Annotated in this window: 216 protein-coding genes, 5 tRNA genes, 1 other RNA gene and 1 pseudogene (2 of these 223 only partly in view); 102 read left to right on the top strand and 121 right to left on the bottom strand. The window is 60.2% G+C overall.

The window, feature by feature from the left end:
- A protein-coding gene (gene cobT / locus TRL7639_RS07305; protein WP_085795072.1) for a cobaltochelatase subunit CobT crosses the window boundary here: on the top strand, positions 1-1143 show its 3' portion. Its footprint begins 735 nt before the window's first position; only the last 1143 of its 1878 coding nucleotides appear in the window; the start codon falls outside the window, past its left edge; the stop codon is at positions 1141-1143.
- A 97-nt stretch (positions 1144-1240) separates the two neighbouring features.
- On the opposite strand, the gene TRL7639_RS07300 is transcribed toward cobT, so the two are convergent.
- Entirely contained in the window at positions 1241-1597 is a 357-nt protein-coding gene (locus TRL7639_RS07300) for a hypothetical protein (protein ID WP_085795071.1), read from the bottom strand.
- 114 nt (positions 1598-1711) lie between these two features.
- Here TRL7639_RS07300 and TRL7639_RS07295 point away from each other — a divergent pair, with 114 nt between their 5' ends.
- On the top strand, positions 1712-3502 hold the full coding sequence (locus TRL7639_RS07295; RefSeq protein WP_085795070.1) for an aminopeptidase P family protein: 1791 nt from the start codon (positions 1712-1714) through the stop codon (positions 3500-3502).
- Between the two features lie 80 nt (positions 3503-3582).
- Positions 3583-3927 carry a DUF427 domain-containing protein gene (locus TRL7639_RS07290; protein ID WP_085795069.1) on the top strand — a complete coding sequence of 115 codons (345 nt, stop codon included), beginning with the start codon at positions 3583-3585 and terminating at the stop codon, positions 3925-3927.
- Between the two features lie 506 nt (positions 3928-4433).
- Here TRL7639_RS07290 and TRL7639_RS07285 read toward each other — a convergent pair.
- The 16 genes from TRL7639_RS07285 to TRL7639_RS22895 form a co-directional block, all read right to left on the bottom strand.
- Positions 4434-6119, bottom strand: coding sequence for a chloride channel protein (locus TRL7639_RS07285; RefSeq protein WP_085795068.1), 1686 nt, complete (start codon positions 6117-6119; stop codon positions 4434-4436).
- Between the two features lie 371 nt (positions 6120-6490).
- A complete protein-coding gene (gene recN / locus TRL7639_RS07280; RefSeq protein WP_085795067.1) occupies positions 6491-8140 on the bottom strand; it encodes a DNA repair protein RecN in 1650 nt (549 codons plus the stop codon).
- A gap of 24 nt (positions 8141-8164) precedes the next feature.
- On the bottom strand, positions 8165-9016 hold the full coding sequence (locus tag TRL7639_RS07275) for an outer membrane protein assembly factor BamD (RefSeq protein ID WP_085795066.1): 852 nt from the start codon (positions 9014-9016) through the stop codon (positions 8165-8167).
- Between the two features lie 140 nt (positions 9017-9156).
- On the bottom strand, positions 9157-10089 hold the full coding sequence (lpxC, locus tag TRL7639_RS07270) for a UDP-3-O-acyl-N-acetylglucosamine deacetylase (protein ID WP_085795065.1): 933 nt from the start codon (positions 10087-10089) through the stop codon (positions 9157-9159).
- 202 nt (positions 10090-10291) lie between these two features.
- Positions 10292-11926 carry a cell division protein FtsZ gene (gene ftsZ, locus TRL7639_RS07265; RefSeq protein ID WP_235820279.1) on the bottom strand — a complete coding sequence of 545 codons (1635 nt, stop codon included), beginning with the start codon at positions 11924-11926 and terminating at the stop codon, positions 10292-10294.
- A 344-nt stretch (positions 11927-12270) separates the two neighbouring features.
- Positions 12271-12675 (bottom strand): hypothetical protein, encoded by a 405-nt coding sequence (locus TRL7639_RS07260; RefSeq protein ID WP_165759771.1) that lies wholly within the window; start codon positions 12673-12675, stop codon positions 12271-12273.
- 6 nt (positions 12676-12681) lie between these two features.
- A complete protein-coding gene (ftsA, locus tag TRL7639_RS07255) occupies positions 12682-14016 on the bottom strand; it encodes a cell division protein FtsA (protein ID WP_085796300.1) in 1335 nt (444 codons plus the stop codon).
- Positions 14017-14022: 6 nt separating this feature from the next.
- A complete protein-coding gene (locus TRL7639_RS07250; RefSeq protein ID WP_235820348.1) occupies positions 14023-14910 on the bottom strand; it encodes a cell division protein FtsQ/DivIB in 888 nt (295 codons plus the stop codon).
- A 104-nt stretch (positions 14911-15014) separates the two neighbouring features.
- Positions 15015-15893: a D-alanine--D-alanine ligase gene (locus TRL7639_RS07245; protein ID WP_235820278.1), complete on the bottom strand. Its 879-nt coding sequence runs from the start codon at positions 15891-15893 to the stop codon at positions 15015-15017.
- 146 nt (positions 15894-16039) lie between these two features.
- The gene (murB, locus tag TRL7639_RS07240; RefSeq protein ID WP_085795062.1) at positions 16040-16966 is read right to left on the bottom strand and encodes a UDP-N-acetylmuramate dehydrogenase; all 927 of its coding nucleotides are present in this window, start codon (positions 16964-16966) and stop codon (positions 16040-16042) included.
- Positions 16967-17325: 359 nt separating this feature from the next.
- Entirely contained in the window at positions 17326-17565 is a 240-nt protein-coding gene (locus tag TRL7639_RS07230; protein WP_085795060.1) for a DUF2484 family protein, read from the bottom strand.
- Positions 17565-17831 (bottom strand): DUF2484 family protein, encoded by a 267-nt coding sequence (locus TRL7639_RS07225; RefSeq protein WP_085795059.1) that lies wholly within the window; start codon positions 17829-17831, stop codon positions 17565-17567. The genes TRL7639_RS07230 and TRL7639_RS07225 overlap by 1 nt, the downstream gene beginning before the upstream one ends.
- A 24-nt stretch (positions 17832-17855) precedes the next feature.
- A complete protein-coding gene (gene murC / locus TRL7639_RS07220; protein ID WP_085795058.1) occupies positions 17856-19250 on the bottom strand; it encodes a UDP-N-acetylmuramate--L-alanine ligase in 1395 nt (464 codons plus the stop codon).
- Positions 19247-20356, bottom strand: coding sequence for a UDP-N-acetylglucosamine--N-acetylmuramyl-(pentapeptide) pyrophosphoryl-undecaprenol N-acetylglucosamine transferase (locus TRL7639_RS07215; RefSeq protein ID WP_085796298.1), 1110 nt, complete (start codon positions 20354-20356; stop codon positions 19247-19249). Before TRL7639_RS07215 ends, murC begins: the two co-directional genes overlap by 4 nt.
- Positions 20356-21519 (bottom strand): putative lipid II flippase FtsW, encoded by a 1164-nt coding sequence (gene ftsW, locus TRL7639_RS07210; protein WP_085795057.1) that lies wholly within the window; start codon positions 21517-21519, stop codon positions 20356-20358. Before ftsW ends, TRL7639_RS07215 begins: the two co-directional genes overlap by 1 nt.
- A 419-nt stretch (positions 21520-21938) precedes the next feature.
- Positions 21939-22430: a hypothetical protein gene (locus tag TRL7639_RS22895; RefSeq protein ID WP_133057626.1), complete on the bottom strand. Its 492-nt coding sequence runs from the start codon at positions 22428-22430 to the stop codon at positions 21939-21941.
- 963 nt (positions 22431-23393) lie between these two features.
- Between TRL7639_RS22895 and TRL7639_RS07205 the strand changes: the two genes are divergently transcribed.
- Positions 23394-24581 (top strand): BaiN/RdsA family NAD(P)/FAD-dependent oxidoreductase, encoded by a 1188-nt coding sequence (locus TRL7639_RS07205; RefSeq protein ID WP_085795056.1) that lies wholly within the window; start codon positions 23394-23396, stop codon positions 24579-24581.
- A 91-nt stretch (positions 24582-24672) separates the two neighbouring features.
- Here TRL7639_RS07205 and murD read toward each other — a convergent pair whose 3' ends face one another.
- The 8 genes from murD to mraZ all read right to left on the bottom strand — a co-directional run bounded on the left by murD (position 24673) and on the right by mraZ (position 33850).
- Complete coding sequence (gene murD, locus TRL7639_RS07200; RefSeq protein WP_085795055.1) at positions 24673-26067, bottom strand: UDP-N-acetylmuramoyl-L-alanine--D-glutamate ligase; 1395 nt, start codon at positions 26065-26067, stop codon at positions 24673-24675.
- A gap of 156 nt (positions 26068-26223) precedes the next feature.
- Positions 26224-27306, bottom strand: a complete 1083-nt coding sequence (gene mraY, locus TRL7639_RS07195; RefSeq protein ID WP_085795054.1) for a phospho-N-acetylmuramoyl-pentapeptide-transferase — start codon at positions 27304-27306, stop codon at positions 26224-26226.
- Between the two features lie 12 nt (positions 27307-27318).
- Positions 27319-28722, bottom strand: coding sequence for a UDP-N-acetylmuramoyl-tripeptide--D-alanyl-D-alanine ligase (locus TRL7639_RS07190; protein WP_085795053.1), 1404 nt, complete (start codon positions 28720-28722; stop codon positions 27319-27321).
- Positions 28719-30200, bottom strand: a complete 1482-nt coding sequence (locus tag TRL7639_RS07185) for a UDP-N-acetylmuramoyl-L-alanyl-D-glutamate--2,6-diaminopimelate ligase (protein WP_085795052.1) — start codon at positions 30198-30200, stop codon at positions 28719-28721. Before TRL7639_RS07185 ends, TRL7639_RS07190 begins: the two co-directional genes overlap by 4 nt.
- 18 nt (positions 30201-30218) lie before the next feature.
- Positions 30219-32006 carry a peptidoglycan D,D-transpeptidase FtsI family protein gene (locus TRL7639_RS07180; RefSeq protein WP_085795051.1) on the bottom strand — a complete coding sequence of 596 codons (1788 nt, stop codon included), beginning with the start codon at positions 32004-32006 and terminating at the stop codon, positions 30219-30221.
- Entirely contained in the window at positions 32003-32353 is a 351-nt protein-coding gene (gene ftsL, locus TRL7639_RS07175; RefSeq protein WP_085795050.1) for a cell division protein FtsL, read from the bottom strand. The genes TRL7639_RS07180 and ftsL overlap by 4 nt, the downstream gene beginning before the upstream one ends.
- The gene (gene rsmH, locus TRL7639_RS07170; RefSeq protein WP_085796297.1) at positions 32350-33342 is read right to left on the bottom strand and encodes a 16S rRNA (cytosine(1402)-N(4))-methyltransferase RsmH; all 993 of its coding nucleotides are present in this window, start codon (positions 33340-33342) and stop codon (positions 32350-32352) included. The genes ftsL and rsmH overlap by 4 nt, the downstream gene beginning before the upstream one ends.
- A gap of 4 nt (positions 33343-33346) precedes the next feature.
- The gene (mraZ, locus tag TRL7639_RS07165; protein ID WP_085795049.1) at positions 33347-33850 is read right to left on the bottom strand and encodes a division/cell wall cluster transcriptional repressor MraZ; all 504 of its coding nucleotides are present in this window, start codon (positions 33848-33850) and stop codon (positions 33347-33349) included.
- A 956-nt stretch (positions 33851-34806) separates the two neighbouring features.
- On the opposite strand from mraZ, the gene TRL7639_RS07155 reads away from it, so the two are divergent.
- Together TRL7639_RS07155 and TRL7639_RS07150 are read left to right on the top strand one after the other, a co-directional pair.
- A complete protein-coding gene (locus tag TRL7639_RS07155; RefSeq protein WP_085795047.1) occupies positions 34807-35031 on the top strand; it encodes a DUF1127 domain-containing protein in 225 nt (74 codons plus the stop codon).
- Positions 35032-35514: 483 nt separating this feature from the next.
- A complete protein-coding gene (locus TRL7639_RS07150) occupies positions 35515-35805 on the top strand; it encodes a DUF1330 domain-containing protein (protein ID WP_085795046.1) in 291 nt (96 codons plus the stop codon).
- Here TRL7639_RS07150 and TRL7639_RS07145 read toward each other — a convergent pair.
- Positions 35802-38222: an ATP-dependent helicase gene (locus TRL7639_RS07145; RefSeq protein ID WP_085795045.1), complete on the bottom strand. Its 2421-nt coding sequence runs from the start codon at positions 38220-38222 to the stop codon at positions 35802-35804. The two genes, TRL7639_RS07150 and TRL7639_RS07145, sit on opposite strands and share 4 nt — an antisense overlap.
- 189 nt (positions 38223-38411) lie before the next feature.
- Between TRL7639_RS07145 and TRL7639_RS07140 the strand changes: the two genes are divergently transcribed.
- The 3 genes from TRL7639_RS07140 (at position 38412) to TRL7639_RS07130 (ending at position 44959) form a co-directional block, all read left to right on the top strand.
- On the top strand, positions 38412-40181 hold the full coding sequence (locus TRL7639_RS07140; protein WP_085795044.1) for a sensor domain-containing diguanylate cyclase: 1770 nt from the start codon (positions 38412-38414) through the stop codon (positions 40179-40181).
- Between the two features lie 44 nt (positions 40182-40225).
- Positions 40226-41383: an alpha-hydroxy acid oxidase gene (locus TRL7639_RS07135; protein WP_085795043.1), complete on the top strand. Its 1158-nt coding sequence runs from the start codon at positions 40226-40228 to the stop codon at positions 41381-41383.
- Positions 41384-41521: 138 nt separating this feature from the next.
- Positions 41522-44959, top strand: a complete 3438-nt coding sequence (locus tag TRL7639_RS07130) for a pyruvate carboxylase (RefSeq protein ID WP_085795042.1) — start codon at positions 41522-41524, stop codon at positions 44957-44959.
- Positions 44960-45031: 72 nt separating this feature from the next.
- On the opposite strand, the gene TRL7639_RS23050 is transcribed toward TRL7639_RS07130, so the two are convergent.
- A complete protein-coding gene (locus tag TRL7639_RS23050; RefSeq protein ID WP_165759770.1) occupies positions 45032-45181 on the bottom strand; it encodes a hypothetical protein in 150 nt (49 codons plus the stop codon).
- 166 nt (positions 45182-45347) lie between these two features.
- Here TRL7639_RS23050 and TRL7639_RS07125 point away from each other — a divergent pair.
- From TRL7639_RS07125 to TRL7639_RS07110, 4 genes are all read left to right on the top strand, one after another.
- Positions 45348-45422 (top strand) — tRNA-Gly (locus TRL7639_RS07125).
- Positions 45423-45463: 41 nt separating this feature from the next.
- A tRNA-Gly gene (locus tag TRL7639_RS07120) sits at positions 45464-45538 on the top strand.
- A 42-nt stretch (positions 45539-45580) separates the two neighbouring features.
- A tRNA-Gly gene (locus TRL7639_RS07115) sits at positions 45581-45655 on the top strand.
- A gap of 91 nt (positions 45656-45746) precedes the next feature.
- Positions 45747-46610 (top strand): GNAT family N-acetyltransferase, encoded by an 864-nt coding sequence (locus TRL7639_RS07110; protein ID WP_085795041.1) that lies wholly within the window; start codon positions 45747-45749, stop codon positions 46608-46610.
- 3 nt (positions 46611-46613) lie between these two features.
- Here TRL7639_RS07110 and TRL7639_RS07105 read toward each other — a convergent pair whose 3' ends face one another.
- Positions 46614-46853 (bottom strand): Lrp/AsnC ligand binding domain-containing protein, encoded by a 240-nt coding sequence (locus TRL7639_RS07105; protein ID WP_085795040.1) that lies wholly within the window; start codon positions 46851-46853, stop codon positions 46614-46616.
- 182 nt (positions 46854-47035) lie between these two features.
- On the opposite strand from TRL7639_RS07105, the gene hisB reads away from it, so the two are divergent.
- The 3 genes from hisB (at position 47036) to TRL7639_RS07090 (ending at position 49140) form a co-directional block, all read left to right on the top strand.
- Positions 47036-47623, top strand: coding sequence for an imidazoleglycerol-phosphate dehydratase HisB (gene hisB, locus TRL7639_RS07100; RefSeq protein ID WP_085795039.1), 588 nt, complete (start codon positions 47036-47038; stop codon positions 47621-47623).
- Positions 47624-47711: 88 nt separating this feature from the next.
- Entirely contained in the window at positions 47712-48350 is a 639-nt protein-coding gene (gene hisH / locus TRL7639_RS07095) for an imidazole glycerol phosphate synthase subunit HisH (protein ID WP_085796296.1), read from the top strand.
- Positions 48351-48435: 85 nt separating this feature from the next.
- Complete coding sequence (locus TRL7639_RS07090; protein WP_085795038.1) at positions 48436-49140, top strand: hypothetical protein; 705 nt, start codon at positions 48436-48438, stop codon at positions 49138-49140.
- 4 nt (positions 49141-49144) lie between these two features.
- On the opposite strand, the gene TRL7639_RS07085 is transcribed toward TRL7639_RS07090, so the two are convergent.
- Complete coding sequence (locus tag TRL7639_RS07085; protein WP_085795037.1) at positions 49145-49543, bottom strand: DUF2147 domain-containing protein; 399 nt, start codon at positions 49541-49543, stop codon at positions 49145-49147.
- A gap of 136 nt (positions 49544-49679) precedes the next feature.
- On the opposite strand from TRL7639_RS07085, the gene hisA reads away from it, so the two are divergent.
- Positions 49680-50402 carry a 1-(5-phosphoribosyl)-5-[(5-phosphoribosylamino)methylideneamino]imidazole-4-carboxamide isomerase gene (hisA, locus tag TRL7639_RS07080; RefSeq protein ID WP_085795036.1) on the top strand — a complete coding sequence of 241 codons (723 nt, stop codon included), beginning with the start codon at positions 49680-49682 and terminating at the stop codon, positions 50400-50402.
- On the opposite strand, the gene TRL7639_RS07075 is transcribed toward hisA, so the two are convergent.
- Together TRL7639_RS07075 and TRL7639_RS07070 are read right to left on the bottom strand one after the other, a co-directional pair.
- On the bottom strand, positions 50399-50770 hold the full coding sequence (locus TRL7639_RS07075) for a hypothetical protein (RefSeq protein ID WP_085795035.1): 372 nt from the start codon (positions 50768-50770) through the stop codon (positions 50399-50401). The two genes, hisA and TRL7639_RS07075, sit on opposite strands and share 4 nt — an antisense overlap.
- Before the next feature lie 65 nt (positions 50771-50835).
- Positions 50836-51279: a DUF302 domain-containing protein gene (locus TRL7639_RS07070; RefSeq protein WP_085795034.1), complete on the bottom strand. Its 444-nt coding sequence runs from the start codon at positions 51277-51279 to the stop codon at positions 50836-50838.
- Between the two features lie 122 nt (positions 51280-51401).
- On the opposite strand from TRL7639_RS07070, the gene hisF reads away from it, so the two are divergent.
- From hisF to TRL7639_RS07055, 3 genes are all read left to right on the top strand, one after another.
- On the top strand, positions 51402-52163 hold the full coding sequence (gene hisF, locus TRL7639_RS07065; RefSeq protein WP_085796295.1) for an imidazole glycerol phosphate synthase subunit HisF: 762 nt from the start codon (positions 51402-51404) through the stop codon (positions 52161-52163).
- Positions 52160-52477, top strand: coding sequence for a phosphoribosyl-ATP diphosphatase (locus TRL7639_RS07060; RefSeq protein ID WP_085795033.1), 318 nt, complete (start codon positions 52160-52162; stop codon positions 52475-52477). Before hisF ends, TRL7639_RS07060 begins: the two co-directional genes overlap by 4 nt.
- Positions 52478-52551: 74 nt before the next feature.
- Positions 52552-53136 carry a hypothetical protein gene (locus tag TRL7639_RS07055; protein WP_085795032.1) on the top strand — a complete coding sequence of 195 codons (585 nt, stop codon included), beginning with the start codon at positions 52552-52554 and terminating at the stop codon, positions 53134-53136.
- Here TRL7639_RS07055 and TRL7639_RS07050 read toward each other — a convergent pair.
- From TRL7639_RS07050 to rlmB, 4 genes are all read right to left on the bottom strand, one after another.
- A complete protein-coding gene (locus TRL7639_RS07050) occupies positions 53122-53595 on the bottom strand; it encodes a CoA-binding protein (protein ID WP_085795031.1) in 474 nt (157 codons plus the stop codon). The genes TRL7639_RS07055 and TRL7639_RS07050 overlap by 15 nt on opposite strands.
- Positions 53596-53901: 306 nt before the next feature.
- Complete coding sequence (locus TRL7639_RS07045; RefSeq protein ID WP_235820277.1) at positions 53902-54375, bottom strand: YHS domain-containing (seleno)protein; 474 nt, start codon at positions 54373-54375, stop codon at positions 53902-53904.
- A gap of 105 nt (positions 54376-54480) precedes the next feature.
- Entirely contained in the window at positions 54481-54804 is a 324-nt protein-coding gene (locus TRL7639_RS07040) for a hypothetical protein (protein WP_085795030.1), read from the bottom strand.
- Between the two features lie 39 nt (positions 54805-54843).
- Positions 54844-55617 (bottom strand): 23S rRNA (guanosine(2251)-2'-O)-methyltransferase RlmB, encoded by a 774-nt coding sequence (gene rlmB / locus TRL7639_RS07035; protein ID WP_085795029.1) that lies wholly within the window; start codon positions 55615-55617, stop codon positions 54844-54846.
- 115 nt (positions 55618-55732) lie between these two features.
- Between rlmB and TRL7639_RS23045 the strand changes: the two genes are divergently transcribed.
- Positions 55733-55816: transfer RNA gene (locus TRL7639_RS23045), tRNA-Tyr, on the top strand.
- A gap of 312 nt (positions 55817-56128) precedes the next feature.
- Here TRL7639_RS23045 and TRL7639_RS07030 read toward each other — a convergent pair.
- From TRL7639_RS07030 to TRL7639_RS07020, 3 genes are read right to left on the bottom strand one after another with little or no spacing between them, the layout of a single operon-like run.
- Entirely contained in the window at positions 56129-57745 is a 1617-nt protein-coding gene (locus TRL7639_RS07030) for an AMP-binding protein (RefSeq protein ID WP_085795028.1), read from the bottom strand.
- A 16-nt stretch (positions 57746-57761) separates the two neighbouring features.
- A complete protein-coding gene (gene dmdD, locus TRL7639_RS07025; protein ID WP_085795027.1) occupies positions 57762-58571 on the bottom strand; it encodes a methylthioacryloyl-CoA hydratase in 810 nt (269 codons plus the stop codon).
- Positions 58572-58591: 20 nt separating this feature from the next.
- Positions 58592-60325, bottom strand: coding sequence for an acyl-CoA dehydrogenase family protein (locus TRL7639_RS07020; RefSeq protein WP_306456277.1), 1734 nt, complete (start codon positions 60323-60325; stop codon positions 58592-58594).
- Positions 60326-60467: 142 nt separating this feature from the next.
- Here TRL7639_RS07020 and TRL7639_RS07015 point away from each other — a divergent pair, with 142 nt between their 5' ends.
- Both TRL7639_RS07015 and TRL7639_RS07010 read left to right on the top strand, forming a co-directional pair.
- On the top strand, positions 60468-61493 hold the full coding sequence (locus tag TRL7639_RS07015) for an AraC family transcriptional regulator (RefSeq protein ID WP_085795025.1): 1026 nt from the start codon (positions 60468-60470) through the stop codon (positions 61491-61493).
- A gap of 142 nt (positions 61494-61635) precedes the next feature.
- Complete coding sequence (locus tag TRL7639_RS07010) at positions 61636-62388, top strand: helix-turn-helix domain-containing protein (RefSeq protein WP_085795024.1); 753 nt, start codon at positions 61636-61638, stop codon at positions 62386-62388.
- Here the strand turns inward: TRL7639_RS07010 and TRL7639_RS07005 are convergent.
- The 7 genes from TRL7639_RS07005 to TRL7639_RS06975 form a co-directional block, all read right to left on the bottom strand.
- Positions 62334-63065 carry a hypothetical protein gene (locus tag TRL7639_RS07005; RefSeq protein ID WP_085795023.1) on the bottom strand — a complete coding sequence of 244 codons (732 nt, stop codon included), beginning with the start codon at positions 63063-63065 and terminating at the stop codon, positions 62334-62336. The genes TRL7639_RS07010 and TRL7639_RS07005 overlap by 55 nt on opposite strands.
- 239 nt (positions 63066-63304) lie before the next feature.
- A complete protein-coding gene (locus TRL7639_RS07000; RefSeq protein ID WP_085796293.1) occupies positions 63305-63829 on the bottom strand; it encodes a DUF2478 domain-containing protein in 525 nt (174 codons plus the stop codon).
- A gap of 83 nt (positions 63830-63912) precedes the next feature.
- Entirely contained in the window at positions 63913-64578 is a 666-nt protein-coding gene (locus tag TRL7639_RS06995; RefSeq protein WP_085795022.1) for an NnrU family protein, read from the bottom strand.
- Between the two features lie 38 nt (positions 64579-64616).
- Complete coding sequence (locus tag TRL7639_RS06990; RefSeq protein WP_085795021.1) at positions 64617-65510, bottom strand: DMT family transporter; 894 nt, start codon at positions 65508-65510, stop codon at positions 64617-64619.
- Positions 65511-65513: 3 nt separating this feature from the next.
- Entirely contained in the window at positions 65514-67577 is a 2064-nt protein-coding gene (locus tag TRL7639_RS06985) for an ABC transporter permease (RefSeq protein WP_085795020.1), read from the bottom strand.
- Positions 67574-68626, bottom strand: coding sequence for a quaternary amine ABC transporter ATP-binding protein (locus tag TRL7639_RS06980; RefSeq protein WP_085795019.1), 1053 nt, complete (start codon positions 68624-68626; stop codon positions 67574-67576). The genes TRL7639_RS06985 and TRL7639_RS06980 overlap by 4 nt, the downstream gene beginning before the upstream one ends.
- 10 nt (positions 68627-68636) lie before the next feature.
- A complete protein-coding gene (locus TRL7639_RS06975; RefSeq protein WP_085795018.1) occupies positions 68637-69587 on the bottom strand; it encodes an ABC transporter substrate-binding protein in 951 nt (316 codons plus the stop codon).
- Positions 69588-69826: 239 nt separating this feature from the next.
- Here TRL7639_RS06975 and TRL7639_RS06970 point away from each other — a divergent pair, with 239 nt between their 5' ends.
- The 4 genes from TRL7639_RS06970 to TRL7639_RS06955 all read left to right on the top strand — a co-directional run bounded on the left by TRL7639_RS06970 (position 69827) and on the right by TRL7639_RS06955 (position 72335).
- Positions 69827-70405, top strand: a complete 579-nt coding sequence (locus tag TRL7639_RS06970; protein ID WP_085795017.1) for a hypothetical protein — start codon at positions 69827-69829, stop codon at positions 70403-70405.
- Positions 70406-70433: 28 nt separating this feature from the next.
- Positions 70434-70838, top strand: coding sequence for a PaaI family thioesterase (locus TRL7639_RS06965; RefSeq protein WP_085795016.1), 405 nt, complete (start codon positions 70434-70436; stop codon positions 70836-70838).
- 68 nt (positions 70839-70906) lie between these two features.
- Positions 70907-71569 carry a DNA-3-methyladenine glycosylase I gene (locus TRL7639_RS06960; RefSeq protein WP_085795015.1) on the top strand — a complete coding sequence of 221 codons (663 nt, stop codon included), beginning with the start codon at positions 70907-70909 and terminating at the stop codon, positions 71567-71569.
- Positions 71570-71654: 85 nt separating this feature from the next.
- On the top strand, positions 71655-72335 hold the full coding sequence (locus tag TRL7639_RS06955) for a hypothetical protein (protein WP_085795014.1): 681 nt from the start codon (positions 71655-71657) through the stop codon (positions 72333-72335).
- Here TRL7639_RS06955 and TRL7639_RS06950 read toward each other — a convergent pair whose 3' ends face one another.
- Together TRL7639_RS06950 and TRL7639_RS06945 are read right to left on the bottom strand one after the other, a co-directional pair.
- Positions 72336-72746 (bottom strand): c-type cytochrome, encoded by a 411-nt coding sequence (locus TRL7639_RS06950; protein ID WP_306456276.1) that lies wholly within the window; start codon positions 72744-72746, stop codon positions 72336-72338.
- Positions 72747-72761: 15 nt separating this feature from the next.
- The gene (locus TRL7639_RS06945; protein WP_085795013.1) at positions 72762-73151 is read right to left on the bottom strand and encodes a c-type cytochrome; all 390 of its coding nucleotides are present in this window, start codon (positions 73149-73151) and stop codon (positions 72762-72764) included.
- 149 nt (positions 73152-73300) lie between these two features.
- On the opposite strand from TRL7639_RS06945, the gene TRL7639_RS06940 reads away from it, so the two are divergent.
- Positions 73301-73738, top strand: coding sequence for a DMT family transporter (locus TRL7639_RS06940; RefSeq protein ID WP_085795012.1), 438 nt, complete (start codon positions 73301-73303; stop codon positions 73736-73738).
- Positions 73739-73803: 65 nt separating this feature from the next.
- Here the strand turns inward: TRL7639_RS06940 and TRL7639_RS06935 are convergent, their stop codons facing one another.
- The 3 genes from TRL7639_RS06935 to TRL7639_RS06925 all read right to left on the bottom strand — a co-directional run bounded on the left by TRL7639_RS06935 (position 73804) and on the right by TRL7639_RS06925 (position 76495).
- Positions 73804-74424: a DUF6869 domain-containing protein gene (locus TRL7639_RS06935; protein ID WP_085795011.1), complete on the bottom strand. Its 621-nt coding sequence runs from the start codon at positions 74422-74424 to the stop codon at positions 73804-73806.
- A 108-nt stretch (positions 74425-74532) separates the two neighbouring features.
- Positions 74533-75216, bottom strand: a complete 684-nt coding sequence (locus tag TRL7639_RS06930) for an ABC transporter ATP-binding protein (RefSeq protein WP_085795010.1) — start codon at positions 75214-75216, stop codon at positions 74533-74535.
- On the bottom strand, positions 75209-76495 hold the full coding sequence (locus TRL7639_RS06925) for an ABC transporter permease (protein ID WP_085795009.1): 1287 nt from the start codon (positions 76493-76495) through the stop codon (positions 75209-75211). Before TRL7639_RS06925 ends, TRL7639_RS06930 begins: the two co-directional genes overlap by 8 nt.
- On the opposite strand from TRL7639_RS06925, the gene TRL7639_RS23040 reads away from it, so the two are divergent.
- Both TRL7639_RS23040 and TRL7639_RS06915 read left to right on the top strand, forming a co-directional pair.
- On the top strand, positions 76488-76760 hold the full coding sequence (locus TRL7639_RS23040; RefSeq protein WP_085795008.1) for a hypothetical protein: 273 nt from the start codon (positions 76488-76490) through the stop codon (positions 76758-76760). The genes TRL7639_RS06925 and TRL7639_RS23040 overlap by 8 nt on opposite strands.
- A gap of 26 nt (positions 76761-76786) precedes the next feature.
- A complete protein-coding gene (locus TRL7639_RS06915; protein WP_235820275.1) occupies positions 76787-77149 on the top strand; it encodes a hypothetical protein in 363 nt (120 codons plus the stop codon).
- A gap of 93 nt (positions 77150-77242) precedes the next feature.
- Here the strand turns inward: TRL7639_RS06915 and proS are convergent, their stop codons facing one another.
- The gene (proS, locus tag TRL7639_RS06910; RefSeq protein WP_085796290.1) at positions 77243-78598 is read right to left on the bottom strand and encodes a proline--tRNA ligase; all 1356 of its coding nucleotides are present in this window, start codon (positions 78596-78598) and stop codon (positions 77243-77245) included.
- A 161-nt stretch (positions 78599-78759) separates the two neighbouring features.
- Here proS and TRL7639_RS06905 point away from each other — a divergent pair, with 161 nt between their 5' ends.
- On the top strand, positions 78760-79734 hold the full coding sequence (locus tag TRL7639_RS06905) for an isopenicillin N synthase family dioxygenase (RefSeq protein WP_085796289.1): 975 nt from the start codon (positions 78760-78762) through the stop codon (positions 79732-79734).
- 2 nt (positions 79735-79736) lie between these two features.
- Here TRL7639_RS06905 and TRL7639_RS06900 read toward each other — a convergent pair whose 3' ends face one another.
- Positions 79737-80621, bottom strand: a complete 885-nt coding sequence (locus TRL7639_RS06900) for a hypothetical protein (RefSeq protein WP_085795007.1) — start codon at positions 80619-80621, stop codon at positions 79737-79739.
- Between the two features lie 390 nt (positions 80622-81011).
- On the opposite strand from TRL7639_RS06900, the gene TRL7639_RS06895 reads away from it, so the two are divergent.
- From TRL7639_RS06895 to TRL7639_RS06880, 4 genes are all read left to right on the top strand, one after another.
- A complete protein-coding gene (locus TRL7639_RS06895; protein ID WP_085795006.1) occupies positions 81012-82868 on the top strand; it encodes an SLC13 family permease in 1857 nt (618 codons plus the stop codon).
- A 69-nt stretch (positions 82869-82937) separates the two neighbouring features.
- The gene (locus TRL7639_RS06890) at positions 82938-84005 is read left to right on the top strand and encodes an AI-2E family transporter (protein WP_085795005.1); all 1068 of its coding nucleotides are present in this window, start codon (positions 82938-82940) and stop codon (positions 84003-84005) included.
- On the top strand, positions 84006-84677 hold the full coding sequence (locus TRL7639_RS06885) for an HdaA/DnaA family protein (protein WP_085795004.1): 672 nt from the start codon (positions 84006-84008) through the stop codon (positions 84675-84677). It begins immediately after the preceding gene.
- An 80-nt stretch (positions 84678-84757) separates the two neighbouring features.
- Positions 84758-86302, top strand: a complete 1545-nt coding sequence (locus tag TRL7639_RS06880) for a Ppx/GppA family phosphatase (RefSeq protein ID WP_085796288.1) — start codon at positions 84758-84760, stop codon at positions 86300-86302.
- A 238-nt stretch (positions 86303-86540) separates the two neighbouring features.
- On the opposite strand, the gene TRL7639_RS06875 is transcribed toward TRL7639_RS06880, so the two are convergent.
- From TRL7639_RS06875 to TRL7639_RS06845, 7 genes are all read right to left on the bottom strand, one after another.
- Positions 86541-86924: a hypothetical protein gene (locus TRL7639_RS06875; RefSeq protein ID WP_085796287.1), complete on the bottom strand. Its 384-nt coding sequence runs from the start codon at positions 86922-86924 to the stop codon at positions 86541-86543.
- 30 nt (positions 86925-86954) lie between these two features.
- Positions 86955-87959, bottom strand: coding sequence for an endonuclease/exonuclease/phosphatase family protein (locus TRL7639_RS06870; protein ID WP_085795003.1), 1005 nt, complete (start codon positions 87957-87959; stop codon positions 86955-86957).
- A 3-nt stretch (positions 87960-87962) separates the two neighbouring features.
- A complete protein-coding gene (locus TRL7639_RS06865) occupies positions 87963-88643 on the bottom strand; it encodes a TerB family tellurite resistance protein (RefSeq protein WP_085795002.1) in 681 nt (226 codons plus the stop codon).
- A gap of 65 nt (positions 88644-88708) precedes the next feature.
- Positions 88709-89191 carry a GNAT family N-acetyltransferase gene (locus tag TRL7639_RS06860; RefSeq protein WP_085795001.1) on the bottom strand — a complete coding sequence of 161 codons (483 nt, stop codon included), beginning with the start codon at positions 89189-89191 and terminating at the stop codon, positions 88709-88711.
- Positions 89188-89796, bottom strand: coding sequence for a VOC family protein (locus TRL7639_RS06855; RefSeq protein ID WP_085795000.1), 609 nt, complete (start codon positions 89794-89796; stop codon positions 89188-89190). The genes TRL7639_RS06860 and TRL7639_RS06855 overlap by 4 nt, the downstream gene beginning before the upstream one ends.
- Before the next feature lie 144 nt (positions 89797-89940).
- Positions 89941-92067 (bottom strand): methylmalonyl-CoA mutase, encoded by a 2127-nt coding sequence (scpA, locus tag TRL7639_RS06850; protein ID WP_085794999.1) that lies wholly within the window; start codon positions 92065-92067, stop codon positions 89941-89943.
- Entirely contained in the window at positions 92033-93028 is a 996-nt protein-coding gene (locus tag TRL7639_RS06845) for a hypothetical protein (RefSeq protein WP_110647110.1), read from the bottom strand. Before TRL7639_RS06845 ends, scpA begins: the two co-directional genes overlap by 35 nt.
- Positions 93029-93136: 108 nt before the next feature.
- On the opposite strand from TRL7639_RS06845, the gene TRL7639_RS06840 reads away from it, so the two are divergent.
- Complete coding sequence (locus TRL7639_RS06840; RefSeq protein WP_085794997.1) at positions 93137-93583, top strand: DUF4174 domain-containing protein; 447 nt, start codon at positions 93137-93139, stop codon at positions 93581-93583.
- A 103-nt stretch (positions 93584-93686) separates the two neighbouring features.
- Here TRL7639_RS06840 and TRL7639_RS06835 read toward each other — a convergent pair whose 3' ends face one another.
- Together TRL7639_RS06835 and TRL7639_RS06830 are read right to left on the bottom strand one after the other, a co-directional pair.
- Complete coding sequence (locus TRL7639_RS06835) at positions 93687-95732, bottom strand: acetyl-CoA carboxylase biotin carboxylase subunit (RefSeq protein WP_085794996.1); 2046 nt, start codon at positions 95730-95732, stop codon at positions 93687-93689.
- A gap of 126 nt (positions 95733-95858) precedes the next feature.
- Complete coding sequence (locus tag TRL7639_RS06830) at positions 95859-96041, bottom strand: hypothetical protein (protein WP_370808732.1); 183 nt, start codon at positions 96039-96041, stop codon at positions 95859-95861.
- 701 nt (positions 96042-96742) lie between these two features.
- On the opposite strand from TRL7639_RS06830, the gene TRL7639_RS06825 reads away from it, so the two are divergent.
- Complete coding sequence (locus TRL7639_RS06825) at positions 96743-97885, top strand: DcaP family trimeric outer membrane transporter (RefSeq protein ID WP_085794994.1); 1143 nt, start codon at positions 96743-96745, stop codon at positions 97883-97885.
- A 77-nt stretch (positions 97886-97962) separates the two neighbouring features.
- Here TRL7639_RS06825 and TRL7639_RS06820 read toward each other — a convergent pair whose 3' ends face one another.
- The 5 genes from TRL7639_RS06820 to TRL7639_RS06800 all read right to left on the bottom strand — a co-directional run bounded on the left by TRL7639_RS06820 (position 97963) and on the right by TRL7639_RS06800 (position 101489).
- Entirely contained in the window at positions 97963-98313 is a 351-nt protein-coding gene (locus TRL7639_RS06820) for a hypothetical protein (RefSeq protein ID WP_085794993.1), read from the bottom strand.
- A gap of 69 nt (positions 98314-98382) precedes the next feature.
- Positions 98383-98520 carry a hypothetical protein gene (locus tag TRL7639_RS23035; RefSeq protein ID WP_165759769.1) on the bottom strand — a complete coding sequence of 46 codons (138 nt, stop codon included), beginning with the start codon at positions 98518-98520 and terminating at the stop codon, positions 98383-98385.
- A gap of 214 nt (positions 98521-98734) precedes the next feature.
- On the bottom strand, positions 98735-99133 hold the full coding sequence (locus TRL7639_RS06815) for a DUF6497 family protein (protein ID WP_306456275.1): 399 nt from the start codon (positions 99131-99133) through the stop codon (positions 98735-98737).
- A 74-nt stretch (positions 99134-99207) separates the two neighbouring features.
- Positions 99208-99606 carry a cupin domain-containing protein gene (locus TRL7639_RS06810; protein ID WP_085794991.1) on the bottom strand — a complete coding sequence of 133 codons (399 nt, stop codon included), beginning with the start codon at positions 99604-99606 and terminating at the stop codon, positions 99208-99210.
- Between the two features lie 350 nt (positions 99607-99956).
- On the bottom strand, positions 99957-101489 hold the full coding sequence (locus TRL7639_RS06800) for an acyl-CoA carboxylase subunit beta (RefSeq protein WP_085794989.1): 1533 nt from the start codon (positions 101487-101489) through the stop codon (positions 99957-99959).
- 194 nt (positions 101490-101683) lie between these two features.
- Here TRL7639_RS06800 and TRL7639_RS06795 point away from each other — a divergent pair, with 194 nt between their 5' ends.
- Positions 101684-102904 (top strand): multidrug effflux MFS transporter, encoded by a 1221-nt coding sequence (locus TRL7639_RS06795; protein ID WP_110647109.1) that lies wholly within the window; start codon positions 101684-101686, stop codon positions 102902-102904.
- Here the strand turns inward: TRL7639_RS06795 and TRL7639_RS06790 are convergent.
- Positions 102899-103747, bottom strand: coding sequence for a LysR family transcriptional regulator (locus tag TRL7639_RS06790; protein ID WP_085794987.1), 849 nt, complete (start codon positions 103745-103747; stop codon positions 102899-102901). The two genes, TRL7639_RS06795 and TRL7639_RS06790, sit on opposite strands and share 6 nt — an antisense overlap.
- Positions 103748-103844: 97 nt before the next feature.
- Here TRL7639_RS06790 and TRL7639_RS06785 point away from each other — a divergent pair, with 97 nt between their 5' ends.
- The 3 genes from TRL7639_RS06785 (at position 103845) to TRL7639_RS06775 (ending at position 106767) form a co-directional block, all read left to right on the top strand.
- Positions 103845-104132 (top strand): YciI family protein, encoded by a 288-nt coding sequence (locus TRL7639_RS06785; RefSeq protein WP_085794986.1) that lies wholly within the window; start codon positions 103845-103847, stop codon positions 104130-104132.
- Positions 104133-104202: 70 nt separating this feature from the next.
- Entirely contained in the window at positions 104203-105603 is a 1401-nt protein-coding gene (locus TRL7639_RS06780) for a helix-turn-helix domain-containing protein (RefSeq protein WP_085794985.1), read from the top strand.
- A 132-nt stretch (positions 105604-105735) separates the two neighbouring features.
- Complete coding sequence (locus TRL7639_RS06775) at positions 105736-106767, top strand: fatty acid desaturase (RefSeq protein WP_085794984.1); 1032 nt, start codon at positions 105736-105738, stop codon at positions 106765-106767.
- A 50-nt stretch (positions 106768-106817) separates the two neighbouring features.
- On the opposite strand, the gene TRL7639_RS06770 is transcribed toward TRL7639_RS06775, so the two are convergent.
- The 8 genes from TRL7639_RS06770 to TRL7639_RS06735 form a co-directional block, all read right to left on the bottom strand.
- Positions 106818-107057: an HP1242/YdcH family protein gene (locus TRL7639_RS06770; RefSeq protein WP_085794983.1), complete on the bottom strand. Its 240-nt coding sequence runs from the start codon at positions 107055-107057 to the stop codon at positions 106818-106820.
- A gap of 102 nt (positions 107058-107159) precedes the next feature.
- Positions 107160-107807, bottom strand: coding sequence for a thermonuclease family protein (locus TRL7639_RS06765; RefSeq protein WP_085794982.1), 648 nt, complete (start codon positions 107805-107807; stop codon positions 107160-107162).
- Positions 107808-107861: 54 nt separating this feature from the next.
- Complete coding sequence (gene betA / locus TRL7639_RS06760) at positions 107862-109520, bottom strand: choline dehydrogenase (protein ID WP_085794981.1); 1659 nt, start codon at positions 109518-109520, stop codon at positions 107862-107864.
- A 96-nt stretch (positions 109521-109616) separates the two neighbouring features.
- Positions 109617-111125 carry a choline-sulfatase gene (betC, locus tag TRL7639_RS06755; protein WP_085794980.1) on the bottom strand — a complete coding sequence of 503 codons (1509 nt, stop codon included), beginning with the start codon at positions 111123-111125 and terminating at the stop codon, positions 109617-109619.
- A complete protein-coding gene (gene betI, locus TRL7639_RS06750; RefSeq protein WP_085794979.1) occupies positions 111122-111694 on the bottom strand; it encodes a choline-binding transcriptional repressor BetI in 573 nt (190 codons plus the stop codon). The genes betC and betI overlap by 4 nt, the downstream gene beginning before the upstream one ends.
- Positions 111695-111767: 73 nt before the next feature.
- On the bottom strand, positions 111768-112766 hold the full coding sequence (locus TRL7639_RS06745) for a DUF1036 domain-containing protein (RefSeq protein WP_085794978.1): 999 nt from the start codon (positions 112764-112766) through the stop codon (positions 111768-111770).
- 39 nt (positions 112767-112805) lie between these two features.
- Positions 112806-113720 carry a DMT family transporter gene (locus tag TRL7639_RS06740; RefSeq protein WP_235820273.1) on the bottom strand — a complete coding sequence of 305 codons (915 nt, stop codon included), beginning with the start codon at positions 113718-113720 and terminating at the stop codon, positions 112806-112808.
- A 39-nt stretch (positions 113721-113759) separates the two neighbouring features.
- The gene (locus TRL7639_RS06735) at positions 113760-114359 is read right to left on the bottom strand and encodes a LysE/ArgO family amino acid transporter (protein ID WP_085794977.1); all 600 of its coding nucleotides are present in this window, start codon (positions 114357-114359) and stop codon (positions 113760-113762) included.
- A gap of 90 nt (positions 114360-114449) precedes the next feature.
- Between TRL7639_RS06735 and TRL7639_RS06730 the strand changes: the two genes are divergently transcribed.
- The 3 genes from TRL7639_RS06730 to TRL7639_RS06720 are packed head-to-tail and all read left to right on the top strand — an operon-like array spanning position 114450 to position 116947.
- A complete protein-coding gene (locus tag TRL7639_RS06730; RefSeq protein ID WP_085794976.1) occupies positions 114450-115334 on the top strand; it encodes a LysR family transcriptional regulator ArgP in 885 nt (294 codons plus the stop codon).
- Positions 115335-115372: 38 nt separating this feature from the next.
- Positions 115373-116065: a nitroreductase family protein gene (locus TRL7639_RS06725; protein WP_085794975.1), complete on the top strand. Its 693-nt coding sequence runs from the start codon at positions 115373-115375 to the stop codon at positions 116063-116065.
- A gap of 15 nt (positions 116066-116080) precedes the next feature.
- The gene (locus tag TRL7639_RS06720) at positions 116081-116947 is read left to right on the top strand and encodes a COG3904 family protein (RefSeq protein ID WP_085794974.1); all 867 of its coding nucleotides are present in this window, start codon (positions 116081-116083) and stop codon (positions 116945-116947) included.
- Positions 116948-117064: 117 nt separating this feature from the next.
- Here the strand turns inward: TRL7639_RS06720 and TRL7639_RS06715 are convergent, their stop codons facing one another.
- Positions 117065-118066 carry an isopenicillin N synthase family dioxygenase gene (locus TRL7639_RS06715; RefSeq protein WP_085794973.1) on the bottom strand — a complete coding sequence of 334 codons (1002 nt, stop codon included), beginning with the start codon at positions 118064-118066 and terminating at the stop codon, positions 117065-117067.
- Between the two features lie 140 nt (positions 118067-118206).
- On the opposite strand from TRL7639_RS06715, the gene TRL7639_RS06710 reads away from it, so the two are divergent.
- Positions 118207-119094, top strand: a complete 888-nt coding sequence (locus tag TRL7639_RS06710; RefSeq protein WP_085794972.1) for a LysR substrate-binding domain-containing protein — start codon at positions 118207-118209, stop codon at positions 119092-119094.
- A gap of 89 nt (positions 119095-119183) precedes the next feature.
- On the opposite strand, the gene TRL7639_RS06705 is transcribed toward TRL7639_RS06710, so the two are convergent.
- The 3 genes from TRL7639_RS06705 to TRL7639_RS06695 all read right to left on the bottom strand — a co-directional run bounded on the left by TRL7639_RS06705 (position 119184) and on the right by TRL7639_RS06695 (position 121841).
- Positions 119184-119924: a YebC/PmpR family DNA-binding transcriptional regulator gene (locus TRL7639_RS06705; RefSeq protein WP_085794971.1), complete on the bottom strand. Its 741-nt coding sequence runs from the start codon at positions 119922-119924 to the stop codon at positions 119184-119186.
- Positions 119925-120016: 92 nt separating this feature from the next.
- Positions 120017-121237, bottom strand: a complete 1221-nt coding sequence (locus tag TRL7639_RS06700) for a serine hydrolase domain-containing protein (RefSeq protein WP_235820272.1) — start codon at positions 121235-121237, stop codon at positions 120017-120019.
- Positions 121238-121256: 19 nt separating this feature from the next.
- Positions 121257-121841, bottom strand: a complete 585-nt coding sequence (locus TRL7639_RS06695; protein ID WP_085794969.1) for a TetR/AcrR family transcriptional regulator — start codon at positions 121839-121841, stop codon at positions 121257-121259.
- 166 nt (positions 121842-122007) lie between these two features.
- Here TRL7639_RS06695 and TRL7639_RS06690 point away from each other — a divergent pair, with 166 nt between their 5' ends.
- The 5 genes from TRL7639_RS06690 (at position 122008) to TRL7639_RS06670 (ending at position 127672) form a co-directional block, all read left to right on the top strand.
- Complete coding sequence (locus TRL7639_RS06690; RefSeq protein WP_085794968.1) at positions 122008-123780, top strand: SLC13 family permease; 1773 nt, start codon at positions 122008-122010, stop codon at positions 123778-123780.
- 18 nt (positions 123781-123798) lie between these two features.
- Positions 123799-124269 carry a cupin domain-containing protein gene (locus TRL7639_RS06685; protein WP_085794967.1) on the top strand — a complete coding sequence of 157 codons (471 nt, stop codon included), beginning with the start codon at positions 123799-123801 and terminating at the stop codon, positions 124267-124269.
- Positions 124270-124321: 52 nt separating this feature from the next.
- Positions 124322-125056 carry a glutamine amidotransferase gene (locus tag TRL7639_RS06680; protein ID WP_085794966.1) on the top strand — a complete coding sequence of 245 codons (735 nt, stop codon included), beginning with the start codon at positions 124322-124324 and terminating at the stop codon, positions 125054-125056.
- An 83-nt stretch (positions 125057-125139) separates the two neighbouring features.
- Positions 125140-125997 carry a bile acid:sodium symporter family protein gene (locus tag TRL7639_RS06675; protein WP_085796285.1) on the top strand — a complete coding sequence of 286 codons (858 nt, stop codon included), beginning with the start codon at positions 125140-125142 and terminating at the stop codon, positions 125995-125997.
- A 13-nt stretch (positions 125998-126010) separates the two neighbouring features.
- Positions 126011-127672 carry an FAD-binding dehydrogenase gene (locus TRL7639_RS06670; protein WP_085794965.1) on the top strand — a complete coding sequence of 554 codons (1662 nt, stop codon included), beginning with the start codon at positions 126011-126013 and terminating at the stop codon, positions 127670-127672.
- A 2-nt stretch (positions 127673-127674) separates the two neighbouring features.
- On the opposite strand, the gene TRL7639_RS06665 is transcribed toward TRL7639_RS06670, so the two are convergent.
- From TRL7639_RS06665 to TRL7639_RS06645, 5 genes are all read right to left on the bottom strand, one after another.
- Positions 127675-128397: an META domain-containing protein gene (locus TRL7639_RS06665; RefSeq protein WP_165759768.1), complete on the bottom strand. Its 723-nt coding sequence runs from the start codon at positions 128395-128397 to the stop codon at positions 127675-127677.
- Between the two features lie 100 nt (positions 128398-128497).
- On the bottom strand, positions 128498-129682 hold the full coding sequence (locus tag TRL7639_RS06660) for a TPM domain-containing protein (protein WP_165759767.1): 1185 nt from the start codon (positions 129680-129682) through the stop codon (positions 128498-128500).
- A gap of 58 nt (positions 129683-129740) precedes the next feature.
- Positions 129741-130499 carry a YbaY family lipoprotein gene (locus TRL7639_RS06655; protein ID WP_085794962.1) on the bottom strand — a complete coding sequence of 253 codons (759 nt, stop codon included), beginning with the start codon at positions 130497-130499 and terminating at the stop codon, positions 129741-129743.
- Between the two features lie 78 nt (positions 130500-130577).
- Positions 130578-132356 (bottom strand): SLC13 family permease, encoded by a 1779-nt coding sequence (locus TRL7639_RS06650; protein ID WP_085794961.1) that lies wholly within the window; start codon positions 132354-132356, stop codon positions 130578-130580.
- 154 nt (positions 132357-132510) lie between these two features.
- A complete protein-coding gene (locus tag TRL7639_RS06645; RefSeq protein ID WP_085794960.1) occupies positions 132511-133329 on the bottom strand; it encodes a TIGR00282 family metallophosphoesterase in 819 nt (272 codons plus the stop codon).
- 151 nt (positions 133330-133480) lie between these two features.
- Between TRL7639_RS06645 and TRL7639_RS06640 the strand changes: the two genes are divergently transcribed.
- Positions 133481-133708 carry a putative hemolysin gene (locus TRL7639_RS06640; RefSeq protein WP_085796284.1) on the top strand — a complete coding sequence of 76 codons (228 nt, stop codon included), beginning with the start codon at positions 133481-133483 and terminating at the stop codon, positions 133706-133708.
- Between the two features lie 141 nt (positions 133709-133849).
- Here the strand turns inward: TRL7639_RS06640 and TRL7639_RS06635 are convergent, their stop codons facing one another.
- Both TRL7639_RS06635 and mgtE read right to left on the bottom strand, forming a co-directional pair.
- Complete coding sequence (locus TRL7639_RS06635) at positions 133850-134407, bottom strand: 5-formyltetrahydrofolate cyclo-ligase (protein ID WP_085794959.1); 558 nt, start codon at positions 134405-134407, stop codon at positions 133850-133852.
- The gene (mgtE, locus tag TRL7639_RS06630; protein WP_085794958.1) at positions 134404-135798 is read right to left on the bottom strand and encodes a magnesium transporter; all 1395 of its coding nucleotides are present in this window, start codon (positions 135796-135798) and stop codon (positions 134404-134406) included. Before mgtE ends, TRL7639_RS06635 begins: the two co-directional genes overlap by 4 nt.
- 147 nt (positions 135799-135945) lie before the next feature.
- Here mgtE and guaD point away from each other — a divergent pair, with 147 nt between their 5' ends.
- A complete protein-coding gene (guaD, locus tag TRL7639_RS06625; RefSeq protein WP_085794957.1) occupies positions 135946-137229 on the top strand; it encodes a guanine deaminase in 1284 nt (427 codons plus the stop codon).
- A 63-nt stretch (positions 137230-137292) separates the two neighbouring features.
- Here the strand turns inward: guaD and TRL7639_RS06620 are convergent, their stop codons facing one another.
- The 3 genes from TRL7639_RS06620 to TRL7639_RS06610 form a co-directional block, all read right to left on the bottom strand.
- Positions 137293-138627, bottom strand: a complete 1335-nt coding sequence (locus tag TRL7639_RS06620; RefSeq protein WP_085794956.1) for an 8-oxoguanine deaminase — start codon at positions 138625-138627, stop codon at positions 137293-137295.
- A gap of 122 nt (positions 138628-138749) precedes the next feature.
- Complete coding sequence (hisN, locus tag TRL7639_RS06615) at positions 138750-139541, bottom strand: histidinol-phosphatase (protein WP_085794955.1); 792 nt, start codon at positions 139539-139541, stop codon at positions 138750-138752.
- A gap of 65 nt (positions 139542-139606) precedes the next feature.
- On the bottom strand, positions 139607-139978 hold the full coding sequence (locus tag TRL7639_RS06610; protein WP_085794954.1) for a helix-turn-helix domain-containing protein: 372 nt from the start codon (positions 139976-139978) through the stop codon (positions 139607-139609).
- Positions 139979-140329: 351 nt separating this feature from the next.
- Here TRL7639_RS06610 and TRL7639_RS06605 point away from each other — a divergent pair, with 351 nt between their 5' ends.
- Positions 140330-141286 (top strand): NADPH:quinone oxidoreductase family protein, encoded by a 957-nt coding sequence (locus TRL7639_RS06605; RefSeq protein ID WP_085794953.1) that lies wholly within the window; start codon positions 140330-140332, stop codon positions 141284-141286.
- On the opposite strand, the gene TRL7639_RS06600 is transcribed toward TRL7639_RS06605, so the two are convergent.
- Both TRL7639_RS06600 and TRL7639_RS06595 read right to left on the bottom strand, forming a co-directional pair.
- Entirely contained in the window at positions 141283-142344 is a 1062-nt protein-coding gene (locus TRL7639_RS06600; RefSeq protein ID WP_085794952.1) for a helix-turn-helix domain-containing protein, read from the bottom strand. The two genes, TRL7639_RS06605 and TRL7639_RS06600, sit on opposite strands and share 4 nt — an antisense overlap.
- A 416-nt stretch (positions 142345-142760) precedes the next feature.
- Positions 142761-143639, bottom strand: coding sequence for a LysR family transcriptional regulator (locus TRL7639_RS06595; RefSeq protein WP_085794951.1), 879 nt, complete (start codon positions 143637-143639; stop codon positions 142761-142763).
- A 125-nt stretch (positions 143640-143764) separates the two neighbouring features.
- Here TRL7639_RS06595 and TRL7639_RS06590 point away from each other — a divergent pair, with 125 nt between their 5' ends.
- From TRL7639_RS06590 to TRL7639_RS06580, 3 genes are all read left to right on the top strand, one after another.
- The gene (locus tag TRL7639_RS06590) at positions 143765-143974 is read left to right on the top strand and encodes a DUF1127 domain-containing protein (protein WP_085796283.1); all 210 of its coding nucleotides are present in this window, start codon (positions 143765-143767) and stop codon (positions 143972-143974) included.
- A gap of 180 nt (positions 143975-144154) precedes the next feature.
- Entirely contained in the window at positions 144155-144931 is a 777-nt protein-coding gene (locus tag TRL7639_RS06585) for a Bax inhibitor-1/YccA family protein (protein ID WP_085794950.1), read from the top strand.
- 81 nt (positions 144932-145012) lie between these two features.
- The gene (locus TRL7639_RS06580) at positions 145013-145483 is read left to right on the top strand and encodes a GNAT family N-acetyltransferase (protein ID WP_085794949.1); all 471 of its coding nucleotides are present in this window, start codon (positions 145013-145015) and stop codon (positions 145481-145483) included.
- A 2-nt stretch (positions 145484-145485) separates the two neighbouring features.
- On the opposite strand, the gene TRL7639_RS06575 is transcribed toward TRL7639_RS06580, so the two are convergent.
- From TRL7639_RS06575 to rpmG, 4 genes and pseudogenes are all read right to left on the bottom strand, one after another.
- A complete protein-coding gene (locus TRL7639_RS06575; protein WP_085794948.1) occupies positions 145486-146001 on the bottom strand; it encodes a hypothetical protein in 516 nt (171 codons plus the stop codon).
- 64 nt (positions 146002-146065) lie between these two features.
- Positions 146066-146548: a GNAT family N-acetyltransferase gene (locus TRL7639_RS06570; protein WP_085794947.1), complete on the bottom strand. Its 483-nt coding sequence runs from the start codon at positions 146546-146548 to the stop codon at positions 146066-146068.
- 482 nt (positions 146549-147030) lie between these two features.
- Positions 147031-147186 (bottom strand): annotated as a pseudogene (locus TRL7639_RS23290) (IS1595 family transposase); the annotation flags it as partial.
- Between the two features lie 262 nt (positions 147187-147448).
- The gene (rpmG, locus tag TRL7639_RS06565; protein ID WP_039682682.1) at positions 147449-147616 is read right to left on the bottom strand and encodes a 50S ribosomal protein L33; all 168 of its coding nucleotides are present in this window, start codon (positions 147614-147616) and stop codon (positions 147449-147451) included.
- Positions 147617-148096: 480 nt separating this feature from the next.
- On the opposite strand from rpmG, the gene TRL7639_RS06560 reads away from it, so the two are divergent.
- On the top strand, positions 148097-148429 hold the full coding sequence (locus TRL7639_RS06560) for a GYD domain-containing protein (protein WP_085796282.1): 333 nt from the start codon (positions 148097-148099) through the stop codon (positions 148427-148429).
- 15 nt (positions 148430-148444) lie between these two features.
- Here TRL7639_RS06560 and rnpB read toward each other — a convergent pair.
- The 6 genes from rnpB to TRL7639_RS06530 form a co-directional block, all read right to left on the bottom strand.
- Positions 148445-148845, bottom strand: an RNA gene (rnpB, locus tag TRL7639_RS06555) — RNase P RNA component class A.
- Positions 148846-149154: 309 nt separating this feature from the next.
- Positions 149155-149886, bottom strand: a complete 732-nt coding sequence (locus TRL7639_RS06550; protein WP_085794946.1) for an N-acetylmuramoyl-L-alanine amidase — start codon at positions 149884-149886, stop codon at positions 149155-149157.
- Positions 149837-150676: a hypothetical protein gene (locus TRL7639_RS06545; RefSeq protein ID WP_085794945.1), complete on the bottom strand. Its 840-nt coding sequence runs from the start codon at positions 150674-150676 to the stop codon at positions 149837-149839. Before TRL7639_RS06545 ends, TRL7639_RS06550 begins: the two co-directional genes overlap by 50 nt.
- 43 nt (positions 150677-150719) lie before the next feature.
- Positions 150720-152207: an Asp-tRNA(Asn)/Glu-tRNA(Gln) amidotransferase subunit GatA gene (gatA, locus tag TRL7639_RS06540; protein WP_085794944.1), complete on the bottom strand. Its 1488-nt coding sequence runs from the start codon at positions 152205-152207 to the stop codon at positions 150720-150722.
- 3 nt (positions 152208-152210) lie between these two features.
- Positions 152211-152498: an Asp-tRNA(Asn)/Glu-tRNA(Gln) amidotransferase subunit GatC gene (gene gatC, locus TRL7639_RS06535; protein WP_085794943.1), complete on the bottom strand. Its 288-nt coding sequence runs from the start codon at positions 152496-152498 to the stop codon at positions 152211-152213.
- A 173-nt stretch (positions 152499-152671) separates the two neighbouring features.
- Entirely contained in the window at positions 152672-153538 is an 867-nt protein-coding gene (locus TRL7639_RS06530; protein WP_085794942.1) for a LysR family transcriptional regulator, read from the bottom strand.
- A 108-nt stretch (positions 153539-153646) separates the two neighbouring features.
- Between TRL7639_RS06530 and TRL7639_RS06525 the strand changes: the two genes are divergently transcribed.
- The 6 genes from TRL7639_RS06525 (at position 153647) to TRL7639_RS06495 (ending at position 164511) form a co-directional block, all read left to right on the top strand.
- The gene (locus TRL7639_RS06525) at positions 153647-155191 is read left to right on the top strand and encodes a trimethylamine methyltransferase family protein (protein ID WP_085794941.1); all 1545 of its coding nucleotides are present in this window, start codon (positions 153647-153649) and stop codon (positions 155189-155191) included.
- Complete coding sequence (locus tag TRL7639_RS06520) at positions 155188-156477, top strand: aspartate aminotransferase family protein (protein ID WP_085794940.1); 1290 nt, start codon at positions 155188-155190, stop codon at positions 156475-156477. Before TRL7639_RS06525 ends, TRL7639_RS06520 begins: the two co-directional genes overlap by 4 nt.
- A complete protein-coding gene (locus tag TRL7639_RS06515) occupies positions 156474-158873 on the top strand; it encodes a GcvT family protein (RefSeq protein WP_085794939.1) in 2400 nt (799 codons plus the stop codon). Before TRL7639_RS06520 ends, TRL7639_RS06515 begins: the two co-directional genes overlap by 4 nt.
- On the top strand, positions 158870-161287 hold the full coding sequence (locus tag TRL7639_RS06510; protein WP_085794938.1) for an FAD-dependent oxidoreductase: 2418 nt from the start codon (positions 158870-158872) through the stop codon (positions 161285-161287). Before TRL7639_RS06515 ends, TRL7639_RS06510 begins: the two co-directional genes overlap by 4 nt.
- Before the next feature lie 192 nt (positions 161288-161479).
- Positions 161480-162841, top strand: a complete 1362-nt coding sequence (locus TRL7639_RS06500; protein ID WP_085794936.1) for an amidase — start codon at positions 161480-161482, stop codon at positions 162839-162841.
- Positions 162838-164511, top strand: coding sequence for a thiamine pyrophosphate-binding protein (locus tag TRL7639_RS06495; RefSeq protein WP_085794935.1), 1674 nt, complete (start codon positions 162838-162840; stop codon positions 164509-164511). Before TRL7639_RS06500 ends, TRL7639_RS06495 begins: the two co-directional genes overlap by 4 nt.
- A 152-nt stretch (positions 164512-164663) precedes the next feature.
- On the opposite strand, the gene TRL7639_RS06490 is transcribed toward TRL7639_RS06495, so the two are convergent.
- Both TRL7639_RS06490 and TRL7639_RS06485 read right to left on the bottom strand, forming a co-directional pair.
- On the bottom strand, positions 164664-165188 hold the full coding sequence (locus TRL7639_RS06490) for a hypothetical protein (RefSeq protein ID WP_085794934.1): 525 nt from the start codon (positions 165186-165188) through the stop codon (positions 164664-164666).
- 105 nt (positions 165189-165293) lie between these two features.
- Positions 165294-166442, bottom strand: a complete 1149-nt coding sequence (locus tag TRL7639_RS06485; protein ID WP_085794933.1) for an aromatic ring-hydroxylating oxygenase subunit alpha — start codon at positions 166440-166442, stop codon at positions 165294-165296.
- Between the two features lie 107 nt (positions 166443-166549).
- Here TRL7639_RS06485 and TRL7639_RS06480 point away from each other — a divergent pair, with 107 nt between their 5' ends.
- Complete coding sequence (locus TRL7639_RS06480) at positions 166550-167134, top strand: TetR/AcrR family transcriptional regulator (protein WP_085794932.1); 585 nt, start codon at positions 166550-166552, stop codon at positions 167132-167134.
- Here TRL7639_RS06480 and TRL7639_RS06475 read toward each other — a convergent pair.
- Complete coding sequence (locus tag TRL7639_RS06475) at positions 167109-167774, bottom strand: ceramidase domain-containing protein (protein WP_085794931.1); 666 nt, start codon at positions 167772-167774, stop codon at positions 167109-167111. The two genes, TRL7639_RS06480 and TRL7639_RS06475, sit on opposite strands and share 26 nt — an antisense overlap.
- 102 nt (positions 167775-167876) lie before the next feature.
- Between TRL7639_RS06475 and TRL7639_RS06470 the strand changes: the two genes are divergently transcribed.
- From TRL7639_RS06470 to TRL7639_RS06430, 9 genes are all read left to right on the top strand, one after another.
- Entirely contained in the window at positions 167877-168581 is a 705-nt protein-coding gene (locus TRL7639_RS06470) for a DUF6998 domain-containing protein (protein ID WP_085794930.1), read from the top strand.
- Between the two features lie 95 nt (positions 168582-168676).
- Entirely contained in the window at positions 168677-169369 is a 693-nt protein-coding gene (locus TRL7639_RS06465; protein WP_085794929.1) for a metal-dependent hydrolase, read from the top strand.
- A 4-nt stretch (positions 169370-169373) separates the two neighbouring features.
- Positions 169374-170345: an adenylate/guanylate cyclase domain-containing protein gene (locus TRL7639_RS06460; RefSeq protein WP_085794928.1), complete on the top strand. Its 972-nt coding sequence runs from the start codon at positions 169374-169376 to the stop codon at positions 170343-170345.
- Positions 170342-171319, top strand: coding sequence for an adenylate/guanylate cyclase domain-containing protein (locus tag TRL7639_RS06455; RefSeq protein WP_085794927.1), 978 nt, complete (start codon positions 170342-170344; stop codon positions 171317-171319). Before TRL7639_RS06460 ends, TRL7639_RS06455 begins: the two co-directional genes overlap by 4 nt.
- Positions 171316-172290 carry an adenylate/guanylate cyclase domain-containing protein gene (locus TRL7639_RS06450; protein ID WP_085794926.1) on the top strand — a complete coding sequence of 325 codons (975 nt, stop codon included), beginning with the start codon at positions 171316-171318 and terminating at the stop codon, positions 172288-172290. The genes TRL7639_RS06455 and TRL7639_RS06450 overlap by 4 nt, the downstream gene beginning before the upstream one ends.
- Positions 172287-173261 (top strand): nuclear transport factor 2 family protein, encoded by a 975-nt coding sequence (locus TRL7639_RS06445; protein ID WP_085794925.1) that lies wholly within the window; start codon positions 172287-172289, stop codon positions 173259-173261. Before TRL7639_RS06450 ends, TRL7639_RS06445 begins: the two co-directional genes overlap by 4 nt.
- Positions 173258-174235, top strand: coding sequence for a nuclear transport factor 2 family protein (locus tag TRL7639_RS06440; RefSeq protein ID WP_085794924.1), 978 nt, complete (start codon positions 173258-173260; stop codon positions 174233-174235). Before TRL7639_RS06445 ends, TRL7639_RS06440 begins: the two co-directional genes overlap by 4 nt.
- 15 nt (positions 174236-174250) lie before the next feature.
- Complete coding sequence (locus TRL7639_RS06435) at positions 174251-175423, top strand: M24 family metallopeptidase (RefSeq protein ID WP_085794923.1); 1173 nt, start codon at positions 174251-174253, stop codon at positions 175421-175423.
- A gap of 571 nt (positions 175424-175994) precedes the next feature.
- Positions 175995-177167, top strand: coding sequence for an NAD-dependent epimerase/dehydratase family protein (locus TRL7639_RS06430; RefSeq protein WP_085794922.1), 1173 nt, complete (start codon positions 175995-175997; stop codon positions 177165-177167).
- A 24-nt stretch (positions 177168-177191) separates the two neighbouring features.
- Here the strand turns inward: TRL7639_RS06430 and TRL7639_RS06425 are convergent, their stop codons facing one another.
- From TRL7639_RS06425 to TRL7639_RS06410, 4 genes are all read right to left on the bottom strand, one after another.
- Positions 177192-179048 carry a glycosyltransferase family 2 protein gene (locus TRL7639_RS06425; RefSeq protein WP_085794921.1) on the bottom strand — a complete coding sequence of 619 codons (1857 nt, stop codon included), beginning with the start codon at positions 179046-179048 and terminating at the stop codon, positions 177192-177194.
- Between the two features lie 4 nt (positions 179049-179052).
- Positions 179053-180690, bottom strand: a complete 1638-nt coding sequence (locus TRL7639_RS06420) for a hypothetical protein (protein WP_133057622.1) — start codon at positions 180688-180690, stop codon at positions 179053-179055.
- Between the two features lie 66 nt (positions 180691-180756).
- Entirely contained in the window at positions 180757-181872 is a 1116-nt protein-coding gene (locus tag TRL7639_RS06415) for a porin family protein (protein WP_165759766.1), read from the bottom strand.
- Between the two features lie 510 nt (positions 181873-182382).
- Positions 182383-182856, bottom strand: coding sequence for a nucleoside deaminase (locus tag TRL7639_RS06410; protein ID WP_085794918.1), 474 nt, complete (start codon positions 182854-182856; stop codon positions 182383-182385).
- Positions 182857-182919: 63 nt separating this feature from the next.
- Here TRL7639_RS06410 and TRL7639_RS06405 point away from each other — a divergent pair, with 63 nt between their 5' ends.
- The 19 genes from TRL7639_RS06405 (at position 182920) to TRL7639_RS06315 (ending at position 204190) form a co-directional block, all read left to right on the top strand.
- Positions 182920-183873: a pseudouridine synthase gene (locus TRL7639_RS06405; protein WP_085794917.1), complete on the top strand. Its 954-nt coding sequence runs from the start codon at positions 182920-182922 to the stop codon at positions 183871-183873.
- A gap of 176 nt (positions 183874-184049) precedes the next feature.
- Positions 184050-184961 (top strand): 5-bromo-4-chloroindolyl phosphate hydrolysis family protein, encoded by a 912-nt coding sequence (locus TRL7639_RS06400; protein WP_085794916.1) that lies wholly within the window; start codon positions 184050-184052, stop codon positions 184959-184961.
- Between the two features lie 42 nt (positions 184962-185003).
- Positions 185004-186194, top strand: a complete 1191-nt coding sequence (locus TRL7639_RS06395) for a toxic anion resistance protein (protein WP_085794915.1) — start codon at positions 185004-185006, stop codon at positions 186192-186194.
- Positions 186195-186251: 57 nt separating this feature from the next.
- A complete protein-coding gene (locus TRL7639_RS06390; RefSeq protein ID WP_370808938.1) occupies positions 186252-187160 on the top strand; it encodes a DUF2927 domain-containing protein in 909 nt (302 codons plus the stop codon).
- A 254-nt stretch (positions 187161-187414) separates the two neighbouring features.
- Positions 187415-188575, top strand: a complete 1161-nt coding sequence (locus tag TRL7639_RS06385; RefSeq protein WP_085794913.1) for an SPFH domain-containing protein — start codon at positions 187415-187417, stop codon at positions 188573-188575.
- A gap of 3 nt (positions 188576-188578) precedes the next feature.
- Entirely contained in the window at positions 188579-189106 is a 528-nt protein-coding gene (locus tag TRL7639_RS06380; protein WP_085794912.1) for a cytochrome b, read from the top strand.
- A 12-nt stretch (positions 189107-189118) separates the two neighbouring features.
- Positions 189119-189508: a CPCC family cysteine-rich protein gene (locus TRL7639_RS06375; RefSeq protein WP_235820270.1), complete on the top strand. Its 390-nt coding sequence runs from the start codon at positions 189119-189121 to the stop codon at positions 189506-189508.
- Between the two features lie 7 nt (positions 189509-189515).
- Positions 189516-190646, top strand: coding sequence for a TFIIB-type zinc ribbon-containing protein (locus tag TRL7639_RS06370; RefSeq protein ID WP_085794911.1), 1131 nt, complete (start codon positions 189516-189518; stop codon positions 190644-190646).
- A 142-nt stretch (positions 190647-190788) separates the two neighbouring features.
- On the top strand, positions 190789-192816 hold the full coding sequence (locus tag TRL7639_RS06365; protein ID WP_085794910.1) for an oxidoreductase: 2028 nt from the start codon (positions 190789-190791) through the stop codon (positions 192814-192816).
- A gap of 80 nt (positions 192817-192896) precedes the next feature.
- Complete coding sequence (locus tag TRL7639_RS06360) at positions 192897-193565, top strand: nitroreductase (protein WP_085794909.1); 669 nt, start codon at positions 192897-192899, stop codon at positions 193563-193565.
- Positions 193553-194455, top strand: coding sequence for a carbohydrate kinase family protein (locus TRL7639_RS06355; protein WP_085794908.1), 903 nt, complete (start codon positions 193553-193555; stop codon positions 194453-194455). The genes TRL7639_RS06360 and TRL7639_RS06355 overlap by 13 nt, the downstream gene beginning before the upstream one ends.
- Entirely contained in the window at positions 194452-194892 is a 441-nt protein-coding gene (gene dtd, locus TRL7639_RS06350) for a D-aminoacyl-tRNA deacylase (protein WP_085794907.1), read from the top strand. The genes TRL7639_RS06355 and dtd overlap by 4 nt, the downstream gene beginning before the upstream one ends.
- Positions 194889-195998 (top strand): glycerate kinase type-2 family protein, encoded by a 1110-nt coding sequence (locus tag TRL7639_RS06345; protein WP_085794906.1) that lies wholly within the window; start codon positions 194889-194891, stop codon positions 195996-195998. The genes dtd and TRL7639_RS06345 overlap by 4 nt, the downstream gene beginning before the upstream one ends.
- An 82-nt stretch (positions 195999-196080) precedes the next feature.
- Entirely contained in the window at positions 196081-198075 is a 1995-nt protein-coding gene (locus TRL7639_RS06340) for a CocE/NonD family hydrolase (protein ID WP_085794905.1), read from the top strand.
- 118 nt (positions 198076-198193) lie between these two features.
- Positions 198194-199783 (top strand): ABC transporter substrate-binding protein, encoded by a 1590-nt coding sequence (locus TRL7639_RS06335; RefSeq protein WP_085794904.1) that lies wholly within the window; start codon positions 198194-198196, stop codon positions 199781-199783.
- A 12-nt stretch (positions 199784-199795) separates the two neighbouring features.
- Positions 199796-200752, top strand: a complete 957-nt coding sequence (locus TRL7639_RS06330; protein WP_085794903.1) for an ABC transporter permease — start codon at positions 199796-199798, stop codon at positions 200750-200752.
- On the top strand, positions 200752-201567 hold the full coding sequence (locus TRL7639_RS06325; protein WP_085794902.1) for an ABC transporter permease: 816 nt from the start codon (positions 200752-200754) through the stop codon (positions 201565-201567). Before TRL7639_RS06330 ends, TRL7639_RS06325 begins: the two co-directional genes overlap by 1 nt.
- Entirely contained in the window at positions 201564-203201 is a 1638-nt protein-coding gene (locus tag TRL7639_RS06320; RefSeq protein WP_085794901.1) for an ABC transporter ATP-binding protein, read from the top strand. Before TRL7639_RS06325 ends, TRL7639_RS06320 begins: the two co-directional genes overlap by 4 nt.
- A 152-nt stretch (positions 203202-203353) precedes the next feature.
- Positions 203354-204190, top strand: a complete 837-nt coding sequence (locus tag TRL7639_RS06315; RefSeq protein ID WP_085794900.1) for an alkaline phosphatase family protein — start codon at positions 203354-203356, stop codon at positions 204188-204190.
- A 36-nt stretch (positions 204191-204226) separates the two neighbouring features.
- Here the strand turns inward: TRL7639_RS06315 and TRL7639_RS06310 are convergent, their stop codons facing one another.
- Positions 204227-205219: a helix-turn-helix domain-containing protein gene (locus TRL7639_RS06310; RefSeq protein ID WP_085794899.1), complete on the bottom strand. Its 993-nt coding sequence runs from the start codon at positions 205217-205219 to the stop codon at positions 204227-204229.
- Between the two features lie 134 nt (positions 205220-205353).
- Between TRL7639_RS06310 and TRL7639_RS06305 the strand changes: the two genes are divergently transcribed.
- Positions 205354-206208: an alpha/beta fold hydrolase gene (locus tag TRL7639_RS06305; RefSeq protein WP_085794898.1), complete on the top strand. Its 855-nt coding sequence runs from the start codon at positions 205354-205356 to the stop codon at positions 206206-206208.
- 42 nt (positions 206209-206250) lie between these two features.
- On the opposite strand, the gene TRL7639_RS06300 is transcribed toward TRL7639_RS06305, so the two are convergent.
- The 3 genes from TRL7639_RS06300 to TRL7639_RS06290 form a co-directional block, all read right to left on the bottom strand.
- Positions 206251-208134, bottom strand: coding sequence for an amidohydrolase (locus TRL7639_RS06300; protein ID WP_085794897.1), 1884 nt, complete (start codon positions 208132-208134; stop codon positions 206251-206253).
- 148 nt (positions 208135-208282) lie between these two features.
- Positions 208283-209206, bottom strand: coding sequence for an alpha/beta hydrolase (locus TRL7639_RS06295; RefSeq protein ID WP_085794896.1), 924 nt, complete (start codon positions 209204-209206; stop codon positions 208283-208285).
- Between the two features lie 11 nt (positions 209207-209217).
- Positions 209218-211107, bottom strand: a complete 1890-nt coding sequence (locus TRL7639_RS06290; protein ID WP_085794895.1) for an acyl-CoA synthetase — start codon at positions 211105-211107, stop codon at positions 209218-209220.
- 241 nt (positions 211108-211348) lie between these two features.
- Here TRL7639_RS06290 and TRL7639_RS06285 point away from each other — a divergent pair, with 241 nt between their 5' ends.
- Entirely contained in the window at positions 211349-211792 is a 444-nt protein-coding gene (locus TRL7639_RS06285; RefSeq protein WP_133057620.1) for a contact-dependent growth inhibition system immunity protein, read from the top strand.
- 74 nt (positions 211793-211866) lie between these two features.
- Here TRL7639_RS06285 and lysM read toward each other — a convergent pair whose 3' ends face one another.
- The 7 genes from lysM to TRL7639_RS06250 all read right to left on the bottom strand — a co-directional run bounded on the left by lysM (position 211867) and on the right by TRL7639_RS06250 (position 218364).
- A complete protein-coding gene (gene lysM / locus TRL7639_RS06280) occupies positions 211867-212295 on the bottom strand; it encodes a peptidoglycan-binding protein LysM (RefSeq protein ID WP_085794893.1) in 429 nt (142 codons plus the stop codon).
- Between the two features lie 71 nt (positions 212296-212366).
- Positions 212367-214184 (bottom strand): ABC transporter transmembrane domain-containing protein, encoded by a 1818-nt coding sequence (locus tag TRL7639_RS06275; protein ID WP_085794892.1) that lies wholly within the window; start codon positions 214182-214184, stop codon positions 212367-212369.
- A gap of 214 nt (positions 214185-214398) precedes the next feature.
- Positions 214399-214472: transfer RNA gene (locus tag TRL7639_RS06270), tRNA-Gly, on the bottom strand.
- Positions 214473-214604: 132 nt separating this feature from the next.
- Complete coding sequence (locus TRL7639_RS06265) at positions 214605-215453, bottom strand: fumarylacetoacetate hydrolase family protein (RefSeq protein ID WP_085794891.1); 849 nt, start codon at positions 215451-215453, stop codon at positions 214605-214607.
- 144 nt (positions 215454-215597) lie between these two features.
- Positions 215598-216446, bottom strand: coding sequence for an MBL fold metallo-hydrolase (locus tag TRL7639_RS06260; protein ID WP_085794890.1), 849 nt, complete (start codon positions 216444-216446; stop codon positions 215598-215600).
- On the bottom strand, positions 216443-217885 hold the full coding sequence (locus tag TRL7639_RS06255; protein ID WP_085794889.1) for a sulfatase-like hydrolase/transferase: 1443 nt from the start codon (positions 217883-217885) through the stop codon (positions 216443-216445). Before TRL7639_RS06255 ends, TRL7639_RS06260 begins: the two co-directional genes overlap by 4 nt.
- Positions 217882-218364: a MarR family winged helix-turn-helix transcriptional regulator gene (locus tag TRL7639_RS06250; protein ID WP_165759765.1), complete on the bottom strand. Its 483-nt coding sequence runs from the start codon at positions 218362-218364 to the stop codon at positions 217882-217884. Before TRL7639_RS06250 ends, TRL7639_RS06255 begins: the two co-directional genes overlap by 4 nt.
- Before the next feature lie 122 nt (positions 218365-218486).
- On the opposite strand from TRL7639_RS06250, the gene TRL7639_RS06245 reads away from it, so the two are divergent.
- The 8 genes from TRL7639_RS06245 to TRL7639_RS06210 all read left to right on the top strand — a co-directional run bounded on the left by TRL7639_RS06245 (position 218487) and on the right by TRL7639_RS06210 (position 226976).
- On the top strand, positions 218487-219437 hold the full coding sequence (locus tag TRL7639_RS06245) for a Bug family tripartite tricarboxylate transporter substrate binding protein (protein WP_085794887.1): 951 nt from the start codon (positions 218487-218489) through the stop codon (positions 219435-219437).
- A gap of 68 nt (positions 219438-219505) precedes the next feature.
- Entirely contained in the window at positions 219506-220069 is a 564-nt protein-coding gene (locus tag TRL7639_RS06240; RefSeq protein WP_085794886.1) for a hypothetical protein, read from the top strand.
- Positions 220070-221659 carry a tripartite tricarboxylate transporter permease gene (locus TRL7639_RS06235; RefSeq protein WP_085794885.1) on the top strand — a complete coding sequence of 530 codons (1590 nt, stop codon included), beginning with the start codon at positions 220070-220072 and terminating at the stop codon, positions 221657-221659.
- Complete coding sequence (locus TRL7639_RS06230) at positions 221656-222468, top strand: phosphosulfolactate synthase (RefSeq protein ID WP_085794884.1); 813 nt, start codon at positions 221656-221658, stop codon at positions 222466-222468. The genes TRL7639_RS06235 and TRL7639_RS06230 overlap by 4 nt, the downstream gene beginning before the upstream one ends.
- Before the next feature lie 263 nt (positions 222469-222731).
- Positions 222732-223388, top strand: a complete 657-nt coding sequence (locus tag TRL7639_RS06225; protein ID WP_085794883.1) for a paraquat-inducible protein A — start codon at positions 222732-222734, stop codon at positions 223386-223388.
- Entirely contained in the window at positions 223385-223996 is a 612-nt protein-coding gene (locus TRL7639_RS06220; protein ID WP_085794882.1) for a paraquat-inducible protein A, read from the top strand. The genes TRL7639_RS06225 and TRL7639_RS06220 overlap by 4 nt, the downstream gene beginning before the upstream one ends.
- Entirely contained in the window at positions 223993-226404 is a 2412-nt protein-coding gene (locus TRL7639_RS06215) for an MlaD family protein (protein ID WP_085794881.1), read from the top strand. The genes TRL7639_RS06220 and TRL7639_RS06215 overlap by 4 nt, the downstream gene beginning before the upstream one ends.
- Positions 226405-226406: 2 nt before the next feature.
- The gene (locus TRL7639_RS06210; protein WP_085794880.1) at positions 226407-226976 is read left to right on the top strand and encodes a PqiC family protein; all 570 of its coding nucleotides are present in this window, start codon (positions 226407-226409) and stop codon (positions 226974-226976) included.
- Positions 226977-227208: 232 nt separating this feature from the next.
- Here TRL7639_RS06210 and pssA read toward each other — a convergent pair whose 3' ends face one another.
- Positions 227209-227940, bottom strand: coding sequence for a CDP-diacylglycerol--serine O-phosphatidyltransferase (gene pssA / locus TRL7639_RS06205; protein ID WP_085794879.1), 732 nt, complete (start codon positions 227938-227940; stop codon positions 227209-227211).
- On the bottom strand, positions 227937-228065 hold the 3' end of the coding sequence (locus TRL7639_RS06200) for a phosphatidylserine decarboxylase (RefSeq protein ID WP_085794878.1). The gene runs 564 nt beyond the window's last position; the window shows 129 of its 693 coding nt (coding positions 565-693); its start codon lies off the right edge, out of view — the gene reads right to left on this strand; its stop codon occupies positions 227937-227939. The genes pssA and TRL7639_RS06200 overlap by 4 nt, the downstream gene beginning before the upstream one ends.

Raw genomic sequence — 228065 nt, 5'->3', positions numbered from 1 at the left:
GATCAGGAAGACGCTGACGCCAACCCCGAGCAATCGCAGGAAGAGCAGCAGGACCAATCCCAGGCCCAGGTCTCGATGGACGAAATGGCCGATGAGGAGCTTGGCGAAGAGGCCGAGATGCCCGAAGGCGAGGCCCCGCTGGAGCCACCTGCACCGCAGCCCGTCTCGGATGCCGACCCCGACTATCTGGTCTATCTCTCTGAACATGATGAGGAAATCGCCGCCGAAGATCTGGCCGAGCCTGCCGAGCTGGAACGTCTGCGCGCCTATCTTGATCAGCAGCTGGAGCCGCTCAAGGGCGCAGTGAGCCGATTGGCCAACAAGCTGCAACGCCGCCTGCAGGCGCAGCAAAACCGCAGCTGGGAGTTCGACCGCGAAGAGGGCATCCTGGATGCGGGCCGTCTGGCGCGTGTTGTGGCCAACCCCACCACGCCACTGTCGTTCAAGGTGGAAAAAGACACCGAATTCCGCGACACCGTGGTGACGCTTCTGCTGGACAACTCCGGCTCGATGCGCGGCCGCCCGATCTCGATCGCAGCGATCTGTGCCGATGTTCTGGCGCGCACGCTGGAACGCTGCAACGTCAAGGTCGAGATCCTGGGCTTCACCACCCGCGCCTGGAAAGGTGGCCAAGCGCGCGAGGCGTGGTTGAACGACGGTCGCCCACAACAACCAGGCCGCCTCAATGACCTGCGTCACATCATCTACAAGGGGGCCGACTCGCCCTGGCGCCGTGCCCGTCCCAACCTGGGTCTGATGATGAAAGAGGGGCTCTTGAAGGAAAACATCGACGGCGAGGCGCTGGAATGGGCGCACCGCCGGATGATGGCGCGGCGTGAGCAGCGCAAGATCCTGATGGTGATCTCGGACGGCGCACCGGTGGATGACAGCACCCTGTCGGTCAACCCCGCCAACTATCTGGAAAAACACCTGCGCGACGTGATCGCCATGGTGGAAAAACGCAAGATGGTGGAACTGCTGGCGATCGGCATCGGCCATGACGTCACCCGCTACTACGACCGCGCGGTGACCATCACCGACGTCGAGCAATTGGCAGGCGCAATGACCGAACAACTGGCCGCCCTCTTCGACAGCGACCCCCGCGCCCGCGCCCGGGTGATGGGTATGAAACGCGCAAGCTGATCCAGAACGGTGCGGCCTTCCACTGCCGCCCCTTCTTCACCTTTTCAGAAATACCCCGGGGGAGGAGCGCAGCGACGGGGGCAGCGCCCCCTTCCCGCTATTCCAATATCTCACGAAACGCCTGATAGTCCTCGCCGTAACAGTCCGAGATCAGACCAGTCACATTTCGCGTGCTCACAACCTCTGTCCCGTCCTGGTTCAGCGTGACCTCCCAATAGGTCCGCCCGATGTAGGTGCCCCCGGGCGTGTGCGCATCCGTCACCGAACACAGGGCCGGAAGCCCGTTTTTCGCAAACACCCGCGACACGCCTGCCTGTCCCGGATTGGACGGATCACTCATGTTCTTGGCTATGGCCTCGGCCGCGGTTTGGCGGGCCCGCTCCACAAATTCCGACTGCTCCTGTGCGACGGCAGGACAGGCAAGACATAGGATCGCGGCAAGATATCGTATCATGCCACCACCTTAGCCACGTCCCAGCGATTGCCAAGACCACGCTTTCCCGTCTGGACATTTCCGCGCTGGCCCCTCACCTTTCGCCCAACCCAAGACACCACAGATGAGGCCCCCATGTTCCAGAGCTTTGAGGTCACCGCCCGTCCCGAGCAAGGCCCTCCGCGCCTTAGCGCCCTGCGCGCCGAGATCGCCAAACAGGGTCTTGATGGCTTCCTGGTGCCCCGCGCCGATGCGCATCAGGGTGAATATGTCGCGGCCCGTGATGAGCGGCTGGCCTGGCTGACCGGCTTTACCGGCTCGGCCGGGTTCTGCGTGGTGCTGGAGCAGATCGCAGGCGTTTTCATCGACGGGCGCTATCGCACCCAGGTCAAGGCGCAGGTCGCTGCGGAATACACGCCCGTCCCCTGGCCCGACATCACCCTGTCGGTCTGGCTGAAAGAACAGCTGCCAAACGGCGGCAAGGTTGGGTACGACGCCTGGCTGCATTCCGCAGGCCAGATCACGCAGGCCGAAAAAGAACTCAAGGGCTCGGGCATCGAGTTGATCCGCACCGAAAACCTGGTCGATGCAATCTGGGAGGATCAGCCTGAACCGCCGATGAACCCGGTCAAGGCCCATCCGCTTGAGTTTGCAGGGGAAAGCGCGGCTGAGAAGACGACGCGACTGGCCGCAGATCTGGCAAAAGCAGGGCATGGTTCCGCCGTGATCACCTTGCCGGATTCGATCATGTGGCTGTTAAACATTCGCGGCGCCGACATTCCGCGCAACCCGGTGGCCCATGGCTTTGCCATCCTGCACGACACCGGCGCAGTGGATCTGTTCATGGCCGCCGAAAAGCTCAAGGAACTGGGTGATCATTTCCCCGACACGGTGGCCATCCACGATCCTGCGGACTTCCTGACCGCCGTCGATACGCTTGCTGGCCAAGTCCAGGTCGACGCAGGCACCGTGCCGCAGAAGGTGGCCGACATCCTGGGTGATCGGATGGTGGATGCGGGCGATCCCTGCGCCCTGCCCAAGGCGCGCAAGAACGCCGCCGAAATCGAGGGCTCGGCCGAGGCGCATCTGCGCGACGGGGCGGCCATTGTGGAATTGCTGGCCTGGCTCGACGCGCAAGAACCCGGCTCCCTGACCGAAACGCAGGTGGTCACCGAGCTTGAAGCCCGTCGTCGCACCGACAACGCCCTGCAGGACATCAGCTTCGAGACGATCTCGGGCACCGGTCCCAATGGCGCGATCATGCACTACCGCGTGACCGAAGAAACCGACAGCACGATCCAGGACGGCCACCTGCTGGTTCTGGACAGCGGCGGGCAATATCTGGACGGCACCACCGACATCACCCGCACCATTGCAATTGGCGAGGTCGGCGACGAGGAGAAAGCCTGTTTCACCCGTGTCCTCAAAGGCATGATCGCCATGTCGATGCTGCGTTGGCCTGCTGGACTTGCGGGTCGTGACATCGAATGCGTCGCGCGCATGCCACTGTGGCTGGCCGGGCAGGATTTCAACCACGGGGTCGGGCACGGCGTTGGGGCCTACCTGAGCGTTCACGAAGGCCCGCAGCGTCTTGCGCGCACCAGCCACGTGCCGTTTGAGCCGGGCATGATCCTGTCAAACGAGCCGGGGTATTACCGCGAAGGCGCCTTTGGCATCCGCATCGAAAACCTGGTGGTGGTGCAAGAGGCGCCGGACCTGGCGACCTCGGACCGGGAACGGGCGATGCTGTCGTGGCGGACTTTGACCTTTGCCCCCATTGACCGCCGCCTGATCGTCGTGGATATGTTGTCCGCCGAAGAACGGGATTGGCTGAACGCCTATCACCGCGATGTGGCCGAAAAGATCGGCCCACGTGTGGGACCGCAGGCGCGCCAGTGGCTGGACGCCGCAACCGCGCCAGTTTGACACAAGAGGTCTGACACAAGGCTGTTACACGGGCGGGCGACAAGACCGCCCACCACTAAGACGATGGGGAAGGAGACAACATGACAGATCACATCAAGATCCGAAAACCGGGCGGCAAATGGAGCGTACGTTCCGGCGGGGCCATCCTTGGCGAAAGCAGCGAGGTGCTGGAGTTGAGCGAAGGCGACATGGATCCGGTGATCTACTTCCCCCGCAAGGACATCGCGATGGCGTTCCTGGATGTGTCCGACAAGACCACCCATTGCCCGCACAAGGGCGATGCAACCTATTTCTCGATCGTCAACCGCTCGTCCGTCACCAAGGATGCAGCCTGGTCGTACGAGGCGCCCATTGAAGCCGTGGCCCAGATCAAAGATTATCTTGCCTTCCACCTGCGCGACGGCGTGACTGTCGAACAACTATGAGGGGTATCACCCTCACTGGCCCAGCCGAGTTCAACTGAACACAAATTAAACGGGCGCATCACTTTGCTGATGCGCCCGTTTGGGTTGCACCTCAAAAATCCGGCCTGCGTTTTTCGACAATGCAAGCAGGATACAGTCGCTGGCGAGACAAATTAAATTTCAACGCAAAAGCGGCTTTCGACGCCACCCTCATGCGCATCGGAAAAGGGAAAGGAACCAGCGGTCAACCTTTCTGCGTCAGAGACCGCTCGCTGAATGCTGCCATTGAACCCGTTTCAATCTGTTCCCCTTAAGGTCTCTCCCATAAACGCCCGACCGGTTGCGTGACCCATGGTCGCGTTTGATAAAGGTGAGCCTGTTTTACCTCTTCTGGCTTAAGACGCCCCAATGGCGGGCCTAAGGCCCGCCACTCTCAATACCCAAGGCAAGCCTAAGTTCGGTCAAAGTGGACATCTGCCTAAAGCCGCTCATAGGCCAAGTCCCAATTGCCAGTGCTCGGTGTCTTCTTACGAGTGCTCTTCAGCCGCCGTGGCCGCCAACGCCCGGTTGTACGCCTTTAGCGCGTCGATGTGGAACAATGCGCCCACCAGCTTGGGCGGCAGCCCCTCCTTGTGCACGACGACCGGAACAAAGGGCACATCAGCCCGGTCAAAGTAGGGCATCGCAGCCTCGAGCGTGGCGTTGGCCTCGACACACAGCCCCTCGCCGATCATCTGCTCGCAGGCGTCAATATCGGCGCAGCGCGGGTCATCCAGCGCGCGCATCACGGTTGAACAGCGCATCATCGCCAGCAGATAGGCCTGCGGGCCTGCCGCCAGGTGGATGTTGCGGCGCTCCAGCTGCGTCAGAAAGAACGAACGGTCCACGAGGCGCGAAGCCAAGGCAGTGGACATCGATACCGACACCATCACCGCGATCCCGATCTGCCAGTCTCCGGTCAGTTCGAACACGATCAGCGTGGTGGAAATCGGTGCACCCAAAACAGCGGCTGCAACAGCCCCCATCCCGGCAAAAGCATAGAGCGTGTGGGTCCCCGACACGTCCGGCAGCAGGCCGGTGGCGATCAGGCCAAAGGCCAGCCCCGACAGCGCCCCGATCATCAGCGACGGCGAAAACACCCCGCCCCCCATGCGCCCGCCAAAGGTGATGGCCACGGCCACTGTTTTCAACACCGCAAAGATGATCGCGTTGTGCAGCAGCAGATCGCCACTCAGAGCCAGGGTCGTCGTCTCATACCCAACGCCGATGATATGTGGGAACCAGATCGCCAGCCCCCCCAGCATCGCGCCCGAAATTGCCGGACGTATCCAACGGGGAATAGTGAACTTGTCCTGAAGGTGATTGGCCAAGTCTTCGGCGAGAAAGATCGACCGCATCAGGACAACCGCGATAACACCGCACAACAGCCCCAATAGCAGGAAGGCCGGCAGCTCGACATAAAACTTGAGCGATCCGGGTGTGTTGAGCACAAACTCGGTGACGTCGCCGAACTCTAGACGGTTGATCACCGTTCCCGCCACAGCCGCAATCACGATGGGTGCAAAGGCGTGAACTGCAAAGTGGCGCAGGACAACTTCAAGCGCAAAGAGCGCCCCGGCAATTGGGGCGTTGAAGCTGGCTGAAACGGCGGCGGCCACCGCGCAACCCAATAGATCGCGCCCGGTGATCCCGTCTGCGTGGATCCTGTCGCTGACCCAGGTCGACACCACGCCCGCCATATGCACCACTGGCCCCTCGCGTCCCGTTGAGCCGCCTGAGCTGAGCGTGATGAGCGAGGCGAACATCGAGGCGATCCCGGCCTTCTTTTCAACCCGCCCGTCGGTGATGGCAGCCCCTTCGATCACATCTGCAACCGAGCGAACCCGGCCGTCCTCGGTAAAATTATGCAGGATGATGCCAACGATCAGACCGCCAGCGATAGGAATCAACAGTACCCAGTACCACGGCAGTTGCTCGGCAAAGCTGTGCAGGAACTGCACATCTTCGGTCCCATAAAGCGCGGCTTGGAGCGCGTTGATCCCCTTGCGAAAGAAAAGCGCTGCAAAACCGGCGACAATGCCGATTGCAAGCGCGATGAACCAGAACTGGATCTGGCTCGGGCCACGATGGCGCATCACACGCCAGCCGTCCTTGATGGCAGCTGTGGCCTGTCGCAACTGCTGCTGCAGAAGTGTTCGGGTAGATGGGGTCATGCGTGACCTCAGGTCGTCATTTAACCCTGTGTAGGACACTCAAGGTTAACAGAAAAGCCGAATTCCCGCAGGAAGTCGCCGGAAAGGCGTCATAGTTTTCGATATACTACCCAAGAGCCAATTTTGTCTGGTGACATCGTTACGCTTGGAAACGGGGGCACTCCCGCCCGTCGTCAACGCCCCTGCCGGGGCATCTCCTCCCGTTGGGCCGGGCCTCGCTACGCTCGGCGGTTGGCGCTTTTAAAGAAACAAGCGCGCTGAACGCAACCGCGCCGACCCGGTAGGCGAGGCGCCCGGCCCAAGGCCGCTCGCTGAGCTGACGCAGTCAGGTTGGCGCGGGCGCGGGAGTGCCTCCCCCTCACCTTGCGCAATCAAGATGTCAGCAGCGCCTTGGCCGCGGCGCGTGCTTCTTGAGTGATTGTGTCCCCCGCAACCATGCGCGCAATCTCGTCCACGCGCTCGTCCCGAGACAAGGGCACCACGGTCGACAAGGTGACGTCGTTCTGCACCTGCTTCTGCACACGCCAATGGTGTTGCCCTTGCGCCGCTACCTGCGGTGAATGGGTCACGACCAGCACCTGGCCACCATCAGCAAGTGAGGCCAGGCGTCGCCCAACGGCATCTGCCGTAGCCCCCCCAACCCCGCGGTCGATCTCATCAAAGATCATCGTCCGGGCGCTGTCATCGCCGGTCAGGCAGACCTTGAGCGCCAGCAGAAAGCGACTGAGTTCCCCGCCCGAAGCAATCTTGTTGAGCGGCCCCGCAGGCGCACCGGGGTTCGTGGCGACTGTAAAGGCCACCGCATCACGACCCTCGGGCCCTGCCTCACCTTCAGTGATCTTGGTCTCGAAAACTGCGCGTTCCATCTTGAGCGGCGCCAACTCGCCCATCACTGCCGCATCCAAACGCCCGGCGGCCTCTGTCCGCGCCTCTGTCAACGCTGCCGCCGCAACGTCAAAAGCTGCTTCTGCCGCCGCCAAATCTGCCTTCTGCTGTTCCAGGTCCGCATCCCCGGCCTCGAGCGCGTTCAGCTTGCCGCGCAGGGTGTCCGCGTAATCGCCCAGTTCATCCGGCAAGACATCGTGTTTGCGGGCCAAAGCCCGGATCGCAAACAGGCGCTCCTCGGCAGCCTCCAACTCTGACGGATTGAACTCCAACGCGTTCAGACAGGTTTCGACGCCGTTTTGCGCCTCACCCAGCTCGATCATCGCGCGACCAAGCGCTGCAATCGGCTCTTCAAGCTGCCCACCGGCCTCGGCTGTGACGCCTTCCAGCCACCTCAGCGCATCACCCATGGCACCCTCGGCCCCTTCACCGCTCAGCAGAGCAAAGGCCCGCGCCACGTCATCCCTGATCTTCTCTGCACCCTGCATCAGCCGACGGCGCGCATCCAGATCGGCATCCTCACCTGGCATGGGATCCAATTGATCCAGTTCAGCCACAGCGTGGCGCAGGAATTCTTCTTCGGCGCGCACCGCGTCCAGCGCGGCCTGGGTGGCCTCAACCGTCTTGCGCGCCTTGGCCGCCTGTGTCCAAGCCGCCCGCACCTCTGCCAACCGGCCATCAAGGCGAGCAAAAGCGTCCAACATGGCCCTGTGTCCGCGAGGGTTCAGCAAACCTCGGTCGTCATGCTGTCCGTGCAGCTCAATCAGCGTTTCAGATAGTGCACGCAGCACTTCGCCTGAACAACGCCTGTCATTGACCCAAGCCGTCTTTCGACCATCCGCCAGGTTCACGCGACGCAGGATCAGCTCTTGGCCACCCGGCAAACCGGCCTCTGCCAGAATGTCATGCGCGGGATGCCCATCGGGCAAGTCGAATTCGGCAACCACTTCGCCCTGCTCGGCGCCTTGACGCACCAATTCGGCCCGTCCCCGCCACCCCAGAACAAACCCCAACGAATCCAGCAGGATAGACTTGCCGGCACCAGTTTCGCCGGTCAGCACGTTGAGCCCCGGTTGGAACGCAAGCTCCAGCCGGTCAATGATCAACATGTCACGGATATCAAGTGCGCGCAGCATGGTTCGGTCCCGTCACAGCGGGCTTTACAGCCATTCGCCCTTGATCGATTGACGATAGATCTGGCTCAGCCAGTTGTTGCCACGATCTTTGAGCTTCAGCCCGGCAGCCGTCAACAGCGTGTAGCTGCTCTCGTACCATTCGGACGAGCGATAGTTGTAGCCCAGAATAGCGCCTGCGGTCTGCGCTTCGTTTATCAGACCCAGCGAAAGATATGCCTCGACCAGACGATGCAGCGCCTCTGCGGTGTGGGTGGTCGTCTGGAAATCCTCGACCACAACGCGGAACCGGTTGATGGCCGCAGTGTAGTGATCGCGACGCAGGTAGTAGCGCCCGATTTCCATCTCCTTGGCAGCGAGATGATCAAAGGCCAGGTCAAACTTCAGAATCGCCGAGGTGGCATATTCGCTGTCGGGGTAGACCTCGATCACGGTGCGCAGTGCCTGCAGCGCCTGGAACGTCAGGCCCTGGTCGCGTCCAACCTCGTCGATCTGGTCATAGTAGCTCAGCGCCAAAAGATACTGCGCATAGGCCGCGTCTTCGTCTGCTGGATAAAAGTCGATGTAGCGCTGCGCGGCAGCCCGGCTTTCGGGATAGTCTTTGCCTGAATGATAGGCAAAGGCCTGCATGATCAAGGCGCGCTTGGCCCAGTTGGAATAGGGATAAAGACGTTCGATTTCCGAGAAATACCAGGCCGCATCTTCGGTACGTGACTGCGCCAGTTCAAACTCGCCGCGCTCAAAGATCTGCTCGGGCCCGAACCCGTCCAAATCTTGACTGCGATCTGCTGCCCCTCGCCCGCCGATCCCACAAGAGGCCAGAAAAGCCGTAAGAAGAAGTGCACCAACAACCCTGGCCCCCACCTTGCCGCCGATCATACTCGCTCATCCTTGTCGTCTTGCCGTGTCGGTTCCCCCGACTGAGCTTCGGTCTAGCACATTAATTTCCGCTGCAAAACGCCTTAACGACTTGTTGAGAAAAAGAGCCGTGATCAGAGGGCGGAACCGGAAGGGGTCTTTCAGGCGACCTGGGGAATTTCAGCCCAGATCAGGCCTTGACCGGGCAAACGCTCGGCAGTTTCGGCGTCGCACAGAACCGGGCGCACAGCACCGGGTGTCGCAAAAAGCTTGCGCAGCAGAGTGTTGGTCAAAGAGTGACCAGCGCGTTCACCGACATAGTGACCCAGCAGAGGGCCACCGGCCAGATAGAGATCGCCAAGCGCGTCCAGCATCTTGTGGCGCACGGCCTCGTCTGCGTGACGGAAGCCACCGGGGCTCAGGACGTCGTCGCCGTCCACGACCACCGCATTTTCCAGTGTACCACCCAGGGCCAGACCGTTTTCATGCATCGCATCGACATCTGCCTGACGGCAGAAGGTGCGACTGTCGCTCAACTCGCGGGCAAAAGTGCCGTTGCGCATGTCCAGCGTCTTGCTCTGACGGCCGATTGCGGGGTCGGCAAAGTCGATGTGAAATTCGATTTCCAAACGGTTCGACGGCAGCAGTGTCGCCTTTGCGCCGTCCTTTTCTACGGTGACGGGCTTGAGAACCTCATAGGCCAGAACCGGAGCGGCCTGCTGACGCACGCCCTTGGCCATGATGCCGCGTACAAACTCGACCGACGAGCCGTCCATGATCGGCACTTCGGGTCCGTCAATTTCAATCAGCGCGTTGTGGATGCCACAACCGGCCAGGGCTGCCATGATGTGTTCGATCGTTGAAAGCGTCACGCCTGCACCATTCACCAGCTTGGTGCACAGCGGCGTGCGCTCGACCAGATCGTAGATTGCCGGGATCATTGCATCGCCCACCTCGATATCGGTCCGCTTGAACCAGATACCGTGCCCTGCTGCCGCGGGCTTGAGAACCATTTTGACAGGGGCGCCGCCGTGCAGGCCAACACCCTTGAAGGTTACCGAGGTTTTGAGCGTATTTTGCAAACCGTGCCTCATCGAGCAGCTTCCAGCGTCCCCATGCGCTGTGTTGATCCTGAGGTAAGGGAGGCACGGCTCAGGCTCAACTCAATCTTTGTAACCGAATGAAACATCATTGTAACAGATAGGCGAAACCCTGCCTATTAACCATTATCCGTCTGTAAAACAAAAGAAAAAGGCCACCCCAAGGTGGCCCTTTTTACCAATTTTGTGACCGCTATCAGTTTGCTTGACGACGCAGGAACGCGGGAATTTCGATGCGGTCCTGTTCGGGGTCACTCTCAACCGGAGCAGGTGCCGTTGCGTCAGCTTGGCGCATCATAGGTTGTTGACGAACCTGCGCGGTCGGAGTGTCTGCGGCGTGTCCGGTCATCCGATCAATCAGGCGATTAAAGCCGAAACGACCCTTTTCCGGCGCTGCGGCAGCTGCGGGCGCCATGCCCTGCTGCGGAGCAGACGGTGCCTTTTGCGCGGCGGCCTGCAAGCGCTGCATCGCTTCGGGCGACGGGGTGCCGGGTGCTGGTGCACGCGGAGCGACAAAGGCTTCGGCCTCGTTCTCCACCTCTTCGTGGCGCGGTTCAAAAGCTGCAACCTGCGGCTGGTAAGCCGGGGGCGGCAGGCCATCGTCGTTCAGCAGCTCGGGCTCTTCTGGCTCAAAGATGTCTTCGCCCAGATCCTGCGCTGCAACTTCCTCGACGCCCATGCCGGAGAACAGGCTGGGTTCTTCAGCCACTTCAGCAACCGGAGCAGCTGCAGGCGTTTCCAGCGTCAGCGGTGCTTCAGCGACCGGAGCAGGTGCCGGAGCGGGTGCAGGTTCTTCTGCCGAAACCTTTTGCTTCAACGGCGCGGCCATCGGGCGGCGTGGAACCGGCATATCTGCCTGAACCTCGGTGGCGTCGATACCGGTTGCAACAACCGAAACGCGCATGCCGCCTTCCATGTTGGTGTCCAGGGTCGAACCCACGATGATGTTCGCTTCCGGGTCCACCTCTTCGCGGATGCGGTTGGCGGCTTCGTCCAGTTCGAACAGGGTCAGGTCGTGCGCGCCAGTGATGTTGATCAGAACGCCCTTTGCGCCACGCAGGCTGATTTCGTCCAGCAGCGGGTTTGCAATCGCCTTTTCGGCGGCCTGGATGGCGCGGTCTTCGCCCTCGGCCTCGCCCGTACCCATCATCGCCTTGCCCATCTCGTCCATCACGGCACGAACGTCGGCAAAGTCGAGGTTGATCAGGCCCGGACGCACCATCAGGTCCGTCACGCCTTTGACGCCCTGATACAAAACGTCATCCGCCATCGAAAACGCCTCGGTAAAGGTGGTCTTTTCGTTGGCCAGACGGAACAGGTTCTGGTTCGGAATGATGATCAGCGTATCGACAACCTTTTGCAGCGCCTCAACACCGTCTTCGGCCTGACGCATGCGCTTGGCGCCTTCGAACTGGAACGGCTTGGTTACAACGCCAACGGTCAGCACACCCAGCTCACGCGCGGCTTGCGCGATGATCGGAGCCGCGCCGGTACCGGTGCCGCCACCCATACCTGCTGTGATGAAGCACATATGCGCGCCTGCCAGGTGATCGACAATCTGTTCGATGCTCTCTTCGGCTGCTGCTGCACCAACGCTGGCTCGGGCGCCTGCGCCCAGACCTTCGGTCACTTTCACGCCCAGTTGGACGCGGCTTGTCGCCTGGTTCTGCTGCAACGCCTGTGCGTCGGTGTTGGCCACCACGAACTCGACCCCGTCGAGTTCTTTTTCGATCATGTTGTTGACCGCGTTGCCGCCCGCGCCACCAACGCCAAAGACCGTGATCCGTGGTTTCAAATCGTCCTGACCGGGCATCGAAAGGTTCAATGTCATGCTCTGTCCGCCTGTTTTATGCCCGCTTGCGCGCGCTTTTTTCTTACCTATCCACGGACAACTCTACCGTGATCCGCAAGGGGCGTCATCAAAAAAACGCAGAAAAACCCCAAAATATCGAGGGTATAGGCGCGATATCAGCAGCATTTCGCCGGCTACCGCTAGATATTGCGGAAGACACAGAGCGCAGCACAAATCAGCCCAATGGACAGTTCCGAATGGCTCCGGACGCATTGGACGTTTCAAAAATTTCTCTCATTGGCGACTGCTCATCCTGCCGCCGGGTTTCTGATGAACCTTGTGGACAGTTTGGGGGATAACTCTCCGGGCTGCAAGCCGTTTCTTCAGCTCATCGGAAGGGTTTCGCAGGTCAAAGGGGCTTCTGAAACACCGCCTATCCTTTGCATGCCGCGCGTGAATTCGCCAACCGGGCGTACGATGATCTCGCCATTGTAGTCATACGGCCACCAACACACGGGCAGCCCGTCTTCACTGTTTTCGTACAGAAAGCAAACTCGCCCGCGATCAACATATAACTGACCGAACACACAACCCTTTTCGGGCGTTTTCCAAATGGTCTGCGTTCGGCTGATGAACTGCTCATCTCCGACCAGACGGCCCGAGTTGAAATGCTCGAACCTGATTGTTTTTCCAAGAACAAGATCAATGAAAGCCTCGGCGGGCATAAGCGTTTGCGCCGACGCCGGTGACGCCAGCACCCACGCGGCCGCTGCTGCAACCCGCCACATCATGGCTCACCAATTGTCGCGGAACCATTTCACCGCACGCTTGAGGGACCGGCCCGCGTAGCGGTCGATAGGGATTTCGAAGTCCCACCATTCGTCCTGCGGGTGCGCCGCGAAGAGGCTAAGGCCTACCGCGCTCGAAAACCCTGGGCCCGTCGCGGATTGCGGCAGGCCATGCACGCGCAAAGGCCGCCCCAGACGCACGCGCTGCCCCAGAATGCGGCTGGCCAAACCGTCGAGCCCCATGATCTGACTGCCCCCACCCGTCAGCACGATCTGCTGGCTGGGCAAGTGGTCGAACCCGGCCGCATCCAGCCGCGCGCGGACCTCTTCCAGGATCTCTTCGACCCGTGGCCGCATGATGCCGATCAGTTCCGCCCGACTGACGGTCCGGCGGTCATGCTCCCAATCGCCGGTGTCGCCGCCAATGTCGATCATGTCGCGGTCATCAGCGCCGGTGGCATGCACCCCGCCGCAGAACGTCTTGATCCGCTCGGCATTGGCCATCGGCACGCCCAGACCCATCGAAATATCGCTGGTGACGTGATCGCCCCCCATCCGAACGCTGTCAGCATAGATCATGTGCTTTTTCAGAAAGATCGAAATGCTGGTCGACCCGCCGCCCATGTCGATACAGGCCGCGCCAAGCTCTTGCTCATCCTCGACCAGCGAGGAAATACCAGACACGTATGCCGATGATGCAATCCCCGCCAGTTCCAGATCGCAGCGCTTGATGCAGTGGATCAGGTTTTGGATCGAAGCACTGTCGACTGTCAGCATATGCATATCAACGGCCAACGACTGCCCCAATTGCCCCCGCGGATCGCTCAGCCCCGAACGGTGATCCAGGGCGAAGTTCACCGGCTGGGCATGCAGTACCTCGCGGCCCTCACCGTACTCCGGCACTTCACAGGCGCTCAGCACGCGGGCCACCTCGGCCTCGTTCACCATTTGGCTTTCCAGCTCGATCTGTGCGTCCAGACCGTAAGAGCGCGGATTGGCCCCCGAGAAACAAGCGATTACGTGATCGACACGGATTTCGGCCATCTTTTGTGCGGCTTGCAGCGCGGTGCGGATCGCGCGCTCGGTCTCCTGCATCGCGGTGATTTCGCCGAATTGAACCCCGCGCGAGCGCGTGGTGGCCGCCCCGACCACGCGGAACCCGGTCTGCCCTGCCATGGATCCAATAGAGTTGTCATCGCTTAGTCGGCTGGTGCCATCAAAGCGCAGCACAAGGCACGAAATTTTGGAACTGCCAACGTCCAGAATAGCAACAACACCGCGCTGCATCGCCTGACGTCGCATCTGCCGCATCGCGCGTTGAGACTGATAGAGATCCGTCATCATGATTTACTGCCCGTTCCCGCTTGTTTTTCTTATCCGCCACCATTCTTCGACAGCGTTTTCCGTCATTCTGAGTGTCGGCCTGTTCCCCAGGCGCATGTCGACCACCGCCACATCACGCTCGAGCAGATCCTGCACCTCGTTCACAGCCAGCACACGCTCTAACGCGCGCACCGGTCGTTCGGTCGGAAGCAGAATTCGCTGACCGCGATCCAGCACCACGTCCCAACGCCGCTGACCCATGCGGGCCAACCCGCGCAAGCGCTTGCCCAAAGGTTGCGCCGCATGCAGCAATGCCATCGCCTCGCCGACGGCTTGGTCTGCGGCATCCCCAACGATCAAGGGTAAATCAGCCCGATCCGCGCGCGTCTTCAGATCATCCACATGCGCGCCGGTCTCATCGAGAATTTCCAACCCATCACGAGAGCGCCAGACCACCACCGGCACCCGCTCGACCACATCGACCTGCAGGATCCCGCCAGGCCGGATGCGCACCGTAGCCGATTTCACCGGGTCAAGGCCCACGACAATCTCGCGGATCTGCTCGACGTCCAAGTCAAAGGAGCTGGTGGGGAAATCAAACGGCACCACTTCGCGAATGTCCGCCGACAGACTGCCGCCCGCCCCGTCAATAGCCATCAGCTTGACCATAAACTCGGGCCGCTCCTGTATCGAGGCGCGGACGTCCGCGACAAACATATTCAACGCATCACGGCGCTTTTCGCTGGATAGAAACGCGCTGCCGATCGCAAAGGCCAGGCAGAACGGCACCCCGATCCGCAGGCCAAGGCGAATGCCCGGCGTCAACATCCAGCGTTGCAGCCGATAGCTCCACCGCGACGGCGCCGGATCGGCCCGCTTGCCCGACAGACGAATGCGCCCCGCCCCATCCAAAGGGATGCCGTGGCCCTGCGGGTCGTGATCGCCGCTGGCAAAGTCCGCATCCTGCGCGACAGGTACCTTGGACCGGAACAAAACCGGCAGCAGGCGATTGCGCTTTACCGATTGCACGAGGCGTCCTCCACCATCCAGGCGCAAAGCTGGCCAAAGGTCATGCCCAGCTCCCCCGCCTGTTCCGGAACCAGAGAAGTTGGCGTCATGCCGGGTTGTGTGTTGGTTTCCAGCAGGAACAGGCCATCGACCCCCTTGCTGTCATCCCAACGGAAATCCGTCCGGCTTGCACCACGACAGCCAAGCGCCTGATGCGCACGCAGGGCATAATCCAGGCACAGGTCAAAGATGTCTTGCGGGATGTTGGCGGGCACCTCGTGGCGCGAACCGCCGGGGGAATACTTGGCCTCGTAGTCGTACCACCCATCGGCAAAGATTTCGGTCACGGTCACCGGCTTGTCGCCCACTACCGTGGTCGTCAATTCGCGCCCCGGCACATATTGCTCGACCATCACCTGCTGCGGCATGGTGGATTCCAGTTGTGGCGGGCTGTTGGCGGCCTCGTGCACGATATAGATCCCGACCGAGGACCCTTCGTTGTTGGGTTTGACCACGTAAGGCGGCGCCAGCACATGGCGCTTCTTCACCTCATCGCGATCCGCAATCACGCTCTCGGCCACCGGCAGACCAGACGCGCGAAACATCTCTTTGGCACGGTCCTTGTCCATCGCCAAGGCCGACGACAGCACGCCCGAATGCGTATAGGGGATGCCCAGCCATTCCAGCAAACCCTGGACACAGCCATCTTCGCCCCAGCGGCCATGCAGGGCGTTGAAGACAACATCTGGTTTGATCTTTTGCAGACGTTCGGACAGGTCTGGACCGGCGTCCAGCTCAATCACGTTATATCCTTCGCCCTTCAGCGCGGCGGCGCATTCACGCCCACTGGACAGGGAAACCTCGCGTTCAGCCGAAGGTCCGCCCATCAATACCGCCACTGTCCGGGGTGCCCTGCTCGACTGACCCACAACACGTGCCTCGAATTTTCCGGACCTTATTTGGTGGTCCGTGTCTGCTATTTGCCACCGTTTCCGCCTGTTTTATTGGCCTGATCAGGTTCGGAAACGGGGTGTTATTTATCCAGCGGCTCACCGATCCGCATGATTTCCCATTCTAGCGTGATCCCGCTGGAATCGTAAACCTTTTTTCGCACCTCTTCGCCAAGGCCCTCGAGGTCTGCGGCAGTTGCGCCACCAGTGTTGATCATGAAATTCGAGTGTTTTTCGCTCATCTGAGCGCCGCCAACCCGTGCGCCACGCATGCCCGCGTTGTCGATCACCTTCCACGCTTTCAGGTCATGCACGTCATCTGCGCGCCCCGTGGATGAGAACCCGGCGGGGTTGCGAAAGGTCGATCCAGCGCTGCGGTCCTTGGTGGGCTGCGTCTCGTCACGCTTTTGCAGCTGCGCCGCCATGCGGGCGTGCAGCTCTTCAGCCTCGCCCGGCCCCCCCTTGAGCGTGGCCGTCACCAATACCGCGCCCTCGGGCATATCGGTTTGACGATAGCGAAAGTTCAGCTCGTCAGGCCCGATCTCGCTCAGCTCTCCCTGCCGCGTCACGATGAGACCGGATTGGAACGCATCCGCCGTATAGCTGCCATAGCAACCAGCGTTCATCCGCACCGCGCCGCCGATGGAGCCGGGGATGGTGCGCAAGAACGTCAGATCAACCCCCGCATCCGCTGCCTTGCGCGCCACATGCGCATCCAGCGCTGCGGCGCCTGCGGTGACAGTCAGCCCATCAACCTTGATCCCGTTGAACCCGCGCCCCAGCCGGATCACCACCGCGCGCAGACCACCGTCGCGCACGATCAGGTTCGAGCCGACGCCCATGGGGAAGACATCCACCTCTCTGGGCAACTGCCGCAGAAACTCTTGCAGGTCATCGACATCAGCAGGCTGAAACAAATAGTCCGCCGGACCACCCACGCGCAGCCACGTCAGATCGGAAAGCTCTCGCTGGGGGGTCAGTTTTCCGCGAAGTGCGTCAGGTGAAATCATGGGAACATCCGGTTTGCAAAGTTGCTTGTCGCATCTAGCCCAAGCCGCCCCGATTTCACAATGCCTTCAACGACGGCGCAGCAAGCCCCATAGAAACCCCAAAAGCGTCCCCGCACTTAGTCCAGCCATGGACGGAAAAAGAACAATATAGAACACTGCCGCCATTAGGTAATCTCGCCCCGTCGGCGCTCCATCGGAATTGAACGCAAAGATCAACGCAGAAGCTGCGCCCAAAAGGACCAAGGTCCAAAAGGAACGGCTGTAGAGGCCCAACCTTGCAAATCGAAATCCAACGAAGGCCGTCACCAATAGAACAAACGAGGGTATGAACAGGTAAATGGCCATGTAACGGTCAGGCGTCAGCTTTTTCCGCGCACCCAACGTCCCAAATAGATCACTGGCCAACGCAGCACGGACATGCCGCCCAGCAACGCGAACAACCCGACCCAAGGCCCGTTTTCATAAGTGACATAGCCCAAAAGCGGAATGCCGATGGCGATCAGAACATAGGCGTTGCGCCAGTGGTTGTCCTTGCTAGGCGTCATCGCCAGCACGTTGGCAACGATGGCCCAAATGCAAACAAGCGCAATCGACAGCATCAGTCCCGCCCCTTGATCAGTTCCTCGACGTCCCCACCCGTCCATTTGCGCCAAAAATAGCGCAGCGGGTTGCGGAACATCGAGATAAACGCCGCCGTTGCCGCCAGGCCTACGATCCAGCCGAACTCGCGCCCCAAAAGATAGATCAGCACCGGCGCCGCCAGCATCAGCGCAACGCCCGGTATGTACTGCCGCCGCAGAGGCAGCATCGCAACCGCCGTTGCGGCCAGAACCCAAAGGGCGGAAACTGCAATCAACAAGGTCACGGCGCGCCTCCTTCTGCCTTCGGATCAACCCAAGCGTGCGGGCAACCCATTGGCCCAGGCACTGATCGTACCTGCGCCAAGGCAAACCACCATGTCACCCGGTTTCGCCTGTTCCCGCACGAGACGTTCCAGATCATCCTCGTTCAGGATGGCGCGCGCGTGACGGTGACCATGACGAATCAGCCCCTCAACCAGAGCGTCGCGATCCGCGCCCTGGATCGGGTCTTCGCCCGCCGCAAAAACCTCGGCAATCGCCACAACGTCGGCCTCGTTGAAACAGGCGCAGAAATCATCGAACAGGCTGTGCAAACGCGAATAGCGGTGCGGTTGGTGGACCGCGATCACCCGCCCCTCGGTCGCCTGACGCGCGGCTTTCAGCACGGCTGCAATCTCGACCGGGTGGTGGCCGTAATCGTCGATGATGGTCACGCCGTCGCACTCGCCCACCTTGGTAAAGCGGCGGTTGACGCCTCCGAAATTCGCCAGCGCCTGGCGGATCTCTTCGGCCTTCATGCCCAGATGACGGGCCACGGCAATGGCGGACAAAGCGTTTGAGACGTTGTGATCGCCCGGCATCGGCAGGGTGCAGCCCTCGATCACCATATCCTCGTGCTGCAAATGCACGTCAAAATGCGCGACGCCGCCCTTGTAGGTCAGGTTCACGGCCCGCACATCGGCCTGCGCGTTGAAACCATAGGTGCGCACCCGGCGGTCGGTGATCCGCCCCACCAGGGCCTGCACCTCGGTGTGATCGGTACAGCAGACGGCCAGGCCATAGAATGGCAGGTTCGAGACAAATTCGTAAAACCCATCGCGCAGCGTGTCGAAATCGCCCCAATGCTCCATATGCTCGGGGTCGATGTTGGTGACGATGGCGATGGTTGCGGGCAGACGGTTGAACGAGCCGTCGCTCTCATCCGCCTCGACCACCATCCATTCGCCCTGCCCCATCCGCGCGTTCGAGCCATAGGCGTGGATGATGCCGCCGTTGATTACGGTCGGGTCAAAGTCCCCGGCCACCATCAGCTCGGCCATCATGGTGGTGGTGGTGGTCTTGCCGTGGGTACCCGCAATCGCGATGTTTGATTTCAGGCGCATGAGTTCGGCCAGCATATCCGCCCGGCGCACCACCGGCAGGCCCTGGGCCCGCGCGCCATCCAACTCGGGGTTGCCCGGCTTGATCGCGGTGGATACCACCACGACGGCCGCCCCCTCCAGGTTCTCGGCGCTTTGGCCCACAAAGATGCGCGCACCCAGTTCGGCCAGACGGTCTGTGATTTTCGACGCCTTCAGGTCGGACCCTTGCACGCTGTAACCCAGGTTCAACAGCACCTCGGCGATACCCGACATGCCAATCCCACCTATACCCACAAAGTGGATCGGTCCGACGTCAGTGGGGAGCTTGGTTGCAGGGGTCATCCGTTTTCCTTTCGGGCCGCGCCTTGGGCCAGATCTTCGACAAGGGTTACAAGACGCTCGGTCGCATCCGGCACACCGACACTCAGCGCGGCATTGGCCATCTGCTGAGCGGCGTTCGGGTTGGTGAGAACCGCCGCCATCTGCTCTGCCAGCACGGCAGAGTCAAGGCGGCTTTCGGGGATCATGATCGCGCCGCCCGCCTCAACCAGGCCACGCGCATTGGCGGTCTGATGATCGCCGGTTGCAGCTGCGTAGGGGATCAGGATCGACGGGCGCCCAATGACCGAGATATCGGCTACGCTGGACGCGCCTGCGCGACTGATCACCAGCTGCGCCTCGGACATGCGGCTGGGAACATCATGAAAAAACGGCTGCACATCGGCGCTGATGCCATGTTCGGCGTAGAACTGCGTGACCCGTTCGCCATCTTCATCGCGCGCCTGATGGGCCACGCGCACATATTGGCGCAGGCCCTCGGGCAGCATGGCGATGGCGGCAGGCACCACATCCGACAGGATGCGCGCGCCCTGGCTGCCGCCCATGACCAGCACGGACATGGGATAGTCACCAGGCGTGATGTATCCCGCCCCGGCCCGGTCCAACACAGCGGCGCGCACCGGGTTGCCCACATGACCAGCCTCGACCCCTTCGGGCACATCCGTGGGCCAGGTGCCACACGCGATGCCCGCAACGCGTTTGGCAAACAGCTGGTTTACGCGCCCCAGCACGCCGTTCTGCTCGTGGATCATCCGCGGCAGTTTGAGCAGCGTCGCCGCCCCTAGCGCCGGGATAGACGGGTAGCCGCCAAAACCCACAACGACATCCGGCGTGTCGCGCTTCATCTGCCAGGCCATGCTGGCGATACCTGCCGCGATCTTGGGCGCCACAAGCGCCTTGGCCAGCACACCGCCCCGTGCAAATGTCGCGCTCGAGGCTTCGACAATCTCGGTCGTGTGCGGAAAGCCACCCGTGTAGCGCGCACCGCGCGCATCCGTCGACAGGCGCACACGCCAGCCCTTTTTCAGCATCGCCTCGGCCAGCGCCTGTGCGGGGAACATGTGCCCCCCGGTGCCGCCCGCCGCAATCAGCAGATAGTTTTGCGTCATCATCCCCGTCCGCGCAAAATGTCCCCAAACTCACCCTGAGGCCGCGTTCGCGTGAACGCCAGCAGCATCCCCAGAGCAATTCCACCCGCAATCAGCGACGACCCACCGTAGCTGACAAAGGGCAACGTCATACCTTTGGCGGGCAGCAATCGCACCGCCACGCCCATGTTGATCATCGCCTGCACGCCGAACATGCAGGCCAGTCCCGTACCCGCCAGGCGAATGAACGGATCCCGTTCCCGCATCAGACGCAGCAGCGAGCGCACCACGATCGAGGCATAGAGCGCGATGATGATCATCACCAGGATCAGGCCATACTCCTCGGCCGCCACAGCAATGATGAAATCGGTATGCGCATCCGGCAGGGACCATTTCACCTGCCCCTCGCCCACGCCAACACCAAACAACCCCCCCTCGCGGATCGCGTTGGTGGCATAACCCAACTGAGTGGTCGGGTCGACATCGGGGTTCAGAAAGCCATCAATCCGGCGCGCGAAGTGCTCGGAACTGGAGTAGGCCACCATGCCCCCCAGCACTACAAAACCAGCCATCCCAACCAGCAGCAGGATCGGCGCACCGGCCACAAAATACATCACACCCCAGGCAAACAGCACCAGGCTCGCCTGCCCAAAATCAGGCTGCATCACCAGCATCGCCACAATCGCCATGCACAAGGCAAAGGACCACAGCCGCCCCGGAGGGCCGTTGATCTGCTGGCTGGCGGCAAAGAGCCAGGCCGCCACAACAACAAAGCCCGGCTTGAGGAATTCGGACGGCTGCAATGACGCAAAGCCCAACGAATACCAACGCACCGCGCCCTTGCCAAAATCGGTGCCAAACACCGGCAGCAAGGCCAGCGCCACAAAGGCACCGATAAACCCAAGCACCGCCAAGCGGCGCACCAGCGTGGGCGACATCATCGAGGTCAGCAACATGGCCACCAACGCCGCCCCACCAAAGATCCCCTGACGCTCGACATAATGAAACGGGTCAAACCCGTTGCGCGACGCCAAAGGCGGCGACGCGGCCAGCCCCAGCAGCAGGCCGATCCCAAACAGGATCAACACACAGGACATCGACCACTTGTCGAGAGTCCGCCACCATTTCGGAAGAATTGGCTCGCCACCCTGCGCGGGCACGGCCCCATACACCATCTCAGTCATGAGATTACCGCCACTGATCTGCCTCGTTGATGTCCCTTTTCGGGATCTGAGTGGCAGTCTACAGCGAGATTGGCCTTTGGGCTAGGGGATATGCAGAAGCCGGGCAAAAAACGGCCTGAACCGAAGCGTTCGCTTTCTTAGCTCACCATATCGAGCGAGAAGAACCCAGACGCCGACGACACGCAAACGACGAAACAGCTGAGAACCTTGAGCATCCGCTGCGCCAGCGGCAAACGCCGCGTTTTTCTACAGCATGTCTCAAACGGGACGATCACGCAGGGAACTTCCGTTCGAATGCCCACTTTGCCGGACAAAGCGGGCCTTAAATTGAGAGAATACAGCTTCACCCTTGTGTGCTTGGCGACAGAAGCACCCGAGAAGCAAACCTCTTAACTTTGCGACTAAGCTTTGGGGTGAGGCTATTTGCACCACAGATTAACTTTCCACCCCCCAATTACATACTCGGCCCTTGGGATTAATTCGCCACGCGCGCCCGAGGGAACCTTTGCATCCAATATATTGGTCCCGGATTGCGCTATTTTTGCAATGTCTTTGGGATCAGAATAACTACGACCGACTGAGTTACGAGTAATCTGTTGATTGAAGCAAACGGTCTGAGATGCAATCATCTTGCCCGCCTCAAAGGCAGTCTTCTCGGACAGTTGTGGGCCAAAATTGCCGACGACTTGATTTATCAATTCGATATCGCTTGGAGCCAGCAATACCGCAGAAGAGCTATCGGGGCGCTTCGGTTCTCGGAGTGCTACTTGTACCGGCGCGCCTCTGTGGGGACCATTATTTGGCCGCTTTGATACTCGTGCAGGCAAATAGGGAGCTTCAGGGTTCTGCGTTCGCACAAAAAAAGGTTTTTGTGCATCGCTCGCGCTGATCCGAGTTGGAAGCGTTTCCATCGCAACGGGTGCTGTCTCTGTACACGACGCGGTGAACAAGGTTAGCGCGGAAAGGACGAGAAAATACTTGTTTGTTCGCATAGATCATTTTGCCTTTGTTGCTCGATCAACTTTGTCAGTCGAACTGATTCTGCCGATGATTTCTCTGGGACTATTTCTGCCTGGACCGTGCCAATCCCCTAAGCAAGTAGAGACCGCAGCCAAAGCATTACAGGCTCTAACCCAAAGCTCTGTAAGAATAACTGTTGTTTTTGGGAGCGTCACAAAGGCGACTTCAGGAACATCGTAAGTTTAGGAAATCTAGCACCCCACCTGGGATCTGTCGAAAATGAACGCATTAGGTGCTACACATTTGCTCAGCCTGTACGGCACTTTTCCATGCGACAGGCCAAACGGGTCTCCCTTGAGCTCGGATACGGTCCTTTTTCTAAGGATTGAAGTCGCGGAGCATCGTTCAACACCCCCTGTTGTACGTGTCACCGGATTGAAACTGTTTGAGGGATAGCGCCAACACATCGCACCAATGCCGCCAACTGTTTTCTGCGCAAATCGGGCTGGAACAGCGGCATCATTACCAGGGTACCAAAGCCAAGAAACTCCATTTTCACCTAAATAGGTCACCTGAAACCCGTGTGCATGATCGAAAGAAAGGTAACTTCTACCCACTTGTGGGTAGTTTGGTATCGCAATTTCGCGTTGTTCAATCTCTTCCAACGCGCTGCTTACATCCTGTGTCGGCGTGCCACACGCCACGAGGCAACACGACGACACGCAGGATAGAATTCTCGCAATGCTCAACATTAAACACAATCTGCTGCAACAGAACCTTCTGAATTGCTTTCCAAACTCCGATAGAACGATAGTGGTTTCTTTGGCAATACTGTTGCCCCTTCATCCAGTTGATCTTTTTCGCTCGATGCATTCCCCTTGCCATCGCGCGCAAACCCGGCCATTGCCCGGCGCATGACTTATGACACGATCATCCTGGGTGCCGGAGCCGCCGGCATGATGTGCGCCGCCCACGCGGGCGGGCGCACTTTGGTCGTGGATCACGCCAAGAACCCCGGCGAAAAAATCCGCATCTCGGGCGGCGGGCGGTGCAATTTCACCAACATGCACGCCGAGCCTGGCAACTTCCTGTCGCAGAACCCGCATTTCTGCAAATCGGCTCTGGCGCGTTACACCCAATGGGATTTCATCGAAATGGTGGGCCAAAACGGCATCGCCTGGCACGAAAAGACCCTCGGCCAGCTGTTTTGCGATGGCTCGTCGAAACAGATCATCGCCATGCTGGTCTCCGAGATGGAGCGCGCAGGTGCCGAACTGTGGTTGCAAACCTCAGTGGTCGAGATTGCAAAAACCGAAAACGGGTATCACGTGACGCTAGAACGCGAAGGCAAACGCCAAGTCACAATCGCCCGCAACCTTGTCCTCGCCACCGGCGGCAAGTCGATCCCTAAGATGGGTGCCACTGGCCTCGCCTATGACATCGCGCGCCAGTTCGACATTCCCGTGACCGAGACCCGCCCCGCTTTGGTCCCCTTCACCTTTCCCGAAGGTCGTTTCAAACCGCTTGCTGGAATCGCCACGCCCGTGCGCCTTAGCAACGCGCGCACCAGCTTTGACGAGGCACTCCTGTTCACACACCGCGGCCTTAGCGGACCGGCGGTGCTGCAACTGTCGTCCTATTGGCGCGAAGGCGAAGAGATCCACGTCAACCTCGACCCCGAAGCCACCCTCTATGACGCGCTGCGGACCCAACGCCAGCAATCAGGCCGCAAGGCGCTGACGACCGAGCTGTCAAACCACCTGCCGGCCCGTCTGGTCGACGCGCTGAAAACAGACATCCCCTTGGACGGCAATCTGGCTGATCAGTCCGACGCCAAGTTGCAAACGCTCTGCGCCGCGCTCTCGGATTGGCGCTTGACCCCATCAGGCACCGAAGGCTACCGAACCGCCGAAGTCACGCTGGGTGGTATCGACACGAACGCACTGTCATCCCGCACGATGGAGGTCACCTCTGTCCCCGGCCTCTACGTGATCGGCGAAGCGGTCGACGTCACCGGCTGGCTCGGCGGGTTCAATTTCCAATGGGCCTGGTCCTCGGGTCACGCCGCAGGAACCGCCATTCACGCAAAGCTTGGACGCTGACACCGAACAGGTGAAACGCCGCCCCAGCTTCTTTTTGTCTCAAATACGGTGGGGGAGTCGCGCAGCCACGGGGGCAAAGCCCCCTCCTACCTCACAACCGCGCCTGAACCTCGCGCAGGAAATCATCACCGCGTTGTTCGAAATTGTCGTATTGATCAAAACTCGCCGCTGCCGGGGCCAGCAGCACGGTTTCTCCTTCCTGCATCTCGGCCATCGCTCGTTCAACCGCTTTGGCCATCGTGGTGCAAACCTCGGCCGCGACATCCAACTGCATGGCAAACCCGGCCGCCTCACGCCCGATGACATAGGCCTTGACCACGCCCCCTGCCGCATCGTTCAGCGCAGACAGGCCGCCATCTTTCTCTAACCCGCCACAGATCCAGCGGATCTTCTTGAAAGCACTGAGCGCCTTGACCGCTGCATCCACATTGGTGGCCTTGCTGTCGTTCACGAACGTCACACCGCCCGCCTCGGCCACGATCTGGCTGCGGTGGGGCAGGCCCGGGAAGGAGTGCATCGCATCCTCGATCACCCGCGGTGCCAAACCCAACGACCGACACGCCGCATAGGCCGAGCAGGCGTTCTGATGGTTGTGCGCCCCTGGCAACCCCTTGATCGGGCGCAGGTCGATCGACCCCGCCTGCCGTCCCTTGCGGTACTCGCTCAGGAACCCCTTACGGGCAAAGACCTGCCACCCCGGACCACTCAACTTCTGCGCCACGGACACCCGGATCACCCGGTCATCCGCCGCACCCTCAGAGAGTTGGCCTGCCAGAAACACCCCCTCGGGCTCATCAATACCGATCACCGCGCGATCCGGCCCGCCCTCGGAAAACAACCGCCGCTTGGCCGCGAAATAGCCACCCATGCCGCCGTGCCGGTCCAGGTGATCGGGTGAGAGGTTGGTGAACACCGCCACATCAGGGGTCAGCGAACGCGCCAGTTCGGTCTGATAGCTCGACAGTTCCAACACGACGACCGATCCATTTTCGGCCGGATCGATGTCCAGAACCCCGCGCCCGATATTGCCCGCCAATTGCGAGGGCCGCCCGGCTTCGGTCAAGATGTGATGAATGAGGGCCGCCGTGGTGGATTTACCGTTCGATCCGGTCACTGCCACGACCCGCGGCAAGGTTTCAAAATGGTGCCATGTGCTATCAGCAAAGGACCGAAAGAACAGCCCGATGTCATTGTCCACCGGCACGCCTGCCTCAAGTGCGGCGCGCACTACCGGGTTCGGCGCAGGATAGAGGTGCGGAATACCAGGGCTGACAATCAGCGAGGCGACACCTTCGAAATCCCCCGACCGACGCAGCTCGACGCAGTCGAACCCCTCGGCCTCTGCCGCCTCTCTCGCGGCCGGATTGTCGTCCCAACACAGAACATCCGCCCCGCCCGCCAGCAAACTGCGCGCCGCCGAAAGCCCCGAGCGCCCCAACCCCAGAACAGCCACCTTCTGGCCCTTGCACCCTTTGACCGGGATCATGCGCTATCCTCGTGAATTCTTGTCATTTGATCGACACCCTGCCCGCAATTCAAGACCCTGTGCAAGCCACCAAATAGGCTCGCGCGTCAGCGGGAGCCGGGCCCAACAGGGTGCAGGCGGGCCAAAGCCCCGCCGTGACCCTGGCGGGAGCGCTTGTTACCTGACTTTCAGGGTCGCCAATCCGATCATCGCCAGGATCAGCGAGATGATCCAGAACCGGATCACGATGGTGGGTTCGGCCCAGCCTTTTTTCTCATAGTGGTGGTGGATCGGGGCCATCAGGAACACGCGCTTTCCGGTGCGCTTGAAATAGAGCACCTGGATGATCACGCTCAACGCTTCGACCACAAACAAACCGCCGACAATGGCCAGCACCAGCTCGTGTTTGGTGGCCACAGCTATGGCCCCCAAGGCGCCGCCCAGGGCCAGCGAACCGGTGTCGCCCATGAAAACGGCCGCAGGCGGGGCGTTGTACCACAGGAAGCCCAGACCGCCGCCAAACAGCGCGGCGGTGAAGATCAGGATTTCACCGGTTCCGGGCACGTAATGCACGTCGAGGTATTCGGTGAAGTCGACCCGCCCCACCGCATAGGCGATCACGCCCAGGGTCGAAGCCGCGATCATGGCGGGCATGATGGCAAGCCCGTCGAGGCCATCTGTGAGGTTCACCGCGTTGGCTGATCCGACGATCACACAGATAGAGAAGGGTATATACAGCAGGCCCAGATTGATCAGCGTGTCTTTGAAAACCGGCAGCGCCAGTTGATATTGCAGCGCCTCGGGGTGGTTATACGCCGCCCAGACCGAAGCGATCACCGCAATCATTATCCCCAAGGCCAGACGCATCTTGCCGGACACGCCCTTGGTGTTTTGCTTGGACACTTTGGCATAGTCGTCGGCAAAGCCGATGGCAGCGTAGGACAGGGTCACGAAAAGAACCAACCAGACAAAGGGATTGTCCAGTCGCGCCCACATCAGCGTCGAGGTTACAAGCGCGCCGACGATCAGCAAGCCGCCCATGGTGGGTGTGCCCGCCTTCTGGAAATGCCCCTCGGGACCATCATCGCGGATCGGCTGGCCCTTGCCCTGCTTGCGGCGCAAGACGTTGATCAGGGGACGGCCAAACAGAAAGCCGAACAGCAGCGCCGTCAGAAACGCCCCGCCCGCGCGGAAGGTGATATAGCGAAAGAGGTTCCAGAAATCCCCTCCGTCCGACAGCGCGGTCAACCAATATAGCATCTGCTCTTGCCCCTACTCGTCCGTGTTCTTCTGCGATCCGGCCCCTTGGACCATTTCGCGCAGCCCGTCAACAACCCGCGCCAATCCCATGCTCAAAGAGCCCTTTGCCAGCACGATATCGCCGGCCCGGACCAGTTCGGGCAGCGTTTCAGCCATTTCAGCGCTGGTTTCCGTCCAAACGCCCCGTTTGTCATCAGGCAGCGCCGCGTGCAGCGCCTGCATCAGCGGGCCGATGCAATGAACCTGTTCTATCGCAACCATCCCATCGAGAGCCGCCAGTCCTGCGTGAAGCGCCTCGGCCTGCGGCCCCAGCTCCTTCATATCGCCAACAAAGGCGATCCGACGCGTGCCTTTTGCAGCGGCCAGCACGGCCAGGGCCGCAGCCATCGAAGTTGGATTGGCGTTGTAGCTGTCATCCAGCAATTCGATAGTGCCGCCGGGAAGGATCAAGGTTTCACGAACGCCGCGTCCCTTGAAGGGGCTCCAACCGGCCAGCCCCTTGATCGAGGCCTCCAGTTTGCCTCCCAGGGCCCCGGCAACGGCCAGCGCGCCTAATCCATTCATTGCAAAATGGGCACCAGCAGATTGGATCTCAAAGGCAATCTCATGTCCGCGGACCTGCGCTATTGAGCGTGTCACGTCTCCCTCAAGCGATACGTCCAGCAAGCGATAGTCCTGTGCCTTGGTCCCGAAGGCCACGATTTGCGCGCCCGCTGCATCAGCTGCGCTACGCAAAACCTGCGCGTCGTCAATGTCAGCGTTGACCACAGCCACGCCGCCCGGCTCTAGCCCTTCAAAGATCGAAGCCTTTTCGCGCGCAATCGCGGTGACGCTTTCGAACGCCTCTAGATGCGCCGCAGCAACGGTGGTCACCATCGCAACATGCGGGCGCGCCTGTTTGGCCAGGGGAGCGATTTCGCCAGGGTGGTTCATGCCGATCTCGATCACCGCAAATTCAGTGTCGCGTGGCATCCGCGCCAATGTCAGCGGCACACCCCAATGGTTGTTGTAACTGGCAACGCTGGCGTGAGTCTTGCCCTGTCTGCCCAGCATCGCGGCCAGCATTTCCTTGGTCGAAGTCTTTCCAACCGAGCCGGTCACGGCAACGACCCGCGCTCCAGTTCGGGCACGGGCAGCGCGGCCCAAATCCTCGAGCGCAGCTTGCACGTCATCGACCAAAAGCAGTGGAGCATTGCCCGGCAAGCCGCCAGGAATGTGAGAAACCAGAGCAGCACCTGCCCCTTTCTCCAATGCCTGCCCCACAAACTCATGCCCGTCGCGCGCAGCTTTCAGCGCCACGAACAAATCGCCGGGTTCAATTGTGCGAGTGTCAATGGACACGCCATTGACCGACCAATCACCAATCGCACGGCCATTTGCGGCTGCTGCGGCCTCGGTTGCAGTCCAGAGCGTCATGCCAGCCCCCCATCCAATGCGGCCACGGCGATGCTGGCCTGTTCCACGTCATCAAACGGCAGCACCTGATCGCCCACGATCTGCCCCGTCTCATGCCCCTTGCCGCAGATCAGCAAGGCGTCACCGGGTTGCAGGGCATCCACCCCGCGCAAAATCGCCTCGGCCCGGTCGCCCACTTCGGTCGCTTGCGGAGCGCCCCCCATGACGGCGGCGCGAATGGTGGCCGGGTCCTCGCTGCGGGGGTTGTCGTCGGTGACAAAGACGATGTCGGCGTTTTCCGCCGCCGCCTGCCCCATCAGCGGGCGTTTGCCCGCGTCCCGGTCCCCGCCTGCGCCAACAATGGCAATCAGACGGCCCATGACATGGGGACGCAAGGCCTGCAGTGCGGTCGAAACCGCGTCCGGCGTATGCGAGTAGTCGACAAAGACCGACGCGCCATTGCTGCGGGTCGCGGCCAACTGCATCCGGCCGCGTACGGTGGTTAGATGCTCCAGCGTGTCAAACACGCGCTCAGGCTCATCCCCGCTGGCGATCACCAGACCACAGGCGAGCAGGATGTTTTCGGCCTGAAACCCGCCAATCAGGTTAAGGCGCGCTTGAAACGACTTGCCACGCCACGAAAACAGCAGATCCTGCCCGGTTGCATCAAAGCGTTGGTTTGTCAGGCTCAGGTCGCAATTGCCGCGACCCACGGTCAGCACATCCTGGCCCCGCGCAGCAGCGATCGCGCGCATTTCAGCGCCCTTTGGATCGTCCATGTTGATCACTGCGGTACCGTCTTGCGGCAGCACCCGGCGAAACAGTCCCGCTTTGGCGGCAAAATAGGCCTCGAACGTGTCGTGGTAATCCAAGTGGTCCTGGGTGAAGTTCGAAAATCCGGCGGCAGTCAGATGCACCCCATCCAGGCGGCGCTGCTCCAGCCCGTGCGAGGACGCCTCCATCGCGGCATGTGTGATCCCGTTTTCCACCGCTTCGGCCAAAGTGCGATGCAGGGTGATCGGCTCGGGTGTGGTATGTGCGAGCGGCGCGGTCCAAGCCCCTTCGACGCCGGTGGTGCCCAAGTTGATGGCAGCATGATCCAGCTCGGTCCAGATCTGACGCACAAAGGTAGATACAGAGGTTTTGCCATTGGTCCCGGTGACCGCGATCATGGTTTTGGGCTGCGCCCCGAACCACAGCGCCGCAGCACCCGACAGGGCCTGTCGCGGGTCCTCGACCACCACCAAGGCGGCGCTTGATTCCGCCAGCTCTTCGGACGCAATCTCGGCCCCTTTGGCGTCTGTCAGGATGGCCGAGGCCCCCATGCGCAGCGCATAGGTGATGAATTCGCCCCCATGCACACGCGTACCAGGCATCGCACCAAACAGAAAGCCGGGTTTCACCTCGCGACTGTCAACGGCAATCCCGGTCACATCCGGATCCAGGCCACCGCGCGCGGTCAGGGCCAGCTGGCTGAGTTTCTTTGCCGGTGTGCCCATGACGCCCCGCCTAAATGGTTAATTCGAGGTCAGCGTTATACCAGCGGTTTCGCCGGGCTCAACCTGTGGCCTGAGCCCCAACAGCGGCGCGACGCGGCCAATCATCTCGGCTGCCACGGGAACAGCTGTCCAACCGGCGGTGCGGCGCTTTTCGCCATAGGCCAGGATTGACGGCTCATCGAGCGTCACCACCAGCACATATTTCGGGTCGTGTGCCGGGAAAAGCGTGGCAAAGGTGGCGATCACCTTGTCCTCATAATACCCGCCGCGCGGTTTGGGTTTGTCGGCAGTGCCGGTTTTGCCCGCCACCGCGTAGCCCGGGACCTCACCAAAGCTGGCAGTTCCGCTGGTCACAACTTTGCGCAACATCTTGCGCGCTTGGCGTGCCGCTGTAGGCGACATCACGCGCGGGCCGTATTGCGGGCCGTTCTGGCGCAGTACAGTTGGGCTGACATAATGGCCACCATTGGCAATCGCAGCATAGCTTGCCGCCAGATGCATCGGACTGGTCGACAGCCCGTGACCGTAGGAGATCGTGACCGAGCTCAACTCGCCCCATTTCTTTGGCAACAGCGGCTGGCCGCCCTTGGCCTCGACAATTTCGAACGGCGTCGGATCAAACAGCCCAAGCGCGTTCAGGAACTCTTGCTGTCGTTTCGGTCCGATCTGCATTGCCAGCCGACCGGTCCCCCGGTTCGAGCTTTTGACAATGATGTCGGCAACACTGATCTTGCCATAGTTCTTGTTGCGGAATTCCCCGATACGGAAGCCGCCCACTTTCATCGGGCCCGAGGTGTCGATGATGGTTTCCGAGTTCACCAGCCCCAGATCCACCGCCTGTGCTGCTGCAAAGATCTTGTAGACCGAGCCCAATTCATACACGCCCTGCACTGCTCGGTTGAACAGCGGGCTGTCCGAGGGGTCGAACCCGCTGGTGGGTGGGCGCGGGCGGTCGTTGGGGTCAAATGCAGGCAGCGAGGCAACCGAAATCACCTCGCCCGTGTGGACATCCATCAAGACAGATGACGCGCCTTTGGCATTCATGATCTTCATGCCGCCTAACAAAACACGTTCAGCTGCGGCCTGTACGGTCAGGTCCAGCGAGAGTTTCAGTGGTTTGGCACCATTGGCCGGATCGCGCAGATAGCCATCGAACTGCTTTTCGACACCTGCAACACCAATCACCTCGGCGGCGTTTACGCCTTCCTTGCCAAAACCCGCTCCGCCCAACACATGGGCGGCCAGCATGCCGTTTGGATAAAGCCGCATTTCCCGCGGGCCAAAGAGCAGACCGGGATCGCCGATGTCATGCACCGCCTGTTTTTGCTCCGGCGAGATGCGTTTCTTGATCCAGATGAACTTGCGCTTGCCGGTGAAGTCCCGGACCAGGCGCTCTTTGTCCAGATCCGGAAAAACCTGCGCCAACCCGTCTGCTGCGGCGATCGGATCCACCATCAAGGGCGGCTGTGCGTACAGCGAATGGGTTTCAAAGTTCGTCGCCAGAATGCGGCCTTCACGGTCGACGATGTCGGCACGTTGGGTGGCGATGTTGGCTCCTGTGGCACTGGCCAACGGTTCTTGCGCCTCGGAAGTCGCAAGCAACCCCATGCGCGCGCCGACAACCGAGAAAGCGCAGAAGAAAAAGACACCCAGGATCAGCAACCGCCCCTCGGCCCGAGCCCGGGCGCGGTCCTGCATCTCTTCGTGACGCTGGCGGATGTTTTCACGCTCGATAGCGTCTGGATTTTCACCCTTGCTGCGCGCATCCAGGATACGGGCCAGCGGACGCAGGGGGATACGGCTCATGGGAACTGCTCCCCGTTCAGGGTCGACACATCAACCGCGTTGGTGATCGGCGGCAGCGGTTTCGGGGGATAAGCCACTTCATCCACGCGGCCAAACTGATCAGGGCGCAGGGGCAACAAGCCCAGGCGATCAAAATTCAGGTCTGCCAGTTCGCGCAAGCGGTCCGGACGGTTGAGGTAGGCCCATTCGGCCCGCAGAACGCTCAGCCGGATCTGCGCGGCACCAATCTCGCGTTGCAAACGCTGGGTGTCTTTCAACACCTGCTGCGTCTTGTAGTTCTCCTGATAGGCCCAGAGGGCAAGGCCAAAGACAGCCAGGGCGGTCAGCACATAGATGACGCTTCTCATCGTTTCCCGCCTTTCAACATCGGCATCCCGATGCTCTTGCCATCGACTGCGCCCGCGGGCGCGTCCGTGCGAATGGCCACACGCAGCTTGGCAGAGCGTGACCTTGGATTTTCTTCCAGCTCTTGATCGTCTGGCCCAACGGCCTTGCGCGTCTTGATGGTGAACTGTGGCGCGTCCTGAGCGATCTCGGGCGCATAGCGGTTGGCACGCCCGGTCTTGCCTGCGCGCGCCTGTAAGAACCGTTTGACCATCCGGTCTTCGACGGAATGAAAGGTGACCACAGCCAATTGCCCGCCAGGCTTCAAGGCGCGCTCGGCTGCCATGAGACCGCGAAACAGCTCGCCATATTCGTCATTCACCGCGATCCGCAGCGCCTGAAAACTGCGCGTGGCGGGGTGCGATTGCCCCGGCTTGGGGCGCGGCAGGCAGGATTCGATGATCTTTGCCAGATGCAGGGTTGTTGTGATCGCCCCTACGGTCCGCTCTCGGACGATGGCCTTGGCGATCCGGCGGCTGGCGCGCTCTTCACCATAGTGAAACAGGATGTCGGCGATGTCTTCTTCGCTGGCTTCATTCACCAGATCAGCGGCCGATGGGCCATCCTGCGACATGCGCATGTCCAGCGGGCCATCCTTCATGAAGGAAAAGCCACGTTCGGCCAGATCAAGCTGCATAGACGACACGCCAAGATCCAGCACAACGCCGTCCAGATCGCTGGCATATTCATCCATGCGCGAGAACACACCGGCCTGCATCACCAGCCGGTCGCCATAGTCGCCTGCCCAATCGGCGGCCATCTCGAACGCCAGCGGGTCGCGATCAACGCCAATGACCGTGTCCGCGCCTGCGGCCAGCAAACCACGGGTATACCCCCCCGCCCCAAAGGTACCATCCAACCACCGCCCCGAAACAGGGGATATGGCCGCCAGCAAAGGACGCAACAATACAGGGATGTGAGGGTCTTGGTCGGGGTTGGCCGCAGCAGCCATGCCGTTACGCGCCCCCCGCGCCATCAAGGAAGGCCATCGGATCGAAATCGCCGGGCAATTCGTCGAGCCATTCTTCGGCCTTGGCCAGCTCTTCTGTCTCGTATGTCTCGGGCTTCCAGATCTGGAAGGTATCACCAGCAGCGATAAAGAACGCCTCTTTTTCAAGGTCGATCTTGTTGCGCAGCTTGGCGGGCAGCACCAGACGGCCGGTTTCATCCACGGCTGTGGGAAACGACTGACCGTGGAACATGCGTTGCAGCATCTTGCGCTCCATCGAACCACGCGGCAGCGCGTCAATCTTGGCGTCGACCTCGTCGATCGCCTGCATCGTGTAGCATTCCAGGAATTTGCGGCGGTGGTCACCATAGACAATTACAAGCTCGGGCTGATCGCCCGACTGCCAGTTCGGATCGCCAGCCTCTAGAACACGGCGAAACGAGGCAGGAATCGACACCCTGCCTTTCGTATCCACCTTATTCTGGCTCTCGCCTCTGAACCTGCGCGCCAAAACGACTGTCCCTTTCGCTATGCGCCAACTTGTTTTTCGCCCCCAGAAAGTAGAAACGGCGGGTTGATCTGCTGCCACTGATCAACCCGCCGCCTGATCCCGCTTTGCGGGGATGTCCGACTGCGCGCGCCACCTGGGGGGATGTCTGCTCGCTCGCGCGCCGGATCTCTTGGTTCTGATGAAAGCGAAGCGCCTGTATGAAACCTGCTTATTGTTGGTTCGGGGTCGTTTGGTGCCCCTTGCTGTCTCGTTCTCATCCGATGAACAAGGGATGCCATGGGAATTCATGGAAATCAATAGGAAATTTTGGAGAGATTCGCGAAACTGAGAAAAATCACGAACAGAGTCAATCCCCTGAACCGCTCCTTATCCACAGGATATGGGACTTTACCAACAGAAACCACTACATGTTGGGGAGAAAAAGCCCCCCAAAAAACTCCCATCTTTTCCCAATATTTTTTCAGAAATCCATTTTTCGAGCGCAAATTAACCACTTCCTGGGTCAACTCCTCCGGTAACGGTCCACGGTTTTCAGCTCTGGCGGCACCATCGCTCAGTGGATCCCATGGTTTCCCATACTTCCCATCCCGTCCCATTGCGCGCACGTGCTTGCATCTGCGCACGCGAAAGCAGCCCCGCTGCGGTCGACTCGGGGCGCCCAGACCCCCCGGTGCGTTTTTTCAAGGGCGCAACTTGCATCACGTGGCGTAAAAAAAGGGCGCTCGATCATAAGTGACAAATAAATACCGTTGAAAGAGAACGTATCAGGCACACTCAAAGCCCAATAAAATATGCGCTATTCGCAAACGCCGTGATTTCAGGGGATAATCTATGCAATTGCTGCATAGCAGCATTGATACTGCAAGCTATTGTGCAGGCGCAGCATTTGCCTATTTTCAGTCTCAAGCAAACGCCGCACCGACGCGGCAGAGACGATACGACGATAGGTAAAGATCATGGCTGTCACCAGCGACTACACCGCCGCAAAAGGCGCAACATTCTCCGGCTTCTCCTCGCTGATCGAGGCCGCAAAAACCCGCTACATCCGCAACCGGATGTATCGTCAGACCGTAAATGAGCTGAGCGCCCTGTCGGCGCGTGAGCTGGCCGATCTGGGCCTGCACCGTTCGATGATCAAGCGCGTGGCGCAGCAGGCTTCGGCCGAATACACCGCACGTTAAGCGGAACAAGATACTGAATTCAGGCTCCTCTCCTCCTCCCTGGGGTCTGAGTTAAGCGGCGGCCTCCTCCTCCTCCCTGATGTCGCCGCACCAAATACCGGCCTTGAACGCCGGAACGCAGATACATCCGGGTCTCTCCTCCTCCCTGACCTTGGATGTTGAAAGCGCGCGGTGGCTTCCTCCTCCTCCCTGAAGTCGCCGCGACCTCATACCGGCCTTGGACGCCGGAACGCGGATACATCCGGGTCTCTCCTCCTCCCTGACCCTGGATGTTGAAAGCGAGCGGCGGCTTCCTCCTCCTCCCTGAAGCCGCCGCGACCTCATACCGGGCTCAAACCCGGGTTCGAATACATCGGGGCTCTCCTCCTCCCTGTCTCGATGTTGTCATGAACGGCGGTTCCCCTCCTCCTCCCTGGGAACCGCCGTTTTTTGTTTTTGAGCAAGAGTGGTAGACTGGCGGCATCAATAGCCAGGGAGTTCAAGATGCCCGCCTATTTCTTCGCACAGCTGAACATCCACGACCCCGAAGGGTACCAGGAGTACTTAAAGGGGTTCATGCCGATCTTTGAGCGACACCAGGGGCGCCTGCTCACGGTCTCATCCAAAACCGTCGACTGTGTCGAAGGGGAATGGCCCGAGGGCGGTGTGGTGTTGATGGAGTTTCCAGACCTAGAAACCGCCTATGCGTGGAAGGACGACCCCGAATATGTCGAGCTTGCGCGCATTCGGCACGCAACGGTTTCAACCAACGCGATCATCGTGGATGGGCTTTAGAACGGCACGTCGTCGCTGGCGGACAGGAACTTGGCCACGACCTTTTTTGTGCCCGCCTTTTCAAACTCGATCTCAAGCTTGTCGCCTTCGATCCCGATCACCGCCCCATAGCCAAACTTCTGATGAAACACGCGCTCGCCAAGCGTGAAGCTGGACACGGCGTTCAGATCAATCACCGTGTTACGGCTTTCCTTGGGCTGAGACAAGCCGCGTTGCCCCTGACGGGCCTGAAGGCGCTTCCAGCCGGGAGAGTTATAGACATTCGCCTCGGCCGCTCGGGTTTCGATCCCCTGCGAGCTGACACCGCCCGCGCCACCACCGTATAGACCGGATGGCGTCAGGACATCGACGTGATTTTCGGGCAGTTCATCGACAAATCGCGACGGCATGGAATTCTGCCACTGCCCGAACACCCGCCGGTTGGCCGCAAAGGATATGGTGCACAGCTCTTCGGCGCGGGTGATACCCACGTAGGCCAGGCGGCGCTCCTCTTCCAGGCCCTTGAGACCGGATTCGTCCATCGAGCGTTGCGAGGGGAACAGGCCATCCTCCCACCCAGGCAGAAAGACGGCGGGGAATTCCAGTCCCTTGGCCGCGTGCAAGGTCATGATCGACACTTTGGCGCCGTCCGATTCCTGTTCGTTGTCCATTACCAGGCTGACATGTTCCAGGAACCCTTGCAGATTCTCGAAGTTGTCCAACTGGTTCACCAATTCCTTGAGGTTTTCCAGCCGCCCCGGTGCTTCGGGCGTTTTGGTGTTCTGCCACATGGTGGTGTAGCCGGATTCGTCCAGAATGATCTGGGCCAGCTCGATGTGGCTGACTTCGGGCTGGCCAAACGCCAACTGCGGCTCGCCCCCGTCGTCGATCACCTCATCGTCGTTGGCCTCGACCACAGGTCCGCGCGTCATGGCGCGCCAACGGGCCAGATCTTCGACCAATTTGCGCAACGCGCCGGCGCCCTTGCCCTTGATCAACCCTTGATCCAGCGCGATTCGCGCCCCTTCGACCAAGGACACACCGCTTGAGCGCGCCGCGATCTGGATGGTTTGCTGCGCCTTGTCGCCAAGGCCGCGCTTGGGCGTGTTGACGATGCGCTCGAACGCCAGATCGTCCTCGGGGCTGGTCACAAGCCGGAAGTACGCCATGGCATCGCGAATCTCCAACCGCTCATAAAAGCGCGGGCCACCGATGACCTTGTACGGCAGACCAATGGTCAGAAACCGATCTTCGAACGCCCGCATCTGGTGCGAGGCACGCACGAGAATCGCAATGTCATCCAGGCTGAAGGGACGCATGCCCCGAGTGCCGCCCTGCACGGCGTCAATCTCTTCGCCGATCCAGCGAGCTTCCTCCTCGCCATCCCAGTGGCCGATCAGGCGAACTTTTTCGCCCTCTTCCGCATTGGTCCACAATTCCTTGCCCAAACGATCGGCATTGCCCCGGATCACATTCGAGGCAGCGGCCAGGATATGCGGGGTCGAACGATAGTTCTGTTCCAGCCGCACCACATGGGCGCCCGGGAAGTCCTTTTCAAAGCGCAGAATGTTGCCCACCTCGGCCCCGCGCCAGCCATAGATCGACTGGTCATCATCGCCAACGCAGCAGATGTTCTTGTGCACGCCCGCCAGCAGCCGCAGCCACAGATACTGGGCCACGTTGGTATCCTGATATTCGTCCACCATGATGTAGCGGAACCAGCGCTGGTACTGCTCGAGCACATCCGGATGCGCCTGAAAGATTGTGACGACATGCAGCAGTAGATCGCCGAAATCGACCGCATTGAGCTCCTTCAGGCGGGTTTGGTATTGCGCGTATAATTCCACGCCCTTGTTATTGTAGGCCCCCGCATCAGCGGCGGGCACCTTGCCCGGGGTCAGCGCGCGGTTCTTCCACCCGTCGATCACATTCAACAGCAGCCGCGCGGGCCAACGTTTGTCGTCAATCCCCGCAGCCTGCACCAACTGCTTGATCAGGCGCAGCTGATCGTCGGTGTCCAGAATCGTGAAGTTCGACTTTAGCCCCGCAAGCTCGGCATGGCGGCGCAGCAGCTTGACGCAGATCGAATGAAACGTGCCCAGCCAAGGCATCCCTTCGGCCGGTTGCCCCAGCATACGGCCCACGCGGTTCTTCATCTCGCGCGCGGCCTTGTTGGTGAAAGTCACGGCCAAGATCTCATTCGGGCGCGCTTTGTGGGTGTTGAGCAGATGCACAATGCGCGTGGTCAGCGCCTTGGTCTTGCCCGTACCGGCCCCGGCCAGCATCAGCACCGGCCCATCCAGCATCTCGACCGCTTCGCGCTGTGCGGGGTTGAGGTCGTCCAGATACGGCATCGGCCGCGCGGCCATGGCGCGCGCGGACAAAGAAGGCTGCTGTGCGGCGCCTTCAAAGGCGTCCATTTCGTCGAAACTGCTCATACCTGCAAAGTAATTCGGAATTTACCAGAGGGAAAGGGTTTGTTCACGACATGTTCGCAATTTAGGTGCAATTTATGCCGAATTTGCACGAAGCCGTGTTCCTGTGTGAACCCCCTACCGCGCCCTTGTTAACCTCATATCAATCTCTGTTTCACAATTTACGGGGCGGAAATACGGGAGCGCGGAAAGATGACGACGGAATACAAGGCTTCGGCTGTTCAGCGGCTGAAGTTGGCCAGCGCGGTTGTTTTGCTGATAGCAATGGTCGTGACCGCCGCATGGGGCGTTCATACTTTACCGACCCCGATCGTCGACGGCATGCTTGAAGCAGACATTCGAAAACAATCGGAAATGTGGAAACGCCGGGTGCTGCTGCACATGGAAGACGCTGAAACCACATTTGAAACCGGTGTGATGGATGCCCACGACCGTGAGTTCCTGGAGCTTATGCCCGAAGCATCAGATGTTTACCGGTTCAAACTGTTTCATGCCGACGGCACAGTCTTTTGGTCGACACGTGCCTCGGATATCGGCACGAAAAGCACCAAGCCATATTTCACAACCAGCGTTGCCAACGGTGAAGTCTATTACAAACACGAGGAAAAGCCTGCCTCGGAAATCGACGATATTGTCCTGCATTCTGCGCAACTGGACATGGACAAACCCCACCATGTGGCCGAGATTTATACGCCCGTGATGCGCAACAGTTCATTCCTGGGCGCCATCGAATTCTATACAGACATCACCGAGTTACGCGACATCTTCATCATGCGGGTTCGCGTCCTGCTGGGCATCTTGTGCGGCATTGCCCTGATGGCGCTGCTGATCGTGTCCGTCGTGCTGTATCGCAGCAGCCGGCGCCAGCTCAACTCATTGCGCATCCGCTCGCAGAATGAACGCGACCTGATGGACGAGCAGCTGCGCCTGGCACGTGAAGTTCGACTGCTGGGTGAGTTGAACGAATGGCTGCAATCCAGCCGCTCTTTGGATGAGCTGTTCGACATGGTGGCCAAGTTCATGACCCATATCTTGCCCGACGCCGAGGGGAGTGTTTATGTCTACTCCAACTCACGCGACGTGCTGGACGGCAGCGCCAGTTGGAACGGCGGCACACACAAGGATCACATTCATCCCGATGGGTGCTGGGGCCTGCGCCGAGGGCGTACTTATGAATATGGCGCGACCGAGGTGGACTTTGTCTGCGAGCATGCTGAACCGCACGACGGCCGCCCCTATTTCTGCTTCCCGATCCTGGCACATGGGGAAACCGTTGGCCTTATGCATTTGCGGGCTCAGCACGATTGCGAGAAAAGCTTCGGGCAGAACAAGAAGCTGGCACAGATGTGCGCTGAGCAGATCAGCATGGCCATTGCCAACGTGCGCATGCGCGATCAGCTGCATGATCAATCCGTGCGGGATCCTCTCACCGGGTTGTTCAACCGCCGCCACATGACCGACCAGCTGCGCAAGTTGATCTCGCGCAGCCAGGCCAGCGGGGCGCCCGTCAGCCTGATCGCCGTGGACGTAGATCACTTCAAGAAGTTCAACGACAACCACGGTCACGACGCTGGTGACATGGTGTTGCGGGCCGTGGGCTCTGTCTTGCAGCAATCTTGCGACGGGGACGAGATTGCCTGCCGCATGGGCGGCGAAGAGTTCACGCTGATCCTGCCGGACAGCTCGCCGACCGAGGTGATGACGCGGGCCGAAAAGCTGCGTAAATCGGTTGAGGATATTGCCGTCCGCTATGGCGAGAAGACACTGCCGCGGATCACCATTTCGCTTGGCCTGGCGCATTATCCGACCCATGGCACCATGCCCCAGGATCTGATGCGGGCGGCAGATGATGCCCTGTATGATGCCAAGGCCAAAGGGCGTAACCAGGTTTGTATCGCAACCTTGCCGCATGAGGCGGCAAAGACCGCCGCGCAGACACCGCCCACACTGGCGGCCGAATAAGCCGCGCCCCTTGCAGAATCACAGTCCACGTCGGATCAATCGGCATGGATCTGCACAGCACCTATCCCGGCGTCATGGACCTGAAATGGCGCGCCGAGCGCAGGCTTCCCAAGTTTGTTTGGGAATACCTGGACAGCGGCACGGGGGTCGAAGCCACCAAAGCCCGCAACCGAAAGGCGCTCGACCGGATCGGGTTTGATCCTTCGATCCTGCATGGCGCCATGGAGTGTGACCTGTCGACCCGCCTGCTGGGGCAGGATTTCGACCTGCCCTTTGGCGTCGCCCCGATCGGCATGTCCGGCCTGATCTGGCCCGGGGCCGAACCGCTGCTGGCGCGGGCCGCCGCCCAGGCCAGGGTGCCCTATACGCTGTCGACCGTGGCCAGCCGCAGCCCCGAAGAGCTGGCGCCACACCTTGGGACACATTCCTGGTTCCAGCTGTATCCGCCCAAGAACCCCGAAATCCGCCAAGATGTCTTGAACCGGGCCCGCAATGCAGGGTTTTCCACGCTGGTGCTGACCGTGGACATACCGGTCGCCTCGCGCCGCGAGCGTCAGACACGCTCGGGGCTGACACAGCCCCCCAGGCTGTCTCCGCGCCTGCTGGCTCAGATCGCACGGCGTCCTGCCTGGGCCATGGGCATGATGCAAGAAGTGATCCGTGATGGCATGCCGCGCATGCGCACGCTGGACAAATACGTCACCAAACAGCTGAACCTGCCCCCAACTGCGCACATCGGATACCTGCTGCGCACCTCGCCCGACATGGACTATGTCAAATGGCTGCGCGATCATTGGGACGGACCATTCATCATCAAAGGCGTGATGCGCGCCGAGGATGCCGAGCCTCTGGAGCGTGCAGGCATCGACGCCTTGTGGGTGTCAAATCATGCGGGCCGCCAGTTTGACGGGGCCCCCGCCTCGATCGAAGCTCTGCCTGCGATCCGGGCCGCGACACAGCTGCCGCTCATCTTCGACAGTGGTGTCGAGAGCGGATTGGACATCCTGCGCGCCATCGCCTCGGGCGCCGATTTCGTGATGCTGGGGCGGGCTGTTCATTTTGCACTTGCAGCACTTGGAGCTCGGGGACCTGCGCATTTGATCGACGTGCTAAAACAGGACCTGATCGCCAACATGGGCCAGATCGGCGCCGCTTCGCTTGCCGCGCTTCCCCCGATCCGGCCCCTACCAGACCTGACCTGAACACGACCTCAAACACTGCACTGCAGAAAAAACGGCGTTTGCGAGCGATAACATGCCGGTTCTACCCAGAACTACCAATATACGTGTGCTTATTGTCCGCCTAAAACCCACGCCCAACAAAGAGAGCCGGGACCTGCCATGACAGACTTCAAGAAAATCCTCATCGCCAACCGCGGAGAGATCGCGATCCGCGTGATGCGGGCCGCCAATGAGATGGGCAAGAAGACGGTTGCCGTCTTTGCCGAAGAGGACAAGCTGGGCTTGCATCGGTTCAAGGCGGATGAGGCCTATCGCATTGGCGAAGGGATGGGGCCGGTTGCCGCCTACCTGAGCATCGACGAGATCATTCGCGTTGCCAAGGAAAGCGGGGCGGATGCGATCCACCCCGGCTATGGCCTGCTGTCGGAAAACCCGGACTTCGTGGATGCCTGCACCCAGAACGGCATCACCTTCATCGGCCCCAAGGCCGAGACCATGCGCGCGCTCGGCGACAAGGCCAGCGCCCGTCGCGTCGCCATCGAGGCCGGTGTTCCGGTCATCCCGGCGACCGAGGTTCTGGGCGATGACATGGATGCGATCCGGGCCGAGGCAGCCGAGGTCGGCTATCCGCTGATGCTCAAGGCCTCCTGGGGCGGCGGCGGTCGCGGCATGCGTCCGATCCACGGGCCGGAAGAGTTGGAAGAAAAAGTGCTCGAAGGGCGCCGCGAGGCAGAGGCCGCATTCGGCAACGGCGAGGGGTATCTGGAAAAGATGATCACCCGCGCCCGCCACGTCGAGGTGCAGATCCTGGGCGACAAGCATGGCGAGATTTATCACCTCTACGAGCGTGACTGCTCGGTCCAGCGCCGCAACCAGAAGGTGGTTGAACGCGCCCCGGCCCCGTATCTGACCGAAGAGCAGCGTGCCGAGATCTGCGAATTGGGCCGCAAGATATGTGCTCATGTGAATTATGAATGCGCGGGCACTGTAGAATTCCTGATGGATATGGCCTCGGGTAAGTTTTACTTCATCGAGGTGAACCCCCGCGTACAGGTCGAACACACCGTCACCGAAGAAGTGACCGGCATCGACATCGTGCAGGCGCAAATCCTGATCGCCGAGGGCAAGCCCCTGGCCGAGGCCACCGGCAAGTCCGCGCAGGATGACGTTCAGTTGAACGGCCACGCCTTGCAGACCCGTGTGACCACCGAAGATCCGCTCAACAACTTCATCCCCGACTATGGCCGCATCACCGCCTATCGCTCGGCCACTGGCATGGGCATCCGGTTGGATGGCGGCACGGCCTATGCTGGGGGCGTGATCACGCGGTATTACGACTCGCTGCTGACCAAGGTCACTGCCTGGGCCCCGACGCCCGAAAAGGCGATTGCCCGGATGGACCGTGCGCTGCGTGAATTCCGTGTGCGCGGTGTCAGCACCAACATCGCCTTTGTTGAAAACCTGCTGAAGCACCCGACCTTCCTGTCGAATGAATACACCACCAAGTTCATCGACGAGACACCGGATCTGTTTGATTTCAAACGTCGCCGCGACCGGGGCACCAAGGTGCTGACCTATATCGCCGACATCACGGTGAACGGACACCCCGAGACCAAGGATCGCCCACTGCCCGCCGCCGATTTGAAGATCCCGCGCGCGCCGGAACGCCGGGCCGAGCCGATGATGGGCACCCGCAACCTGCTGGAGCAAAAGGGCCCGCAGGCGGTGGCCGACTGGATGAAAGCGCAGCGTCAGCTGCTGATCACCGACACGACGATGCGCGACGGGCATCAGTCGCTGCTGGCAACGCGCATGCGGTCGATCGACATGGTTCGTGTGGCGCCGACCTATGCATCGAACCTGCCGCAGCTCTTCTCGGTCGAATGCTGGGGCGGCGCGACCTTTGATGTGGCGTACCGGTTCTTGCAAGAGTGCCCCTGGCAGCGTCTGCGCGACCTGCGCGAGGCGATGCCGAACCTGATGACGCAGATGCTGCTGCGTGGGTCGAACGGGGTCGGCTACACCAATTACCCCGACAACGTGGTCCAAGCCTTTGTGAAAGAAGCCGCCAAGAACATCGACGTCTTCCGCGTCTTCGACAGCCTGAACTGGGTCGAAAACATGCGCGTGGCGATGGACGCGGTGATCGAGCAGAACAAGATCTGCGAAGGCACCGTCTGCTACACCGGCGACATCCTGAACCCCGAGCGGTCCAAGTACGACCTGAAATACTATGTCGCCATGGGCAAGGAACTGCGCGATGCAGGGGCGCATGTGCTGGGTCTGAAGGACATGGCAGGCCTTTTGAAACCCGCCGCTGCCCGCGTGCTCATCAAGGCGCTGAAAGAGGAAGTTGGGCTGCCCATTCACTTCCACACCCACGACACGGCGGGCATCGCCTCCGCAACCATCCTGGCTGCCGCAGAAGCAGGCGTGGATGCGGTCGATTGCGCGATGGACAGCTTCTCGGGCAACACCAGCCAGGCGACGCTGGGATCGGTGGTCGAGGCGCTGCGCAACACCGATCGCGACACCGGGCTGGACATCAAGGCGATCCGCGAGATCAGCGATTACTTTGAAGCCGTGCGCGGTCAGTATGCTGCATTCGAGTCGGGCCTGCAGGCGCCCGCCTCCGAGGTTTATCTGCACGAGATGCCTGGCGGTCAGTTCACCAACCTAAAGGCTCAGGCGCGCTCGCTGGGGCTGGAAGAGCGCTGGCATGAGGTGGCGCAGATGTATGCCGACGTGAACCAGATGTTCGGCGACATCGTCAAGGTGACACCCTCGTCGAAGGTCGTGGGCGACATGGCGCTGATGATGGTGAGCCAGGGGCTGAGCCGCGACGACGTCGAAAACCCCGGCACCGATGTGGCCTTCCCGGATTCGGTGATCGACATGATGCGCGGCAACCTGGGTCAACCGCCCGGCGGCTTCCCCGACGCCATCGTGGGCAAGGCTCTGAAGGGCGAGGCGCCCAACACCGAGCGTCCGGGCAAACACCTGGAGCCCGTCGACCTGGATGCGCTGCGCGCCCAGATCTCGAAAGAGCTGGAAGGCAAAGCGGTCGATGACGAGGATCTGAACGGATATCTTATGTATCCCAAGGTCTTCATGGACTACATGGGCCGTCATCGCACCTATGGCCCGGTCCGCGCCCTGCCGACCAAAACCTTCTTTTACGGCATGGAGCCTGGTGAAGAGATCACGGCGGAAATCGATCCGGGCAAGACGCTGGAAATTCGTCTGCAAGCCATCGGCGAGACCGACGAAAACGGCGAAGTAAAAGTGTTCTTTGAACTCAACGGCCAGCCCCGCTTGATCCGGGTGCCGAACCGATTGGTCAAATCCTCGACCATCCAGCGACCCAAGGCCGAAATTGGCAATGCCGACCACATCGGCGCGCCAATGCCGGGTGTTGTGGCAAGCGTTGCGGTGCAGGCAGGCCAGCAGGTGAACGAAGGCGATCTGCTGCTGACCATCGAAGCGATGAAGATGGAAACAGGCATCCACGCCGAGCGGTCCGCCACCGTCAAAGCGCTGCATGTCACTGCGGGCGGTCAGATCGACGCCAAGGACCTACTCATCGAACTGGAATAATCCAGACTGGTTTGACCATACGCTGTCCTGGTCTTTGACCGGGGCAGCGTTTTTTGTTTGCGCGCTGGATACTTAGGACAGCACCGAGACCTTGATCGCAACGGGGGGCTGCAAGACCGGCAAATCCTCGGGCTGGGTGGCATCCTGGGCCGGATTGAACGCCGCAAAGGAGCCGATTGCGGCCAACAGCCCCACTGTCATGAAGAATTTTCCCGTAACCATGGGATACCTCGTTCAACTGTGAAAACGGATAGGATCAGTTTGGGTGAAACGGGTGAACAATTTCTTTCCGTCGCCCTGCCCCATGATGCGAAGAATTTTGCTTTTTCTTCACTTTTGCTCTTGCGGTGCGGCCCCAGAAATTCTAATTCACGCCTCACTCAAGGAAGCGGGCGTAGCTCAGGGGTAGAGCATAACCTTGCCAAGGTTAGGGTCGGGCGTTCGAATCGCCTCGCCCGCTCCATTGAGAACCGGATCACCCATCCGGGCACGAGACTTGATAGTGCGGGCGTAGCTCAGGGGTAGAGCATAACCTTGCCAAGGTTAGGGTCGGGCGTTCGAATCGCCTCGCCCGCTCCATCAAGATCCGGATCACCCATCCGGATACAAAAGATATAGGTTGCGGGCGTAGCTCAGGGGTAGAGCATAACCTTGCCAAGGTTAGGGTCGGGCGTTCGAATCGCCTCGCCCGCTCCAATATCTTCTCTCTCTTCCACAACAATGGTGACTTGGCGGCGACGGGCGTATTGCGTCATGCTTGGGGTGTACAACCCTCAAGGTGCTTTTCATGTCCGCAGACTATACCATCCGCCCCCTCGCCCCAGACGAAGTGCAGAGCGCCGTGGAATGGGCCGCGCGCGAGGGGTGGAATCCGGGGCTGTCAGATCGGGCATGCTTTATGTCGGTCGATCCAGAGGGGTTCTGGGGCGGGTTTCTGGATGGAGAGTTGATCGCGACAATCTCGGTCGTCAATTACGATGAGAATTTTGCCTTTCTGGGGTTCTACATCGTGCACCCTGACCACCGCGGACGAGGCGCCGGTCTGCGTTTGTGGCAGGCTGCTGTCAAACATGCGGGCCGCCGCTTGATCGGGCTGGATGGGGTGCAAGAGGAACAGGCAAATTACGCCAAGTCCGGCTTTGAGTTGGCCTATCGCAACATCCGGTTTGGTGGGCCAATCGTGCGGGCCTTGGCGAATTTGCCAGACAGCGCCCTTGCGACACCGTTGACCCGCGTCACTGCGGAGTTGGAGCATTACGACCGCACGGCCTTCCCTGCCCCGCGTACTCCGTTTTTGGCGATGTGGCTGGGCACGGATGGACATGAGGCACGCGCCGTTGTCGATCACGGCGCACTTCGGGGATACGGTGTCATTCGGCCATGCATTGATGGCTATAAGATCGGACCTTTGTTTGCCGAAACCGTGCAGATCGCCCGTGACCTTGCCGGATCCTTGCTGGCCTCAGTACCCGCAGCCCATCATGACAGTGAGGTGTTTCTGGATGTGCCGGAACAAAACGAGGCAGCCATGTCCCTTGCACACGACATGGGCCTGACGCCGGTCTTTGAAACTGCGCGCATGTACACCGGCCCGGCACCCGACATTGCCGTGGACCGGATCTTTGGTGTGACGACCTTTGAGTTGGGCTGAGCCTTAGAACGCCTTGAACGTCATCGTGGTCAGGGACCGTTCGATGTTTGGGATCACCAGCAGGTGTTCGTTAATGTAATGGCCCACATCCTGATCCTCGGGGATGTAAAGCTTGAGCAGCAGGTCGTATTCGCCGCTGGTCGAATAAAGCTCGGAGTGGATTTCGCGGAGCGCGATATCCTCGGCCACCTTGTAGGTCGAGCCGGGTTTGCAGCGGATCTGGATAAAGACACAAGTGGCCATTTGGGCGCCCTTTTTCGGGGGAATTGATCTGCCGCCAAGCTGCCATGCGGTGCAGGTAGGCGCAATCCCCTGCTGTCGCGGTGTTTTACGCAACACTTGTGTCGCAGGTCGCGTGCGCGGGGTGGCAATGCGCGCCCTGTTTTGCCTATAAGCGCCTCTGTGATCATCAGGGAACAACCGCCATGCGCCGCGCCACCATCACCCGCCAGACCGCCGAGACCGAGATTTCGGTCGAGATCAACCTCGACGGCACCGGAGCTTATGACAACCAGACCGGCGTCGGGTTCTTTGATCACATGCTGGACCAGCTGGCGCGCCACTCGCTGATCGACATGACGATCCGGGCCAAGGGCGATTACCACATCGACGATCACCACACGGTCGAGGATACCGGCATTGCCCTGGGTCAGGCGCTGACCGCAGCGCTTGGCGACAAGAAGGGCATCAACCGCTACGGCGAATGCCACCTGCCGATGGATGACGCACAAGTGCGCTGTGCGCTGGATTTGTCGGCCCGACCCTTTCTGATCTGGAACGTGGATCTGCCGACGCAAAAGATCGGCGCATTCGACACTGAGCTGGTGCGCGAGTTCTTTCAGGCGCTGAGCACCCATGGCGGCATCACGTTGCACATCGACCAACTGCACGGATTCAACAGCCACCACATCGCCGAGGCCGCGTTCAAGGCCGTGGCGCGGGCCTTGCGAACCGCGGTTGAGACCGATCCGCGCAAGGCGGATGCGATTCCGTCGACCAAGGGTGCGTTGTAAGCGACCGGACTGAGGGGCGCTGCCCCTCTTGGCCTGCGGCCAATTCACCCCGCCGTATTTGGAACAAAAAGAAAAACAGGACCACGTGATGCTGACCGCGATCATCGACTACGAATCGGGCAATCTGCATTCGGCAGAAAAGGCGTTTCAGCGCATGGCCCGCGAGACGGATGCGGGTGAAGTTGTTGTGACTTCGGACACCGATATCGTGGCGCGCGCCGACCGGCTGGTGTTGCCCGGCGATGGTGCCTTTCCTGCCTGTGCGTCCGAGTTGCGCGGGCACAAGGGCATCTATGACGCGATGGTCGAGGCCGTCGAAGTAAAAGGTCGCCCGTTCCTGGGCATCTGCGTGGGCATGCAACTGATGGCCACCAAGGGGCATGAGTACCGCGAGACCGACGGGCTGGGCTGGATCGGGGGCGATGTGGTCAAGATCACACCAGCGGATGCATCGCTGAAAGTACCGCACATGGGGTGGAATGATCTGGTCATCGATCACCCCCACCCGGTGTTTGACGGCATTGAGACCGGCGATCACACCTATTTCGTCCACTCTTACCACTTCCGTGTTGCCAACCCGGCAGAACGGCTGGCGCATGTGGATTACGCGGGCGACGTGACCGCCGTAATTGGCCGTGACACGATGGTGGGCATGCAGTTCCACCCAGAGAAAAGCCAGGCCACGGGCCTGCGCCTGATCGCCAACTTCTTGAATTGGGCGCCTTAAACCCAAACCCGCGTGAACTTTAGACTTTGGACGGCGCTGATTTTGCGCCTAGGGTTGGGCATTGGAATGCCCAAGGACCAAAGTCATGTTGAAAAAAGCCATTTTCGCCACCACTTCTGCCGCCCTTCTTGCTGGATGTCAGCCCGATGCCGAAGGGATTGAGGATGTCATCAACGGCTATAACTTCATCCGGCTGAACCCACCCACAACGCTCTATCAACCCGGCAGTCTGGTCCATCGCGTCAACTATGACCCGCGCGATCGCGCGCCGGATGACGCCTCTCTGGGTTTTTTGTGCAATCCCAAGTATTCGACCGATTTGTATGAAGATGCGCCTTTGCGCAGCGAGACAGAGTCAAAGCAGGTGTCGCGCCGCTTGTCGGGCTCATTCTCTGTCTCACCGGTGACTTTGGGCCAGGTGTTCAATCTGGGCGCGACGGCGGCTGCGGCAAAAACGGTCCAGGTCTCGCTCGAAGATGCCACGGTTTCAACCTATGCGCTGGACGATCTTGCCCGCATCCGGGCGGGCCTTGGGCCCCACTGCCAGGCAACCCTGCAAAAGAACATCCGCAAGCAGAACGCCTATCAGATCCAGAAGATCCTGACCGCCAATGTCAGCTTCAAGGTCACGTTCGACACCAGCCTGAGTGCCGAGGTTCGCGCCGCCGCGATTGCGGAACTGGGCGAGATTGGCGCCACCCTGGAAAAAAGCGACGAAGTCGAGGTTACGGGTGATGCGCTGATTTATGGGATCCACTGGGAGGATTTGGCCCCGCCGGTGGAGGGGTGAAGCGTCACTTCACCCGCTTCCAATCTTGACCGCGACAGATCAGGCCACCTGCAACGCAGCCTTTGACGGTCAGCGTATTGCCACTGAGCGACATTTTTGAGTTATAGGTCTTGTCCGCGTCCGGGGCCCAGATCTTGCCACCCGAATACGAACCGCCACCGTCGGCGGTCATGTCCCAGATGATCTGCTTACCCAGATTTTCATATTCAGGAGACATGTTGCCGTTGGCGTCAAACGCGGTGTTGATTGTGCCGCAGATGGCGCTGCCACAGGGCGCGATACCGACGTGCAGGTATCCGCCCTCTTCACCCTCGGCTGTCTTCCAGATACCGGCAACCGGATCGGCAGCGGCCATACCAGTCAACCCCAGCCCAAAAGCTGTGCTCAAGATCAGTTTCTTCATGATGCGTTTCTCCCTGTTTTGTCTGACTGTGGCGCGCCTGCCCTGCGTCTGGCAAGGTTGACTTTGGGTCGCGTTGCATCCACCGGCGGTCTCATGCCATATCGCCGCCAAACGTGATGCGAAAGGCTGCCCTCTCATGATCCTCTACCCTGCCATCGACCTCAAGGACGGCCAGGCCGTGCGCCTGCTGCGCGGCGAAATGGAAAAGGCGACCGTGTTCAACGACGATCCCGCAGCCCAAGCGCGTGCTTTTGTGGACGCGGGCTGCGAATGGCTGCATCTGGTCGACCTGAACGGCGCCTTTGCAGGCGAGCCCGTCAACGCAGCTCCGGTCGAGGCGATCCTGGCATCCTGTGATGTCCCGGCGCAGTTGGGCGGCGGCATCCGCGACCTGGCCACCATCGCGACCTGGATCGAAAAAGGGCTGGCTCGGGTGATCCTGGGCACCGTGGCTGTAGAGAACCCCAACCTGGTTCGTGAAGCGGCGCGTGAATTCCCAGGCAAGGTCGCCGTTGGTATCGACGCGCGCAATGGCATGGTCGCAACCAAAGGCTGGGCTGAAGAAACTGATGTGCAGGTGACGGAATTGGCCAAATCGTTCGAGGACGCGGGCGTGGCGGCGATCATCTACACCGATATCAACCGCGACGGCGCTATGCAGGGCCCCAACATCGGGGCCACCGCTGATCTGGCCCGTGCCGTATCGATCCCGGTGATCGCCAGCGGCGGCGTCAGCTCGCTGGCCGATCTCATCGCGTTGCGCGATTGCGGCGTTGAACTGAATGGCGCCATCTCGGGCCGCGCGCTTTATGACGGCGCGCTGGACCTGAAAGAGGCCCTGGCGACCCTAAAGGGTTAACCGCCAGCCGGGTCGACGATAGTCCAGACGTTGGGCAGTTTCTGCTGCCCGACATAGGGCTGCAACGTGGTCTCGTTGACGCGTTCGATGCGCCAGCATTCCGACCGGTTGCTCCAGCTTTCGCACCACAGGTCCTGTCGGATGGACCAGGAACTGGTATAGACACGCTCACCAAAGGTGCCCTCTCCTGTCCCGGACGTCTCTCCGGGGCCATAGGTCTGGACCCAGCGGGTGGTGTAATCCTCATTCGAAATCCCCGACAAGGTCGCGCCGGGGATGGTCTGCATCAGATCCTGTGCGCTCATCATCTCGCCCGCCTGCAAAGGGACAGCAACGAGTGTCAGGGCCAATGTCATCTGTTTCAGCATGGGGGCCTCCCTTCGCGCTCAGCTTAGCACGAAGAGAGGATTTGCCCGAATCTCGGGCCGCGAGGCTATTGCGAGGCGGCCGTGGTCAGCTTTTTCAGCGCACCTTGCATCTTTTCGATCACCGGCGCGTCGCTTACGCCATCCAGATCGCTCATGGTGTGTTTGGGGTCTTCATAAGCCAGCCAGACCTGCCCGTCGGCGTCTTGATAGGCCAGCACCCTGAGCGGCAGGAACAGCCCGGCCAGCGGATCAACCTGCATCGCGGGCGTGCCCAGCTTGGGATTGCCAAAAACCAGCAGCTGGCTGTCGGCCAGTTCCAGATCCACTTTTCCGGCCCCTGCTGCATGGTCCACGCGTGCAAAGACGGTCGCGCCTGCGTTGCCAACCACGGTTTCCAGGGCGTCCATCGCGCCTTGCACCGTCTTGTCGGTCTTTACCTTGATGATGTCCTGAGCCATTGCTGCCCCACCTGTGATTGCCAGAAGTCCTGCCCAAATCAGAGCGCGCATTTTCAAACCTCCTTTGATTGAATTCACGCATCAGATTTCACACCTGCGGCGCTTCATCCAATCACGACTCTGGCATCGGCAGGGGTTTGCCGTTAGACGTGCCCCGACCCAGAGGAATGCCCATGCTCAAGACCCGTATCATCCCCTGCCTTGATGTCGCCGATGGCCGTGTGGTCAAGGGCGTGAACTTTGTTGGCCTGCGCGATGCAGGCGATCCGGTGGAATCGGCCAAGGCCTATGATGCGGCCGGCGCCGATGAGCTGTGTTTCCTGGACATTCATGCCACCCATGAAAACCGCGGCACCATGTTTGATGTCGTTCAGCGCACCGCCGAGCAGTGTTATATCCCGCTGACCGTGGGTGGTGGCGTTCGCACCAAGGAGGACGTGCGCGACCTGCTGCTGGCAGGCGCGGACAAGGTCAGCTTCAACTCGGCCGCCGTCGCGCGCCCTGACGTGGTGGCCGAGGCCGCGGATCAGTTCGGCAGCCAATGCATTGTTGTGGCCATCGACGCCAAAACCGTAAGCCCCGGAAAATGGGAGATCTTCACTCACGGCGGACGCAAGGAGACCGGCATCGACGCCGTAGAGTTTGCCAAGACCGTGGTCGCCAAAGGCGCGGGAGAGATCCTGCTGACCTCGATGGATCGCGACGGCACCAAGGCGGGGTTCAACCTGCCCCTGACCCGCGCGATCAGCGATGCGGTGGATGTGCCGGTGATCGCCAGCGGCGGGGTCGGCAACCTGGATCACCTGGTCGAGGGCGTGACCAAGGGCGGCGCAAGCGCGGTGCTCGCGGCGTCGATCTTTCACTTCGGTGACTACACAATTCAAGAGGCCAAGGAACACATGGCCGCCGCTGGCATCCCGATGAGGCTGACATGAGCATCCTGCACGACCTGGCTGCGATCATCGAAGATCGCAAAGGCGCGGACCCTGACAGCAGCTGGACCGCCAAACTGCTCGCCAAAGGCCCAGAAAAATGCGCCGAGAAGTTCGGCGAAGAGGCGATCGAGGCGATCATCGCCGCGGCCAAGGATGACCGCGAGAACCTGACCTATGAGGCGGCGGATGTGCTCTATCACCTGCTGGTGATGCTGGCTGCTCGCGATATCCCACTGGATGATGTCCTGAACGAACTGGCCCGTCGCCAAGGGTTGAGCGGAATTGCGGAAAAGGCCGCGCGCGACCCGCAATGAAGGGCTTCTCAGGCCGTTCTGAAATTTGTTAACGTTTCACCAGTGTATCCAGTCAAAAGCGGGACCGTTCCGACATGAAGCCATTGTTTGCCGTTCTCGCGTGCTGTTTCACGCTGATCCTTGGCGCCTGCAGCACCTCTGCCCCTTCGTACTCCCAGAATGACGTGACCAAGCTGGCGCAGACCCTGACCGCGCTTGGCCCCGAGGTCGACCCGGCAGAGGCCACTCGCGCCGCCCAGATCGCCTTTTCCTATTCCAAGCAACTGGCCACAGAATATGGCGTGACCACCTCGCCCATCATTCACAATGTGCGCGTCAACGAAGGCGACAAGGAACGTGGCCTGTGCGTACATTATGCCGAGGACATGCAACGCCGTCTGAACCAGGAAGGGTTCAAGACGCTGCAGATGCACCGCGCGATTGCATTGCCCAAAACACCGTTCAATATCGACCACAGCACCGCCGTGATCAGCCGCAGGGGGGACGACATGTACGCAGGCGTCATCCTGGATCCGTGGCGGAACGGCGGCGATCTGTTCTGGTCGCCAACACGGGACGACACCCGTTACAACTGGCGCCCCCGGATGGAGGTTCTGGAAGAGTTGCATCCCGAAGAATTCGCGGCTGCGCGCGCCAGGGGACTTCTACCCCAGCTTTGACGAGATGATGCCGGTTGCAAAACCACCCATGCGCAATTCACCAAACAGGCGCTGATACTCGATCTTCGGGCAGCGATTCTGTATCACGTCCACGCCCTGCGCTTGAGCCTTGGCCGCAGCCTCGGCGTGTTCGACCCCGATCTGCATCCAGATGGTCTTGAGCTTAGGGAACAGCTCCAGCGCCTCGTCCACGATGGGCGGAACGGCTTCGGACCGGCGAAAGATGTCGACCATATCGACCGGCTCGGTAATCTCGGACAGTCCGGCACGCACCGTCTGACCAAACAGCACCTTGCCCGCGTGACCGGGATTGACCGGGACCACGGTGTACCCCTTCAACCCCAGATAGCGCGCCACATAATAGCTGGGCCGCACTGAGTTCATCGACACCCCTACCACAGCAATCACCTTGGTGCGCTTGAGAATTGTGGTGAGATGTTCGTCAGAATAGTTTGTCATGCCCCCACACTAGCGGTGCGACCGAAAAGAAAAAAGCGCCCATGGAACGATGCCATGGGCGCGAGGTATGGAACGAGGGACAGTGAAATGACCCGCGGCAGTTCCGTTCCGCGGTCACTGTGTCATTTAAGTCCGCACCAGGATAAAAAAAGAGGTCAGGCGTGATTTTTTTCGTGACATCGCGTTTTTTTCGAAAATTTCAGGAAACATCGGCAATTTCGCGCTAAATACATATTCTCAAACAAGAACATCCCCAAGTTGCCACTGCAACAAGAGGTGATTCGCCACTCATAAGGTTTGATTCGGTCAGTTGCGCAGAACTTGCGGCCAATGATCCTCGGCCATCTCAATGTTTCCCTCGACGTCCCGCTCCCACATCTTTTCGATGCTAGAGGAATGAACCAGGTACAATTTGTCGTCGACGATCTTCCAGACGTTGGGATCCGTGCCCACGGTATAGCCCCGCGACACAGCATAGGCGCAATAGCCGCCGAACTGGGGCGCATAGGCATAGGGGTTGGCCTCGAAGGCCTCCCGATTCTCGTGGCTTGAGAAGTACCAAACCGCCCCTTTCCACATCACAGCGATGTCCGGGCGTCCGCGCACGGGATCGGATCCAGAAAAGTAGGAAACGGTATCATATCCGCCAATTGCGGCACCATCATCAGCATAGAAAATCTGGATCTGCTCAGCCTGTACGGCCGGAGCAGTCAAACAGAGCGCGCTGATGGCGCATACAAGGATGGTACGTCGGTTGAGCATTACAGTCCGTTCGATCATGTGCGTGCTGCATAAAATGACTGCAAGCCGCGCCCGCGCCAAGCCCCCCTGACAGGGATGTGAACAAACTGTGTCGACTTGTTCCCATCTCTGTGAGCTTTTGCGTCAGTCAAAGATATCCTCGACCGCATCCCAGGCTTCGTCCAGAAAGCGCGACATCAGGCTTTTGCGCTTTTTCACCTTCTTGGGCTTCACGTAAGACTTTTCACGCCGTTCGGCATTCACCCTGGCCTTTTTTGGCTTTTTCACCTTGGGCTTTGGCAGATGGCTGACGGCCGTGTCGGCTTTGGCCTGCCGCAACATCTTGAGGTCGTGCAAAGGCGCACCACAGGCCGAACAACTGAGCTCGTGACGCCCGTCCGAGCTCAGCACCAGCGCCGCCCGTGTCCCGCAATAACAGCAGGTCGCGATCTTGGTCGGATGTGAAATGGTTGCCTCCTGTCAAACGGGCCCGAAACTTTGGCCTGTTCAATGGGCCTTGGATGCATATAGGGCAATTGCCGCCGCATTTGAGACGTTGAGCGAGCCAAATCCGCCTGCCGCGTCGATTTTCACCAGCTGATCCACGGTTTCCTTGGTCTTTTGGCGCAGACCTGGTCCCTCGGCCCCCAGCACCAGGGCCACAGGATAATCGCGGCGGCCGTCCAACGCGGCCTCGATGGTTTGCTCGGCTTCGCCATCCAGACCCAGAACCAGAAAGCCCATCTGCTGCAGCTCGACAATCGTGTCCGACAGGTTCCGCATCCGCAAATAGGGCTGCCGTTCCAACGCGCCGCTGGCAGTCTTGGCAAGCGCACCGGTTTCGGGCGCCGAATGATGCCGCGTGCCGATCACCGCGCTGGCCCCCAGCACCTCGGCCGAGCGCAGAATCGCGCCAACGTTGTGGGGATCGGTGACCCTGTCCAACAGAATCACGCGCGGCGATTCTGCTCCGATACAGTTTTCCGAGAGGCTACCCCAGTTGAGCGGCTTCACCTCCATTGCGGCGCCCTGATGTACCGAGCCGGAATCAATCGGGGCCGAAAACTTGCGCGGATCGACCATCTCGGGCTCGATACCGCCCTGGGCAATGGCATCGGCCAGCTTGTCATAGGCGTTTTTGGTCACGATCAAGCGCAATTTCTCGCGTTTCGGGTTCAAAAGCGCGTCTCTGACGGCATGCAATCCGAACAGCCACACGGTGTCGGCCCCCGCTGCCTTGCGCGCCTGTTCCTTTTCTACGACCCATTTGGGTTTCTTCATGTGATCGGCCTCCGGGCCTGAATTCAGTTTCTCGCGCCAAGGTGAACTTTTCCTGTTGACGCTTCTTTGGGGTGCTTGTAATCACGCCTCCACGTCAGGTGCAACGCCTGACAGTGGGCGACAGGCCGCAAGGTGTGGCAGGGGACTGTAACTCCCTCGCGGAGACGCACGCCTGGTTCGATTCCAGGGTCGCCCACCATTTCTTCTAAACAAATCAAATGTTTTCAAAGAAATGGTGGCCCACGCCCGTGGCGGTGGAACCCTCAAAAAATCAACAAGATACGAAGGTTCAGCCCCCTTCTTCGGCCCTGACAAATTTCACACAATCGGCCCTTGAGTGTTGGGATGCAAGGACACACTGTGCGCCTGTGCTGCTCTCAAGGAAGCCTCGCGCGGGTGCGGAGCCGACATGGAACAGACGTGCTCTGTGTGTGTCTTCGCATTCCCTTCAAGCAGAGTTCGGCGGAAGTTTTGCTTGAGCAAGCGCGTGGTTGGGTGAGACCGGGCGCGCTTATGCAGAACCCTTTGATTTGGCGCGCTCCCGCAATTGGAACTTTTGAATCTTACCAGTTGAGGTTTTAGGCAACGTTTCGAAAGCGACAGCTTTTGGGGCTTTGAACCCGGCCAAGTGTTCCCTGCAAAAAGCGATGATATCGTCTGACGTGGCCTCGGCCCCTTCGCGTAATTCCACAAACGCACAGGGGACTTCACCCCATTTTTCATGCGGCATCGCAACCACGGCTGCGGCCTGTACGGCATCGTGGCGATACAGAACGGCTTCGACTTCGACAGATGAAATATTCTCGCCGCCAGAAATGATTACATCCTTCAGGCGGTCTCGGATCTGGATGTAGCCGTTTTCGTGCATGACAGCCCCGTCACCGGACCAGAACCACCCCTCTTCAAAAGCTTCGGCGGTTGCCTTGGTATCTTTGTAATAGCCTGCCATCACCGTATTGCCCCGAATGGCGATCTCTCCCTGCGCGGTACCGTTGCGTGTAACAGCTGCGCCCGTGCTGCGGTCAATCACCGTGACCTCTTCGACCATCGGGAAGGCGATGCCTTGCTGGGCCTGCAGTTCGGCTTGCTCAGCGGGGTCGAGATCGTCCCAGTCATCTTGCCACAGGCACTGCGAGATGTGGCCGTAGGTCTCTGTCAGCCCATAAACCTGCATGACGTCGAACCCCATCGCGCGGGTCTTTTCCAGAACCGTAGGCGGCGGTGGTGCTCCGGCGGTTAAAACGCGGATTGCGGGATCAAAGTGAGCCGCGTCACTTTCGGCTTCGGCCAACATCTGCAAGACGATAGGCGCCGCGCCGAAATGGGTTACGCCATGAGAACGGATCGCTTCCAGAATACGGTCTGCAGCTGGTACACGCGTAAAGACGACGGTTGCCCCAAGCATGGCCATCAACCACGGATGCCCCCAACCGTTGCAGTGGAACATCGGCACAACCGACAAATAGACGGGATAAGGCGGCACCTGCCACGCCGTCCCGGTGCCAAGCGCCATCAGATAGGCCCCGCGATGGTGATAGACGACGCCCTTGGGACGACCCGAGGTGCCAGAGGTGTAATTCAGCGCAATGGCGTCCCACTCATCGGCGGGCAGTTCTACCGGCAAAGGCGCGGCGCCGGTCAACGCCTCATACGTCGGACCGCCCAAGGTTTCACCTTCAGTCACGGGATCAGCGATCTCGACCACAGGCAAAGCCCGGCCAAGCAGCTCGAACGCTTTGGACAGCAGCGGCACGAGTTCCCGATCCACGATCACCAATTTGGTGTCCGCGTGATCCAGGATGTAAGCGATGGTTTCCGGTTCCAATCGCGTATTGAGCGTATTAAGGACCCCACCCGTCAGCGGCAGCGCAAAGTGCAATTCGAAGAGTTCGGGGATATTCGGGCTTAGCACCGAAACGGTGTCACCCTTTTGCACACCAAGTTCGACCAGCCCACCGGCTACCGCGCGAATGCGAGCGGCCGTCTCGGCCCATGTTCGCCGGATGTCGCCATAGATCACGGCCGTACGTACGCCGTGCAAACATTCGGCGCGGCGCAGGAAAGACAACGGTGACAAGGGCACATGGTTGGCGCGCTTTTTCCGCAAAGCTTCAAAATGGTGACGCATCCCGGTCCCCCCTGACTTAGCTGTTGGGCCGCACGCGGGCGGCAGTCTTGTTGGCAAACGCTTCCAACCGCTCCCGAGCAGCGGGCTGCGTGTTGACCACCCCCCCTACCACCGCCTCGGCATAGGCCGCGTCCATGCCGGACATGTTGTTCAGGTGGCTGATCGCCGAACAGATCGCAAAGTTGGTCAATGGCAGGTTCTGGGCGATTTGTTCTGCCAACTCCATGGCTTTTGCCATGCTACCGCCATCTTCGGTGATGTATTGGGCCAATCCCAGTTCGACGGCCTCTTGTCCCTGATACACGCGGCCCGTCAGGATCATGTCGATCATACGGTACTTGCCGATCATGTCGGACACCCGGATTGTTGCACCTCCCCCCGTGAAGATCCCACGTTGGCCTTCGGGCAGGGCAAAATAGGTTCCAGGGTCGATGACCCGGATATGGGCCGCGCTTGCCAATTCCAGGCCGCCGCCCACAACCGCGCCCTTCAGTGCGGCGATGATTGGTACACCGCCATATTCCATCTTGTTGAACGCCTCGTGCCAGCGCAGGCAGACATGCATGAAGTCGTCCGGGCTGCGGTCGGCCTTCCAATGCTCGACCAGATCCAAGCCTGCGCAGAAGTGATCGCCTTCGCCCGCCAGAACCACGGCTCTGACACCCGCTGTACGCGCGCCGCTGAAGAAACGGATCAGTTCTTCGATCGTGGCCACATCCAGCGCATTGCGTTTGGTCGGGCGGTTCAGTGTGACGACATAGAGGCCGTTCTCGCGCTCGGAAATCGCAAGGTTTTCATAAGTGTCGGGGTTAACGACGTCATTCATGGGGCAGATCCTTTCAGGGATTAATCGGGGAAATCCGCGTCAAGCAGGCTGCGCGAGCCAAGCAGGATACGGGTGTGTTCGGTGGTGCATTCTGGCAAGATATGCTGAGCAAAGAACAAGGCGGTTGCGATTTTCTGGGTCATGAATTGCGCCTCTTTCCCTGCGTCCAACGCGGTTTGTGCAGCCAGGGCGCCCTTTGCCAGCTTCCATCCTGCTGCCAGTGTACCTGCAAGCATCAGGAAAGGGACAGAACCCGCAAAGGCAGCATCGATGTCTTTGCGGCTGTTTTCCAACATCCAATCCAACGATGCTTCAAACGCGTCACGCGCCTGGGCAAGGTTTGCACCAATGGCTTGGGCTGCGGTGTCACCCTTGGCCAGTTCGGCCTCTGTCGCAGCGATCCGAGCGGCAAACCGGCGAGCAGTTCCCCCCCCGTCACGCATGACCTTGCGTCCAAGAAGATCGTTGGCCTGAATGGCGGTGGTGCCTTCGTAGATCGGCAGAATGCGCGCGTCCCGGTAATGTTGAGCGGCCCCGGTTTCTTCGATAAAACCCATGCCGCCGTGGATTTGCACCCCCAAAGAGGCGACCTCGACCGCGCGTTCCGAGCAGAAGCCCTTGACCAGCGGCACCATGAATTCGGCCAAGGCCACGATCTCTGGATCGTCCTGATGGTGCGCAAGATCCAGCAGCCCAGCAGTTGCTGCCGCCATGGCCCGACCACCTTCGGTCAGGCTGCGCATCCGCAAGAGCATGCGGCGCACATCCGGATGTTCGATAATGGCAACTGCGTCTTTGACCTGACCATTCACGGGGCGGCTTTGCACCCGCTCACGCGCATAATCCAGAGCCCTTTGATACGCGCGTTCTGAAGTTGCAATGCCCTGCACCCCAACGGAAAACCTTGCGGCGTTCATCATGATGAACATGTACTCCAACCCGCGATTTTCCTCGCCAATCAGAAAACCGGTGGCATTCTTGTATTCCAGCACAGCCGTCGGACTGGCGCGAACGCCCAGCTTGTGTTCGATGCTCACGCAGTTCACTGCATTTTCAGCCCCAGGCGTGCCATCAGGTTCAACGATCTTCTGAGGCACGACGAACAGGCTCAGACCTTTTGGTCCGGCAGGCCCATCAGGTGTCCGCGCCAAGACCAGATGGATAATGTTCTCGGTCAGATCATGGGCACCGTAGGTGATGAAAATCTTGGTGCCAGAAACGCCATAACTGCCATCCGGGCGCAGTACCGCCTTTGTTGCCACACGTCCCAGATCGCTGCCTGCTTGGGGTTCGGTCAAGTTCATCGTTCCGGACCACCGCCCCGCAATCAGCGGCTCCAGATATGTTTCTTTCTGCTCATCCGAGCCGGTCAACAGCAACGCCTCGATCGCGCCATCAGTCAGCAGCGGGCAGAGACCAAAGCTCATGTCGGCGGCATTGAGCATTTCCACTGCGGCAGCGCCAACGGTCTTGGGGAGTCCCATCCCTCCGTACTCGGCTGGATGTGTCAGCGCCTGCCATCCCATTTCAACGAACTGAGCATAGGCCTGCGCGTCGCCGTCAGGCATCGTCACGCGTCCGTTGTCAAACTGCGCGCCAACCGTGTCGCCGATGTGGGACAACGGGGCAATCTGTTCCTCGCAGAACCGGGCATAGCCCTCAATCACAGCCGCAACATCGGCCAAGTCGTAATCCGTGTATGCCGCCAAGGATGACACTTGCTCCCAGTGGGACAAATGTTCCACGCAAAACATCAAATCTTGAACCGGCGGCTGATAGGTCATTTCAATCTTTCTCACAAATATTATGGTTTCGCGTCACCTATACGCCAGATAAATTGCCCGTAAGCTCATTATTTGCCAAATTGCTATCCGAACACGCCAAAGGAAGTTTTCCATGTCCAGCCAGGACCCCATCTCACTTACGACCGTGTCAGCGGGTTTCATTCAGGATTGGCTGGTCGCGCTTGGGTCGCGCTGCACCGATAATGAGATGATGTCTCTTTTGGTACGATCAGGCCTTCAGACCAGCCAAATGGCAGCTTCTCAACGCGTCACACTTGATGAAATTGCGCGCTTATATCAGCTTGCTGCGCCCGAGACCGGGGATGAAATGATGGGACTGTGGAGCCGCCCGATCCGACCGCGCGCCTTGCAGCATCTTGTCACCGTACAACGCGAAGCGCGCAGCCTGACTTCGGCGCTCTATCGGTTCTCGACATTTTGGAACCTGCTTTTGGATGACTTCCAATTGGAACTGCGGAGCGAGCCCGACGAGATGGAACTTGCGTTGGTGCCCCTCTCTGGTCAGCTTCAGCCACAGCGCTTTGGGCACATGTTGATCCTGAAATTGGCACATGGACTTCTTTCTTGGCTCAGCGGATCGGAAACACCGGTCGAGACAGTTCGCTTTGCCTTTCCCCGGCCAGGGTTTGCCGCTGACTATTCGGTTGTCTTCCCCTGCCCTGTCGAATTTGACGCGGCCCAGACCAGCATTCTGTTCGACCCCCGCTTATTTCCCCGCCCGCTCACGCGCAACCCATCCGAGGCGTCATTGTTTCTGGAGCGCGCGCCACTCGATTGGATCTTCACCGGCTCGCGTGCCCATACCAACAGCTTGCGCGTTCGTGCGTTTCTTTACGGGGCTGATTGGCAGACTTGCCAGTTGCCCGATGCGGCCCGCGCCCTGAAAATGACACCTCGAACACTAAACAGACGCCTGAAAGATGAAGGGACGTCCTTTCAGGACATCAAGGATGCCTTACGCCGAGACATCGCCATTCGGGCGCTTCAACAAACCACGGATAGCATCGAGCAAATCTCGTTTGACACGGGCTTCTCCGCCCCGGCAAATTTTCACAGGGCATTCCGCAAATGGACAACCCGAACGCCTGGATCTTACCGGACAAGTGGCCGGGACTAGGGTCAATATCCATTGGCTTCGCGTCGAAGCGCCTTGGAAACGATAAGAACTTGTAATGATTTGCCGCAACAATAACCTTGACATTCTACTCTAGCGTGTTCGAAATCCGAAACATATTCAGTATCCTGAACGCAGGTGCCAGATGGAAGAAAACGCGCTGCGCGACAAAATCGCAGCCTTAATTGAAATTCGGAAACGCGGCCGGGTAGAGTTGAGCCTCGCCATCAAAAAGAGCAGAAGCTACCTTACAAACTATTTGAACGGAACCGACGGCCAAGAACCGTCTTTCGAAACCATGTGCCTTCTGGCGAAGGAGCTTGGCGTCAGCGTTTCCTACTTTGATGACACCGACAACGAATTCGAGGCTGCATCAGCCAGTGAATTGGACCGCCAGGCGGCCCATATCCTGACTGGTGTGTACCGAGCGGCGCGTACAAAAATGCTCGAACGCGGCGCTCGTCCAACCTTGGACATGGTTCTTGGTTGGTGGCAAGAGACCGGCGGCAAATTGGTACACTGCGATCAGATCATTCCCTTTGTCGATCTGGTGTCGCCAGTTGACTTCAAAGACAATGCGCCATCCGTCGCTCATGTTGGCAAGAAAAGCCTATCAGCAAAAGCGCTGAAGTCGGAAGCCGCTGAAAAGCTGCAGCTCTTCCTGAACTCCCTTAGCTACGCGGACATGAATGAGCTGAAAAGAACCGTAACGACTGTGCACCAGTCGAGAATTGGCATTTTGGCGCCTCAGTCCAGAACCGTACCGGATGTGAATGGAGGGCCTGATCTTCAAGTCGAATTTGTGCGCCTCATGCTGCCGGTCACCGATGCAAATGATACGCCTTACGTCCTTAATTTCTCGACGCTGGTGAGCGCGTCCTCGCCCAAGAACAACTGAGGGTTTGCCGTGTAGTATCCCGCCATATGAAACAGATCGGCTTGCCGAATTGCCACAAGGTACTCACCCGAACTCCGGTTGGGCACGTCCGCAACCCAGGTTTGCGCACCAGGTATCTGCAATGTGAAACCATAGACACTGGCATAGCCCCGCTCTACGTCCTTTTTTCTGATGAAAGCGTATTGCCAGTCCGGCTTCCAGCGGATGAAGCAGTATGCAAACAGCAAATGGGACAGAATACGCATCGTATTTCTTGATCCCCGTTCATCGGGCAGGAAATAAAATTCGCCCAGATACGCAACACAGCCCTTGATCTCTCGCAAGGCTGGGTGCGCGTGGCGAATACTGACCTCTGTTCCATCCGATGAATACATCCTCAGGTAGGATCGGTGCCAATACGAACTTAGGGATTCGGAATTCAAATAGTCCCTGCGCGCGGCAACTCCGGCCACGTCTCTGCCATCCCGCTGCAAGAACAACCAGAACGCGTCATCCTTGGATAGATCGTGAAATTGCGAAGACAGCATCGGGGTGAACGACGTTTTCCTTAGCGCTCTCATCCTCTTCTCAGCCGATGCAAAATCAACCGTAGGTTCAATAGACAATTCAGCTGCACTTAGCTCTGCCTCACATAACGCAAATAGGCGCGCGACCTCAAAATCGTTCGTCCCCAGCATGTATTCCTCTGCATATTGGTGATTTCGGTGCCAATTTCCTAGCAGACGTCAAGCTTGCGCCACAGACAAGTCTTGTGTCACGCGGATCGCAACTCGCGGTAGAGGTGATCAATCAACACTTGTATCAAGAACCGAGCCTAAGCCCCGAGGTGCCTGTTTGCCTGGTTATGCTCTCCAAGCGGCTAACCGGTTAGCTCTCATCGCCGTTCGTTGGCGCCTTTTGCGCAGAGGTCGGCGGGTTATGCAGCTTGGATACTCTTAGGGGCCACACGGACAAGCCATTCGGACATGCCATCAAGGTCAGCCCCAAGCTTTTCCGCCACCCCGTCAGAGAATTCAACAAATCGCTGTTCGTTCAGCCCGTTTACGCCCACCAAAACGGGAATGTTGCGGGCCAACGCCTCGCCGATGATGGGGCGGAAACCGCGACCGTCGGCCTCATGCTTGCCAAACTTGTTGACGATCAGAAGACAAGGTTGCTCTTCAAGGGCTGCACTCACCAAGCCCACAGATCGCTCCAGCTCGGCCGGATCCAACCTGCATCCGCGCGATCCCGCACCCAAGGTCTGCGAGATCCGAATAACCTCTCCGGCTCCGGATAGTACCCGCAGATCCATGTCGCATTTGGCATTGTCGGCACATTCAGTATTGGTTTGCACGACGCCCGCCAAAGACACGCCCTGCGCCTCAAGCCGCTCGGCAAAGGCGCTGAGCAGGCGGTCGGTTTCACCGCGCTGAGTTGTGGTGACATAAGCCAGATGCATTGTAACAGGTTCCTTGTCTGCAAACTGAAGGATGAAATAGCACGGGCTGTTGCCCGGGACCACCTTGGAGCGCGCAAAAGCTGCTAAATTGGCATCGGCGAAAGGCCTATGACCTTTTCATGGGCGGCCAAGACGACCAGGAAAAGCGCACCACCAAGCCCCCAGTCTAACAGTTTGACCTGGCTCAAACCACGTATGCTGCACAATGCCGTTCGCGCGGTTGCACGGTCCCATTCAGCCCCCATTTCACGCCGCTTGCGCCTGTCGATAATACGCATGCCGATCACCGAGAACCCGCCCATGAGGCCGAACAGTATCACATGTGCCAGATCCCCATTCACCAGTAGATGCACCATGGCCCAAAGGGCCGCAGCAAGCAGGATCGGATGACGAGACACCGCCAGAACACCCGGCCGCATGGGATCAAAGCTTTGCCGCCCCATTCCGCCGAAAGACAGTGGATTGTTGGTGCGCAGTCCGGCAATGGCCAGAACACTGACAAGGGGCATCACAGCCAAAGGCAACCATCGCAGCAACGGCTCGGGCGGGATGACACCGACAAAAGGCGCGCGCGCGGCTGCCACAAAGAGCCAGACCAAGATGGCAAAGGAAATCAGACTGTAGCCCAGCAAATAGCCCCGATATCCCAGATGATCGACCAACCAGGGCCGTACAGGCGGGCGCACTGGGATCGCATGGCTGAGGAAGAACACCGCCAGCGCCGTACCGAATTCAAACCAACCGCTCATGAATGCCCTATTTGTTTTTGCCGGTTTAAAACCGAGCCTCAGGCCCGTCCTTGATCCGGATCAACGCTTCGACCGAAAAGCGACGGCAAAATCTCACTTAGCGCGCCCAGTACAATCAGGGCGGCCCCCGCCACGCGCAAGGGGCCAAAGGGTTCATCCAGCAAAATGGCGCTGGAGATTACACCCGCAAGAATCTCGGCCGTCAGCAAGAACGTCAGCGTCGCCGGGCTGAGCACTTGCGCACTCCAAAGCGTCAGCGCCAGAATCGGAACAACATAAAGCAGCCCTAGGCCAAGACCGCCCGCGATCAAGGCCCCCTGGGCGCCGGTGGGCCAATCCCCTTCAATCGTCATGAAGAACAAGGCAATCACCGAGGCTGTCAGCGCCGACACCGCGCTCAGCGAAATCGGCCGCGCGCTGCCGGGATTGATGAAGATCAGCGTGGCGCCCATCGACCATGCGATGCCCGACATCACGGCCAGCCCGTCACCAACTGTCACACCGGTTGTGGCAATATCCCCGCCCAAAACCAGGAACGCTCCGGACAGCGCTGCCACCAAGGCCAGGGTCGAAGTCCAGCGCCATGGCATGTTCAGGAACCGCCACTCGATCAGCTTGGACCAGGCCGGCGCAAGGTAGAACAGCAGGATCACCCGCACCACGTCGCCATAGTTCAGCGCCACCGAATAGGTGCCAATCGCCACGCCAACAAAGGCCGCGCCCAGCATCGCCTTGGGGCTCAGGGAAAATGGCTCGCGCCGGATCAGCATCCAGAGAAGACAAGAGACGAAAGCCCCGGTGTTCATCGCCGCGCCACCCGCCGCGCCGGTCAAACCTAGCGCGTCGAACCAGCGAATGGGGATCCACCATAGCCCCCAAAGAGCCGCGGCGAGGAAAGCCAGAATGACCGGCCTAAGCCCCGCCGCTGCCATGATCTATAGCCCCAAGGCCTTGCGCCGTTCTTCGGCGAAGCCTTGCACCAGACGGTCGGCCACAAGGGCCAGGATCGCCATCGCCGCACCAGCCGAGATACCCAGGCCGATGTCCGCCTTGCCAAGCGCCAGATAGATCGACTGACCCAGACCGGTGGTTCCGATCAGCGCCGCAATGACCAGCATCGCAAAGGCATACAGGATCGTCTGGTTCAGCCCCAACAGGATCGTCGGCGCCGCATAGGGCGCCTTGACGTCGCGCATGATCTGGAACTGTGTTGCTCCGCTGGCGATCGCAGCCTCCATCATTTCTTCGGGCGTGTTGACCAGCCCATGCCGCGTATATCGAATCATCGGCACGATGGCATAGGCGCAGATCGCCAGAAAGGCGGAAAATTCACCGATCTGGAACACCATCAGCACCGGGATCAGGAACACGAACAGCGGGATCGTCTGCAACATGTCACAGATCGGGCGCACGATCTTCCACGCCAGCGGGCTAACAGCGCTCAACAGGCCGATCAGACCGCCGACGACGGCACAGGCAAAGACCGCAGCACCGCTGAGGTACAACGACAAGAGCGCCCGGTCCCATAGGCCTGAGATCAGGATCGTCGACAGCAAGCCCGCCGCCATGATCGCCAGGCGCGGGCCACCTGCAACCCAGCCGAGAGCAGCGGCACCCGTCAGGACAAAGGGCCACGGCAGGTTCGAGATACCGGTTTCCAGCATGCCAAAGCCGATCAGAACCATCAGCCCCCCCGTCATATGCCCCCGCCACGCCATCACGGCACCAATCGCGGCACCTGCCAGGAACAGGCCCAGGCTCATGTTGGTGGTCCAGGCAAAACCCCAGGTGAACGGCAGAACCGCCTGATCCAGCCCGATCCGCAGTGGCAGCAGCACATAGAACATCGCGTTGTTCTTGAACGCATCCAGTGCCGCGCCGTTTGAACGGGTGAACTCTGTCAGGCCATTGTCCAAAGCATCAGACACCGGGTCGAGCAATGTCAGGTCAGACGGCACCGGCAAGCGGGTCCAGAACGCCACGGTGAAGATCACAGCAAAGCCAAGCAGCCCCCACACGACGCGGGTGTCATACCGCTTGCGCTCGGTCGCCAGAGCGCCACTCATACGGTCGATGACCATGGCAAAGACCACGATCACCATGCCCGCAATCAGCGCCTCGCCGAACTGCGCCTTGCGCATGGTCAGCAGCACTTCCCAACCGATGTCGTTGAAGCCGCCGATCACGGCCGCGATGATCACCATCGACAGCGCCGCCATCAGGCATTGGTTCACACCCACCATGATCTGGTTAGAGGCCGAAGGGATCTCGACCTGAAACAACTGCTGCAGACGTGTACCGCCTGCCATCACGGCCGCCTCTTTCACTTCGGCTTCCACGCGTTCCAACCCCAGCAGCACGTTGCGCGCCATGGGTGGGGCGGCATAGATGGCCGAGGCGATCAAGCCCACCACCGGACCAAAGCCAAAGAGCAGCAACAGCGGCGTCAGGTAAGCAAAGGTCGGGACGGTTTGCATAATGTCCAGAACAGCTTGCAAGGCATTCTTGATTCTGGGGAACTCGTTCGCGAGCACACCGATTGCGCCGCCAACGATCAACGCCAATGGCACCGAAACTGCAACCAGCGCCAGCGTATTCATGCTCTCGGACCAATAGCCCGACGCGAGCACAAAGTTCAGCCCCAGGAACCCGAGCGCTGCCATCGGCAAGCCGCCCAGATACCACCCCACGGCCGTGACAATGCCGATCACCAGTGGCCAGGGCGTGCCATTGAGCACAAAGTTGGCCCAATCCATGGGATAGGCCATCAGCGCCGAAAACCCGCGCGCGACCGGTTTCATCGCTGTCAGCACCGAGGTCAGAATCGAGCCCACCCAATCGGTTGCAGGCAATACCCAGGCCGCGGGCCATTTCACCAGCCAAGGCGCGACAGGTTCCAGCGCCAAGCAGATGGCCCCCACGAGCAATGTGATCAACGCCGCCTGCGTTCCAACGGTCAACCGCACGCGGGCCGAAGGCGCGTCTGTCAACGCGGTCATGCCTCTTCCACCTGAAGGGCGGCCGCCAGATCAGCCGGGTTCACCATGCCCACCAGGTTGCCGTCCTTGTCGCGCACCGGCACGGGCTCATAGAGCTCCATGCAATGGGCAAGGGCCGCGTCCAGCGTCATATCCGTGCGCAGGCCAGGATCATCCGGGCCGACGCCTTCCGTACCTTGATGCATGACGGATGCCACGCGGGCGTGCTGGCCCTTGGCCACGTCCTTGGAGAACTCGCGCACATAATCATCGACCGGGTTCAGCACGATGTCGGTCGGCGTGCCGATCTGCACGATCTTGCCATCTCGCATAATTGCAATGCGATCAGCGAGTTTCAGGGCTTCGTTGATGTCATGTGTGATGAACACGATGGTTGTTTTGAGCTTGGCCTGGATCTCCAGGAACTCGTCCTGCAACTGCCGCCGGATCAGCGGATCAAGGGCCGAGAACGGTTCGTCCAGGAACCAGACCTCACAGTCGGCCACCAGCGAGCGGGCAATGCCAACACGCTGCCGCTGTCCGCCTGACAGTTCGCGCGGATAGCGATCTTCGCGCCCCTCAAGGCCAACCAGTTCGATGACTTCTGCGGCTTTCTTCAGCCGCTCCTTGCGGGATACACCCTGCACGCGCAGGGGATAGGCCACATTGTCCAGCACGGTCATATGCGGAAACAGGCCAAAATGCTGGAACACCATGCCCAGCTTCTTGCGCCGCAGCTCGATCAGCCGCTGCTTGCTGGCAGTCATGATGTCTTCGCCGTGGATGCGGATTTGTCCGCCAGTGCCATCCAGCAGTTGCGAGATGCAGCGGATCAGGGTCGATTTGCCCGAGCCCGAAAGGCCCATGATGACAAAAAGTTCGCCCTCTTTGACGTCGAAATTGGCGTCCTGCACGGCGGGAACATACCCGGCATCGCGCAAGATCTTGGCGGCGGCGTCTGCGTCATTCCCTGACCGAGCCAAAGCGTCGGTCAGGGCCTTTTCAGCGCCGGGGCCAAACACCTGCCAGAGATCCTGGCAGGCGATGGCCGGCGTGTTTGCGTTGGTCACGTGGTGTGGCTCACTTGGTTGCGGCGTCGACAACCGGACGCCAGGTGCCTTCGTTATCCGCCATCCATGCAGCGACAACCTCTTCGACCGAGCCGCCATCAACGTCGATCGCGCCCATCATGGGCTGCTGGTCCGCAACGTCGAGGGTGTAGTTCGACAGGATCTCGAACGCGGCCGGCCATTTGTCTTCCATACCGGACCAGGACGCTTTGAAGATGCGGGTCGGGGCAAAGTCACAATCGTTGACCGCGTTGGGGTTCGGACCCCAGGACGCGTCGGTAAAGCATGCCTCTTCGCCTGCGGGCAGTTCAACGAACTGCACATCATAGGCCGACATCGCCCAATGCGGTTGCCAGAAGGTGATCAGCAGCGGCGATTTACGCTCGGTCGAGGCGCGCAGTTCGGCGATCAAGGCCCCTTCGGAGCCTGCGGGAACTGCTTTGAACGGCAACTCAAGACCGGTCATGCGGTCAGCACCCGGTGTGCCCCAGTCAGCAGGGTAGTCAACCAGGCGACCCGCTGGCAGGGTTTCGGCGGTGGCAAAGTTCTGCGCGCATTCTTTCAGGGCTTCCCACGCAGGCAGGCCGGGGCACATTTCGGCAACATGCGAGGGGTAGGCAATGCCCTCTTTCGCATCCAGGCCAAGATCGCCCAGTTCGGTCACGCCGCCCGCATCAACGTGCTTGGCGTATTCTTCGGACACGTTGGACGACCAGATTTCCAGCGCCGCGTGCAGCTCACCATCGGTCATCGCCTGATACATGTTCATGTAGCCGGCGGTTACGTATTCAACGTTGTACCCGGCCGCTTTGAGCATTTCGCCCGCCACATGGGTGGTGACGTGCTGCCCCGTCCATTCGTTGACCGCCAGCTTGATCGGCTCGTCCACCGCGCCAAGTTCTGCCGCATGTACGGTGCCCGCCAAAGCGGTCAGTGCGATCCCAAGACCTACAGTTTTCATTGAGGAGTCTCCCTGTTTTTTGTGTTGTCGCCCGTCAGTATCCGGCAATTCCCGAAAGGTGTCACCTGACTATCTGACAGTTTTTTATTGATTGATGAGTCAATCAGTAACGATTCTTGCTCATTTGTCGACCCCTTACGCGACGCGGGATAATTTCACGCGCACCACACCAATGCTTGGCAGGACAGGTCAAGCCGCCTAAAGTTGGGCAAATACTAACGAAGGGGGGGAGACCCAAAATGAACCGGATGCCGAAACTCAGCCATTGTTTAGGTGCTGTGATAGGCTGTTTCCTGGGAACGGCCGCGCTGGCAGAGCCGATTGACTGGAAAACCGTAAGGGGTTGGGATATTTCATTTTATCCAGCAAGCGAGGGCTGCCAAGCCTTTGCATTGTTCGAAGAAGACACCGCATTCTTTATTGGCTTTGACAACACTGAAAACGAATTGTCGTTGGATGTGACGCTGCTGGATCAGAAATGGCGGTCGATCGAAGCTGGCAAGGAATACAAGGTCGAGGTCAAGTTTGGCGACGAAAGTCCCTGGAGCATGGATATGGACGGGTTGAAGACCGATGACTTCCCCGGATTGGGCATCATGATCGATGCAGGGTCCGATCAGGCCAAGCTGTTCATCGACGAATTCCAGCGTGAAAACTCGATGAAGTGGAGCTTCAAATCAACTGTGTTGGGACGCTACACCCTGCGCGGATCACGTGCAGCGTTCAACGAGGTCATTGCTTGTCAGCGCTCTTACATGCGCGCGCAATCTTCGTCTGATCCGTTTGCGCAAAGCTCGTCTGACCCTTTCGCCGACTGATCCAACCAGCTCCTGCCCGAGGCCACCCATGACGCCCCAATCCGCCCAAATCATCTTGGACGAAAACTTTGCTGACTGGGTCAGGGCGCTGGACCTGTCCGTTCAGTCGATCGATACGGATCACGCTCTGATCCGGATGCCACTTGCGGACCATCTGGCGCGGGTTGGCGGGATCGTTTCGGGGCAGGCTTTGGCTGCGCTTGCGGACACAACCATGGTTCTCTCTGCTGTGGCACACAGTGGAGAGTTCAAGCCCTTTGCAACCACCGATCTGCACACGCAATTCCTGCGCCCCGGTGTCGGCACCGCCATTCTGTGCCGTGCCGAGGTGGTGCGCGCAGGCCGCGCGCTGGTCTTTGCCCGCTGCGACATGACAGAAGAGGACAGCGGCAAGAAGGTTGCGACCGCTACGGCCACGTTCTATGCCCCTTAGGGCTTGAACATGCCCTTGCAGGGATTGGAACAAAGTGGCGACATGAACCGAATTAGGGAGTGTGCCCAATGCATCATTTCGACGAAATCTTTGGCTTGGCCGCGGCCCGTCACGGCGGCGACCAAGCGCTTGAGGCAAAGCTGAGCCCACCCAAATCTCCGCAAGAACTGGCCCACATGCCTGACGACCGCTGGCTGTCAGTGATTACCAAATGCATTTTTCAGGCTGGCTTCAACTGGAAGGTCATCGAGGCGAAATGGGACGGGTTCGAAGAGGCATTCGATGGTTTTGATCTGGGCCGTTGCGCCTTTATGGATGACGAGAAATTCGACGCCCTGCTGACGGACACCCGCATCGTACGCAACGGCACCAAAATCGCCACCGTGCGCGACAACGCCGCCTTTCTGCTAGAGCTGCGACAAGAGGGGGGCGTAGGTCAGACCCTGGGTGGCTGGCCCTCGACCGATTACATCGGGTTGCTTGCCATGCTCAAAACCCGCGCCTCGCGCATGGGTGGGACCACCGCGCAATATGCTATGCGCTTTGCCGGGCGTGACAGTTTCATCCTGTCCCGGGACGTGGTGGCTCGGCTGATTGCCGAAGGGGTTGTCGACAAAACGCCGACCTCGAAAAAGGCGCTGACGGCCACGCAAGGGGCGTTCAACACCTGGATGGATCAATCCGGCCGCTCGCTGACCGAAATCAGCCGCGTTCTGGCCATGAGTCTGTGAACCGCACACGAGGTATTTTGTCACCTCACAACATATTTTCATCACCCCCCTATCCGGGCCACGGCGGCCGGGCTAGGTTTGCCGCATGATCCTGCGTGCGTTCTTGCTCTTGCTGTTTCTTGCGTCCTGCGGGCGCCCGCTGACACCGACCGAAATGTCGTTCATCTCTTCGATCCATGGCGAAGACCTGAACTTGAACCGGGTGCGTCTGGTCAAGGGCGCACCGGTTGGCAGCGTCACCTTCAAACGCAAGCCCCGTCCGCGTGTCGCCTGCCGCGAGCGCATTCTGCCGCCCGCCAAGGAAGAGATCGTGACCACGTCCCCCGCAGCGGTGGCGTTGTTCAACAAGGTCTTTTTCACCAAGAACTGGTACATCGACGACTATTTGCCGACCTACCCCGACCGGCTTTACCTAATCGAAGCGATGCTGCTGGCTCATGAAATGACCCATGTCTGGCAATGGCAGAACCGCGAGCGCACCGGATATCACCCGCTTTTGGCCGCTGCCGAGCATACACGTTCGGACGACCCCTATCTGTTCGACCTGAATGGGGCTCCGGATTTCCTAAACTATGGCTATGAACAGCAAGGCGCCATTGTCGAAGAATACGTCTGCTGCCGCGCTTTGGCCCCTGATGCTGCCCGCACGCAGCGCCTGCACGAAATGCTGAAAGACGCCTTTCCGGTCTCGGACCTGCCCCGGTCACGAGAGCACGACGTCTATCTGCCGTGGAACAAGGCGGAATTGAACGGCATCTGCGACTGATCAGCCGTCAGTCTGAATGCTTTCGAGGAAGGCCAGCAACGCGGCCAGACTGCGCGGTGTGGGCGTCAGCGTGCCATCGATGTCCACCGGCACCTGCTCGCCAGAAAGGATTGCCCCGAATTCGGGCATGGCACCTGGGTTGGCGTGTCCCTTTTGGCCATAGCCGTCGATTTTAGACAGAACCTGAGCCCGTGGGAATGCGCCTCCGTTGGCGGCGGACAGCTGCGTCAGGTCGGGGGCAACCGCGCGACTGCTCAGCTCTCCCCCCGCCGCATCATAGTTGTGGCAGGCGGCGCAGTTCTCCACAAAGATCTGCTCACCCTCCTTAGCTGTCGGCATCGCATTTTGGGCTTGGCACCCGGCCAGCAGAGCCGCCGCCGCTCCTGCACCCAATATTTGCATCCGGGTCATACCTGCTCCCCTCATCTACTGTGCTTGCAGCGTACGCAAATACGCCATCAAATCCACAATTGGTTGGCTTGTCATCAATGGCTGTCCAGAGTGCGTCTTGATCGACACGTCTTTGCCCTCAAAGAAATGCCCGTAAACCGGCATCGGGCTGCCATGACTGACCAACGCGTCGCGCCCGTCAATCCGCTTGGCAACGCGTTCAACTGGAAATATCCCGCCTTGCTCCAACTTGGTCAGATCCACCGGTTTGATCACCAGAACACCTGCCATCGGCCCCTGCCCTGTCGCCTCGATCCCGTGACAGGTCGCGCAGTGTTTCAGATACAGCTCTTCGCCCTGTTCGACGTCCTCGGACCAGGCAGCAGCGGCCGCCAGTCCCAGAAGCAAAGACAACACCACTCTCATCAAATTCTCCTATTGTTTGTGCCGTTTCGCCCCTTCACGCAGACTGCCACAGCTTTGTGACCCGCGCTCCCATTTCCAGACTTGCGCATCCCCGCGACTGTCGCAATGATCCAGATCATTGCCAAACCCGTCCGACTAGAGGCCCCCTCATGACCCATTATGCCGCCCTGATGTTGGCCGCTGGCATCGGCATTCCGGTTCTGGCCGCATTGAATGCCGCGTTGGGGCAGCAAATCGCCTCTCCCACAGCTGCCGGAGTGGTGCTGTTTGCAGTGGCCTTTGTGGGCTCGGCCGTGGTGATGCTGCTTTTTCCCGGTCCGGCTGCACTGATGCATCTGGGCGGAACGCCCAAACACCTGTTTGTCGCGGGTCTTCTGATCGCCTTCTATGTCCTGACAATCACCCATGTTGCACCGCATTTCGGGGTCGGAAACGCGGTCTTCTTTGTCCTTTTGGGCCAGTTGATCAGCGCCGCCGCCATTGATCACTTTGGTCTTTTTGGTGCGCAGATCTCACCGCTCACATGGGTGCGCGCAGGCGGGATTGCAGTGATGGTCTTGGGCGTCGGGATCACGCAACTGGCGTGAGGTATCATCAAAGGCTGTCGCAAGATAACTTACTATTCTTGCAACAGCCAAAGTGCTTAAGGGCACTACATTGACAAAGTGCTGCGCCACTCCCCCGTTTCGTCGCGCGACCAGAGCGCCGACTTGTCATCGTTAACTCGGTCCACCTCGCTCAGGCGATCCTGCATGTACTCGACGCCATGTTTCAGAGGGATCATGCCCGGCAACGGATTTGGTTCGGCCGCTTGGATCAACCGTAGCCGCGCCCATACGTTATCACTCATTCCGCACCGCCACGCCGCTGTTAACATGCGCCGAAATTCAGGATCGCGCTGAGCTTTCGCTTCAAAATGAGGCATCATCGACCCGTAACTGGACAAAATATCCTCAATGGGCCCGATCGCAATCTTCTCCAGTTGCTCATCCGTCTCTGCCGCATCAAACGCCGCAAGCACAAAGTTCCAGATGGCATGTGGATGACCGCAAACACCGAACTCAGCGGCCCAACCCTCTACATCCCCGTCATTCAGATCTGAGAGCAATTGTCGGGCCGCTTCGAGCAAAACCTCGCTGGACACGTCGAGCCCATAGGTTTCAGCGAGGTGTTTGAGTCTCTTGTTTGTGCTACCATCAAAAGCTGGTAACTCATCATTGACCAGCCAGTACTTAGCCAACAACTGTTCCCAGGAAATAGGTTCTAGAGCCATAAATTACCGCGGGTATTACCGCGTTGTCAGATGAAGAGTACGTCGCACCTCTTCGATGAAGTGAGCTGACAAACTACGCCCGCCGGTCCACCAGTCAAGCCCTTGATCTCAGTCTTCGATCAACATCCCACCGTCCAACCGCAGCATCCGGTCCATGCGGGCCGCAAGTTCCATGTTGTGCGTGGCGATCAGCGCCGACAGGCCGGTGCCTGAAACCAGGTCGACCAGCGCTGCAAACACCTGATCCGATGTCGCAGGGTCCAGGTTTCCGGTGGGTTCATCCGCCAACAGAACGCGCGGCTTATTGGCCAAAGCCCGGCAGAATGCCACCCGCTGCTGCTCGCCCCCCGACATGGCCGCCGGTCGGTGATCGGCGCGGTTTGCCACGCCGACGCGACCAAGCAAGTCTTGCGCGCGGGCGCGGGCCTCACGCTCGGTCACGCCATTGGCCAGTTGCGGCAAGGTGATGTTTTCCAGTGCCGTGAACTCGGGCAGCAGGTGGTGGAACTGATAGACAAAGCCTACATCGCTGCGCCGCGTGGCGGTGCGACGGCGGTCGCCTTTGCCGGTCATGTCTTGACCGCCGATTTCGACCGTGCCGGTGTCCGGCGTGTCCAAGAGGCCCGCGATATGCAACAGAGTTGACTTGCCCGCCCCCGAGGGTGCCACCAGCGCCACGGTTTCGCCTGCGCGCAGCTCCAGATCCGCGCCGCGCAGCACCTGAACCTCGCCCGGGGTGCCCGCCAGATAGGTTTTCGACAGCCCGGACAGGCGCAAACTTACATCATTCATAGCGCAGCGCCTCGACCGGGTTCAGCCGCGCCGCGCGGCGGGCCGGGAAATAGGTAATGAGCCAGCTCAACCCCATGCTGAGCGCGACCGAAGACAGGACATCCGACGCGGTGATGATGGCCGAGGGGAAGATGAATCCGTTGGCCTCGAGGTCCCGGACCCCGCTGCCCGAGGCCCAATCCACAAAAGCGTAGACGCTGTCGATGTTGAGCGCAAAGATCACGCCCAGGATTACCCCGAACACCGTGCCAGCCGTACCGACCGAGGCACCACAGATGAAGAACACCCGCAAAACCGCACCCTGGGTCAGGCCGATGGTGCGCAGGATGCCGATGTCGCGGCCCTTGTTCTTGACCAGCATGATCAGGCCCGAGACGATGTTGAGCGCCGCAATCAACACCAGGATCGCCAGCACGATGAAAATCGCATTGTCCTGCATCTTGAGCGCCCGGATCATGCCGCCTGCGCGATCTCGCCACGTGTATAGATACGCCCTGTCGCCTGCAGTTTCGAGCACCGGCAGGATCAGCGCCTCGGCCCTGAGTGGATCGCTGAGCCGCAAGTCGACCTGATCAACTGCCCCTTCGCGGTTGAAAAAGCTCTGCGCCTCGCTCAGCGGCATATACAGGCGGCTTTGATCGACAAACCCCTGGCCCGACGTGAAGACATAGACAACCTCATAGGCCGACACCCGGACCGAGCGGCCCATGGGCGTGCGGGCGCCATCCGGGGACACCAGCTTGAGCCGGTCTCCCACGCCGATCCCCAATTGCCGCGCCAATGCGCCGCCAATGGCGACCCCTTCGCCAAACCGGGCCAGATCGCCCCAGCTGTCTTCGGCCTCGGCAATCATCGGATAATCACGCAGATCATCCAGAGTGATGCCATAGACATCAACCGGCATGTTGCGGCCCTGATAGCTGCCCATGACCTGAGCCCGCACCAGCGGCGCTACATCCTCGACCCCCGCCATGTCAGCCAGTCGCGCCGACAGATCGTCATAATCACGGATAAGGTGGTCCTTGGGGATTTCGGCCTGCAGGTCGCGCCGATAGTGTACGTCCATATGCGCGTTGGCCCCCAACATGGTCTGCACGATGTCCGACCGCAGCCCCTCACGCACGGCCAACGTCGACACCAGAGCAAACACCGCCAGGGTGATCCCGATCAGGCTGATCCATGTCATCACGCTCACGCCGCCCTCGGCGCGGCGCGCGCGCAGGTACCGCCACGCGATTTTCCATTCGAACGGGGCAAACGGGGCTGGGGTGGTGGCCATTTCGGCTCCTGCTCTTGTCGTTGCGGCGGAGAGTGAAGTCTGCGGCCCGTGGGGTCAAGTCAATGCCCCGTTATTCGCGCGGTACAAGCGGGTTTTCACAAGCAAATACAGTTTCCATTTTGGCAACACTGTGCCGGATAGTGCCCGTATTGTCATCAAATCGCCCAATCAATTAACCAATGTTAACAAAAAAGCGCGGCAAATTTTGGTCAAGTTTGAACCTTCTGCCAGCCTGAAGACACACAAGGGTATGCCAGAAGACTAAAGGGCAGGATCGAAAAGGAGATGGTCATGGAACCGAACCGAAGCGACGTTACCCACAACGTTTACAAACTGCACACCTCTCAAGTGCGCCGCATGATGTATGGGCCCGCCCAATACGATTGCGAAACCGCATGCCTGCTGCGCGCTGTTTTACTGCCCATCTTTGATGTGTCCAAATCTTGGACCGACCTAATCGACCGGCTTGGGGGCAAAGGCTATCATCCGATGTTTCGCGGTGGAGAGCTGTGCCTGATCAAACACTCCGACGGCTCCCGTATCTGTGGCCTGCGCTTTCTGGGTCTGGACATGCATGATCTGGTGGCACGCCTTGGACGCCCCAGCGTCCTGCCTTGCTCGGGTCAAATGGCGGATGGAGAGATCCTGCATTGAGCCAAAGGCCGCAATAACCCCAATCGAAAAATGCCCTGCGCGCGGCGGGGCATTTTCCTTGTATTACGGTTTTTGACCAACCAATCCCGGGCTTCAGAACAGGCCGCCCACGCGATGCGGAGCGTAAATCTCGGCCACTTTCTTGACTGCTTCTTCCGGCGTCATCTCGACGCTTTCGCCGGTCTTGCGGCTGGTCAGTTCCACGACACCATTTTTCAGCCCGCGTGGACCGACGGTGATGCGCCAAGGCAGACCGATCAGGTCCATGGTGGCAAATTTTCCGCCCGCACGTTCCTTGCGGTCATCATAGAGCGGCTCCAGACCCACAGCAGTCAATGCAGCCTCAAGCTGCTCACAGGCCGCGTCCGCCGCCTCGTCGCCTTGTTTAAGGTTCACGATACCGCAGTGGAACGGCGTCACGCCTTCGGGCCAGATGATGCCGTTCTCGTCATGGCTGGCCTCGATGATCGCGCCCAACAAGCGCGAGACGCCAATGCCGTGGCTGCCCATGTGAACCGGCGTCTGTTTGCCATCGGGGCCCTGTACAACAGCGTTCAGCGGTTCCGAGTATTTGGTGCCAAAGTAGAAGATCTGCCCCACTTCGATCCCACGCGCAACACGGCGACGCTCTTCGGGGATCTGGTTGAACAGCTCTTCGTCGTGGGTTTCATCGGTGCGCGCATAGCGCGACGTGAACTCTTCGAGCACCGACTGGCACTGCTCGACGCTGTCATAGTCGATCTCGCGGTCGCCAAAGGTCAGGTCGGTGACAGCGCTGTCATAGAACACCTCGGACTCGCCGGTTTCAGCCAGCACCAGGAATTCATGGGTGTAGTCACCACCAATCGGTCCGCCATCGGCGCGCATCGGGATCGCCTGCAGGCCCATACGTTCATAGGTGCGCAGATAGCTGACCAGGTGACGGTTGTATGCGTGCAGCGCGTCCTCTTTGGTCAGGTCAAAGTTATAGCCGTCCTTCATGTAGAATTCACGGCCCCGCATCACGCCAAAGCGTGGGCGGATCTCGTCGCGGAACTTCCACTGGATCTGATACATGGTCAGCGGCAGGTCCTTGTAGCTGCTGACGTTGGCGCGGAAGATGTCGGTGATCAGCTCTTCGGCGGTCGGCGTGAACAGCATGTCCCGGTCGTGCCGGTCCTTGATGCGCAGCATTTCCTCGCCATAGGCGTCATAGCGCCCACTTTCGCGCCACAGGTCCGCCGATTGCATGGTCGGCATCAGCATCGGGATATGACCCGCGCGCATCTGCTCTTCGTGGACGATGTTTTCCAGCTTGCGCAGCACCTTGAAGCCCAAGGGCAGCCAGGAATAGATGCCTGCAGCAGATTGCTTGATCATGCCGGCCCGCAGCATCATGCGGTGGCTGACGATCTGGGCCTCGCTCGGGGTTTCCTTGAGCACAGGCAGAAAATAGCGGGACAAGCGCATTGCGGTCTCTCTGATCATTGGCGTTTTCGCTGATCTACGGCATCGCCGCGTCTGGGGCAATCGGCCTTTGTGGTTTTCGCGACCCCATCGTGTCGGAATTCGGGTTGATCTGCATGCGCCCTGCAACGACGCTCGACCAACGGACAGCACCGGAGCAAGACATGCAGAGCATTCCCACCATCGACATTTCGCCCCTGCGCGATGCGGAGCACCCGGACAGAGCCAACGTGGTAAAGCAAATCCACGAGGCCTGCACCGACATCGGGTTTCTGTCGATCGTGGGTACAGGTGTGTCGCAGGAAACGGTGGACGACATGCGCGCCTGTGTCCGGGCGATCTTTGCCGTGCCCGAAGCCCGCAAATGGGACCAGGCCATCACGCGCGGAAACTACCGCGGGTTCATCCCGTTTGGCTTCTTCTCGCCCAATGACGGATCGGGTACAGCCGACAAATACGAAGGCTACAAGCTGCACCAAGAGGTCGCCGCGACGGACCCGGTGGTGACTGATTGCGCATTATATGGACCCAACCGCTGGCCGGCCGAAGTTCCAGAGGCCCGAGACCGGGTGCTCGCATATTGGTCGCAACTGGATGAAGTCGCGCTGTTGTTGCTGGGCGCCCTGGCCGAGGCATTGGACCTGCCCCCCAGGACGTTCCAGGACGCCTTTGCCACGCCCATGACCAACATGACCCTGCTGCATTATCCGCCCCAGGCGCCCGATGAGCCGGGGTTCGGCATCCATCCTCACAAGGATACGGACGCACTGACCATCATCGCCCCCGATCCGGTCGGCGGGCTAGAGGTACAGACACGTGATGGCGGCTGGATTACACCTGATTGTCCACCCGGCGGCTTTGTCGTCAACATTGGAGACATGCTGGAATTGTGGTCTGGCGGGCGGCTGGTCTCAACCCCGCATCGGGTGGTGAACCACTCAGGAAAAGAACGCTATTCCTTCCCATACTTCGCTGTTCCACGGCACGATGTGGTGGTGACCCCGCTACTTACGCCCTTGCCCGGATTTGACAGACCGTCCGTTCACTGCGGTCATTGGTCAGCCGAAACTTGGCGCACCAACTGGCCTGATGAAGTGGCAAACGAGGATACACCGGAACTGGGCACTCTCCACAGCTAGGATCAGGCCTGCTCTGCCGGGTTACGGCGCATGTCCCGGTAAAGCAAGGCGGCCAGCATCAGGCCGAAGAGCCCCCATTGTTCCTCGACATACTCGGCACCTGGGTGGAAGGACGCAAAAATCCAGAACATTGGCATCATCCACAGCCCGTATTGGTCGCTGACTTTCAGGATTCGAGCCACCCCGTTCATCCGGTAAACCCATGCCAGCAGTTCCACCCGACGAAACCAGGTGAAGAAACACAGCATGGCCGCGTTGAACGGGACATACAGATACTTCTGTAGCGGGTTGATCAAATTGTGGAAATTCAGCTCTTCTTGATAGTTGTATTCCAACATGACTTCGGGCGTTTCGATCCCCAGAACACGCTGCCCCCAACTGATCTCCTCGAACGCGAACAACAGCCAAGCCAGGCCCAGGAAAATCGAAAACCGAGAGCCCTTGTAGGCGCAGATCAGAAAGATCACTCCTCCAATGAACGCCAGCACGAAGGTGCCCCATTCCAACAGCGTGTCCTCTGGGTCCGCCCCTTGAAGTACGACCCGCAAGTAGTAGGTGTAGAACAGGAAATGCGCGACAAAGAAAATCAGATACCAGAAAATGTAGGGCTTGGGAAACGTCCACGCCCGGTAGGTGACAGCAGTCAGCACCACCCACAAGGCCAGCATAACCGGGGCCAAAGTAAACTTGGCAAAGGTGTATCTGGGGCTGGAAACCACGCCATCGGGCGCAAGATATGTCTCCATAAATCGGATCAGTTCATCCTGAAATGAGGTATAGGCAATCACTGCGCCCACAATCCAAAGGCAGGAAAATCCCACCACGCCCAACAGCCACTGCCGACTGCTCCCCTGATTGTCTGCGCTTTGACCTTGATTCACGTCCATCGTCCCCCTCCCCAAGAGAGATCGCGACAAAGGATCAAGCTCCCCCAAGCGATCCCATGCCCGCCCCGGTTCGGCCGAGGCCCCGCGTTCCATCAAAATTGTTCAAACAGTTTAGATAGTTAGACAAAAAACACAAATCTTTCTGGAATCTTTTCATGGAAAGCTGCGATTACTGGTGTGGTTTTGCATGGTTCTGACCAGGGTCAGAACACTATGGAAGCGACAACACAATCGAACGACAATCCCACTATGCATGTCAGAAATTTGTTTCCCTCCAACTGGACTCAAAGAAACATCATGACAATATATCCAGTCATTGATTAGGATAATTTCAATTCCAACGACAAACTAAACGGGGGCGGAGTGGAACAACTTGCCTTTACCTACGAAATGGGCGTGGTCGCCGCGCTCTTGGCATTCACGGTTTTTCTCTTTGTTTCCGAGCTGATACGAATAGACCTTAGCGCCATATTGGTGCTCGTGATGATCGGTATGCTCAGCTACCTTCCGGGGCTCGAGAGCTTGGCGAACGTCAACAACCTGTTTGATGGGTTTGCATCAAATGCCGTGATCTCGATCATCGCGGTGATGATCGTCGGTGCCGGCTTGGACAAGACCGGCATCATGAACAAGGTCGCTGCTGTCATCCTGAAGTACGGCGGACGGACAGAAGGTCGCATTCTGCCCATCATTTCCGGCACCGTTGGCGTGATCTCGTCGTTCATGCAGAACGTGGGGGCCGCTGCCCTGTTCCTGCCGGTGGTCAGCCGCATCTCGTCGCGGTCCGGCATTCCCCTGTCTCGGCTGCTGATGCCGATGGGCTTTTGCGCGATCTTGGGCGGCACCATGACAATGGTCGGATCGTCGCCGCTTATCCTGCTTAATGACTTGATTCAAACCGCAAACGAAGGCCTGCCCGAGGGGAGCAAGATGGAGCCTTTTGGGCTGTTTTCCGTCTTTCCAATTGGCGCAGTTCTGATCTTGACCGGGATCGTCTATTTCCTGGTGCTGGGTCGTTGGGTGCTGCCTGCGGTTCCGGCCCGCGTGGATGGCACCACGGCACAAGGCACGCAATCCTACCTCAAGCGGGTATATGGCCTGAAAGCCGAAGTGTTCGAAGTCGATGTGCCCGCCGACAGCCCGCTGGTGGGTCAGATCCTTGCTGACATTAATCTTGAGAACAACCTCTACATCATCTCGACCTTTTATCGCGGCAAGGTGTCGATGGTGCAGATCCTGACCGCCGAAATCGCGGCGCCCTGTCGCCTGGCGATCATCGGCAAGTCCAAGGTGGTCCACAGCTTCGCTCGCAAGTATGGCCTGCATGTGCGCCCTGAACTCGATGTCTTTTCCGAGGAGTTTGCAACAACCAACGCCGGCATCGCCGAACTGGTCATTCCGCCAGACAGCCAGTTGGTCGGCAAATGCCCGCGCGAACTGCAGCTGCGCAAGACCTACGGTCTCAGCCTGCTTGCAATCCACCGTGGCGAGGAAACGCTCAGCCATGTGGAAACCGAAGACCATGAACCAACAGCCATTGGTCTGGTCGAGTTCAAGCCGGGCGACATGCTGGTTTCGCACACCCGCTGGGACAACCTGACCCGGATCAAGCAGAATACAGACTTTATCGTCGTGACCTCGGATTTCCCGCAAGAGGAGCTGCGACCGCAAAAGGTCGGCTGGGCGCTGCTGTTCTTTCTCATCGCCGTGTCGCTGATCCTGTTCACCGACATCCGCCTGTCGCTGTGTCTGCTTGTTGGCGCTGTCGGAATGCTGCTCAGCCGGGTTCTCAGCATCGACGAGGCCTATCGCGCTGTTGGCTGGAATACTGTGTTCTTGTTGGCCAGTCTCATACCATTGGGGCAAGCTGTGCAGAACACCGGCACTGCGGCCTGGATCGCTCAGCAGATCATGTTCATACTGGACGGTTGGCCGCTGTGGTCGCTGCAAGCCGGAGTTGCCATTCTGGCCACCGTCTTCTCGCTCGTGATGTCAAACGTTGGGGCCACCGTCCTGTTGGTGCCGCTGGCGGTCTCCATCGCGGTCGCTGCTGGGGGCAACCCGGCGGTCTTTGCGCTGACAGTGGCGATCTCGACCTCGAACAGTTTCATCATTCCAACCCACCAGGTGAATGCCCTGATCATGGGGCCTGCGGGCTATAAGGTGATGGATTTTGTCCGCTCGGGTGGGATCATGACCATCCTGTTTCTGGTGGTTTCCCTGACCATGCTGAACGTGGTGTTCTAGGTCACGACACTTGCAACCTGCTCCACCTTGAGCGATGTACACATCAAAGTTCACGGGTTTGGAGCAGGCATGTCCCTGACAGTTAAAGAACAAGTGCGGTATTGGGGCATTGTAGCGGCGGTCTTCGTCCTTGTCCTGTGGTTCCTGGGCGACGTGCTGTTGCCGTTCGTGATTGGCGGCGCAATCGCCTATTTCATCGACCCGATTGCCGACCGGCTCGAGGCGATGGGACTGTCACGCATGGCTGCGACGGGTGTAATCACCATCGCATCTGTCTTGTTGTTCGTGATCATGATCCTGATGGTCGTGCCCGCCTTAATCGGTCAGTTGATTGACCTGATCGAGGTTCTGCCCCAGCTGTTCCGCGATCTGCGCTCCTTTGTGGATGAACGTTTCCCCTCTCTGATGGACCGCGAATCCAGCGCGCATCAAATGCTGGCCACCATTGGCGAGACGCTCAAGTCGCGCAGCGGCGACTTCCTGCAGGGCGTTTTGGGTTCGGTCGGATCTGCCGTGAATGTCGTGGTTCTTTTGGTCATTGTTCCGGTTGTCGCCGTCTACCTGCTGCTCGACTGGGACAACATGATCGCGCGCATCGATGAATTGCTTCCCCGCGATCACCAGCCCGTTATCCGGATATTGGCGGCCGACATAGACAAAGTTCTGGCCTCTTTCGTACGTGGCATGGGCACTGTCTGTCTGATCCTGGGCACATACTATGCCGTAGCCTTGATGATCGTGGGTCTGCAGTTCGGCCTGATCGTTGGCTTTATTGCCGGCCTCGTGACGTTCATCCCCTATCTGGGTGCCCTGATCGGCGGAGCGCTCGCCATTGGTTTGGCCATGTTCCAGTTCTGGGGTGACTGGGTGTCCATTGGTATTGTTGGCGCCATCTTTGCCCTTGGCCAAGTGATTGAGGGTAACGTTCTGACCCCCAAGCTGGTGGGTAGCTCGGTCGGGCTGCACCCAGTCTGGCTGCTCTTGGCCCTGTCCGTATTTGGAGCGCTTTTTGGCTTTGTCGGCATGCTGGTGGCGGTCCCTGTCGCTGCAGCCCTTGGCGTAATCGCCCGCTTCGCCACAGCGCAATATATGGACAGCCGCCTCTATCGGGGCGTGTCGGGACGGGACGCCGAATAAATGGCTGAACAGCTGAGCTTTGATCTGCCCGCCAAGACGGCTCTGGGGCGGGAGGATTTCTTTGTTTCGCCTGCCAACGCATTGGCGGTTGCGATGATCTCGGCTTCCAGCTGGCCGGGCAACAAACTGGTACTGACAGGTCCCGCAGGATCAGGCAAAACGCACCTCGCCCATGTCTGGGCGGGAGAGACCGGCGGGCGCATCATCAATGCCCACGACCTTCGCTATGACGCAGTGCCCGATCTGGCCACCGGCCCCATCGCGGTCGAGGACGTGCCCTTTGTCGCCGACAATCTTGAAAAGCAAAAAGCGCTGTTTCACCTGCACAACCTGACCCTGGCCGAGGGGCACACCCTGCTGATGACCGGACGTCTGGCTCCTCGGTTCTGGGAAATGCCGCTTCCCGACCTCCAAAGCCGCATCCAGGGCGCGCACCACGTGGCGCTGGATCCGCCCGATGATGCGCTGCTGTGCGCGGTGCTGGCAAAGCTTTTTGTCGACCGCCAGCTCAGCCCCAAACCCGAGGTGATTTCCTATCTCGTCAACCACATGGACCGCCGCTTTGATACCGCCGCGCAGGTGGTGGAACGGCTTGATCGCGTGGCGCTGGCGGAAAAACGCACCATCACACGGGCGCTTGCGATCCGGTTGCTGAATGACGACACCCTCTGACCCTTTGGACGCAGATCACCATGACAATTGACGCAGACACTGCAATCTCGCACTCTGACCGCGATCTATCTGGGGACGACATGGATCTGCACACCGATGAAAGCGCGCCCGAATGGGGCGTATTTGGCCGCCCGCTGTTTGATGATCCTAGCGTCCGGCATCTGTCCCGGATCGGCGTGGTTGACGTCGGCTCGAACTCGGTCCGGATGGTGGTCTTTGACGGTGCGGCACGCTCGCCTGCCTATTTCTACAACGAAAAGATCATGTGTGCTCTTGGCGCGGGCCTGTCTGAAACCGGGCGCTTGAACCCAAATGGACGCGAACGGGCCCTGGCGGCTCTGGAACGATTTCAGCACATCGCCAAGGGTCTGGACCTGCCCCCGCTGCATGTGGTTGCCACAGCTGCCGTGCGCGATGCCGAAGACGGTGCCGCGTTTTGCGCTGAGGTTCTGGAGCAGACGGGCCTGCACATTCAGGTCATCGACGGCGAAGAAGAGGCCCGACTGTCCGCGCAAGGCGTGTTGCTGGGCTGGCCGGGGGCCTATGGCCTGATCTGCGACATCGGCGGTTCGTCGATGGAGCTTGCCGAAATCTCAAACAACAGCGTCGGTCGACGGGTGACGTCATCGCTTGGGCCGCTCAAGCTGCGTGACGTCAAGGGCGGACGCAAGGGACGCCAGGTCCACATCAAAGACGTGATGGAAGGGCTGCGTGATCAATTGGGCCCGCAACAGGATCGCCTGTTTCTGGTGGGGGGAAGCTGGCGTGCGATCGCGCGCATCGACATGCTGCGTCGGGGCTATCCGCTCAAGGTGCTGCACGAGTATCGAATGTCTGCCAGTGACGTCCGCGAAACGGCGAAGTTTATTGAGAATGGCGATTCAAACAAGATCCGCAGCGCCGCCGGGGTTTCGTCATCTCGCATGGCGCTGGTGCCTTTTGCATCGGACGTGCTGCTGCGACTCCTCACGACCTTCAAGCCCAAGGACATTGCCATCTCCAGCTATGGTATTCGGGAAGGATTGCTCTATGAGCAGATGCCGCTGCGCCTGCGCAAACGCGACCCGCTGATCGAAAGCGCCTATTTTGCCGAGTCCAAGGACGCGCGCCTGCCGGGCTTTGGCAAGCAGCTTTTTGACTTTGTCATGCCCCTGTTCAAATCCGCCCCCAAGTCGCGCATCCGTTTGGTCAAGGCCGCTTGCCTGTTGCATGACGTCAGTTGGCGCGCGCACCCCGACTACCGTGCCGAGGTGTGTTTCGACAACGCCACGCGCGCCAACCTGGGCGGGCTAAAACACTCGGAACGGGTGTTCCTGGGTCTGGCCCTGCAACACCGCTATCGTAACAAGCGCGAAGGCAACCGTTTCGAACCGCTCTATGAACTGCTCGACGAGAAAGAACAGAAACAAGCAGAGATCCTGGGTAAGGCCATGCGGTTCGGCGCGATGTTGTGGATGCAGAAGGACGCTGAGTTGGGCAAGCTCAAGTGGTATCCAAAGAAAAAGCAACTGGAACTGCTTCTGCCAAAATCCTCGCGCGCGCTTTATGGCGAAGTGGGCGAGGCGCGCCTGAAATCACTGGCGCAATCGCTGGAGGCTGAGCTGGTCGTCAAACGCCGTTCCTAAAGGTTACTTTCAGACATTGCTGAGTATCGGGGGCACTCCCGCCCGTCGTTGATGCCCCTTACGGGACATCGCCTCCCGTTGGGCCGAGCCTCGCTTCGCTCGGCGGTTGGTGCCAAAAGCGCAGGCTCTCGACCTGGCAAGACAGCGCCGAGCCGAAGGCGAGGCGCCCGGCCCAAGGCCGTTAGCGGTGCTGACGAAGTCAGGAGCGCTCGGGTGCGGGAGTGCCCCCTCTCGCCAATCAGATGTCAGTGTGCTCGGGTGCACCGTCCGGTTCAGCCGGGTCGGGAGTCGCGTCTTCGGGCTGTTTCTTACGAATGATGATGTCACCGTTGGGCAGCATTTCCGGCGCGTGGTAAGCGCTCCAATCCTGCACCTCGTCTACAAGATCGGCAAGCGCTGGTCCCATTTCTTCGAGAAAGCTCAGCATCGATGGGCCAAACTGTTCGGCCATTTCCAGCATGCTCTCTAGCGCGGGTTCCATTTCCTGACGCAGCCCCTTGAAAAACAACTCGGCCCCCTGCTCCATCAGGGATTTTTCGTCCGGCTCACTGCCCAAGTCCTGCGCCTGAAGCGGAGCGGCCAGCAGCAGCCCGACCGCGGATAGCATCATGATGTGTTTCATGGCCTCCATATAAGACCTGCGTGCGCCCATTCAAAGATCAACGTCCAGTGTCACCGGGAAATGATCCGATGCCAGACGCAAAGCCGCCTGCAATTCCGGCGCCGCCTGACAGTCCGGACATCGATCGGGATGCCAGATTTTCCATTCCGGATGGCGGTTCTGAATGGTTGAGGTGACAAGGATGTAATCCAGCAACGCCTCGAGTGTTGATCCCGTTTCCGGGTTCTCGAACCGGGCCGTTACCTGCTTTTGCCCCTGTTCCGTCGCATAGGGGTGCGGATCATACAGGCCCGCGTCCAGCAGGATCTCGACCGAGGACCTGCCAAAGAGGTTTTCGAACTCATCGAGCCCCGGACCATCGTTCAGATCACCCAACAGGATGACCTCTTCGCCCCGCGCCTGATGCGCCTCGACCCGTTGCCGCAGCCAGATCGCCTGCGCCAACTGTTTGCGCCGGTTGGCGATCGACCGGCGGATCACTTCATCCCGCGTGCGCGCGCCATGTGGCGCCTTTGACTTCAGATGCACCCCGATCATACGAAACTGCGACCCGGCCGCCGTCTCAACCGCCAACTCAAGCGGCGGCTTGGAGAACCGCACCAGATCCTCGGTCGCGTCGACGTCCAGATCGATGCGGAAGGTTCCGTCGAACCGCGGCGCCTCGGCGCTGCCTTTCTTGCCAGTTTCATCCCCTTTCGGATCATGGTGCACGGTCAAACGGTCCGGGTCATAGAGAACCGCGATCTCTTGATGGGTGTCATTGGCAAACCCCATCAGGGCCTTGCTGGTGCGCAGCCCAAACGCCTGCACAAAATGATCCAGCGCCCGCACCGTGCTTTGCCGTTTGCCGGTGTTGGGCGCCTCGACGATCATTATGATGTCCGCATCAATGGCAGTGAACACCTTGGCCAAAGCTTCAATCTGCCGCGCGCGTGTGACGCCATGACGCCCGGACCAGCTGTCGTCGGCAATCAGTTGATCCTCTTTATCGAAGAGATTGGCGAACCACTCTACGTTATAAGTGGCCACGCGCATGGCTCAGACCTTCGCGCCGTTGATCTCGTCCCAGGCGCGGTTGATGTCGATCATGCGCTTTTCGGCCAGCTTGATCGCCTCTTCCGGCACCCCACGTGCGATCATCGCATCGGGGTGGGTTTCGCGCACCAGCTTGCGCCAGACCTTGCGGATTTCGGGCAGAGGCATATCCGGTTCAACCCCCAGAACCACGTAAGGATCATTGGGCGCATCCGGCACAAAACGGGCCCTGAGACCCAGAAATTGCGCCTCGCTCAGGCCAAAAATTCCAGCGACATCGCCCAGAAACTCATTCTCATTGGGGTGATAGAACCCATCCGCCATTGCGATGTGAAACAACCCCTCCATCAGGTCGTTCAGGGTCTGGCGATCCTCGGCGAACATCGTCTTGATCTGCTGGGCATAGTCACGATAGCCCGCGACGTCCGTCCGCGCCATGTTGAACACGCGCGCCGCGCCAGCTTCATCGTCACGCGCGATCTGGAACACCTCGCGAAAGGCCGTGACCTCGTCGCGGGTAACATGCCCATCGGCCTTGGCCATCTTGGCGCCAAGCGCAATCACGGCGATGGCAAAGGCCACCGAGCGCTCGGGCGGCGTGCGCAGCTTTTCAAAAACTTGGCTAAGGCTTTCGCCCTGGGCCAGTGCGCTGAGTGCGTCGGTGATGCGGGACCATAAAGACATGGAGTTACCCTATCGTGGAGAAAACCCTTTGTCAGGTGCGTCTTAGTGGCACCTGGGTCAAGACCCTAGGTCAGAATTTTCTGCATCAAGATCAGATCAAGGTACGTATCCCACTTACACCCAACCTGTGGCATGCGCCCGACCTCGTGAAACCCAAGGGCCGCGTGAAAGGCCACACCATTGGGGTTGCTGTTGCTCACCCCTGCGACAAGCACATGAACACCCTGGTCCCGTGCCACCTGCTCCAGCGCGGCCATCAAGGCGCGCCCCACGCCTGCCCCCCTGGCCCACGGAGCCAACTGGATAGAATGCTCTTTGGTCCCTGCATATCCCGGACCGCCTCGGAATGCGCCGTAGGTCGCAAAACCCGCCAACCGCCCGTCCATCTCTGCGACCAAGTAGCAAGGACCGCGGACCGCAATGGTGTCTGCAATTTCGGCCACATCTTTTTCGGTGGTCGTGAAGGTGATCGTGCTGTCGCGGATGATGGCGTTGGTGATCTCGGCGATGGCCTCTGCTTCCCCGGCCTGCGCCTGCCGGATGATCATGTCAGCACCCTTGGGCCAGACGGTGTGGTGAACTCGGCCCTCAAACCGGGGGCTCCGGCCTCGACCACAATCCGCGCATCGCGGGTCAAGACCTCGACACGCTTGCCAAGCTCAGTGACCTCAGGATGAGACAAGATCAAGCGATCCAGAGAGCACCCCGAAGGCGTCATGGATCCTGCTGGCGGCGTCCCCAGCCACTGCAGCACAGCCGGGCACAGATTGTCGAAGGGCAGAATTCCGTCGCTCGGCACCGTCATGAGCCATTGCAGATCGCCGCGCTGCATCTCGACCACCCGTTGCGCGTGGTCCGGCAGTTGCGCCTGCTCGGCCATCAGGTCATCGGCGCGCAAAATCCAGTTGATCAGGCGTGCAGGTCCCTCAAACCGGTCAAGATCGAACCATCGTGGTTGGTCCTGAGGGTCGACCGACGGATCAACAGCAATCGCCTCAAGATACAGACCACCCTCCAGCCCGATCAGCCGGTTGTGGGTTCCATATCGCGGATGCTGCCCACCAGGCCCCATCGACACGCCAAGCGCCTTTTCGACATGAGCCACAGCCTCGTCCAACGTTGCGCCCGCAACAGCAAGATGATCCAACTTCATTCTCGGGTCCTCCTACCCGGACTTAGCCATGAAAAAAGCAGCGCGCCAAGGCCCGCTGCTTCTTCTTGTTTCAAAATACGGTCGGGGGTGAATGCTCATGCTGAAAGCTTGAGCAGAGGGGGCAGACAGCCCCCTCCCCAACGATTAGCTGCGCGCTTCGCCGATCAGCTTCAGAATGTCCTGCGCTGCTTCGGGGATGTTGGTGCCCGGACCAAAGATCGCCTTGACGCCATTGTCATAGAGGAACTGATAATCCTGCTGCGGGATCACACCGCCGCAGATCACGATGATGTCCTCGGCGCCTGCCTTTTTCAGCTCTTCGACCAGCTGCGGGGCCAGCGTCTTGTGACCAGCCGCCTGAGACGAGATTCCGATGACATGCACGTCGTTGTCGACCGCATCCTGCGCCGCCTCGGCGGGCGTCTGGAACAGCGGGCCTACGTCGACATCAAAGCCGATGTCGGCAAAGGCCGTCGCGATCACCTTGGCGCCCCGGTCGTGCCCATCCTGGCCCATCTTGACCACCAACAGACGCGGACGGCGGCCTTCGGCCTCGGCAAACTCGTCGATGCTTTTTTGGATCGCGGCAAAGCCCTCGTCGCCCTCATAAGCGGCGCCGTAGACGCCAGCCAGCGTTTTGACCTCGGCACGGTGACGGCCGAATTCCTTTTCCATTGCCATGCTGATCTCTCCCACAGAGGCCCGGTGGCGGGCGGCTTCGACCGCGGCTTCCAGGACGTTGCCGCCCTCTTTGGCGCGGCGGGTCAGTTCATCCAACGCGCCCTGACAGGCGGCCTCGTCCCGTTCGGCGCGCATCTTCTGCAAACGTGCGATCTGGCTTTCGCGCACGGCCATGTTGTCGACATCCAGAATGTCGATCGGGTCTTCTTTGTCCTTGCGATACTTGTTGACGCCGACGACGACCTCTTCGCCGCGGTCGATCATCGCCTGACGGCGCGCCGCCGATTCCTCGATCCGCAGTTTGGGCATGCCGGATTCGACGGCCTTGGTCATGCCGCCCATTTCCTCGACCTCTTCCATCAGCGCCCAGGCCTTGTCGACCAACTCGGCCGTCAGACTTTCGATGTAGTAAGAGCCCGCCAGCGGATCGACCACATTGGTCACACCGGTTTCTTCCTGCAGCACCAGCTGGGTGTTGCGCGCAATCCGGGCCGAGAAATCGGTGGGCAGCGCGATCGCCTCGTCCAGTGCGTTGGTGTGCAAGCTTTGCGTGCCGCCCAGAACCGCGCTCATCGCCTCATAGGCCGTGCGGATGACGTTGTTGTAGGGGTCTTGTTCCTGCAACGACACGCCCGAGGTCTGGCAATGGGTGCGCAGCATTTTCGAGCGTTCGGATTTGGCGCCGAATTCAGTCATGACACGGTGCCACAAGGTCCGCGCAGCGCGCAGTTTCGCTATCTCCATGAAGAAATTCATGCCGATGGCAAAGAAGAACGACAGGCGGCCCGCGAACTTGTCCACGTCCATGCCTGCGTTGATCGCCGCGCGTACATATTCGCGGCCATCAGCGATGGTATAGGCCAGTTCCTGCACCAGGTTCGCCCCGGCCTCTTGCATGTGGTAGCCCGAGATCGAGATCGAGTTGAATTTCGGCATCTCGTTCGAGGTGTATTCGATGATGTCAGAGATGATCCGCATCGAGGGTTCGGGCGGATAGATATAGGTGTTGCGGACCATGAACTCTTTCAGAATGTCGTTCTGAATGGTGCCGGCCAGCAAGCTCTTGTCATGACCCTGCTCTTCGCCTGCCACGATAAAGCTCGCAAGGATCGGGATCACCGCCCCGTTCATGGTCATCGAGACCGAGACCTTGTCGAGCGGGATGCCGTCAAACAGCACCTTCATGTCCTCAACTGAGTCAATTGCTACGCCCGCCTTGCCGACGTCGCCAACCACACGGGGGTGATCGCTGTCATAGCCCCGGTGGGTGGCCAGATCGAAAGCGACCGAGACGCCCTGCTGACCGGCGGCCAGGTTGCGGCGGTAGAAGGCGTTGGATTCCTCAGCCGTCGAGAAACCGGCATACTGTCGGATGGTCCAGGGGCGGCCTGCGTACATGGTCGCCTTGACGCCCCGTGTGAACGGACCCACGCCGGGCAAGGTGCCCATATGTGGCAGGTCTGCGGTGTCTTCTTCGGTATAGAGCGGCTTGACGTCGATGCCTTCCAGCGTCGTCCAGGTCAAATCGTCAACCGGGCGGCCGCGCAGCTCTTTTTCAGCCAGCGCCCGCCATTCGTCGGTCTTGGTCATTACGTCTTCCTCTTGTTCTGTTCGTCATTGGCGGGGTTTGCCCCACCGGTTTTTTGTCCGGGTCGTAAACCAGCCAGGCCGTTCCATCGGCGCCAGAGGTCAACCACATCAAATCGTCTGCATAAGCCTCGCGCAGGGCAGCGGTCTGGCGTTCGGTGAACGGCAACCAGCGTCCGCTGCCCTTGGGCAGCTTGCGCGAGATGTTGCGCGGCAGATCGCGCCGCAATTGGGGCAAACGTGGCGTTGCGTTCAACCGCACGTCGCTGCGTGCAGGTGGAACTGTGCAGCCCAGGACCGAGCGCAGCTGCGCGTCCGGTCGCCCCTGAAAGGATTCAAACGGCAGCACCCACAGGCGCGCGTCAGGTACGGCGCAGCTGACATCGGTGATCACATCACGCCAGGTGCGCAGACCATAGGCCATCCGGTCCAGCGCCTCGGCATCGGGCACCCCGCGCCCGCGGGTCAACCCGTAGCCAAGCGCCGACGCCCAATACAGATCAAGCCCACGAATGTTCAGCATGATATCCGTGACCCGCCCGTCAAAGGCCTCGGCATATCGCGCCATCCGTTCACCCGCGCCCAAATACAGCGCCTTGTCGCGCAGGTTCTGCCGGACCGAGCCCAGCATGTTTTCCTCACTCACCACCAAGCGCTTGGCCCCACGGGCCGCACAGCTGTCCAGGTTGATCTGCACCCGACCAACCCCGCGTTTTTGCCGGTTCTTGCGCAGGTTCGGCATTCTGTCAGGCACGATCCCATTGAACAGCCCGTTGCGTGTCCGATACGGCCCCCAAAACACCGTGCCGCCCTGTCGCAGGCGTTCGGCGTTGCCGCGCATGTAGTCCTGAAAGGTGGTGGTCGCGCACCGATGTGCGCCGATGTGCAGAATAACGTCCATAAGCTCGCCTTTGTCCAAAGCCGCGCGCGGCGACCGGTTCCGGGGGTATTCAATGACAGTCATGCCCAACCCCTGACGAAGCGATTAACGTTAAACTTTTTGGTGATGACGTGCAGATCAGTGGTCGCAATCGTCCCACAAGGGTTTATATTCAACCCAACAGGAGACCCAATGACACGCACATTAGCCCTTGTTTTATCGGTGTTATTTCCGGTCACATCGCTGGCCGCAGACGCCACGCAATCGGGCGAGCCCGCCTTTGTGCAGCCCGCCGGTGACAGCGATTTAAGTGAATTTTTATGGACAAACCGGCCCGTCGTCGTCTTTGCCGACACCGATGCGGACCCACGGTTCCAGCAGCAGATCGACATCCTGATGAAGGGCGAGGCCGAGATGCTGGAGCGTGACGTTGTTGTCCTGACCGACACAGACCCAAGCGCACGTTCGGCGCTGCGCACCAAGTTACGCCCGCGGGGCTTCCAACTGGTGCTCATCGGCAAGGACGGCGGCGTCAAACTGCGCAAGCCCTTCCCGTGGAGCATCCGTGAACTGAGCCGATCCATCGACAAGTTCCCGCTGCGCGAGCGCGAGATCCGAGAACGGCGCGGGCTGAACTGAACCCGGTTTGATGATCCCACAGGGGGACGGGTTGCCCCGGCAAGACCTGCCGGGACACCAAATGCGTATACGCGATTATCACGTATCCGCAGCGACATAAGGCTTATTCGAACTCCATGATCACATCGTCAACCGCAAGGCTGTCGCCTGCGCTTGCGTTGATCTTGGAGACGACACCCTTCTTCTCGGCGCGCAGGATGTTTTCCATCTTCATCGCTTCGACGGTGCACAGGGCCTGACCCTCTTGCACTTCGTCGCCCACCTCGACGTCGACCTTCACGATCAGGCCGGGCATCGGGCAGAGCAGCAGTTTGGATGTATCCGGTGCCACCTTTTCCGGCATCAGCGCCGCCAATTCCGCCTGACGCGGGGTGCGCACGTGCACGGTCAGATCCGCACCGCGCGAGCGCAGGCGGAAGCCGCCCGAGACCTTGCCGACCTTCAGCACCAGCGGGCTGCCGTCCACGTCCAGCGTTGCCAGCTGATCGCCCGGCGTCCAGTCCGAGGCGACGCGATGCGTGCTGCCGTCCGCAAAAGTTACGGTCGAGCCCTGCTGATCGGCGGCAATGCTCACCTCAAAGCTTTCGCCCTGCATCGAGACGACCCAGTCGGTGCCCACCTTTCGTTCGTGATTGTCCATCCGGCCCGACACGCGGGTGCGGCGGATCTCGGCAACCCGGTGCATGGCCGCCGCCGAAGCCGCGATACGGCGCAGGTCATCCTCGGGCAGTTCAACGCCCTGGAACCCTTCGGGGTACTGTTCTTCGATGAAGGCCGTCGTCATGGTGCCGTCGATAAAGATCGGATGATCCATCACAGCCGAAACAAACGGCAGGTTGTGACCGATGCCCTCAACCTCAAAGCTGTCCAGAGCAACGCGCATCGCCTCAATCGCCGAGGCGCGATCCGGGCCCCAGGTGCAGAGCTTGGCGATCATCGGGTCATAATACATGCTGATTTCGCCGCCGTCGTAGACGCCGGTGTCGTTGCGAACAGCTGTCGCGCCTTCAGGCGCATCACCATGCCAGGTGCCATTGGCCACCATCGGGCCAGCGGCGACCTCTGCCGGGGGACGATAGCGGGTCAGACGGCCAATCGACGGCAGGAAGCCGCGATAGGGGTCTTCGGCATAGAGACGGTTTTCGATGGCCCAACCGGTCAAGGTGACATCGTCCTGATTGATGCTCAGTTCCTCGCCATTGGCGACGCGGATCATCTGTTCGACCAGGTCGACACCGGTGATCAGCTCGGTCACAGGGTGTTCCACCTGCAGGCGGGTGTTCATTTCCAGGAAGTAGAAGTTCTTGTCGCCATCAACGATGAATTCCACCGTACCGGCAGAGGCATACCCAACAGCCTTGGCCAGTGCGACCGACTGTTCGCCCATGGCTTTGCGGGTGGCCTCGTCCAGGAACGGCGAAGGTGCCTCTTCGACGACCTTCTGGTTCCGACGCTGGATCGAACATTCACGCTCGCCCAGATAGATGCCATTGCCGTGGCTATCACACAGAACCTGAATTTCGATATGACGCGGCTGCGTCACGAACTTTTCGATAAAGATCCGGTCGTCGCCAAACGAATTCGCGGCCTCGTTCTTGGACGACTGGAAACCCTCGCGCGCCTCGTCATCATTCCAGGCAATCCGCATGCCCTTGCCGCCACCGCCAGCGGATGCTTTGATCATCACCGGATAGCCGATCTCGTTCGAGATCTTGACCGCCTCGTCAGCATCCTCGATCAGGCCCATGTAGCCGGGAACAGTGGAAACGCCTGCCTCTTGGGCGATCTTCTTCGAGGTGATCTTGTCACCCATCTTTTCAATCGCACCCTTGGGGGGGCCGACAAAGGCAACACCGGCGTCGGCCAGAGCCTCGGCAAAGCTCGCGTTTTCCGAAAGGAAGCCATAGCCGGGGTGCACCGCCTGAGCGCCGCTTTGCTTGATCGCGTCCATCACCTTGTCGATGACGATGTAGGACTGGTTCGCGGGCGGCGGGCCGATGTGGATGGCCTCGTCCGCCATTTGCACGTGCAGCGCCTGTTTGTCCGCATCCGAATAGATGGCGACGGTGGAAATGCCCATCTTGCGCGCGGTCTTGATAACCCGGCAGGCGATCTCGCCCCGGTTGGCGATCAGGATCTTGTTGAACATGCGATGTCCTTTGTCTTGGGTGTTTGAGAACGCAAAACGCCGCCCCGGACCAAATGGCCCAAGGCGGCGTTCTGCGCATGTTGGATCAGACCGCAGGCGGCCTGGATGTGACGTGCAACTGACGCGTCAGTTGCAGGTGTTCTGTGTCTTGCAATAAATGACGTTGCCCGCAGCCCCAGCCGCAGCCCCGATGACCGGGTTACCGTCGAGCGCGAGGGCGCCCAGGAACCCTGCCCCGCCGCCATAAAGCGCCTGTTCCGTCGGGTTGTCCCCGCAGGCCGCCAAACCGGTGCACAGTGCCACGGCCATACAAATCCCTTTTGCTCGCATCCTGCCCATCCTTCTTTTTGTTCTGGAGTTTGCGCGCCCAGATGAGGGGGATTGCCCCCTGCCCGCAAGACCGCAAACCGGTCAGTCGGAACATGCGCAAAACCCTGCCGAACAAGGGGTTTGAGATAGGCAGAAAAAGGGGCGGGCAGATGCGAATGCTCGCAACTGGCCCGCCCTTGAGAAGGGGTACGGAATAGATGGTGTGCGGATGGCGCAGGCATTGAAGTGCCACCCACAAGCGCCACGCTGCCCCAACGGCAGATGCGCGCCAAGCCCGATGCCTGACACAGGGTCGGATGGGCCGCTTTCTGCCGAAATTGGGCCGGGGCCTGCAGAATCATGCCGATCCCGCGCTGATCCGCCAGAGCGTGCGCGCGCGAGGAAGTGGGGCGCACAATCAGGTGCAAATGGCCCGCTTTTGTCACAACGGCGTGACACACATACGCTGACGTTCCGGGCCCCGGTAACGCGTCATTTACCGATCGGTACACCATACACGCAAATGTATGGCGCGAATTCAACGACATGGCGGGCGCCCAAAACTTGTCGTGATCAGAACCGTTATCAGCATCAATTTTCGCTGAAAAAATAACGCCTTCCGCTCTCATCGTTGTCATTTCACCAGGCCCGACCTGCGTGAAAGGGGTGGTCCGCACCACTCGCAATGGAGGAGAGACCCAATGCAACATTCCCACATGCATCGGCTGAGTTTGGCGGCCCTGGCCAGCTTGGTCACAGCCGGGCTTGCCCAGGCGGACGAGGCCGGCACCAAGGCCCAGATCGACGCCCTGAATGCGCGCGTTCAGGCGCTTGAAAGCGCCAAGGCCCAGCCCGAGGGCGGCGATTTCCGTCTGGGTGGCACCACCGTTGACCTTTACGGCTATGTCAAAGCCGACGCCTACTATGACTTCGACTTCAACCAGGGCGACACCGCCTTTGTGAATAACATTGGCGAACCCACCAACGCCACCGACGGCAATTTTGGCGCCACGGTGCGCCAATCCCGTCTGGGTGTGCGCACCACCACGCAATCCGATTTTGGCGCCATCGGCGGCCAATTGGAGTTCGACCTGTTCGGATCCAGCGGCACGGCCGAATTGCGCGTGCGCCATGCCAACGTCCGGATTGGCGACAACTGGCTGATCGGCCAATACTGGACCAACTTCATGCCGCTGGCCCAATACCCCACAACAGTGGAATTCAATGGCCCGGTCGGCATCGCGTTTGCCCGCGTTCCCCAGCTGCGATATTCCAAGTCCTTTGGTCAAACCACCTTCAGCGCCTCGGTCGAGGAAAACACGGCGACCTCGAACGACCCGGTCGTCACGGCGGCCCTGTCGCATGACACCGACCTGTTCAGCGCCCGCATTGCGGGCCTCTACGGTTCGGTGCAGGCAGGCAACGTCGAGGTTGATCAGACCGGTGTGACACTGTCGGGCTCGGTCCGCCCCTGGGCCGGAGGTCTGCTCCAGGCCACCTACGTTCAGGGTGAGGCGCTTGGCCCGCTTCTGGTTGGCGTTGGCAGCGCCATCTCTGGCGGTCAGGCCAACGACGTCGAAGGCTACACGCTGGAACTGCGCCAGTCGGTTGGGGAAAAGTGGAACTTTGGGATCGCTTATGGCCGCGAGGATTATGACCTTCCGACCTCGACCGGGGCGCTGTCGTTCACCGAGCTGGAAACGATCCACGTCAACGCGTTCTACAACGCCACCGACAACCTGACCTTCAGCGGGGAATACATCATCGGCGAGCGCAACGACGCCACCAGCGGCGCCACCTTCGAAGGGGACCGCGTCCAGCTGGCCGTCCAGCTGAACTTCTGACGTATCACCAAAGCCCCGCTCTTTCCTGAGCGGGGCTGCGGCCTGTGGCCAAAGCTTATGTCGGCGCCCCAAATCCATCAGCGGCGATCGAACACATCCGGAAAGGACACGCGGGCGACGTCCACGTCGATCACCAACAGTGCCTCATAGCTTTCGGGGTCAAACGGATCTTCGGCGGCGATCACTTCGCGGCCGAACAGCCAGCTCAGTCTGCCCGCATCCAAGTTTCCGCGTTCGAACGGCTGATCCCCAAACGCTTCCCACAGCGCCTTCATGAATCCCGCATCCGCACGGCGGTCCGGCGGTCGGCGGTCCCGAAACCGCTCGCGTTGGGTGATCGCGGTAACGCCCTTGGGATTGGGGCGACGAATGGTGAATTGGAAGTCGGTGCCCGGAAGGCGGCCAGGAAAACCGCGGTGTTTCAGCATGACACGGCCCCCCGGTTCAGGGCGGTCAGCTGGGGTGGGACCGGCCCGAAGGCCGACCCCGTGACCAGTTTACTTGAGTTTACCGGTGTAGACCGGCTCGGTCGAGATGGGCTCGACCACAACGAACTCTTCTTCTTGCGAGTTGTCGCATGCCGCAACAGCGCCGACGAAGGCGACCATTGCAAGGAATTTGATGCTCTTGGACATCCATTTCTCCTGGTTAGGTTATCGAAACCTGTAGAGGGTGTTACCTCCACCTGCCTCAGTTCCGAGGTTTCGGCCCCCACACGGGAACCGGGCCTGACCATACTGGAAATCATGTCGGAAATATATCCGAAGCGCGTCAAGTCTGTGTGCTGTGACTCCAAAGCCTCAAATCCTTTGTTTGATGAAGTTCGACCCGCAACATATTGTGGTGTCATCAGAACTCCTCCCAGATACAGTCGGCATTTTCCAGTCGATATGCTTCGAAAAACTGGGTTACGCCCGGTGCACTCTCGCCAAATGCCACCGCTGTGTCGGACAGCGAAATCACCACGCGGGCGGGCATCAACTCGCGCTGAGCGACGTATGGCACCGCCAATGTTTTGCACAGATGATCCATGTCGACGGCCGAGACGTCATAACCGACGCGGCCCACGGTCTGGCCGATGTTGGGCGCAACAAAGCGGAACCGCAGCCACAGCTCGCCTGGGTTTTCATCCAACAGCACATTGTCCAGATAAATGGGCTGGCCCGAGGGAACCGGCAGCGAAGCTTCGGCGACGACATGGGTGGACACCAGAGACAGAACCGCAAATGCGCAGCCCCAGCCTCGCACAGGGCGAGCTCCTCCTGCCGGGGCTGCGTGCGCACAGCAATCCGCGTGCGCGGTTCTATCTCTGCGTGCGCGGATCATGGAGCAGATTCGTCCTTGGTGTCAAATTGAGATGGTGACGTGATCTCAATTAGTTCCATGTCATCGGAATGACGGACCTCGCGGTGCTTGATGCCGGGGGGTTGCAGGACACTCGATCCCTCGCGCAGGACATGTTCGCCCTGCCCCTCGTATTCAAAGACGACCCAACCCTTGGTGACATAGACCATTTGAAAGTCCAGCTCATGACTGTGCCACGCGCCGGGGCTTTCCATGCCCGGCACGGCCCGGATCACATGGGCGCCAAACTTGCCTTGCGTCGCCGCATCGATGCCCAGATCACGGTATTCGAAAAACGCACGCAGCCCCTGCCCCACAAACTTGCCATCATCGGCGTGGGAAATGGTGAAGGCCTGATTTTTCCAAAGTCGGGTCATGAGGCCCACCTTTTGCTTCGTCTGGCATGAGCGATCCACCGGGTTCGATGGTTCGGGTCTTCTAAAAGTTGCTCGATCTTGTCCTTCGTGTCAGAGGGCGGATTTCGAAGCAGCCGCCCTCCGGCTTCTATTCTCAGCGCGTTGTCGGTTCGGCTCACACGGACCACCGGAGAGAACCCGCGAAGAGACCGAAGACAACGCCACATGTCCTGCCGCACTTGATGCGCGATGCGCAGGGGGTCCCCGTCGGGCAAAAGCGTGCTGGCACAGACATCAAACCTTGGCGGCAAACCCCGGCTCAGGGTCAACACGTCACCAGATCGCAGAATGTGCCAGCGCGCCGCCATCACTTACAACGGAATGTTGTCGTGCTTCTTCCACGGGTTCTTCAGCTGCTTGTTGCGCAGGCTGGCGAACGCGCGGGACACGCGGCGGCGGGTGGAATGGGGCATGATCACCTCGTCGATGAAGCCACGTTCAGCCGCCACAAACGGGTTGGCAAAACGGTCTTCGTAGTCCGCTGTGTGCGCCGCGATCTTGTCCGCATCGCCTAGGTCGGCGCGGTGGATGATCTCGGTCGCGCCTTTTGCACCCATCACGGCGATCTCGGCAGTGGGCCAGGCATAGTTGAAGTCGCCGCGCAGGTGCTTGGACGCCATAACGTCGTAAGCGCCGCCATAGGCCTTGCGGGTGATCACGGTCACTTTTGGAACCGTTGCTTCGCCATAGGCAAACAGCAGCTTGGCACCGTGCTTGATGACGCCGCCATATTCCTGGGACGTGCCCGGCAAGAAGCCCGGAACGTCGACCAGCGTCATGATCGGGATCTCGAAACAGTCACAGAAGCGCACGAACCGCGCGGCCTTGCGCGAGCTGTCGATATCCAGGCAGCCTGCCAGAACCATCGGCTGGTTCGCAACGACACCCACGGTCTGTCCCTCAAGGCGGATGAAACCGGTGATGATGTTCTTGGCGTAATCTTCCTGGATCTCATAGAAATCGCCCTCATCCGCCACTTTGGTGATGAGCTCTTTCATGTCGTAGGGCGTGTTCGGGTTCTCGGGAACGATGGTGTCCAGCGAGTTCTCGATCCGGCCCGGCTCGTCAAAGAAGGGTCGCACGGGGGGCTTTTCGCGGTTGTTGAGCGGCAGGAAGTCCACCAGGCGGCGCACTTCGGCCAGGGCCTCGACATCGTTCTCGAACGCGCCGTCCGCGACCGACGATTTCTTGGTGTGGGTCGATGCGCCCCCCAGTTCCTCGGCTGTCACGACCTCGTTTGTCACGGTTTTCACAACATCGGGGCCGGTGACAAACATGTAAGAGGTGTCTTTGACCATGAAGATGAAGTCGGTCATCGCGGGCGAATAAACCGCGCCACCGGCGCAGGGGCCCATGATCACACTGATCTGCGGCACCACGCCGCTGGCCATGATGTTGCGCTGGAACACTTCGGCGTAGCCTGCAAGCGAATCCACACCTTCCTGAATACGCGCCCCGCCCGAGTCGTTCAGGCCGATGATCGGCGCGCCATTCTGGATCGCCATATCCTGGATCTTGCAGATCTTCTGCGCATGGGTTTCCGACAGCGAGCCGCCAAAGACGGTGAAGTCCTGGCTGAACACATAAACCATACGACCGTTGATGGTGCCCCAGCCGGTAATAACACCGTCGCCCGCATGCTTTTGATTTTCCATACCAAACTCGACACAGCGGTGCGCGACGAACATGTCAAACTCTTCAAAGCTGTCTTCGTCCAGCAGCAGTTCGATCCGCTCGCGCGCCGTCAGCTTGCCACGCGCGTGCTGCGCATCGATGCGGCGTTGCCCGCCACCCAGACGCGCATCGTTGCGGCGATCTTCGAGTTCGGTCAGGATATCTTTCATGGCGGTCTTCCTCGCGATGGTCGTATGTGCAATTTTGCCGGACCATATAGAGTACGCGGCTTGAGCCAAAGGGATATTCCGCAAATTTGCAAACTCGGCGAAGGTAAACATGTGCGAAATGCAAAATTGTTAATTGTCATGTCAACGCCACGTCCCCCGTGGACCTTTGTGTCGGACAAGCATAGATGCGAAGTATGCAACCCAAGTCTCAAACCAAGACTCAATCGAGTTCGGGGCGCACACCGCCCACCATCACCACGCTGATCCTGCTGTCAGGGCTTTCGGCACTTGGCATGAACATCTTCTTGCCCAGCTTGCCGAACATGACCGAGCATTTTCAGACAGACTATCGTCTGATGCAACTGTCGGTGGCCCTGTATCTGGCGGTGAATGCGGCGTTGCAGGTTGTGATCGGCCCCATTGCTGACAAGGCCGGGCGGCGTCCTGTGATCTTGTGGGGGCTTGCGCTGTTCCTTCTGGCAACGCTTGGAACGATCTTTGCCCCCACGGCCGAAATCTTTCTGTTCTTCCGCATGTGTCAGGCCGTGATCGCTGTCGGCATCGTCCTGAGCCGCGCCGCCGTTCGTGATATGTACGAGCAGGATCAAGCGGCCTCGATGCTGGGGTATGTCACCATGGGCATGGCAGTGGTCCCGATGATCGGCCCGGCCATCGGTGGCCTGCTGGATGAAAGCTTTGGCTGGCAAGCAAACTTCTGGCTGCTCTTCTTGCTGGGCGCGTTGGCGATTGTTCTGGTTTACGCAGACTTTGGCGAGACGGCCCTGAAAAGCGGCAAGACCCTTGTGGCGCAGTTCCGTGAATACCCCGAATTGCTGACCTCGCCCCGGTTCTGGGGTTATTCGCTGGCCTCCGGCTTCTGCTCTGGCGCGTTCTTTGCCTATCTGGGTGGCGCGCCCTTTGTGGGCACCGAGGTGTTCGGGATGAACCCGGCCGAGATGGGTTTTTACTTTGGCGCGCCCGCGATCGGGTATTTCTTTGGCAACTTCATCAGCGGCCGCTACTCCATGCGCTATGGCGTGAACCGGATGGTTATGTGGGGCTGCTGGTTGAACGCCATTGGTGTCGCGCTGTCCCTGGTCGTGATGATCCTCGGGCTGGGCTCGGCGTTGACCTTCTTTGGATTCATGACCTTTGTTGGTCTGGGCAACGGCATGGCCATCCCCAATGCCACCGCAGGCGCGCTGTCGGTACGGGTTCACCTGGCGGGCACGGCCTCGGGCCTGAATGGCGCAATCATGCTGGGTGGAGGCGCCGCGCTGAGTGCGCTGGCCGGCTTTTTGCTGACGCCCGAAACCGGCGCCCTGCCCTTGTTGTGGTTGATGTTGATCACAAGCGTTCTGGGCGTCTTGGCGATCCAAGTCGTGATCTGGCGCGAGCGTCAGTTGGGGCTATGACCTGAGATCAGCGAACACGCGGTCCAGCCAGGCCACGACCAGACGGATGCGTTCCAGGTCGCGCAGCTCTTTTCGGACCATCAACCACACCTCGCGCTTTGGCAGGCTGCCATGCGCAAATGGCACCTCGACCAGCCGCGCGTCATGTGAGCCGACGATCCGGGGCAACAGGGTTCTGCCATGCCCGGCGCAGACCATTTGAAACAACGTCTCGGCATCGTTGACCGACACCGGGCCCGTGCCGTCTGCTGCAGCCGCTTTGGCAATCGCTTCGGCATGGGACAGGTAAAGCATTCGTGGCTCATATGAGATCCAAGGGCTGCTGGCGGCACCTGGTGCCGCGAATGCCGCATATTCCAGCTCTCCCAACCTGCGGGCCAGAACGGCTTGTCCCCCTTCGGTGGGGCGGGCCAGACGCAGCGCGATATCCGCCTCGCCGCGCAACAGGCTCAGGTCACGGGCCTCTGAGATGAGCTCCAGCCGCAGGCCCGGGGACTTCGCCTGCACCTCAGGCAAGTAGGGCAACAACATATGATTGATGACCAGGGGCACCGCCGTCAGCCGTACGGTGCCCAACTGCGTCTCGGGCCCGACCTGCGCCAGGGCATTCACCGCCTGCATTTCGTCACGCATAACCTCGGCGTGCCGATGCAGCGAACGCCCGAATTCGGTCAGTGTCAGTCCTGCCCCGCCAACCTCGATCACAGCCTGTCCAAGACCCTGCTCCATCGCACGTAAACGCCGCGATACGGTGGTTTTGTCCACACCCAACTGCCGGGCCGCGCCCTTGAGGCTGCCCGCCTGCGCAATGGCCAATAGAAACCGCATGTCATCCCAGTTCATGGTTGCATTTTTGCATCAAAAAGATGCAAATTTCCACCCTGTGCAGCAATTCCGCAGCAAGTCATCCTGAGCTCACCCAATCAAAAAGGATACGAACATGCTCTATTGCGTCACCTTCCAGGACAATTCAGGGAAAGAACACCTGCGGCAAGAACACATGGCTGATCATCTGGCATTCCTTGCCACGATTGGCCCGAAGATGATCGGAGCCGGACCCTTGTTCGAGGGCCAAGATGGACAGGGCGGCATGTGGCTGGTCGAGGCAGACAGCGCCGCAGAAGTCCAAGCGCTGGTCGAGCAGGATCCGTTCTGGCCCACCGGCCTGCGCAAAAGCGTGAGGGTTCTGGAATGGCGGCAAGTGTTCCGGGACGGCCAGCGTGTCTAGGGTTGCCCGCCCGGTTTTGCAAATGTAGCTTGACCATCAAGTAAACTTGCAAAGATTCAGGCATCCATCCATGGCCACCCAAAAACTTTATGCCGGCGCCAAACTGCGCGAAATCCGCACTCGTCTGACCCTGACGCAAAAGGATTTTGCCGCCAAGCTGGGGGTGTCTCTGCCCTATCTCAACCAGATGGAAAACAACAACCGGCCTGTGTCGACCACGGTTGTTCTGGCGCTGGCTCAGGAATTCGGACTGGATGTGACCGAGCTGAGCACAGGCGACAGCGAGCGGTTGGTCAGCGACATGCGCGAGGCGCTGGCCGACCCGATCTTTGCCGACACCATGCCGCCGCTCGCCGACTTGCGGTTGACCGCATCGAACGCACCTGCCCTGGCGCGCGCATTCATCGAGCTGCACAAAAGCTATCGTCAGACACATGAGCGGCTGGCCTCTCTGGATGAGGCGTTGGGGCGCGAAGACGCCCGCATTCAGGCCAGCCCCTGGGAAGAAGTGCGGGATTTCTTTCATTATTGCGACAATTACATAGACGCGGTGGATCACGCGGCCGAACGTTTCTCTGCGCAAGCCAACGACGCCGGTGACGTACGAACCGTTGCCCTGGGCAGCTTGTCCGCGCGCGGCATTCAGGTGAAGTTGACAGATATCGAAGCCCTACGCAGCTTTGACGCCAAGGCGCGGGTGCTGCACTTATCGTCGCGCTCATCGCCCCAAACCCAGGTCTTTCAGATGCTCTTGCAGGTGGCACTGGTGAGCCAGGACAAACTGCTTGAGGCGACACTGGATTTCGCCCGCTTTCACAGCGAAGAGGCGCGGTCTATCGCCAAGATCGGGCTGGCCAACTACTTTGCCGGGGCCGCACTGATGCCCTATGGGACCTTTCTGGCCGCCGCCCGCGATTGCCGCCATGACCTGGAACTGCTGAGTGCCCGTTTCGGCGCCTCCATCGAACAGGTCGCGCATCGTCTGTCGACGATGCAACGCCCGGGCGCCAAGGGCATCCCGTTCTTCTTTGTCCGCGTAGATCAGGCTGGTACGATCACCAAACGCCACTCGGCCACACGGTTGCAATTTGCCCGCTTCGGCGGTGCTTGCCCGCTGTGGAACGTGCACCGCGCCTTTGAAACTCCCGGCCACTTTCTGCGACAACTGGCCGAAACGCCGGATGGGGTGCGTTATATCTCGTTGGCGCGCGACGTGTCGAAACCGGGGGGGTCTTTTGGCGCGCCGGTCCGCCGTTATGCCATCGCGCTCGGCTGTGAGGTGCGCCATGCCGATGCGCTGGTCTATGCAGACAACATGGATGTGACCAACGCCAGTGCCTACGAGCCCATCGGCATTTCGTGTCGCATCTGCGAACGGCAACAGTGCCACCAGCGTTCAGTTCCGCCCTTGGAACGTCGCCTCACGATCAATGCCAACGAACGTGGCACGCTGCCCTATGAGGTGAACTGACCCCTTGAGAGGCACCCAAAAGCGCACAAATTGACGCGGAATCCGGTCATTTGCTAACTTCACGTCAAGTTACCTTTGCGAAACCCGCACAATTCTATAAGAGCGAGCAAACGACTCAGAATAAGCAGGCGAATGTTCGACTCATCCTCTTCGCGGCCGCAGCCCGAAATCCGAGCCGCAAGAGACTGGATCAAGGTCCTCTCGCAGTATCGCACCCCCAACGCAGGCCGCAGCTGGTTCGAGCTGGCGGTGACTGCGGTTCCTTTCGTGCTGCTTTGGGCTTTGGCTTGGTGGGCGCTTTCGGTCAGCTCTGTGCTGGCGGTTCTGATCTCGCTGGTGAACGCAGCCTTTTTGCTGCGGCTGTTCACCATCCAGCACGATTGCGGCCATGGCGCGTTTTTCGAAAACCGCACGCTCAATGATTGGTTGGGGCGTGTTCTGGGTGTGCTGACGCTGACCCCCTATGACGTCTGGAAGCGCTCGCATTCAATCCATCACAGCGGTGCCGGCAACCTGGCGCGGCGCGGAATTGGCGACATCCACACCGCCACCGTGGCAGAATACCGCGAGATGAGTCCGATGAGCCAATTGATGTACCGGCTCTATCGCAACCCCATCGTGCTCTTTGGCTTTGGTCCCGGCTATCTGTTCTTTTTTCAGAACCGCCTGCCCCTGGGGTTCACGCATCAGGCCAAATACTGGGTCAGCGCCATGTGCACCAATGTGGCCATTGTCGCGGCTCTGGTGGTGATCTGGTACTTTGGTGGCTGGGCGCCCATCCTGCTGATCTTCGTGCCCAGCACCCTGCTGGCGGCGACGGCGGGCATGTGGCTGTTCTATGTTCAGCATCAGTTCGAGACCGCCCATTGGGATACGGATGAGAACTGGCAACTGCATGACGCCGCCCTTCACGGCAGCTCGCACTATATCCTGCCGCCCGTGCTGCAGTGGCTGAGCGCCAATATCGGCATCCACCACGTGCATCACCTATATAGCCGCATCCCCTTCTACCGCTTGCCCGAAGTGCTGCGCGACCACAACGTTCTGGCCCAGGCCAACCGCATGACCATTCGCGAGAGCCTGAAAAGCGCGCGTCTGCATCTGTGGGACGAAAACTCGCGCCGCCTGCTGTCATTCGCGCAGGTCCGGGCACTGACCGACTGACACGAAAAAGGGGCGCCCGAGAGCGCCCCTTTGTAATTCCAGGCCCAACTTCACGCCTTGGACAGAATGCCCCATATCTCATCCTTGAGGGCCGCGCGTTTCTTGCGCAGATCCACCTCGGCCAGCTCTTCCAGCGGCTCGATGTTGGTCTCGGCACGGTGCACGGCGCGGTTGATCTCGTGATACTCATCCGCAAGCCGGGCGAAATGCGCGTCCGACTGTTTCAGCGCGCTCATGGCGTCGATCTTGTCGGGGAATTCCTCGGCCAGTTCATGCGGGGTGTGAGACATCTGTTCGCTCCTTTTTTCCGGTTCGAACAAAGCCTACGTCACCGCACTCCGACCCCACCTTGACCCGGATCAAATACGCGAGGAAAACCCATCTTTTGATCACTAATTTTTGGCGGCCCGCCACCCTGCGCGCCGCGCCTCATCTGCGGTGCAAAACCACCGTTCGCCTTTCGCGGTGCTGATCCGCGTGCGGCTGTAATGCGGCTGACCAGGGTGGTGAAAAATCCGCTCTCCTTTGGCCGAGATGTTGCCCTTGATCCGGCAATTCGCCGGGTGGTCTGTCGTTCGGTTGGCGGCGCGATGATCCCAGGGCAGCACAACGCGTGCCCCGTGCAGCCCCATCGCTGCCGATCTAGCGTGATTTTCTGCCCCGACATAGTCCGTCGAATACTTGCGAAAGGCAAAGGCCAGCCCTTGCGACACCAATGCCTGCCCGACATCATCGCCCTGAACCCTGCAACGCGCAACCATGCGGCCATAGCGATCCTGGGTCACTCGGGTGCACTGCGCCGCATGACCGTCATAGAGGCTGCGCACTTGCTGCGTCGCCCAGGCCCCGCAGTCCCAGCCTTGCCCCGAGGCGCGAGTGCAGGTCTGATCCAATTCGGGTGCATCGATGCCGTGCAGCCGCACGCGGGTGCCACCAACATCCCAAGTGTCGGCGTCAATCACCCGCACCGATCCGGACAGGTCAGCGGATGCGACCACCGGAAAGGCGGCCAGAACAAAGGCGCAACAAATTCTTAACATGAACCAGATATGCGCGCCCGAAGACGCGCATTCAACATGGGCCGTTAAGAAAGGTTAACGCTGCGCGGTTTCCCATTTCGGGTTGATCCAGGGCACGTCATTGGCCCGCGCCAGCGCATCACGCCCCAGCAGGTGATCGGACATCTTCTCGCCCACCATGATCGACGGCGCATTCAGATTGCCGTTGGTGATGCGGGGAAAGATCGAGCTGTCCGCGACGCGCAGGCCATCGACGCCGATCACCCGCCCCTCAGGGTCGACCACAGCGTTTGCATCATCGGCACGCCCCATCCGGCAGGTGCCGCAGGGATGATAGGCGCTTTCAACGTGTTCCTTGATGAACCCGTTCAGCTCATCATCGCTTTGCAGCGCATCGCCGGGCTGGATTTCATGGCCGGCAAAAGACTTGAACGCCTCTTGCCCAAATATCTCGCGGGTCAGGCGGATGCAGGTGCGGAAGTCACGCCAATCGTCTTCGTGGCTCATGTAGTTGAACAGGATCTTGGGCGCATCCTCGACCCGGTTCGACCGCAGGGTGACAGCCCCGCGCGACTTGGACCGCATCGGGCCGACATGCGCCTGGAACCCGTGCCCCTCGGCCGCCGCCTGCCCGTCATAGCGCACCGCCATCGGCAGGAAATGGTACTGGATGTCCGGATATTGCACGCCCGCCTGCGAACGGATGAAGGCCGCGCTTTCGAACTGGTTCGAGGCTCCCAAACCGGTCTTGGTGAACAGCCATTGCGCCCCGATTGCGCCTTTGGAGATCAGGTTCCAATGCTTGTAAAGGGTGATCGGCTGCGTCGCGGCCTGCTGGATGTAAAGCTCCAGGTGGTCCTGCAGGTTCGCGCCCACGCCGGGGCGGTCCGCAACCACGTCAATGCCATGCTCGGCCAGATGCGCCCCCGCACCGATACCTGACAGCATGAGCAGTTTGGGCGAGTTGATCGACGAGGCTGCCAGAACCACCTCGCGCCGGGCGCGAATGATTTGTTTCTTGCCGCCCTTGATGATCTCGACCCCAGTGGCGCGCCCCTCTTCCATCACAACGCGCGCCGCCAGCCCATTGACCAGATCACAGTTCGGGCGCTTCAAAGCGGGTCGCAGATAAGCATTGGCCGCAGACCAGCGACGGCCCTTGTAGACCGTCTGCTCCATCGGACCAAAGCCCTCTTGCTTCTCGCCGTTGTAGTCGCCGGTGACCTCGTACCCGGCCTGCTGACCCGCATCTACGAAAGCTTTGAACAACGGGTTTGAACGAGGTCCACGTGTCACATGCAGCGGGCCATCCGTGCCGCGCCAGGTCGGATCGCCACCGTGGCCGCCATCGTGCCAGGTTTCCATCCGTTTGTAATAGGGCAGCACATCCGCATAGGCCCAGCCATCAGCGCCCATGTCGGACCAATGGTCGAAATCCATCGCGTGGCCGCGCACATAGACCATGCCGTTGATCGAGGATGAGCCGCCGATCACCTTGCCGCGTGGACAGGCGAGGCGACGACCATCCAAGTAAGGCTCGGGCTCGGACTGATAGCCCCAGTCATAGCGCGACATGTTCATCGGATAGCTGAGTGCGGCGGGCATCTGGATGAAGGGCCCCGCATCGGTGCCGCCATGTTCGATCACCAGCACCGAAGCCCCCGCCTCGCTCAGGCGATAGGCCATGGCGCAGCCGGCGGATCCCGCGCCTACGATGACAAAATCTGCTTCCATTTCTCAGGCTCCTGCCAAACCCGCCGGGGTCGCCCACAGCACGGGCGTTCAAGATTTCATGCCTCCGGCGGGAGTATTTTCAAATAGATGAAGGGGTTATTCGCCACGCGGGAAGCGTTGGCTGTCCTCCAGATTGTCCAGGTTCATGTGGTTGCGCATGTAGCGTTCCGAGGCCTTTTGCAGTGGCTGGTAATCCCAGGGGTAATACCCGCCCTGCCGCAGCGCCTCGTAAACCACCCAACGGCGGGCCTGGCTGGCGCGTACATCTGCATCAAAACGGTCCAGATCCCAACGAGCCTCGGACTTGGCCTTGATCGTGGCCAGCGTGCCGGCATGGGCCGGGTCGTCTGCCAGATTGGTTAACTCGTGCGGGTCGGTGTCGAGGTTGAACAGCTGATCAGGGTCCAGCGCGCAGCGGTTGTATTTCCAAGGGCCATAGCGCAGCGACACCAGTGGCGCATACGACGCCTCGGCCGCGTATTCGATCGCCACAGGTTCGGTTCGCTCGGTGCCTTGTGCCATCGGCACAAGACTGATGCCATCGGTCCAGGGTTCGATCTCGGCCATGTCGACACCAGCCAGTGCACCCAAGGTTGGTGTCACGTCGATGGTCGACACAGGCGTTTCGATCTTGCCTGCGGGCATGTCGGGCGCTGAAATCATCAGCGGCACACGTGAGGAGCCTTCGTAGAAGCTCATCTTGAACCACAGACCCCGCTCGCCCAGCATGTCACCGTGGTCCGAGACGAACATGATAATCGCTTCTTGCCGGGTGGTTTCCAGCACGTTCAGGATCTCGCCGATCTTGTCATCCAGGTACGAGATGTTGGCGAAATAGGCCCGGCGTGAGCGTTTGATGTTGTCTTCGGTGATGTCAAAGCTGCGCCAGTCGTTGGCGTCAAAGATGCGCTTGGCATGAGGATCGTGATCCTCGTACTCCATCGCGGGGACCTCAGGCAGCAGATGCTCGCAATCCTCGTAGAGGTCCCAGTACTTCTTGCGCGCCACATAGGGATCATGCGGATGGGTAAAGCTGACGGTCACGCACCAGGGGCGCTCATCATTGCCGCGCGCCAGATCATAGAGCTTGGCGGTCGCGTTGTAGGCGACCTCGTCATCATACTCCATCTGGTTCGAGATCTCGGCGACCCCTGCCCCGGTGACAGAGCCCATGTTGTGATACCACCAGTCGATGCGTTCGCCCGGCTTGCGGTAATCCGGCGTCCATCCGAAATCGGCCGGGTAGATGTCGGTGGTCAGGCGATCCTCAAAACCGTGCAGCTGGTCGGGGCCCACAAAGTGCATTTTGCCGGACAGGCAGGTGTAATAGCCCGCGCGGCGCAAATGATGCGCGTAGGTGGGGATGTCGCTGCGGAACTCGGCCGCGTTGTCATAGACCCCGGTGCGCGAAGGCAGCTGACCCGACATGAACGACGCCCGGCCCGGCGCACAGAGCGGCGAGGCGGTATAGGCATTGGCAAAGCGGGTCGAGCGTTCCGCCAGTTTTTTCAGGTTCGGCGCATGCAGCCAGTCTGCGGGACCATCGGGAAAGAGGGTACCGTTGAGCTGATCCACCATCAGGATCAGAATGTTGGGGTTTGTCATTTTCCGCTCTCGATCAGGGTATTCAGAACGCGCAGGGCGTGGTTGACAGCCAGTTGCGGCTCTTCCGGGGCGCTGAGCGCGGCACGGATGTAGAGACCGTCAATCAGTGCGATCATGTTTTCGGCGCCCTCGACCGGGTCGGCCAGCAAGGGGCGCAGGGCATCAACCAGGTTCGAGCGAATACGCGCCTGATAGATCTGCCACAGGCGCAGCGCATCATCGTTCGTTTGGGCCAGCACATAGAATGTCATCCAGGCCGCGATCACATCCGGCGTGAAACACGACGGTGCAAAACAGGCGCGAATGATGGCCTGCGCCCGATCGTGGCGCGGCGCTGCTTTCAACTCGCTGCGTGCCTCGGCGCCGAAATCCGTCAGGATGCGTCGCATGGCGGCCAGAAAGATCTGATCCTTGCCGCCAAAATAGTGGTGCGCAAGCGCGCTGGACATGCCTGCACGTTTGGCGATCTGGCTGACGGTGACATCCAGGGATTTGGAGACGCCAAGCTCGGCAATCGTGGCACGCACGATGGCGTCACGGCGGATGGGTTCCATTCCAACTTTGGGCATTCACGCGTCTCCAACAAAAGCTAGAGAAAACGCTAGGCTCTTTTTATTGACTCGTCAATCAAGAACCGAGACATCAGTCTGCGCGCTGGTATCGCAGGATGTTTCCGCGCGGCAAATAGACCATATCAAGGAAGGGCCCATCGACCTGAAGATCTCCATAACAGGTCGCCTCAGGATCTCCTCCCGCTTGCATGATCAGGTACGGCCCACCCTCGGTATAATCATTGCATGTTGAACTGACACGGATCGAAACGCTGTCGACAACCTGGCCGTCATACGTGTGATCCAGCAGCGAACCCTCAAGTGTCAAACCGGCAGCCGCATCATCACGAGACTGCCATTTGCCCTGCATGTCCCGCAACACCTCGTCCTCTTCCTCCCATCCGCGGGCAAAAAGCTTGTAGGGGACGAGGTCGGCCGAGCGGTCATAAACAGATTCCAGATCACCGTGCACAATCACCGGGCTGCCGGGGCGGAACCGGTCAACAAAGTCAAAGGCCCCCTCGCCTTCGCGTCCATCTTCGCGAAAAAATATCTGAAACCCCTCTGCAAACAGGCTGCACACCCGTTGTCCGGATTCGACACTGCAAGATTGAAAGTTGCCGGCCGCGCTATAGGGCTCGCCATACACCCCTGGTGGAACAAATGCAGGCTCGCTTTGTTTTTCGGGGCGCGAGACGGCCGCAATATAGGTCACGTGATCCTTGGCCGACTTACCTGTGTCCAGCTCCAGAAACTGTCCCCGGGCGTAGCCGCGCCCCTCGCAATCCTGATCACCGGTGATGTCAAAGACATCGTTCAGGATGCAGAACCCAACCCCTCCATGATCGAATTCCCATGCGTCAGCTTTGGCCAACAAATAGTAGTAGCGGTTCGCCAAATCCCCGGCCAATACCGTTGCACACTGATCGGGCTCGATGTTCCACCACCCTTGCGAGAACCAATCGCCATCCGATTTATATCCGATGGCCACGGAATGTAGGACCGTGGTGTCATTGCACACCGCAAGCCCCGCAACTGAAGGGCCTGCCGCGATCACTCCAATACCTATGGCGAAAGCGCGCAATCTCATGTTGCCACCCTAGGAGCACGAACTGCCCGCTGGCAAGCGTCAGAGTTTGGGATGGTTCGGGTTGGGTGTGATTTCACGGCGTTTCAACACCGCCTCGCGCCAGGTGATAAAGCTGATGGCCGCCAGGATCAGTGTGCCCCCCAGGACAACCCAGAAATCGACACCTTCGTCAAAGACCAGCGCACCAAGCAGCGTGGCCCAGATCAGCTGCAGAAAGGTCACAGGCTGCGTCACGGCCACTGGTGCCGCCTGCATCGCCAGGGTCATGAAGTAATGCCCCCCCGTCGCAAAAGACGCGATGGCAAACAGGATGCCAAGTTGCGGCAAGGTAGGCGTCACCCAGACGGCGATGGCAAAGGGCGCAATGCCGATGGTGACAAAGATCGACATCATGGCGACGACGACGACAGGGCTGATCTCTTCGACCAGCATTTTGACCATCAGATAGGAAATGCCCATGCACAGCGTCGTGCCCAGCATCGCCAGGTGTCCGGGGCTGATCTCGCGAAAGCCCGGACGCAGGATGATCATCGCCCCGATCAGCGCCACGATGATCGCCGTGATCCGGCGCGCCGCCATCGTCTCGCCCAGAAACAGTGCCGCACCAATGGTGACATAGACCGGCGTGAGGTAGTTCATCGCCGTCACCTCAGCCAAGGGGATCTGCGTCATGGCAAAGAACCACAGCATGACCGCCGCGCTGTGGATCGCCCCCCGCAGTGTGAACAGCCCCCATTGGCGCCCCGTCAATCGTGTTCGGAGCAGCGTGCCAAGTGCAGGCACAAAGAACACCAACCCCAAAAGATACCGCAAAAAGGCCGACTGGGTGGGATGCATGGTCGAGCCCATGGATTTCACCAACGCAGTCATGACCACAAAGGAAAGCCCTGCCGCCAGCATCCAAAGGATACCGGCAATCGGGCGTTGGGTGGCGGTCGCGTTGGCTTGGCTCATACGCCCCTTGAACACCCATTCACAGGTAGGGGCAACCCTTCACATCGCAACAAGTTTTAGGGCAATTCCCCACATTATGACGCCGATACCCGCGTCCAGCACCTGCCAGGCCCGCGGCCGGGCAAACAGCGGCCCAAGGGCCCGCGCGCCGTATCCCAGTGAAAAGAAGAACACAAAACTCGCCAGCATCGCCCCCAAGGCAAAGCTCACCCGGTCATCATATTGGGCCGAGATCGAGCCCACGAGCACAACCGTGTCCAGATAGACATGCGGGTTGAGCCAGGTGAATGCCAGCACCGTCGCCAAAGTCGCGACCAACCCACTGACCCGCTCGCCGCTCATGTCCATGCTGGCCCCTCCCCGCCAGGCCGAGCGAAAGCTCATCGCGCCGTAACACAGCAAGAACAGCGCCCCACCATAGCGCATCGCGGGTTCGAACCATGGCACCGCCTGCGCCAAGGAACCCATGCCGTAGACCCCAGCCGCAATCAGCACCGCATCCGACACAGCACAGGTCAAGCACACCGCAAAGACATGCTCGCGTCGCACCCCCTGACGCAGAACAAAGGCATTCTGCGCCCCAATCGCCAGGATCAGGCTGAAACCAAGGGCAAAACCGGGGACAAAAGACGTCAGCATGAAAGCTCCTAGAGGTGACTGCCCGGTTTGACTAGAACCTGCGGATTGCGTAGTCTAGTTAAAGATAATGAAGCTAGATAAGCACAGCTAATGCAGTTCGATCCGCAACACCTTGCCGCCCTGTCAGCCATCCTCAGCCGGGGGAGCTTTGAGGCCGCCGCCGCCGACCTGTCGGTGACACCATCGGCCATTTCGCAACGGATCAAAGCGCTGGAGGATCGCCTGGGCACGTCGCTGATCAACCGCGGCACGCCCTGCACAGGCACGCCTGCGGGCATTCGTCTGGCCAAGCATGCCGAAGATGTCGGCATCCTTGAGGCTCAGGTCAGCCGCGAGTTGTCACTGGACGCAGCACCGGGTCCCGCCCGATTGCGCATCGCCGTCAACGCAGACAGCCTGGCGACCTGGTTTGTCAACGCCATGGCGGCCGTGCCGGATGTGTTGTTCGATCTGGTGATCGACGATCAGGATCATTCCGCCGACTGGCTGCGGCGGGGAGAGGTCAGCGCCGCCATCACCGCGTCGACCAAACCGGTGACGGGGTGCGACATGCACCCAATTGGCGCGCTGCGCTATATCGCGACTGCCAGCCCGTCCTTCATGGATCAATGGTTCCCTGAAGGCGTCACCGCCAAGGCCCTGACCGTTGCCCCCTGCCTGACCTTCAATGCCAAGGACGGTCTGCAACGGGCGTGGTTGCAGGACAACTTTGACACCCGCATCTCTCCGCCCACGCATTTTCTGCCGTCGACCCAGGCTTTTGTGGATGCCGCCCGCCATGGCATGGGCTGGGGCATGAACCCGGTGCAGCTGGTGCGTGGCCCGATCCGCAATGGCCGCTTGACCCCCCTGATCCCAAAGACACCGCTGGATGTGCCGTTGACCTGGCAGGTCAGCCGCATCATGGCCCCGGCCCTGGAGCCGGTCACCAAAGCGGTCAAACAGGCCGCGACCAAAGGGTTGATCCCCGACTGAGTGCGGCCAATAAAGGGGCAACACATGAAGGATTCCAAATGTTTGCCCGCGAAGACCTGACCTATACCACCCTGCCCCTGCCCGACCGCGCCGATCTGAGCGATGATGAGATGCGCGCCGCAGCACAAGCGTTCCACGAGGTCATGCGCAAGCGCCACACCGTGCGCGACTATTCGGACCGGCCCGTGCCGCACCAGGTGATCGAGGATTGCATTCGCACCGCAGGCACCGCGCCCTCAGGCGCCAATCACCAGCCCTGGCACTTTGTCGCGATCAAGAACCCCGCGCTGAAACAGCGCATTCGCGAAGAGGCCGAGGAAGAAGAACGCCGGTTCTATGCCGGCGGCGCAGGGGACGAATGGATCAAGGCGCTGGAACCCATCGGGACGGATGCAATCAAGGAGCATCTGACCGTGGCGCCCTGGCTGATCGTGGTCTTTGCCCAACGCTGGGGCCAGTTCGACGATGGCACCCGGTTCAAGAACTACTACGTTCCCGAAAGCGTCAACATCGCCACCGGCTTTCTGCTGGCCGCCCTGCATCACGCAGGCCTCTGCACGCTGACCCACACCCCCAACCCGATGCGGTTTCTGAACGAGGCGCTCGACCGTCCAGCCTCGGAAAAGCCTACGATGATCATCGCTGTGGGTCACCCGGCCAAGGATGCGACCGTGCCCGAAGTGGCCAAGATGAAGAAACCCTTGGACGAGATTCTGACCATCTGCGATTGATCCAAGGCCCAGGTCATGCGCATGGTTGGCCCCATGCGCATCGATCCGGCCTCTGCTTCCTTGCCCCACGTCTTCTGGCTGTGGATCGCGCTGCCGCGCGCGCTGATCCTGGGGACACTGGCCGTGCTGGGGTCGTCTGTGACGATGCCTGCCTTAGTCCTCTATCCCCTGTTGGCGACGGATATCGTGGTCTTCGGCTGGCAAGTTGTCCGCTTTCAACGCAGCGCCGACGCCCATGTGGTTGGTCACGGCGGGCTGGCCGCGGTCTGGGGTGGCCAACTGGCACTGCTGGTGGCCGCCGGTTTGGGCGTTGCCCTGTGGTGGGGGCTGGCTCTCGACACCCATGCCCCACCGGAAGAAGAGCTGTTCACCGACCGGATGGACCGCGAACACGCCGCCACCTACCAGTTGGAGCTGTCGCAGGACGGCACCACGCTGATGTTCCAAGGGGCGATCACCTTTGGCCTGACCCGCCGCGCGACGGCCCTCGCCGATGCAGCACCGCAGTTGGCACAAGTGACCCTCCACAGTCCCGGCGGCCACATCTACGAGGCGCGCGGCTTTGCCAAACTGATCCGGGATCGCGGGCTGAGCACCCACGCCAACGGCGATTGCACCTCGGCCTGCACTCTGCCCTTTGTGGCAGGTCAAAACCGCTCTTTGGCCCCCGGCGCGCGCCTTGGGTTTCACCAATATGCGCTGAACTTTGACACCGCCCTGCCGCAGATCGATCTGCAACAGGAACAGGACAAGGACCGCGCCTTGTTCGAGGCCCAAGGCGTGCAGCCGTCCTTTCTGAATGCCATGTTCAACACCCCCAAAACCGACCTTTGGTACCTGACCGAGGACGAGGCGCGCGACGCGGGCCTCGTCACCCCCTGACCACGTCACAAGATCATTGGCTAGCGTTCTGCGGTGCCGCGCCTCGCCGCAGGCGAGGCGCCCGGCCCAACCGAGCAAGGGCCCGTCAGGGCACACAGCGAGGGCGGGAGCGCCCCCCTAGCCGTGTTGCGCCGCCAGATGCGGAAAGCTGTCGACAAAGCGCCCGAACTTGTGCCGTCCACATGTCACAGCCTCATATCGCGCCGGATTGGCCGCGCTGACACACCCCGGCAAGGGGGCAAACTCGGCCTCGTAATCGGCATCGATGAAAAACGGGATCGAATAGCGCTCGCGCCCGCTGGTGTTCACCACGCGGTGCAAGTTGGCCAGATAAACATCATTGGTCAGGCGCTGCACCAGATCGCCGATGTTGATCACGAATGTCCCAGGGATTGGCGGCCCTTCGACCCAAGCGCCATCGCGGTTCATCACCTGCAACCCGCCCACATCATCCTGCGCCAGAATGGTCAGGTTGCCGTAATCGGTATGCGCCCCAATCCCCATCACGCTCTCGTCGATCTTGCCCGTTTGGGGTGGGTAATGCAGCAAGCGTTGGATGCTGATGGGATCGCGCATCTTGGCCTCAAAAAAATCAGGCGCCAGATCCAGGCTTTGCGCAATCCCACGCAACAGGATCGCCGCCAACCGTTTCATCTCTTCATGATACCCGTAAACCGCTGCGCGGAACTCGGGCAGCGCTTCGGGCCACTGATTGGCGCCAAAAAACGGCACATCTACGCCGGGTGTTTCCGGGCCCAGGTCAAAGCACTCCTTCAGATCCTTGGTCTTGGTCGGGTCGGTGTTTTCGCCAAACACCTCGATATACCCCCGCATCGCGACGCCCGAGTTGCCGATGTGCAGCTTCATCTTGTCTTCCAGCGGAAGGTCAAAGAACGCGCGGGTTTGGGCAAAAGCTGCCTCAACCGTCTCGGCCGCAACGCCGTGGTTCTTGACGTACATAAAGCCCACATTGGACAACGCCCACCGGATCTCTTTTGCGACCCCCGCCGGGTCGCTGCCATCCACCAGGGATGCAACATCGATCACCGGGATACGATCAAAGGACTGGCGCGCGGCGCGCAGGCTGTCGTAAAGTTGGGCCAAGGCGGCGTCAGACATGGGGGTTCCTCCATTCATATGCCGCCAGAAACACGAAGAAGGACCAACCTGACAATTGCGAAAAATCTCAACTTGAGTTAGCTGAAATAAGCCACCCACAACAATGCCCCGCACCTTCACTACATTGGGAAAGCACGGCGATGCCAAAACGCCCCTATGATCTGCCCCCGCTCAGTTCGCTCTCAAGCTTCGAGGCCGCCGCCCGGCACGAAAGCTTCAAATCCGCCGCCCAAGAACTGAACGTGACCCCGGCTGCCATCAGCCATCAGGTCAAGGCGCTTGAGGTCGAATTGGGCCAACAGCTGTTCCACCGCCACCAACGCGGGGTGGAACTGTCTGAAACCGGGCAGATGCTTCAACTGACCTTGCAACGCGGCTTTGAGCAGATTTCAACGATGGTCACACAATTGCGGCAAGACAGCCAGACACGCGCGGTGACCATCGGCGCAACAACGGCTGTCTCTTCCTTGTGGCTGACACCCCGGTTGGCCCGGTTCTGGAAACGGCACGGCAACATTGCTGTTACCCAGAACGTCTCGGACACCGATCATGCACAGACGGGGTGCAACCTGAGCATCCATTACGGCGACATGACCCGCGACAGCGGCGATTGCCGTCCGTTGTTCCGCGACCGGATCGCCGCGCTCGCCAGCCCCGCGTTCGCCGCAGAGAACGCCATAGACGCATTAGCGGACCTAGCCCATCTCCCCTTGATCCACCTGAATGCGCCGGACGAGCGTTGGACGGACTGGCGCACCTGGTGCACGGCACTGGACTATGATGGCCCAATCGGCGAAGGGCTGCGGGTCAACAACTACACCATCGCCTTGCAGGCGGCTCAGGATGACATGGGCGTAGTCCTTGGCTGGAACGCGCTGACCGCACCGCTGGTGCAGTCGGGCGCGCTGGTACCGCTGCTACCGCAGGACATCGCCGCACCCTTGGATTTCTACATCAAGACCCATGCCTCGGCCAATGAACGCGCGATCCTGCTGCGTGACTGGCTGTTGACCACCCAGGCATCATAGCTGCCCAAATGGCATCGCTACATCAACAAAAGAAAACGCCCACCACAACCTTGTTGTGATGGGCGCCAAATTTCATCCGAGGGGGCGGCTTAAAGCTGCTCCATCACCTCGTCCGAGGCCTCGAAGTTGGCGGTGACGCGCTGAATGTCGTCGTCGTCTTCGAGCGCATCAATCAGCTTCATCAGCTTTTGCATGCCTTCCAGGTCCAACTCGGTGGTGGTGGTGGGTTTCCACACCAGCTTGGTCGATTCAGACTCGCCCAGTGCCTCTTCCAGCGCGTTCGACACGTCGTTCAGGTCGCTATCCGCGCAATAGATGATGTGGCCATCGTCCGAGCTTTCGCAATCCTCGGCGCCTGCCTCAATCGCGGCCTCGAACACGGTGTCGGCATCGCCTGCATCGGCGTTGTAGACAACCTCGCCCTTGCGGTCGAACATGAAGCCGACCGAGCCGGTTTCGCCCAGGTTGCCGCCGTTTTTGGAAAACGTCGAGCGCACGGTCGATGCGGTGCGGTTGCGGTTGTCGGTCATCGCCTCGACGATGACAGCCACGCCATTGGGACCGTAGCCCTCGTACCGGATTTCTTCGTAGTCGTCGCCTTCGCCCGCCTGCGATTTCTTGATCGCGCGATCAATCACGTCCTTGGGCACGGACTGCGATTTGGCCTCTTTCACGGCCAGGCGCAGACGCGGGTTTTTCTCGGGGTCCGGATCGCCCATTTTGGCGGCCACGGTGATCTCTTTGGACAGTTTGGAAAACAGCTTGGACCGCAAAGCATCCTGACGGCCCTTGCGGTGCTGAATGTTTGCCCATTTTGAGTGGCCGGCCATGTGGTGCTCCTGCAAGAATTCGGTTTCGCGGGCCTCTATAAAACAAGCAGGGGGCCAGGTTCAAGCATCCGGCACCCCGTTTGACGTCCAGATCAGCTGTCCGGGCTCACATGTTTGGCAATCGCTTGCAAGGCCGACACCATCTGCATCTCGGTTTCGGGCTTTTCGTTGTACTCAGGATAGGCTGCATTCATCGCTATCACCACGCCCCTGCCTGGGTTGATGTAGAGGAACTGACCATAAATCCCGATCGCCATGAAATCGCCGCCATCACGGTCAACGGGAATCCACCACTGGTTCTTGTACCCCAGCAGAAAGTCCGAGGCCGCGTGATCCCCCGGCATTGATTGTGGGGTATCCGTGGTGACGGATTGCTGCAACCAAACCGCCGAGACCACCCGCTCACCTGTCATCGAGACGCCCCCGTTCAACACCATCTGACCAACGCGCGCCAGATCACGCAGGCGCAGGTTGGCCCCGCCAAAGGCCACCGGCTCGCCCGTCTGGTCCACCAGCATCAGCGCATCCCCTTCAGCTCCGATCTTGGCCCAAAGCTTGTCATGGAAGTACTGGGCATAGTCCTGCCCGGTCGCCCGACGCAGCACCCAGGCCAGCACTTGCGTCTCAATACTGGCGTATTGATTGAACGTCCCCGGCTCGCGCTCGCGCACGATGGTGGTCGAAAACTCATCAAGCGAGCCGCGCAGCATCGCGACCACCGTCTGCACGATGTCCGAGTTCAGATCGTCGTAGTCCTCGACATACCGAATGCCCGAAGTCATATCGAGCACTTGCTGAACGGTGACGCCGTCGTATCCGCTGTTATTCAACTCGGGAACGTAGCTGGTCACCTGCGCATCCACATCCAGGTCGCCGGCATCATGGGCAACGCCCACAAGGATCGAGGTCAGCGATTTGGTCACCGACATTTCGATATGGTGGGTCTCGGCGCTGTTGCCACGGGCATAAGCCTCGTGGATCAGCTTTCCATCCTTCAGTACCGCCAGACCGGTCCAATGGAAGGCATCGAACAGCTTTTGGGTGGGCAGTTCCTGCCCCTCGTAGGTGAACGTTGCGGGCAGGATATTGGCCTGCTCCTGCACCTCGAAATCGGCTACGGGACCGCTCCGTTTGATGGTGATCGAGGGGTAGGTTTCATAGAGCGTGCGAAAGTTCTGATCGATGTTTTCGGGTTCAAAAACAGCTGAATAGGCCATCAGGGCGCGCACGTCCTGTATCTTGTCCCAAAACACAGCTCCGCCGATCAGGGCCAGTGCCACTATGGCAACTGCCCCGCGTTCGATCCATTTCATGAGGGTCTCCTTTGCTTTCTCAGTCCGGTCCGTCCGACAACAACAGTTGATGCGCAACCTTGCGCAGCGCATCCGGGTTGGGCGGCATAAATCCAATGTCCACAAAAAAGGCGGCGCCAAATCCCATGGACACGATACCGTAGGCGCGCCGCTCGCGGTCCTGGTCGCTGTTGCCAATGCCATCTGCTGCCATATGGGTGGACAGTTCGAGGCACAGGCGCTGATAGAGCCCTCGCAACCGCTCTTGAATGCGATCATCCAGCGCGGCATAGGGCCAAAGCTCATCCACCATCAGGCTCAGATCTTCGTCGCCCAGCAATTCATCCAGTACGAGATCAACCAGCTTTGGGGCGCTCAGGCCTTCCTGTCTGACCTGCTCCAGCTGTTCCAGCTTGGCCTCACCCCGTTCAATCATCCGGTCAAAGAGCAGCAGCACCAGGTCGATCTTATTGCCGGCAAAGTACCGCAACAGCGAACGCGGCAAGCCCGCCTCTTCGGCCACTTTGGCCAGTGTCAGCTTGGCCAAACCATCGCGCAGAACGATGCGCTCCAACGCATCCAGGATCTGCGCCTTGCGTTCGGTTTCCATTTTGGGGCGTGCCATTTGTCTCGCCTTTATCGTTTCTTGTCCGTTAGACAATTTATCCGATAAGGCGATTCTTGTCACTTTGACAATATTGATCTCTTTCGACCCTGCGTCACAAATTCCTGACCCTGTAAGACGCGAATTCCCCGTCGCACCTTTGGGTTGAACCGGCTAGGGTGCGCCCATGACGACAGATCAGATCATTTTGTTTTCGCTCTTTGGCTTGGTGTTTGCGTTCCTTCTATGGGGTCGGTTCAGGTACGATCTGGTGGCCTTTTCGGCGCTGATGCTGGGCGTCGTTCTGGGCGTGGTTCCCGTTGCAGACGCGTTTTCCGGTTTTGGCCACCCCGCGACCATCGTAGTTGCACTGGTGCTGGTCGTCTCGGCCGGTCTGGTGCGATCCGGCGCGGTCTTTCTGATCACCCGCACGCTGGTCGATGCCTCACGGGGCCTTGGCGCGCACATTGCACTGATGGGCGGGATCGGGGCGGTTCTGTCGGCTTTCATGAACAACGTCGCCGCCCTCGCCCTGTTGATGCCCGTCGACATTCAGACCGCGCGCAAGGCGGGGCGCGTGCCGGGGCTGAGCCTGATGCCGCTGAGCTTTGCCACCATCCTGGGCGGCATGGCCACGCTCATTGGTACGCCGCCCAACATCATCATCGCCTCGATCCGGGCCGAGGCAGTGGGGGAACCCTTTGCCATGTTCGACTTTGCCCCGGTGGGTGGGATTGCGGCCATCGCGGGCTTGATTTTTGTCGCCCTGATCGGTTGGCGTCTGATCCCGACACGCGGCGATGATCAGGAACACGCCGAGGCCTTGGCGCAGTACATCGCCGAGCTGACCGTACCCGAAGACAGTCCCCACATCGGCAAGCGCTTGGCCGAGCTGGACGAGACTGCCGAAAAAACCGACGTGGCCATTCTGGGCCTGATCCGCGACGGCAAACGCCGCTATGGCCGCGCGGCAAACGCCATCCTGCGGGCAGGCGATGCGCTGGTGTTGGAGGCTGTGCCCGAGGCGCTGGATGAGTTCCGCACCGCCCTGAACCTCGACTTCTCGGACAGCCGCCGACAAGAGGTGTTGAAAGCCGCAGGTGACGGCCTGGAAGTGATCGAGGTGGTCGCAACCGAGCACAGCCGGATCACCGGCAAGACCTCGCAATCCATCGGGCTGGCCTGGCGGCAGAGCACCGTGCTGATGGGCATCTCGCGCCAGGGCAAACGGATCACCAAACAGGTCCGAAAGACCCAGGTCGAAGCAGGTGACATCCTGCTGCTGATGGTGCCTCGCGACCGGGGACCGGATGTGACCGAATGGCTGGGCTGCCTCCCACTGGCTGAACGCGGGCTGAGTGTGACGGCCAACGAAAAAGTCTGGCTCGCCATCGGCCTTTTTGCGGCGGCCGTGATTGCGGCCTCAGTTGGTTTGCTCTACCTGCCGATTGCCCTGGGGTTGGTGGTCGTGGGCTATGTCCTGACTAAAATCTTGCCGATTGCCGAGATTTACGATCACATCGAATGGCCTGTTGTGGTGCTGCTTGGGTCAATGATCCCTTTAGGGGCAGCCTTGGAAAGTTCGGGCGGAACTGAACTCATTGCAGGCAGCCTGATCTCTCTGACAAATGGCCTGCCTGCCTGGGCAATCCTGACCGTTCTGATGGTTGTGACCATGACCCTGTCGGATGTGCTCAACAACACTGCCACCACCATCGTGGCTGCGCCGGTGGGCATCCAGATGGCCAACACGTTGGGCGTTTCCCCCGATCCGTTCCTGATGGCGGTGGCGGTGGCGGCATCGGCGGCTTTCCTGACCCCCATCGGGCACAAGAACAACACGCTGATCCTTGGCCCCGGCGGTTATCGCTTTGGCGATTATTGGCGCATGGGCCTGCCGCTTGAGGTGCTGGTCGTCGCCGTGTCCATCCCGTCCATTCTGGTCTTCTGGCCAATGTAACCCCCGGAAAGGAACCCCATGAGCCACGACGGCTATCTGCTGACCGCCCAAGCCATCGCCGCGATGGCAGGAACAGCAAAGACCCATTTCCTGAACCCCAACGCGCAGCGGATTAACAAATCCCTGGGCGATGTCACCGGCCTGACCGGCATTGGCGTGCACATCATCGAGGTCGAGCCGGACCGCGATACCACCGAATACCACGTGCATCATTTCGAGGATGAATGCGTCTATGTCCTGTCCGGTCAGGCGGTCTCGATCATCGACGGTGAAGAGCAGACCGTGAGCCCCGGCGACTTCATTGGCTACCGCAAGGGCGGCCATGCGCACGGGCTGCGCAACGATGGCCCGGACCTGCTGCGGGTGCTGGTGATCGGGCAGCGGTTGGCGCACGACGTCGGCGATTACCCCAACAAGGGCAAGCGCATCTACCGTAATGAGGGGTTGGAATGGGACTATGTCGATCACTCGGCCATCAAGAACCCCTGACGCGGCAATGGGGCCGCTTGCCCCTGCCTTCCAGCATCGGTAATCCGACCCCATGAAACCGTTCTTGATCCTGCAGCTTCGCCCTGAAACCGATGCCTCGGATGCCGAGTTCGCCTCGATCCTCAAGCAGACCGGCCTGTCACCTGACCGCGCGGTCCGTGTGCGGCTGGATTGCGAAGACCTGCCAGCGGACCTGACCGTGACCGACTATGCCGGTGTCATCGTGGGCGGCGGTCCCGGCTGCGTCAGCGACGACCCAGCCACCAAATCGGAACTCGACGCGCGGGTCGAGGCGGCGGCGCTGTCGCTGATGCCGCAAATCACCGCGCTGGATCACCCGTTCATGGGCTGCTGCTACGGTTTAGGCATCCTGGCAACCCATCTGAACGGCGACGTGTCCAAGGCGCAATATGGCGAGCCGGTCGGCCCGTCACTCTGTTCCCTGACACCCGAGGGTGAGGCCGATCCCCTGACCGCAGGGCTCAAGCCGGTGTTCGACGCCTATGTCGGTCACAAGGAAGCAGTGCAGCGCCTACCCGAGGGATGCGTGCATCTGGTGGCCTCGGCCCCCTGCCCGATCCAAATGGTTCGCTGGGGGCAGAACGTCTATGCCACGCAGTTCCACCCCGAGGCCGATGCGGCGGACTTTGAACAGCGCATCAACATCTACCGCAACCATGGCTATTTCCCACCCGAAGACGCCGAGACGCTGATCGCCGCCTGCCACGGCGCCGATGTGACCGAGCCCGGCAAGATCCTGAAACGGTTTGTTGAACGTTACAGTTAGACAGATAACCTAACGGCATCCCCCATTGCCGAAACCATCCTCCCCCGCTTAGGCTGGCCAAAACGACTTTGGGAGGGGTGGTTTTGGACTTTCTGATCAATGTGGGGCTGCCGCTGTCGTTGGCCATCATCATGCTGTCACTGGGCATCGGGCTGGAAGCGGCGGACTTCAGGCGCGTCCTGACCCGCAGGTTTCCCTTTGCCATCGGCGCCATCAGCCAGGTGATCCTACTGCCCATCGTGACCTTTGCCCTGGTCACCGCCTTTGCCTTTCCACCCGAGATTGCCGTGGGCTTCATGCTGCTCAGTTTTTGCCCCGGTGGAGTAACCAGCAACATTCTGGCCAAGCTGGCCAAGGGCGACGTGGCGCTTTCGGTGACACTGACCGCCGTCATCAGCCTGTTGTCGATCCTGACGGTGCCGGTGCTGGCCGCCTGGTCGGTGACCCATTTCATGGGTGAGGCCGCGCCCGAGGTGTCGATCAGTGGTCTGGCAATTGCCATGTTCCTGATCACCACCCTGCCCGTCGCCATCGGTGTCACGGTGCGGCACTACTTCAAGGGCGCAGCCATGGCCATTGACGGGCCGCTGTCCAAACTGGCGACCGTGCTCTTTGTCCTGATCGTCATCGCCGCCCTGGCGGGCAACTGGCAACTGTTCATCGACAATCTGGGCGTCATGGGGGCCGGTCTGATTTCACTCAACGTGATTCTGTTGCTGATGGGCCTGGGTTTGGCACGCATAGCGGGACTTGGCTGGACCGAGACCAAGACGATCGCGATCGAAACCGGCATCCAGAACTCGGCCCTTGGCATCACGCTGGCCGCGCTGATCACCGCCACAACCACGGGCCTAAGCCCCTTGGCCCTGCCCGCCGCCGTCTATGGGATCACGATGTATTTCGTCTCCCTCCCATTCATCTTCTGGTTTCGCAGCCGCTGAAGGAGCCTGATCCATGACCACCAACACCGCAGATGCAATCATCGTGGGCGGGGGGCTGGCCGGGCTGGCCGCTGCTGCTGAACTGGGTGACCGGGGCAAAAAGGTCATCGTGCTAGACCAAGAGCCCGAGCAATTCCTGGGCGGGCAGGCCTTTTGGTCCCTGGGTGGCCTGTTTATGGTCGACACCCCCGAACAGCGCCGCATGGGGATCAAGGACAATGCCGATCTGGCCTTGCGCGACTGGATGGGCAGCGCTCAGTTCGACCGGCCCGAAGACGCATGGCCCCGCAAATGGGCCGAAGCCTATGTAGAATTTGCTGCTGGCGAGATGCGCCCTTGGCTGCACGACATGGGCCTGCGCTGGTTTCCGGTTGTGGGCTGGGCCGAGCGTGGCGGATCATATGCCAATGGTCACGGCAACTCTGTCCCACGGTTCCACATCACCTGGGGCACTGGCCCAGGCGTCATCGAGCATTTCGTGCGCCGTGTGCGCGAACACGCCAGCAACGGGCTGATCGACCTGCGGTTCCGCCATCAGGCCAGCCACATCATTATGCAAAACGGTGCAGCCAGTGGCGTCTCGGGTGAGGTGCTGTCTGACGACGGAGCAGACCGTGGCCAGAAAACCAACCGTGACGAGGTCGGCGAGTTCGAAGTCTATGCCCCATCCGTCATCGTCACCTCGGGCGGCATCGGCGGCAATTTCGAACTTGTGCGCAAATCCTGGCCGCGTGATCGTCTGGGCGAGCCACCGCAAGAGATGGTCGCAGGTGTCCCCTTTCACGTCGACGGCCGCATGATCGCAATCAGCGAAAAGGCCGGCGGCCATGTGATCAACGGCGACCGCATGTGGCATTACACCGAGGGCGTCAAAAACTGGGATCCGATCTGGCCCAGCCACGGCATCCGCATTCTACCCGGCCCAAGCTCGATGTGGTTTGATGCCACCGGCAACCGGCTGGAGCCACCCTGCTTGCCGGGCTTTGACACGCTGACCACGCTCAAAGAGATCCTGAAAACGGGCTATGAATACAGCTGGTTCGTTTTGACCCAGAAGGTGATCAAGAAGGAATTTGCGCTGTCAGGCAGCGAACAAAACCCTGACTTCACCTCTGCCAAATGGTCGGAAGTTATCCGCCAGCGTATCCTGTCCGGCAAAAACGCCACCGCCCCGGTTGAGGCGTTCAAGGAAAAGGGCGAGGATTTTGTTGTCGCCAACACCCTGGGCGATCTGGTGCGCGGGATGAACCAGTTGGGTGGCAACCTGATTGACGAGGATCACCTGCGCGCCCAGATCGAAGCGCGCGATGCGCAAATGGACAACCCGTTCACCAAGGACGCGCAGATCATGGCCATCCATGCGGCGCGCAACTATCGCGGCGACCGGCTGATCCGGACGGCCAAGCCGCATAAGTTCCTGGATCCATCCAACGGCCCCCTCATTGCGGTGAAGCTGCACATCCTGACGCGCAAGACGCTTGGGGGATTGCAGACCAACCTCGACAGTCAGATGCTGGGCGCAGACGGCCAAGTCGTTCCGGGCCTCTTTGCCGCGGGCGAGGTCGCAGGTTTCGGCGGTGGCGGCTACCACGGCTACAACGCTTTGGAGGGCACCTTCCTGGGCGGCTGCATCTTCTCAGGTCGCAACGCAGGCCGCTCGCGCGCCATCGCTTGAACTCAGGAGCGTATGAAACGCAACCGCATGATCGCAGTCTCGGCCTTATCAAAAAGGGTAAGGTCGAGACCCTCTTGCTGATAATGCCGGACATCCTGCAAGTCATTCAGAAACGCGCGCTCCAAGGTCGCCAGATGCGCCTGACAGGCCAGCAGCGTTCCGGCGGTTTCAACCGGGAACAGCACCTCGTTAGGGCGCAGTAGATTTTGCTTCGTCTGGGCAACCCCGGAGAGTGTGTTGCACCCTGCCGTCACCTCGAACGTCCCTGCTCCGGTGAAAGCGATATGTGGTCTCCAAGACATGTTCAGCGGCGTTCCGCTAAGCTCGGTCACTTGCCAGCGGCCACTGAGCAGGTCATTGAGCAAAAGGAACACTGTGATTTCGACGGGCTCCTCCGCCACATCAATATCAACCGGGACGGCGGCAAAATTAGCAAACAACAGTCCGCCATCCGACGCGATTTCAACCTCGACCGTCGCATGATCGTTTTTGTCGATCATGTCGTCGTCAAAGGTCAGATCAAACACCGCCGGAAGCATCGCGACCGGAATTCGCGTGCTGGCGACAATGCGCGCGCTGTCACCGTCGTCTGCATTGACCACCAATTTCACTGTCATCTCTGACGGTTTAAGCAGGTCAATTGGGTCCACGTTAGACACGGACCCCGAAAGGGTACCAGAAACCGCCGCGACCAAAGCGCCGAACCAAAAGACCAGCGACACCACCAAAACTCGGAAACACATGACCAACTCACAGACTGTTATGCGCTCACCGTAGTCTCCCCCAGATTGATCCCGCAAGACGAATTCCGCTAACAGGCCTCGCCTACCAGCTCCCTCCGGCCCCACCGCCAGAGGACGAACCACCACCGAAACTCGACCGGCTGGACCCGCCCGAGCTGGAGCTGTCGGACAGCTTCGGGATCGTGCGCACCTCGCTGTCGTGATGGCCACAGTGCTTGCAGTCGTAATCTACCCGCTTGCGGCCCGTGCTGGATTTGGTGGCAGCACTCAGCACCGTGCTGGTGGTCGACAGCGTGCGATAGTTGCATTGCGGACAGGCGCCATAACCCGAGAACCAGCTGCGATAGCGGTTGATGTCCATGTGCCCGCAGGACCGGCAATGCCAGACGTCGTAGTCAACGGATTTCAGGTATTCCTCAAGCTGCTGCCCCCCGTCCAGATGGGCATCCTCGGCCTCTTCGCCTGCACGCTCCATCATCGCGCCGCAGTGCGTACAAGGACGCGGACGGTTGCGCATGTACTTCCGCAGCCACCAGACAAAGCCACCAATCGGGACAAGCACCAGCCCCAACAGCCCGTGTCCAATCGCTTGGATCTTGCGCCACAGCCAACTTACACCCCGCTGAAACGATCCCGCGTCCCACTGCCCGGGATAGACGCCGGAAACTTCTCGCACAGTCTCATCCGTGCCCTTTTCCAGCCCCGCCTCATACTGATCGGCCCGGAACCACGGCAGGAACCCGTTGTCGACGACGCGCTGCATCCGCGCGTCCCAGCTGCTGTCATACCCATCGCCAAGCGCGATCCACATCTCGCGGTCATAGCGCGAGATCAAGATCAGCACGCCATCGTTGCGCGTCGCATTGCCCACGCCCCATTCGTTGAACGTGGCGGTGGCAAAGGATCGGATGTCGCCGGAATGCCCATAGAACCCCATGTCCTGAATGGTCAGCAGGGTCATTTCGACCCCTGTGCGATCATAGAGCTCGATGAACTTGGCCCGAATCCGCTCCTCGGCTTCGTCCGTCAGCAAGTCAACATAGTCGTTCACATAGACATCGCTGTAGCCTGGCAATTGCGCACCCGTTGCAGTGGTGATCTTGGTCGGGCGCTTGCGGTGCTCGGCTTTCAGCGGCTGGGTGGGCGGCGCGGGTGCGACCACTGTGGCGGGTTTTGTCATCACCCCGATGCCATAGCCAATCGCCCAGCCGACAAAAACGACGGCTGCGACGATCATCAGTGCCACACGAAAATCACGGCTGGTCATGTGCCCTCCCATTCCCTTGGGGCGAGCCTAGCCGCGTTTTCCCAACAGATCAAAGCCGTTAAGGCATCAACATCAGGCGCATGACGGCAACGCCTGCATCATTGGTCAGGGCCAGAACTTCGCCATTGCGGACATAGCCCGACACCTGGGTCAGCGCGGTCAGGAAATCCTTCTCGAGCTTGTCCAGCGGCGGCGGGCAGGCCATCAAGGTGCCGGCCATATTGTCAGGAAACGCGATCTTGCTGTTCGTTACCCTAGCCTCTCCCCGAAAGCTGTTGCAGCCGCCCTTGGCGCCAAAAGCACCGCCTTCGGCAAACTGGATTTCGGGCACCCGTTCGCTGATAATCGCCTTACCGGACAGCTGAGTTACCTTCCAATGAGTGTTCTCCAATCCGGTTCCCATCTCGCGCCCCGCTTTGACCATCACAACCTCGGCTGTGTCGCCTTGGCCACGCGTCAAGACAGGGTGGACCGTGTCGCTGGTGAACAGCAATCTATCGCCCACATAGACCGAAGCCTGCACCGCATAGCTAAACCGCTCGTCGATCAGGGCGTCGTCGTATTCCAGTGAAAACTCGGTCGGCACCCCCGTCATCGCATAGCGTTTGCTGGACAGAACCGTCGCCGCAACATCCTGACGTGAGATGTCGACCAAACGCACATCCAACACCGCCTCGGGCGGCAGCGCGATCCGTTCTCGGTAGCTGGCCGAACCTGTGATCGTTCCCGCCATGGCCGTCGTTCCCATCGCGACACTCAACGCTGCGCTTGCAAAAATCTTACCTAACGTCATCACATTCCATCCGAATTCGTTCATGAATACTCAGATCGGAACGCAGAGAGGCGTTTCAAGTCAAGCCATTTATGATGCGCGGAAACACACCGTTTTTACCCGTCACAGCGGCCAGATCAGCGGGATCAGGGCCGAAGCCAAAAGCCCCACGGTCAGGTTCAGGGGGATGCCCACCCGCATGAAGTCGGTGAAGCGATAGCCGCCCGGACCGTAGACCAGCATGTTGGTTTGATACCCGATGGGCGTCGCAAAAGAGGCCGAGGCCGCAACCATGACCGCGATCACCAGCGGGCGCGGATCAATGCCCATCGTTTGCGCCAGACCGATGGCAATCGGGGTCACAACCACCGCGACCGCATTGTTCGACACCAGCTCTGTCAGAACGGACGTCAGCAGATAGATCGCCCAGACAATCAGAAACGGCGGCACCTCTCCCAGGTAGGGCGCGATCGCCTCGACGATCAAGCTGACGGCGCCGGAACTTTGCAGTGCTGCCCCAATCGCCAGCATCGAGAAAATCAGCGCCAGCAACCGCCCGTCGATGAATGAAAACGCCTCGTCCGCGTCGATGCAGCGGGTTACCAGAACCAGTGCCACCGCCAGGATCGCCAGCATCAGAATCGGAGCCACGCCCAAAGCTGCCAACGCCACGATCCCCACCAGCGAAGCAACCGCAATTGGCGCATGGCTCCGTCGGTAGGCCCGCGCCGAGGGTTGCGACACATCCACCAGATCCATATCCACCGCAAGCCGCTGAATGTCCGCCGCCGCCCCTTCCAAAAGCAGTGTATCACCCACCTGAACCACCAGATCGTCCAACTGCCGCCCGATGTTCTGATTGCGCCGGTGTACAGCCAGCACATAAACCCCATAGCGCCTGCGCAGCCGCATGTTCCCCAACGACCGCCCAACCATCTTGCATCCGGGCGAGATCAGTACTTCGACCGTGGCCGTCTCGACTTCGGACACCTGATCGACAGTCTGCAATTCCTTGCTCGCCTGAAGCCCCAGCAATTCGGTCATCTTGGTGCGCAACACGATCCGATCCCCGGCCTGCAGTTCCACCGATTTAAGGTCTCGCCGCAGCGAGGCGTCACCGCGCACCACATCCACCAGTCGCACACCTGACCGTTTGAACAGGCCAACATCCACAGCCTTTTCCCCGATCAACTTGCTGTCGGTGGGAATGATCACCTCGGAAAAGAACTTCTTGCGTGATCCATCGCCCAAAAGGGTCGCCATACTGTCGCGCTCGGGCAGCAGTTTCGGCGCGATGAAGCGCAGATAGACCATGCCATAGACCACCACCGCCAGACCAAGAGGCGTGACCTCGAAGATCGAAAATGCCGCCATCCCTTGGGCCCGCGCCACACCGTCCACCAACAGGTTGGTCGAGGTCCCGATCAGGGTCAGCGTACCGCCCATGATCGCTGCATAGCTGAGCGGGATCAGCAGTTTCGAGGCGGGCATATTCAGCGTACGCGCGATCTGCACAAAGACCGGGATCATCACGACCACAACCGGCGTGTTCGACACAAACGCCGACGCGATCACAACAAAAGCCATGAGCAAAGCGATGGCGAACTTGGGATTCACCTCGGTCTGTTTGCGTGCCACAGATGTGAAGGCATCCAGCGCCCCGGTCCGCACCAGCGCGCCCATGATGATGAACATCGCCGCAATGGTCCAAGGCGCCGGGTTGGCAAGCACCGGCAACGCCACGTCATAGGGCAGCACCCCCGTAACCAGCATCAGCGACACGCCCGCAAGGGCCACTACCTCGGTCGGAAAGACCTCGCGCAGGAACAGTACGAACATGACGCCCACGATGATCAGCGCAACAATGGCCGAGCCGGTTTCGGAAAGCTGAAGTAGCTGCATGTATCCCTTGGCGCCTGAGCAGTGAAAAGACCGAAGGCCACTGTCCCCGATTGCTAGGGTTCGGGCAAGTCTGCGTTTGCGCGCACCCGCAATTCGCGCACAATTTCAGAACGTATGTACCAATTCCGGGCAAAACGCGGAAAATTTACGGTAATCAGAGACTAGGGCCCGCCTGCTGCAACCGTCCGCCAACACGCACCATGCTGATGGACTTGGCCGCGCCGGTCCGGTCGTCGGTCTCGACAAAGACCCCCGACAGGGTCGCCTCTTCGGTGGCAGGCGTGAACCGTGCCTTGGGCATACCCGTGATGAAGCGGCGCAAAGGTTCCATCTTTTCCATACCGATGACCGAATTGTAGTCGCCGCACATGCCCGCATCGCTCAAATAGCCGGTGCCATTCGGCAGAACCATGGCATCTGCTGTCGGTACATGGGTGTGCGTGCCGACCACCAGGCTGGCCTTACCATCGCAGAAATGCCCCATGGCCATCTTTTCGGACGTCGCCTCGCAATGCACATCCACAATGATGGCGTCCGCAATCCCACCGCGCGGATGCGATTTCAGCACCCTTTCCACGGCAGAAAACGGATCGTCAAAGGCGCGTTTCATGAACACCTGCCCCAGCACCTGCAGCACCAGCACCTTGCGGCCGCCCGGCGCGTCGAACAGGCGATAGCCCATACCCGGCGCACCCTTGGCAAAGTTCAGCGGACGGATGATGCGTGGCTCTTTCTGGATGAACTGCAACATGTCCTTCTGGTCGAACGCATGATCCCCCAGAGTGACGCAATCAGCCCCCGCATCAAGCAGGATCTTGGCATGATCCCCGCTCAAACCCATTCCGTTCGAGGCGTTCTCGCCATTGACCACGACAAAATCCAACCGCCATTCGTCACGCAGACGTGGCAGGTTGTCCCGAACCGCCGCGCGCCCGGCACGGCCCATCACATCACCAAGAAACAAGCATCTCATGCTTTGTGTCCTAGGCCGCCCTGCCCGTTCGGACAAGATCAAACACACGTCTGTGCTGTCTTGGCGCGAATTTTCCCCGCATAAGCGCAGGTTGAAAACTGAGGCGCGCAATGCAACCTTTCCCGTTAAACACGAAACGAGAGAGGACCACATGAAATCCGTACTGACGACTGTGATTGTTCTTGCTGCAACTTCTGCGGCCTCGGCCAGCGACACCAAAACCACGCTTGCCAATCCGGCCGCCACCTTCTGCATCGAAAACGGCGGCACATATCAACTGAGCAAGGATGAAAACGGCAATGCCGTTGGCATCTGCATTCTGGCCGATGGAACAGAGGTTGATGCCTGGGATTACATCCGAGCGCATTTCAAGGACTGAACTGAGCGTTTTTTGGGGGGCTTTGCCCCCGTCGCAGCAAGCTGCGCCTCCCCCAGGATGTTTCTGGCAAGAGGAAGAGAGAAGATCATCATTTCCTCTTGCCTCAAATATCCCGGAGCGCGAGGCGGAGCCTCGCAAAAATCAAAAAGTCAGAACGCGGCTTTCGGTGATCAGCATGTTGAGAGGCTGGTCCGTGGGTTCCAGCGGGATCTCATTGGCTTCTTGCGCATCAAAAGCAAAGCCTATGGCCAGCGTCGGGCGTTTGGCACGCAACCCTTCCAGAGTGCGGTCATAAAACCCGCCGCCGTATCCCAGCCGCCCGCCGCGCGCGTCAAAGGCCACCAGCGGTACGATCAGGATCTCGGGTTCGAAAAAGTCGTCAACCTCGGGCACCTTGGCCCCAAACGGGCCATCGCGCAACGCACCCTCGGGCGTCCAACGCGAGAACTTGAGCGCCTGCCCTTCGCCCTGGATCACCGGCACACCGACGGGGCCATAGGCTGACGCCTCGGCCATGGCTGCCAGCGGGTCAATCTCGGTCCGGATGGGCATATAGCCTGACAGCGACACGCCGCGGTGGCCTGCCAGAACCTCGGACAGCCGCCCTGCCGCGCCGGGCAGCCGCGCGTCGAACGCCGCCTTGCGCCGGGCAAAGCCCGCTTTTCGCGCCTCTGCCTTGATCACAGCCAGATCGTTCATAACAACACCACCGTCGCCAGTCCCAAAAAGATGAAGAATCCCATGACGTCCGTGGTGGTCGTCACAAAGGTGCCCGATGCCAGCGCCGGGTCCACGCCCAGCTTGTCCAGCACGATGGGTACTACCGTACCTGCAAAGCCCGCGATGATCATGTTCACGACCAAAGCGGACCCGATCACGACCCCCAGCATCGGAGAGCCGAACCACATCAGCCCGATGGTCCCAAGCACCAGCGCGAAACACAGGCCATTGAGCACGCCGACCATCACCTCACGCCGGATGACCCGCCACATGTTCGACGAGGTCAGGTCGCGCGTGGCCAGCGCCCGCACGGCCACCGTCAGGGACTGCGTGCCCGCGTTGCCGCCCATCGAGGCCACGATGGGCATCAGGATCGCCAGCGACACCAGCTGCGAAATCGAGTCTTCGAATTGCGAGATCACCAGCGAGGCGCAGATTGCGGTGAACAGGTTCACGCCCAGCCACGGCAACCGCCGTTTGCTGGTGTCGGCCACGCTGTCGGACAGCGAGCTTTCCTCGGCTACACCGGCCAGGCGCAGAATGTCCTCTTCATGCTCTTCGTCCAGCACGGCCATGGCGTCGTCGATCGTGATCACACCCACCAGCCGTCCGTCATCGTCGGTGACCGGCGCCGAAATGAGGTGGTACTGGTTGAAGGCATAGGCGACATCCTCTTCGTCCTGATCGACGGGGATGGTCTGAAAGTCATCTTCGGCAATCTCGCGCAGCGGTATCTCGCGCTTGGCCGCCATGATCTTGCCCAGCATTACATTACCCACCGGATGCAGGCGTGGGTCGACCAGTATCACGTGATAGAACTGCTCTGGCAGATCGTCGCTGTCGCGCATGAAGTCGATGGCCTGGCCCACTGTCCAGTGCTCGGGCGCCATGACAACCTCGCGCTGCATCAGACGGCCAGCGGAATTCTCTGGGTAAGCCAGCGCCTGTTCCACCGCGATCCGGTCGGCGTCTTCCAGCGCGTCCAGAATGGCCTCTTGCTGCGGCTCTTCCAGGTCCTCGACCAGATCGACCACATCGTCGCTTTCAAGCTCACGTACAGCCTCGGCCAGCACGTCGGGCTTCAGCACCGAGATGACCTCTTCACGCACCGATTCGTCGAGTTCAGACAGAATCTCGCCATCAAACTCGCGGTCATACAGGCGGATCAGACGCGCCCGGTCGAACGGATTGACCTGCTCCAACAAGTCGGCGATGTCGGCCGCATGAAGCGGCTCCATCAGCTCGGTCAGTTTTTCGCGGTCTTCGACATCCACCGCATAGAGGATCGCTGCGACCTGCTTGCGGTCCAACTCATAGACGTCATCATCAGATGTGGTTTCTAGATCGATGGGAGTGTTGCCTGTTGTCATGTTCCGCTCCCTTCTGGATTGGCCGCAAAATAGAAGAAGCTGCTACCAGAAAACAATGACAATAGCGCAATTTACCGAAATCAATGGGGCCTCTATCCTGTGTGCCGGAAATTGACGACGTTTTGACGGCACGAGGAGCACACCAAAATGGCCAGCCAAACCATCCTGCAGGGAAGTGTTCTGTCCTTTACCGGCACCCCGTTCGAGGGAGAGCCCGGCGATGCCGTGCAGGTGCATGAGGCCGTTGTCGTGTCGGGGCAGCATATTGCGGCCTTGGGTGATCTGGAGCAATTGCAGGCCGCCTACCCCGAAGCCGATGTCGTTCATCACGGCAACAAGGTGATCATCGCCGGCTTTGTTGATGCCCATGTGCACTATCCCCAAACCGCGATGATCGCGAGCTGGGGCAAGCGGCTGATCGATTGGCTGAACACTTATACCTTTCCCGAAGAAATGAAGTTCGCCGATCGCGCATATGCTGATGACATCGCGGGCCGCTATCTGGACCTGACCGCCGCGCACGGCACCACGACCATGTGCAGCTTTGCTACCATCCACCCTGAAAGCGTCGATGCGTTCTTTTCAGCAGCTCAGGCCCGTGGTCAGCGCGTGGTCACCGGCAAGACCTGCATGGATCGCAACGCGCCCGAGGGGCTGCGCGACACGGCGCAGTCCGCCTATGACCAGTCCAAGGCCTTGCTGCAACGCTGGCACGGCGTGGACCGGCTGGAATATGCGATCACGCCGCGGTTTTCGCCAACTTCGACGCCCGACCAGCTTGAGGCCATGGGGGCATTGTGGGCGGAGCACCCCGATTGCCTGATGCAGACGCATCTGAGCGAGCAGACGGACGAGATCGAATGGGTGCGCGGCCTCTTTCCTGACGCGCGCGATTATCTGGACACCTACGAGGCCTTTGGCCTGCTCGGCGGGCGGGGCCTCTATGGCCATGCGATCCATCTGGAACTGCGAGAGCGCGATCAACTGCGTGAACACGGCGCGGCGCTGGTGCATTGCCCGACCTCGAACACCTTCATCGGATCGGGCCTTTTTGACATGGCCGGGCTGATGGCCGAAGGGCAGCGGATTGGATTGGCCACCGACACCGGAGGCGGATCAAGCTTTTCGATGCTGCGCACGATGGCGGCGGCTTATGAGGTGGGCCAGCTGCGCGGCGTCCCGCTGCATGCGGCGCAACTGTTGTGGCTGGCGACCGTTGGGTCAGCCCGCAGCCTGCGGATGGACGACAAGATCGGCAACCTGGCTCCGGGGATGGAGGCGGACCTGATTGTCCTTGATCTGGCTTCGACGCCTGCGATTTCGCAACGCTCTGCCGTAGCGGATGATCTGTGGGAGGCTGTCTTCCCAACCATCATGATGGGTGATGACCGGGCCATCGCCGAGGTTTGGATCAACGGTCAGCGCCGCTGATCGTGCCCCTTGCGGGGCACGAGCCTCCGGCGGGAGTATTTTAGAAAGGGTGAAGTTCAGGCGTTACGCCTGAAGCGCCCGAGCCAATTGGTTCTGGCGTTCGATCACCCGTGGCAGGTCGATGCTTGTGACATGGCTATCACGGACAACCTGGCGTCCTTCGACAAAGAGGTGTTTCACCTTCGTAGGCCCCGCCAACAGCAAGGCGGCCGGGTCCCAGCTGCCTGCGCTTTCCACGCCCGTAACATCCCAGATCGCGATGTCGGCACGTTTGCCGGGCGCGAGGCGTCCGCAGTCGGGGCGGTTCAGCACGTCCGCGCCGCCGCGCGTTGCGATCTCGAGCGCCTCGCGCGCCGACATGGCGTCCGCGCCATTGGCGACCCGTTGCAACAGCATCGACTGGCGCGCCTCGGCGATCAGGTTGCCGCTGTCGTTGCTGGCCGAACCGTCGACGCCCAAGCCCACGTTCACGCCCGCATCACGCATGGCGCGCACTGATGCAATGCCACTACCCAAACGGCAATTGGAACAAGGGCAATGGGCCACGCCGGTTTTGGACCGTGCAAACAAATCAATCTCTTGCCCGTCCAGCTTCACGCAGTGGGCGTGCCAGACATCATCCCCGGTCCAGCCCAGATCCTCGGCATATTGCCCCGGTCGGCAGCCAAAATTGTCGAGGCTATAGGCAATGTCCTCGTCGTTCTCGGCCAGATGGGTGTGCAGCATCACGCCCTTGTCGCGCGCCAGGATGGCGGCATCCCGCATCAAATCGCGGCTGACCGAGAACGGGGAACAGGGAGCGAGCCCTACGCGACACATGGACCCCTCGCGTGCATCGTGGAAGGCGTCGATCACGCGGATCGAATCCTTTAGAATGGCGGCTTCTTTTTCGACCAGACTGTCCGGCGGCAGGCCACCGTCGCTTTCGCCAATGCTCATGGCACCGCGGGTGGGGTGAAACCGAATGCCGATCTCGGCGGCGGCGGCGATGGTGTCATCCAAACGCGCCCCATTGGGATAGAGATACAGGTGATCCGAGCTGAGCGTACAGCCTGAAAGTGCCAATTCCGCAAGCCCCACTTGCGCCGAGGTGAACATCTCTTCCGGCCCAAACCGCGACCAGATTGGGTAAAGCGTCTGCAACCATCCAAACAGCAATGCGTCCTGCCCGCCGGGCACCGCGCGCGTCAGGCTTTGATAGAGATGGTGATGGGTGTTCACCAGGCCAGGCGTCACCACACAGCCCTTGGCCAGAACCGTCTCTCCGCTGGTTTCCAGACCTTGGCCGATCTGGGCAATCACCCCATCCCGCACCAGAATGTCAGCCCCGGACAGCTCTTGGCGCTGATCATCCATCGTAAGGATGACATCAGCGTCCTTGATCAGAAATTCATGCATATCGCACACTCCACCTGTCTGCCCACCTCAGGTCGAAGTGTGTATTGCACCGATGGAAAGTGGGCTGAAGAACCGGTGCGCCTGAGAGCCTAGCGCCAAACCGGCAGGCTCTCAAGCAGAGACTATTTCGATTTGAGGATATCGAGAGCCGCAGCGTGAATGTCGGCATTGGCCGCCGCCAGAACCCGGCCGCCGTTGTGTGCCGGTCTGCCCTGCCAGTCAGTGACGATGCCGCCGGCCGCCTGGATCACGCCGATGGGACCTTGAATGTCATAGGCGTTCAATCCCGCCTCGATGATCAGATCGACCTGCCCCGCGGACAGCAAGGCATAAGCGTAGCAATCCATTCCATAGCGGGTCAGGCGCACCTGGCTTGCCACCGCTTCGAACCCGGCGCGGTCTTCTGGGGTTCCGACCTCGGGGAAGGTGGTGAACAACACGGCCTCTTCCAGCTTTTGGGTGTCCCGCGTTTTCAATGTCACTGACCCATGCGGGCCGGTCATTTCCGCCCCTTCGGCCGAGCCCACGAAGCGTTCGCCAATGTAAGGTTGATCAACAACGCCAAGGATCGGTCCCGCCTCGGTCGACAGGGCAATCAGGACGCCCCAGGTTGGCGTGCCCGAGATAAATCCGCGCGTCCCGTCGATCGGGTCCAATACCCACTGCCGCCCTGATACCCCCGCGCTCTGGCCATACTCCTCGCCCCAGATCCCGTCTGCGGGCCGGTGCGTGGCCAGAACCGCTCGCATGGCCTGCTCGGCGGCACGGTCTGCAACCGTGACCGGGTCGAACCCCTCGGTCAGTTTGTTTTCAGTGGACAGGTCGGCACGACGAAAAAATGGCAGAATCGCTGCACGTGCAGCGTCTGCCATTTCATGTGCCACTTGCAGATCAGTTAGCGCGTCAGAAGTCATGCGTCACGACTGACATTGGCGCCTATTAAATGCAAGCCTCAGTTGTCAGCATCAGGCTGGTGGGCTTAGGCAACGTCGCTCAGAACGCGGGCCAGCTCAAACAGACGGCGGCGCTGGTTCTCGGGGATTGCATAGTAAGAGCGCACCAGATCCAGAGCTTCCTTGTCGCCCATCAGGTCCGCAGGAACATTGGGCTTTTCCGGGGTGCTCTTGTGCGCGTCATCCAGACCTTCGAAGAAGAAGCTGACCGGAACATCCAGCGCGTCTGCGATGTCCCAAAGGCGCGATGCGCTGATCCGGTTTGCGCCGGTCTCATACTTCTGGATCTGCTGAAACTTGATTCCAACCTGCTCCGCCAATTGCTGCTGCGTCATGCCGATCAGCCAGCGACGGTGCCTTACACGTTTGCCCACATGGACATCAACGGGATGGGTCATTAGGGTATCTCCTCTGTTTCACTGACAACCGTCCGGGTTTCGACAACAGGGCGCGGCGCTCATCCCACATTGAGGCGTGCCGTTTAACATATCCCTAATTTCACCAATGCGACCCGAACCGCACCACACTTAAAAATATGGCGAAGTTTTGGGTTGAATTCAACCCGGTTGATTCCACTAAAGCGAACACAAGTTTAAGGATGGCGCTCAAGATTAGGTGATCCTGGCGCAAGCAAACCGTCGCACCCACAACACCATAGGGTTGCACAGCAGTCGGTTTCCCCCCAAGAAACAGAACGGAAAGTTACGTGGAACCCCCCTATTTTGGGGTAGGAAAACAAGGGAAACGGGATGCTTGCTTATCAGATTCAGTCCACGGGCGAACGCGCTGCCTTTGCCGATGTTCCTATCCCCACCCCGGCCCCCGGACAGATCCGACTGCGCATTCGGGCCTGCGGGCTGAATTTTGCCGATCTGTTGATGCAAAAGGGGACCTATCAGGACATTCCCCCTGCCCCGTTTACCCTTGGGCTCGAAGTTGCCGGGGTGGTCGATTCTGTTGGTGAAGGGGTCCGCGGGTTGAGCCAAGGGGACAGAGTTGCGGTCTATTCCGGTCACGGCGGCCTTGCCGAATACGGCGTATTTGACGCTGAGCGGGCGGTCAAACTGCCCGACCACATGAGTTTTGAGGACGCCGCCGCCATTCAGATCGCTTATGGCACCAGCCACATGGCGCTGGATCACCGGGCGCACCTGCAACCTGGCGAGACGCTGCTTGTAACAGGTGCCGCAGGTGGCGTTGGCCTGACAGCAGTGGAAATCGGCAAGCTGATGGGCGCACGGGTCATTGCTCATGCGCGTGGGGCCGACAAGCTCGAGGTTGCGCGCGAGGCCGGAGCTGACATCCTGATCGACGACGCCGAGGATCTGCGTACCCGCGTCAAGGAACTGGGCGGCGCCGATGTGGTCTATGACGCCATTGGAGGGGATGTGTTCAAGGCCGCGTTTCGTGCCACCAACCCCGAAGGCCGGCTGCTACCCATCGGATTTGCCGGGGGCGACGTGCCGCAAATCCCGGCCAATCACCTGCTGGTCAAAAACCTGACTGTCATCGGGTTTTACATCGGTGGTTACCTGAAGTTCCGCCCGCAGGTGGTTCACGACAGCTTTGCCACCCTGTTTGACTGGCACGCCCAAGGGCGCATCAAGCCGCACATCAGCCACACCCTGCCACTGGACCGCGTGGCCGAAGGCATGACGTTGCTGAAAGAGCGGAAATCCACCGGCAAAGTGGTCATCACGCCCTAGAGCTGGTGCAGCCAGGCCTCGTAGTTTTCCACTGTATCCCGGCGGCTCAGATCGACACGGCGCAGCGCCTTGGCGTTTTCGCGGTATTCCCGCGGGGACTGGTCGAACCGGGTTCGGAACGCGCGTGCAAAGGCCGGGGCATTCTCAAAGCCACAGGCCAGAGCGACATCGTAAATCGGGCGATGCGCCAGCGCCGGATCTGCAAGCTGGCGCGCAACCGCACGCAGGCGGCGGGTTCGGATGTATTTGGCAACGCCTCCGTAGGACTCGAAGATCTCATAAAGTCGACTTCGGGATACCCCCGCATGACGGGCAATTTCGGCCGGAGACAACCGATTGTCGCCCAGGCGGGCTTCGATGATTTTCTTGACCAAAGTGATCGTCGCCAGCGGGATCCCTGCCTTTGTGGAGTGTGCCCCGTGAACCGTGCCATTGAGACAGGCCGACACCAAGCCTGCAACATGCGGCACCACCTCGACAGCCTGCGCCGTGGTCATGTCCGGCGCGACCGAGCGCAAGGTGGCGATTTGATTGTGCAACAAACGTACCAAGGGCTCCTTGGGCGACAGGTACCGCAGGTGCTGGTCGTCCGGGGCTTGCAAAAACGGCGCCACCATCTCGCGCGGCAGGATGAGCGAGACATTGGTGAAGTCATTGGTCGCAGATTTCGCTTCACGCGACAGATCAAAGACCACCAGACCGCCCTTGGGGGACACGCCTGCGTTATCCCCTTGATCGGTGGCCATATTCCCGTCCGAAAACAGTTGGATCATGTAATGGTCCATGCCATCCGCCGCGATCCGTTGCGGGGACCGGTGCCAGGTTTGCTGTCGCGAGCTGGTCTCGGCCAGCATCACTGTATCCAACAGGTGACCATCTACACTGGCTTTGAAATTCTCCTGGCGAACATCAGACGCCGCCTCGACCTCAAAAACGCAGGAAATGCTTTCCCGCCATTCCTCGAACCGGTGTCGTCTGGGCAGATCCCTGACCGAAAAGTGGCTGTGCGCCAGTGGCGTGGAAGAGGTTTCATCATCTGCCTCTTCACCCTCCAACATCTGTCACCTCCCTAACTGTGAACCCAAATTGAGCTGCGCACATAAATTGTCGAAAACAATAACCTATGCGGTTTCCAACAGGCGACAGATTTCTATGTGACTGTAGAAAAAACTTTGCGATTTGTCCGGAAAACCGTGCGCAACGTCCAGAGCGACCAAAAAAAGTTGCCCCAAAACCAAGCGTTCGGCTACCCGGTATCTGGCCGCGTCAAGTTGGTGAAGATCCTGTATTCACAAATGCAGAGTGAGTGGTTGTATCGGTGATACGGATCTCGTGGTAGGCCAGCTTGGCTAAGGCTCATCTTGGGAACCCAGGACCGCATAGGGGCGTCGAAGCGCTGTAACCAGTTCGTTTCATGACCTAAGCTTTTGCGTGTGTCGCCTCATGCCTGTTGCGGGCTCTGGGTTCCCCCCCTTCATCCCACTGCCTTCAGATGCGTGCCGCCCAGGTTCACAAAGCTCTGACGCACAAGCGACAGCAGCTCTTCGACAACAGGCCCCTTATTGCCCGCCGCGCCATAAAGATTGATCTTGTGAACCGGCAATTCCGGCAACGCCCCTGCACTTTCGATCTGCACCAGATGCCGCGGCTCGGTTCCGTCCAGCATCGCGTGCACCGCCAGATCGGCACTGACCGTGGCCTCAATCGTCCGGTCGTTGTCTGTTTCTACCGCCAAATCCCAAGGCACCCCGGCCTTGTCCAACGCCGCCAACACCTTGGGGCGGAACAGACAGCGCCGCCCCATGGCCACACGCAGCGGACGTTGCCGCCACGCGGACCCGTCAGGCGCACCAACCCACCGCAGGGGCAGCTCAGCGATTGTCTCACATTCCGGGCCCGCACTCACCTCGGTCGTCAGGATTACATCACATTCCCCGCGCGCAAACTTCTCTTTCAGCAACATCGAATGCGACGACAGCAATTGCACCTTCATCCGCGGGAAAACCACGCTGAACTGTTTCAGCACGCGCGGGATCGCCGGGTAAACGATGTCGTGTGGCACCCCCAGCACCACCTCGCCCTCGAATGCCTGATCCGTCAGGCGTCCGATCACCTCGTCATTCAGGGCCACCATGCGACGCGCGTAAGCCAGCAGTTGCTCTCCGGAAGCCGTCAGAGCAATGCCCCGCCCCGTCCGATCCAGCAAGTCCAGCCCCAACAGCTCTTCGAGCCGCTTGAGCTGCATCGAGACTGCCGATTGCGTCAGGTTCAAAAACCCGGCCGCCTTGGTCACGCCGCCGCTGTCGGCCACAGCCACAAATGATCTGAGCGTGGTGATGTCGAGATTTCGCATTATCACAATCCTTGATGCATTCAATCAAAAACATTCGTTTTCATAATCAAACACAATACGCCATATACATCAAGGAAATTGATCAAAACACGACCAACCATCACTATTTACGAAAGGAAAAGGCCATGACCCTGATCAACACCTCGATGACCCACCGCCGCCCTCGCGCCTCGATCCTGAAGACCCTCGCGCATCTGGTTGCCCTGCACCGTCAGCGCAAGGCCCTTGCCCGCATGGACGATGCTGCCTTGGACGATATTGGCGTGTCGCGTGCCCAAGCCGCGCGCGAAGCAAGCCGCCCGATCTGGGACGCTCCGGAAACATGGCGTTGCTAACCCATGAACAATGCACGATAGATCGGCGGCGCACACATCAAACGCCGCCGATTTGACCTGATTTCAGTACAAAACCGACACCGGAAATACTTGAATTTTCAGCCAACCTCTCCGATATTCTCTTAGGAAAGCTGCCGGTTTCTGCCGCGCGGCAATAAGATTATGGAATGGAGACCCTTTATGGCACAATTCGACACGATCCGGACGGCCGCAGGCGCGCGCACGGCCGAGATTGACGAGGGCCTGCGCGCCCACATGAACAAAGTCTACGGCACCATGTCCGTGGGCATGCTCATCACCTTTGCTGCTGCCTGGGCCATTTCCGGCCTGGCCGTGACTGCCGACCCGTCGGCAGCCGTTGCTCAGCTGAGCGCGGACAAATACCTGACATCGTTCGGCTATTCGATCTATGGGTCGCCCCTGAAATACGTGATCATGTTCGCCCCACTGCTGTTCATCTTTGGTTTCAGCGCGGGCATCAACCGCCTGTCGGCCTCTGCCGCTCAGCTGGTGTTCTACGTGTTTGCCGCCGTCATGGGCCTGTCGATCAGCTCGATCTTCCTGGTCTTTACCGGTCAGTCGATCATCCAGGTCTTCTTGATCACCGCGATCGCCTTCGCCGGCCTGTCGCTGGTGGGCTACACCACCAAGAAAGACCTGTCGGCCATGGGCACCTTCCTGATCATGGGTGTGATCGGTCTGATCGTGGCATCCATCGTCAACATCTTCCTGGGTTCGCCGGCGGTTGCTTTCGCAATCTCGGCCATCGGAGTTCTGATCTTTGCCGGTCTGACCGCCTATGACACCCAGCAGATCAAGAACACATACCTGCAGATGGCCCACGCGGGCGACCAGGAGTGGCTGGGCAAAGCCGCCATCATGGGCGCACTGAGCCTCTATCTGGACTTCATCAACATGTTCATGTTCCTGCTCCAGCTGTTTGGAAACCGCGAATAAGCGCAAACCAGCGCACCACAATTTCCAGGGGCGGGATCAGATTGATCCCGCCCTTTTTCTTTGCCCCGATGGATAAGTCCGATGATTGTTCGCCCCCTCGTCCCGGATGAGGCACACCGCCTTTTGCCCCTGCTTCACCAGGTCCACTCCCTGCATGTAGAACATCAGCCCGAACGCTACCCGCCGCTGAAAGACGACGTCGAAACGCTCGACTGGTTGGCAGGCTGGTTGCGCGGCCAGAACATGCATTGCCTTGTTGCCGAGGACGACGAGAGGCTCTGCGGCTACGCGATCTATGAGATCGAGCACCGGCCTGCCATGCCCGTCCGCCACGCGGAAACACGGGGAATGCTGCATCAAATTTCGGTCGACGCCGCCCATCGGCGGCAAGGGATCGGTCGGGCGCTGATAAACGCGATGCGCGCACGATTGGCTCAAGAAAAGATCGGGATCATCGCCACCACATACGCCAGCTTCAACACGGCCTCAGCCCGGCTGATGGCCGACGCGGGGCTGGCACCCAAAACGGTTTATGCGGAATGGCGGGGGTAGGATCAGCTACAGTTGAGCGGTACGGCATAGGCGGTCGTGCGCCGTCCGCCCTTGCCCCGCTGGTACGCCGGGCCATTGGCCAGGCACCCGGTCATGCGCGGCACGGACGCCAGGAACGTGTCGCTGGCCCCCCGCGACATACGGGTGCCGTCGCCTTCGCCCGTGCGCAAAACCGCGAAAAGAACGCCGTTCACCTCGACCGTGCTCAGATACAGGGTGCGGTCCTGCCCGCCGACTTCTGCGGCATTGGCCGGTGTGCGACCACCTGCGTCCAGCGCGGCAGCAGCCAGGGTGCCTATCTCGGAACTGTCCGTGCGCAACCGCACCGGCGGGATCGCGGCCAAACGCGCAGGCACAGAAGCCTGGCGCGCCACATAGTCGGCTGACCCCTTGGCCTCGCTAAAGGTCTTGGGCTCGCCATCAATCCCGGTGAACCCAACCCCTTCGCGTACAAAGAAATCCGCGCAGGCGGACAACGACAGAACGGACAGGCAAGCAGGCAACAGGATTTTTTTCATGGGCGTCAGAACTTTGCAGCAGAGATTTAAGGCAGACGCCCATAGGCTAGCGTTTGCCGCCCCCTCATAGCAAGCGCTGTTTCATTCGGATTGCAGGGAAGGTGATCCCGGGTTGCAAAGGCACATCAATCGGCCCCAGCGTTTCAAAGCCCATGGCACGATAAAACGGCTCAGCGGTGAAGGTGGACCAGCACTCCATGTCACGGATACCAGCCGCCTGCGCTTCTGCCAGCACATGGCGCAGCAACCGCCGCCCCACCCCGCGCCGTGTTGCGGTGAAATCCGTCACAACGTGTCGAATATGCCCCCGCTGGTGCATCTGCCGATCCCGGCTCCATCCCCCTGCACCCAGCAGGCGCCGCCCATCGGTTTCGACAAGGTAGTAGGTGCCGCTGGTCAGCAACGCAGGCTGCGCCCGCGAAATCAGCGGCAATGCGGTGACCAGAACCGAGGGTGGATAATCCGACTTGAGCAACTTGGGATAAGACCGCGCCAAAAGAGCATCGACAGCCGTCAGATCGTCACGGGTTGTAGCTCTGACATGCATCTGCACCCTCTTTTCCTGACAGTGAACAAAAGAAAACCCACATATCCGCCACACAAAGCAGAACTTGAGCCTGAGCGAATTTTCGATGGCCGATCGTCGGTCAGGCCTTTGAACGCTCCCTTCCTAGCCCCTCCGCCCGACAAAAGTGCGGGTTTTGTGCACTCCCATACCTCGGTGTGAGCATCAGTTCTCGGTATGTAGGACCCATAGTGGAGTACAGCAGCCAATCCTAATGGCAGAATGAACATGAGTGCGAAACGAAAAACCACCAAGAAACCAGCTTCACATTTCACTGCGCTCGACAAGTGGCTCGACAAAAACTTCGTCAAGGCGCGCCTACATACCCTGCCTTGGCGGCCCATTCATGGCCAGCGCAGCCCCCACACCGTTGTTCCGCGAACCTGCTGAACGATGGTACAGCAGAGCAATCCCCGCATCTGCTCGACAGCAGGGATCGAAGTCTTTGTGGTCACAGTGAATCAAAGGCGGCGTTCAAGCGAGGCGTTTTGGTAGAGACCAGGGCGCACAGCGTTGCCGCGGACAGGTGTTGAGTTGAGGCTGCCACAATGTGGACTATGGTGAGCTGACGGCCAGATCATCTGTTCACGGAAATTGCGAGCATGGCGTTCGCTGTGCATCTTCGTCCAAATGTCTCGACCCTAATTCAGCTCTGTGATCATGCTTGCCACTGATACGTCTTGGGGCAAGCAAGATTGGCCTATTGCGCGATTTCCTAAGTGGCGCAGAATAATTGGCCCAACTCAATAGGTCAGCGTGCTTTTCCAATTGGCTTTCAGCTGGATGACCCAACATGTGCCTTGTTTGGCGGACAACTGGCAAAGAAAAAGGGCCTCGCGACACGCGGGACCCTTTTTCAAGATCGTATCAGATCGGCAAGACTTACTTGATCTTGCCTTCTTTGTACTCGACGTGCTTGCGCGCGACCGGGTCGTACTTACGCACAACCATTTTTTCGGTCATGGTGCGGGCGTTTTTCTTGGTCACGTAGAAGTGGCCGGTGCCTGCGGTCGAGTTCAGACGGATCTTGATGGTCGTCGGCTTCGCCATGAGTTCTCTCCTGAGCCCAAAAGGCGCGGGCCTTTCGGTTGAATTCCTATGAGCGTGCGCTTTTACCTGTCTTGAGCGGTGAGTCAACAGCAGAATCGCCCCCAGCGCACCTCAATAAGCGATTCATTTGGTCAGGCCCCTCGGCGCCTTGGCGTGGATTAGGCAGAGAGGCCGAATTGTGATACACATGGCGCCACGATCCAATACCCGCCCCACAACCTCAGGCCAAAAAACGGGCCGAGGCTCGGCTTCAAGCAAGCACCAGACGAGCAGCAGCGGCGATCTGACCGCGATATGAACGGGGGGACTACAATGACAACTTGGGCGATCTCATAAGACGAGACAGCGACCTGTGACGCCAGCACCTGCGCGGGCCCCGTGTTCCGGGGCTGCGACCTTGCCGCATTGGCGGGGCGCGGGTGCATGTGTTGCGTGCGCAGCCCAAAAGAGCCTCTCCCATAAAAAGTCATGGAGGACAAAATGCCTTTATTCATTACCTATGCATCCTATTCCACATCCGGCCTTCAGGGATTGCTTGCCAAACCCGAAGATCGCGGTGCGGCCATTCAAGCTCTGATGGACAAGGTCGGGGCCCGGGTTGTGGCCTTGTATTTCACCACCGGAACCAATGATGTTGTCATGGTCAGCGAAGCGGCCGATGGCACCGATACGGTTGCCCTGGGAATGGCAGTCGCCGCATCTGGCGCCGTCCAGGACGTCGAAACGGTGCGCGCCTGGACCAGTGCCGAATTTGGCGACATCGCACGCAAGGCCGCGTCACTTGCGTCGGGCTACACCCCGCCGGGTGGATAAGGCCTGGCCAAGGGAACGCGCGGAAGGCCTGTAAGCCGGATTCTGTTCAGGGGTTTCCCCCCTTGATGACCATTCATCTAGGCCACGCATTGCTGCGCGGCTCGAGCTGCCAACCCGACCCCTCTCGGCTGAAGCGCGCCTAGCGGCGGTATCGACCAAGGCCGACACGGGCCCGCGCGGGGGTCCTATTTGGCATTGCTCCAGGTGGGGCTTGCCGTGCCACCCCTGTTGCCAGGGGCGCGGTGGGCTCTTACCCCACCGTTTCATCCTTACCGCGACAGGCGCGGCGGTTTCATTTCTGTGGCGCTCTCCGTCGGGTTTCCCCGCCCGGGCGTTACCCGGCACCGTTGCTTCATGGAGTCCGGACTTTCCTCGCGTGGGGGCAAGCCCCCACCCGCGGCCATCCGGCCCTCCGCGCAAGCGGTGGGGTATGCGGTGACAGGCAGGGCGTCAAGAGGCGATGGCGGGCACAGGTTGACGGGGGCGCTCCCGCACCCGAGCGATCCTGGCTACGCCAGCCCCGCTAGCGGCTTTGGGCCGGGCGCCTCGCTTGTCGCTCGGCGCAGTCCCGTCTGTGACTTCGGTTGCGTCCCTTTCGTACCAGATACGGCGCAGCGCCCGCCGCCGCGCGCCGCGCGGCGGCCCGGCCCAACGGGAGGCGGTTTTTCGTCAGAAAAATTGCCGACGGGCGGGAGTGCTACCAGAGTAGCACGATCTCAAGGATATCATGTCCAAAGCGCCGTCTGCCCGAGCGGAGAAAAATCCTCCGGTGCCAATGTGCCGCGCCCCCAAGGGCGATACCGCAACCGCACCGCAGACAGCAGCGTCGCATCGTCAACATCTGCGGTGAACCCCGCCCTTTGGGCCAAAGCACGAAAAACATCCCAGGGCGCATTTTGCGGGCCACAGTCATGGCCTCGCCCACCTGCCAGCCCTTGTTGCTCCAACCGCTGCCAATCGAACCGTGGGCCGGGATCAAATTTGCGCCCCGGTGCCATGTCGGAATGGCCGATCACCCCCGCAGATGCAATCCCCCACCGAGACAGGATCTGCGGCAGCAAACGCTCCAGCGTTGCCATCTGTGGCTCGGCAAAGGGGTGATCGCCACGGTTGTCCAACTCGATCCCGACCGAGCGCGAGTTGATGTCACACCGCCCGTGCCATTCCCCTGCCCCGGCATGCCAGGCACGATCCGCCTCGCGCACCATCTGCCACAGGGTACCGTCCTGCCCGATCAGGTAATGCGCCGACACTTCGGCCGCCGGATCGCATAGCCGCTCCAGCGCCGCCTCGGCGCTTTGCATCGCGGTGTAGTGAACCACCACCAGAGACGGCGTCAGACCATCGCGCCGCGGACCGCAATTCGGCGAGGGGTGCCAGATGGCCCCCTCAGCATCGACCGATGCATCAGTTCTGGACGGCACGGCGGAACGGTGCTGGATCCCAGGCGCAGGCATAACCGTCTCCATCGGGATCCAGGCTCTTGCGGTCACGCTCAGGCCCGCCATTGGCCAGAAACTCGATCTGCGCCTGGTCGGACGAAGCAAAGCCCGCGCAATTGCGCTGCGATTTGGCCTGCAGATTGAACCCCGAACGGCTGTAGATCTGCACGCCCTTGGGGTTGGTCGTACGCAGCGCATAGCTGACGATATTGGGCTGTGCATCTCCGTCCCGTTCTGGGATCGCCGTGGGGGACACCAACTGATACTGTTCGCGGTTGCGCGCAATCCGCTCGGCGTCACTTTCGATCGACTGGCGGCTGGATACCGCGGCAAAATCCTGCTCATCCGAGATCGACGGATTGCTCAGCGCCTGCGGCGACGGGTTCGACGGGCTGGCCTGCAGCGGTGCCTCGCCCGAGTTCTGGGCCGCCGCCGTCAGCGCGGCCTGCGTTTCGTTGGCGATATCTTCGGCCGTCAGCGCCGCACTTGTGGCCGCAGCCGTTGTCGCCGGAACGGTGGTTGCGCTCAACGGGGCCCCAGTCGAGGCTGTCGTTGTTGCATTGGCAAACAGCCCCTGCTCCTGCGCCGGGATGCCCACCTGCGAGTTGCCCGCCGGAAGCGTCTCGGATGACACTGTCGAGGGCGGGATCAGCGGATCGCCATTCACCGTCTGCCCCTCAAGGGCCGCCTCGCGGGCGGCCTGTTCGGGTGAGGTGTTGAACCCGACACCAGCGGCGGAATCGGGGATCTTGGGGTCACAAGCTGCGAGAACCCCGAAAACGGGGATCAGGAAATATGGGCGCATGGCTGCTATCCTGCCGGTTTTTGCTCTTACTTGAGCGGCAGCTTTACCACCATTTGCTCGGTTTGGCTACAAAGCCTGCCGCACCTTCCAGAGCATAAGCGGTATTGAGCAGATCGCCCTCTTCCCACGGACGCCCGATGAGCTGCAAACCCAGGGGCAGACCCTTGGCATCCAGACCGGCCGGAACCGAAATTCCGGGCAGACCCGCCAGGTTTACGGTGACGGTAAAGACATCGTTGAGGTACATCTGCACCGGATCGGCATCGGTCATTTCACCCAGCCCAAAGGCCGATGATGGCGTCGCCGGTGTCAGGATCGCGTCGATGCCTGCGGCAAAGACATCCTCAAAGTCCTTCTTGATCAGCGTCCGCACCCGGCGCGCGCGGTTGTAATAGGCGTCATAGAAGCCAGCCGAGAGCACATAGGTCCCGACCATCACGCGGCGCTGCACTTCTGGTCCGAACCCTTCGGCGCGGGTCTTTTCGTACATTTCGGTGATGCCATCACCCTGCGCCAGCGTCGCTCGGTGGCCGTAACGAACACCGTCATAGCGTGCCAGGTTCGACGAAGCTTCGGCAGGTGCAATCACATAGTACGCGGGCAATGCATATTTCGTGTGCGGCAGCGAGATATCAACAATCTCAGCCCCAGCAGCCTTGAGCATCTCTGCACCCTCGGACCACAGCTTTTCGATCTCGGCGGGCATGCCGTCCATACGGTATTCTTTTGGGATACCGATCTTCTTGCCCTTGATGTCGCCGGTCAGCATCGCCTCGAAGTTCGGCACCGCCAGATCGGCGCTGGTGCTGTCTTTGGGGTCGTGGCTGCACATCGCTTCCAGCATGATGGCGGCGTCGCGCACGTTCTTGGTCATCGGTCCAGCCTGATCCAGCGAGCTGGCAAAGGCCACCACCCCCCACCGCGAGCAGCGGCCATAGGTGGGTTTGATACCGGTGATGCCGGTAAAGGCTGCAGGCTGGCGGATCGAACCGCCGGTGTCAGTACCGGTCGCGGCCAGACACAGGTCAGCAGCCACAGCCGAAGCAGAACCACCCGACGAGCCGCCCGGTGTCAGCTCAGCGGTGTCGCCTTCACGACGCCAGGGGCTGACGACGTTGCCATAGACAGAGGTTTCGTTCGACGAGCCCATGGCAAACTCGTCCATGTTGAGCTTGCCCAGCATCACTGCGCCTGCGTCGATCAGGTTCTGGCTTACAGTGGATTCATATTCAGGCTTGAACCCTTCCAGAATGCGGCTGGCCGCCTGGCTGTCGACACCTTTGGTGCAGAACAGATCCTTCATGCCGATCGGCAGACCGCACATCGCAGGCGCGTCGCCCGTCGCGATGCGAGCATCGGCGGCCTTGGCACGGTCCAGCGCGATCTCGGGCGTTTTGTGAACAAAGGCGTTCAGCGCGTCAGCGGCATCAATCGCGGACAGGCAGCTTTCGGTCAGCTCCACGCTGGTGGTCTCACCCTTGCGCAGCAGGTCGCGGGCCTCGGCCAGGCCCAGTTTATTCAGATCAGACATGTCTTACTCCACCACTTTCGGCACAGCGAAAAAGCCCTCGCGGGCGTCGGGGGCGTTGGCCAGCACCTTGTCCTGCTGGCTGCCATCATTCACCACGTCTTCACGGCGCTTCAGGCGCTGCGGTGTCACCGAGGTCATCGGTTCGACCCCTTCGACATCCACCTCGTTCAGCTGCTCGATGAATCCAAGGATCGTGTTGAATTCCGAGGCCAGCGCCGGCAGCGCGTCATCCTCGACCTTGATCCGGGCCAGTTTGGCCACCTTGGCGGCGGTGCTTTGGTCAATCGACATGGGAACCCTCAATATCGCGTCAGACAGGCATTTACCGCCCTCGACCAAGCGCCGCAAGGTGGCTTCTTCAGATGGCCCCGCAGCAGCGCGTGCCCTTGAACCAGAAAGCAGAGAAATTCAGCAACCGCCAAGCCATTGAGCATCGCCGATTTCAATTCTCGGACGTTCCAGGCCTATTGATGCTCCAGCAGCCAAGTCATGGTTGCACGGGTTTCTTTGCCTTTGTGACGACTGTTCCAGTTTTCGACAAAGTATCCGTGGGTCGCCGCGATGTTTTCGTCGAACAACCGGACCACCCGCCCCTCGACCAAATCCTGGTCGATCAGAGGGAGCCAACCAACGACGACCCCCTGCCCTTCGGCGGCCCCACGCAACAGCACATTGGCATCCTCGAAAATGGGGCCGCGCAAGGGCTCTGTAACGGGAACATTCATCGCAGCGAACCAATCCAACCACCCCCAATGATCTCTCTGATGCAACAGCGGCAGGCGCAACAGATCCTCGGGTGCTTCGATGGGGCCGAACCGGGCAACAAAATCACCAGATGCAATGGCGACAGGACACAACTCCAGCAGTTTGAATGCCTGATCGGACATTTCCGACGTGCGCCCCCAACGAACCACGATATCCGCGTTGTTTCGGTCCAGCGCGCCGGGTCGATAAGACGGCAAAACCTCCAACTCGATGCTGGGATGCACCTCCCAGAAGTGGCTGATCCTTGGCATCAGCCACCTGGCCGTGAAAATCGGCCCCGCAGCCAAGCGCACAACCTTGCGAGAGCTGCGCCGCATGGACCGGACGGCCTCATCCAAAAGACCAAACGCCTGTGACGTTGCTTCGGCCAGCCGTCGGCCATCTTCGGTCAAGGCAACATCACGCCCGGCGCGTTCGAAGAGTTTGACACCAAGCTGGTCCTCGAGACCGCGAATATGGTGGCTGACAGCCGTCGGAGTGACCGACAAAGCTTCGGCTGCGGCCCGAAAACTGCCACAGCGCGCTGCAGCGTCAAAGGCGCGCAACGCGGGAAGAGAGGGTGTCATGCCACCTCCATAAGAAAGTTTGACTCATCTATCGCTGAGAAAAGCGCCTTTGCGAAGTTAAAACTGTTTGAGCATGCTGACGCAATAGAAAATTGAGCTCATGTATCAATGGCAAAAAATACTCGAAGGCGCGGACGACAAGACCGCTTGAACGATACGACGGATCAGGACGCCCAACGCCCGGTTTGGCCCGGGATTGACGGTGGTCGGCTAAAGCCCTTGTTACCGGATGAAGTGCAGTTGATCGAGGACAGCGCCCTGACACTGCTGGACACACTGGGCCTGAGTCAGGCGACAGAGTCGATGGTGAACAAGGTCGTGGCGGCGGGTGGGCGTCTCACCGACGAGGGGCGGTTGCTGTTTCCCCGCGCCCTAGTCACATCGACACTGCAACAAGCCAGACGGACCTTCACGCTGTGCGGGCAAAACCCGGAGCACGATCTGATGATCGACAAGGCCCGCGTTCACATGTCCACAGGTGGCGCAGCTCCGGGTGTGTTTGACATGGATACGGGCCAGTATCGCCCTTCGACCCTGGCCGACCTTTATGATGCCGCCCGGTTGGTGGATGGCATGGAAAACATCCATCATTTCAGCCGTCCCCTTGTGGCGCGCGATGTCGACGACACGGCGGCGATGGACCTGAACACCGCCTACGCCTGCCTTGTGGGCACATCCAAACATGTGTCGATATCAATCACCGAACCTGATCATGTCCCTCAGATCGCCGCGCTTTGCTATGAAATCGCAGGAGGCGAAGCCGCCTTTCGCGCGCGCCCCTTCCTGACGGTCATGGTGTGCCATGTGGTCCCCCCCATGCGCTTTGCCGAAGAGGCTTGCGAGGTTCTCGAATCCGCGATCCGGGCAGGGTTTCCAGTTCAATTGATCAGCGCCGGTCAAGCCGGAGCCACCAGCCCGGCCACCATCGCAGGATCGCTGACGCAGGCGGTGGCGGAAACACTCGCCGGGTTGGTCTTTGCACAACTGGTCGATCCCGACGCGATGGCGATATTTGCCCCCAAACCGCTGGTCGCGGATCTTCGTACCGGGTCGATGTCCGGCGGCGGTGGCGAGCAGGCGATCCTGATGGCGGCAGCCGCGCAGATGGGGCGGCATTTCGACTTGCCCACCTCTTCGATCGCCGGGATTACCGATTCCAAGACACTCGACGCTCAATATGGCGCGGAAAAGAGCCTGGCCGTCGCCCTGGCAGCACATGCCGGATCCAATATCGTGACACAAGCGGCCGGCATTCATGCCAGCCTTCTGGGCGTATCGCTCGAAGGTTACGTGACCGACAACGATCTGTTGGGCAACATCTTGCGTACCCTTCGCGGCGTCGAAGCAACGCCCCAGAACATCGCCGCCGATGTGATTGCGAACGTGTGTCGGGGAGCGGGTCACTACCTTGGTGAAATTCACACCTTTGACCGCATGAAATCCGACTACTTCTATCCGCATGTCGGTGACCGGCGCACCCCTGACGAATGGCAACAGGACGGTGCGCGCACCGTGGCCGAAGTGGCCAGAGACAAGGCCCGCGAGCTGCTGGCCACCCACTTTCCCAGCCACATCCCGGATGACACCGATCGCGCCTTGCGCGCCCGGTTCGACATTCGGCTTGGCCGCCCCCGCATCGGAAGAGCACCATGACCAACATTGCCCTGTCACAACGCGCCCGCACAGCCCTGCCGGGCGGGGTCAGCCATGAGCTGCGCTATCGCGCGCCGCACCCGATTTACATCACCCGCGCCAGCGGTGCCGAAAAATGGGACGTCGAGGGCCGCCGCTATGTAGATTTCAAGATGGGAAGCGCCAGCCAGATGCTGGGCCACAGCCATCCGGCAATCGTCGAAGCGGTTCAGCGACAGGCAGAGCGCGGGATATTCAGCGCCGATTGCCACGAGGCAGAGCTCGAATGGGCAGAATGGGTGAACCGGCTTTTTCCATGCGCCGAACGCACCCGTTTTACCGCCTCGGGAACCGAAGCCACGATGCTGGCCCTTCGCCTGGCACGTGCATGGTCCGGCAAAGAGCGCGTTTTGCGGATCGACGGCCATTTTCACGGCTGGCACGATCACGCGCTTAAGGGGTCCAAACCCGGCAGCGATGCGGCCCCCAGCCTGGGAATCCCCGGCTGCGTGAACGATCTGATCGACATATGTGCCGCCGAGCCACAGGCCATGGCACGCGCCCTGCAAGACGATCGTATCGGTACGGTGATCATCGAGGCCTCGGGCGCGAATTATGGCTGCGTGCCTCTGGAAACGGACAGATTGCGGGCCTTGCATGATGTTGCCCGAGCCGCCGGTGTTGTCCTCGTCTTTGACGAGATCATCACCGGCTTTCGCTGGTCACCGGGGGGACGCCAGACCCGAGATGACCTGACCCCCGATCTGACGACCCTTGCCAAAGTCGTAACCGGAGGTCTTCCGGGTGGGGCCGTCTGTGGACGCGCCGACATCATGGATCTGATGAACAACGCCACCCAACGGGATGGCCTCGCCCCTGCGGTCAGCCACAAGGGCACGTTCAACGGGTCTCCGCTGATTGCCGCGGCCGCCTGCGCTGCGATGCCTCTCCTGGCCAGCGGCGAGGCGCAGGCGCAGGCCGACAGTATGGCCCAGCGCATGCGCGATGGCATGAACACCGCTTTTGCTCAGGCCGGCGTGCCGGGCCTGGCTTATGGGGACAGCTCGATCTTTCATGTCTCTTTCGGACATTCCACGCTGAATGGGTTGACCCCTGCCCAGATCCGCGGCCTGCCCTCAGCCCAGGTCACCGCCTACCGCGACGGCATGTTGGCCGAGGGGATCGACATGATGGCCTATACCTCAGGCCTGACGTCGGCAGCCCATACCCCTGAGTTGGTCGACGAAGCTCTGGACGCCTTCCGCCGCACATTGGCCCGAATGATCCGTGACGGGGTGCTGACATGACCCTGCCCCGTCATGCAAAGACCGTTATCATAGGCGGCGGCGTCATCGGCTGTTCTATCGCCTATCATCTGGCCCGCGAGGGACGCACAGACATCGTGGTGCTGGAACGCTCGAAACTGACGAGCGGAACAACATGGCACGCCGCCGGGTTGGTGCGCAGGTTGCGCCCCTCGGCGACGCTGACCAAGCTGATCAACTACTCGATCGATCTTTACGGCGAGCTGGAGCGCGAGACCGGGCAGGCCACCGGCTGGACCCAAACCGGGTCGCTGACGTTGGCCACGAACCAGGACCGCCTGACCAACATCAAGCGTCAGGTCTCGCTTGGCCGCGCCTTTGGGCTTGAGGCAGACGTGGTCGATGCCCCCCGCGCCAAGGAGCTTTGGCCGCTGATCGAAACAGACGATGTGATCGGCGCGGTCTGGTCCCCTGCGGACGGGCGGGTGAATCCCTCGGATGTGGCGCTTGCGCTGTCTAAGGGGGCCCGCGCACGCGGCGTTCAGATCTTTGAGGATACCACCGTCACCGGCCTGCAAAAAAAGGCCGGGCGTATCTCGGGCGTTGAGGTAGGCGAGCATGTGATCGAGGCCGATGAGGTGGTGATTGCCTGTGGCCTCTGGTCCCGTGAAGTGGCCGCCATGGCGGGCGCGCATATGCCGCTGTACGCCTGCGAACATTTCTACATCCTGACCAAACCGCTGCCCGAGGTGCAGGCGCTTGGCAAGGGTGCGCATCTGCCGACGCTGAACGATCAGGACGCCTTCCTTTACGCCCGCGACGATGTCGAGGGGCTGCTGGTGGGCTGCTTTGAACCACACGCCAAAGGACTGCCGCTGGAGCGTCTGCCCGCCGATTTCAGCTTTGATCTGCTGGACGAGGATTGGGATCACTTCATGCCGATGATGGAAAACGCCCTGCGCCGGATACCAGCGCTGGAGCGGGCCGAGGTGCGGATGCTGCTGAACGGGCCCGAAAGTTTTACCCTCGACAGCCAGTTCATGCTGGGTGAAAGCCCCGAGGTGCCGGGCCTGTTCCTGATGGGCGGCATGAACTCCACCGGCATCGCGCTGGCCGGGGGCGCGGGCAAGGCGATGGCAGAATGGATCATCGCGGGTGAGCCCACGATGGAGCTGAACGAGGCCGACATCCGCCGCTTCAGCCCCGAGATGAACGTGTTGGGTGCCTTGGAGGCGCGTATTCCCGAGGTTCTGGGCCGTCACTATGACAACCCCTTTCCCGGTCGGTCGATGGACACCGCCCGGGGCCAACGCCGCTCACCCATCCATGTGGGGCTTGTTGCGGCTGGCGCGCAGTTTGAAAGCAGGGGCGGCTGGGAGCGCGCGGTGCATTTTGGCGGCGAGGCGGCGCATCTGCCGCTCAGCTTTGGTGTTCCGGCCTGGCGCGAGCAGGTGGCGCAAGAGGTCGAGACTTGTCGCACCGGCGCCGCGATCCTGGACCAGAGCGCCTTTGGCAAGATCATGGTACAAGGCCCGGATGCAAAGGATTTCCTCAACCACCTCTGTGCCGCACAGATGGACATTGCCGAGGGGCGGATCGCCTACACCCAGATTCTGAACGCACGCGGCGGTGTTGAAAGCGACCTGACCGTGCAGCGCCACGGGCCGGATACCTATCTGCTCATCGTCGGCGCGGGCGAGGTTGTGCGCGACCTCAAACGCATGCGTGAGACGCGGGGTGATTTCCGGGTTGAGTTCACGGATGTGACCAGCGGCTATGCCATTATCGGGCTGGCGGGGGCAAAGGCGCGCGAGGTGCTGCAAGCCACCAGCAACACACCGGTGCCAGAGCTGAAACGCTTTCACTTTGCACCAGTCGAAATCGGGCTGGCGCGAGGATGGGTCGGGCGGCTGAGTTTCACCGGCGAGGAGGGGTACGAGCTTTACATCCCCTCGGACATGGCCATGACGGCCTATGAGGCATTGGTCGAAGCGGGCGCCAGTCACGCGGGGCTATATGCCTCGGGCAGTCTGCGCATCGAAAGCGGATTCCGCGCCTTTGGCCACGAACTGACCCCGGGCACCACCCCGCCAGAGGCAGGGCTGGGGGCCTTCTGCGCCTTTGGCACGGGTTTTGTGGGCGAGGCAGCGTTGAAGGATCACGACCCCGAGCGCCAAATCGTCTCGCTGCTCTTTGATGATCCCGACGCGATCCCGATCCATGATGAGCCGATCTATTTCGACGGCAAGGTTGTGGGGCAGATCACCTCGGCCGCGTGGAGCTATCGCTTTGGTCGCTCGGTTGCACTGGCCATGCTCACGTCCCTCCCCCAGGGGCTGCAGGATGGCGATGTCATCCCGGGCTTCGAGGTCGAAATCGCCTGCACCCGGTACAGCGCGCGCATCTCACGCAAACCCGCTAAAGAGGCGTTCCAATGACCGATACCATCCGCACCACCCAGGTCGCCATCATCGGCGGCGGCATCATGGGCGTCGCCGCGCAGTTCCAGCTGGCCGAAAACGGCTGGACAGACACGATCCTGTTTGAAAAAGCGGAACTCACCAGCGGGTCCACATGGCACGCCGCCGGCCAGATCGCCCATGCGGTTGGCAGCCGCGTCGCGGGCTGGATCAACAAGACCTCGATCGAGACCTACAAGCGGGTTGAAAAAGAGACCGGCCAAAGCATCGGATGGCATGAGGTTGGCGGCTTTCGCATCGCCACCACGGACGACGAAGTCGACTGGATGAAATCCATCATGGGGGTCGGCAAACTGCTGGATCTGCCGATGGAACTTGTCGGACCGGAGGAGGTCGCGAAGGGCAACCCGTTCTACAAGGTCGATGACGTAAAGGCGGCTGTTCAGACGTTTGAGGATGGCCATATCGACCCCTCGGGCGTGACCATGGCGCTGGCTGCCGCGACCCGTGCACGCGGGGCCACGATCGAGCGCCACAACCGGGTGGTCGGGGCCAGCCGTCAAGGCGACATGTGGCGGCTCGCGACCGAAAAGGGCGATGTGTTGGCAGAACATGTTGTCATCGCGGCAGGCTCTTATGCCAACCAAGTCGGCGAATGGTTCGGACTTAAGATCCCGTCGGTTTCGTGCCTGCACCACTATCTGGTGACCGACACGGTGCCCGAATTCCTTGACCGCCCCGAACTGCCGGTGATGCGCGACAACGCTTTTGGCGGATACATTAGACAGGAGCAGAAATCCGGCCTGATCGGGATCTACGAGGGGCACGTCTGCCCAACGGTCTGGGAAATGCCGCAGGGTGCGCCATGGGCGGCCGAGAATGAGCTCTTCGAGGCTGATTACGACTCGATTGGTGATTTCCTCATGGTTGCCTTCGACAAGATGCCGATCCTTGCCGAGCTTGGGATCAAACGCGTTGTGCGCGGGGCCATCACCCACACGCCGGACGGCGGCATGCTGGTCGGTCCCTCGGGCGCGCCCAATGTCTGGCTGTCCTGCGGGTCCTCCATTGGTCTGGCCTGGGGCGGCGGCGCGGGCAAGGTGCTGGCCGATTGGATGGCACATGGCGAGGCCGAGATCAACACGCGGTCGATGGACCCACGCCGCTATGGCGATTTCAGCACCGACAACTTCATTGTCGAGCGCACCAAGGACGAGTTCATGCGCCGCCATGACACCCCCTGCCCCGGCAAACAGTTCCACTCCTTGCGACCGCTGAACAAACACCCGCTCTACGACCGTCTGGCCGCCAAGGGCGCAGTCTTTGGCGAGGTCGCGGGCTGGGAACGACCGCGCTATTTTGGCAAGGTGGGCGAGGTCGAGCAGATCGGCTGGGGTCACCAGAACTGGCGCGCAAACGCAATGACCGAGGCGAAGGCAACCCGAGCCGCCGCTGGTGTCATCGACCTCTGCGCCTTTGCCCAGTTCGAAATCACCGGGCGCGACGCGGGCAAGCTGCTGGACCGGCTGTCGGCCAACAAGATCCCGGCCAAGGACGGGTCAATCGGACTGTGTCACCTGTTGACCGACAAAGGGCGGTTCGAGACGGAAATCACCATCTGGCGGATCAGCGAGGGGCGCTATTTCACCGGCTCGCCGATTGCCCGCGCCAACCCGGATTTCGCCTGGATGCAGTCCCATGTCCTGCCGGATGAGGATGTCGCTCTGACCAACCGCACCAACGACTGGGGGATGCTGGCACTGTCTGGTCCGGCCTCGCGCGCGATCCTGTCCCAAGCCACCGATGCGAACCTGTCAAACGCCGCATTCCGCTGGTTGTCGGGACAAGAAATCAAGGTCTTCGGCGTGCCATGTTATGCCCTTCGCGTGGCCTTTACCGGAGAACTCGGGTGGGAGTTGCACCTGCCGCTGGACCGCATTGCCGAGGTTTATGACAAGCTGCATGATATTGGTGCAGCGCATGGTTTGGTCGATCTGGGCGGCTATGCCTTCAACGGGTTGCGGATGGAAAAAGCCTATCGCGCATCAGGTGAGCTGACCACAGACATCGGCATGTTCGACGTGGGCCTTGATCGGTTCTTTCGTCCAGAGGGGCGCGATTTCATCGGGAAAGAGGCCGCGCTTGCGACCAAGGATCATGTCGGCTGGGAACTGCTCTATTGCGAGGTTCACTCTGACAGGATCGACGTGCATGGCGGCGAGGCGGTTTTGCTGAATGGCGCGCCCGTTGGGCTGACCACCTCGGGCGGTCATGGCTACACGGTCGACAAAAGCCTGGCCTTTGTCTTTGTACGTAAAGGCACGCCCCATCAGGGGCTGAGCGTGATGCTGCTCAATCAAGAGTACGCGATGACGGTGCTGGATGAACCGGCGTTTGATCCTGACAATCTGAGACCCCGACAGGATGGGTAAACGGATGGAAGCGCCCGTGATCCAATCCACGGCCCTCGTGATCGCATTGCGCCCCTCTGGCGGGCTGCACGAGGTCGCGGACCGACCTCACTGCGGTCGGTTTGTGGGTGAGAATACGGGCGCGATTTTTTATCGTTCCGGTGAAACGTCCTCTGGCACAACAGGGGCGAAAAGCACCGAAAGGCCCGATGGATGACCGATATCACCGCCCTGAACGCAGCCGACATGGCGCAGCAGATCCGCAATGGCGTGTTAACTGCCCGTCAGGTACTGGACGCGCATCGTGCTCGGGTTGAGGCGGTGAATGATACGGTCAACGCCTTTGTCACCCTGGATTGGGACCGTGCCGGGCTACGTGCGGACGCGCTGGACCGGATGGCCACACAGGGACAGTTCACCGGGGCGCTGCACGGTGTACCGGTTGCCATCAAGGATGTGTTCGAAACCAAAGGACTGCGCACCACCTACGGCTCGCAGAGTTTCGCGGACCATGTGCCAACACGCGATGCGCTGCACGTCAAACGGTTGCGCGACGCAGGCGCGGTGATCTTTGGCAAGACCAACACGCCCGAATTTGCCTTCTCGGGTCAGACTGCGAACCTGGTCTCGGGCACCACCCGCAACCCGTTGGATACACGCAAGACAGTTGCGGGCAGTTCCGGCGGCGCGGCGGCGGCCTTGGCCGCGCGGATGGCACCACTGGCAGATGGATCCGACCTGGCTGGCTCGACCCGGACACCCGCCGCCTGGTGCGGCGTGGTGGGCTATCGTCCGACCTCAGGCCTGATCCCTTACGACCCCAATCCGACACCCTTTGACGGGTTGTCGATCCCCGGCCCCATGGCCCGCAACGTCAGCGATCTGGTGCTGATGCTTGAGGTGATGCAGGGCAACACCTCGACGCAGCCCTTGGGCTATTGGTTTGAGCCGCCAAGCCTGTCGAAGCTCAATGCACCGGTGCCGCCCCGCAAATTGGCGATGTCGCTGGCGCCTTTTGGGGCCTCTGTCGACCCCTCGATCCAGAGCGTATTGGCGCCGGTCGCAGACATCTGCCGCTCGCTGGGGTGGCAGATCGAAGAAGGCGCGCCCGATCTGGAGCCACTCATGCAATTTGGCGGGTTGATCCGGGGGCTGTCTGCTTTGGGATATCGTGACGCGATGCAGCCTGACATGGCGCTGGCTGGTGCCAGCTTTATCTCAGCGTGCGCGTCGGGCGAAGGGCTGAGTCTGCAAGACCTTGTCGACTACCGTCGGGTTCGCACCCAAGTCTGGGAGGCAACGACGCGCTTTTTCGACACCTATGATTTCGCCCTTTGGCCCACGACCACGGGCCTCGCCTTCTCGGCCGACCTAAGGGACCACGAGCTGCCCGAAGATTGGCGGACTGTGACCCTGACGCCCGTCCTCGAGCTTCCGTCCATTTCCCTTCCCTTCGGCACCTCTCGCGACGGCATGCCGGTGGGGTTGCACATCACCGGGCCACGCGGGTCCGATGCCAGACTTTTGCGTTTCGCCAGATGGATCGAACGCACCGTATCAGGAGACCACAGATGACACAGATCACCGGCGGCGAAGCGGCCTATCGCGTATTGAAGGCAAATGGGATCGACACCGTGTTCGGCCTGCTCGGCGGTTCGATGCTCGAACTCTATGACGCGATGTATCAGCACGGCGGCGTCGCCTATGTCGGTGCCCGCGATGAGCGTGCCGCCGGTCACATGGCGGACGCCTGGGCGCGGATGACGGGCAAACCCGGCGTGGTTTTGGGCGCGCAGGCCGGTCCGGGGGTGGTCAATCTTGTGACAGCAGTGGCCGAGGCGCAGCTGGCCTATTCGCCGCTGGTGGTCATTGCCGGTGCGATCAGCCGCTGCGATCATGCCAAAGACACCTTTCAAGAGGTCGACCAGGTTGCGCTTTTTGCTCCGATCAGCAAACGGTCGGTCATGGTCAGCGACGCTGCCCGCCTGCCTGCGATGCTTGAGGATGCGATACGGCTGGCCAACTCGGGGCGTCGCGGCCCCGTGGTGTTGCATGTGCCGCGTGATCTGTTTGCCGCCCAAGTGCCCGACATCGACCCCGCTCCTATCAAGATTGCGCGTCCGGGTCCGGCCGCGCCCGAAGACATCAACGCCATTGCCCAGCTGCTGTCCACCGCAGAACGCCCAGTTCTGTTTGCTGGCGGCGGTTTCAAATGGGGCAAGGGCCGCGACGCGCTGACGGCTTTGGCCGAAAAGCTCGAAGTTCCGGTCGTCGCCTCGACCGGCCACGCCGACGTGATGCCGCACGGACACCCCTGGTTTGCAGGCCAAGCCGGTCCGCGCGGCAATCGCGTGGCCAGCCGGTTGACCCGCGAAGCCGATGTGATGGTGGTCCTGGGCGCACGGCTCGGCTTCAATTCGACCTTTCACAGCAATGACTACGTCGGAGCACAGACGCGCATCGCCCATGTGGACATCGACGGGGCCTCGGTGGGGCGATACTTTCCGGCAGAGATCGCGGTGCAGGCCGATGCCCGCCTGACAGCCGAAGCGCTCACGCAATCAGCGACCAAACCAAACGCCGATGACTGGCGCGCCGCATTCACCGCAGACCTGGCCAGCCTTGCCGACGAACGAGACGCCGAAGCCCGGATCGCCACCCTGCCGATGCACCCACGCCGCGCCCTGGCCGAGCTCCGCTCCGCACTGCCTCAGAACGCAATCGTCACTCTGGATACGGGCAATACCTGCCTTCAGGCTGCCGACCGGCTCGCGCATTATGATCCGCTCTCACTGATCACCCCGCTGGACTTTGGTCTGGTCGGCTTTGGCCTGGCCGCAGCGATCGGTGCCAAGGCCGCAGCGCCAGACCGCCCGGTGGTGGCCATCATGGGCGATGGGGCCATCGGCTATACGATGATCGAAATACAAACGGCCATCGCGCATGACCTGCCTATCGTGATCGTTGTCCTCGACAATCAGGCCTGGGGCGCTGAAAAGGCCTATCAGCAAGAATTCTTTGGCGGCCGCCTGTTGGGGGCGGAAATTCAATCGCCGCGCTTTGACTCCTTTGCCGAGCTCTGCGGTGGCAAAGGGATCTGGGTCGATGGCCCAGGCGGCATGGGCCCGGCCCTGACCCGAGCCATCGCCAGCGGCGAGACAACCGTGATCCAGGCCAAAATCGATCCCGCCGCGCTGATGACGCTGCGCAAGGATCTGTTCACCACACCGACACAAGACAGGTAACAGCTCGGTTGGGGCATGCCCTTCCGCCGCTGCCCGTCGCAGCAAAAAAACCGCCCGGCAAAGCCGGGCGGTTGAATTCGCAAAACTCGACCGCTTTCCTTGATCACGCGCCGCAGCACACGGCAGAGCCGCGGCAGCGCTGCATGAACACCTTAAAGGACCATGGCCGCAGCAGCCCCAACCACCATGATACAGCCAACCGACAAGCCCAGTTGCGCCATGCGGCGGCGCATCCTGTATTTGCGGGACTGACGCGCCAGATCTTGTTGAAAGGCTGCGATTTCAACCTCATCCATCGCCTCGGCGGATTGAAAATAGTCCAGAAAAGCCACCACATCGAACCCGCCCCAATCGCGGTCCTTGAGGTTTTCAATCTTGCCCATGTTCTTGGCCAGACGGCTGACACAGACGTTACGGGCGTTCTCATCGCGCGCCGGGAACCGGCCATTGGGCGCGCCGCTGTGGTAAACATTCAGGCCGAAACCCGAATCCAGGAACATCTGCTTGATCTCCTCATCCGCCCCGCGCAGAGCCTCGACCAGCCCGGGATCCCGAAACAAGGCGACCTGCTGCGTGGCCGTATGGGCCATGCCGATGTCATTCAAAAAACCCTGAAATTTCTGCTGCACCTCGTCAGGCATGACCGAGAACATATCGAAGTCGTAAGAGTAGGACATGGGCGCTTTCCCTTCGTCAGCTTGAGTTACTGACAAAAAGTAATGCGGCTTTGTGGTTGAATTTGGGCAATATTCCCTGATTTTCGTGGCGTTAGGGTCCTGACCCTAGCCCGCAATCAGCTCTTCGACCGCCAGATTGAACCGGTTGAGCGCCCCCTCGAACCGTCCGAACAGGTGGCTGGGGTTCCCGCGCGAGGCAAAGCCAGATTGAATCTCTTCTCCCAATTCAAAATCCTCGGCCAGGGTCGCCATCGTGATTTTCTGGTTCAGCTTCCAATGCGCCTGCATCTCGTCGCCTTCGATCTTGTCGGCGGGTACTAGCGTGACAATGCGCAATGTGGTGTGCCCTTCGGATCGGGGCTGTGCATTGATCCAGGCCACGTGATCCTGCTGCACCAACAGCTGCGTGGTGGGCATCAGGGTATAAAGCACATTGGCATCTGCCCGGATCGACCACTTCTCTTCGGGCGTGTCGGTCAGTGTTGTCATGCTGGTGCGCGGCAGAACCGAGCGCATATGCGGGCCGAAACAGCGATACGTCGACAGGTTGTCGGGGAAATGCGGCGCGATGGTGTTGGCGTGCGCGACGCGGAAGTGATAGGCCTCGATCCCACCCTCGACCAGTACCTTCCAATTGGCCTTGACCTCTATCGTGTTTTCGATGGCGATCTTGTGGTTTGCCAGATCCAGCCAGCGGAAATCATCGGCAATCGGGCCCAGCCAGTCGTCGATGTTCAGCGGCTCGTTCATCTCGGGGTTGGCGATGATCCAGATGAACCCGTGCGCCTCGGCCACCGGCAACCGCCGCAGGCCCCGCTCGGCACGCGGCAGGTCCGGAAAGCCCTGCTTTTCCTGCGGCACCGCGCGCAAATCGCCCTGATTTGTCCAGCTCCAGCCATGATAAGGACAGGTAAAGACCCGTTTGCACCCCGCCCCTTCGCGTTCCAAAGTGGCCCCGCGATGGCGGCAGACGTTCAAAAAGGCCCGTGCCTGGCCTTCCGCATCTCGTACCAACAGCACCGGCAGCCCCATGACCGAGCGCGTCAGAAAGCTCGACGGGCCGTCCAACTCGCCCGAATGCGCCGCCACCACCGGCTTGCGCCGAAACAGCGCCGCCTCTTCGCGCGCGAACCGTTCGGGGCTGGAGTAGCGCGAAATCGGAGAATGGCTGATCGTGTCGTCCAGATAGGCAGACTTTTGTTCCGCCAGACCGATGATTTCGCGGATCAAACCAATCTCTTCGCTGCGCTCCATGGTGGCTCCCTCCCTCGGCTTGCACGGATCACTTACCAAACGGTAAGTAACTTACCAACTGGTAAGCCGTCAAGTGTTTGGTGTAGGGTCCCGATGAAGGAGCCCCCATGTCCACCAAACCCGACCCCGCCGAACGATACCTGGACCTTGCGACCACGCGCTTTTCCGAGCTTGGGTTTCATGGGGTGTCGCTTGCACTTGTGGCCAAGGATGCAGGTGTCACGAAACAGGCAGTTCTGCATTACTTCCGCTCCAAGGAACGGCTCTATGCCGAGGTGCTCAACCGCCTCGCCGTGCGGCTGCTGGCCGAGATTGACGCCACCGCAGCCCCAACGCCCGCCCAGCGCCTGATCGCCTATTTCAGCGCTTATGCCACCGGCGCCGTCGCAAACCCCGAAGACGCCCGCCTTGTGGTTCGCGCGCTTCTGGACAGCGACGCGCAGGCGCGCAGCTGGCCATTGAAACCCTATCTCGACACGCTCACGGACCTGGCATTGCAAACACCGCGCTGGCAGAGCGCAAGCCGCGAAGAGGCGCTGGCCGGTCTTTATCAGCTAATCGGCGCAATACAGTATTTCGCAATCTCTGCGCCCACGTTGTCCGGCATGTACGGCAAGACATCCTTTGACGAGGTGCAAGGCGCGCTGACGGATGACTTTCGAAAGCTCATTCAAGGGTTTGCGATACCTTAGTCAGCCCCAGCATGTGGAGCCTCAAAACCTCGATCATCCAGCCCAGCACGATCCCGTTCAGGATATGCCACATGAAATGCGTGCCCATCGGCACAGCCCCGCAAACGGGTTCATCCAACGCCCGGAACATGATCGAGGCAACCAGAATCGTGGCCCCGATGGCAAGCCCCCGCGCCGTGTCCGGTGCACGGTGACGCAGCAGGACCGCGTAGATGTAAATCAGCAAGGGCACCGGCGCGTACCCGGCGGAATCCCCCAACCCCGGCACCATCTGGAACAACGGCAAAGTCGCCGCGGCATAGGGAAAGAACAACCCCGTCACGCCCAGCGCAGGCAGCACCCCCAGCCCCCAGACATGACGGTTCACGGCATAGATATAAACCAGGATATACCCCAGGATCGGTGTCACATCTGCAATCGCGGCCCAGACTTGGGCATGGGTGTGAAAAAGATAGCTGCCCACGCCAATAAGGCCCAAGATCACCGCCAGCACACGGGCAATCGCGTTTCCCTGCGTCCGCTGCCACATGATCAAGGCAGCCACGATAAAGGCCGCATTTGTCACCGCATTGATCGGCTCGGCCCAGTATTCAGGCCCCAATCGCTCACAGTAGCCATCAATTTCGCGCAACCAATCCAAGATGCCCTCTCAATCAAGAAGCTGACCCAAGCATCGTCGTTGATGAACGGTATCATTCGTGAAAGCCTGCAAATCATCTAATACACATAGGTTGCACGTTTCATGCCCCAAGTCCTTTCACAATCTCAAATTATCAGATCTTTGGCGCAAGCTTTGGAATGGTACGAAAAGGAAATGAGTTGGGGCGTTTCGTCAGGTGAGCTCAATCACCTAACTGGACGAATTGGCGAGTTGTATGCAGCGATGGTGACCCGCGGCCAAATGGCACTCGAAACAAACCAACGCGGATATGACGTCGTCTCGCTCAATGGGGAACGTATTTCCGTCAAAACCGTAACAACCTCAACACATGTAACATTCAGAGCAAGCACATTCGACGTGGTTCAACGTGTTATGATTCTTCGCATTGTGGTTGATGATGATGTCGTTTCCATCGAGGAAATCCTAGATTGCCCAGCCGATGACATCCGCGCGCGCGGGCCAGGTGGCGACGGAAATTATGTGGTGTATCTGGGGAATTTAACGTCAGGCCTAGACCGCCAAAACCACAATGCGCCGCGTTCTATCGACAAGCACGCGAATGTCCGAGACCTAAAGGTAATCGCGCAAGCCAATCACGGCTCGCATAAGGTTATGTTGTACGAAAACGGCTCAATTTTGGTTGAAACAGATGGAAAACTTGAAGACACCGCGAAACCGACACTCCGAAAGATTGCCAAAGAGGTCGGGGTCGATACCCTCAATGGTGCTGGAAATCCCAAGAACACGCGCACATTGGGCAGCGACATCATCAAAGCGTTAACGTAAGGCTCGCATCCCCCAAAAGGTAATCTGCAACCAATCCATGGATTTCTATGTAACCGGTGTTAGGCTCGTGCCAACAGGAAATAGGAGATTCATTGATGGATGTTATCTGGCTGGGACACGGCAGCTTTCGCATTGAAACCGCAGGACAGGTCCTGTTGATCGACCCGTGGCTGACCGGCAATCCATCCCTGCCCGAGGATCAACACGACGCCGCCGTCGCAGGCGCCACCCACATCCTGCTGACCCATGTGCATTTCGACCACGTTGTCGATGTCCTGCCGCTGGCCAAGAAGCTGGGCGTGCCGGTTGTGGGCCAATACGACCTGATGGGGCATTGGGGAGAGACCGAGGGCATCGAAACCGTTGGCTTCAACAAGGGTGGCACCGTGGATCTGAACGGGATCAAGGTATCGATGGTCCCGGCCTCGCATTCCTCGACCTTCAACACGCCCGACGGCATCCGCACCGGCGGCACCGAGGTGGGCTTCATGATCGCGTCTGAGGGCAAGATGCTCTACGTCTCGGGCGACACCGACATCATGGCCGACATGGACTGGATGGGGGATTACTACAAACCCGACATCGGCATCCTGTCGGCGGGCGGCCATTTCACCATGGACATGAAGGGCGCGGCCTATGCCGCCAAGCGCTACTTCAACTTCAAGACCGTGATCCCCTGCCACTATGGCACCTTCCCGATCCTGGAACAGAACGCCGACGAGTTGCGTGCAGGTCTACCAGGTGTCGACGTGATCGAACCGCAGGTCATGCAGGCCATCACGCTATGAGGTCATGAGCGACATCATCCCCTCGCCTGAACTTGGAGCCATCGTTCGCCGCTGGCTCCGTTCCTATGCGGCAGGCGACAAAGAGGCGGTGCTCAACCTTTTCTCAGAAGACAGCGCTTTGGGGTACATCGGTTCCTCCCATGACGAGATCTGGCGCGATGATACCCTGCGCCGGGGCATGGGCGGTTACATGGAAGATATTCCAAACTTTTCTTGGGATAAGGACGATTTCCGCGGCTTTGAATGCGGCAATCTTGGTTGGGTCGAATGGTTCGGCGGGCGTGTATCGCTGGAAAACGGCAAGGAAATCACCTTTCGCTCTACCTTTGTGCTGCATCTGGAAAAGGGCGTCTGGCGGATCGTTCATGTGCACAACTCAAACCCGGTCTCGAACATGGACGCTTTGGGGTATCAGTCCCGCGGGTTTGAGGAGTTGTTGGAGGCCGCCCTGACATCGCCGGTTGATCTGGCACAAACCGGCATGGCAACGATCATGTTCACCGACATCGCCGGCAGTTCGGCGCTGGCAGAAACGCTAGGTGACGCCCGCTGGTCGACTGCGGTGCAGGCCCACATGAAACAAGTGGGCGATGTGCTCACCCGACACGGCGGGACGCTGGTCAAAACGCTTGGCGATGGCACCATGTCGGCGTTCCCTTCGGCCACGGCAGCCCTCACTGCGGCCTCCGAACTGCAGCACATCATCTCAAACAGCACGACCGAGCCGCGCCTGCAAATTCGCATCGGATTGCACACCGGCGATCTGGTGGAACAGGACGGCGACATGTTCGGCACCGTAGTGAACAAGGCCGCCCGCGTCGCGTCAATCGCCGCACCCGGCGACATCTGCCTGTCCGACGCCACCCACATCATGGTCGGCGGCGCGCCTCAGTTCCGCTTTTCCGACCCCGCCCTGGTCCGCCTCAAGGGGCTCGAGGGTCAGCACACCACCTATCGGCTAGAGTGGCAGGGATGAGCAACGTCCGCCCCTCGCCCGAGGTTCTGGCCATCGCCCGGCGCTGGATCGAAGCGGTCCCGAACCGACGCCCCAATGACCTGCGCAACCTGATGACCAAAGAGGATCATCTGCTTTTCTTCGGAACCGCCGAAGACGAAATCTGGTCAGGTCATGCCGTACAAGAGGGTGTCGGCGCGTTCTTTGGGGCAATCCCCTCTGTAACCAAGCATGTCGAGCATTTCGCCGAGGCCTATGAAAACGGCAACACCGGCTGGGCTTGCCTTACCCATGAGATTGCGTTCGAAACCCATCCGGACCGTTCCTTTCTGGTCCGCACCACGCTGATCCTCACACTCGAAGACGGCGCGTGGAAGATCGTCCACCGCCACGGGTCCGTGCCCACGCCGAACGAGGATTTCACCGGCGTCGAGCAACCCGCCATCGCAGACCTCGTCGCCGCCGTAAAAGACGGGTTTGCTTTGGACCAAACCGAAGGCCTCGCCTCGATCATGTTTACCGATATCGTCGGATCATCGGCGCTGGCCTCGGCCCTTGGCGACCGCGCCTGGTCGCCCATCATTGCAGCCCATTTCGACATGATCCGGGCCATCGTCACCGAACATGACGGCCAATTCGTCAAATCCCTGGGCGATGGCACCATGTCGTCGTTCCCGTCCGCCCGCGCCTGTCTGAGCGCAGCCACACAGATACAATCCGCACTGGAAAGCGACACCCAGGAGCCCCACCTGTCCGTGCGCATCGGCATCCACACAGGCGAGGTGATGCAGGCCCAAGACGACTTTTTCGGCACTGTGGTCAACAAGGCCGCCCGCATCACTGCCACCGCACAGGCGCAGGAAATCCGGGTCTCCGACACGACACGGCTGATCGCCGGAAACACCAAAGGATTCGTCTTTTCCGGCTCAAAGGATTTTGACCTCAAAGGGTTAGAGGGTCGGCATACGACCCACTTGCTGGTGTGGCAGACATGACCGATCCCTTCACCCCCTCGCCCGAACTGGCCGCAATCGCCAAACGCTGGCTCAACGCCTATGCGGCACGCCAGACACAGCCGGTGATCAACCTCTTCTCGCAGTCCGCCGCAATCACCTATGTCGGCTCGGACGAGGGCGAACTGCTGACCGAACCCGACTTTCACAAGACTTTTGCCGCCTTCTGCGACGATCAGGCGGTTCTGGTTCCCGAAAACCTCGAAGTCACCGCTTACGAGGCCGGAACCTTTGGCTGGGCGCTCGCGACGATGACCATCATCGCCCCCGACGCCGACAAGAGCGTCGCGTTCCGCAACACGTTCATATTTGCCCTCGAAAACGCCGTCTGGCGCATCGTGCATGTCCACAACTCCAACCCCAAACCCAATATTGAGGCAATGGGATACACCTCGCGCAGCATCGAAGAGCTGACCGCCTCGCTACAGTCCGAGACGTTGGACCTTGGGCACACCGGCATCGCCTCGGTCATGTTCACCGACATCGTCGACAGCACCGCCCTGGCCGCCGCCACCGGCGATGCCACCTGGAACAGCATCGTCCAGACCCACATGGCCGAGACTGACGCGGCGGTCGCAGCACATGGCGGCACCCTGGTCAAATCGCTGGGCGATGGCACCCTGTCGTCCTTCGCCTCGGCCTCTGCCGCGCTGAGTGCCGCCACCCGCATTCAACAAAAGATGCAAGACCAAACCCAGGAACCGCACCTGAGGGTCCGGGTCGGCATCCACACCGGCGACGTCGTGGAACGCGACGGCGATTACATCGGCATGGTGGTCAACACCGCCGCCCGCGTGGCCGCCGCTGCCGCGCCCGAAGAAATCCGCGTATCAGACCCCACACGCGCCATGGTCGGCGGCAACGCGGACTTTGCCTTTGGCGACCCCGTATCGGTTTCTTTGAAGGGGCTCGAAGGCGAGCATCTGATCCACAGGCTGGAGTGGCGCGCATGAGCGACCCCTTCACCCCCTCGCCCGAACTCGAAGCCGTGGCCCGGCGCTTCTTTCGTGCGGTCCGCCAACGCGATGGCAAGGCGATGCGCAACCTGTTGTCGCGCTCGGCCAAATTGCGGTTCATCGGCACAGCCCCGAACGAGCGGTGGAGTGGCAATTCCCTGCGCGACGGGCTTGAGGCACATTTCAACGAAGCCCCTGCCTTTCTGGTGGACGAGGAAACCCACGGTGAAGCCTTCGAGGCGGGCGACATCGGCTGGGCCATATTCGAACGCAGCATCGAGTTGCAAGGCAATCCCATCCCCGTCGATTTTCGCTTCACCCTGATCTTCACGATGGAAGACGGCGCCTGGAAAATCCTCCACCGCCATGCCTCGGTCGGCAAACCTAACGCCGACACGCATGGCGTTGAACACCGGGCGCTGGATGAATTAGCCGCCTTGGCTTCGATCTCGGACCTGCCGGAAACCCACACCGATATCGTCACGGTCGTGTTCACCGACATCACCGATTCAACCACCCTTGCCGCGACACTGGGCGACCGCCGCTGGACAGAGATTGTTCAACGCCATTTGACCATGATCGAGGGTTGCGTCACCAAGCACAGCGGCCAGCTTGTCAAATCTCTGGGCGACGGTACGATGTCGGTCTTCCCATCAGCGACCGTGGCTTTGCAGGCAGCAATGTCGATCCAGCAAACACTTGCCCGGGGTCATCAAGAACCTCGACTGAGCGTCCGCATCGGCGCGCATACAGGTGATGTTGTTCATTCCGGCAAGGATTTCTTTGGCACCGTTGTCAACAAAACTGCCAGAGTGGCCGCGATCAGCGGCCCCGATGAAATCCGTGTCTCTCACGCCACCCGCACCATGGTGGGAACTGCCAAATTCACCTTTACCGAGCCCCTTTCAGTTCCCCTCAAAGGGCTGGATGGCGAACACCTGATCCACAAGTTGGAGTGGCAGACATGATCCGCCCCTCTCACGAAGTGCTCGCCGTTGTCCGCAGGTGGAACAAAGCCGTTCATCGCAAAGATGGGGACACGTTGACCAACATGCTCTCGCGATCCGAACACCTTCGCTATCAGGGTTCGGCCGAAGGCGAAAGCTGGTCAGGGCAGCTGTTTCGGCAGGGTTTTGGCGAGCATGTGCGGGAAATTCCCGACTATGATTGGGAGGAGCACGCGCTTGAGGCGTTCGAATGCGGCGACGTGGCCTGGGCGCATTGTCTGGCAACCTTGACGTTTCCCAACACCGCCAGCCAATTCCTGCATCGCTTCACCTTTGTCCTGCATCTGGAGGAAGGCAATTGGCGCATGGTTCAACTGCATGTCTCGAACCCGCTGCCCAACATGGACAAGATGGGCGCCGACCATCACGCGCTGGACGATCTGATCGAAGCCGCCCGCGCCGATAACGTGATGCAGGGCCAAAGCGGCGTCGCCACGGTCATGTTCACCGACATCGTGGGCTCTTCGGTGATCGCCGAAACCGTAGGGGACATCACATGGAGCCGATGTGTGGGCGAGCACATCGAAATGGTCAGGGCCTGCGTCGAGGTCAACGGCGGGCGGATGATCAAATCCCTGGGCGACGGCACCATGTGCACCTTCACCTCGGCCCGCGCCGCAATGACCTGCGCGCAAGAGATCCAGCTTGGCATGCAGAACACAGCCGCCGAACCCCGCATCCAGATCCGCATCGGCCTGCACACAGGCGAGGTCATCGACACCGGCGCAGACTTCTTTGGCACCGTCGTCAACAAGGCCGCCCGCATCGCAAACCTGGCCGGCCCCGAGGAGATCCGAATCTCGGACGCCACCCGCCTGATGATCGGCACCGACGCCAATTTTTCGTTTTCAGACCAGACACGCGGCCCCCTGCGCGGTTTGGATGGGAGCCATACAACGCATCTTTTGAACTGGCGCACACCTGCGCCGGACTGAGAGGAAAGGACCGCCGTGCCCGCAAGTGATTTTTCGCAAGCTGAATTTGACCAGCGCCTGACCAGAACCCGCGCCGCCATGGCCGCGCAGGGGATTGAGACGCTGATCGTCGCTGACCCCTCGAACATGGCCTGGCTGACGGGCTATGACGGCTGGAGCTTTTACGTCCCGCAAGTGGTTATCGTCCCGCGCACGGGCACGCCGCTCTGGTGGGGGCGCACACAGGATAAGGCAGGCGCGGCACAGACCACCTGGATCGGGGCCGAGAACCTCTTTGACTGGCCCGAAGAGCACGTCCAGCACCCCGACCACCACCCCTACACCTCGCTTGTTTCGCTGCTGCAAGAGCGCGGCTGGACCCGCGCGCTTGGGGTCGAGATGGACAACTATTACTACTCCGCTGCGTCTCACCGCATCCTGGAAACCGCTTTTGGACGCGACGCGATTGCCGACGGCACCGGATTGGTGAATTGGCAGCGCGCCGTCAAAAGCGAGGCGGAACTGGCGATGATGCGCAAGGCAGGCCAGCTGACCGCCCATATGCACGCCACCCTGCGCGATGGCTTTCGCGAAGGGCGACCCAAGCATGAACTGGTGGCCGAGGTGCAGGCGGCCGGCGTCGCGGGCCTGCCGGGCCTTGCAGGCGACTACCCCGCCATCGCCCCCATCGCACCCTCTGGTCTCGAGGCGTCAGCCTCGCACATCACCTGGAACGACCGGGCCTTGGTGCGCGGCGAGGCCACCTATTTCGAAGTCTCGGGCTGCTACCACCGCTACCACTGCCCCGCCAGCAGAACCCTGTTTCTGGGCGAGGTGCCCGCCGACATCCGCCGCGCCGAAGAGGCGGTGCTGCAAGCCATCGAAGACACCTTCGCCGCCGCCCGTCCCGGCGTCGCCTGCGAGGAGATCGCCGCCTGTGTCTATGACAGCTTTGCCAGTGCCGGCTACGTCAAGGCCAACCGGACGGGGTACCCGATCGGCCTCAGCTACCCGCCCGACTGGGGCGAACGCACCATGAGCCTGCGCCCCGGCGACACGACGCCGTTGCAGGAAAACATGACCTTCCACCTGATGCCCGGCCTCTGGACCCCGGACTGGGGCGTCGCCATCACCGAAAGCTTTGTGGTCACGCCAGACGGTGGCCAACCGCTGGCCGACATTCCCCGCGCCCTGGTGGTAAAAGGGTAAAGGGGAGCTCCCGCCCGTCGGTCGAGCATCTCAGATGCCCGCCTGCGGTTGGCCAGAAATAGATCGTGCGCCTCGCTTCGCTCGGCGGTTGGCGCGCTATTGCTCTGTGGATGCAGGGTCCAATCCGTTGGCCGTGCGGATCAGGTCGAGGAGGTCGCCGATACGCTCCTGCAAATCCAGCGCGTCAAGATCAGGGGCTTCTTTGCAGACCAGCCGGGCAGCTCCGGCCTTGTCTTTGCCCCCTGAAACCGGGCCTGTATTCGGGCCGAGAAAGAGAGGCAGAATAGGGCTCGGAAGCGATCATCGGTCGAAACCATTCTGGAACCGCTGCGTCAGATTGAGCTGAGGCTTGCGGATGGCGACGATGGCCGCCGCCACAGTGGCCGGACAGGCCAGAGACGGCAGTTTCGGGCCGCGGTCAGGTGCGGCCCGTGATCAGAATGACATAATATCAATCACTTAACAGAACCCCACCAACAAAAGCGCATTCAAATTCAAAACCTTGACTGTATTAAACATGCCCCTAAGATTTTACGCATGAATTTGCTCCTTACATTTTGGAAAAAACACAATGAAAATCTTAGTTCTAGGCGGGGATGGGTTTTGTGGATGGCCCACCGCATTGCATCTGTCCCAACAAGGCCACCAAGTCATTATTGTTGACAACCTGTCTCGGCGAAAAATCGATATCGAATTGGAGGTGGAGTCCCTCACCCCCATCAGACCGCTAGGGGAAAGATTGCAAGCATGGGCGGAACTGACCGGAAAGACGATAGCTTACGAGAATTTTTCGGTCGGAAAACACTATCATCGGCTGCTTGCTCTGCTGAAGTCCGAAAAACCCGATGCAGTCGTGCATTTTGCCGAACAGCGCGCCGCGCCCTATTCGATGAAATCCTCGTATCACAAGCGCTATACAGTCAACAACAACCTGAACGCCACAAACGATGTGCTGGCCGCGATCGTCGAAAGTGGCGTGGACAGTCATCTGGTTCATCTGGGAACCATGGGTGTCTACGGATACGGTACGGCGGGAATGAAGATTCCAGAAGGCTATCTAAAGGTTCACATCGACACCGACGACGGCGCGCAAATCGATGCTGAAATTCTGTATCCGGCGAACCCCGGATCCGTGTATCACATGACGAAGACGCAGGATCAGCTGTTCTTCTATTTCTACAACAAGAACGACCAAGTGCGGGTCACGGACCTGCATCAGGGGATCGTCTGGGGCACTCAGACACCCGAAACCAAGCTCGATGAACGGCTGATCAATCGGTTCGACTACGACGGGGACTATGGCACAGTTCTGAACCGTTTCTTGATGCAGGCGGCGGTCGATTATCCGCTGACGGTACATGGAACCGGCGGACAGACCCGCGCCTTTATCCATATCCGCGACACCGTGAAATGCATCGAATTGGCCATCCTGAACCCGCCACAGAAAGGGGAACGGGTCAACATCCTGAACCAGATGACGGAAACACATCGTGTTCGGGACCTGGCACAGCTTGTCGCCGATCAGACCGGGGCCGAGATTTCGTTCATCGACAACCCGCGCAACGAGGCGGATGAAAACGAACTGCACGTGGCCAATGATCGTCTGCTGAACCTTGGGTTGAACCCCACCTACCTTGCTGATGCGATTCTGGAAGAGGCGCGCGAGATCGCCGAGAAATACGCCGATCGCTGCGACCGCACCAAAATCCCCTGCGTGTCGCTCTGGAACCAGACGAAACTTTAGGGTCAGGGTTAATGGGCCCTGCCCCTAAGCCTCTCGGATGGTTTTGCCTTTGGGGCGCACGAGGGCGCCGCTTGAATACAAATGCTGGCCGTGGTCCTTGACCGTGATCGTCAGGTTGCTTTCCAAAGTGAAATAGGCCCGCAGCAAGCGGAACACCAGATATTCGGGGATAAACAGCAACCCTTTGAACGAGCGGTTCAGCAACGCGCACAGGACCGACATCAAGGCAGGGGCGCCAATACCCACCGCGACGATCGCCTGCCAGGGAATGTCTCGCGCCTCGGCTCCGGGGCCGATGGCAACCAGAGTGCCGAACAGGATCATCGGCACCATCATCGCACGCATCGCCGAATTCAACAGCATGAAGGGCAACAGCACCTTGCCGCGTACAGTCATGCGCCCCGAGTAGATCAGATCGCGACACCGGGCCGAGACATGAAAAACGCTGCGGAACCAACGCAAGCGCTGCTCGCGCATATGTTTGTATGAGGCAGGCACCTCGCTGACGAACTGGATCCTTGGATCGACAATCAACTGATACCCCAGCTCTCCGATCCGCAGGGACATGTCGGTGTCTTCACCATTCATGCCCTGAACAAACCCGCCCAGCTTGCGCGGCAACTCGGCCCGGTAGGCGGCAAACATCCCCGGCACGCCGACAACCGAATTCACCGCGCTCAAGCCGACAGAATAGAACCCGTGTTTCACCACCAGCTCCAGCAGGCGTGGCCGATCAAACGGGCCGCCGCCGGGCGGTACAGGCAATCCACCCACCACGCCCACGTCCGGGTTCCGCATCCTGAGCATGGCATAGACCAGCGCGTTCTCTCCGATCTGCGTGTCGGCGTCGATGCGGATGACATATTCGGTCTGGGTTGCGTGCAACGCCGCGTTCAGCGCGTGGGCCTTGCCCGGCGTGCGCTCCAGGATAACCCGACCATAGGCAGACTTGCAGGCGTTCAAGGCATCGGTTGCCACCTCGCTGGTGCGGTCGGTCGAGTTGTTGTCCATCACCAGAACGGACACTGGCCCACCGTATGTCCTTGCCGCCTCGTCGATCGCCGCAATGGTGCGCGTTATGATGTATTCCTCGTTATGGGCTGGAATGATGATCGTCAACGCCGGGGTAAAGGGCGTCATGTCCACGCGCGAGGTATCAATTCGTGCCAGAACGTACAGCATCAAGAAGACCAACGGCAGGAACAGGAAAACGCCCGGCCCAATTCCTCCCAACAAGGCATACTCTCGGGCTTTGGCGATCGTGTTGGGCACGATGTTTTCGGCAGAGATGGTTAGAAGGCCCGCAACCAGAAGGATCACGATCAGACGGAACATCATGCGTTTGTTGCGAGACGGCCGGTGCTCGATTTCGATCCGCGACGGCATGTTGCCCCGCTCTAACAGCTTGAAGGAATAGATCGCATACCCCAGAAACCCGGACAGGATTTCAATGACATTCAAGGGCATCGGCGTATCTGCCAGCAAGTCGAACAACAAAGCCGTGACATCAATCAGCGCACAAAACGCAAGATAGGTGATCGCCATGTCCGCCGTAAATCCCAACCGCCAGAGCAGCGGACCATTCGACAGTAGCCCAAAGGCGATCATGTAACTCAGAACAAACAGGCGCAGCGGCATCGAATGCCCCCCTGCAAAAGGCGCTGTCACCAGATCACCGCCCCGAAAGACAGTCTGGAACAGCGCAACATGTTCCAGTGCATAGAGCCCAGCAAAAGACACGAGGACAAACAGAACCAGCAGCACCGGCGCACGCCACATCGCCACGTTGGTCGAAAACCCCACGGGCGCCGAGTCAATCGACACAAACTCGTTCTGCGAGCGGCCGGTCGAATTCGAATTTGGCTGATCCGGCGCTGACATCGCTCTATTCGTCTTGTTTCGCCGGAACGACGATCAACGCGCTTTCAGGACGATGAAGATCAATCGCCGACGCCAATGCCGGATCGTCGCCGGCAAACGCCATGGTCTCGGGGTCCGGTGCTGAGGTAACAACCGAATAGGCCACCCAATACGGGCGATCCTGTCCTTTCATCTGGTCCAAGGCCGCAGTCAGGTTCTCCAACGCGACAATGGTCACACTTGGTTGCGAGTGGTCAAGATTGCCCAATCCCCCTTCGCGATAATCAAAAGAGTTGTGCAGGAAAATCTTGGACAAAGCGAGGAACCCAAAATTCAGATCGTGCGCGGTGACAGGCCCTTCGATCATCAGGTTGATCACCGGGGACATGGCATTCAGGACACCGGCATAAAGTTCGGTCGCATCCGACCCTCGGTTATCAAGCCCGGTACCAACATTGATCTTGGCAGCTGCAGGGCGACCTTGCACACATCTGCCTGTCTTTTCTTCATCACTGATCAGGCTGACACGAAGTTCATTGTCGATGGACTGAACATTCTTGGGCAATGGGATACTGTGTTCGAATGAGGTCTGGGTGGTCGGCAATGTCTGTGAATAGACGATGTCCCCATTCAAGAAAACGATCAGCAACCAGGACGCCGAACTGTCCGTTGACACCATCTGCATCTTCAGATCCAGCATGTCGGGCAACTGCAAATCCGGCATCGAGGTGCGCGAGTACCGGTACACCCAACTTGTCCGATTGCGAAACTCGCGACTGGCGGCCGCGCCATCTTGTCCAATGATTGGCAACGGCCAGCTCAAGTTGTTTTCCCCTTCAAGTTCGCGCCTGATATTTTCCTGCTGGACGACCCAGTGATGCAACTCAACCACGTCTTCGATGGGAACCTCGACGTCTGTTTCGCGCGCTACCCCTTTGTCGACAAAACTGGCCTTCGCCGCAAAGGGCAGCCACCGCCACGAAATCACGGGATCTGCTGCGGTGATCACTTCAGGTGTCTGCGAGGGCCAGACAATCCGTACCGGAAACCCCGATGCGATCAACGCGTCGGCCGTCGAGGTGATCGGCTCGTCCAGTGCCACCCGCACATGGGTCTCAGGTTGGATCGATACCACGACACCGCCGGTCCAATCCTCCGCGCATTCGGCCTTGGGGTTGTTGCCATCCACGGTGATATTCACGTCGATCCATGGGCGTTCCAGGTCAATCGGCTCCAGCGGGATTCTGACCCGCATGTTGGTCTCTCCCGGCTCCAGAACGATTTCGCCCCGGCGATGACCGTTAACCTCGAATTGCAAGCGACCTGCGGTTTCGAACTCCATCTCGGTCTTGACAAAAATCTCCAGCACAGCCGCCGAAAAGGCCGTATCCCGTGGCAGTGGCAAGCTGAAGCGGCGATGCCCCGAGAACCCGGTAAGCGCAGTCCACTCGTCGGATTGCAACACCTCCAGGTCAACGAACCCCGCAGCACCCTCGATCTTGTCGGGCAGTCGGGCTTCTCCGGTTTCCAGCTCGTGAACCTCGCGTCCGTCGCGGATGTCCTTTAGCCCACCGGTTTCAAACAGGTCTTCGCTGCGATTGACCGCGATGGCGACAAAGGCGAACAGGATCAACGCCAGAACCGCAATTCCGATTAGTCTCAATTCCGTCTCCCCCACCCCTGCGGTCACCCCGCACGGCACTTGGCGTAGCTCTCCCAATACAGGCCGTCAAAATCGCCAACGAATCCCAGTCAAAACAGCGTAACTGTCAAAATAGTCTGCCGTATCATCATCATAGTCATAGTTTCGGATAGTTGCATAGATTTCGAACTTCTGCTTCTTGAATTGCTGAACAACCGCAAGACCGATGGAGTTTCCGACTTGGTTGTTGTGCCTGGGATCTTCGTAATAATAGTAGTCCAAAGAGGCTGCGGTCCAACCGTAGGGAAGGAAATTGTACCAACGACGACCAATCTTGGCATAGGCGTAATAGCCAGAGTTTTGCTCGATCCCATAGGCGAGCGTCAGATTGTAACGGGACGGTTTGTGCAGGATCGAGCCCGACGCAATAAAGCTGAGCTGCTTGGGTCGAAACTGAGTGTTGTCGTACCCCCCGGCCCAGCGAATGGCCGCAGCCCCGCGATACCGCCAATCCCCTTGCCCCCCATCGTATCGAACTGCGGCATCGGCATAATACCGGCCATCTCTGTCCTCCAGAACTTCGCGGCCAGCGGCCAGGGAAAAGGATAGGTTGTTGTTGACCGGCGTGTCATACCGCACCCGCAACCTGCGGCTGCTGCCAAGAGTGCGAAACCGGTCCTTGATGCGGAAATTGGTAAGGGTCCCATCCGTCCGCCGAAAGAAAAATCCACCCGCTACATCCTTGACCGCAGCCCCCGCGACGACATTGGTCAAAGATAGATCCTGTCCTGTCACGCCATCACTGGCCATGGCGCCCTGACCCAGGAAAAATGTGCCGCGTTCTGGGTGGCTGAACGAGATCTCCAATTTTCTCAGTGGCTCGGACGCATTCCCGAAGCTTCCTGAAAATCCGTCAACTTGATTGATTGCGTTCGTTTCTCCCCAAACAAGCCCAACCTCACCCCGAGCCTGGAACTGCCACCCATTGCTCAATGGCGCGTCATAGGTCAGGCCAAGGCGAGATACAGATTTCGAGCTGTCAACAAACGGATAGACATCGCTGTCGGCACCATCATCAAAAAACAAGATACCGCGATTGATTTGACCGTAAAGATCGATCCCCTGCTTCTTGTCGAGTTCATCGCCAAGAGCAGCTATTGGTGCCGCACCAAAAAATCCGCACAAAACCCACACCCTACTCACGAGGAAAATCCTGGATGCGTAATGCGAGAAGAGGGCTTGGGCCATGAATGTGTCCAATCGGCTAAACTAGCTCGGTGCTGACGTGTCCAATAAATTCAATCCAAATGATTGTATGATCCGCATCTGTAATTTGCCAAGACAGCCAACAGAAAAATACCAATCTTGATGAAACTTGGAAAAGGACGAGCATAACCGGCGCCTTTCGCAATACAACCCCACCCAAATCAGCCACCAAGGCCTTGCAAGGTCCTGCATTGACGCCGAACATGTTGGGTCTTCGCTTCGGGCTGTGAACAGTCCATTTCTGCGGCACAAACGAATGACCGCTCTGCGCTGTAAGCGGCCCGATCTACTGCGCCTCTCTGATGCCGCAAAAGTTGCCAAGTGCCGCACCATTAACCAAATCCAATACCCTTCTTACCAAACCCTAAACGCACGTGCTGCAGTGCAGCAGCACGCAGCAGTGCACGGGTGGTGCACGCCCTGTGCACGCATGTCACAGCCCGCCCCCTAGCCCCTGTCGCCCCCTGTTGCGCCGCGTCGCAGCGCGAAGAAGTCCTTTAACACATGCTCACATTCCTGCGCCGCGATGCCGTCGTAAACCTCGGGCCTGTGATGCGCCTGGGGGTGGGAAAACACCCGCGCACCGTGGGCTACGCCACCTGATTTCGGATCGGACGCGCCATAGTAGATCCGCCCGATCCGGGCAGCTGCCAGGGCGGCGGCACACATCGCACAAGGCTCTAGCGTCACGTACAAATCATAGCCCACCAACCGTTCGGACCCCGCCGCCGCACAGGCCGCGCGCAAGGCCACGATCTCGGCATGAGCGGTCGGATCGTTCCACTCACGGGTGCGGTTGCCTGCGGCGGCCACCACTTCTCCATCAGGGGACACGATGACGGCGCCCACCGGCACCTCGCCGCGGTCTGCGGCGGCGCGGGCCTCGGCAAGTGCCTGATTCATATGGGATTTGAAGGTCATGCCCTAAACTGCCCAAGAATGGGTGCTTTCGCAAGCAGCCGGAATGGGCTAAAGCCCCAACCCATGAGCAAAACCCCATCTTCAGAGACGCCAAAAGGCGATCGTATCGCCAAGGTTCTGGCCCGCGCAGGCGTCGCCTCGCGCCGGGATGCCGAAAGGCTGATCCAGGCCGGGCTGGTCACCGTCAATGGCAAGACCATCACCTCGCCCGCCTTGAACGTCACCGACAAGGACAAGATCACGGTCGAAGGCAAGCCGATCAAGGCCCCTGAACCGGCGCGTCTGTGGCTTTATCACAAGCCCACCGGCCTGGTGACCACGGATCGTGACGAAAAGGGGCGCACCACGATCTATGACGAGCTGCCCGAGGACATGCCCCGCGTCATGAGTGTCGGGCGGCTCGACCTGAACTCCGAGGGGCTCTTGCTGTTGACCAACGATGGCGGCGTCAAACGCAAGCTCGAGCTGCCTTCCACCGGGTGGGTGCGCAAATACCGGGTGCGGGTGAACGGACGCCCGACCGAGGATCAGTTTGCGCCTTTGCGCAAGGGAATGGTGATCGACGGTGAACGGTTCCAGCCGATGACCGTCTCGCTGGACCGGCAACAGGGGGCAAACGCCTGGCTGACCGTGGCGATCCGCGAAGGCAAGAACCGCGAGATCCGCCGCGCGATGGAAGAGATTGGCCTGTCCGTGAACCGCCTGCTGCGGGTATCTTATGGCCCGTTTCAGCTGGGTCAGCTGAAGCCGGGAGAGGTCGAGGAAATCCGCCGCCGCGTGCTGCGCGATCAACTGGGCCTGGATGCCGAAGCCAAGCCAGTGGAAGAGACGGACAAACCAGCCCGTCCGCAGCGCCGCCGTGGCCCCTCGGGAAAACCCGGTGTGGGCGATCCAAGCAAAAGTCTGCGCCGCCCCAACAAACCTGTGGGCAAACCCGGTGCGAAACCTGCCGGAAAACCCGGCCCACGCGCAGCAGGCCCCAAAGGCAAGCCCCCGGCGAAAAAGCGCCGGGACTGAGCGATTTAGCGCAGACTTCCCCCTAGCAAGGCGCCGCGCCATCGCCTAGTTTCATGGGCAACGGCTCATCGAGGGGGGCGGCATGTCTCAGACCGGAGTTCAGAAACTGGCCTATGCGGCCCTGATTGTCCTGCTGTTCGGTGTCTGCACCGGCTGGTTGGGGGGCCTCTGAACCCATGGCGCAACGATACGGCGGAAAATACAGCCCCGATGGCAGCTCTGAAGATGCTCCCAAACCCCGCGGCACATTCGACGGTGCGCGGGTAGAACCTGCTGGCGCACGGGCCAATGTCATGTTTATCCCGGCGATCCCCTTGGTGTTCATGTCCATCAATGATGGCGCCATTGGCATGTCTCTGGGGTTGGGTGCGGCCGGTTTTCTGACGGGTGCAGCCCTGCTGCTGCGCGAGGGTTTGCGGGCCGAGGCGGCGTTCAACGCCCGCAAAGTGGCCCGCCGCCCGGCCTTTCCACGCAAAATGGCGGCCAGCCTGCTGACCGGCATCGGTGTGGGTGTTGCAGCGTTTCGTAATGACTATCTGGACGCCGAGGTGGCAGGTCAGGTCAGCCTGATCGCACCTGTACTGTTCGGCGCCGCCGGAACAGCCCTGCACGCGCTTGCCTTTGGCATCGACCCCCTGTCAGACAAGGGAATGGAAGGCGTAGACACCTTTCAACAGGACCGTGTCGCCCGCGTGGTGGACGAGGCCGAAGCCTATCTGGACGCCATGACCGAAGCCGTCAAACGCGCCAAGAACCGCCAGATCGAGGCCCGTGTCGAGCGATTTCAAGCCACTGCCCGCGACCTCTTTCGTACGGTCGAGGAGGATCCCCGCGATCTGAGCGGTGCCCGCAAGTACCTGACCGTTTACCTGCGCGGCGCACGCGACGCGACGGTGAAATTTGCCGACTTCTACAGCCGCAGCCGCGATGAAAAGGCGCTGGCCGACTATGTCGCCCTGCTGGACGACCTGGAACAGAACTTTGCCGCCCGAACCCAAAAGATGCTGCTGGATGACCGCAGCGACTTGACCGTGGAAATCGACGTGCTGCGCGAACGCTTGCAGCGCGAAGGTGTCCGGTTGGATTGACCGCCCGCTCTAGTGGCCCCAAACGTAACGAGGAACCCGAAAATGTCCGACACAGTCCGCCAAAAGGCAGCCGAAGCCACCACCGCCGTTGAAGAAGTGACCGCCGTTGTCTTGCCCGAGCCACAGGCCGAGGTGGTGTCGATGCAGGACGCGGACGAGCCGGTGAGCGCCGAAATCCGCAAGCGCATGGACGAGATCGACATGGGCAACACCAACTCGATCGTTGCCTTTGGCTCGGGTGCGCAGGCCGAACTGCAAGAGATCAGCCAGGCGATGCTGGCCGATGTACGCAACAAGGATGTGGGCCCTGCTGGTGACTCCCTGCGCAACATCGTCACCACCATTCGCGGCTTTTCGGTCAGCGAGCTGGACGTGCGCCGCGATCGCAGCTGGTGGGAGAAACTGCTGGGCAAGGCAGCCCCCTTTGCCAAGTTCACAGCGCAATATGAAGAGGTCCAAGGTCAGATTGACCGGATCACTGATGATCTGCTGGGGCATGAACACACGCTGCTCAAGGACATCAAATCGCTCGACTTGCTTTATGATAAGACACTGAATTTCTACGACGAACTGGCGCTCTATATCGCGGCGGGCGAAGAAAAACTGGCCGAGCTCGACAGCTCTGAGATCCCTGCGAAAGAGGCCGAGGTTCAGGCCGCCCCCGAAGAGCACCAGGTGATGAAAGCGCAGGAGCTGCGCGACCTGCGGGCGGCGCGCGACGATCTGGAACGCCGGGTACATGACCTGAAGCTGACCCGCCAGGTGACCATGCAATCCCTGCCGTCGATCCGGTTGGTGCAGGAAAACGACAAGTCGCTGGTGACCAAGATCAACTCGACGCTCGTCAACACCGTACCGCTGTGGGAGACGCAGCTGGCGCAGGCCGTCACCATCCAACGCTCGGCCGAGGCCGCAGCTGCTGTGCGTGATGCCAACGACTTGACCAACGAGTTGCTGACGTCGAACGCGGCGAACCTGCGCGAAAGCAACAAGATGATCCGCCAGGAAATGGAGCGTGGCGTCTTTGACATCGAAGCGGTGAAACAGGCCAATGCCGACCTGATCGGCACCATTCAGGAAAGCCTCCAGATCGCGGACGAAGGGAAGGCAAAGCGGGCCGCAGCCGAAGAAGACCTCAAGAAAATGGAAGCCGAACTGCGGGACACCCTGGCAGCTGCCAAGGCCCGCAAGGATGGCATTGGCGATAATTCCGGCACCGCCGTGCCGAACTGATCGGTGCAGGTTCAGGGTTGTATAGGGTTGCGCATGGGGGTGGTCTTGGCCGCCCTTATGGCGCTGTCGGCCTGTGACCCGACACCGCGCACGACCCCCTTCCCCCAGACCCGACCAGCTGGCTTGGCCCCAGTCGGAGACGAGGTGATCCCCCAATCCGCCGCAAGTCAGGATCTAGCACGGTATTATGAGAAGGTGCAGAATGATCTGCTGACGCGCGGCTTGCTGCGCACCGACGGAGGCGGACCCGATACACCCTTTGACGCCAATGATCTGGCGCGCAATTTTGAAACCATTGCGTTTTTCGAAGAATACAGCGCGGCTGGCATTGGCTCTTCAGCACGCGGCTCCAGCGGACAGTTAAGCCGCTGGAGTGGGCCAGTGCGAATAAGCACTGAATTCGGTGCGTCTGTCCCGCTGGAACAACGCACCACCGACAGGGCCAATATCGACGCATATGTGTCACGACTGGCGCGGATAACCGGCCACTCGATCAGCACCGCGTCCCGAAATGCGAACTTTCATGTCTTTGTCGCCGGTCAAGATGACAGCGATTTCCTGCAAGCGCGGCTGCAACAGCTGATCCCGACCATCAGCGAAGCCGAATTGGCGATCTTCCGCGATCTTCCCCGCTCTTTCTATTGCCTGGTGGTGGCGGTGTCGGGCAATGGCACGCCCTACAATTACACCCGCGCCGTGGCGTTGATCCGGGCCGAGCACCCGGACCTGGTGCGCCTGTCCTGCGTGCACGAGGAAATCGCCCAAGGCCTGGGCCTGCCCAACGACAGCCCCCGCGCGCGGCCCTCGATCTTCAACGACGATGACGAGTTTGCCCTACTGACCAGCCATGACGAAAAGCTATTGATGATGCTCTACGATCCCCGGCTGAAACAAGGCATCACCGCCGAAGAGGCCCGCCCTGTGGTGAACATCCTGGCGCGCGAGGCGATGGGGCAGTCGCTCTGAACGAGCCTTTCGTTCTGCGGTGCCGCGCCTCGCCGACAGGCGAGGCGCTCGGCCCAACCCCGCAAGGGCCCGTCAGGGCATGATGCGGGGGCGGGAGCCCCCCGAAGCAGATTCCAACTGCATCGACTGGGCCGCACTCTCGAATTACGGGGATGATTTCACATGCATTCTCACTTTTGAACAACGCCACTCTTGCATAGATTTGAGAACTGGAACGAGTATAGTTCCAACAAGCGACATGGGAGCCGCAGATCATGGGTATTTTCGATTTTCTCTCGGGGCAGTTCATCGACGTCATTCATTGGGTCGATGACACGCGGGACACAATGGTCTGGCGGTTCGAGCGTGAAGGGCACGAGATCAAATACGGCGCCAAGCTGACCGTGCGTGAGGGGCAAGCGGCCGTGTTTGTGCATGAGGGGCAGCTGGCGGATGTGTTCACGCCCGGGCTCTATATGCTCGAGACCAACAACATGCCGATCATGACAACGCTGCAGCATTGGGATCACGGCTTCAAATCGCCGTTCAAATCCGAGATCTATTTCGTCAATACGACACGGTTCAATGATCTGAAATGGGGCACCAAGAACCCGATCATGCTGCGCGACCCCGAGTTTGGTCCCACGCGCATCCGCGCCTTTGGCACCTACACCGTGCGGGTCAAAGACGCGGCCCGGTTCCTGATCGAGATCGTGGGGACCGACGGCGAATTCACCATGGACGAGATCTCATTTCAGGTGCGCAATATCATCGTGCAGGAGTTTTCGCGCGTCATCTCAGGATCAGGCATCCCGGTGCTGGACATGGCCGCCAATACGGCCGATCTGGGCAAGTTGATCGCGGCCGAGGTCTCGCCCGTGCTGGAAGGCTACGGGCTGGAGATGCCCGAGTTCTACATCGAGAACATCTCGCTGCCGCCAGCGGTCGAGGCCGCATTGGACAAGCGGACGTCGATGGGATTGGCAGGTGATCTGGGCAAGTTCACGCAATATTCGGCGGCCGAGGCGATGACCGCCGCTGCCAGCACCCCGAACAGCGGAATGGGCGCCGGTCTTGGCATGGGAATGGGCATGGCCATGGCTCAGCAGATGGGGGCTCAGCAGATGGGGAACATGGCAGCGGGTCAGCCCGCAGGTCCTTGGGGCACCCGCCCCGCCCCCGCTGCACCGCAGGCGGCAGCGCCCGTTGCACCACCGCCCCCGCCGCCGGTCGAACATGTTTGGCACATCGCGGTGGATGGGGTCACATCCGGCCCGTTCTCAAAAGCCAAACTGGGCCGCATGGCCACCTCAGGCGAGATCACGCGCGAAACTTTTGTCTGGACCGCGGGTCAGGACGGTTGGAAGCGCGCCGAGGACGTACAGGAACTGGCGCAGCTGTTCACCATTCTGCCACCACCGCCGCCTGGGGCGTAATCGATGAACCGACGCTCTGTTTTGAAATGGATGCACTGGCTGTCGGCCGGGTTGATCGGGTATTTCTTTCTGGTCGAACCGGATGAGGTACCCGCAGATCCCGGCGCTGGCCTTAGCACCCATGCGGGCATGGGGCTTTTGCTGGCCATCGTCGTTGGTATTTGGACCCTGATCTATCTGCGAAAAGGGTTGGCTGGCCGTCCTGGCCCCAAACTGCCGGGCGTTGCCAAGCGCCTGCATCCGCTGTCTCACAAGGCCCTGCAATGGGGCATGCCCATCATTGTCGCCACTGGCGCCATGGCCGGCCTCGCCGCCCCCTTTGCCGTTCGCGCCTTTGGTTGGCTGCAGATAAACCCCGGCATTGGCAGCAAGACCCTGCATGATCTTGCGCAAGAGGTTCACGAGATTGCCTTTGACGCGCTGATCATCGTGGTTGTGGGCCACATCGGGTTTCATCTGTGGCGGCACCTCTGGCTAAAGGACAATGCGCTGCGTATCATGGTGCCGCGTATTCTGCACAAATACCTTTGACGGAGCGATTGGATGCCCTCTTCTGCGGACGAGCGCGGACTGGACGGCGCAACTGGCCGGGCAACCACCGGCCGCAAAACGCCGACCCGACGCAAACACATGACCCGCGCCGAGCGGCGCGCGGCCAACGACCCGCCGCCGCGCTACATCTGCCCCTGCTGTGATTACGTCACCTTGGCAGAGCGCGGGAGATGTCTGATCTGTCCCATCTGCTTTTGGGAGGACGAAGACGTTTACCATGACACCGATATGGAAGAACCATCAGCCGCCAACCACGGATTGGCCCTGTCGGACGCACGGCGCAGCTTTCAGCGCATCGGCGCCTATGAACCGTCCATGGTAAAGCACGTTCTGCCCGCGGAAAAGCGGTCCGAATACCTTCATTTCCCACGCCAGGATTGAGCCCAAGATGACCTCTGTGCCACCGCCCCTGCCAACCCAGACCCCACCATCCCCCAGCGGCGAGCATCGCTTTCCCTGCGACAACTGTGGCGCGGACTATCGGTTCAACCCCAAGGATGGGTCGCTGACCTGCGACCACTGCGGTCACAGCCAGGCGATCAGCACGGGCCCATGGAAGGGGGCGACCCTGCGCGAGTTGGATTTCGACGCCGCCATGGCCCAGGACCTGCCCGAGACCGAGATCGAAGAGACCCGCGTCCTGAGCTGCCCCAACTGCGCCGCTCAGGTCGAGTTCGACCCTGACACCCACGCGGCCGAATGCCCGTTCTGCGCCACGCCTGTGGTCACCGGCACGGGCGTGAACCGTCACATCAAACCGCGCGGCGTGCTGCCCTTTGCACTGGATGAACGCTCGGCCCATGGCGCGATGAGTGATTGGCTGGGCGCGCTGTGGTTTGCACCCAATGGGCTAAAGGAATATGCCCGCAAAGGGCGTAAGATGCAGGGCATTTATGTCCCCTACTGGACCTTTGATGCCGACACCAAGTCGAGCTATCGCGGTGAGCGCGGGACGATATATTACGAGACCCGCACCGTCATGCGTGACGGCAAACAGGTCACCGAACAGGTGCCCAAGATCCGCTGGTCTCCCAAATCGGGCCGGGTGGCGCGGTTCTTTGACGATGTGCTGGTTCTGGCCTCGACCAGCTTGCCAAAATCCTACACTGACGCGCTGGAACCGTGGGATTTGCCCGCGCTGGAGCCCTATCAACCCCAGTACCTCGCAGGATTTCGGGCCGAGGCTTATACTGTCGAGCTGAATGATGGCTATACCGAAGCCCGTCATCACATGTCGCGGGTGATCGAACGCGATGTACGTTTTGACATTGGCGGGGACCAGCAACGCATCCATGACATCGACACCGCGATCTCGGATGTGACGTTCAAGCATATCCTGCTGCCGGTCTGGCTTGCAGCTTACAAATATCGCGGCAAGACCTATCGTTTTGTCGTCAATGGCCGCACTGGTCGGGTGCAGGGCGAGCGGCCCTGGTCTGCGATCAAGATCACCATCGCTGTGACGATCGGCCTCTTGGCGGCTGCCGGATTGGGATATCTGGTCGCGACGAACCAATAACCAAGAGCACAATGTCGGTAGATTGATCGTAGACGTCGGGCAATGTGAATTGGCCTTTCGCCTTGCCAGCTAGCCTGCGATCGTGATGCAGTCGCGGGCGTGGGGCATTTCCCCCATCCCCCGTAACCGGAGCAGCGCGATCATGACCAGCCTTCTGGATCCGTTCACCCTGAAGCACCTGACCTTGCGCAACCGTATCGTCAGCACGTCGCACGCGCCGAATTATGTCGAAGATGGCCATCCCCGCGACAGATATCGCCTCTACCACGAGGAAAAGGCCAAGGGCGGTGTCGCGCTGACGATGATCGGCGGGTCAACCAATATTGCGCCTGACAGCCCCTCGGTCTTTGGTCAGCTGTATGCCGGGGATGACAGCATCATTCCGTGGTTTCAAAAGCTCACGGATGGTGTGCACGAACATGGCGCGGCGGTGATGTGCCAAATCACCCACATGGGGCGCAGAACAGCGTGGGACGACGGTCATTGGCTGCCTGTGCTTGCCCCATCTGGCGTGCGCGAACGGGCGCACCGGGCCTTTCCCAAGGTGATGGAACAGCAGGACATCGACCGCGTGATCCGCGATTTTGCGAGAGCGGCACTACGCTGTCAGCAAGGCGGTTTTGACGGGATCGAATTTCTGTCTCACTCCCATCTGTTGGGGCAGTTTCTGTCGCCGATCACAAACCTGCGCGACGATGAATATGGCGGGTCGCTGAAAAACCGGATGCGCCTGACGTTGCAGGTGCTGGATGCCGTGCGCGCCGAGGTCGGGGCGGACTTCATCGTGTCGATGCGTATCACGGGGGATGAGTTGACCAAGGGCGGCTTGAGCGCGGATGACTGCGTTGCAGCGGCCAAAATGCTTGAGGCGTCAGGCCATGTGGACCTGCTCAACATCCTGGCGGGCGCACCCTATGACGATTTGGGGCTGGCCGAATGGGTGCGTCCCATGGGCCTTCCCTCGGCGCCACATATCCCGGTGGCCGGACGCATCCGCGACGCAATCGACCTGCCCATTCTGCATGCAGGCGGCATCGCCGACATCGCGACGGCTCAACACGCGGTGGCGGGCGGGCACGTCGATCTGGTGGGCATGACCCGTGCGCAAATGGCGGACCCCTATCTGGTGGCAAAACTGGCCCGCCGAGAGGAGGCGCGCATTCGACCCTGTGTCGGTCTGGGTTACTGCGTTGACCGCGTCAACCAGGGCAAACCCGCCATCTGCGGCCACAACGCCGCAACGGGACGAGAGCAGACCCTGCCCCACATCGTCCTCGCCGGCAGCACGCCAAAGAAAGTGGTTGTCGTGGGCGGCGGTCCCGGCGGGTTGGAGGCCGCGCGCGTCAGCGCTCTGCGCGGGCATGAGGTTACACTTTTCGAAGCCTCCGATCGGCTGGGCGGGCAACTGGTTCTGGCATCAAAGGGCAAGACGCGCCGTCAGATCTGGGGCGTTGCGGATTGGCTGATCTCCGAGGTCCAGACCTTGGGCATAGACATACGCTTGAACACCTTTGCCGACGCCGATGATGTTGAAGGCGAAAACCCGGATCTGGTGGTCATTGCAACCGGTGGCTGGCCTGCACCGCTGGATCTTCCGGGTGGTGATCTGGCTATCTCCAGCTGGGATATCCTGTCCGGGCAGGCGCGCATTTCAGGCAGCATTCTGCTGTTCGACGAAGTGGGCGATCACCCTGCCGCCGTGACGATGGATGTCCTGTCCAGCGCAGGCCACGCAGTTGAACTTGTGACACCTGATCGGGCGTTGCTCCATGATTTGGGGCCAACAACAAGCGCTGTTGCCTTGCGCAACCTCAGCGCCAATGGGGCCACTTTTACCTGCTTGCACGACCTCGCTGATCTGTCCCGCGAGGGAAACCAGATCATCGCGCGTCTACAACACGTCCTGACCGGCAATCTGACCGAAAGGCGGGTTGATCACGTGGTTGTCGAACACGGGCTATGCCCGATGGATGACCTTTTCTTTGAACTCAAAACGCGCTCGATAAATCAGGGACAGTTGGATCATGATGCCTTGATCACTGGCACGTTCCCCTTTCCAAGAACCAATGAGACGGGACGCTACCACCTCGCCCGTGTTGGGGATGCGGTCACAGGACGCAACATGCACGCCGCGGTCCTGGACGCGATGCGCGTCTGCGTCGCCTTTTGAAACCCAGCCCCACTCGTAAACGTCAGGACTTGCACAGCCCGCGCCTGCCCGCCAAGGTGCGCGCAAGAGGAGAGAGTCCCATGTCCTATGACGCCCTGAATGCGCTGCTGAGCGCCCGCCATTCCTGCCGCGCCTTTCGCCCCGATCCGGTGCCACGGGAACAGATCGAACAGATCCTGTCAGCCGCGCAGCGCGTGCCGAGCTGGTGCAACGCGCAACCGTGGGAAGTGATCATCACCAGTGGCTCGGAAACAGACAGCTTTCGTGAGGCGCTCCAGCATGAGGTCGCAACAGGGGCACCCAAACCCGACCTGCCGTTTCCATCGGCCTACACCGGCGTTTATCAGGACCGTCGCCGCACCTGTGGCTGGGCACTGTATGAGGCGGTTGGCGTCGAAAAAGGCGACCGGGCGGGATCTGCCCGGCAGATGATGCAGAACTTTGCCCTGTTTGGCGCGCCACACTGCGCGATCCTGCACAGCCCCGCGGACCTTGGCCCCTATGGCGCAATGGACACTGGTGGATATGTCACGGCTTTTACTCTGGCCGCCCAGGCCCTTGGCGTTGCGACAATCCCACAGGCAGCGGTGGCCTCTTATGGGCCTTTCCTGCACCGCTATTTTGACATCCCCCAGGATCGGCTGATCCTTTGTGCGATCTCATTTGGCTATTCCGCCCCCGATCATCCGGCCAACGGGTTCCGCACCGAACGCGCCGGAATTGGCGAAACCGTGACATGGCGGGGATAGGCGTGCCACGCATCCTGTGTTGTGGCGAGGCCGTGATGGACCTAGTACCGCTGGCGGACGGTTCTGGCGGACTGTTGCCTGTTGCCGGTGGGGCTGCAGTCAACAGCGCGGTTGCCTTGTCGCGCCTGGACGTTCCCGTGGGATTTTTCGGCGCCCTGTCCACGGATGCCATGGGCGTGCGCCTGGCTGCTCATTTGCAGACCGAGGGCGTCGACATATCGCTTGTCCACCGCAGTCCACATCCGTCAACACTGGCGATCGCGCAGGTGCTGCCGGACGGGACCCACTTTGACCTATACGACGAAAGCAGCGCGGGCCGTGCGCTGCGGCCCGACCACTTGCCCAAATTACCACCATCGATCAAGGTTCTGGTGTTTGGCGGCATCAGCCTGGTTCACGCGCCTGCTGCCGATGCCTTTGAGCAGCTCATGATGCAGGCCGCGCCCGGATTGGTTTGGCTGGACCTCAACATCCGCCCGTCGGTCATCCAAGATACCAAGGCCCATCAGGAGCGCTTGCGCCGAATGATCCCACATGCGTCTGTGCTCAAGGTGTCTGACGAAGACCTGGAATGGTTCGGCCCCTTGCCCGATCTGCGCCCCGATCAGCTTTTGCTGCATACCCGTGGCGCAGATGGCATCATTGCGTCCCTTGGCACGTGGCAGTACAGCCACCCTGCGCCAACAGTCACGGTTTGCGACACGGTTGGCGCAGGTGACACATTCAATGCCGGTGTTCTTGCCTCTCTGGTGCGGGCAAACATGCTAGCGCCTTTGGCAGAGATCGACAGGCCCACCCTGACGCAAGCCATCGCGAACGGTGTGCGTGCCGCCAGTTTCAGCGTGCAACATCACGGGGCGCAGGCCCCCACATGGAAAGACATCGAATGAGAGCTTTGATACAACGCGTCTCTCGCGCCTCGGTCACAGTCGAGGGAGAAATCATCGGAGAGATCGGGCAAGGGCTGCTGATCCTGATCTGCGCGATGCAAGGCGATACCGAGGCGCAGTCCGAGCAACTGGCGGGCAAGATCTCGAAACTGCGGATTTTCAAAGATGAGGCCGGCAAGATGAACCGCTCCTTGCTGGACATCGGCGGTTCGGCCCTTATCGTCAGCCAGTTCACGCTGGCCGCAGACACGCGCCGCGGCAATCGGCCCGGATTTTCAACGGCGGCCCGCCCCGACGAGGGAGAGCGCCTGTATCTGGATTTCGCCGCGCGCGTCGCCGGGCTGGGTATCCCGGTGGCAACTGGCACATTCGGTGCCGATATGGCGGTCGAACTGCTCAACGATGGCCCTGTCACGATCTGGATGGACACGGAATGACGCCCAAGGATCAAGCCCGCGCGATCTGGCAGGCCGGCGTGGATGCCGTCGGCGGATATTCTGCGACCGATCAGGCCCTGGCCAACGTCCGACGCCCGGATCGTATTCTGGCCGTAGGCAAGGCCGCTGCCACCATGGCGCAGGCCGCGTTGGATAGGTTTCCCGGCACACCGTGCCTGGTCGTGACCAAAGATGGTCATGGCTCCGGCCTGCCCGATGAGGTCGAGCTGATCGAAGCCGCCCACCCTGTCCCCGACGCCCGCAGCCTTGCTGGAGGACGGGCGTTGCGGCTGGCGGTTCGGGCGATGACGGTGGACAGCGCGCTTTTGCTGCTGGTCTCTGGCGGCGCTTCGTCCCTGGCCGAAGATCTGGTCGAAGGTCATGATCTGGACGACTTGACCGCGCTCAACACACGTTTGTTGGCCGAAGGGTTGGACATCACGACCATGAACGCGGAACGGCGCAAAATCTCGCACGTGAAGGGTGGCAATCTGCTGGCCGGGTTCAAAGGCGCCCAAGTCGATGTTTTGGCGATCTCGGATGTGCCGGGCGATGACCTGATGGTCATCGGCTCGGGCATCGGGGCCTTGCCAGATCGCCACGATTTCAAAGCAAACGCGCGGATCATTGCCAGCAATGCGCATGCGCGTACCGCTGCGGCAAACAAGGCCTCGGAGCTGGGGCTGGAGGTTGTTGCCAATTCAGAAGCGCTTCATCTGGACTTGCCGACATTAGCAGCGCAGGTGGGAGCGCAGCTCCGCGATATGCCGCCAGGTGTGGCGGTTCTGGGTGGCGAACCCACGGTTGTCCTGCCCGAAAACCCCGGCCAAGGCGGGCGCAATCAGGCTTTGGCCCTGGCCCTGGCAAAAGAGATCGCTGGCGAGGGTGATCTCATCATTCTGGTTGGCGGAACCGATGGCACCGATGGACCAACAGATGCGGCAGGCGGCATCGTGGATGGGACAACGTGGTCTGATGCGGCCGAGGCGCACCTGAAGGCTGCAGACAGCGGCCCGTATCTGGCCCGGCATGACGCCCTACTGACCACTGGCCCGACCGGAACCAACGTGATGGATCTGCTGATTGCCATCCGGGCGACAGCCTAGCGGCCAACCCTGTCGGAAATCGCATTTTCGCGGTCGCTTCCCGCGCTTGACGTGTCGCATGTCCCCCGGAACAGTCGACAGCATGACGAACACCAACGCCTTGCTCGATATCCAGGAGTTTGCGGATATCGGAATTACCCTGTCGGATGGGTGCCGCCTGTCGGCGCGCATCTGGCGTCCCAAGGATGCCGACACCGCTCCGGTTCCTGCCATCCTTGAATACCTGCCCTATCGCAAACGCGACGGCACCTGTGCCCGCGATGCGCTGACCCACCCCTACATGGCCAAACGCGGTTATGCCTGCGTCCGGGTCGACATTCGCGGCAATGGCGACAGCCAGGGGCTGATGGAGGATGAATACACCCAGCAAGAGCTGGACGATGCGGTCGAGGTGATCCATTGGCTCGCTGCGCAAGATTGGTGCAGCGGTGCCGTCGGGATGATGGGGATCAGCTGGGGCGGGTTCAACGCGCTGCAGGTGGCGGCGATGCAACCCGAACCGCTCAAGGCGGTGGTGTCGCTGTGTTCCACCGCGGATCGCTACGCCGACGACATCCATTACAAGGGCGGTTGCCTGCTGAACGAGAACCTGGGCTGGGGCGCGACTATGTGGTCGTTCTCCTCTCGGGCACCTGACTCGGCGCTGGTGGGTGACGCCTGGCGCGGTATGTGGATGGAGCGGCTGGAAAACGAGCCTTTCCTGCCCTCGGTCTGGCTGCGTCATCAGACGCGCGACGCCTATTGGCAGCATGGCTCGATCTGCGAGGATTTTTCGGCCATCCGCACGCCCGTGCTGACCTTCAGCGGCTGGGGCGACAGTTACATGAACACGGTGCCGCTGCTGGTGGAAAACCTGTCGGTGCCGACCAAGGGCATCAATGGTCCCTGGATCCACAAATACCCTCATTTCGCCATCCCCGGTCCGCGCATCGGCTTCTTGCAAGAGGCGCTCAGGTGGTGGGATCGTTGGTTGAAAGGCATCGAAAACGGGGCCGAGGATGACCCCGATTACCGCGCCTATGTGATGGATGGCGTGGCACCCGAGCGCCGGTCCGAGCACCGCGACGGGCGCTGGATTGTCGAGGCCGAAGGGGCGACGTCGCATCTGCCCACCGAAACCTGGTATCTGAGCAACACCGGTCTGGGGCCGGACGGGCCGCTGGACAGGCAAATCAACACCCCGCTGCATTGCGGAATGGAATGCGGTGAATACGGGAGTTTCTGGGCCGGACCAGAGCTGCCCGGCGACCAGCGCATGGATGACGCCTTGTCGTGCTGCTTTGACAGCGACCCGCTGGATACAGACCTGGATATCGTTGGCGCGCCGCACATCCGGCTTTCGCTGACCTCGGACAAGCCGCAGGCCCAGATCGCGGTGCGGCTGAACCACGTGCTGCCCGATGGCACGTCGTCGCGGATCACCTATGGCGTTCTGAACCTGACTCACCGCGACAGCCACAGCGATCCCGCGCCGCTGAAACCGGGCGAAAGCTATGACATCACACTCGACCTTGATCACATCGCTTACCGCGTGCCTAAGGGTCACCGTTTGCGGGTTGCGGTCTCGACCAGCTACTGGCCGATGATCTGGCCTTCGCCTGAGCGGCCCACGCTGACGCTTGCCCAAGGACAGATTGATCTGCCGATGCGCCCCGCCGGATCACAGGATGAATGGACCTTTCCCCCGGCTGACGCAGATGAGCCGTGGAAGATCACGGTTGTGAAAGACGGCTCGAACACGCGCCGCACCGAAATCGATCAGGCCACTGGCGACGTGCGCTTGATCATCGAAGACGACAACGGCCGTACCGTAGATGACGATCACGGCTTGATGACCGCCAGTGTCGCGCGCGAGACATGGGTGATTCACCCCGATGACCCGCTTTCTGCACGCGGAACCTGTCATTGGACGGATGAAATGGGTCGAGGCGACTGGAATATTCGAACCGAAACACATTGTGAAATGTGGGCCGATCACGCGGATTTCCACCTCAATGCCAGACTGTTTGCCTATGAAAACGACACCCTTGTGTACAAACGCGACCTGAGTGATAAAATTCCAAGAACCGAAATGTAACTTCGGTCCGGGCAATGCCCTGCATTGAGGCTTGCCCGAATGGGGGAAATACGCAAACCTTGACTCACCAATCAACAAAAACAGCGCAAATCGCGCGACCACTCAACGGGAGTAACTAATGAAAGATCAACTCGACTTTATGGCTCAGAACGTGACGGCCGGGAAAATGACCCGCCGCGAGTTCATGGGCAAAGCTGCTGCACTGGGCGTTTCTGCTGCTGTTGCCAGCTCGATGTTTGCCGACGCCGCCAAGGCGGCTAGCCCGGTTAAGGGCGGTGTCCTGAAAATGGGCGTTCAGGGCGGCGAATCCACCAACTCGCAAGACCCCGCTTTGTGGGCATCGGACGTTCCGATCGCGGGCGGCCGCAACTGGGCCGAAACCCTGGTCGAGGTTGGCCCCGACGGCAGCCTCGAAGGTCTGGTCGCAGAAAGCTGGGAAGGCTCGGCAGACGCAAAAACCTGGCGCTTCAAGATCCGCAAGGGCATCGAGTTCTCGAACGGTAAGTCGGTAACCGCCGAAGACGTGATGCGCACTATGGAACGTCACACCAACGAAGATTCGCAGTCGGGTGCCCTGGGCATCGTCAAAGGCATCGAGTCGATGCGTGCAGACGGCGACGTCTTCGAACTGACCCTGGGCGTTGGCAATGCCGACATGCCTTACCTGATCGGCGACTATCACCTGGCAATCCAGCCGGGCGGCGGTTTCGACAACCCGACCGAAGCGGTTTCTACCGGCCCTTACACGCTGGAAAGCGATGAGCCCGGCGTGCGCATGACCTTCAAGCGCAACCCCAACTACTGGGGCGGAGACGCTGTCGCGCACTATGACGGTGTTGAAGTCATCACCCTGAACGACGCAACCGCGCGGACCGCCGCGCTGCAGTCGGGTCAGGTCGACATCATCAACCGCGTTGAGCCCAAGATCGCTCAGCTGCTCGATCGCGCACCGAACCTGGCAGTTCGAAACGTGTCGGGTCGTGGCCACTATGTGTTCATCATGCACGTGGACACCGCGCCGTTCGACGTGAATGAGCTGCGTCTGGCGCTGAAATACGCCGTGAACCGCGAAGAGATGGTCGAAAAGATCCTGCGCGGCTATGGCGGTGTTGGCAACGACATGCCGATCAACGCGGCCTACCCGCTGTTTGATGACACCATCCCGCAGCGTGCGCACGACCTGGCAAAAGCCAAAGAGCACTATGAGAAGTCGGGCCACGACGGTTCGCCCATCATCCTGCGTACCGCAGACGGCGCCTTCCCGGGTGCTGTGGACGCGGCCGCTCTGTTCCAGCAGTCGGCCCAAGCGGCAGGCATCCCGCTGGAAATCAAGCGTGAGCCCAACGATGGTTACTGGTCGGAAGTCTGGAACAAGCAGCCGTTCTGCTGCTCGTACTGGGGTGGTCGTCCGGTGCAGGACCAGATGTATTCGACAGCTTACCTGTCGAGCGCAGACTGGAACGACACCCGTTGGAAGGTCCCGGCCTTTGACGAGATGCTCCTGTCGGCACGTGCCGAGCTGGATGAAGCCAAGCGCAAAGAAACCTACTCGCAAATGGGTCAGATGCTGCGCAACGAAGGGGGCCTGATCCTGCCCATGTTCAATGACTTCATCGACGCCGTTTCGAATTCGGTCCAAGGCTATGAGCCCGACCCGAACGGCCCGGTCATGAACTGGTACGCGTCCAAGAAGACCTGGAAAGCCTAAGGTCCAGAACGGATGCATCCGATTGTGAAACTGGTCGCTCAACGCTTAGCGTTGGGCGCCCTCCTTCTCCTCGCCGCTTCGGCCTTGATCTTTGGATTGACCGAAGCCCTTCCCGGAGATGCAGCGCAAGCCATCCTGGGACAAGCCGCAACCGCTGAATCCCTTGCCAACCTGCGCGAGGAGATGGGTCTGAACCGACCCGCACTGACCCGCTATTTCGAATGGCTGGGTGGAATTCTGACCGGCGACATGGGTGTCGCCCTGACCAACAAACTGGATATCGCAACCAGTGTGGCGTCTCGTATGGCGAACACGCTGTTCCTGGCCTTCTGGGCTGCGTTGATTTCGGTACCGCTGGCCATTCTGCTGGGCCTGATCGCCGTACGCTATCAGAACCGCTGGCCGGACAAGATGATTTCGGGTGTCACGCTGGCCTCGATCTCGCTGCCTGAGTTCATGATTGCCTATATCCTGATCTTCTTCTTCGCCGTGAAACTGTTCTGGGCCCCGTCGTTTGCGAATATCTCGTCGTCGATGAGCCTGCTGGAGCAATTGCACGCGATTGCCCTGCCCGTGGCTGTTCTGGTGCTGGTGGTTCTGGCGCATATGATGCGCATGACCCGTGCCGCGATCCTAAACGTGATGCAGTCGGCCTATATCGAAACGGCGGAACTCAAGGGTTTGACCGGCTTCCAGGTTATCGCGCGTCACGCCTTCCCGAACGCCATCGCGCCGATCGTCAACGTTGTGATGATCAACATGGCCTATCTGGTTGTGGGCGTCGTCGTGGTCGAGGTGGTGTTCGCCTATCCCGGCATGGGACAGTATCTGGTGGACGCAGTGGTGAAACGGGATGTGCCGGTTGTGCTGGCCTGCGGTGTAATCTTTGCCGCGGTCTATATCCTGCTCAACATTTTTGCCGACGTCGTCTCCATTCTCACCAACCCAAGGCTGAGGCATCCAAAATGATGAAGAATATCCCTCTCTCAGCCCTGATCGGATTGGTGATCACGGCAACCTATTTCATCGCCGCCGCCCTGGCCCCTGTCATTGCCCCCTATGGCATGGCCGAGGTTGTGGGCGACGTTTGGGAACCCTCGTCAGCGGAGCACCTGCTGGGCACCGACCAGATTGGTCGCGACCTGCTGAGCCGCATGATCTATGGCGGGCGCACGACAATCTGGATCGCGACCCTGGCCACGATCCTGAGCTTTGTGACCGGCTCGTCCTTGGGCTTCTTTGCGGCCGTGATGGGCGGTTGGGTCGACATGGCGCTGTCGCGTCTGGTTGACCTGTTCATGTCGATCCCGTCGCTGATCCTGGCGCTGGTTATCCTGTCGTCGATCGAGGCCACTGTTGTGACCCTGATCGTGCTCATGGGCCTGCTCGACTCAACCCGTGTCTATCGTCTGGCCCGCGCGGTCGCCGTAGACATCTCGGTCATGGACTATGTCGAAGCCGCGCGTCTGCGGGGTGAAAAGCTCAAGTGGATCATCTTTCGGGAAATCCTGCCGAACGCCCTGTCGCCGCTGGTGGCGGAACTGGGTCTGCGGTTCATCTTCATGGTTCTGTTCATCTCGACCCTGTCGTTCCTGGGTGTTGGCGTTCAGCCGCCGCTCGCAGACTGGGGTGGCATCGTGAAAGAGAACAAGGAAGGCATCAACTTTGGCATCGGTGCGGCGCTCTATCCCGCCGTGGCAATCGCCACACTGGCGATCTCGGTCAACCTGATTGCTGACTGGGTTCTGAACCGGACCACATCCCTGAAAGGAGGCCGCGGATGAGCGACACTCTGCTGAAAGTACGCGGTCTCAAGATCGGTGCGACGGTCTATCCGCCGGGCGAAAAGCCTCATGACATCGACATCGTGCACGGGGTCGATTTCGACCTCGAGCGCGGCAAGGTGCTGGGTCTGATCGGGGAATCCGGGGCTGGTAAATCCACCATCGGCCTGGCCTCGATGGCTTATGGCCGGGGCGGTGTGAAGATCACCGGAGGCGAGGTCTGGGTCAATGGCCGGGACATCCTGAAATCCGGCATCCGGGACATCCGCAACCTGCGCGGCGCCGAGGTGACCTATGTGTCGCAATCGGCGGCGGCCTCGTTCAACCCGGCGAAAAAGATCATGGATCAGGTGGTCGAGGCGGCGGTTGAACAGAAAAAGTTCTCTCGCAAGGACGCCGAAGCCCGCGCCCGGACCCTGTTTGCCAAACTGGGTCTGCCCGATCCCGACAACATCGGCGAGCGGTATCCGCACCAGGTATCAGGTGGTCAGTTGCAACGTTGCATGACCGCTCTGGCGCTTTGCCCCGAACCCGATCTGGTGGTGTTTGACGAGCCGACAACGGCTCTGGACGTGACCACGCAGATCGACGTTCTGATGGCGATCAAAGAGGCCATCGCAGACACCGGTGTTGCCGCGCTCTACATCACTCACGACCTGGCGGTTGTGGCGCAGGTGAGTGACGACATCATGGTTCTGCGGATGGGCAACACCATCGAATACGGGGACACCGATCAGATCATCAATCGCCCGCAGGATGAGTATACGCAGGCGCTGGTGTCGGTCCGCTCTATCGAGCACGAGGAGAAGCCGCCGACCCCGGAACCGGTGCTGAGCGTGCGTAACATCACCGCGCGCTACAAGGGCACCAACTTTGACGTTTTGCACAACGTCAACGTCGAACTGCACCCCGGTCAGACCTTGGCTGTGGTGGGTGAATCCGGGTCAGGCAAATCGACACTTGCCCGCGTCATCACCGGCCTGTTGCCACCGCGCGATGGTCAGATCGACTTTGCCGGGCGCACGCTTAGCAATGATCTGGCAGGGCGCTCGCTGGAAGATCTGCGCGAATTGCAGATGATCTATCAAATGGCGGACACGGCGATGAACCCGCGTCAAACTGTCGGCACCATCATCGGACGTCCGCTGGAGTTCTATTTCGGCCTGCGGGGCGATGAAAAGCGCAAGCGGCTCATCGAACTGCTGGACGAGATCGAACTGGGCGAAAAATTCATGGATCGCTATCCGGCGGAACTGTCTGGTGGTCAGAAACAGCGTGTCTGTATCGCGCGTTCGCTGGCGGCCAAGCCCAAGATGATCATCTGTGACGAGGTGACATCGGCGCTCGATCCGCTGGTGGCGGACGGCATTCTCAAGCTGCTGCTGGATCTGCAGAAGATCGAGAATGTGGCCTATCTGTTCATCACCCACGATCTGGCGACGGTCCGCGCGATCAGCGACAGAATCGCGGTGATGTATCAGGGCCGCGTGGCGCGCTATGGGTCGAAGTCCGAAGTGCTCAGCCCGCCGTTCGACGACTACACCGACCTCCTGCTCAGCTCGGTCCCCGAGATGCGTCTGGGTTGGCTGGAAGAGGTGGTCGCCAACCGCAAGATGGAGAGTGCCGGAAACTAACGGTTTCACGACACTTCGATGAAGATTTGAAATCCCGGCGTTTTGCATCTTGGCAGGCGTCGGGATTTTACTATTGGGGGCGTGAATTGACCTGCACGGCCCGCCCTGCCCCTTATGGTCGATAAAACCCGTGACGCGAAAAGGAGATCGCGATGGACCGGAAAGTTCTTTTGATCATTCTAGACGGTGTGCCCTGGCGCAACTTTCGCCGCTTGTTTGGCAACCTCGAAGGGTGGGTCGACAGCGGCGACGCCCGTGTGTGGAAACTGCGCGCAGTGCTGCCGTCGATCTCGGCCAGCTGCTATGCCTCGATCCACACGGGCGTTGCCCCGGCAGAACATGGCTGCACCGGCAACGGCAACGTGTTCCGGCTGACCCACAAGGACATATTCAGCCAGGTGCGCGAAGGCGGCGGTGTGACTGGTGCAGTGACCCACAGCTTTTGGTCGCAGTTCTTCAACCGCCACCCGTTCGATTATGTCCGCGACATCGAATATGACGAGCCCGAGAGCAAGACGATCAACCATGGCCGGTTTCATTCGATGACAGGCTATGGTCACGACAACCAGATGACCCCGTCGGATGTGGATCTGTTCGGTACGCTCACCAATCTGGCCCTGCGGTTCGGACTGGATTATGGCATCCTGCACACCTGCACGCTCGACAGCATGGGGCACCGGTTCTTTCACGACTGCCAGCAGATGGACCACGCCTGTTTCGTCATGGACGAGATGCTGGCCCCTTTCATCCCGCGTTGGCGTCAGCTGGGCTATGACGTGATCGTCACCGCTGACCACGGTCAAGACGAGCGTGGCCATCACGGCGGACGTGGGCCGCTGCAACAGGAAACCGCGCTTTATTACTTTGGCGACGCCGAAGGCCCGACCGAAGACTATGTGATCGACCAACTGCAACTCGCCCCCACCATCCTGTCGCTGATGGGCGCGCCTGTGGCGGACACGATGAAGGCAGACCCCTTCCTCAAGTAAGTCAGGACGGGGGGCTCAATGCCCCCCCTTTCAAATCTACGTTCGCGTCTGCGACGGCACCTCTCCGAAATGACTGCGATAGTGCTGGGTGAACTGGCTCCAGTTCCAGAACCCATAGCGCGCGGCGATATCCCCAATGCTTTCGCCTTGCGCGTCTGGTTCCAACAAAGCCCGCCGCACCAGATGCAGCCGTATGATCCGGTGATAGGTTAACGGTCCAGCCGAGACATGGGACGTGAACGCCTGCTGCAACGAACGGCGCTTGATGCCGGTTTGATCTGTCAGCGCGTCAAGATCATGTAGCCGCTCCCAATCCATCAGAATGGCATCGCGGCACGCCATGTAGCGATCATAGGACTGGCGAGCAGTCCCCTCTCCCAAATCAGATGCTGCACTCAGGTCAATGGACAGTTTGGCCAACAGCCCTGCCAGCAGGGCGTGGCCAAGGCTGGCGGCCTCCGCCTCGGAACACTCTGCCCGATTGCAGCCTTCGATGGCTTGCACGACATCCTCGCGTATGCGGCGGGCAAGTTGTGAATTGCGCAAGATCTGCACACGGGGCCCTTCGTGCAGCAGTGCCGCCAACAACCGAGACCAAGAGGTGAAGGCGCGCAGAGCACTGTCCTGTACTGTGATCGCCAGGATCGCGCCATTCACCGGGCTGAGCAAATGCAGATCGCTGCCGGGCGGGATGAACAGGATATCGTCCGGTGACAGTCCTTCGCCGTTGGCCAGAAAGCTCTGTCCGCCTTGGATTGCCACGCCAATTGACAGAGCTGTCGAGTGTCCCGACACCTTCTGCTCCAAAGCCTGATTGCAATGTTCGATGTGAATGGCCACGTCGCGCCCCAAGTTGCAGGACAAAAATCGCCCCTCAAAGGCGCCGGGCGTCAGCTGCACATAGGACTGGTCATGCCCCACCAACCGCAGCGCCTGCTCGTCAAAATCGCTATAGTGCGCATCCCAAATCAAACCTGGGTTCGCGCTGAGCAGGTACCCCGGCATGCAGGTATTTGTTAACGCGACCATTTTCGTTCCTCACCTATTCGCCAAATCCTGCGCTGCCCGGATAACGCGCAAGGCGTCAGCGGGCTTATCATGGATGAATGTAGCACCAGACCCGGTGCCAAAATCAACACCAGAGCGTTTCGGGAGGACAAACCATGCTCAAGACCCTCGCCTTTGCCGCCATGACGGCGGCCCTCGGCACAGTCCAGATCGCAACCGCCGAAGAGGCATGGAAATCCATTCCCGCAGCTGCGGCGATGCCTGAGCCCAGCAACAGCGGCACCGCATCCGTAAACGGGATTGAGATGTATCATGCGGTCTATGGGGACGCCGGGGGTACACCGATCCTGATGATCCACGGCGGATTGGCCCATGCAAATATCTGGGCTGCTCAAGTGGCTGATTTATCGCAGGACTATCGCGTCATTGTTGCAGACACCCGGGGTCACGGGCGGTCGACCAATGATGGCAGCGCCTATTCCATCAGCCTGCTGGCGCAAGACTATCTGGCGCTGCTGGATGAGCTGGACGTCGACAAGGTGCATCTGGTCGGCTGGTCGGACGGGGCCAACATCGGATATGAGATCTCCAAGACCGCGCCGAACCGTTTGGCCAGCCACTTTGCCCATGCAGGCAATGTTACACTGGCAGGCGTGGATCCGTCGGTTGAAACCAACGCAGTCTTTGGCTCTTATGTCGGTATGATGGCGGGTGACTATGCCAAGCTGTCACCCACCCCCGACGGGTTCGAAGGTTTCGTGGCGGGCGTGTCGCAGATGTGGTTCGCCGACAAATCGGACGGTTTGGAAACGATCAAGGCGATCACGGTGCCCACCCTGGTTGTCCAAAGCGAACATGATGAGGCGATCCTGCACGAACACTCGGCCGCCATCGCCGAAAACATCCCCGGTGCCAAATTGCTGGTGCTGGAAGGTACCAGCCACTTCTCGATGTTCCAGAAGCCCGAAGCCTATTCAGCCGCCGTTCGAGAATGGCTGGCCTCTCAGTAATGGCCTGATAGTCGTCGCTTCGACAGCGCCGGGTTTGGCTGATCAAATATGCGCATGAACTGCAGCTAAGGCGTGGTTCAGCGCTCTTTGGGCAAAATCGACGTCCTGTGCACCTGTGTCCAACTTGGTCTCGTCAAAGCTCGGATCCCCGATCTGCTGAACCCGGCCCTCCATAACGGTGCCCCAGACAGCGATGTCCTTGATTGCCATCGGGTCTACGGTCAGGGGGTTGGCCTTGAGTATGGTGAAATTCGCCAGCTTTCCGGGCTCGATGCTCCCTCGTTCATGCTCCAGGCGATGGGAATAGGCCGCGTTCAGCGTCACGCCACGCAGGGCCTCTTGGGCCGAAACCTTTTGGTTTGCCCCCGCAACGCGCCCTGAACTGGTCACTCGGTTGACCGCGCACCACATCAGGAACAGCGGATCGCCCGGTGCCATGGGCATATCCGAATGCAAGGACCAAGACACACCATTTGCATCCAAATCGCCAAGCCGCACCATCTGATCGGCGCGCTCGGGTCCCAACCCCGTTTCACTGTAACGGTCCGCCAGGGCCGAGACGTAATAGGGGTTGGCACTGACAATTGCGCCCAGTTCCCGAATCCGGGCCACCTGATCCGCTCCGCTAACCGCAAAATGCACGATAACAGTGCGATGATCCTCGCGCGGGCTTCGGTTCAGGTTCTCTTCAAGCGCATCCAACACCCGGTCAAGACCCGCATCCCCGTTGGCGTGGACATGCAGCTGATAGCCTGCATCCCAATAGACCCGGAACGCGCGTCCGAAAGCGGACTTGTCCATCATCCATTCACCGTGATAATCGCCGATCGCCGGATCACGGAGCTGGATCGCCAGAGAATAAATCGCGCCGTCGGAAAACAGCTTTACGCTGCCTTTGGACATGCTGGTCATGCCGCCGTACCAGTCCACCAAAGCCTTGGTTTCAATGATCACCGCAGCATCATCTTCATGCGCCGCAATCAGGCTCTTGCCATCGGGCATGAAAGTCCAGCGGAAGGGCATCGACGGGGCCGACATCACCGCGTTAACCGCATCCTGCACCGGCTTTGCCAGAATGCCACCGGGTTCATTGCCGAAAGTCACGCCCTTGGCATGCATGTAGTCGCGCATGGTTAGTAGCCCGGTGCGGAACTTGTCCGGATCGGCAACCATCGGGGCGATATTTGGCAGGATCGCGAACAGCCCTTGTTCCCAGAAATGTCCGTCCTCGAAGCTGGATTGCGCCATCTCTGATGCAGACCATCCCTCTATCAGCTCTTGGGTGATGCCCGCCTTGGTCATTGCGGCAGAGTTCAGGACAAATTCGTGACACGACCGGGCCCAGGCAAAGATCGGGCGCTTGGTGCTGATCTTGTCCAGATCAGCGCGGGTCAAAGGGCCATAAAACGCCGCATGATACCCCCAGGTGAGCAGAGGTTCTTGAGCATCATCCATTGCGGCTTCGGCCGCAGCAAGGCGGGTCATGAAGTCGTCCTTGTCCTTCACGGCCCGCGCCTTGCCGTGTGGCAGATCCCAGTCTTCGATGGACAAGATCTGCGACGACATCGTCAGACCTGCCAAAATCGGGTGATCATGCTGTGCGATGAAACCCGGGACGATGACGTGGTCTTGGAACCGGTCGTCCAGATCATGCGGCTGATCCCCGACGGCGGCCTGAACTTCGGCGAGCGTTCCAGTTGCCAGAATCCGATCACCCGCAACAGCGACGGCTTGCGCGGTTGGCTGATCGTCGGCCATCGTGACGATCTCGGCTGCGGTGTAGATGGTAACCACCGGTCGAGCCAACATTGCGCCGCCGACCTCTGAAAGGGAGGTCGCTTGCGCCAGGGACTGCCCCGCAAGGGCCATCGCCGTTGATCCCGAGAAGGCCATTTTCAGAAAATGTCTTTTGCTGCATGTAGACATGTTACCTCACACGTAAAATGAACATCGCTTTCAATCAAAAAAACGGCGACCACGAAAACCCGGTGGTGGCCGAATCATGTATAAATCCGTGCCGCAGATCCGCACGATGTTTAGACCTGAGGGACCCAACTTGCCCAACTGGATCGGGTCAGTCGTAGGCCCAGATCCCTTGCCCCAAGGCCTCGATCGCGATCGAGATACGCTCAAAGCTGTCTCGTGCGTGGCCTACAGTGGTGCGGGCGCGCAGGTAGCCGTGGATCAGGCCGTCTTCGTTGATCCAATGGGCTTTGACACCTGCCTCTTGCAGGCGGTCGCGGTAATCGCGACCATCGTCGCGCAGGGGGTCACAGTCAGCGGTAAAGACCACGGTGGGCGGCAGGCCCGAGAAATCAGTGTCGTGCAGAGGCGCGTAGGTCGGATCGCCCACCGGTTCATCGCCGTGAAAGCGCACCGTCTGATAGAACTTGATCTCGTCCAATGTCAGCAACGGCGCCTTGTCGTGCTCAAGGTACGAGCCCTTGGTCATATCACCGCCCAGACCCGGATAGATCAGCACCTGCCCCAGAACGTTGTCCAGGCGACCGCGCGAATGATGCGCCACGCAAGCCGCCAGGTTGCCCCCGGCGCTGTCACCGGCCAGGATCAGCGGATCACCAAACTCTGACGCCGCCCATTGGGTCGCAGCCCAGCTGTCGTCAAACTGCACAGGGTGCCGGAACTCGGGACACAGGCGATAATCCACCGCAACAACACGATAGCCGGTCTGGGCGCAAATCTCGGCACAGACATCATCGTGGCTTTCAAGGCCCCCAACAACAAACCCACCGCCGTGGTAGTAAACCACGGTGCGGGTGGGTTGGCCTGCCGTATACACGCGCACAGGGATGCCATTGGCCTGAACATCCGTCGCCTCGACCCCATCAGGATATCCCTGATGAAAGACACGGCACATGTCGTCATAAACCTGTCGCTGTCCTTCGATGGACAGCTCGACCGCGTCCTCGGGGTAGCTTTCGATGGTCTGGGCGATGAACGCCCAGGTCTCTTCGTCGATCAGACTGTTGTAGTCCATTTGCCCTCCGCTCAGGCCGCCCACTCCCATGGCCGGGTGTGACCACCCAGTACCTTGGCGACATCGTCGTCCGAGCTGCCGTTTGCGTCAAGCTGCGCGACAAGGCCGCGTTTCTTGTCATCGATGACCGAGACCACACGGGCCGCCAGACCAGCCTCTTCCAATGCCCCGTTATACACGCGGGTGATGGCGTTCTTGCGCAGATCGGGTTTGAACACCTTGCCCACTGCGGTTTTGGGCAGTTCGTCCAGGATGGTCATGTGCTTGGGCTGCGCGGCGCGTTCGTGCACGTGCACCTTGCAGTACTCCATCAGTTCCTCGGGCGTGACCGAGGCTCCTTCGACCAGTTCGACAAAGGCACAAGGCACTTCGCCTGCGTGCTCGTCCGGCTGACCGATAGCACCGGCGAAGGCCACCGCTTCGTGTCCCAACAGGGCCTCTTCGATCTCGGCCGGGTCAATGTTGTGACCGCCGCGGATGATCAGGTCCTTGGCGCGTCCCGTGATCCACAGATAGCCGTCGCCATCCACGCGGCCCAGATCACCGGTGCGCAGGTATTTGTCGAAATGATAGAGATCTGCGTTCTTTTCCGCCTCGGTATAGGTGTTGCCCGCATAGATACCGGGGTTCGAGATGCAAATTTCGCCAATCTCGTCTACGCCAGCCTCGATGGGGCCATCGGGCGTGTTGTTCAGGATCTTGACGTCCGTGTAAGGGAAAGTGATCCCGATCGAACCGATTTTCTTTTCGCCGTCGATGGGGTTGCACGACACCAGGCAGGTTGCCTCGGTCAAACCATACCCTTCGATGATCTTGATGTTGGTGGCTTCTTCAAAGCGGCGGAACAATTCTACCGGCAGCGGAGCCGACCCAGAGAAAGCGGTCTTCACGGTCGAAATATCGGCATCCACCGGGCGCTGCATCTTGGCCGAGATGGCGGTGGGAACGGTGATGATGAACGTCACCTTCCAACGTTCGATCAGCTTCCAGAAGTTGTCGAACACGCCATCGCCGCGATAGCCCTGCGGCGTGGGGAAGACCACATGCGCACCGGACGCCACGGCCGCCATCACGATCACATGGCAGGCAAAGACGTGGAATAGGGGCAGCGGACACATGATCACGTCCTGCTCGGTGTATAGCAGTTCGGACGTCAGCCACGAGTTGTAGATCAAACCGGAATACTTGTGCTGCGCGACCTTGGGCATGCCGGTGGTGCCACCGGTGTGGAAATAGCAGGCGACGCGGTCCTCGGTGCTATCGGCAAAGGCCAACTTCTTGGGCTGTTTGTTCAGCTCTTTGTTGAAGTTCTTGTAATCCGCATGTGCGACCTTTTCCTTGTTCTCAATCTTGGGCCGGATAAGCGGAACAATCCAAGACTTTGGCGGCGTCAGATAACGGTTCAGGTCCACCTCGAGCACAGTGTTCACACCTGGAGCGTGGCGCACCGCCTCGGCCACCTTTTGCGCCACATCCGTCTTGGGAAACGGCTTGAGCGTGACAACTACCTTGGCGTTTGTCTCGCGCAGGATCGAGGCGATCTGCTCGGGCTCCAAAAGCGGGTTGATCGGGTTCACGATCCCCGCGATGGCACCGCCCAGGAAGGTCAGCAGTGTCTCGTTACAGTTGGGCAGGATATAGGCAACCACATCGTTTTCACCCACGCCGAGCGAGCGGAACAGGTTCGCAGCCTGGTTGGTCTTGTCCAGCAATTGCTGCCAGGTCAGCGTCTCGGCCTTGTCGGTGGGGCCCGAGAGCAATTGATAGCTCATGGCGTTTCGGGACGGAAACTTGCCAGCCGTGCGCGACAGCAGTTGATGCAGGGTGACGGGGACGTCCCGCTCTTCCCAGCTCATTTCATTTTCGATGCGCGCGCGATCAGCGACGGTTGCAAAAGTCATCCGGTATCCTCCCAACGTCTGCCCGTTCCCCGGGCAAGGCGATTTCTTTAAGCCCAAGATGCGACCTCTCCCGCTCTTGTGCAAGCAAGCGCATAGCCCCAGATCGAAAAATCGGCATGAGTGACGTCGCGCCACCCGGGTTTTGACGCTACGGCGAATGGCGCGGAAAACCTCCTATAGAGCAACTTCGTAGCTGAAAACCATCAGTCAGGAGGCAAATGTCCTTCGCGGGCTGCCGGGCGTGGCCTATCTTATGAGCGGCGCTTGGCCGAGCGACGTGCGCCATGTCCTGTCCCCGGACGCCACAGCCGAAGAGCTGGGCATCGCAATTCTGGACGCACTGACGCACTGCCGGTTCATCCCGCCGGAACACCCCGATTTCGACAAGCTGTTCACCAAACGCAACGCCGCCGAACTGGTCGATGCCTATGATGCCGAGTTGATGCGCTTGGCCGGAGTAAAGACCAAGAAGAGCCTTTACCTCGGCTCAAAGGGCGTGGATGTGACCCGCCACACCGATTGGGGCGAAATCCGCATTCACGCCTGCTCGCGCCGCAAGGGGCGGTATTTCTGGAGCCGCAAGTCGGACGTCACAGGCAATGAGACCGTGCCCGTCACCGCAAGCGCGCTGGAATTGGGAGAGGCCTATCTGCGCGCCCTGGCGATGGGGGGATCGGTGTCCTGACCGTAAGCCCCGCGCGCAATAAACAAACCGCCGCGACGGGAGCCGGGCGGTTTGTGCAGGGTTTTCGGGTGGTGTTACGCCTGCGGGATGCGCAGCATCTGACCCGGATAGATCTTGTCGGGGTGGCTAAGCATTGGTTTGTTGGCCTCAAATATCTCTTGATACTTGGCGCCGTGGCCCAGGGTCTTCTCGGCAACCGCCCACAGGGTGTCGCCCTTTTCGACGGTGTGGAACACCGGCTCGGCGCCTTGCGATGCAACGTCTTCCTCAACCGCTGCCACGCCTTCGACGTTGCCGACGGCCAGGATCAGCTTTTCCTTGAGCTCGTCGCTGGCAGCGGCACCCGTCAGCTTGACGGTGTCACCCTCAACCGCGATGTCGACGCCAGATGCGTCCAGACCCAGGTCGGCGATCTCTTGCTCCAGCGCTTCTTTTGTCGGTTCGGCGTCATCGCCGCCAAAGATGGATTTGCCGCTGTCCTTGATGAAATTCCACAGGCCCATGTCACTACTCCGTTGCTACGTGTCAGGTTTGCAGCAGGGGTAGCAGCCTATCCAAACTCAAGCAGGGGGAATTATTCGGCCGCCAAACCATCAGTGAATTGCAGACGGGCCAAACGGGAATACAGGCCATCGCTGGCCACCAACTCATCATGGGTGCCCTGATCGACGATCTGACCGTTTTCCATCACCACGATGCGGTCCGCCTTTTTCACCGTCGCCAGGCGGTGCGCCACGATCAGCGTCGTGCGCCCCTCGCTCAGCTCGTCCACCGCCTGTTGAACGGCGCGTTCGCTTTCCGCATCCAGCGCCGAGGTCGCCTCGTCCAGAAGCAGTACCGGCGCGTCCCGCAGGATGGCGCGGGCGATGGCGATGCGCTGTTTCTGACCGCCCGAAAGCATCACTCCGCGTTCGCCGACAAAGCTGTCATAGCCATCCGGCAGCGCCGAGATGAAGTCATGCGCTGCCGCCGCGCGCGCGGCCTGCTCGACCTCGGCATCGGTGGCGCCGGGGCGACCAAAGCGGATGTTCTCGCGGGCCGAGGCGGCAAAGATCACCGGGTCCTGGGGCACCATGGCGATGGCGCGACGAAAGCTGTCGCGACGCATGTCGGTCAAGGCGACGCCGTCCAGGGTGATCTGCCCCTGATCAGGGTCATAGAACCGCTGGATCATCTGGATCACGGTGGTCTTGCCCGCCCCAGATGGGCCAACAAAGGCCACGGTTTCTCCTGGCTTCACCGTCAAGGACATGCTGTCCAACGCCAGCGTTTCGGGCCGTGCGGGATAGCGGAAGGTGACGTCGTTGAACTGAATCTCACCCGTCACAGGGTCCGGCACAGCAACGGGGCCTTCGGGATCCAGAACCGTGTCTTGGGCGTTGAGCAATTCGACCAGCCGTTCCGTGGCACCAGCGGCACGCTGCAACTCGCTCCAGATCTCGGACAGGGCGGCGACAGAGCCTGCCATGATGATGGAATAGATCACGAACTGGATCAGAGTACCTTCGGTCATCTCTCCCTGGCGGACGTCATTGGCGCCCATCCACAAGACGCCCACGATGCCGGTGAAAACCAGGAAAATCACGATCACGGTCAGAACCGCACGTGTCTGGATTCGCTTTTTCGAGACGATATAAGACGTCTCGGTCATATCCGCGAACCGCTCGCGGCTGGCGTTTTCGTTGGTAAAAGACTGGACCGTCTGCACCGCGCCAAGCGCCTCGCCCGCGTTGCCGGACGAGGCCGCGATCCAGTCCTGGTTCTCGCGGCTGATCACCCGCAACCTGCGCCCCAGCACCAGGATCGGCACCACCACGGCAGGCACGATCAACAGCACCATGCCCGTCAGCTTGGCCGAGGTCAGCAGCATCAGCACCATACCACCCGCAAAGAGCAGCATGTTGCGCAGCGCAATCGAAACAGACGAGCCCAGAACCGATTGGATCAGCGTCGTGTCGGTGGTGATCCGGCTGAGCACCTCGCCGGTCATGATCTTTTCATAGAACTCGGGGCTCATCCCGATCACGCGGTCAAAGACGGCGATCCGGATGTCGGCCACCACACGTTCACCCAACCGGGTTACCAGCGCATAGCGCACACCGGTCCCCACCGCCAGAACGGCGGCAATGCCCATGGCGGCCATGAAATAAAGGTTCAGAACATCTGAATCCCCGATCCGGAAGTTGTCGACCACACGGCGCACTGCCAGCGGCAGGGTCAGCGACATGGCCGCCGTCAGAACCAGAGCAATCGTGGCCCCGAGCATCAGTGCTTTGTACGGCAACATGAATGGCCACAACGCGCGCAGAACGCCGATCTTCTTGGAACGTTCGCGCTCCTCGCTGCCTCCGGGGGCGGCGGTTGTGGTCTGTTGCGCTGGTCGTCTTGCCATGGTGGGCCTTTGGTTCTGAGTGATACCCTGACCTGGCCCCCTGGGCCAAGCGTCGTTCCGTTTCATGGCGGGCAGAGACGGAAGGGTCAAGCAGTCAACACTTGCCAGATCGCCCACGGGACCCTTTGCCGCGTCCCGAGGTAAATACGACCATAGGCCGTTCATGCCCGAATTTCATCGGGTTACGGGCAACAATGCTGAGCTGGGGTATTCTTGGAGCGGGTAGCGGGAATCGAACCCGCACCTTAAGCTTGGAAGGCTCTTATGATACCATTTCACCATACCCGCCAAGAATTTTTGCTTGGTAAAACAGCCGGTCTGGGACGTCAATAGCGATCCGAACAGAACCTGCTATTGCCACGCAAAAACTCGAACAGGGAATTGATGTCGCTCGAAAAAATTCAGAGCAGCACAATGACCCTAGTCATCGGCGCGCACCACTTGGCATTGCTGGCCCAAACCGTCGATGCCCAATTCCATCACGTCACCCGCTTTCAGATAGATCGGTTGAGGCTTGATGCCCATCCCCACGCCCGGCGGCGTGCCCGTCGAAATGACGTCACCAGGATGCAATGTGAAAAGCTGGCTCAGGTGAGAGATGATCTGCGCCACGGAAAAGATCATGGTGCTGGTGTTTCCGGTCTGCATCCGCTGGCCGTTGACGTCCAGATACATCGACAGGGCCTGCGGTTCCGGCACCTCGTCGCGCGTGACCAGCCAGGGGCCTGTCGGGCCAAAGGTGTCGCAGGATTTGCCCTTGGTCCACTGCCCCGTCAGATGCATCTGAAAATCGCGCTCCGAGACATCATTGGCGATACAGTACCCCGCCACATGGCTCAGCGCGTCCGCTTCGCTGACGTATTTGGCCCTGGTCCCGATCACGACGCCCAATTCGATCTCCCAATCGGTCTTGGTCGATCCGCGCGGCATCACCACATCATCATTCGGGCCGGAAATGGCCGAATTGGCCTTCATGAACAGGATTGGGTGTTCAGGGATGGGCAATCCGGCTTCGGCCGCGTGATCCGAATAGTTCAGACCGATGCACAAGTATTTGCCGACAGAGCCGACACAGGGGCCAAGGCGCGGATTGCCCTCGACGACAGGCAGGCTGTCCGGGTCAATGGCGCGCAGCTGCTCCAGCCCCGCATCCGACAAGGCCGCGCCCGAGATATCGGCCACATAGCCCGACAGATCGCGCAAGGTACCATCTGAGGCCAGCAGCCCCGGCTTTTCGGCGCCGACCTCTCCAAACCGCAACAGTTTCATGATTGTGCTCCCCTCATCCCTTCTTTGGCATGACGGCATAATCACTGCTAAAGCCCCGAGGTCAATCACATGCCCAAGGCACAAGAAACAGGGACCGACCGCGCGCCGAGGGGAGAGAGAGGCGCGCAGGCGATCCCAAGTCGATCAGATCTCGTAAACGTCCAGATCTTCGACAATCGTTGCCGGGCCTGCAAAGTGCTCTTTCAACTCTGCCTTGGCGCTGATGTGCCCCTCTTCGCTGTCCATGTGGATGCGGAAATGGGTGATCAGCAGTTCCTTGACGCCTGCAGACTGGGCCATCTTGGCGATATGTTCTGGCGTGGGCGAAAACTCGGCAATTGCGGGGTGGATGTCATCGGTGGACAGGCGATAGCACCAGTGGATCAACAGGTCGGCATCCGCCGTCAGTTCGGTCAAAGCATCACAAATGCCTGCATCACCGGAATAGACGAACTTCTTGCCGCCGGCCTCAACCGAAAAGGCCATGCAATCAAACGCCGGTTGGGCATGTGGCACTTCACAGCTTTTCAGCTCCCACCCGTTGCCTTGATACGCAAAGCCAGGCTTGATCTCGGTCACGTCCGGAGCGGGCCAGGCGCGTGGCAGGGTGCCGCCGCGTGCGACCCAGACCTGCTGACTGGGGGCCAGTTCTGTTCGGGCGTACAGATCGGGCGACAACACACCATCACGGCCAAAGTAGCCTTCGGTCATGCGCGCAATCGGGCTGGGCCCCCAGACCTTGAGCGGCGGCGCGCCTTCGTCCCAGGCGGCATGCACAAGGCGGGCGTAATCCATCATGTGGTCGGTGTGCAGATGGGTGAAAAACAGATGCGTGATGTCACTTGGCACGCGGCCAGACCGCACAAGGTTGTCGAACACGCCGCCACCGCAATCAAACAGGATCTTGTCGTCGCCGATTTCCAGCAGATAACCGGTGGAGGCACGGCGGGCATAAGCTTCGGGAGAGCCCGAGCCGAGAATGGTCAGTTTCATTTTGTGTTTTCCATCGCAGGGGGCGGTGTCGCACCAGGCGCACCAAGTTTCAGGGCCGCCTCGCGGCCGCCGTATTTGGCGATCAAGGCCGCCTGATCGTCGAAAGCTTGTTGATCGACCGCATCCGGGTCGCAGATCTCGCGCAACGCTGCCTCCATCCGGGCCAGCGTGTCGGCGTGAGCGGGGTCATTGGCCAGGTTGCGGGTCTCTTCCGGGTCGGTGTTCAGATCGAACAGCTCGGGCGCGAAACCGACGTAGTGGTGATATTTCCACTGCCCGATCCGCAGCATGAAGGCCCCCGACACCGCACCGGCCGCATGGTATTCCGAGAACACTGGGCGCTCCGGCTCCGGCTCGTCCGAGGCGATTTCATAGAGCGAACGCACCCCGTCCGAAGCCTTGAGCGGCGCGTCAAAGTGATCCGCGATGGTGGCCGAGACATCCAGCAAACTGACAGGCGTTTCGCAGGTCCCCTGCCCCACACCCGGACCGGTCACGATCATCGGGACAGCGGCGCTTTCCTGGTACAGGTTGGATTTCCCCCAAAGCCCGCGCGCACCAACGTTGTCGCCGTGATCCGAGGTATAGATAACCGTGGTGTCGGCACCAAAGCCCGCCTGCTCAAGACCCACCATGATCTGACCAACGTTGTGGTCCAGCCAACTGCACAGCCCATAGTAAGACGCGATTGCGGCCGTCCGCTCCTCTTCGTTCTTGAACTTGGCCTCGCTGTCCATAAAGGCGTTCTGCTTTTCGACCCAAGGATGACGCGTGTATCCGTCGCGCGGGTTAAGCTTTGGCTCGGGCAGTTGGTCGTGCGGGTAAAGGTCATAGAATTCCTGCGGCACCACCAATGGGAAATGCGGCGCAACCAGCCCGACATAAAGGCACCATGGCCGCGTGTCGTCGCTCGCGGCGCGGTCCTTCAACCATTCCACTGTACGCGTTGTTACGGCTGCATCGTAGTCTGTGTATTTGCTGTTGCCCGGTCCGATGTAATCGCCCAGCATCCGGCCTTTGCCCATGATCCGTTCGTCTTCCTTGCGGATCGAGGCCCAAACCATGCCAACGCCCCCGGCCACCATCATCGGGATATGCTCAGTGTCGAAACCGGCCGGGTCCTCTTCGGCGCGATAATGCAGCTTGCCGATGCTGTCGACCGGAACGCCCTTGTCCTGCAACGCATGCCCCCAGCCTGGGATCGAACCGTCGTACGGCATGGCATTGTCCCACAGTCGCGTCTCATGCGCATAGCGCCCCGTGGCAAAGCTGGCGCGCGCAGGCACGCAGATCGGCGACGGCGTATAGGCATTGGTGAACCGCGTCCCACGCGCCGCCAGAGCGTCCAGATGTGGCGTTTGTGCAATCGGATGCCCTGCACAGCCCATGGCGCGCGCCTGATGCTCGTCCGACATGATGACCAACAGATTGCCTGTCATGACGTGCTTTCGCCTTCGACCTGCCCAATCGCCATCTCCAGCTTGTCCATTGCTGTGAACATCGCCTGCCGTTCGGTTGCGGTCAGGCTGCCTAAGAGCACATTCTGACGCGAGCGCATGGCGGGGCGCGCTTTCTGGAACAAGGCAAATCCCTTGTCGGTGAAATCCAACGTGTGGCTGCGCTGGTCTGATTCGCTGCCTTCGACCGCGATCAACCCGTCTTTCAACATGCCTTTGACGGTGCGGCTTACCTGTCCCTTATCAAAGTCCGTGCGCTTGACGATCTGCGCCGGTGTGATCTTGCCGTGGTTCTCGATCATCACGAAAATCCGCCACTGCGACAGCGATATTCCCGATGATTCCTTAAGGATTCTAGCAGCTTGAGCGTTGAGCTTTGCGTGTATCCGGCTCAGGCGAAATGTCACCATCTGCTGCAATGGAATGTCGAATTCGGTGTCCGTGACCTGATCCGCTGACATGCGAAGTCTCCTTTTTCTCATCTTCACCGTGGCATCCTTTGGTTGATCCGTCAACTTTTTTGTTGACCCGTCAACCATTCTCGGCGCAGGCTTGTGAAAACCGCGCGTTCAGGGAGGAACACATGAAACGCACACTGAAAGCCGCAATCGCCGCCATCAGTCTGACTGTCACCGCAACCGCAGGCATGGCAGCCGACTGGACCCCGCCCGGCCCCATCAAACTGATGATCGCCTTCCGCGCGGGCGGCGGCGCTGACACTCAGGCCCGCCTGATCGCCGAAGCGCTGGAAGAGAAGATGGGGTGGAAGTTCATCCCCGAGCAGGTCACCGGCAAGGGCGGGTTGAACATGGCCAACACGCTGAAGGGTCAGCCCAACGATGGCACCGCCATCGGCATGGCCGTGACCGAAACCTTTGGCTACAACATGGCCGCCGCCAATGCAGGAATGTCACCCGAGGATTTCACCGGGCTAAGCACGACCGCAGGGTTCCAGATGGGCATCGTAGCCCCGTCGGGCAAAGGCTGGGCCAGCTTTGATGACATGATCGCAGCCGCCAAGGGCGGTGAGGACATCCGCTTTGGCGTCATGAGCCCCAAGCTTGCCGATCTTGCCTACTTGTTGGGCAAGGCGCAGGGCGTCGAGTTCAACATCGTACAAGTCAAGGGCGGCAAGGCCGTGATGAACGGCGTGACCGCTGGTGATCTGGATGTTGGCTTCATGGCAGGTATCCAGGCCAAGGGGGTTGCCGCCGGTGATCTGGTCAACCTGGCGTCGGGCCTGTCGCAGCCGCTAGTACAGACGCCAGATGCACCGACGATGGCTGACCTGGGTGTCGACTTCAACTCGGATGGGTATTTCGTCTTCGTTGGGCCGGCGGGCATGCCCGAAGACGCGCGCAAAGCCCTGTCCGAAGCCATCGCAGCCGTGGCCAACGACGAAAGCTCGAAAGCGGGCGGTCTGATCAAGAAGGCATTTGGCGGCGCATCAACCATCATGGGCGACGACCTGACCCAACTGATGGCAAGCGACTATGCCAACGCGGGCGCGCTTCTGGAGGCGGCCTCGGAATAACACTCCCCAATACTCGCGGGACTTGCCCTGTGGCAGTCCCGCCTTTTTTCTGACGTCAGGGGACAGCCATGCGCCACTCTAACGGCAACCTGATCCTGGGCGGGGTGACCCTTGCATTTGCCTTATTGGTCATCTTCGTCTGGATCCCGCTCGACACCCAAACCGGCCTGATCGAAAAAGTGCGCAGACAGGTCACCATCGGTGACGCGCTTGCTCCGACCATCGCTGCCAGTTTCCTGGCCATTGGTGGGCTCATGCTGGTGCTGTTCGAGCGAAAGGCCGACGACCAACCCAAGGTTTCATCCCAGGATGTGCTTTTCGGCTTGGCGCTGGTCGCCTCCGTCATCGTGTCGGTTCTGGTGATGCGCTATGCGGGCCCGGCAGTGCTTGGCATTTGGAACCTGTTGAGCGGGGGTGAAGCCGAGTATCGCCTGCTGAGGGACACCGCCCCCTGGAAATACATCGGCTTCCTGTTGGGGGGCACGATGATGATCACAATGCTCGTCTCACTGGTCGAAGGGCGCGTGCGCACCAAGACCCTGCTGATCGCATTCATCTCGGTCAGCGTCATGGCCGCGATTTACGACTTGCCGTTCGACGATCTTTTGCTTCCCCCGAACGGAGACGTGTAAATGGGTACGCTTGACTACATCTGGTTGGGTATTCTGGCCGTCTTTCAAGGACCCGAGCTGTTTTCCATCTTTGGCCTGCCAGTCTCTGTCACGCTGGTGATGATCCTCTTTGGCTTTCTGATTGGGATCGCAGTTGGTGCCACACCCGGGCTGGCGGGGCCGATTGCCATGGCCATCGCACTGCCCATCTTGATCTCGATCTTCGGCTACACGCCCGACGCCCTGCTGCCCGTGATGGGTTTCCTGATCGGCGTGATGAAAGGGGCCACCATTGGCGGGGCGGTGCCAGCGATCCTGTTCAACACCCCCGGCACGCCAGATGCCTACATGACCACGCTCGACGGCTATCCGATGACGCAAAAGGGCCAGGCCCGCAAGGCGTTGCGCGTGGCGCATTTCTCATCAGCGTCGGGCGATACGTTCTCGGATATCGTGCTGATCATCTGCGCGCCGTTTCTGGCCCTGCTGGTCGAGGCCTATCTGGATTTCCCGGAAAAGACCGCTCTGCTGATCCTCTCGCTCAGCTTCATCGGCGCCGTCATCGGCGGCTCGCCTGCCAAGGGGGTGCTGTCCACCGGGCTTGGCCTGTTGGCGGTCTACATCGGCACCGGAGAAGATTTTTATCCACGCATGTCGATGGGCAGCGATCACCTGAGCCAGGGCTTTCCAATTGCCACCTCTGTCCTGGGCGTTCTGATCATCGGTGCGGTGTTCAAGGAAATGACCGACCTGTGGCACCAGCAACGCAAGAGCGGCACGCCACCACAATTCACTGACGAGGGCAATCAGCGGCTGACCCGCGCAGAATTTGCTCGACTGCTGCCCTTTGTAGGGCGTTCGGCCTTGATCGGAACCGCAATTGGTGCCCTACCCGGCATCGGATCAACCCTTGCGGCGACCTTGGGCTATACGGTGGGCCGTGCGCGCCACGCCCGCACCAAGACCGCCGACGCCCCGGACTTTGGTGAAGGCGCGCCCGAGGGGATTGCTGCGACCGAGGCTGCGAACTCCTCTGTCTCGGGTGCCAACCTGATCCCGGTGCTGAGCCTGGGCATTCCCGGCAACGCGGCGGCAGTGTTCCTGATCCTTGCCGCAGAAAGCATTGGCGGCTTCAACCCTGGTCCGTCAGTGTTCCGCTTTACCCAGGATGTGGTGAACCCCGAATTGGTCATCGCCTTTGGCCTGTTCACCGCGATGTTCATTGCCAATGCGCTGAACTGGACCATCGGAGGCCTCTTCATGCGCTCGATGGGCATCATGGTGCGCATTCCAAAACACATCCTGCTGCCCACCGTCCTGCTGCTGACCCTGACCGCGATCTACGTGCAGGAAACCCGGATCGAGGCGATCTGGTTTGCGCTTGGCTTTGGCGCACTGGGCTATGTGATGCGCCTGCTGGCGATATCGCCCCTGCCCTTCGTGATTGCCTTTATCCTGGGCGGCAAATTGGAAGAGAGCGCACGCCAGGCTTTTGCCGCCACGGGTGGGGACGCCTGGTTCCTGTTCAGCTCTCCCGTTTCCATCCTCTTCATCGCGGCTTCGGTCGGGATAGTTCTTTTCTCCGCACGCAAAAAGAGACACATCACATGACGCATCTTGCCTTTGACCAAATCCCAGTTCCTGACCGCGCGGCCAAGCCGCGGCGCACGGGTTTAACGATGATGATTGATTGGGGCATTCCCCTGGCGCAGCAGGCTGACATCATCGCCAGTCAGGGCCATCTGGTCGACAAGGCCAAGGTCGCTGGCGGAATTCCCCGGTTCATGCCGCGCGAGTTGTTGCTCGAGAAACTTGCGGCGTACAATGCGGCCAACATCTCGACCGCCAATGGCGGCTTGTTCACCGAATTGGCGCTGGCACAGGGTACCTTTGACGCGCTGTTACGCGAAATGGCCGACGTTGGGTTTGCTTCCGTAGAGGTGTCCGAAAACCTGCAACCGCTGAGCGCGATGGACAAGACCAACGCAGTGCGCCACGCAAAGCAAAGCTATGGCCTGGACGTGTTGGGAGAAGTCGGTCGCAAGGAAGGCGAGATGACCGATGACGAGATCATGGAAGACGTCGAGATCTATCTGAATGCCGGCGTCTCCTCGGTTTATCTCGAGGCCAACGAATTGTTTGACGGGGACCACGCGCGAGACGGGCTGATCCGCCGCCTGGCCGAGAGCTTCCCGCCCGAGGCGTTGATCTTTGAGCTGCCTGTGGATGTGCTTCCCGGCATTACGAAGGCCATCAAACACAAAACCGCATCCCAATTGGTAGCGACCCTGGGCACTGAGGTGAATCTGGCCAACGTGGAACACGACGAGATCTACCTTCTGGAATGCCTGCGCCGAGGTGTTGCCGGCGACACCCGCCACGCGGCGGGCGCCTTCCGGTTGGCGGGCATCGGCGCCTGATCCCATCTGAACCACCCCACCTCGAAGCACTCCCGCCCGTCGTCAACGCCCCTGGCGGGACGTCTCCTCCCGTTGGGCCAGGCTCAGACGGGCTTTGCCCTTCTGAGCCTGGCCCCCTGCCGTCCGCAGGACGCAAGGCCGATAGGCCGCGCAGCTTGGGCACCCCTCCAAAATGGATGACTCTGCGGTCCTAACCGTTTATCTCTCATTGGGATCGGCTTTGTTCGGCATAGGTGTTTTTCAAGGGTTTCTTCCGACGCGGCATGACAGATCAAAGCAACGACACCTACAAGGAACTGTTCCGGCAAAACCCCGACGGCCTGATTGCCTGCCCGGCCTGCGATACCCTGCACACGGCGGTTCCCGTTCAGGCCGGACACATCGCGCGCTGCACGCAGTGCCATTTCAAGCTGATGGATCCCAAGCCCGATACGCTAACACGGACCATTGCCCTGTCGATCACCGCCTCAATCCTGATGATCACCATGCTCTGTTTCCCGTTCCTCACGATTTCACAGGCAGGTCTGACTGGCGAGGTGTCGATGCTCGAGATCGTCTTTGACCTGTCGCACGGCTGGTACAACATCCTGGCCGTCATGGTTGCGGCCTTTGTTCTGGCTTTGCCTATCGTGCGCATGATCGCGTTGATCTATGTGATGTGGCCCCTGCATCAGGGACGCCCGCCACCGCCTGCCGCGCAGCAGATCTTTCTCTTTGCCGAAAAGCTCAACCCCTGGGCCATGACCGAGATCTTCATTGTCGGCACCGTTGTCGCCCTGATCAAGATGATGGGGCTGGCGACCATCGGCTTTGGCACAGCCTTTTGGCTGTTTTGCGGGTTGGTCGTTGTCGTCGCACTCAAGAACGCGGCCGTCTGCCGCTGGACCGTCTGGTCCCTGATCCGAAAGTCGCCCTCTTGACCCGCGCCATCGACATGGGATGGATCGGGTGCCACACCTGCGGCACCGTGCATGAGGGTGATCAGACCCACTGCCGCACCTGCTCGGCTACGCTGCACAGTCGGTTGCCTTATTCCTTGCAACAGACTTGGGCCTGGTTGCTCACCGGGGCACTGTTCCTGATCCCCGCGAACATGCTGCCCCTGTTGTCAAACCTGGTGCTGGGCCACAACGAGGGCCACACCATCGCCGAAGGCATCGCCATCTTCTTTCAGACTGGCGATTATTTCGTTGCCGTCGTGATTCTGGTTGCCAGTCTGCTGATCCCGTTCAGCAAAATTTTTGTGATTGCGATCCTGGCCCTCAGCATCCAGTTCCGCTGGAACCTGAACAACAAGACGCGCCTGCTCCTCTACGAGTTCGTCGAGTTCATTGGCCGCTGGTCGATGATCGACGTCTTCGTCGTGGCCCTCTTGGCCGGGCTGGTCAAACTGGGCGCCGTCATCTCGATCTTGCCGGGTGCGGGCGCGATCTGCTTTGCTCTTTCCGTGATTTTCACCATGATTGCCGCGCTGCGCATCGATTCCAAGATGATCTGGGACGCGCCGCCCGAGGACCCGACTGAATGACCCAAGATCAAATCCGCCAGCCCGAAATGCATCAGCGCAAGTCTCGCCTGTTCGGGGGGATATCTCTGGTATGGACAGTTCCGATTGCCGCAATGATTGGCGCCTTGGGACTGGCTTGGAACGCTTACAATGAACGCGATGTCGAAGTTGAAATTCAATTCGCCGAGGCTGAAGGGATCGAACCCGGCAAAACCCAGATCAAGTTTCGCAACCTCGTGGTCGGTACGGTGGCGGACATGCGGTTTTCGGACGACCTGCAGAACGTCATTGTCGAGGCCGACATTCACCGCGACATGGAACGCTATCTGGATGCGGATACACGGTTCTGGCTGGTTACAGCGCGGGTCACGGCATCAGGTGTCACGGGGTTGAACACGCTGCTGTCGGGGGCCTACATCAATGTGGACTGGGATGCGACCCAAGGGACCGAGGCGCGCAAATTCGTGGCGTTGAAAGAGGCTCCGGTGATCCAACCTGGCGCCAAAGGGACCGAAGTTATTCTGAGCAGCCCCAAAACCGGCTCGGTCTCGGTCGGAGCGCCTGTTCTGCACAAGGGCGTCACTATGGGAACCGTCGAGGCGGTTGATTACGACGAGCCCTCGGACAGTGTGCGCATAACCGCCTTCATCAATGCGCCCCATGATCGGCTTATCAACACCGGCACACGTTTCTGGAACGCCTCGGGCATCAATGTCGAGTTGAACGACAAGGGCTTGCAACTGAATGTCGGCAGCCTGTCGTCCGTTCTGCAAGGCGGGGTGGAGTTCGACACCACCCGATCAGGGGGCCAACCCATCAAGCAAAAGGCGGTATTTGACCTTTATGCGACCAAGGCGTTGGCCGAAGACAGCCGATTGGACGATAACCTGCGCTCTACCGTAACCCTTTCATCCTCGTTCGAGGGGTCGCTCAAAGGGTTGTCCGAAGGATCCGAAGTTCTATTTCGCGGACTCAAGGTTGGCCTTGTCACAAACCTGTCAGCCATAACGGAGATCAACGACGAAGGCGCGCCGGAAATCCGCATTCTCGCCTCATACACGGTGCAGCCCAACCGGTTGGGGTTGAATGACATCGAGGATTCCGAAGAAACGCTCAGCCTCATCGCCGCGATGGTCGACGCCTCGGGCCTGCGGGCGCGGTTGATGCCGAACTCCTTCCTCTCCGGGGGGCTGCATATCGAATTGTTCGAAGTCCCCGACGCGACACCTGCGACACTGGATATCGACGCCACCCCCAACCCGATCCTCCCGTCGATCCCCACCCCAGCCGACACACTATCGGTTGCAGCCGAGGGTGTGCTGGACCGGGTAGCGCAACTGCCCATCGAAGAGCTGATGGACCGCATCATCCACCTGGTGGGCGATGTGAATGAAATTCTGTCTGACGAAAACACAAAAGCGATCCCAGCGGACGTGCGCACCTTGTTGGAGAACGTGAACACCGTGGCCGCATCCGAAGGCATCCAATCCCTGCCGGATGAGTTGAGCGGCACTGTCGCCTCGGTGCGGGATATTCTGCAACGCTTTGACGAAGCTCAGGGCGTCGACAACATGGTTGGCGCGCTCAAAGATCTTCGCACAGCAGTTGCCAATATCTCGACCGCGTCCGAGACGCTGCCTGAATTGCTTACGGACATTGATCAGTTTGTGGACAAGGCCAATGGATTGCCGCTGAACGATCTGGTCACATCCGCCGACGACGTTCTGAAATCTGCGGATCATTTCATCAGCAACGAAGACATGGACAAGATCCCCGGCGCCTTGTCCGGTGCGCTGGATCAGGCCAAGCTGACATTGGAAGACTTGCGGGGAACGGTCACGCGGGTCGACAGCATCCTGACGGACATCGACGAGTCAAACGCGGTGGCCAATGTCGTGTCCGCCCTGGAGGATGTCAAAACCGCCGCCGCCAATGTCTCGACCGCAAGTGACGGCTTGCCCAAGCTGGTGGATGATATCGACGGACTGGTGAACAAGGCCAACGACCTGCCCCTGGACAGCCTTGTGACCTCGGCTGACCAGGTGCTTCAGTCAGCGGATGATCTGCTCAACAACGAAGACATGGACAAGGTGCCCGGGGCCTTGGCCGGGGCCTTGGATGCGGCACAGGCGACGCTGAACGAATTGCGCGAAGGCGGCGCGGCCGAAAATCTGAACCGGACCCTGCAGTCGGCCAGCACGGCTGCCGACAACATTTCCGCGGCCGTCAAGGACCTGCCCAAGCTGGCCGATCAATTGGAGCAATTGGCAAATACGGCCGAGGCCACGATTGGCGCCTATGGCCCCAATTCGCCTGTCAACCGCGAGGTGCAGGCCGCCATTGCCGATCTGCGGAAAACGGTCAATTCTCTGAACTCGCTGGTGCAGGCCATCCGCCGCAAACCGAACTCTCTATTGGTAGGACGTTGAACATGAACCGCCTGATCCGCCCCCTTTTTGTTGCGACGCTTGTTTTGGCGGGATGCAGCGGCCCGGTCGAACGTTACCTGCTGCCCGAGATCACCGGTGTGAACACCTATCGCACCGGTGTACGCACGGTCGAGGTCAGCACGCTGGACCTGCCTGCCTATGCCGAAGACACCGAGATTTCACTGCAGGGTGAGGATGGTGTCCTGCGCCCAACCAAAAGCGGGTTCTGGGCCGATGAACCGGACCGTGCCTTGACCGAGTTGCTGGCGGCTGGCCTGGACCTGGCCTTGTCGTCGAATGTCGCGGCAGAGCCTTGGCCCTTCGATACGCCGCCTGACGTTCAAGTGACGGTTAAGGTCGGCAAACTGTCCGGGGTGCCAGGGCAAGATCTGCGTTTTACCGGGCAGTATTTCCTGACATCACCCGCCCATGGGCATCTGGAGAAAGCCTATCGCTTCGCCTATTCGGTGCCGATGGCAGACGACAGCGTTGCCGCGGTAGCGACAGCGCAGAGCAACGCGATGAAGCTGCTTGTCAACGACGTTGCCAAGCGGATCGCTACAGGTCGCTAACCAAGTTTTGTTGAATGAGGGGGGCTCCCGCCCGTCGGACGTGCATCAAAGATGCACGTCTCCCGTTGGGCCGGGCCTCGCCTTCGGCTCGGCGGGTGCGTCCGGATGCGGCCGCCGAGCCGAAGGCGAGGCCCGGCCCAAAGCCGTTAGCGGTGCTGGCGCAGCCAGGATCGCTCGGGTGCGGGAGTGCCCCCTTCATCGAAAACGCAGACCGGATTAGATCGATGACAGCCTATCGAAAGTGCCGCGCCAAAAATGGGATCGACAACAGGTAGACCGCCGCCAAGAGAACGAAAGCATACCAAGTCACCGACATCATCAGCAGCAAAGCCACCAATCCCAGAACCGCGACCGCGCGTGACCCTGCGGTTTGAATCGAGACCATTTTAGGCGAGAACGTCGGGATCCGGCTGATTGCCAGATAGCTGACTCCTGCCAGATAGAACACAAAGATATAGTGGAAAAACTGGGTCGCGATGAAACCGCATTGCAGCAAGTAGATCGGCATGAGAGCAAGAAAGGCAATTGCTGGCGCAGGCACCCCAGTGAATACCGGTTGTCCAGAATCTGCCGTTTCTGCACCGGACACATTAAAGCGCGCAAGCCGTAACATGCAGCACACGACAAGCAGCATGCAGGCAACCCAGCCCAAACCGCTCATATCTGTTCCGTGAAACATGAAGGTATAGACCAGCATCCCCGGTGCGATACCAAAGCACAGGAAATCAGCCAGCGAATCCAACTCGGCCCCGAAATGGCTTTCGGCGTTCAAATGCCGTGCTGCGCGGCCATCCAGACCATCCAGGACAATCGCGATCAGGATGAAATAGATCGCAGGCTCCACCCGGTCGGTCAGCGTCATCCGCAGCGACGTCAGCCCCGAACACAGCGACAGGATCGTCAATGCATTGGGGATGTTGCGCTTGAACGGACCGCCTTGCGGCCAGGGTGAGCGTGAATTCATACCATATTTCCCGATCGTCTCGTCTGCTCTCCGGCCAGCTCGGCCAGAATGGTCTCGCCGGCGGTTGTTGTCTGCCCCAAGGTGACCAGAGGTTGTACTCCGGGCGGCAGGTAGATGTCGAGTCG

The organism is Falsiruegeria litorea R37 (assembly GCF_900172225.1).
Classification (GTDB): domain Bacteria; phylum Pseudomonadota; class Alphaproteobacteria; order Rhodobacterales; family Rhodobacteraceae; genus Falsiruegeria; species Falsiruegeria litorea.
The sequence above is the reverse complement of the archived record's forward strand: the minus strand, read 5'-3'. Positions and strand labels throughout refer to the sequence as shown.

What these genes read in the sequence shown, in the direction of transcription:
- TRL7639_RS06410 (WP_085794918.1), bottom strand. Translation starts at nt 182,856, where the DNA reads ATGACCTTCAAATCCCATATGAATCAGGCACTTGCCGAGGCCCGCGCC.
- TRL7639_RS07050 (WP_085795031.1), bottom strand. Translation starts at nt 53,595, where the DNA reads ATGACAAACTATTCTGACGAACATCTCACCACAATTCTCAAGCGCACC.
- TRL7639_RS07145 (WP_085795045.1), bottom strand. Translation starts at nt 38,222, where the DNA reads ATGAGCAGTTTCGACGAAATGGACGCCTTTGAAGGCGCCGCACAGCAG.
- TRL7639_RS06835 (WP_085794996.1), bottom strand. Translation starts at nt 95,732, where the DNA reads ATGTTCAACAAGATCCTGATCGCCAACCGGGGCGAGATCGCCTGCCGG.
- TRL7639_RS06530 (WP_085794942.1), bottom strand. Translation starts at nt 153,538, where the DNA reads ATGACACCCTCTCTTCCCGCGTTGCGCGCCTTTGACGCTGCAGCGCGC.
- TRL7639_RS06975 (WP_085795018.1), bottom strand. Translation starts at nt 69,587, where the DNA reads ATGAAAACTGTAGGTCTTGGGATCGCACTGACCGCTTTGGCGGGCACC.
- TRL7639_RS06845 (WP_110647110.1), bottom strand. Translation starts at nt 93,028, where the DNA reads ATGACTGTCATTGAATACCCCCGGAACCGGTCGCCGCGCGCGGCTTTG.
- TRL7639_RS06710 (WP_085794972.1), top strand. Translation starts at nt 118,207, where the DNA reads ATGCCAAAACGCCCCTATGATCTGCCCCCGCTCAGTTCGCTCTCAAGC.
- TRL7639_RS06870 (WP_085795003.1), bottom strand. Translation starts at nt 87,959, where the DNA reads ATGCGCGTGGCCACTTATAACGTAGAGTGGTTCGCCAATCTCTTCGAT.
- TRL7639_RS06950 (WP_306456276.1), bottom strand. Translation starts at nt 72,746, where the DNA reads ATGACCCGGATGCAAATATTGGGTGCAGGAGCGGCGGCGGCTCTGCTG.
- TRL7639_RS06635 (WP_085794959.1), bottom strand. Translation starts at nt 134,407, where the DNA reads ATGAACGATCTGGCTGTGATCAAGGCAGAGGCGCGAAAAGCGGGCTTT.
- TRL7639_RS06990 (WP_085795021.1), bottom strand. Translation starts at nt 65,510, where the DNA reads ATGGCAGCGGCGGGGCTTAGGCCGGTCATTCTGGCTTTCCTCGCCGCG.
- TRL7639_RS06880 (WP_085796288.1), top strand. Translation starts at nt 84,758, where the DNA reads ATGGATCTGCACACCGATGAAAGCGCGCCCGAATGGGGCGTATTTGGC.
- TRL7639_RS07030 (WP_085795028.1), bottom strand. Translation starts at nt 57,745, where the DNA reads ATGCGTCACCATTTTGAAGCTTTGCGGAAAAAGCGCGCCAACCATGTG.
- TRL7639_RS07130 (WP_085795042.1), top strand. Translation starts at nt 41,522, where the DNA reads ATGACAGACTTCAAGAAAATCCTCATCGCCAACCGCGGAGAGATCGCG.
- ftsL (WP_085795050.1), bottom strand. Translation starts at nt 32,353, where the DNA reads ATGAGAAGCGTCATCTATGTGCTGACCGCCCTGGCTGTCTTTGGCCTT.
- TRL7639_RS06490 (WP_085794934.1), bottom strand. Translation starts at nt 165,188, where the DNA reads ATGTCCTACTCTTACGACTTCGATATGTTCTCGGTCATGCCTGACGAG.
- TRL7639_RS06365 (WP_085794910.1), top strand. Translation starts at nt 190,789, where the DNA reads ATGACCAGCCTTCTGGATCCGTTCACCCTGAAGCACCTGACCTTGCGC.
- TRL7639_RS06985 (WP_085795020.1), bottom strand. Translation starts at nt 67,577, where the DNA reads ATGACCGCGTTGACAGACGCGCCTTCGGCCCGCGTGCGGTTGACCGTT.
- rpmG (WP_039682682.1), bottom strand. Translation starts at nt 147,616, where the DNA reads ATGGCGAAGCCGACGACCATCAAGATCCGTCTGAACTCGACCGCAGGC.
- TRL7639_RS07010 (WP_085795024.1), top strand. Translation starts at nt 61,636, where the DNA reads ATGGAAGAAAACGCGCTGCGCGACAAAATCGCAGCCTTAATTGAAATT.
- TRL7639_RS07075 (WP_085795035.1), bottom strand. Translation starts at nt 50,770, where the DNA reads ATGCTGAAACAGATGACATTGGCCCTGACACTCGTTGCTGTCCCTTTG.
- TRL7639_RS06340 (WP_085794905.1), top strand. Translation starts at nt 196,081, where the DNA reads ATGACGAACACCAACGCCTTGCTCGATATCCAGGAGTTTGCGGATATC.
- TRL7639_RS06620 (WP_085794956.1), bottom strand. Translation starts at nt 138,627, where the DNA reads ATGCATGAATTTCTGATCAAGGACGCTGATGTCATCCTTACGATGGAT.
- TRL7639_RS07245 (WP_235820278.1), bottom strand. Translation starts at nt 15,893, where the DNA reads ATGGGCGGACCTTCGGCTGAACGCGAGGTTTCCCTGTCCAGTGGGCGT.
- TRL7639_RS06260 (WP_085794890.1), bottom strand. Translation starts at nt 216,446, where the DNA reads ATGAAACTGACCATTCTCGGCTCGGGCTCTCCCGAAGCTTATGCCCGC.
- TRL7639_RS06875 (WP_085796287.1), bottom strand. Translation starts at nt 86,924, where the DNA reads ATGAAACACATCATGATGCTATCCGCGGTCGGGCTGCTGCTGGCCGCT.
- TRL7639_RS07000 (WP_085796293.1), bottom strand. Translation starts at nt 63,829, where the DNA reads ATGCATCTGGCTTATGTCACCACAACTCAGCGCGGTGAAACCGACCGC.
- TRL7639_RS06465 (WP_085794929.1), top strand. Translation starts at nt 168,677, where the DNA reads ATGGATGTTATCTGGCTGGGACACGGCAGCTTTCGCATTGAAACCGCA.
- TRL7639_RS06250 (WP_165759765.1), bottom strand. Translation starts at nt 218,364, where the DNA reads ATGTCAGCGGATCAGGTCACGGACACCGAATTCGACATTCCATTGCAG.
- TRL7639_RS06510 (WP_085794938.1), top strand. Translation starts at nt 158,870, where the DNA reads ATGACCGATACCATCCGCACCACCCAGGTCGCCATCATCGGCGGCGGC.
- TRL7639_RS06455 (WP_085794927.1), top strand. Translation starts at nt 170,342, where the DNA reads ATGAGCAACGTCCGCCCCTCGCCCGAGGTTCTGGCCATCGCCCGGCGC.
- TRL7639_RS06355 (WP_085794908.1), top strand. Translation starts at nt 193,553, where the DNA reads ATGGCGGGGATAGGCGTGCCACGCATCCTGTGTTGTGGCGAGGCCGTG.
- TRL7639_RS06275 (WP_085794892.1), bottom strand. Translation starts at nt 214,184, where the DNA reads ATGGCAAGACGACCAGCGCAACAGACCACAACCGCCGCCCCCGGAGGC.
- hisB (WP_085795039.1), top strand. Translation starts at nt 47,036, where the DNA reads ATGCGCCGCGCCACCATCACCCGCCAGACCGCCGAGACCGAGATTTCG.
- TRL7639_RS07150 (WP_085795046.1), top strand. Translation starts at nt 35,515, where the DNA reads ATGCCCGCCTATTTCTTCGCACAGCTGAACATCCACGACCCCGAAGGG.
- TRL7639_RS06320 (WP_085794901.1), top strand. Translation starts at nt 201,564, where the DNA reads ATGAGCGACACTCTGCTGAAAGTACGCGGTCTCAAGATCGGTGCGACG.
- TRL7639_RS06315 (WP_085794900.1), top strand. Translation starts at nt 203,354, where the DNA reads ATGGACCGGAAAGTTCTTTTGATCATTCTAGACGGTGTGCCCTGGCGC.
- TRL7639_RS06830 (WP_370808732.1), bottom strand. Translation starts at nt 96,041, where the DNA reads ATGGCCGTGGCACTGTGCACCGGTTTGGCGGCCTGCGGGGACAACCCG.
- TRL7639_RS06680 (WP_085794966.1), top strand. Translation starts at nt 124,322, where the DNA reads ATGAAACCGTTCTTGATCCTGCAGCTTCGCCCTGAAACCGATGCCTCG.
- TRL7639_RS06470 (WP_085794930.1), top strand. Translation starts at nt 167,877, where the DNA reads ATGCCCCAAGTCCTTTCACAATCTCAAATTATCAGATCTTTGGCGCAA.
- TRL7639_RS06360 (WP_085794909.1), top strand. Translation starts at nt 192,897, where the DNA reads ATGTCCTATGACGCCCTGAATGCGCTGCTGAGCGCCCGCCATTCCTGC.
- TRL7639_RS06240 (WP_085794886.1), top strand. Translation starts at nt 219,506, where the DNA reads ATGCGCCACTCTAACGGCAACCTGATCCTGGGCGGGGTGACCCTTGCA.
- TRL7639_RS06685 (WP_085794967.1), top strand. Translation starts at nt 123,799, where the DNA reads ATGAGCCACGACGGCTATCTGCTGACCGCCCAAGCCATCGCCGCGATG.
- TRL7639_RS06370 (WP_085794911.1), top strand. Translation starts at nt 189,516, where the DNA reads ATGACCTCTGTGCCACCGCCCCTGCCAACCCAGACCCCACCATCCCCC.
- TRL7639_RS06945 (WP_085795013.1), bottom strand. Translation starts at nt 73,151, where the DNA reads ATGAGAGTGGTGTTGTCTTTGCTTCTGGGACTGGCGGCCGCTGCTGCC.
- TRL7639_RS06405 (WP_085794917.1), top strand. Translation starts at nt 182,920, where the DNA reads ATGAGCAAAACCCCATCTTCAGAGACGCCAAAAGGCGATCGTATCGCC.
- TRL7639_RS06860 (WP_085795001.1), bottom strand. Translation starts at nt 89,191, where the DNA reads ATGATCATCCGGCAGGCGCAGGCCGGGGAAGCAGAGGCCATCGCCGAG.
- TRL7639_RS07290 (WP_085795069.1), top strand. Translation starts at nt 3,583, where the DNA reads ATGACAGATCACATCAAGATCCGAAAACCGGGCGGCAAATGGAGCGTA.
- dmdD (WP_085795027.1), bottom strand. Translation starts at nt 58,571, where the DNA reads ATGAATGACGTCGTTAACCCCGACACTTATGAAAACCTTGCGATTTCC.
- TRL7639_RS06300 (WP_085794897.1), bottom strand. Translation starts at nt 208,134, where the DNA reads ATGTCTACATGCAGCAAAAGACATTTTCTGAAAATGGCCTTCTCGGGA.
- TRL7639_RS06580 (WP_085794949.1), top strand. Translation starts at nt 145,013, where the DNA reads ATGATTGTTCGCCCCCTCGTCCCGGATGAGGCACACCGCCTTTTGCCC.
- TRL7639_RS06215 (WP_085794881.1), top strand. Translation starts at nt 223,993, where the DNA reads ATGACCCAAGATCAAATCCGCCAGCCCGAAATGCATCAGCGCAAGTCT.
- betA (WP_085794981.1), bottom strand. Translation starts at nt 109,520, where the DNA reads ATGGAAGCAGATTTTGTCATCGTAGGCGCGGGATCCGCCGGCTGCGCC.
- TRL7639_RS06965 (WP_085795016.1), top strand. Translation starts at nt 70,434, where the DNA reads ATGACGCCCCAATCCGCCCAAATCATCTTGGACGAAAACTTTGCTGAC.
- betC (WP_085794980.1), bottom strand. Translation starts at nt 111,125, where the DNA reads ATGACAAACCCCAACATTCTGATCCTGATGGTGGATCAGCTCAACGGT.
- TRL7639_RS07215 (WP_085796298.1), bottom strand. Translation starts at nt 20,356, where the DNA reads ATGACGCAAAACTATCTGCTGATTGCGGCGGGCGGCACCGGGGGGCAC.
- TRL7639_RS07015 (WP_085795025.1), top strand. Translation starts at nt 60,468, where the DNA reads ATGTCCAGCCAGGACCCCATCTCACTTACGACCGTGTCAGCGGGTTTC.
- TRL7639_RS06895 (WP_085795006.1), top strand. Translation starts at nt 81,012, where the DNA reads ATGGGCGTGGTCGCCGCGCTCTTGGCATTCACGGTTTTTCTCTTTGTT.
- TRL7639_RS06345 (WP_085794906.1), top strand. Translation starts at nt 194,889, where the DNA reads ATGACGCCCAAGGATCAAGCCCGCGCGATCTGGCAGGCCGGCGTGGAT.
- TRL7639_RS06515 (WP_085794939.1), top strand. Translation starts at nt 156,474, where the DNA reads ATGACCCTGCCCCGTCATGCAAAGACCGTTATCATAGGCGGCGGCGTC.
- TRL7639_RS06480 (WP_085794932.1), top strand. Translation starts at nt 166,550, where the DNA reads ATGTCCACCAAACCCGACCCCGCCGAACGATACCTGGACCTTGCGACC.
- TRL7639_RS06380 (WP_085794912.1), top strand. Translation starts at nt 188,579, where the DNA reads ATGAACCGACGCTCTGTTTTGAAATGGATGCACTGGCTGTCGGCCGGG.
- TRL7639_RS06705 (WP_085794971.1), bottom strand. Translation starts at nt 119,924, where the DNA reads ATGGCCGGCCACTCAAAATGGGCAAACATTCAGCACCGCAAGGGCCGT.
- TRL7639_RS06825 (WP_085794994.1), top strand. Translation starts at nt 96,743, where the DNA reads ATGCAACATTCCCACATGCATCGGCTGAGTTTGGCGGCCCTGGCCAGC.
- TRL7639_RS06575 (WP_085794948.1), bottom strand. Translation starts at nt 146,001, where the DNA reads ATGAAAAAAATCCTGTTGCCTGCTTGCCTGTCCGTTCTGTCGTTGTCC.
- TRL7639_RS06595 (WP_085794951.1), bottom strand. Translation starts at nt 143,639, where the DNA reads ATGCGAAATCTCGACATCACCACGCTCAGATCATTTGTGGCTGTGGCC.
- TRL7639_RS07005 (WP_085795023.1), bottom strand. Translation starts at nt 63,065, where the DNA reads ATGCTGGGGACGAACGATTTTGAGGTCGCGCGCCTATTTGCGTTATGT.
- TRL7639_RS06855 (WP_085795000.1), bottom strand. Translation starts at nt 89,796, where the DNA reads ATGAAGTTGGATCATCTTGCTGTTGCGGGCGCAACGTTGGACGAGGCT.
- TRL7639_RS07060 (WP_085795033.1), top strand. Translation starts at nt 52,160, where the DNA reads ATGAGCATCCTGCACGACCTGGCTGCGATCATCGAAGATCGCAAAGGC.
- TRL7639_RS06230 (WP_085794884.1), top strand. Translation starts at nt 221,656, where the DNA reads ATGACGCATCTTGCCTTTGACCAAATCCCAGTTCCTGACCGCGCGGCC.
- TRL7639_RS06440 (WP_085794924.1), top strand. Translation starts at nt 173,258, where the DNA reads ATGATCCGCCCCTCTCACGAAGTGCTCGCCGTTGTCCGCAGGTGGAAC.
- TRL7639_RS07285 (WP_085795068.1), bottom strand. Translation starts at nt 6,119, where the DNA reads ATGACCCCATCTACCCGAACACTTCTGCAGCAGCAGTTGCGACAGGCC.
- TRL7639_RS07275 (WP_085795066.1), bottom strand. Translation starts at nt 9,016, where the DNA reads ATGATCGGCGGCAAGGTGGGGGCCAGGGTTGTTGGTGCACTTCTTCTT.
- TRL7639_RS06915 (WP_235820275.1), top strand. Translation starts at nt 76,787, where the DNA reads ATGGAACCGAACCGAAGCGACGTTACCCACAACGTTTACAAACTGCAC.
- TRL7639_RS06445 (WP_085794925.1), top strand. Translation starts at nt 172,287, where the DNA reads ATGAGCGACCCCTTCACCCCCTCGCCCGAACTCGAAGCCGTGGCCCGG.
- TRL7639_RS07085 (WP_085795037.1), bottom strand. Translation starts at nt 49,543, where the DNA reads ATGAAGAAACTGATCTTGAGCACAGCTTTTGGGCTGGGGTTGACTGGT.
- rlmB (WP_085795029.1), bottom strand. Translation starts at nt 55,617, where the DNA reads ATGAAGAAACCCAAATGGGTCGTAGAAAAGGAACAGGCGCGCAAGGCA.
- TRL7639_RS06495 (WP_085794935.1), top strand. Translation starts at nt 162,838, where the DNA reads ATGACACAGATCACCGGCGGCGAAGCGGCCTATCGCGTATTGAAGGCA.
- hisF (WP_085796295.1), top strand. Translation starts at nt 51,402, where the DNA reads ATGCTCAAGACCCGTATCATCCCCTGCCTTGATGTCGCCGATGGCCGT.
- murC (WP_085795058.1), bottom strand. Translation starts at nt 19,250, where the DNA reads ATGACCCCTGCAACCAAGCTCCCCACTGACGTCGGACCGATCCACTTT.
- TRL7639_RS22895 (WP_133057626.1), bottom strand. Translation starts at nt 22,430, where the DNA reads ATGGAAACGCTTCCAACTCGGATCAGCGCGAGCGATGCACAAAAACCT.
- TRL7639_RS07070 (WP_085795034.1), bottom strand. Translation starts at nt 51,279, where the DNA reads ATGCGCGCTCTGATTTGGGCAGGACTTCTGGCAATCACAGGTGGGGCA.
- TRL7639_RS06780 (WP_085794985.1), top strand. Translation starts at nt 104,203, where the DNA reads ATGGCCACCCAAAAACTTTATGCCGGCGCCAAACTGCGCGAAATCCGC.
- hisA (WP_085795036.1), top strand. Translation starts at nt 49,680, where the DNA reads ATGATCCTCTACCCTGCCATCGACCTCAAGGACGGCCAGGCCGTGCGC.
- TRL7639_RS06375 (WP_235820270.1), top strand. Translation starts at nt 189,119, where the DNA reads ATGCCCTCTTCTGCGGACGAGCGCGGACTGGACGGCGCAACTGGCCGG.
- TRL7639_RS06670 (WP_085794965.1), top strand. Translation starts at nt 126,011, where the DNA reads ATGACCACCAACACCGCAGATGCAATCATCGTGGGCGGGGGGCTGGCC.
- TRL7639_RS06450 (WP_085794926.1), top strand. Translation starts at nt 171,316, where the DNA reads ATGACCGATCCCTTCACCCCCTCGCCCGAACTGGCCGCAATCGCCAAA.
- TRL7639_RS06820 (WP_085794993.1), bottom strand. Translation starts at nt 98,313, where the DNA reads ATGCTGAAACACCGCGGTTTTCCTGGCCGCCTTCCGGGCACCGACTTC.
- TRL7639_RS06725 (WP_085794975.1), top strand. Translation starts at nt 115,373, where the DNA reads ATGTTTGCCCGCGAAGACCTGACCTATACCACCCTGCCCCTGCCCGAC.
- proS (WP_085796290.1), bottom strand. Translation starts at nt 78,598, where the DNA reads ATGCGCTTGTCCCGCTATTTTCTGCCTGTGCTCAAGGAAACCCCGAGC.
- TRL7639_RS06650 (WP_085794961.1), bottom strand. Translation starts at nt 132,356, where the DNA reads ATGCAGCTACTTCAGCTTTCCGAAACCGGCTCGGCCATTGTTGCGCTG.
- TRL7639_RS06970 (WP_085795017.1), top strand. Translation starts at nt 69,827, where the DNA reads ATGAACCGGATGCCGAAACTCAGCCATTGTTTAGGTGCTGTGATAGGC.
- TRL7639_RS06700 (WP_235820272.1), bottom strand. Translation starts at nt 121,237, where the DNA reads ATGAAATGGATCGAACGCGGGGCAGTTGCCATAGTGGCACTGGCCCTG.
- TRL7639_RS06550 (WP_085794946.1), bottom strand. Translation starts at nt 149,886, where the DNA reads ATGCCTGCGCCTGGGATCCAGCACCGTTCCGCCGTGCCGTCCAGAACT.
- TRL7639_RS06890 (WP_085795005.1), top strand. Translation starts at nt 82,938, where the DNA reads ATGTCCCTGACAGTTAAAGAACAAGTGCGGTATTGGGGCATTGTAGCG.
- TRL7639_RS06500 (WP_085794936.1), top strand. Translation starts at nt 161,480, where the DNA reads ATGACCGATATCACCGCCCTGAACGCAGCCGACATGGCGCAGCAGATC.
- murD (WP_085795055.1), bottom strand. Translation starts at nt 26,067, where the DNA reads ATGATCCCGGTCAAAGGGTGCAAGGGCCAGAAGGTGGCTGTTCTGGGG.
- TRL7639_RS06305 (WP_085794898.1), top strand. Translation starts at nt 205,354, where the DNA reads ATGCTCAAGACCCTCGCCTTTGCCGCCATGACGGCGGCCCTCGGCACA.
- TRL7639_RS06590 (WP_085796283.1), top strand. Translation starts at nt 143,765, where the DNA reads ATGACCCTGATCAACACCTCGATGACCCACCGCCGCCCTCGCGCCTCG.
- TRL7639_RS06720 (WP_085794974.1), top strand. Translation starts at nt 116,081, where the DNA reads ATGCGCATGGTTGGCCCCATGCGCATCGATCCGGCCTCTGCTTCCTTG.
- TRL7639_RS06295 (WP_085794896.1), bottom strand. Translation starts at nt 209,206, where the DNA reads ATGGACTACAACAGTCTGATCGACGAAGAGACCTGGGCGTTCATCGCC.
- TRL7639_RS06310 (WP_085794899.1), bottom strand. Translation starts at nt 205,219, where the DNA reads ATGGTCGCGTTAACAAATACCTGCATGCCGGGGTACCTGCTCAGCGCG.
- TRL7639_RS06390 (WP_370808938.1), top strand. Translation starts at nt 186,252, where the DNA reads ATGGCGCTGTCGGCCTGTGACCCGACACCGCGCACGACCCCCTTCCCC.
- ftsW (WP_085795057.1), bottom strand. Translation starts at nt 21,519, where the DNA reads ATGACTGAGATGGTGTATGGGGCCGTGCCCGCGCAGGGTGGCGAGCCA.
- TRL7639_RS06715 (WP_085794973.1), bottom strand. Translation starts at nt 118,066, where the DNA reads ATGTCTGACGCCGCCTTGGCCCAACTTTACGACAGCCTGCGCGCCGCG.
- TRL7639_RS06955 (WP_085795014.1), top strand. Translation starts at nt 71,655, where the DNA reads ATGATCCTGCGTGCGTTCTTGCTCTTGCTGTTTCTTGCGTCCTGCGGG.
- TRL7639_RS06395 (WP_085794915.1), top strand. Translation starts at nt 185,004, where the DNA reads ATGTCCGACACAGTCCGCCAAAAGGCAGCCGAAGCCACCACCGCCGTT.
- TRL7639_RS06800 (WP_085794989.1), bottom strand. Translation starts at nt 101,489, where the DNA reads ATGAAAGATATCCTGACCGAACTCGAAGATCGCCGCAACGATGCGCGT.
- TRL7639_RS06245 (WP_085794887.1), top strand. Translation starts at nt 218,487, where the DNA reads ATGAAACGCACACTGAAAGCCGCAATCGCCGCCATCAGTCTGACTGTC.
- TRL7639_RS07230 (WP_085795060.1), bottom strand. Translation starts at nt 17,565, where the DNA reads ATGCTGTCGATTGCGCTTGTTTGCATTTGGGCCATCGTTGCCAACGTG.
- TRL7639_RS06900 (WP_085795007.1), bottom strand. Translation starts at nt 80,621, where the DNA reads ATGGACGTGAATCAAGGTCAAAGCGCAGACAATCAGGGGAGCAGTCGG.
- TRL7639_RS06765 (WP_085794982.1), bottom strand. Translation starts at nt 107,807, where the DNA reads ATGTTAAGAATTTGTTGCGCCTTTGTTCTGGCCGCCTTTCCGGTGGTC.
- TRL7639_RS06235 (WP_085794885.1), top strand. Translation starts at nt 220,070, where the DNA reads ATGGGTACGCTTGACTACATCTGGTTGGGTATTCTGGCCGTCTTTCAA.
- TRL7639_RS06730 (WP_085794976.1), top strand. Translation starts at nt 114,450, where the DNA reads ATGCAGTTCGATCCGCAACACCTTGCCGCCCTGTCAGCCATCCTCAGC.
- TRL7639_RS07185 (WP_085795052.1), bottom strand. Translation starts at nt 30,200, where the DNA reads ATGGGCACACCGGCAAAGAAACTCAGCCAGCTGGCCCTGACCGCGCGC.
- TRL7639_RS07045 (WP_235820277.1), bottom strand. Translation starts at nt 54,375, where the DNA reads ATGATCGAACGGACTGTAATGCTCAACCGACGTACCATCCTTGTATGC.
- TRL7639_RS07205 (WP_085795056.1), top strand. Translation starts at nt 23,394, where the DNA reads ATGACTTATGACACGATCATCCTGGGTGCCGGAGCCGCCGGCATGATG.
- mraY (WP_085795054.1), bottom strand. Translation starts at nt 27,306, where the DNA reads ATGCTATATTGGTTGACCGCGCTGTCGGACGGAGGGGATTTCTGGAAC.
- TRL7639_RS06570 (WP_085794947.1), bottom strand. Translation starts at nt 146,548, where the DNA reads ATGCATGTCAGAGCTACAACCCGTGACGATCTGACGGCTGTCGATGCT.
- rsmH (WP_085796297.1), bottom strand. Translation starts at nt 33,342, where the DNA reads ATGGCTGCTGCGGCCAACCCCGACCAAGACCCTCACATCCCTGTATTG.
- TRL7639_RS07105 (WP_085795040.1), bottom strand. Translation starts at nt 46,853, where the DNA reads ATGGCCACTTGTGTCTTTATCCAGATCCGCTGCAAACCCGGCTCGACC.
- TRL7639_RS07190 (WP_085795053.1), bottom strand. Translation starts at nt 28,722, where the DNA reads ATGACGCTCTGGACTGCAACCGAGGCCGCAGCAGCCGCAAATGGCCGT.
- TRL7639_RS06770 (WP_085794983.1), bottom strand. Translation starts at nt 107,057, where the DNA reads ATGTCTCACACCCCGCATGAACTGGCCGAGGAATTCCCCGACAAGATC.
- TRL7639_RS06930 (WP_085795010.1), bottom strand. Translation starts at nt 75,216, where the DNA reads ATGAATGATGTAAGTTTGCGCCTGTCCGGGCTGTCGAAAACCTATCTG.
- gatA (WP_085794944.1), bottom strand. Translation starts at nt 152,207, where the DNA reads ATGTCTGATCTGAATAAACTGGGCCTGGCCGAGGCCCGCGACCTGCTG.
- hisH (WP_085796296.1), top strand. Translation starts at nt 47,712, where the DNA reads ATGCTGACCGCGATCATCGACTACGAATCGGGCAATCTGCATTCGGCA.
- TRL7639_RS07140 (WP_085795044.1), top strand. Translation starts at nt 38,412, where the DNA reads ATGACGACGGAATACAAGGCTTCGGCTGTTCAGCGGCTGAAGTTGGCC.
- TRL7639_RS07155 (WP_085795047.1), top strand. Translation starts at nt 34,807, where the DNA reads ATGGCTGTCACCAGCGACTACACCGCCGCAAAAGGCGCAACATTCTCC.
- TRL7639_RS07135 (WP_085795043.1), top strand. Translation starts at nt 40,226, where the DNA reads ATGGATCTGCACAGCACCTATCCCGGCGTCATGGACCTGAAATGGCGC.
- TRL7639_RS06905 (WP_085796289.1), top strand. Translation starts at nt 78,760, where the DNA reads ATGCAGAGCATTCCCACCATCGACATTTCGCCCCTGCGCGATGCGGAG.
- TRL7639_RS06925 (WP_085795009.1), bottom strand. Translation starts at nt 76,495, where the DNA reads ATGGCCACCACCCCAGCCCCGTTTGCCCCGTTCGAATGGAAAATCGCG.
- TRL7639_RS06840 (WP_085794997.1), top strand. Translation starts at nt 93,137, where the DNA reads ATGACACGCACATTAGCCCTTGTTTTATCGGTGTTATTTCCGGTCACA.
- TRL7639_RS07260 (WP_165759771.1), bottom strand. Translation starts at nt 12,675, where the DNA reads ATGTGGCGGGTTGCAGCAGCGGCCGCGTGGGTGCTGGCGTCACCGGCG.
- ftsA (WP_085796300.1), bottom strand. Translation starts at nt 14,016, where the DNA reads ATGACGGATCTCTATCAGTCTCAACGCGCGATGCGGCAGATGCGACGT.
- TRL7639_RS06545 (WP_085794945.1), bottom strand. Translation starts at nt 150,676, where the DNA reads ATGCGCCCATATTTCCTGATCCCCGTTTTCGGGGTTCTCGCAGCTTGT.
- TRL7639_RS07090 (WP_085795038.1), top strand. Translation starts at nt 48,436, where the DNA reads ATGTTGAAAAAAGCCATTTTCGCCACCACTTCTGCCGCCCTTCTTGCT.
- TRL7639_RS06520 (WP_085794940.1), top strand. Translation starts at nt 155,188, where the DNA reads ATGACCAACATTGCCCTGTCACAACGCGCCCGCACAGCCCTGCCGGGC.
- dtd (WP_085794907.1), top strand. Translation starts at nt 194,452, where the DNA reads ATGAGAGCTTTGATACAACGCGTCTCTCGCGCCTCGGTCACAGTCGAG.
- betI (WP_085794979.1), bottom strand. Translation starts at nt 111,694, where the DNA reads ATGCCCAAAGTTGGAATGGAACCCATCCGCCGTGACGCCATCGTGCGT.
- TRL7639_RS07020 (WP_306456277.1), bottom strand. Translation starts at nt 60,325, where the DNA reads ATGTTTTGCGTGGAACATTTGTCCCACTGGGAGCAAGTGTCATCCTTG.
- TRL7639_RS06560 (WP_085796282.1), top strand. Translation starts at nt 148,097, where the DNA reads ATGCCTTTATTCATTACCTATGCATCCTATTCCACATCCGGCCTTCAG.
- TRL7639_RS06265 (WP_085794891.1), bottom strand. Translation starts at nt 215,453, where the DNA reads ATGAAACTGTTGCGGTTTGGAGAGGTCGGCGCCGAAAAGCCGGGGCTG.
- murB (WP_085795062.1), bottom strand. Translation starts at nt 16,966, where the DNA reads ATGATTTCACCTGACGCACTTCGCGGAAAACTGACCCCCCAGCGAGAG.
- TRL7639_RS06430 (WP_085794922.1), top strand. Translation starts at nt 175,995, where the DNA reads ATGAAAATCTTAGTTCTAGGCGGGGATGGGTTTTGTGGATGGCCCACC.
- lpxC (WP_085795065.1), bottom strand. Translation starts at nt 10,089, where the DNA reads ATGAGGCACGGTTTGCAAAATACGCTCAAAACCTCGGTAACCTTCAAG.
- TRL7639_RS07110 (WP_085795041.1), top strand. Translation starts at nt 45,747, where the DNA reads ATGTCCGCAGACTATACCATCCGCCCCCTCGCCCCAGACGAAGTGCAG.
- TRL7639_RS06695 (WP_085794969.1), bottom strand. Translation starts at nt 121,841, where the DNA reads ATGGCACGCCCCAAAATGGAAACCGAACGCAAGGCGCAGATCCTGGAT.
- TRL7639_RS07055 (WP_085795032.1), top strand. Translation starts at nt 52,552, where the DNA reads ATGAAGCCATTGTTTGCCGTTCTCGCGTGCTGTTTCACGCTGATCCTT.
- TRL7639_RS06610 (WP_085794954.1), bottom strand. Translation starts at nt 139,978, where the DNA reads ATGACCCATCCCGTTGATGTCCATGTGGGCAAACGTGTAAGGCACCGT.
- ftsZ (WP_235820279.1), bottom strand. Translation starts at nt 11,926, where the DNA reads ATGACATTGAACCTTTCGATGCCCGGTCAGGACGATTTGAAACCACGG.
- gatC (WP_085794943.1), bottom strand. Translation starts at nt 152,498, where the DNA reads ATGTCGATTGACCAAAGCACCGCCGCCAAGGTGGCCAAACTGGCCCGG.
- TRL7639_RS06790 (WP_085794987.1), bottom strand. Translation starts at nt 103,747, where the DNA reads ATGAACTGGGATGACATGCGGTTTCTATTGGCCATTGCGCAGGCGGGC.
- TRL7639_RS06325 (WP_085794902.1), top strand. Translation starts at nt 200,752, where the DNA reads ATGAAGAATATCCCTCTCTCAGCCCTGATCGGATTGGTGATCACGGCA.
- TRL7639_RS06485 (WP_085794933.1), bottom strand. Translation starts at nt 166,442, where the DNA reads ATGGAGCGCAGCGAAGAGATTGGTTTGATCCGCGAAATCATCGGTCTG.
- guaD (WP_085794957.1), top strand. Translation starts at nt 135,946, where the DNA reads ATGGCCAGCCAAACCATCCTGCAGGGAAGTGTTCTGTCCTTTACCGGC.
- TRL7639_RS06460 (WP_085794928.1), top strand. Translation starts at nt 169,374, where the DNA reads ATGAGCGACATCATCCCCTCGCCTGAACTTGGAGCCATCGTTCGCCGC.
- TRL7639_RS06210 (WP_085794880.1), top strand. Translation starts at nt 226,407, where the DNA reads ATGAACCGCCTGATCCGCCCCCTTTTTGTTGCGACGCTTGTTTTGGCG.
- TRL7639_RS06525 (WP_085794941.1), top strand. Translation starts at nt 153,647, where the DNA reads ATGGCAAAAAATACTCGAAGGCGCGGACGACAAGACCGCTTGAACGAT.
- TRL7639_RS06785 (WP_085794986.1), top strand. Translation starts at nt 103,845, where the DNA reads ATGCTCTATTGCGTCACCTTCCAGGACAATTCAGGGAAAGAACACCTG.
- hisN (WP_085794955.1), bottom strand. Translation starts at nt 139,541, where the DNA reads ATGACTTCTGACGCGCTAACTGATCTGCAAGTGGCACATGAAATGGCA.
- TRL7639_RS07300 (WP_085795071.1), bottom strand. Translation starts at nt 1,597, where the DNA reads ATGATACGATATCTTGCCGCGATCCTATGTCTTGCCTGTCCTGCCGTC.
- TRL7639_RS06385 (WP_085794913.1), top strand. Translation starts at nt 187,415, where the DNA reads ATGGGTATTTTCGATTTTCTCTCGGGGCAGTTCATCGACGTCATTCAT.
- TRL7639_RS06745 (WP_085794978.1), bottom strand. Translation starts at nt 112,766, where the DNA reads ATGAGATTGCGCGCTTTCGCCATAGGTATTGGAGTGATCGCGGCAGGC.
- TRL7639_RS06995 (WP_085795022.1), bottom strand. Translation starts at nt 64,578, where the DNA reads ATGAGCGGTTGGTTTGAATTCGGTACGGCGCTGGCGGTGTTCTTCCTC.
- TRL7639_RS06935 (WP_085795011.1), bottom strand. Translation starts at nt 74,424, where the DNA reads ATGGCTCTAGAACCTATTTCCTGGGAACAGTTGTTGGCTAAGTACTGG.
- TRL7639_RS06810 (WP_085794991.1), bottom strand. Translation starts at nt 99,606, where the DNA reads ATGACCCGACTTTGGAAAAATCAGGCCTTCACCATTTCCCACGCCGAT.
- TRL7639_RS06940 (WP_085795012.1), top strand. Translation starts at nt 73,301, where the DNA reads ATGACCCATTATGCCGCCCTGATGTTGGCCGCTGGCATCGGCATTCCG.
- TRL7639_RS06865 (WP_085795002.1), bottom strand. Translation starts at nt 88,643, where the DNA reads ATGTCTTTATGGTCCCGCATCACCGACGCACTCAGCGCACTGGCCCAG.
- TRL7639_RS06425 (WP_085794921.1), bottom strand. Translation starts at nt 179,048, where the DNA reads ATGTCAGCGCCGGATCAGCCAAATTCGAATTCGACCGGCCGCTCGCAG.
- TRL7639_RS06690 (WP_085794968.1), top strand. Translation starts at nt 122,008, where the DNA reads ATGACGACAGATCAGATCATTTTGTTTTCGCTCTTTGGCTTGGTGTTT.
- TRL7639_RS06400 (WP_085794916.1), top strand. Translation starts at nt 184,050, where the DNA reads ATGGCGCAACGATACGGCGGAAAATACAGCCCCGATGGCAGCTCTGAA.
- scpA (WP_085794999.1), bottom strand. Translation starts at nt 92,067, where the DNA reads ATGACCAAGACCGACGAATGGCGGGCGCTGGCTGAAAAAGAGCTGCGC.
- TRL7639_RS06225 (WP_085794883.1), top strand. Translation starts at nt 222,732, where the DNA reads ATGACAGATCAAAGCAACGACACCTACAAGGAACTGTTCCGGCAAAAC.
- TRL7639_RS06255 (WP_085794889.1), bottom strand. Translation starts at nt 217,885, where the DNA reads ATGACAGGCAATCTGTTGGTCATCATGTCGGACGAGCATCAGGCGCGC.
- TRL7639_RS06585 (WP_085794950.1), top strand. Translation starts at nt 144,155, where the DNA reads ATGGCACAATTCGACACGATCCGGACGGCCGCAGGCGCGCGCACGGCC.
- TRL7639_RS06735 (WP_085794977.1), bottom strand. Translation starts at nt 114,359, where the DNA reads ATGCTGACGTCTTTTGTCCCCGGTTTTGCCCTTGGTTTCAGCCTGATC.
- TRL7639_RS06330 (WP_085794903.1), top strand. Translation starts at nt 199,796, where the DNA reads ATGCATCCGATTGTGAAACTGGTCGCTCAACGCTTAGCGTTGGGCGCC.
- TRL7639_RS06640 (WP_085796284.1), top strand. Translation starts at nt 133,481, where the DNA reads ATGAAATCCGTACTGACGACTGTGATTGTTCTTGCTGCAACTTCTGCG.
- pssA (WP_085794879.1), bottom strand. Translation starts at nt 227,940, where the DNA reads ATGAATTCACGCTCACCCTGGCCGCAAGGCGGTCCGTTCAAGCGCAAC.
- recN (WP_085795067.1), bottom strand. Translation starts at nt 8,140, where the DNA reads ATGCTGCGCGCACTTGATATCCGTGACATGTTGATCATTGACCGGCTG.
- mgtE (WP_085794958.1), bottom strand. Translation starts at nt 135,798, where the DNA reads ATGACAACAGGCAACACTCCCATCGATCTAGAAACCACATCTGATGAT.
- TRL7639_RS06960 (WP_085795015.1), top strand. Translation starts at nt 70,907, where the DNA reads ATGCATCATTTCGACGAAATCTTTGGCTTGGCCGCGGCCCGTCACGGC.
- TRL7639_RS06655 (WP_085794962.1), bottom strand. Translation starts at nt 130,499, where the DNA reads ATGAACGAATTCGGATGGAATGTGATGACGTTAGGTAAGATTTTTGCA.
- TRL7639_RS06605 (WP_085794953.1), top strand. Translation starts at nt 140,330, where the DNA reads ATGCTTGCTTATCAGATTCAGTCCACGGGCGAACGCGCTGCCTTTGCC.
- TRL7639_RS06740 (WP_235820273.1), bottom strand. Translation starts at nt 113,720, where the DNA reads ATGAGCCAAGCCAACGCGACCGCCACCCAACGCCCGATTGCCGGTATC.
- TRL7639_RS06645 (WP_085794960.1), bottom strand. Translation starts at nt 133,329, where the DNA reads ATGAGATGCTTGTTTCTTGGTGATGTGATGGGCCGTGCCGGGCGCGCG.
- lysM (WP_085794893.1), bottom strand. Translation starts at nt 212,295, where the DNA reads ATGGGCCTGTGGAATTTCATCAAGGACAGCGGCAAATCCATCTTTGGC.
- TRL7639_RS06335 (WP_085794904.1), top strand. Translation starts at nt 198,194, where the DNA reads ATGAAAGATCAACTCGACTTTATGGCTCAGAACGTGACGGCCGGGAAA.
- TRL7639_RS23050 (WP_165759770.1), bottom strand. Translation starts at nt 45,181, where the DNA reads ATGGTTACGGGAAAATTCTTCATGACAGTGGGGCTGTTGGCCGCAATC.
- TRL7639_RS06885 (WP_085795004.1), top strand. Translation starts at nt 84,006, where the DNA reads ATGGCTGAACAGCTGAGCTTTGATCTGCCCGCCAAGACGGCTCTGGGG.
- TRL7639_RS06290 (WP_085794895.1), bottom strand. Translation starts at nt 211,107, where the DNA reads ATGACTTTTGCAACCGTCGCTGATCGCGCGCGCATCGAAAATGAAATG.
- TRL7639_RS06795 (WP_110647109.1), top strand. Translation starts at nt 101,684, where the DNA reads ATGCAACCCAAGTCTCAAACCAAGACTCAATCGAGTTCGGGGCGCACA.
- TRL7639_RS06660 (WP_165759767.1), bottom strand. Translation starts at nt 129,682, where the DNA reads ATGACCAGCCGTGATTTTCGTGTGGCACTGATGATCGTCGCAGCCGTC.
- TRL7639_RS07180 (WP_085795051.1), bottom strand. Translation starts at nt 32,006, where the DNA reads ATGAGCCGTATCCCCCTGCGTCCGCTGGCCCGTATCCTGGATGCGCGC.
- TRL7639_RS06775 (WP_085794984.1), top strand. Translation starts at nt 105,736, where the DNA reads ATGTTCGACTCATCCTCTTCGCGGCCGCAGCCCGAAATCCGAGCCGCA.
- TRL7639_RS07295 (WP_085795070.1), top strand. Translation starts at nt 1,712, where the DNA reads ATGTTCCAGAGCTTTGAGGTCACCGCCCGTCCCGAGCAAGGCCCTCCG.
- TRL7639_RS06600 (WP_085794952.1), bottom strand. Translation starts at nt 142,344, where the DNA reads ATGTTGGAGGGTGAAGAGGCAGATGATGAAACCTCTTCCACGCCACTG.
- TRL7639_RS23035 (WP_165759769.1), bottom strand. Translation starts at nt 98,520, where the DNA reads ATGTCCAAGAGCATCAAATTCCTTGCAATGGTCGCCTTCGTCGGCGCT.